This is a genomic window from Gluconobacter thailandicus F149-1 = NBRC 100600 (assembly GCF_000964465.1).
GTDB classification, from domain to species: Bacteria; Pseudomonadota; Alphaproteobacteria; order Acetobacterales; family Acetobacteraceae; genus Gluconobacter; species Gluconobacter thailandicus.
The window spans coordinates 1-230,686 of the sequence record NZ_BANH01000024.1; the positions used below are offsets into that span (position 1 = coordinate 1).

The 230,686-nt window shown below is 57.9% G+C and carries 225 protein-coding genes, 2 tRNA genes and 1 riboswitch (1 of these 228 cut by a window edge); of the genes, 102 read left to right on the plus strand and 125 right to left on the minus strand.

Annotated elements, in window-relative coordinates:
* Nucleotides 1-465: 465 nt before the first annotated feature.
* The 3 genes from B7444_RS07725 to B7444_RS07735 all read right to left on the minus strand — a co-directional run bounded on the left by B7444_RS07725 (nt 466) and on the right by B7444_RS07735 (nt 4,008).
* The gene (locus B7444_RS07725) at nt 466-1,278 is read right to left on the minus strand and encodes a mechanosensitive ion channel family protein (protein WP_007282423.1); all 813 of its coding nucleotides are present in this window, start codon (nt 1,276-1,278) and stop codon (nt 466-468) included.
* A gap of 130 nt (nt 1,279-1,408) precedes the next feature.
* On the minus strand, nt 1,409-3,529 hold the full coding sequence (locus B7444_RS07730) for a TonB-dependent receptor (RefSeq protein ID WP_007282424.1): 2,121 nt from the start codon (nt 3,527-3,529) through the stop codon (nt 1,409-1,411).
* An 83-nt stretch (nt 3,530-3,612) separates the two neighbouring features.
* Nucleotides 3,613-4,008: a hypothetical protein gene (locus B7444_RS07735; protein ID WP_007282425.1), complete on the minus strand. Its 396-nt coding sequence runs from the start codon at nt 4,006-4,008 to the stop codon at nt 3,613-3,615.
* Nucleotides 4,009-4,353: 345 nt separating this feature from the next.
* Between B7444_RS07735 and B7444_RS07740 the strand changes: the two genes are divergently transcribed.
* The 4 genes from B7444_RS07740 (at nt 4,354) to B7444_RS07755 (ending at nt 8,903) form a co-directional block, all read left to right on the plus strand.
* The gene (locus B7444_RS07740; protein WP_081603767.1) at nt 4,354-5,661 is read left to right on the plus strand and encodes a DUF1800 domain-containing protein; all 1,308 of its coding nucleotides are present in this window, start codon (nt 4,354-4,356) and stop codon (nt 5,659-5,661) included.
* A gap of 3 nt (nt 5,662-5,664) precedes the next feature.
* The gene (locus B7444_RS07745; RefSeq protein WP_007282427.1) at nt 5,665-6,873 is read left to right on the plus strand and encodes a DUF1501 domain-containing protein; all 1,209 of its coding nucleotides are present in this window, start codon (nt 5,665-5,667) and stop codon (nt 6,871-6,873) included.
* 190 nt (nt 6,874-7,063) lie between these two features.
* Complete coding sequence (fdhA, locus tag B7444_RS07750; protein WP_015072239.1) at nt 7,064-8,257, plus strand: formaldehyde dehydrogenase, glutathione-independent; 1,194 nt, start codon at nt 7,064-7,066, stop codon at nt 8,255-8,257.
* A 76-nt stretch (nt 8,258-8,333) separates the two neighbouring features.
* On the plus strand, nt 8,334-8,903 hold the full coding sequence (locus B7444_RS07755) for an NADPH-dependent FMN reductase (protein WP_007282429.1): 570 nt from the start codon (nt 8,334-8,336) through the stop codon (nt 8,901-8,903).
* A gap of 75 nt (nt 8,904-8,978) precedes the next feature.
* Here the strand turns inward: B7444_RS07755 and gltB are convergent, their stop codons facing one another.
* The 3 genes from gltB to B7444_RS07770 form a co-directional block, all read right to left on the minus strand.
* The gene (gltB, locus tag B7444_RS07760; protein ID WP_007282430.1) at nt 8,979-13,499 is read right to left on the minus strand and encodes a glutamate synthase large subunit; all 4,521 of its coding nucleotides are present in this window, start codon (nt 13,497-13,499) and stop codon (nt 8,979-8,981) included.
* Entirely contained in the window at nt 13,496-14,929 is a 1,434-nt protein-coding gene (locus tag B7444_RS07765; RefSeq protein WP_007282431.1) for an NAD(P)-dependent oxidoreductase, read from the minus strand. The genes gltB and B7444_RS07765 overlap by 4 nt, the downstream gene beginning before the upstream one ends.
* Before the next feature lie 179 nt (nt 14,930-15,108).
* Complete coding sequence (locus tag B7444_RS07770; protein ID WP_231502900.1) at nt 15,109-16,065, minus strand: complex I NDUFA9 subunit family protein; 957 nt, start codon at nt 16,063-16,065, stop codon at nt 15,109-15,111.
* Between the two features lie 109 nt (nt 16,066-16,174).
* Between B7444_RS07770 and B7444_RS07775 the strand changes: the two genes are divergently transcribed.
* The 8 genes from B7444_RS07775 (at nt 16,175) to B7444_RS07810 (ending at nt 22,183) form a co-directional block, all read left to right on the plus strand.
* Nucleotides 16,175-16,261: transfer RNA gene (locus B7444_RS07775), tRNA-Leu, on the plus strand.
* A gap of 61 nt (nt 16,262-16,322) precedes the next feature.
* Nucleotides 16,323-16,967, plus strand: a complete 645-nt coding sequence (locus tag B7444_RS07780; RefSeq protein ID WP_007282433.1) for a ribonuclease D — start codon at nt 16,323-16,325, stop codon at nt 16,965-16,967.
* Between the two features lie 21 nt (nt 16,968-16,988).
* Nucleotides 16,989-17,975, plus strand: coding sequence for a KpsF/GutQ family sugar-phosphate isomerase (locus B7444_RS07785; protein ID WP_007282434.1), 987 nt, complete (start codon nt 16,989-16,991; stop codon nt 17,973-17,975).
* Entirely contained in the window at nt 17,972-18,739 is a 768-nt protein-coding gene (lptC, locus tag B7444_RS07790; RefSeq protein ID WP_007282435.1) for an LPS export ABC transporter periplasmic protein LptC, read from the plus strand. The genes B7444_RS07785 and lptC overlap by 4 nt, the downstream gene beginning before the upstream one ends.
* Nucleotides 18,736-19,674 (plus strand): LptA/OstA family protein, encoded by a 939-nt coding sequence (locus B7444_RS07795; RefSeq protein ID WP_007282436.1) that lies wholly within the window; start codon nt 18,736-18,738, stop codon nt 19,672-19,674. The genes lptC and B7444_RS07795 overlap by 4 nt, the downstream gene beginning before the upstream one ends.
* A complete protein-coding gene (lptB, locus tag B7444_RS07800; protein ID WP_007282437.1) occupies nt 19,671-20,426 on the plus strand; it encodes an LPS export ABC transporter ATP-binding protein in 756 nt (251 codons plus the stop codon). The genes B7444_RS07795 and lptB overlap by 4 nt, the downstream gene beginning before the upstream one ends.
* A 9-nt stretch (nt 20,427-20,435) precedes the next feature.
* Nucleotides 20,436-21,758 (plus strand): RNA polymerase factor sigma-54, encoded by a 1,323-nt coding sequence (gene rpoN, locus B7444_RS07805; protein ID WP_081603768.1) that lies wholly within the window; start codon nt 20,436-20,438, stop codon nt 21,756-21,758.
* Between the two features lie 74 nt (nt 21,759-21,832).
* Complete coding sequence (locus B7444_RS07810; protein ID WP_007282439.1) at nt 21,833-22,183, plus strand: DUF3147 family protein; 351 nt, start codon at nt 21,833-21,835, stop codon at nt 22,181-22,183.
* 19 nt (nt 22,184-22,202) lie between these two features.
* Here the strand turns inward: B7444_RS07810 and B7444_RS07815 are convergent, their stop codons facing one another.
* Entirely contained in the window at nt 22,203-22,967 is a 765-nt protein-coding gene (locus B7444_RS07815; RefSeq protein ID WP_007282440.1) for an AraC family transcriptional regulator, read from the minus strand.
* Nucleotides 22,968-23,086: 119 nt separating this feature from the next.
* Between B7444_RS07815 and B7444_RS07820 the strand changes: the two genes are divergently transcribed.
* Nucleotides 23,087-23,482 carry a nuclear transport factor 2 family protein gene (locus tag B7444_RS07820; protein ID WP_007282441.1) on the plus strand — a complete coding sequence of 132 codons (396 nt, stop codon included), beginning with the start codon at nt 23,087-23,089 and terminating at the stop codon, nt 23,480-23,482.
* Nucleotides 23,483-23,550: 68 nt separating this feature from the next.
* Here the strand turns inward: B7444_RS07820 and B7444_RS07825 are convergent, their stop codons facing one another.
* Both B7444_RS07825 and B7444_RS07830 read right to left on the minus strand, forming a co-directional pair.
* Entirely contained in the window at nt 23,551-23,997 is a 447-nt protein-coding gene (locus tag B7444_RS07825; RefSeq protein ID WP_007282442.1) for a lysozyme inhibitor LprI family protein, read from the minus strand.
* Between the two features lie 26 nt (nt 23,998-24,023).
* Complete coding sequence (locus B7444_RS07830; RefSeq protein WP_007282443.1) at nt 24,024-25,643, minus strand: ABC-F family ATP-binding cassette domain-containing protein; 1,620 nt, start codon at nt 25,641-25,643, stop codon at nt 24,024-24,026.
* 376 nt (nt 25,644-26,019) lie between these two features.
* On the opposite strand from B7444_RS07830, the gene fucP reads away from it, so the two are divergent.
* Nucleotides 26,020-27,354: an L-fucose:H+ symporter permease gene (gene fucP, locus B7444_RS07835; RefSeq protein WP_007282444.1), complete on the plus strand. Its 1,335-nt coding sequence runs from the start codon at nt 26,020-26,022 to the stop codon at nt 27,352-27,354.
* Between the two features lie 55 nt (nt 27,355-27,409).
* Here the strand turns inward: fucP and B7444_RS07840 are convergent, their stop codons facing one another.
* Nucleotides 27,410-28,576 (minus strand): phosphatidylinositol-specific phospholipase C1-like protein, encoded by a 1,167-nt coding sequence (locus tag B7444_RS07840; RefSeq protein ID WP_007282445.1) that lies wholly within the window; start codon nt 28,574-28,576, stop codon nt 27,410-27,412.
* 216 nt (nt 28,577-28,792) lie between these two features.
* Here B7444_RS07840 and B7444_RS07845 point away from each other — a divergent pair, with 216 nt between their 5' ends.
* Nucleotides 28,793-31,180: a TonB-dependent receptor gene (locus tag B7444_RS07845; protein WP_007282446.1), complete on the plus strand. Its 2,388-nt coding sequence runs from the start codon at nt 28,793-28,795 to the stop codon at nt 31,178-31,180.
* 97 nt (nt 31,181-31,277) lie between these two features.
* Here the strand turns inward: B7444_RS07845 and B7444_RS07850 are convergent, their stop codons facing one another.
* From B7444_RS07850 to B7444_RS07860, 3 genes are all read right to left on the minus strand, one after another.
* Nucleotides 31,278-31,640 carry a RidA family protein gene (locus tag B7444_RS07850; RefSeq protein ID WP_007282447.1) on the minus strand — a complete coding sequence of 121 codons (363 nt, stop codon included), beginning with the start codon at nt 31,638-31,640 and terminating at the stop codon, nt 31,278-31,280.
* Between the two features lie 9 nt (nt 31,641-31,649).
* Nucleotides 31,650-31,901 carry a DUF1150 family protein gene (locus B7444_RS07855; protein ID WP_007282448.1) on the minus strand — a complete coding sequence of 84 codons (252 nt, stop codon included), beginning with the start codon at nt 31,899-31,901 and terminating at the stop codon, nt 31,650-31,652.
* A gap of 76 nt (nt 31,902-31,977) precedes the next feature.
* The gene (locus B7444_RS07860; protein WP_007282449.1) at nt 31,978-32,487 is read right to left on the minus strand and encodes an Hsp20 family protein; all 510 of its coding nucleotides are present in this window, start codon (nt 32,485-32,487) and stop codon (nt 31,978-31,980) included.
* Nucleotides 32,488-32,505: 18 nt separating this feature from the next.
* Between B7444_RS07860 and def the strand changes: the two genes are divergently transcribed.
* From def to truA, 3 genes are read left to right on the plus strand one after another with little or no spacing between them, the layout of a single operon-like run.
* A complete protein-coding gene (gene def / locus B7444_RS07865; protein ID WP_371859447.1) occupies nt 32,506-33,207 on the plus strand; it encodes a peptide deformylase in 702 nt (233 codons plus the stop codon).
* 6 nt (nt 33,208-33,213) lie between these two features.
* Nucleotides 33,214-34,125: a methionyl-tRNA formyltransferase gene (gene fmt, locus B7444_RS07870; protein ID WP_007282451.1), complete on the plus strand. Its 912-nt coding sequence runs from the start codon at nt 33,214-33,216 to the stop codon at nt 34,123-34,125.
* Entirely contained in the window at nt 34,118-34,897 is a 780-nt protein-coding gene (truA, locus tag B7444_RS07875) for a tRNA pseudouridine(38-40) synthase TruA (RefSeq protein ID WP_007282452.1), read from the plus strand. Before fmt ends, truA begins: the two co-directional genes overlap by 8 nt.
* A 3-nt stretch (nt 34,898-34,900) precedes the next feature.
* Here truA and B7444_RS07880 read toward each other — a convergent pair whose 3' ends face one another.
* From B7444_RS07880 to dapD, 3 genes are read right to left on the minus strand one after another with little or no spacing between them, the layout of a single operon-like run.
* Nucleotides 34,901-35,521: a hypothetical protein gene (locus tag B7444_RS07880; protein ID WP_007282453.1), complete on the minus strand. Its 621-nt coding sequence runs from the start codon at nt 35,519-35,521 to the stop codon at nt 34,901-34,903.
* Nucleotides 35,518-36,663, minus strand: a complete 1,146-nt coding sequence (gene dapE / locus B7444_RS07885) for a succinyl-diaminopimelate desuccinylase (protein ID WP_007282454.1) — start codon at nt 36,661-36,663, stop codon at nt 35,518-35,520. The genes B7444_RS07880 and dapE overlap by 4 nt, the downstream gene beginning before the upstream one ends.
* Nucleotides 36,664-36,667: 4 nt before the next feature.
* The gene (dapD, locus tag B7444_RS07890) at nt 36,668-37,498 is read right to left on the minus strand and encodes a 2,3,4,5-tetrahydropyridine-2,6-dicarboxylate N-succinyltransferase (RefSeq protein ID WP_035729950.1); all 831 of its coding nucleotides are present in this window, start codon (nt 37,496-37,498) and stop codon (nt 36,668-36,670) included.
* A 299-nt stretch (nt 37,499-37,797) separates the two neighbouring features.
* On the opposite strand from dapD, the gene B7444_RS07895 reads away from it, so the two are divergent.
* Nucleotides 37,798-38,775, plus strand: a complete 978-nt coding sequence (locus tag B7444_RS07895) for a GGDEF domain-containing protein (protein WP_007282457.1) — start codon at nt 37,798-37,800, stop codon at nt 38,773-38,775.
* Nucleotides 38,776-38,781: 6 nt separating this feature from the next.
* On the opposite strand, the gene argB is transcribed toward B7444_RS07895, so the two are convergent.
* The 25 genes from argB to rpoZ form a co-directional block, all read right to left on the minus strand.
* Nucleotides 38,782-39,663, minus strand: coding sequence for an acetylglutamate kinase (gene argB / locus B7444_RS07900; RefSeq protein ID WP_186004329.1), 882 nt, complete (start codon nt 39,661-39,663; stop codon nt 38,782-38,784).
* Nucleotides 39,664-39,725: 62 nt separating this feature from the next.
* On the minus strand, nt 39,726-40,394 hold the full coding sequence (gene yihA, locus B7444_RS07905) for a ribosome biogenesis GTP-binding protein YihA/YsxC (protein ID WP_007282459.1): 669 nt from the start codon (nt 40,392-40,394) through the stop codon (nt 39,726-39,728).
* A gap of 5 nt (nt 40,395-40,399) precedes the next feature.
* On the minus strand, nt 40,400-42,121 hold the full coding sequence (yidC, locus tag B7444_RS07910) for a membrane protein insertase YidC (RefSeq protein ID WP_007282460.1): 1,722 nt from the start codon (nt 42,119-42,121) through the stop codon (nt 40,400-40,402).
* A gap of 90 nt (nt 42,122-42,211) precedes the next feature.
* The gene (gene yidD / locus B7444_RS07915) at nt 42,212-42,460 is read right to left on the minus strand and encodes a membrane protein insertion efficiency factor YidD (RefSeq protein WP_007282461.1); all 249 of its coding nucleotides are present in this window, start codon (nt 42,458-42,460) and stop codon (nt 42,212-42,214) included.
* A complete protein-coding gene (gene rnpA / locus B7444_RS07920) occupies nt 42,457-42,804 on the minus strand; it encodes a ribonuclease P protein component (protein ID WP_034881829.1) in 348 nt (115 codons plus the stop codon). The genes yidD and rnpA overlap by 4 nt, the downstream gene beginning before the upstream one ends.
* The gene (gene rpmH, locus B7444_RS07925; protein WP_016737691.1) at nt 42,801-42,935 is read right to left on the minus strand and encodes a 50S ribosomal protein L34; all 135 of its coding nucleotides are present in this window, start codon (nt 42,933-42,935) and stop codon (nt 42,801-42,803) included. The genes rnpA and rpmH overlap by 4 nt, the downstream gene beginning before the upstream one ends.
* A gap of 317 nt (nt 42,936-43,252) precedes the next feature.
* Entirely contained in the window at nt 43,253-43,660 is a 408-nt protein-coding gene (gloA, locus tag B7444_RS07935; protein WP_007282465.1) for a lactoylglutathione lyase, read from the minus strand.
* Nucleotides 43,657-44,502, minus strand: coding sequence for an LpxI family protein (locus B7444_RS07940; protein WP_007282466.1), 846 nt, complete (start codon nt 44,500-44,502; stop codon nt 43,657-43,659). The genes gloA and B7444_RS07940 overlap by 4 nt, the downstream gene beginning before the upstream one ends.
* Before the next feature lie 2 nt (nt 44,503-44,504).
* Nucleotides 44,505-45,362, minus strand: a complete 858-nt coding sequence (gene lpxA, locus B7444_RS07945; RefSeq protein WP_007282467.1) for an acyl-ACP--UDP-N-acetylglucosamine O-acyltransferase — start codon at nt 45,360-45,362, stop codon at nt 44,505-44,507.
* Nucleotides 45,363-45,366: 4 nt separating this feature from the next.
* Nucleotides 45,367-45,885 carry a 3-hydroxyacyl-ACP dehydratase FabZ gene (gene fabZ / locus B7444_RS07950; RefSeq protein WP_007282468.1) on the minus strand — a complete coding sequence of 173 codons (519 nt, stop codon included), beginning with the start codon at nt 45,883-45,885 and terminating at the stop codon, nt 45,367-45,369.
* A gap of 102 nt (nt 45,886-45,987) precedes the next feature.
* Nucleotides 45,988-47,037 carry a UDP-3-O-(3-hydroxymyristoyl)glucosamine N-acyltransferase gene (gene lpxD / locus B7444_RS07955; protein ID WP_035729946.1) on the minus strand — a complete coding sequence of 350 codons (1,050 nt, stop codon included), beginning with the start codon at nt 47,035-47,037 and terminating at the stop codon, nt 45,988-45,990.
* A 23-nt stretch (nt 47,038-47,060) separates the two neighbouring features.
* Nucleotides 47,061-47,978: an OmpH family outer membrane protein gene (locus B7444_RS07960; protein WP_186810543.1), complete on the minus strand. Its 918-nt coding sequence runs from the start codon at nt 47,976-47,978 to the stop codon at nt 47,061-47,063.
* A gap of 57 nt (nt 47,979-48,035) precedes the next feature.
* Nucleotides 48,036-50,495, minus strand: coding sequence for an outer membrane protein assembly factor BamA (bamA, locus tag B7444_RS07965; protein ID WP_015072266.1), 2,460 nt, complete (start codon nt 50,493-50,495; stop codon nt 48,036-48,038).
* A gap of 168 nt (nt 50,496-50,663) precedes the next feature.
* The gene (rseP, locus tag B7444_RS07970; RefSeq protein WP_007282472.1) at nt 50,664-51,764 is read right to left on the minus strand and encodes an RIP metalloprotease RseP; all 1,101 of its coding nucleotides are present in this window, start codon (nt 51,762-51,764) and stop codon (nt 50,664-50,666) included.
* Nucleotides 51,757-52,980 (minus strand): 1-deoxy-D-xylulose-5-phosphate reductoisomerase, encoded by a 1,224-nt coding sequence (gene dxr, locus B7444_RS07975; RefSeq protein ID WP_035729944.1) that lies wholly within the window; start codon nt 52,978-52,980, stop codon nt 51,757-51,759. The genes rseP and dxr overlap by 8 nt, the downstream gene beginning before the upstream one ends.
* Nucleotides 52,973-53,821: a phosphatidate cytidylyltransferase gene (locus B7444_RS07980; protein WP_007282474.1), complete on the minus strand. Its 849-nt coding sequence runs from the start codon at nt 53,819-53,821 to the stop codon at nt 52,973-52,975. The genes dxr and B7444_RS07980 overlap by 8 nt, the downstream gene beginning before the upstream one ends.
* Entirely contained in the window at nt 53,818-54,498 is a 681-nt protein-coding gene (gene uppS, locus B7444_RS07985) for a polyprenyl diphosphate synthase (RefSeq protein WP_048855151.1), read from the minus strand. The genes B7444_RS07980 and uppS overlap by 4 nt, the downstream gene beginning before the upstream one ends.
* A gap of 95 nt (nt 54,499-54,593) precedes the next feature.
* Nucleotides 54,594-55,160, minus strand: coding sequence for a ribosome recycling factor (gene frr, locus B7444_RS07990; RefSeq protein ID WP_007282476.1), 567 nt, complete (start codon nt 55,158-55,160; stop codon nt 54,594-54,596).
* A 71-nt stretch (nt 55,161-55,231) separates the two neighbouring features.
* Entirely contained in the window at nt 55,232-55,969 is a 738-nt protein-coding gene (gene pyrH, locus B7444_RS07995; RefSeq protein WP_016737685.1) for a UMP kinase, read from the minus strand.
* A 127-nt stretch (nt 55,970-56,096) separates the two neighbouring features.
* Nucleotides 56,097-56,984, minus strand: coding sequence for a GTPase Era (gene era, locus B7444_RS08000; RefSeq protein ID WP_016737684.1), 888 nt, complete (start codon nt 56,982-56,984; stop codon nt 56,097-56,099).
* 25 nt (nt 56,985-57,009) lie between these two features.
* Nucleotides 57,010-57,744 (minus strand): ribonuclease III, encoded by a 735-nt coding sequence (gene rnc, locus B7444_RS08005; protein ID WP_007282479.1) that lies wholly within the window; start codon nt 57,742-57,744, stop codon nt 57,010-57,012.
* A complete protein-coding gene (gene lepB / locus B7444_RS08010) occupies nt 57,741-58,556 on the minus strand; it encodes a signal peptidase I (RefSeq protein WP_007282480.1) in 816 nt (271 codons plus the stop codon). The genes rnc and lepB overlap by 4 nt, the downstream gene beginning before the upstream one ends.
* Before the next feature lie 40 nt (nt 58,557-58,596).
* Nucleotides 58,597-59,001 carry a holo-ACP synthase gene (acpS, locus tag B7444_RS08015; RefSeq protein WP_007282481.1) on the minus strand — a complete coding sequence of 135 codons (405 nt, stop codon included), beginning with the start codon at nt 58,999-59,001 and terminating at the stop codon, nt 58,597-58,599.
* Nucleotides 59,002-59,005: 4 nt separating this feature from the next.
* The gene (locus B7444_RS08020) at nt 59,006-61,303 is read right to left on the minus strand and encodes a RelA/SpoT family protein (RefSeq protein WP_035729939.1); all 2,298 of its coding nucleotides are present in this window, start codon (nt 61,301-61,303) and stop codon (nt 59,006-59,008) included.
* 35 nt (nt 61,304-61,338) lie between these two features.
* On the minus strand, nt 61,339-61,734 hold the full coding sequence (gene rpoZ, locus B7444_RS08025; protein WP_007282483.1) for a DNA-directed RNA polymerase subunit omega: 396 nt from the start codon (nt 61,732-61,734) through the stop codon (nt 61,339-61,341).
* Nucleotides 61,735-61,945: 211 nt separating this feature from the next.
* On the opposite strand from rpoZ, the gene B7444_RS08030 reads away from it, so the two are divergent.
* Both B7444_RS08030 and B7444_RS08035 read left to right on the plus strand, forming a co-directional pair.
* On the plus strand, nt 61,946-62,548 hold the full coding sequence (locus B7444_RS08030) for a LabA-like NYN domain-containing protein (protein WP_007282484.1): 603 nt from the start codon (nt 61,946-61,948) through the stop codon (nt 62,546-62,548).
* Nucleotides 62,545-63,111, plus strand: a complete 567-nt coding sequence (locus B7444_RS08035) for a uracil-DNA glycosylase family protein (RefSeq protein WP_186810542.1) — start codon at nt 62,545-62,547, stop codon at nt 63,109-63,111. The genes B7444_RS08030 and B7444_RS08035 overlap by 4 nt, the downstream gene beginning before the upstream one ends.
* Here B7444_RS08035 and msrQ read toward each other — a convergent pair.
* Both msrQ and msrP read right to left on the minus strand, forming a co-directional pair.
* Complete coding sequence (gene msrQ, locus B7444_RS08040; RefSeq protein ID WP_231502899.1) at nt 63,083-63,712, minus strand: protein-methionine-sulfoxide reductase heme-binding subunit MsrQ; 630 nt, start codon at nt 63,710-63,712, stop codon at nt 63,083-63,085. The genes B7444_RS08035 and msrQ overlap by 29 nt on opposite strands.
* Nucleotides 63,699-64,643 (minus strand): protein-methionine-sulfoxide reductase catalytic subunit MsrP, encoded by a 945-nt coding sequence (gene msrP, locus B7444_RS08045; protein ID WP_035729931.1) that lies wholly within the window; start codon nt 64,641-64,643, stop codon nt 63,699-63,701. Before msrP ends, msrQ begins: the two co-directional genes overlap by 14 nt.
* Before the next feature lie 79 nt (nt 64,644-64,722).
* On the opposite strand from msrP, the gene B7444_RS08050 reads away from it, so the two are divergent.
* On the plus strand, nt 64,723-65,595 hold the full coding sequence (locus tag B7444_RS08050) for an NAD(P)-dependent oxidoreductase (protein ID WP_007282488.1): 873 nt from the start codon (nt 64,723-64,725) through the stop codon (nt 65,593-65,595).
* 71 nt (nt 65,596-65,666) lie between these two features.
* Nucleotides 65,667-66,275, plus strand: a complete 609-nt coding sequence (locus tag B7444_RS08055) for a superoxide dismutase (protein ID WP_007282489.1) — start codon at nt 65,667-65,669, stop codon at nt 66,273-66,275.
* Between the two features lie 80 nt (nt 66,276-66,355).
* Here B7444_RS08055 and yajC read toward each other — a convergent pair whose 3' ends face one another.
* A complete protein-coding gene (gene yajC, locus B7444_RS08060; RefSeq protein ID WP_007282490.1) occupies nt 66,356-66,700 on the minus strand; it encodes a preprotein translocase subunit YajC in 345 nt (114 codons plus the stop codon).
* A 17-nt stretch (nt 66,701-66,717) separates the two neighbouring features.
* On the opposite strand from yajC, the gene B7444_RS08065 reads away from it, so the two are divergent.
* Nucleotides 66,718-67,671: an ATP-binding protein gene (locus B7444_RS08065; RefSeq protein WP_007282491.1), complete on the plus strand. Its 954-nt coding sequence runs from the start codon at nt 66,718-66,720 to the stop codon at nt 67,669-67,671.
* A gap of 147 nt (nt 67,672-67,818) precedes the next feature.
* Complete coding sequence (locus B7444_RS08070) at nt 67,819-69,237, plus strand: Hint domain-containing protein (RefSeq protein WP_231502898.1); 1,419 nt, start codon at nt 67,819-67,821, stop codon at nt 69,235-69,237.
* A gap of 74 nt (nt 69,238-69,311) precedes the next feature.
* Here the strand turns inward: B7444_RS08070 and B7444_RS08075 are convergent, their stop codons facing one another.
* Nucleotides 69,312-71,852 (minus strand): TonB-dependent receptor, encoded by a 2,541-nt coding sequence (locus tag B7444_RS08075; RefSeq protein WP_007282493.1) that lies wholly within the window; start codon nt 71,850-71,852, stop codon nt 69,312-69,314.
* 126 nt (nt 71,853-71,978) lie between these two features.
* On the opposite strand from B7444_RS08075, the gene B7444_RS08080 reads away from it, so the two are divergent.
* Nucleotides 71,979-73,094, plus strand: coding sequence for a Rieske 2Fe-2S domain-containing protein (locus B7444_RS08080; RefSeq protein ID WP_007282494.1), 1,116 nt, complete (start codon nt 71,979-71,981; stop codon nt 73,092-73,094).
* Nucleotides 73,091-74,107 (plus strand): bifunctional GNAT family N-acetyltransferase/(deoxy)nucleoside triphosphate pyrophosphohydrolase, encoded by a 1,017-nt coding sequence (locus B7444_RS08085; protein ID WP_007282495.1) that lies wholly within the window; start codon nt 73,091-73,093, stop codon nt 74,105-74,107. Before B7444_RS08080 ends, B7444_RS08085 begins: the two co-directional genes overlap by 4 nt.
* Before the next feature lie 47 nt (nt 74,108-74,154).
* Here the strand turns inward: B7444_RS08085 and B7444_RS08090 are convergent, their stop codons facing one another.
* Nucleotides 74,155-75,048: an SMP-30/gluconolactonase/LRE family protein gene (locus B7444_RS08090; RefSeq protein WP_007282496.1), complete on the minus strand. Its 894-nt coding sequence runs from the start codon at nt 75,046-75,048 to the stop codon at nt 74,155-74,157.
* A gap of 100 nt (nt 75,049-75,148) precedes the next feature.
* Between B7444_RS08090 and B7444_RS08095 the strand changes: the two genes are divergently transcribed.
* The gene (locus tag B7444_RS08095; protein ID WP_007282497.1) at nt 75,149-75,913 is read left to right on the plus strand and encodes a competence/damage-inducible protein A; all 765 of its coding nucleotides are present in this window, start codon (nt 75,149-75,151) and stop codon (nt 75,911-75,913) included.
* 44 nt (nt 75,914-75,957) lie between these two features.
* On the opposite strand, the gene B7444_RS08100 is transcribed toward B7444_RS08095, so the two are convergent.
* From B7444_RS08100 to B7444_RS08110, 3 genes are read right to left on the minus strand one after another with little or no spacing between them, the layout of a single operon-like run.
* The gene (locus B7444_RS08100) at nt 75,958-76,932 is read right to left on the minus strand and encodes an acetyl-CoA carboxylase carboxyltransferase subunit alpha (protein ID WP_186810545.1); all 975 of its coding nucleotides are present in this window, start codon (nt 76,930-76,932) and stop codon (nt 75,958-75,960) included.
* A gap of 46 nt (nt 76,933-76,978) precedes the next feature.
* Nucleotides 76,979-77,902, minus strand: a complete 924-nt coding sequence (locus tag B7444_RS08105) for a tyrosine recombinase (protein ID WP_007282499.1) — start codon at nt 77,900-77,902, stop codon at nt 76,979-76,981.
* Nucleotides 77,903-77,918: 16 nt separating this feature from the next.
* Nucleotides 77,919-78,338, minus strand: a complete 420-nt coding sequence (locus B7444_RS08110) for a hypothetical protein (RefSeq protein ID WP_007282500.1) — start codon at nt 78,336-78,338, stop codon at nt 77,919-77,921.
* A gap of 62 nt (nt 78,339-78,400) precedes the next feature.
* On the opposite strand from B7444_RS08110, the gene aroB reads away from it, so the two are divergent.
* The 8 genes from aroB (at nt 78,401) to mtnK (ending at nt 88,596) form a co-directional block, all read left to right on the plus strand.
* Entirely contained in the window at nt 78,401-80,083 is a 1,683-nt protein-coding gene (gene aroB / locus B7444_RS08115; protein WP_081603769.1) for a 3-dehydroquinate synthase, read from the plus strand.
* 320 nt (nt 80,084-80,403) lie between these two features.
* Nucleotides 80,404-81,549, plus strand: coding sequence for an OmpA family protein (locus B7444_RS08120; RefSeq protein ID WP_007282502.1), 1,146 nt, complete (start codon nt 80,404-80,406; stop codon nt 81,547-81,549).
* 145 nt (nt 81,550-81,694) lie between these two features.
* Nucleotides 81,695-82,258 (plus strand): GtrA family protein, encoded by a 564-nt coding sequence (locus B7444_RS08125; RefSeq protein ID WP_007282503.1) that lies wholly within the window; start codon nt 81,695-81,697, stop codon nt 82,256-82,258.
* Nucleotides 82,259-82,341: 83 nt separating this feature from the next.
* The gene (alaS, locus tag B7444_RS08130; protein ID WP_007282504.1) at nt 82,342-84,981 is read left to right on the plus strand and encodes an alanine--tRNA ligase; all 2,640 of its coding nucleotides are present in this window, start codon (nt 82,342-82,344) and stop codon (nt 84,979-84,981) included.
* A 116-nt stretch (nt 84,982-85,097) separates the two neighbouring features.
* Nucleotides 85,098-85,781, plus strand: a complete 684-nt coding sequence (locus B7444_RS08135) for a carbonic anhydrase (protein ID WP_007282505.1) — start codon at nt 85,098-85,100, stop codon at nt 85,779-85,781.
* A 32-nt stretch (nt 85,782-85,813) separates the two neighbouring features.
* Entirely contained in the window at nt 85,814-86,638 is an 825-nt protein-coding gene (locus B7444_RS08140) for an endonuclease/exonuclease/phosphatase family protein (RefSeq protein WP_007282506.1), read from the plus strand.
* A gap of 75 nt (nt 86,639-86,713) precedes the next feature.
* Nucleotides 86,714-87,406 carry a hypothetical protein gene (locus B7444_RS08145; RefSeq protein WP_007282507.1) on the plus strand — a complete coding sequence of 231 codons (693 nt, stop codon included), beginning with the start codon at nt 86,714-86,716 and terminating at the stop codon, nt 87,404-87,406.
* Nucleotides 87,406-88,596: an S-methyl-5-thioribose kinase gene (gene mtnK, locus B7444_RS08150; protein ID WP_007282508.1), complete on the plus strand. Its 1,191-nt coding sequence runs from the start codon at nt 87,406-87,408 to the stop codon at nt 88,594-88,596. Before B7444_RS08145 ends, mtnK begins: the two co-directional genes overlap by 1 nt.
* A 34-nt stretch (nt 88,597-88,630) precedes the next feature.
* Here mtnK and B7444_RS08155 read toward each other — a convergent pair whose 3' ends face one another.
* The 5 genes from B7444_RS08155 to rpsD form a co-directional block, all read right to left on the minus strand.
* A complete protein-coding gene (locus tag B7444_RS08155) occupies nt 88,631-89,491 on the minus strand; it encodes a PhzF family phenazine biosynthesis protein (RefSeq protein WP_007282509.1) in 861 nt (286 codons plus the stop codon).
* A 116-nt stretch (nt 89,492-89,607) separates the two neighbouring features.
* Nucleotides 89,608-91,155, minus strand: coding sequence for a peptide chain release factor 3 (locus tag B7444_RS08160; RefSeq protein ID WP_035729963.1), 1,548 nt, complete (start codon nt 91,153-91,155; stop codon nt 89,608-89,610).
* A 206-nt stretch (nt 91,156-91,361) separates the two neighbouring features.
* On the minus strand, nt 91,362-91,772 hold the full coding sequence (locus tag B7444_RS08165) for a hypothetical protein (protein ID WP_016737678.1): 411 nt from the start codon (nt 91,770-91,772) through the stop codon (nt 91,362-91,364).
* 28 nt (nt 91,773-91,800) lie between these two features.
* A complete protein-coding gene (locus B7444_RS08170) occupies nt 91,801-92,082 on the minus strand; it encodes a hypothetical protein (RefSeq protein WP_007282512.1) in 282 nt (93 codons plus the stop codon).
* Between the two features lie 196 nt (nt 92,083-92,278).
* Nucleotides 92,279-92,896 carry a 30S ribosomal protein S4 gene (gene rpsD / locus B7444_RS08175; RefSeq protein WP_007282513.1) on the minus strand — a complete coding sequence of 206 codons (618 nt, stop codon included), beginning with the start codon at nt 92,894-92,896 and terminating at the stop codon, nt 92,279-92,281.
* Between the two features lie 347 nt (nt 92,897-93,243).
* Between rpsD and B7444_RS08180 the strand changes: the two genes are divergently transcribed.
* Nucleotides 93,244-93,714: a BON domain-containing protein gene (locus B7444_RS08180; protein WP_007282514.1), complete on the plus strand. Its 471-nt coding sequence runs from the start codon at nt 93,244-93,246 to the stop codon at nt 93,712-93,714.
* A 57-nt stretch (nt 93,715-93,771) separates the two neighbouring features.
* Nucleotides 93,772-95,016, plus strand: coding sequence for an MFS transporter (locus B7444_RS08185; RefSeq protein WP_007282515.1), 1,245 nt, complete (start codon nt 93,772-93,774; stop codon nt 95,014-95,016).
* Here B7444_RS08185 and B7444_RS08190 read toward each other — a convergent pair.
* Complete coding sequence (locus tag B7444_RS08190; protein WP_007282516.1) at nt 94,979-96,361, minus strand: MATE family efflux transporter; 1,383 nt, start codon at nt 96,359-96,361, stop codon at nt 94,979-94,981. The genes B7444_RS08185 and B7444_RS08190 overlap by 38 nt on opposite strands.
* 87 nt (nt 96,362-96,448) lie before the next feature.
* Between B7444_RS08190 and cysS the strand changes: the two genes are divergently transcribed.
* The 4 genes from cysS to B7444_RS08210 are packed head-to-tail and all read left to right on the plus strand — an operon-like array spanning nt 96,449 to nt 100,441.
* On the plus strand, nt 96,449-97,807 hold the full coding sequence (cysS, locus tag B7444_RS08195) for a cysteine--tRNA ligase (RefSeq protein WP_007282517.1): 1,359 nt from the start codon (nt 96,449-96,451) through the stop codon (nt 97,805-97,807).
* Between the two features lie 4 nt (nt 97,808-97,811).
* Nucleotides 97,812-98,588 carry an RNA methyltransferase gene (locus tag B7444_RS08200; RefSeq protein ID WP_007282518.1) on the plus strand — a complete coding sequence of 259 codons (777 nt, stop codon included), beginning with the start codon at nt 97,812-97,814 and terminating at the stop codon, nt 98,586-98,588.
* Between the two features lie 31 nt (nt 98,589-98,619).
* Nucleotides 98,620-99,579, plus strand: a complete 960-nt coding sequence (locus tag B7444_RS08205; RefSeq protein WP_007282519.1) for an ion channel — start codon at nt 98,620-98,622, stop codon at nt 99,577-99,579.
* Entirely contained in the window at nt 99,572-100,441 is an 870-nt protein-coding gene (locus B7444_RS08210; RefSeq protein WP_035729927.1) for an aldose 1-epimerase family protein, read from the plus strand. Before B7444_RS08205 ends, B7444_RS08210 begins: the two co-directional genes overlap by 8 nt.
* Before the next feature lie 48 nt (nt 100,442-100,489).
* Here B7444_RS08210 and gltX read toward each other — a convergent pair whose 3' ends face one another.
* Entirely contained in the window at nt 100,490-101,824 is a 1,335-nt protein-coding gene (gene gltX, locus B7444_RS08215) for a glutamate--tRNA ligase (RefSeq protein WP_007282521.1), read from the minus strand.
* 291 nt (nt 101,825-102,115) lie between these two features.
* Between gltX and B7444_RS08220 the strand changes: the two genes are divergently transcribed.
* The 4 genes from B7444_RS08220 to B7444_RS08235 all read left to right on the plus strand — a co-directional run bounded on the left by B7444_RS08220 (nt 102,116) and on the right by B7444_RS08235 (nt 105,502).
* Nucleotides 102,116-102,709 carry a LemA family protein gene (locus B7444_RS08220; RefSeq protein WP_007282522.1) on the plus strand — a complete coding sequence of 198 codons (594 nt, stop codon included), beginning with the start codon at nt 102,116-102,118 and terminating at the stop codon, nt 102,707-102,709.
* Between the two features lie 14 nt (nt 102,710-102,723).
* On the plus strand, nt 102,724-103,566 hold the full coding sequence (locus B7444_RS08225; RefSeq protein WP_007282523.1) for a TPM domain-containing protein: 843 nt from the start codon (nt 102,724-102,726) through the stop codon (nt 103,564-103,566).
* A 108-nt stretch (nt 103,567-103,674) separates the two neighbouring features.
* Nucleotides 103,675-104,700 carry a Dyp-type peroxidase gene (locus B7444_RS08230; RefSeq protein WP_007282524.1) on the plus strand — a complete coding sequence of 342 codons (1,026 nt, stop codon included), beginning with the start codon at nt 103,675-103,677 and terminating at the stop codon, nt 104,698-104,700.
* A gap of 1 nt (nt 104,701) precedes the next feature.
* Entirely contained in the window at nt 104,702-105,502 is an 801-nt protein-coding gene (locus B7444_RS08235; RefSeq protein WP_007282525.1) for a family 1 encapsulin nanocompartment shell protein, read from the plus strand.
* Nucleotides 105,503-105,581: 79 nt separating this feature from the next.
* Here B7444_RS08235 and B7444_RS08240 read toward each other — a convergent pair whose 3' ends face one another.
* Nucleotides 105,582-106,994 carry a sugar porter family MFS transporter gene (locus B7444_RS08240; protein WP_016737674.1) on the minus strand — a complete coding sequence of 471 codons (1,413 nt, stop codon included), beginning with the start codon at nt 106,992-106,994 and terminating at the stop codon, nt 105,582-105,584.
* Between the two features lie 298 nt (nt 106,995-107,292).
* On the opposite strand from B7444_RS08240, the gene B7444_RS08245 reads away from it, so the two are divergent.
* A complete protein-coding gene (locus tag B7444_RS08245; RefSeq protein ID WP_029495674.1) occupies nt 107,293-107,493 on the plus strand; it encodes an entericidin A/B family lipoprotein in 201 nt (66 codons plus the stop codon).
* A 63-nt stretch (nt 107,494-107,556) separates the two neighbouring features.
* Here B7444_RS08245 and ade read toward each other — a convergent pair whose 3' ends face one another.
* Nucleotides 107,557-109,254: an adenine deaminase gene (gene ade / locus B7444_RS08250; RefSeq protein ID WP_007282528.1), complete on the minus strand. Its 1,698-nt coding sequence runs from the start codon at nt 109,252-109,254 to the stop codon at nt 107,557-107,559.
* A gap of 207 nt (nt 109,255-109,461) precedes the next feature.
* Here ade and B7444_RS08255 point away from each other — a divergent pair, with 207 nt between their 5' ends.
* From B7444_RS08255 to B7444_RS08280, 6 genes are all read left to right on the plus strand, one after another.
* A complete protein-coding gene (locus B7444_RS08255) occupies nt 109,462-112,020 on the plus strand; it encodes a TonB-dependent receptor (protein WP_007282529.1) in 2,559 nt (852 codons plus the stop codon).
* 95 nt (nt 112,021-112,115) lie between these two features.
* Complete coding sequence (locus B7444_RS08260; RefSeq protein WP_371859444.1) at nt 112,116-113,339, plus strand: TIGR03862 family flavoprotein; 1,224 nt, start codon at nt 112,116-112,118, stop codon at nt 113,337-113,339.
* Nucleotides 113,340-113,343: 4 nt separating this feature from the next.
* Nucleotides 113,344-114,789 carry an ATP-binding protein gene (locus B7444_RS08265; protein WP_007282531.1) on the plus strand — a complete coding sequence of 482 codons (1,446 nt, stop codon included), beginning with the start codon at nt 113,344-113,346 and terminating at the stop codon, nt 114,787-114,789.
* Between the two features lie 98 nt (nt 114,790-114,887).
* A complete protein-coding gene (locus tag B7444_RS08270) occupies nt 114,888-117,266 on the plus strand; it encodes a TonB-dependent receptor (protein WP_007282532.1) in 2,379 nt (792 codons plus the stop codon).
* A 10-nt stretch (nt 117,267-117,276) separates the two neighbouring features.
* On the plus strand, nt 117,277-118,389 hold the full coding sequence (locus B7444_RS08275; protein WP_007282533.1) for a glycerophosphodiester phosphodiesterase: 1,113 nt from the start codon (nt 117,277-117,279) through the stop codon (nt 118,387-118,389).
* Between the two features lie 239 nt (nt 118,390-118,628).
* On the plus strand, nt 118,629-118,979 hold the full coding sequence (locus tag B7444_RS08280) for an STN domain-containing protein (RefSeq protein WP_224777843.1): 351 nt from the start codon (nt 118,629-118,631) through the stop codon (nt 118,977-118,979).
* Nucleotides 118,980-118,988: 9 nt separating this feature from the next.
* On the opposite strand, the gene B7444_RS08285 is transcribed toward B7444_RS08280, so the two are convergent.
* The 11 genes from B7444_RS08285 to tkt all read right to left on the minus strand — a co-directional run bounded on the left by B7444_RS08285 (nt 118,989) and on the right by tkt (nt 131,442).
* The gene (locus B7444_RS08285; RefSeq protein ID WP_007282535.1) at nt 118,989-119,516 is read right to left on the minus strand and encodes a type 1 glutamine amidotransferase domain-containing protein; all 528 of its coding nucleotides are present in this window, start codon (nt 119,514-119,516) and stop codon (nt 118,989-118,991) included.
* A gap of 57 nt (nt 119,517-119,573) precedes the next feature.
* Nucleotides 119,574-121,016: an aldehyde dehydrogenase gene (gene aldA / locus B7444_RS08290; RefSeq protein ID WP_007282536.1), complete on the minus strand. Its 1,443-nt coding sequence runs from the start codon at nt 121,014-121,016 to the stop codon at nt 119,574-119,576.
* Nucleotides 121,017-121,232: 216 nt separating this feature from the next.
* Nucleotides 121,233-122,027, minus strand: coding sequence for a LysR family transcriptional regulator (locus B7444_RS08295; RefSeq protein WP_007282537.1), 795 nt, complete (start codon nt 122,025-122,027; stop codon nt 121,233-121,235).
* 75 nt (nt 122,028-122,102) lie between these two features.
* Nucleotides 122,103-122,582 (minus strand): YaiI/YqxD family protein, encoded by a 480-nt coding sequence (locus tag B7444_RS08300; RefSeq protein WP_007282538.1) that lies wholly within the window; start codon nt 122,580-122,582, stop codon nt 122,103-122,105.
* On the minus strand, nt 122,566-123,144 hold the full coding sequence (locus B7444_RS08305) for a gluconokinase (protein ID WP_007282539.1): 579 nt from the start codon (nt 123,142-123,144) through the stop codon (nt 122,566-122,568). Before B7444_RS08305 ends, B7444_RS08300 begins: the two co-directional genes overlap by 17 nt.
* Nucleotides 123,132-123,824 carry a ribose-5-phosphate isomerase RpiA gene (gene rpiA / locus B7444_RS08310; protein ID WP_016737671.1) on the minus strand — a complete coding sequence of 231 codons (693 nt, stop codon included), beginning with the start codon at nt 123,822-123,824 and terminating at the stop codon, nt 123,132-123,134. Before rpiA ends, B7444_RS08305 begins: the two co-directional genes overlap by 13 nt.
* Nucleotides 123,821-124,561 carry a 6-phosphogluconolactonase gene (pgl, locus tag B7444_RS08315; protein WP_007282541.1) on the minus strand — a complete coding sequence of 247 codons (741 nt, stop codon included), beginning with the start codon at nt 124,559-124,561 and terminating at the stop codon, nt 123,821-123,823. The genes rpiA and pgl overlap by 4 nt, the downstream gene beginning before the upstream one ends.
* Nucleotides 124,558-125,418: a Cof-type HAD-IIB family hydrolase gene (locus B7444_RS08320; RefSeq protein WP_231502894.1), complete on the minus strand. Its 861-nt coding sequence runs from the start codon at nt 125,416-125,418 to the stop codon at nt 124,558-124,560. The genes pgl and B7444_RS08320 overlap by 4 nt, the downstream gene beginning before the upstream one ends.
* Nucleotides 125,419-125,500: 82 nt before the next feature.
* On the minus strand, nt 125,501-126,499 hold the full coding sequence (gene gnd / locus B7444_RS08325; protein ID WP_007282543.1) for a phosphogluconate dehydrogenase (NAD(+)-dependent, decarboxylating): 999 nt from the start codon (nt 126,497-126,499) through the stop codon (nt 125,501-125,503).
* Between the two features lie 3 nt (nt 126,500-126,502).
* Nucleotides 126,503-129,373, minus strand: a complete 2,871-nt coding sequence (locus B7444_RS08330) for a bifunctional transaldolase/phosoglucose isomerase (RefSeq protein ID WP_007282544.1) — start codon at nt 129,371-129,373, stop codon at nt 126,503-126,505.
* 11 nt (nt 129,374-129,384) lie between these two features.
* Nucleotides 129,385-131,442 carry a transketolase gene (gene tkt / locus B7444_RS08335; protein ID WP_007282545.1) on the minus strand — a complete coding sequence of 686 codons (2,058 nt, stop codon included), beginning with the start codon at nt 131,440-131,442 and terminating at the stop codon, nt 129,385-129,387.
* A 122-nt stretch (nt 131,443-131,564) separates the two neighbouring features.
* Between tkt and B7444_RS08340 the strand changes: the two genes are divergently transcribed.
* From B7444_RS08340 to B7444_RS08355, 4 genes are all read left to right on the plus strand, one after another.
* Nucleotides 131,565-132,584 (plus strand): MBL fold metallo-hydrolase, encoded by a 1,020-nt coding sequence (locus B7444_RS08340; protein ID WP_231502892.1) that lies wholly within the window; start codon nt 131,565-131,567, stop codon nt 132,582-132,584.
* Nucleotides 132,585-132,619: 35 nt separating this feature from the next.
* Nucleotides 132,620-133,123, plus strand: a complete 504-nt coding sequence (locus B7444_RS08345; RefSeq protein WP_035729918.1) for an ankyrin repeat domain-containing protein — start codon at nt 132,620-132,622, stop codon at nt 133,121-133,123.
* Nucleotides 133,120-134,190, plus strand: coding sequence for a histidinol-phosphate transaminase (hisC, locus tag B7444_RS08350; protein ID WP_007282549.1), 1,071 nt, complete (start codon nt 133,120-133,122; stop codon nt 134,188-134,190). Before B7444_RS08345 ends, hisC begins: the two co-directional genes overlap by 4 nt.
* A 132-nt stretch (nt 134,191-134,322) precedes the next feature.
* Nucleotides 134,323-134,607 carry a hypothetical protein gene (locus B7444_RS08355; protein ID WP_029495673.1) on the plus strand — a complete coding sequence of 95 codons (285 nt, stop codon included), beginning with the start codon at nt 134,323-134,325 and terminating at the stop codon, nt 134,605-134,607.
* A gap of 27 nt (nt 134,608-134,634) precedes the next feature.
* Here the strand turns inward: B7444_RS08355 and B7444_RS08360 are convergent, their stop codons facing one another.
* Nucleotides 134,635-135,426: a glycosyltransferase family protein gene (locus B7444_RS08360; RefSeq protein ID WP_007282551.1), complete on the minus strand. Its 792-nt coding sequence runs from the start codon at nt 135,424-135,426 to the stop codon at nt 134,635-134,637.
* Between the two features lie 19 nt (nt 135,427-135,445).
* Nucleotides 135,446-135,814, minus strand: coding sequence for an HNH endonuclease family protein (locus B7444_RS08365; RefSeq protein WP_007282552.1), 369 nt, complete (start codon nt 135,812-135,814; stop codon nt 135,446-135,448).
* 79 nt (nt 135,815-135,893) lie between these two features.
* On the opposite strand from B7444_RS08365, the gene B7444_RS08370 reads away from it, so the two are divergent.
* The 3 genes from B7444_RS08370 to B7444_RS08380 all read left to right on the plus strand — a co-directional run bounded on the left by B7444_RS08370 (nt 135,894) and on the right by B7444_RS08380 (nt 138,175).
* Nucleotides 135,894-137,177, plus strand: a complete 1,284-nt coding sequence (locus tag B7444_RS08370) for an aminopeptidase (RefSeq protein ID WP_007282553.1) — start codon at nt 135,894-135,896, stop codon at nt 137,175-137,177.
* The gene (locus B7444_RS08375) at nt 137,174-137,689 is read left to right on the plus strand and encodes a hypothetical protein (RefSeq protein ID WP_007282554.1); all 516 of its coding nucleotides are present in this window, start codon (nt 137,174-137,176) and stop codon (nt 137,687-137,689) included. Before B7444_RS08370 ends, B7444_RS08375 begins: the two co-directional genes overlap by 4 nt.
* 69 nt (nt 137,690-137,758) lie before the next feature.
* Nucleotides 137,759-138,175: a hypothetical protein gene (locus tag B7444_RS08380; RefSeq protein WP_186810541.1), complete on the plus strand. Its 417-nt coding sequence runs from the start codon at nt 137,759-137,761 to the stop codon at nt 138,173-138,175.
* On the opposite strand, the gene B7444_RS08385 is transcribed toward B7444_RS08380, so the two are convergent.
* The gene (locus tag B7444_RS08385; protein WP_007282556.1) at nt 138,167-138,592 is read right to left on the minus strand and encodes a flagellar FliJ family protein; all 426 of its coding nucleotides are present in this window, start codon (nt 138,590-138,592) and stop codon (nt 138,167-138,169) included. The genes B7444_RS08380 and B7444_RS08385 overlap by 9 nt on opposite strands.
* Nucleotides 138,593-138,612: 20 nt before the next feature.
* Nucleotides 138,613-139,959 (minus strand): flagellar protein export ATPase FliI, encoded by a 1,347-nt coding sequence (gene fliI, locus B7444_RS08390; protein WP_048842470.1) that lies wholly within the window; start codon nt 139,957-139,959, stop codon nt 138,613-138,615.
* Between the two features lie 183 nt (nt 139,960-140,142).
* Between fliI and B7444_RS08395 the strand changes: the two genes are divergently transcribed.
* A complete protein-coding gene (locus B7444_RS08395) occupies nt 140,143-140,886 on the plus strand; it encodes a response regulator transcription factor (RefSeq protein WP_007282558.1) in 744 nt (247 codons plus the stop codon).
* 10 nt (nt 140,887-140,896) lie between these two features.
* On the opposite strand, the gene thiD is transcribed toward B7444_RS08395, so the two are convergent.
* From thiD to pal, 6 genes are all read right to left on the minus strand, one after another.
* Nucleotides 140,897-141,706, minus strand: a complete 810-nt coding sequence (gene thiD, locus B7444_RS08400; RefSeq protein WP_007282559.1) for a bifunctional hydroxymethylpyrimidine kinase/phosphomethylpyrimidine kinase — start codon at nt 141,704-141,706, stop codon at nt 140,897-140,899.
* Nucleotides 141,707-141,709: 3 nt separating this feature from the next.
* Complete coding sequence (gene glmM / locus B7444_RS08405; protein WP_016737665.1) at nt 141,710-143,068, minus strand: phosphoglucosamine mutase; 1,359 nt, start codon at nt 143,066-143,068, stop codon at nt 141,710-141,712.
* Between the two features lie 100 nt (nt 143,069-143,168).
* A complete protein-coding gene (gene ftsH / locus B7444_RS08410; RefSeq protein WP_007282561.1) occupies nt 143,169-145,073 on the minus strand; it encodes an ATP-dependent zinc metalloprotease FtsH in 1,905 nt (634 codons plus the stop codon).
* 168 nt (nt 145,074-145,241) lie between these two features.
* Nucleotides 145,242-146,480: a tRNA lysidine(34) synthetase TilS gene (gene tilS / locus B7444_RS08415; RefSeq protein ID WP_007282562.1), complete on the minus strand. Its 1,239-nt coding sequence runs from the start codon at nt 146,478-146,480 to the stop codon at nt 145,242-145,244.
* Nucleotides 146,464-147,339 (minus strand): tetratricopeptide repeat protein, encoded by an 876-nt coding sequence (locus tag B7444_RS08420; protein WP_007282563.1) that lies wholly within the window; start codon nt 147,337-147,339, stop codon nt 146,464-146,466. The genes tilS and B7444_RS08420 overlap by 17 nt, the downstream gene beginning before the upstream one ends.
* 156 nt (nt 147,340-147,495) lie before the next feature.
* On the minus strand, nt 147,496-147,975 hold the full coding sequence (gene pal, locus B7444_RS08425; RefSeq protein WP_007282564.1) for a peptidoglycan-associated lipoprotein Pal: 480 nt from the start codon (nt 147,973-147,975) through the stop codon (nt 147,496-147,498).
* A gap of 444 nt (nt 147,976-148,419) precedes the next feature.
* On the opposite strand from pal, the gene B7444_RS17350 reads away from it, so the two are divergent.
* Nucleotides 148,420-148,545: a hypothetical protein gene (locus B7444_RS17350; protein ID WP_007282566.1), complete on the plus strand. Its 126-nt coding sequence runs from the start codon at nt 148,420-148,422 to the stop codon at nt 148,543-148,545.
* A 16-nt stretch (nt 148,546-148,561) separates the two neighbouring features.
* Here the strand turns inward: B7444_RS17350 and tolB are convergent, their stop codons facing one another.
* The 10 genes from tolB to secA all read right to left on the minus strand — a co-directional run bounded on the left by tolB (nt 148,562) and on the right by secA (nt 158,331).
* A complete protein-coding gene (tolB, locus tag B7444_RS08435) occupies nt 148,562-149,926 on the minus strand; it encodes a Tol-Pal system beta propeller repeat protein TolB (RefSeq protein ID WP_007282567.1) in 1,365 nt (454 codons plus the stop codon).
* A gap of 17 nt (nt 149,927-149,943) precedes the next feature.
* Nucleotides 149,944-150,939 carry a hypothetical protein gene (locus B7444_RS08440; protein ID WP_007282568.1) on the minus strand — a complete coding sequence of 332 codons (996 nt, stop codon included), beginning with the start codon at nt 150,937-150,939 and terminating at the stop codon, nt 149,944-149,946.
* A gap of 12 nt (nt 150,940-150,951) precedes the next feature.
* Nucleotides 150,952-151,386, minus strand: coding sequence for a protein TolR (gene tolR / locus B7444_RS08445; protein ID WP_016737661.1), 435 nt, complete (start codon nt 151,384-151,386; stop codon nt 150,952-150,954).
* Nucleotides 151,387-151,389: 3 nt separating this feature from the next.
* Nucleotides 151,390-152,133 (minus strand): protein TolQ, encoded by a 744-nt coding sequence (tolQ, locus tag B7444_RS08450; protein ID WP_007282570.1) that lies wholly within the window; start codon nt 152,131-152,133, stop codon nt 151,390-151,392.
* Between the two features lie 77 nt (nt 152,134-152,210).
* The gene (ybgC, locus tag B7444_RS08455; protein ID WP_007282571.1) at nt 152,211-152,636 is read right to left on the minus strand and encodes a tol-pal system-associated acyl-CoA thioesterase; all 426 of its coding nucleotides are present in this window, start codon (nt 152,634-152,636) and stop codon (nt 152,211-152,213) included.
* Between the two features lie 26 nt (nt 152,637-152,662).
* On the minus strand, nt 152,663-153,706 hold the full coding sequence (gene ruvB, locus B7444_RS08460; protein WP_007282572.1) for a Holliday junction branch migration DNA helicase RuvB: 1,044 nt from the start codon (nt 153,704-153,706) through the stop codon (nt 152,663-152,665).
* Entirely contained in the window at nt 153,703-154,305 is a 603-nt protein-coding gene (ruvA, locus tag B7444_RS08465) for a Holliday junction branch migration protein RuvA (protein WP_007282573.1), read from the minus strand. Before ruvA ends, ruvB begins: the two co-directional genes overlap by 4 nt.
* Nucleotides 154,302-154,808 carry a crossover junction endodeoxyribonuclease RuvC gene (ruvC, locus tag B7444_RS08470; RefSeq protein ID WP_007282574.1) on the minus strand — a complete coding sequence of 169 codons (507 nt, stop codon included), beginning with the start codon at nt 154,806-154,808 and terminating at the stop codon, nt 154,302-154,304. Before ruvC ends, ruvA begins: the two co-directional genes overlap by 4 nt.
* Nucleotides 154,805-155,554: a YebC/PmpR family DNA-binding transcriptional regulator gene (locus tag B7444_RS08475; protein ID WP_007282575.1), complete on the minus strand. Its 750-nt coding sequence runs from the start codon at nt 155,552-155,554 to the stop codon at nt 154,805-154,807. Before B7444_RS08475 ends, ruvC begins: the two co-directional genes overlap by 4 nt.
* Nucleotides 155,555-155,586: 32 nt before the next feature.
* On the minus strand, nt 155,587-158,331 hold the full coding sequence (gene secA, locus B7444_RS08480) for a preprotein translocase subunit SecA (protein ID WP_007282576.1): 2,745 nt from the start codon (nt 158,329-158,331) through the stop codon (nt 155,587-155,589).
* A gap of 269 nt (nt 158,332-158,600) precedes the next feature.
* On the opposite strand from secA, the gene B7444_RS08485 reads away from it, so the two are divergent.
* The 5 genes from B7444_RS08485 to B7444_RS08505 all read left to right on the plus strand — a co-directional run bounded on the left by B7444_RS08485 (nt 158,601) and on the right by B7444_RS08505 (nt 163,513).
* Nucleotides 158,601-159,518: a peptidylprolyl isomerase gene (locus tag B7444_RS08485; protein WP_029495670.1), complete on the plus strand. Its 918-nt coding sequence runs from the start codon at nt 158,601-158,603 to the stop codon at nt 159,516-159,518.
* 4 nt (nt 159,519-159,522) lie between these two features.
* On the plus strand, nt 159,523-160,758 hold the full coding sequence (argJ, locus tag B7444_RS08490; RefSeq protein WP_007282578.1) for a bifunctional glutamate N-acetyltransferase/amino-acid acetyltransferase ArgJ: 1,236 nt from the start codon (nt 159,523-159,525) through the stop codon (nt 160,756-160,758).
* A 103-nt stretch (nt 160,759-160,861) separates the two neighbouring features.
* Nucleotides 160,862-162,091, plus strand: a complete 1,230-nt coding sequence (locus tag B7444_RS08495; RefSeq protein ID WP_007282579.1) for an NAD(P)/FAD-dependent oxidoreductase — start codon at nt 160,862-160,864, stop codon at nt 162,089-162,091.
* Nucleotides 162,092-162,141: 50 nt separating this feature from the next.
* On the plus strand, nt 162,142-162,891 hold the full coding sequence (locus B7444_RS08500; protein WP_007282580.1) for a 2OG-Fe dioxygenase family protein: 750 nt from the start codon (nt 162,142-162,144) through the stop codon (nt 162,889-162,891).
* A 70-nt stretch (nt 162,892-162,961) separates the two neighbouring features.
* Complete coding sequence (locus B7444_RS08505) at nt 162,962-163,513, plus strand: hypothetical protein (protein WP_231502889.1); 552 nt, start codon at nt 162,962-162,964, stop codon at nt 163,511-163,513.
* Between the two features lie 18 nt (nt 163,514-163,531).
* On the opposite strand, the gene B7444_RS08510 is transcribed toward B7444_RS08505, so the two are convergent.
* Nucleotides 163,532-163,605 (minus strand) — tRNA-Gly (locus B7444_RS08510).
* 110 nt (nt 163,606-163,715) lie between these two features.
* A riboswitch (SAM riboswitch) is annotated at nt 163,716-163,795 on the plus strand.
* Between the two features lie 34 nt (nt 163,796-163,829).
* Here B7444_RS08510 and metZ point away from each other — a divergent pair.
* From metZ to B7444_RS08525, 3 genes are read left to right on the plus strand one after another with little or no spacing between them, the layout of a single operon-like run.
* Nucleotides 163,830-165,068: an O-succinylhomoserine sulfhydrylase gene (metZ, locus tag B7444_RS08515; protein WP_007282583.1), complete on the plus strand. Its 1,239-nt coding sequence runs from the start codon at nt 163,830-163,832 to the stop codon at nt 165,066-165,068.
* Nucleotides 165,069-165,109: 41 nt separating this feature from the next.
* Entirely contained in the window at nt 165,110-165,583 is a 474-nt protein-coding gene (gene apaG / locus B7444_RS08520) for a Co2+/Mg2+ efflux protein ApaG (RefSeq protein ID WP_007282584.1), read from the plus strand.
* A 55-nt stretch (nt 165,584-165,638) separates the two neighbouring features.
* The gene (locus tag B7444_RS08525) at nt 165,639-166,805 is read left to right on the plus strand and encodes a bifunctional 2-C-methyl-D-erythritol 4-phosphate cytidylyltransferase/2-C-methyl-D-erythritol 2,4-cyclodiphosphate synthase (protein WP_007282585.1); all 1,167 of its coding nucleotides are present in this window, start codon (nt 165,639-165,641) and stop codon (nt 166,803-166,805) included.
* 119 nt (nt 166,806-166,924) lie between these two features.
* On the opposite strand, the gene B7444_RS17355 is transcribed toward B7444_RS08525, so the two are convergent.
* The 11 genes from B7444_RS17355 to aat form a co-directional block, all read right to left on the minus strand.
* A complete protein-coding gene (locus tag B7444_RS17355; RefSeq protein ID WP_007282586.1) occupies nt 166,925-167,053 on the minus strand; it encodes a hypothetical protein in 129 nt (42 codons plus the stop codon).
* Between the two features lie 140 nt (nt 167,054-167,193).
* Nucleotides 167,194-167,883, minus strand: coding sequence for an ATP12 family protein (locus B7444_RS08530; protein ID WP_007282588.1), 690 nt, complete (start codon nt 167,881-167,883; stop codon nt 167,194-167,196).
* A complete protein-coding gene (locus B7444_RS08535) occupies nt 167,880-170,456 on the minus strand; it encodes an AsmA family protein (protein WP_007282589.1) in 2,577 nt (858 codons plus the stop codon). Before B7444_RS08535 ends, B7444_RS08530 begins: the two co-directional genes overlap by 4 nt.
* A complete protein-coding gene (locus B7444_RS08540) occupies nt 170,456-171,448 on the minus strand; it encodes an RluA family pseudouridine synthase (protein WP_007282590.1) in 993 nt (330 codons plus the stop codon). Before B7444_RS08540 ends, B7444_RS08535 begins: the two co-directional genes overlap by 1 nt.
* The gene (locus B7444_RS08545) at nt 171,445-172,857 is read right to left on the minus strand and encodes a replication-associated recombination protein A (protein ID WP_035729907.1); all 1,413 of its coding nucleotides are present in this window, start codon (nt 172,855-172,857) and stop codon (nt 171,445-171,447) included. The genes B7444_RS08540 and B7444_RS08545 overlap by 4 nt, the downstream gene beginning before the upstream one ends.
* A 76-nt stretch (nt 172,858-172,933) precedes the next feature.
* Complete coding sequence (locus tag B7444_RS08550; RefSeq protein ID WP_007282593.1) at nt 172,934-176,158, minus strand: YhdP family protein; 3,225 nt, start codon at nt 176,156-176,158, stop codon at nt 172,934-172,936.
* A 62-nt stretch (nt 176,159-176,220) separates the two neighbouring features.
* Complete coding sequence (bcp, locus tag B7444_RS08555; protein ID WP_007282594.1) at nt 176,221-176,706, minus strand: thioredoxin-dependent thiol peroxidase; 486 nt, start codon at nt 176,704-176,706, stop codon at nt 176,221-176,223.
* A 60-nt stretch (nt 176,707-176,766) separates the two neighbouring features.
* Complete coding sequence (locus B7444_RS08560) at nt 176,767-177,162, minus strand: hypothetical protein (RefSeq protein ID WP_007282595.1); 396 nt, start codon at nt 177,160-177,162, stop codon at nt 176,767-176,769.
* Nucleotides 177,163-177,310: 148 nt separating this feature from the next.
* Nucleotides 177,311-177,880 carry a hypothetical protein gene (locus tag B7444_RS08565; protein ID WP_007282596.1) on the minus strand — a complete coding sequence of 190 codons (570 nt, stop codon included), beginning with the start codon at nt 177,878-177,880 and terminating at the stop codon, nt 177,311-177,313.
* Complete coding sequence (locus B7444_RS08570; RefSeq protein WP_007282597.1) at nt 177,880-178,749, minus strand: hypothetical protein; 870 nt, start codon at nt 178,747-178,749, stop codon at nt 177,880-177,882. The genes B7444_RS08565 and B7444_RS08570 overlap by 1 nt, the downstream gene beginning before the upstream one ends.
* On the minus strand, nt 178,749-179,408 hold the full coding sequence (gene aat, locus B7444_RS08575; RefSeq protein ID WP_007282598.1) for a leucyl/phenylalanyl-tRNA--protein transferase: 660 nt from the start codon (nt 179,406-179,408) through the stop codon (nt 178,749-178,751). Before aat ends, B7444_RS08570 begins: the two co-directional genes overlap by 1 nt.
* Before the next feature lie 92 nt (nt 179,409-179,500).
* Between aat and B7444_RS16600 the strand changes: the two genes are divergently transcribed.
* A complete protein-coding gene (locus tag B7444_RS16600; RefSeq protein ID WP_155760685.1) occupies nt 179,501-179,668 on the plus strand; it encodes a hypothetical protein in 168 nt (55 codons plus the stop codon).
* Between the two features lie 3 nt (nt 179,669-179,671).
* Here B7444_RS16600 and B7444_RS08580 read toward each other — a convergent pair whose 3' ends face one another.
* Entirely contained in the window at nt 179,672-180,061 is a 390-nt protein-coding gene (locus B7444_RS08580; RefSeq protein WP_016737657.1) for an MAPEG family protein, read from the minus strand.
* Between the two features lie 31 nt (nt 180,062-180,092).
* A complete protein-coding gene (locus B7444_RS08585; protein ID WP_035729903.1) occupies nt 180,093-180,926 on the minus strand; it encodes an EcsC family protein in 834 nt (277 codons plus the stop codon).
* A 120-nt stretch (nt 180,927-181,046) separates the two neighbouring features.
* On the opposite strand from B7444_RS08585, the gene B7444_RS08590 reads away from it, so the two are divergent.
* On the plus strand, nt 181,047-181,562 hold the full coding sequence (locus B7444_RS08590) for a hypothetical protein (protein WP_007282602.1): 516 nt from the start codon (nt 181,047-181,049) through the stop codon (nt 181,560-181,562).
* Between the two features lie 27 nt (nt 181,563-181,589).
* On the opposite strand, the gene B7444_RS08595 is transcribed toward B7444_RS08590, so the two are convergent.
* Nucleotides 181,590-182,006 carry an EVE domain-containing protein gene (locus tag B7444_RS08595; RefSeq protein WP_007282603.1) on the minus strand — a complete coding sequence of 139 codons (417 nt, stop codon included), beginning with the start codon at nt 182,004-182,006 and terminating at the stop codon, nt 181,590-181,592.
* Nucleotides 182,007-182,155: 149 nt separating this feature from the next.
* Between B7444_RS08595 and ccmC the strand changes: the two genes are divergently transcribed.
* From ccmC to B7444_RS08650, 13 genes are all read left to right on the plus strand, one after another.
* Entirely contained in the window at nt 182,156-182,917 is a 762-nt protein-coding gene (gene ccmC, locus B7444_RS08600; RefSeq protein ID WP_007282604.1) for a heme ABC transporter permease CcmC, read from the plus strand.
* Nucleotides 182,914-183,081, plus strand: coding sequence for a hypothetical protein (locus tag B7444_RS16760; protein ID WP_007282605.1), 168 nt, complete (start codon nt 182,914-182,916; stop codon nt 183,079-183,081). The genes ccmC and B7444_RS16760 overlap by 4 nt, the downstream gene beginning before the upstream one ends.
* Nucleotides 183,078-183,581: a cytochrome c maturation protein CcmE gene (gene ccmE / locus B7444_RS08605; protein WP_007282606.1), complete on the plus strand. Its 504-nt coding sequence runs from the start codon at nt 183,078-183,080 to the stop codon at nt 183,579-183,581. Before B7444_RS16760 ends, ccmE begins: the two co-directional genes overlap by 4 nt.
* Nucleotides 183,582-183,589: 8 nt before the next feature.
* Nucleotides 183,590-185,569: a heme lyase CcmF/NrfE family subunit gene (locus tag B7444_RS08610; protein WP_007282607.1), complete on the plus strand. Its 1,980-nt coding sequence runs from the start codon at nt 183,590-183,592 to the stop codon at nt 185,567-185,569.
* 12 nt (nt 185,570-185,581) lie between these two features.
* Nucleotides 185,582-186,136, plus strand: a complete 555-nt coding sequence (locus B7444_RS08615) for a DsbE family thiol:disulfide interchange protein (protein WP_035729900.1) — start codon at nt 185,582-185,584, stop codon at nt 186,134-186,136.
* The gene (locus tag B7444_RS08620) at nt 186,136-186,594 is read left to right on the plus strand and encodes a cytochrome c-type biogenesis protein (RefSeq protein ID WP_007282609.1); all 459 of its coding nucleotides are present in this window, start codon (nt 186,136-186,138) and stop codon (nt 186,592-186,594) included. The genes B7444_RS08615 and B7444_RS08620 overlap by 1 nt, the downstream gene beginning before the upstream one ends.
* Nucleotides 186,595-186,597: 3 nt before the next feature.
* The gene (gene ccmI / locus B7444_RS08625) at nt 186,598-187,338 is read left to right on the plus strand and encodes a c-type cytochrome biogenesis protein CcmI (RefSeq protein WP_007282610.1); all 741 of its coding nucleotides are present in this window, start codon (nt 186,598-186,600) and stop codon (nt 187,336-187,338) included.
* The gene (locus B7444_RS08630) at nt 187,335-187,619 is read left to right on the plus strand and encodes a hypothetical protein (RefSeq protein ID WP_015072361.1); all 285 of its coding nucleotides are present in this window, start codon (nt 187,335-187,337) and stop codon (nt 187,617-187,619) included. Before ccmI ends, B7444_RS08630 begins: the two co-directional genes overlap by 4 nt.
* Nucleotides 187,620-187,713: 94 nt before the next feature.
* Nucleotides 187,714-189,111: a class II fumarate hydratase gene (locus tag B7444_RS08635; protein ID WP_007282613.1), complete on the plus strand. Its 1,398-nt coding sequence runs from the start codon at nt 187,714-187,716 to the stop codon at nt 189,109-189,111.
* Nucleotides 189,112-189,232: 121 nt separating this feature from the next.
* Entirely contained in the window at nt 189,233-190,738 is a 1,506-nt protein-coding gene (locus B7444_RS08640; RefSeq protein WP_007282614.1) for a S10 family peptidase, read from the plus strand.
* Nucleotides 190,739-190,906: 168 nt separating this feature from the next.
* Complete coding sequence (locus tag B7444_RS17145; RefSeq protein ID WP_231502886.1) at nt 190,907-191,398, plus strand: hypothetical protein; 492 nt, start codon at nt 190,907-190,909, stop codon at nt 191,396-191,398.
* On the plus strand, nt 191,340-193,106 hold the full coding sequence (locus B7444_RS08645) for a histidine kinase dimerization/phosphoacceptor domain -containing protein (protein ID WP_231502885.1): 1,767 nt from the start codon (nt 191,340-191,342) through the stop codon (nt 193,104-193,106). The genes B7444_RS17145 and B7444_RS08645 overlap by 59 nt, the downstream gene beginning before the upstream one ends.
* 62 nt (nt 193,107-193,168) lie before the next feature.
* Nucleotides 193,169-194,326, plus strand: a complete 1,158-nt coding sequence (locus tag B7444_RS08650) for a GGDEF domain-containing protein (RefSeq protein ID WP_007282617.1) — start codon at nt 193,169-193,171, stop codon at nt 194,324-194,326.
* 81 nt (nt 194,327-194,407) lie between these two features.
* Here the strand turns inward: B7444_RS08650 and purF are convergent, their stop codons facing one another.
* From purF to B7444_RS08675, 5 genes are all read right to left on the minus strand, one after another.
* On the minus strand, nt 194,408-195,847 hold the full coding sequence (gene purF / locus B7444_RS08655; RefSeq protein ID WP_007282618.1) for an amidophosphoribosyltransferase: 1,440 nt from the start codon (nt 195,845-195,847) through the stop codon (nt 194,408-194,410).
* Nucleotides 195,848-195,872: 25 nt separating this feature from the next.
* A complete protein-coding gene (locus B7444_RS08660; RefSeq protein ID WP_007282619.1) occupies nt 195,873-196,436 on the minus strand; it encodes a CvpA family protein in 564 nt (187 codons plus the stop codon).
* A gap of 3 nt (nt 196,437-196,439) precedes the next feature.
* Nucleotides 196,440-196,796, minus strand: coding sequence for a nucleoside triphosphate pyrophosphohydrolase family protein (locus tag B7444_RS08665; RefSeq protein ID WP_007282620.1), 357 nt, complete (start codon nt 196,794-196,796; stop codon nt 196,440-196,442).
* A gap of 13 nt (nt 196,797-196,809) precedes the next feature.
* Nucleotides 196,810-198,663 (minus strand): phosphomethylpyrimidine synthase ThiC, encoded by a 1,854-nt coding sequence (gene thiC / locus B7444_RS08670; protein ID WP_231502884.1) that lies wholly within the window; start codon nt 198,661-198,663, stop codon nt 196,810-196,812.
* 235 nt (nt 198,664-198,898) lie between these two features.
* Nucleotides 198,899-200,116: a PQQ-dependent sugar dehydrogenase gene (locus tag B7444_RS08675; protein WP_231502883.1), complete on the minus strand. Its 1,218-nt coding sequence runs from the start codon at nt 200,114-200,116 to the stop codon at nt 198,899-198,901.
* An 80-nt stretch (nt 200,117-200,196) separates the two neighbouring features.
* Between B7444_RS08675 and B7444_RS08680 the strand changes: the two genes are divergently transcribed.
* Nucleotides 200,197-200,736, plus strand: a complete 540-nt coding sequence (locus tag B7444_RS08680) for a DUF1543 domain-containing protein (RefSeq protein ID WP_007282623.1) — start codon at nt 200,197-200,199, stop codon at nt 200,734-200,736.
* Between the two features lie 33 nt (nt 200,737-200,769).
* On the plus strand, nt 200,770-201,114 hold the full coding sequence (locus tag B7444_RS08685) for a gamma-glutamylcyclotransferase family protein (RefSeq protein ID WP_007282624.1): 345 nt from the start codon (nt 200,770-200,772) through the stop codon (nt 201,112-201,114).
* A 68-nt stretch (nt 201,115-201,182) separates the two neighbouring features.
* Here B7444_RS08685 and hemA read toward each other — a convergent pair whose 3' ends face one another.
* Together hemA and B7444_RS08695 are read right to left on the minus strand one after the other, a co-directional pair.
* Nucleotides 201,183-202,394 (minus strand): 5-aminolevulinate synthase, encoded by a 1,212-nt coding sequence (hemA, locus tag B7444_RS08690; protein WP_007282625.1) that lies wholly within the window; start codon nt 202,392-202,394, stop codon nt 201,183-201,185.
* The gene (locus B7444_RS08695; protein ID WP_231502881.1) at nt 202,391-203,344 is read right to left on the minus strand and encodes a LysR family transcriptional regulator; all 954 of its coding nucleotides are present in this window, start codon (nt 203,342-203,344) and stop codon (nt 202,391-202,393) included. The genes hemA and B7444_RS08695 overlap by 4 nt, the downstream gene beginning before the upstream one ends.
* A gap of 112 nt (nt 203,345-203,456) precedes the next feature.
* Between B7444_RS08695 and B7444_RS08700 the strand changes: the two genes are divergently transcribed.
* Together B7444_RS08700 and B7444_RS08705 are read left to right on the plus strand one after the other, a co-directional pair.
* Nucleotides 203,457-204,161, plus strand: coding sequence for a pirin family protein (locus B7444_RS08700; RefSeq protein ID WP_035729895.1), 705 nt, complete (start codon nt 203,457-203,459; stop codon nt 204,159-204,161).
* A 133-nt stretch (nt 204,162-204,294) separates the two neighbouring features.
* Nucleotides 204,295-204,654 carry a hypothetical protein gene (locus B7444_RS08705; RefSeq protein WP_007282628.1) on the plus strand — a complete coding sequence of 120 codons (360 nt, stop codon included), beginning with the start codon at nt 204,295-204,297 and terminating at the stop codon, nt 204,652-204,654.
* Nucleotides 204,655-204,697: 43 nt separating this feature from the next.
* Here B7444_RS08705 and B7444_RS08710 read toward each other — a convergent pair whose 3' ends face one another.
* Nucleotides 204,698-205,693, minus strand: coding sequence for an EAL domain-containing protein (locus B7444_RS08710; protein ID WP_007282629.1), 996 nt, complete (start codon nt 205,691-205,693; stop codon nt 204,698-204,700).
* A 230-nt stretch (nt 205,694-205,923) separates the two neighbouring features.
* On the opposite strand from B7444_RS08710, the gene B7444_RS08715 reads away from it, so the two are divergent.
* Nucleotides 205,924-207,210, plus strand: coding sequence for an MFS transporter (locus tag B7444_RS08715; protein WP_007282631.1), 1,287 nt, complete (start codon nt 205,924-205,926; stop codon nt 207,208-207,210).
* Here B7444_RS08715 and B7444_RS08720 read toward each other — a convergent pair.
* The 4 genes from B7444_RS08720 to B7444_RS08735 form a co-directional block, all read right to left on the minus strand.
* The gene (locus tag B7444_RS08720) at nt 207,207-208,814 is read right to left on the minus strand and encodes an NAD(P)/FAD-dependent oxidoreductase (RefSeq protein WP_007282632.1); all 1,608 of its coding nucleotides are present in this window, start codon (nt 208,812-208,814) and stop codon (nt 207,207-207,209) included. The two genes, B7444_RS08715 and B7444_RS08720, sit on opposite strands and share 4 nt — an antisense overlap.
* A complete protein-coding gene (locus B7444_RS08725; protein WP_007282633.1) occupies nt 208,811-209,428 on the minus strand; it encodes a TIGR00645 family protein in 618 nt (205 codons plus the stop codon). The genes B7444_RS08720 and B7444_RS08725 overlap by 4 nt, the downstream gene beginning before the upstream one ends.
* A gap of 61 nt (nt 209,429-209,489) precedes the next feature.
* Nucleotides 209,490-209,813 carry a ribbon-helix-helix domain-containing protein gene (locus tag B7444_RS08730; RefSeq protein WP_007282634.1) on the minus strand — a complete coding sequence of 108 codons (324 nt, stop codon included), beginning with the start codon at nt 209,811-209,813 and terminating at the stop codon, nt 209,490-209,492.
* Nucleotides 209,814-209,839: 26 nt separating this feature from the next.
* Nucleotides 209,840-210,421 (minus strand): DJ-1/PfpI family protein, encoded by a 582-nt coding sequence (locus B7444_RS08735; protein ID WP_035729957.1) that lies wholly within the window; start codon nt 210,419-210,421, stop codon nt 209,840-209,842.
* Nucleotides 210,422-210,590: 169 nt separating this feature from the next.
* Between B7444_RS08735 and B7444_RS08740 the strand changes: the two genes are divergently transcribed.
* From B7444_RS08740 to B7444_RS08750, 3 genes are read left to right on the plus strand one after another with little or no spacing between them, the layout of a single operon-like run.
* On the plus strand, nt 210,591-211,559 hold the full coding sequence (locus B7444_RS08740) for an ABC transporter ATP-binding protein (protein ID WP_035729878.1): 969 nt from the start codon (nt 210,591-210,593) through the stop codon (nt 211,557-211,559).
* The gene (locus B7444_RS08745; RefSeq protein ID WP_007282637.1) at nt 211,556-212,380 is read left to right on the plus strand and encodes an ABC transporter permease; all 825 of its coding nucleotides are present in this window, start codon (nt 211,556-211,558) and stop codon (nt 212,378-212,380) included. Before B7444_RS08740 ends, B7444_RS08745 begins: the two co-directional genes overlap by 4 nt.
* Nucleotides 212,377-213,177 carry an ABC transporter permease gene (locus B7444_RS08750; RefSeq protein WP_007282638.1) on the plus strand — a complete coding sequence of 267 codons (801 nt, stop codon included), beginning with the start codon at nt 212,377-212,379 and terminating at the stop codon, nt 213,175-213,177. Before B7444_RS08745 ends, B7444_RS08750 begins: the two co-directional genes overlap by 4 nt.
* A gap of 2 nt (nt 213,178-213,179) precedes the next feature.
* On the opposite strand, the gene B7444_RS08755 is transcribed toward B7444_RS08750, so the two are convergent.
* Nucleotides 213,180-213,755 (minus strand): DUF805 domain-containing protein, encoded by a 576-nt coding sequence (locus B7444_RS08755; RefSeq protein WP_007282639.1) that lies wholly within the window; start codon nt 213,753-213,755, stop codon nt 213,180-213,182.
* Between the two features lie 187 nt (nt 213,756-213,942).
* Here B7444_RS08755 and B7444_RS08760 point away from each other — a divergent pair, with 187 nt between their 5' ends.
* The 4 genes from B7444_RS08760 (at nt 213,943) to B7444_RS08775 (ending at nt 218,886) form a co-directional block, all read left to right on the plus strand.
* Nucleotides 213,943-214,992 carry a cation diffusion facilitator family transporter gene (locus tag B7444_RS08760; protein WP_007282640.1) on the plus strand — a complete coding sequence of 350 codons (1,050 nt, stop codon included), beginning with the start codon at nt 213,943-213,945 and terminating at the stop codon, nt 214,990-214,992.
* A gap of 8 nt (nt 214,993-215,000) precedes the next feature.
* Nucleotides 215,001-215,894 carry a cation diffusion facilitator family transporter gene (locus B7444_RS08765; RefSeq protein ID WP_007282641.1) on the plus strand — a complete coding sequence of 298 codons (894 nt, stop codon included), beginning with the start codon at nt 215,001-215,003 and terminating at the stop codon, nt 215,892-215,894.
* An 18-nt stretch (nt 215,895-215,912) separates the two neighbouring features.
* On the plus strand, nt 215,913-217,274 hold the full coding sequence (locus B7444_RS08770) for an L-serine ammonia-lyase (protein WP_007282642.1): 1,362 nt from the start codon (nt 215,913-215,915) through the stop codon (nt 217,272-217,274).
* A gap of 154 nt (nt 217,275-217,428) precedes the next feature.
* Nucleotides 217,429-218,886 carry a chloride channel protein gene (locus B7444_RS08775; protein WP_007282643.1) on the plus strand — a complete coding sequence of 486 codons (1,458 nt, stop codon included), beginning with the start codon at nt 217,429-217,431 and terminating at the stop codon, nt 218,884-218,886.
* A gap of 57 nt (nt 218,887-218,943) precedes the next feature.
* Here B7444_RS08775 and B7444_RS08780 read toward each other — a convergent pair whose 3' ends face one another.
* Entirely contained in the window at nt 218,944-219,732 is a 789-nt protein-coding gene (locus B7444_RS08780) for an acid phosphatase (protein ID WP_007282644.1), read from the minus strand.
* Between the two features lie 177 nt (nt 219,733-219,909).
* Here B7444_RS08780 and B7444_RS08785 point away from each other — a divergent pair, with 177 nt between their 5' ends.
* Nucleotides 219,910-220,191: a SelT/SelW/SelH family protein gene (locus B7444_RS08785; RefSeq protein ID WP_035729876.1), complete on the plus strand. Its 282-nt coding sequence runs from the start codon at nt 219,910-219,912 to the stop codon at nt 220,189-220,191.
* On the opposite strand, the gene B7444_RS08790 is transcribed toward B7444_RS08785, so the two are convergent.
* A complete protein-coding gene (locus B7444_RS08790) occupies nt 220,192-220,722 on the minus strand; it encodes a DinB family protein (RefSeq protein ID WP_007282646.1) in 531 nt (176 codons plus the stop codon).
* A gap of 211 nt (nt 220,723-220,933) precedes the next feature.
* Between B7444_RS08790 and B7444_RS08795 the strand changes: the two genes are divergently transcribed.
* Entirely contained in the window at nt 220,934-221,989 is a 1,056-nt protein-coding gene (locus tag B7444_RS08795; protein ID WP_007282647.1) for an aromatic ring-hydroxylating oxygenase subunit alpha, read from the plus strand.
* 67 nt (nt 221,990-222,056) lie between these two features.
* Here the strand turns inward: B7444_RS08795 and B7444_RS08800 are convergent, their stop codons facing one another.
* Genes B7444_RS08800 through B7444_RS08810 form a run of 3 tightly spaced genes read right to left on the minus strand, consistent with a single transcriptional unit; the run spans nt 222,057 to nt 225,367 of the window.
* Nucleotides 222,057-223,097, minus strand: coding sequence for a WD40 repeat domain-containing protein (locus B7444_RS08800; RefSeq protein ID WP_007282648.1), 1,041 nt, complete (start codon nt 223,095-223,097; stop codon nt 222,057-222,059).
* Nucleotides 223,094-224,080: a CobW family GTP-binding protein gene (locus B7444_RS08805; RefSeq protein WP_007282649.1), complete on the minus strand. Its 987-nt coding sequence runs from the start codon at nt 224,078-224,080 to the stop codon at nt 223,094-223,096. Before B7444_RS08805 ends, B7444_RS08800 begins: the two co-directional genes overlap by 4 nt.
* Before the next feature lie 21 nt (nt 224,081-224,101).
* Entirely contained in the window at nt 224,102-225,367 is a 1,266-nt protein-coding gene (locus B7444_RS08810; RefSeq protein WP_007282650.1) for an O-antigen ligase family protein, read from the minus strand.
* Nucleotides 225,368-225,459: 92 nt separating this feature from the next.
* On the opposite strand from B7444_RS08810, the gene B7444_RS08815 reads away from it, so the two are divergent.
* Nucleotides 225,460-226,458: an aldo/keto reductase gene (locus tag B7444_RS08815; protein WP_015072395.1), complete on the plus strand. Its 999-nt coding sequence runs from the start codon at nt 225,460-225,462 to the stop codon at nt 226,456-226,458.
* Here B7444_RS08815 and B7444_RS08820 read toward each other — a convergent pair.
* Together B7444_RS08820 and B7444_RS08825 are read right to left on the minus strand one after the other, a co-directional pair.
* On the minus strand, nt 226,433-227,539 hold the full coding sequence (locus tag B7444_RS08820; protein ID WP_007282652.1) for a glycosyltransferase family 4 protein: 1,107 nt from the start codon (nt 227,537-227,539) through the stop codon (nt 226,433-226,435). The two genes, B7444_RS08815 and B7444_RS08820, sit on opposite strands and share 26 nt — an antisense overlap.
* A gap of 68 nt (nt 227,540-227,607) precedes the next feature.
* Nucleotides 227,608-227,793, minus strand: coding sequence for a hypothetical protein (locus B7444_RS08825; protein ID WP_007282653.1), 186 nt, complete (start codon nt 227,791-227,793; stop codon nt 227,608-227,610).
* A 217-nt stretch (nt 227,794-228,010) separates the two neighbouring features.
* On the opposite strand from B7444_RS08825, the gene mtnA reads away from it, so the two are divergent.
* Nucleotides 228,011-229,105 (plus strand): S-methyl-5-thioribose-1-phosphate isomerase, encoded by a 1,095-nt coding sequence (mtnA, locus tag B7444_RS08830; RefSeq protein WP_007282654.1) that lies wholly within the window; start codon nt 228,011-228,013, stop codon nt 229,103-229,105.
* Between the two features lie 599 nt (nt 229,106-229,704).
* The gene (locus B7444_RS08840; RefSeq protein ID WP_007282655.1) at nt 229,705-230,625 is read left to right on the plus strand and encodes a DUF2272 domain-containing protein; all 921 of its coding nucleotides are present in this window, start codon (nt 229,705-229,707) and stop codon (nt 230,623-230,625) included.
* Here B7444_RS08840 and B7444_RS08845 read toward each other — a convergent pair.
* A protein-coding gene (locus tag B7444_RS08845; protein WP_016737645.1) for a rhodanese-like domain-containing protein crosses the window boundary here: on the minus strand, nt 230,601-230,686 show its final stretch. The gene runs 307 nt beyond the window's last position; only the last 86 of its 393 coding nucleotides appear in the window; its start codon lies beyond the right edge, outside the window — the gene reads right to left on this strand; its stop codon occupies nt 230,601-230,603. The genes B7444_RS08840 and B7444_RS08845 overlap by 25 nt on opposite strands.

Here is a 230,686-nt window from a genome sequence, read left to right on the forward strand (position 1 = left end):
TCGCCGCAACCGTCATCTTCTGGCTATGAGTCCTGAGCCTAACGAGAGTTCATCATGATCGCTAAGACCAAGCGACCACCAAATTCCTATGGGGTTATCTCCATTCACACCAATCATGAATTCGTCAAAGTCTTCTTTGTAATTCTTCATTTTCTGTTTCCCAAAATAAATTTTGCCATAACTATCGCTATCAGAATGATACCAACGATCATAAAAATAGGTTTGACACAGCGTCGATTCGCGCGTGGACTTTCCGTTGTAGAAATTTGATGGTTTGACGAGATAACCAACTGTTTTACATGGGTTTATCTGGTTGCGTCGGGTCCACCACCAATCTCAGAAATCATCCTTCAACGACTTCACCAGCCCAGATGAAGACTGCGACACTGCGCTCTTATTGAGTGGACGCTGCCAGAAAATCGCCAAGCGGCCTGCCCGGAACTTTCCCAGACAGACCGGCAAAAATCAGGCTGCAGTACGGGCCGTAACCCCCAGACGGAAGCCTTCTTTCTTCAGCGCCTGAATGGACGCTTCGGAATACTTGGCAACCAGCGGCGTTACATTACCCGGTGCACACCAGAAGCCCAGCGTCACGGCAATATTGGCTGGTTTAGGCAGGAATGAAACGGATGGGGCCGGTGTCTTGAGAACCAGGGCATCGTTCTGGAACAGGTCCAGAAGCAGAGAGCGGGCCTTATCGATATCATCATTGTAATCAATCAGCAGACCGACTGACGCGAGCAGTCGTTCGGACTGGGAACTGTTAACGACTACATTGTTCGAGAGCGTCCCATTCGGCACGTAAACGATGTCATTCGTGGAATCCTGAAGCACAGTCCGAAACATCTCAATCGAGACAACCGTTCCCGTATTGCCCGCGGCCGTAATGGAATCCCCGACCTTGAACGGACGGAACAGCAGAATCAGCACGCCACCCGCAAAGTTGGCAAGGCTGCCCTGAAGAGCCATGCCAACAGCCAGACCAGCCGCACCGAGAACAGCGACAAAAGACGTCGTTGCAATACCGACCATGGACGCAACGCTGATCAGCAGAAGCGCCTTCAGCAGCAGTCCGACAACACTGAGCAGAAAGCCCCGGAGGGTTGGCTCGATATTGCTGGCAGCCATCATGCGGCCCATGCCACACGTAATCATGTTAATGATGGACCAGCCCACCAGCAGCACAATAATCGCCAGCACGAGTTGCCCGACATAACTTAGAAGCGTGGGGAGCCAGCCATAAAACTGACCCCACAATGTATTAACGTGATTTTCCATGAACCCCTCTGTTGTCCGTTCAGTTGGCACCACTGTGCCGACAGATGAACCACAGGTTAATGGGCTTGTATGACCAGCTTCAAGTCTGGCCTGGAAAACCTCAATAGTCCTCCAGGTTATAAAATGGCTCTCAGAAAGACGCCGTCAGACTCAGATTGAACGAACGCCCCAGCCCCAGTAACGGGCCAAGATACCCCGTGGACTGATAATCCCCCAAAGACATCCCACCCAGCGGCAGATAATATTTCTGATCCAGAACGTTATCGATACTTCCATCCAACGTGAAATATCGCCAGTGGTAGCTTCCACCCAACCCGAGCAGAGCATAACCCGGTGTACGCGGCTCCTGACGCAGCCGATCCACGCTTTCCTTGGATTTGACGAGCGTGACATCCACATGCCCGCTCCAGTTCTGGAACGTTTCCCGAAGCGTAATCAGACCATTCGTCGGCATCTGATGATAGAGCCCGGCGTGAGACACAAAATCCTGCCCGCGCACCCAGTTCAGATTGGCCTGTATCTCACCCTGACCATACGTCTGACTATTCCACAGTCTGGCGAACATCGAACTGTTGATGCCATAACTTTGAGCATTGTGATTGGCGAACTGGAGCATGGAAAGCCCGTTCGAGAGCGCCCCGATTTTCACAACGTTTATGTAATGATGGGTATAGGTGTAGTACGGCTGAACCTTGATTTCCCACCCATGCCCGTGCGGATCATGCAACGTAACTGTCGTGCTGACCGTATTGGCAATTTCAGGCGTCAGATTGAGGTTCCCGACATACCCGTTCCCATCCCCGAACCAGCCGATCATCGTTGTGGCCATAGCGCCCCGCCCCCAGGCGTAGCGTTCGTAAAGATTGGGAGAACGGGTCTTGCGCGCATAGCCACCCTCAATGGTCAGACTATCCAATGCCTGCCACCGCCCGGTTGCCGTGACGTCGAAATTGGTATCCGTCCGCCCACGGGACGCCGCATTGAATGCTTTTGCGGCGGCTGCATCCGCCATGCTCATCATGCTGGTCCAGGAATACGGGGCAACGGGCCCAGTGTTCATCAGGACCAGATCGTTTCGCACGCCAAGTTCCGTAGAGAAGCGAGGCGTCCACTGGGCTTTCCATTCTATGTAATGGCCCAGCCGATCCCGATGCCCGTTATTCACATTATGGAAGGTATCCGGCCCCATCATCATGCTGTTCAGCAGCGGCGGCCACCAGTCATTCAACCCGTTATGATCAAAGGAGCTCCCAATGCCCAGCGCATGCCTGGGCCCAAGTAAAATTGTCGCCTTGATGGAATAACCAGCCGTGCGGGTATCCGTGTTCATGGGCATACCCGTCGTCGCAGTATGGCCACCCTTGTCGGACAACATATTCATCGCGTGATCCACACGCTGCCAGAAGCCCCGCGCCTCAAGCGTTCCCCAGTTAAAATCGCCCGTATATTTTCCGTTCACGAACGTGGAGCGATTGTTCGTCATGTCCATGTACTGGTTCGGGAAACCCTCATAGGGAATGTCCTGCTGCCCGACCGTCAGGGCCAGCAGATGATTTTCCTTGCGAACTCCCAGCGTGACAGCATGATTGAAGCTCAGATAGTTCGTTGAGAGAACCCGCTGACCACCGCCCGCATGATAGTCGCTTGCGTGACTATAAGAGCCCGTGTAACGCACACTGAGCCAGTTATTAGCAACTGTCACCGACCCGGACGCTCCGGAGCCTCCGCCGTTACTGCGATACTCTCCCTTCGCATGACCCGTGACGAGAATTTTCGAACTCTTTGAGAAGATTGGGTCTTTGCGATTGACCTCAATGGTGCCGCCTGTGCTGTCCCCGCCCTGACTGACCGAAGTAATTCCCGCAATAGCCACGGCGGAAGACACCATATCCGGGTCAATATAGGACATGGCCGGGTTCATGTGATTGGGACACGCCGCCTGCATGCGCATCCCATCCACAAATGTCGCCACCCTGTCATCGGCCATGCCATTGAGGACAGGAAGCGCCGACACGCCACCGGCAGAATAGGCACTAAATCCAAGACTTCGTTTGAACAGACTTGTCACATCCGGATCGGTGGTTGTGGTGTGTCGCACACCATTCACGGTGATGAACTCCGTGGAAGGAGACTTCTGGGTCTGCGCGTTATCCGTATTGTCCGCAAAAGCCGGGTTCAGGGAGAAAACAAGCGCGCAACCACAGAGCAACAGTCCCGGACGTGACACACGCCGGACATTCAGAAAAAACATGGTCCATAACCTTCGATGAAATACAGACAGCCGGTCGCACACCTCCCGCATTCAGGAAGGCAGCGATCAGCAGAGACGTGATTTCAGGCGAAGGACGGCGGCCCTGTTGCTGGTGGCAGACAGACAACACGCCCAGCCGGAGGCGCACGAACCGCATGCGCCAGATATCGCCAGCGAGCCCAGCGGATCATGGTCAGCAGAAGAAGAACCGCCGTCAGAAGAACAACAGCAGGAAGATGCAGCAACGGGCATAGGGGACAGGTCGCATCATGATGGTGATGATGCTCGGCATGATGCATTATCCCATGCATCATACCCTTCCCCATCGGCATCATTGCAGCATAAGAAATGGGCGCAGGCTCAACAGGCCCGATCTGCAACCCGGTCAGACGCTCAAAAGTGGCGCGCGGAGTTTCATCAAGCTGGGCCTGACTTTGAAGGGCAAGCTGCCCAACCAGCCCCAACAGAACGCAAATCACCAGCAGCCAACGGCCTATCGTGGCTGAAAAACTCCGACCTCCAATGAACTGCCCTGAAACCAGCGTCTGCGACCTCGTCCAAACCTTCTAGCGCAGAAAAGATCACTCGTTCTCTGTTGTAAATAGACTTAAAATTCCACCAGTAGAGAAATAAACCCCAGCCAGGTATCAAGTAATCATTCACCCTATACCCCGTCGGGTATATAAATTCTCTTTTAAAATATGAACGCCAGCACTCTCATCCGCTGACACTTCCATACAAAACCGTCCAGATTTCGCCACATAAGGCAAGCAGTGTTCAGTAAAATTCAGCCACTCCCGTCCACCGGACATCGTGAGGGTGCCATGCGACTTGTCAGTGCCATAAACAGATTTGGTTGGGGCCAACGCGAGAGTGAGTCCTCAGACATGGCTCTCCGGGAATGGCTTACGCGTCAGCTTGATGAGCCTGATACGGCCACATTCAGGAATGTTGGTCCGTGTTCGGACGGCCTGATCGCCCTGCGCGAACAGCGTAAGACCAAATTGCAGGGTGACCCTCTGGTCAAACCGATTTTTCAGACAGAAGTCACAGCCCAGCTCGATAACCTGCTCGTGACGGAGCAGCCTTTCCGCGAACGGCTGGCATGGTTCTGGTTCAATCACTTCACGGTCAGCCTGCGTCAGGGCGGAACCAGGGCGGTCATTGGCGCCTATATGCGTGAAGCCATTCGCCCGCATGTGACAGGACGCTTCTCGGACATGCTCCTCGCCGTGATGCGTCACCCCGCCATGCTGATGTATCTGGACAACGCGTCCTCCATCGGCCCGACCAGCCCCGCAGGACGCAAAAGCCATCACGGCCTCAACGAAAATCTGGCCCGTGAATGCCTGGAACTGCACACGGTCTCTCCGGCCTCTGGCTACAGCCAGACCGACGTAACGTCCTTCGCAGCCATCCTGACAGGCTGGAGCATCAACATGAATGCCGAACAACCCGGCTTCGTGTTCCATGAAAAAGCCCATGAACCAGGCGAAAAAACCGTCATGGGTCAAACATTCCCCGAAGGAGAAGATGGCGGCATACAGGCCCTGCACTTTCTCGGCACGCATCCTGCAACATACCGCCATATCGCGACCCACATGGTCGGGCACTTCATTTCCGACACGCCTTCACAGCAGGATGTCAACCACATCGCGTCAGTCCTTCGGGACAGTGAAGGAAACCTACGGGCAGCCTCTCTTGCCCTGGCAGACCTTCACGATACGAACCATGCTGGCAGCAAGTTCCGCTCCCCCATGGACTATGCCACAGCCGTCATGCGAGCCCTGTCTTTAGGCGGAGAGCCCAGCAAGCCAGACGATCCACACGCCCCCGCACACCAGCTTTACGCAGCTTTTGCCTCATTGGGACAACCGTTATGGACGGCCCCCTTGCCCAACGGCTGGAGTGACAAGGCGGCAGACTGGAGCGCGCCTGCGGATATGCTGGCCCGCACGGACTGGGCCTGGCGAATGGCAACGAATGTCCGGACCGGAGACCCGATGGAGATCGCCCATATCGCCCTCGGCCCCGCGCTCAGACCACAGACGCAACTCGCCATGCATCATGCCGGCTCCCGTCAGGATGCACTGGCTCTGCTTTTTTCTTCACCCGAATTCCAGAGGCGTTGACCCATGATGATCCATCGTCGCACTGCCCTGCTGGGTCTGGCTGCAAGCTGGACACTCGGGCGTTCCTCTCTCGCTTTTTCCGGTTCGCCCGGCGGCCCGGATGATCCACGCTTTGTGGTCATTATCCTTCGGGGTGCACTGGATGGCCTGTCGGCTGTCACGCCGTATGGAGATGCCGATCTCAGAACATATCGTCGGGACCTTGTTCTTCCTGAGCCCGGACAGGAGGGCGGCCTTCTTGATTTAGGGGGCTTCTATGGGTTGCATCCGTCTCTTCAGACGCTTCACAGCCTCTACGGTGAAGGCCAGATGCTACCTATCCACGCCGTGGCAGGTCACTACCGCAGCCGCTCCCACTTCGAAGCGCAGGATTATCTGGAAAGCGGTGCCGATAACCGTCTGAGCAGCGGCTGGTTGAACCGGGCCGTTTCCGTCCTTCAAGGGAAGGCCAACAGACCGGATGGATACGGGCTGGCCATGGGACTGACGGTTCCACTTCTACTGCGCGGATCTGCGAAGGTTGGAAGTTATGCGCCAGCAGGCAGCCAGCACCCCGATGAGGACCTTTACAACCAGATCGTTGCCCTGAACGCATCGGACCCCATCACAGGCCCCGCTTTCCGAAACGGCCTGAAAGCCCGGGACTTTTCGGACACGGCCATGACAGGGATGAAAAACCCTTCCGAAGCCGGGAAACCCCGCAAACCCGACGCCTTTATGCAGCTTTCCACCGCCGCAGGGCAGATGCTGGCCACACCCCATGGTCCCCGAATCGCCGCCCTGGAGATCGGGGGATGGGATACACATGCCGCCCAGCTTGGGCGTCTGGGAGGGCCCCTGGCCCAGCTTGATCGCGGAATCGGTGCCTTGCGTCAAAGTCTCGGAGAAACCTGGAAACGCACAGTCGTTCTTGCCCTGACGGAGTTTGGCAGAACCGTCCGCATGAACGGAACAGGCGGAACAGACCATGGCACCGGCACAGTCACCTTCCTTGCCGGAGGAGCCGTCGCGGGAGGAAAGGTCGGAGGAACATGGCCCGGTTTGCGTCCCGGCCAGCTCTTTGAAAACCGGGATCTCGCTCCAACAACGGACCTGCGCGCCATAGCCGCCGGTGTGCTGTGCGACCATCTGCACTTACCTCCGCATGCAATTGCCGCGGTGTTTCCGGGACCAAAAACTGATGTCCAGAAAGGCCTGATCGTTTCTGCCTGAAGACCCAGGCTTCCGGGTCCACAAGGTCGCATAAGACGCTCCATCACTTTTGAGCGATAGGCGCGTCTGTAGCCCTATGTCACGGTTCCAGAAAGCACGGCGAACGTTGAGTGTCTGTACGACAACATTTCGTCGTGCCGGGCGACCCCGGCCGCAAGGGATGGCCGCTGCCCGAACCTGGAGAGAAGCCATGTCTGACGAAAACAGAGGGGTCGTTTATCTCGGCCCCAATCATGTTGAAGTCCAGCGGATCGACGACCCCAGAATGGAAACACCCGATGGCCGGAAGATTGACCACGGCGTCATTCTCAAGGTCGTCTCCACCAATATCTGCGGCTCCGACCAGCATATGGTTCGAGGCCGCACAACAGCGCCGTCCGGGCTGGTCCTCGGCCACGAAATCACTGGCGAAGTCATCGAAACCGGATCGGATGTCGAGATGGTCCGCAAGGGCGATCTGGTTTCCGTTCCCTTCAACGTCGCCTGTGGGCGATGCCGATGCTGCCGCGAGCAGCACACGGGCGTATGTCTAACTGTCAACTCCAGTCGTGCGGGCGGCGCATATGGTTATGTGGATATGGGCGGCTGGGTTGGCGGACAGGCGCGCTACGTCATGGTCCCTTATGCAGATTTCAATCTGCTGCGCTTCCCTGACAAGGCTCAGGCTCTTGAGCGCATCAGAGACCTCACGATGCTGACCGATATTCTCCCCACCGGTTTTCATGGTGCCATCAACGCCAAGGTTGGTGTGGGATCAACGGTCTATATCGCGGGTGCCGGGCCGGTTGGTATGGCAGCGGCAGCGTCGGCGCGCATTCTCGGCGCCGCCATTGTCATGATTGGCGATTTCAATCCTGAACGCCTCGCCCACGCGCAAGCGGTCGGGTTTGAGCCCATCAACCTCCAGAACCACGACAGGCTCGGTGACCTCATCGAACAGGTCATCGGAACACCGGAGGTCGACAGCTTCATTGATGCCGTCGGTTTCGAAGCCAAGGGATATGACGGAAAGGAACAACCAGCCGTCATCCTCAACCAGGCCATGGAAGTCACACGCCCAGCCGGAGCCATCGGTATCCCGGGCCTGTATGTGACGGAAGATCCGGGCGCTCATGAAGCTGCGGCCCAGAAAGGAAACCTGACGCTCCGACTGGGTCAGGGCTGGGCCAAAAGCCAGTCGTTCCACACCGGCCAGACCCCCGTCCTGCGTTATAACCGTCAACTGATGCAGGCCATTCTGCATGGGCGCCTTCCCATCGCCGACATCGTCAACGCCACGGTGATTTCACTCGAAGACGCACCACGCGGCTACCATGACTTCGACAACGGCGCGCCGCGCAAATTCGTTCTCGATCCTCATGGAATGCTGAAAAACGCAGCCTGACTCACTCCGGCGTCATGCCATGGCTTCCTTATCCTACAAGCCATGACATGATCGGCACTTCGATGGAGACCCGTCCATGCCCAACGACACGCCCCTGCATTTCATCACCCTGCTCGGAAGCCTGCGTAAAGCGTCCTTCAACGCGGCGGTCGCTCGTACTCTACCCGAACTCGCGCCCGAAGGGATCTCCATTACTCCGCTCGGATCAATCGGGGATTTTCCGCATTACAACGCAGATGTTCAGGACACAGGCTTTCCGGCTCCCGTTCTGGCCATGGCGGAGCAGATCCGGGCTGCAGACGGCGTCATCATAGTGACCCCAGAATATAATTATTCCATTCCCGGCGTACTGAAGAACGCCATCGACTGGCTCTCCCGCGTAACGCCTCAACCTTTCAGCGGCAAACCTGTCGCCATCCAGACGGCTTCCCCCGGCATGCTCGGTGGCGCACGGGCCCAGTATCATCTCCGGCAAAGTCTGGTGTTTCTGGATGCTTACGCGCTGAACCAACCAGAAGTCATGATTGGTCAGGTCGCAGGTAAAGTGGACCCCGCAAGCCTGACATTGACGGATGACTCCACCAGAAAGTTCATCTCAGGCCAGATAATCGCGCTTGCCGCCCTGACCAGAAAGCTTCGCCCCTGACCCACGAAAGGCAAAAGAAAACCCCGCACCGGAACTCTGATGCGGGGCTGTTCAGACACTGATTGATCGAAGCAATCAGGCCGAAAGCTTGGACAGGTCTTCCTGCACATAGCCAATGACCTTGGCATATTCGCGGGGAACGATGTGCCAGAACTGCTCCAGCGTGTGCTCCCAGCAGTGCAGCAGGTCAGCGGCGTAAGTGCTGCCCGTTTCTTCCACATGCTGTTCCACGAGCGTCCGCAGTTCCACATCCCAGCGGCTGCCTGGCTGCACGCGGTTCCACATCACCGTGTCAGGATTGATGCGAGATTCGAAGCGGTTCTTCGGATCAAGCACATAGGCCATACCGCCCGTAAAGCCGGCACCAAAGTTGTCGCCCGTCTCGCCGAGGATCACGACCTTGCCGCCAGTCATGTACTCGCAACCGTTGGAGCCACAGCCTTCAACAACAGCCGTCGCACCAGAGTTACGAACCGCGAAACGCTCACCAGCCTGACCAGCTGCGAAGAGCTTGCCGCTCGTGGCACCGTACAGAACCGTGTTGCCAATGATCGCATTCTCTTCCGAACGCCATGTAGACGCCGGAGACTGACGGACAACAATCGTCGCACCCGACAGACCCTTGCCGACGTAATCGTTGGAATCCCCTTCCACGATCATCTTCAGACCCTGCACCGCGAACGCACCCAGGGACTGGCCAGCCGATCCACGAAGCGACAGCGTAAGCTGGCCCTCTGGCAGTTCATGCATCCCGAACTGACGGGTAATCATGCCGGAAATACGTGTTCCGATCGCACGATGCGTGTTCTGCACGTTGTAGTGCAGATGCAGCTTCTCACGACGCTCGAACAGCGGGATCGCATCGGCCACGATCTGTGCGTCCAGCGTTTCCGGAACCTCGTTGCGGCCCTCACGGGTGCAGTAACGCGCATGTTCACCCGGATCGGCCTGCACCAGCAGGGAGTTCAGATCCAGATCGTCCAGATAGTCAGCACCGCGGGACACCTGACGCAGCATGTCCGTCCGTCCGATGACCTCCTCAAGGGAGCGAACGCCCAGATCGGCAAGAATATGGCGAATGTCTTCAGCAATCAGCGTGAAGAGGTTGATGACCTTCTCCGGGGAGCCTTCGAACTTCGCACGCAGCTTTTCGTCCTGAACGCAGACGCCGACCGGGCAGGTGTTGGAATGGCACTGACGCACCATGATGCAGCCCATGGCCACCAGCGCGGCCGTACCAATGCCGAACTCTTCCGCACCCAGCATCGCCGCCATGACCACGTCACGACCCGTCTTGATGCCGCCATCCGTCCGCAGCACCAGACGATGACGCAGACGGTTGAGCATCAGGACCTGATGCGCTTCGGACAGACCCATTTCCCACGGCAGACCCGCGTAATGGATTGAAGACTGCGGGCTGGCACCCGTTCCGCCGGAATGACCGGAGATCAGGATGGCATCAGCCTTCGCCTTCGCCACACCCGCCGCAATCGTGCCAATACCCGTCCGGGCAACCAGCTTCACGGTGACGGTTGCCGTCGGGTTGACCTGCTTCAAATCGTAAATGAGCTGGGCCAGATCCTCGATCGAATAGATGTCATGATGCGGCGGCGGGGAAATCAGCGTCACACCCGGCGTCGCATGACGCAGTCGGCCGATTAGTTCCGTGACCTTGAAGCCCGGAAGCTGTCCACCCTCGCCCGGCTTCGCGCCCTGGGCCATCTTGATTTCGATCTCGCGGCAATCATTCAGATACTGCGCGGTCACACCGAAACGACCAGACGCCACCTGCTTGATCGCGGAAGACGCGTTGTCCCCGTTCGGGCGCGGCTTGGAACGCTCGGCGTCCTCGCCACCCTCACCGGAGTCAGACTTCGCACCAATCCGGTTCATGGCAATCGCGAGCGTCTCATGCGCTTCGGGGCTCAGAGCACCCAGAGAGATGCCCGGCGCGACAAGGCGACGACGGATCTGCGTGATGCTTTCAACCTCGTCCACCGGGATCGGCGCATGAGGTGCCTTGAAGTCCAGCAGGTCACGGAGGGCAACCGGCGGCATCTGACGCACGGCATCCGCGTAACGGCGATATAGCGTATAGCTGTTGGCCGAAACCGCACTTTGCAGCATGTGCACAAGCTGGCCGGAGAACGCATGCGTCTCGCCCTGACGGCGCAGCTTGTAGCGGCCACCGACCGGAAGCGCTTCGACCTTCTGATCCCACGCAGCAGCATGAGCCTTCAGGATGTTGCGGGCTATACCCGGCAGACCAATGCCGGAAATACGCGACGGCATGCCTGGGAAGAACTCCGCCACCAGCGCACGGGACAGGCCAATAGCTTCGAAGTTGTAGCCACCGCGGTAAGCCGAGATGATGGAAATCCCGAACTTGGACATGATCTTGAGCAGACCCTTGTCCACCGCTTTGCGGTAACGCTCCATCGCCTCACGCATTGTCATCTGGCCGAACAGGCCACGACGCAGACGGTCCGCGATGCTGTGCTGAGCCAGTGCCGGGTTCACCGTCGTCGCACCAACACCGATTGTCACAGCAATGGCGTGAACGTCGATGGCACTGGACGTCCGGACGTTCAGGGACGTGAACGTCCGCAGGGAATGACGCACAAGGTGAACATGCACGGCAGCCGTCGCAAGGATCATCGGCACGGCCACACGATCCGGCCCGGTGTTCTCATCCGTCAGGAACAGATGGGTGCAACCGCCACGGACATGATCTTCCGCCTGAACCCGGATAGACGCGATGGCCGCACGCAGACCTTCTTCGCCTTCCTCAACCGGGAAAGTGCAGTCGATCAGGGTAGCGTTCTCACCGCAGACTTTCCGCAGTTCATCAAACTCACCAACCGTCAGAACCGGGCTCGGAAGCTGGAGCAGATCGCACTGTTCCGGGCGCTCATCGAGGATGTTCCCCAGATTGCCCAGACGCGTGATGAGGCTCATCACCCGCGTTTCACGCAGGGAGTCGATCGGCGGGTTTGTAACCTGGCTGAAGCCCTGACGGAAATAATGCGACAGACCACGATAGATCTTGGACAGAACCTGAAGCGGGGTGTCATCGCCCATGGAGCCCAGAGCTTCGGCAGCCGTCTCGACCATCGGGTGAAGGATGGTTTCCAGCTCTTCATGGGTCAGGCTGACAGCCATCTGCTGGCGACGCAGCACGTCCGACGCCATCCCTTCCGGCTCGACCACATCACGCACGATCGGCTCGATATTGCGGATGCGCTTGACCCAAGACTGAAAATCCTGACGGGACGCCAGCATTTCAAGCAGTTCATCCGGCTGATAGAGACGACCTTCCTTGAGGTCGAGCGCCAGTGTCTGCCCCGGACCAAGGCGCCCGCGACGCTGAATGCGCGCTTCCGGCACACGGACCATGCCCGCTTCCGAACCCACGATCAGCAGGTTGTCATTCGTGATGGAATACCGCAGCGGACGCAGGCCCGCACGATCCAGACCTGCGATGACCCAGCGACCATCCGTTGCACAGACAGCAGCCGGCCCATCCCATGGCTCAATGACCGCATTGCAGTAGCGGAACATGGCGCGAGCGGCCGGAGAAATCGCCGAATTCGCACCGCTGGACGCCGGAATCAGCAGCATCTTGGCCATCGGGGCACTGCGTCCACCGAAGGTCATGAGTTCGAAGACGTTATCCAACGCCGCCGTATCCGAACCCGCAGCCTGTACGACCGGCTTTAGATCTTCCATGTAGGGATCAAGCGCCGGATGGGACAGGCGCGTTTCGTGCGAACGCATCCAGTTGGTGTTGCCAGAGATCGTGTTGATCTCACCGTTATGCGCCACCTTGCGGAACGGCTGCGCCAGCTTCCAGGTCGGGAACGTGTTGGTCGAGTAACGCTGATGGTAAATCGCGAAACGCGAGACGAAGCGCTCGTCCAGCAGGTCCGGGTAGAAGTCCGTCAGGTTCTCGGCAAGGAACATGCCCTTGTAGATCACGGAGCGGCATGACAGCGAGCAGATATACAGATCCACCTGCTGACGCGTTGCCTGCTTCTCAATGCGACGACGCAGGACATACAGATCACGCTCGAACTCGTCTTCTGACCGACCCAGCGTATTGCGGATCATGATCTGTTCGATTTCAGGGCGCGTCTGATTGGCCTTCTCGCCAATGCACGCCGTGTCGATCGGCACCTGACGCCAGCCATAGATCCCGTAGCCGAAGTTCAGAACCTCGGTCTCGATGATCTGACGACCGGCTTCCTGCGACGCCAGATCCGTCTTCGGCAGGAACACCATGCCAACGGCAATGCGACCGTCGATCGTGTCATCGCTGGAACTGTTATGAATGGCTTCAGCAAAGAAATCCTGCGGGATCTCAACATGGATACCCGCACCATCGCCCGTCTTGCCATCGGCATCGACAGCACCACGGTGCCAGATGTTCCCCAGAGCCTCGATACCGGCCTTCACGACCGCGCGGGACGGCTTGCCATCCAGAGCAGCGACAAGGCCCACGCCACAGGAATCGCGCTCCTGCGTCGGGTCGTACAGACCCTTCAGGCGCTCAACGTTCTCGGCATAATCGCGGATGAAATCGGTATTCTGTGTCATTCCGCGGCCTCCAGCGCCAGGGTCTCGGTCAGAGAAAGATGAATTGCGTCAGCCGCATCACGGCCGTCCTTGATGGCCCAGACAACGAGGCTGGCACCGCGTACAATATCGCCGCCAGCGAACACGCCCGGCAGGCTTGTCTGGAAGCCGCCCGGCGGAACCGTCAGCGTGCCCCAGCGCGTCACGGCAAGTTCCGGCTGCTGCCACTGGCCCGGCAGGTCTTCCGGATCGAAGCCCAGCGCACGGATCACAAGATCGCCTTCAATAATGGAATGCTGGCCCGTACCTTCGATGGAGCGGCGCCCTGTAGCATCCGGTGCACCAAGGCGCATTTTCAGCACCTTCACACCTTCAACAGTGCTCTCGCCCAGAAATTCTTCCGGTGCAGCCAGCCACTCGAAGTTCGCACCTTCTTCCTCAGCGTTGTAAACTTCCTGACGGGAGCCCGGCATGTTCGCACGGTCACGGCGATAGACGCAGGTGACCTTTTCCGCACCCTGACGGATGGACGTCCGAACGCAGTCCATGGCCGTATCACCACCACCAATGACCACCACACGACGCCCCTTGGCATGAAGCGCGGCATCTTCCCCGGGATCTTCGTCATATCCGCGACGGTTCGAGGCCGTCAGGAAGTCAATCGCATTCACAACGCCGTTCAGATCAGCACCCGGCACATCCACCGAGCGCGAACGATAGACGCCCGTCCCGAGGAACACCGCGTTATGACGTGTCCGCAGATCATCCAGTGAGGTCTCACCCTCGCCTGCACCAATTGGTGTGGAAAGGTGGAAGATGATGCCCTGCTCTTCCAGCAGCTTGTGACGCCGGGCCACGACGTGCTTTTCCAGCTTGAAGCTCGGAATACCGTACGTCAGCAGGCCACCCACACGGTCCTGACGCTCATAAACATGAACCTCATACCCGCGTGCCCGCAGACGCTCTGCACAGGCCAGACCGGCAGGCCCGGACCCCACGACGCCGACACTGATGCCGAGTTCACGATCCGGCAGACGCGGCTGCACCCAGCCCTGCTCAAAAGCATTTTCCGTAATGAAGCGTTCGACAGCACCGATAGTGACGCTCTCGAACCCCTTCTGGATCACGCAGTTGCCTTCGCACAGGCGATCCTGCGGGCAGATGCGACCGCAGATTTCCGGGAAGGTGTTGGTTGCCGAAGACATTTCATAGGCTTCCTGCAGACGGTCTTCCGCCGTCAGCTTCAGCCAGTCCGGGATGTTGTTGCCCAACGGGCAATGCACGGAGCAGAACGGAATGCCGCATTGAGAGCATCGCGAAGCCTGCTCTTCAGCGCGGCTCATCGCAAACCCACGGTAAATCTCCCCGAAGTCCTGGCGACGCTCGGCAGCATCGCGCTTCTCCGGGAGGATCTGTGGGTGATTGACGAACTGCAACATCCGTTCGGCCATGCGCCGTGTCTCCTAAACAAACCATACGTCCCGTGGAACGCACGAAATCGGTGGAGTACCAGCTATTCCGTCACTTTAAGTGATAACAGTCAGTGATGCTTACCTATAGCAAAAAACCCCGTCCGGATCGTCGCTTTCATTGCAAAAATCCCACATTATTTAGGTCCGATATGGTCCAATTATGATTTGAGCTGTCGATAGAGCCTGAAAACTCCCGCCTTCAGGTACTCCGGCACCACCATCCGCATCGAGATCGGGTGAATATCCAGCGTCTGCAAATTATCCAGCCCCGGATGCACCACATTATCGACAGACATCATCGCCACCTGATCACGCGTCAGCAGGTGTCCCGGCAGCTTCTCCAGAACAGAGGCCTCAAAACGAGCGACCACACCCGGGATCGGCAGCAGTAACCGATGACGGCCGGACACCTCCAGAACAAACGCCATCATGTCCCGCATACTCAGAATGTCGGGGCCACCAGCCTCGACGATGCGTCCTGCATGCTCAGGCTCCAGCAAACGCAGCAAAGCTTCAGCAACATCTTCAACAAAGACCGGCTGATAATGCGTGTGCTGCGCGAAGACCGGCAGAACGGGCGACACTGCGGCGATCAGAGCAAAAAGATTGAAGAAACTGTCCTCCGGGCCGAAGACAACCGAAGGGCGCAACAATCCGGCATCCGGAAAAACGCGCCTCACAACCTGCTCAGCGGCCCCTTTGCTCCGACCGTAAGCACCCGGTGACGTCAACGAGGCACCGATTGCAGACATGTGCACATATTGTTTCACCCCTGCGCGCCGTGCCCGCACGGCAGCCAGATGAGCCCCGTCCACATTGATCTTGTGAAGAACCCGGATATCCGGCGTCATGACCGAGACCAGATTAACTGCCGCATCCGCTCCATCGAACAGACGATCCAATTGATCGGCGTCACTGACAGAGACTTTCAGGAACTCGACACGCCCGGTCCCCCTCGCCTTGCCAAACCCCTGAATTTCTTCGGGATTTTGGCTCCCGATCCGAACAACATGCCCCGTTGCAACCAGCTTCCGGACAAAACTGCGACCTATAAAGCCACCGCCCCCAAGCACCGCCACCTTGCGTGGCGAAGCCTCGGAAAAAAGTTTTTCCATTTTCTTCTTTTCTTTCATGCAGACAGTTGACGCGTCCCTACAGTCGGGGTAAACGCCTCTTCACCAACCCGGGATGCCTCAGGAAACTGAAAAACCCGGTGCTTTCTGAGCCCAGATGGCGGAATTGGTAGACGCGCAGGTTTCAGGTACCTGTGTCCGAAAGGACGTGGAAGTTCGAGTCTTCTTCTGGGCACCACAGACGGTCAGGCTTTATAAGCCTCTCCCTCTGAGCTTCTAAAAAAATTGGTGACAACAATATGAGCCAGCAGAACGCCATCCATCTTCATGACGGCGACCTGCCGGACGATTTTGATATTGGCCCTGTTGTCGCCATCGATACCGAGACCATGGGTCTCAATCCCCACAGAGATCGCCTCTGCCTCGTGCAGCTTTCCGCCGGTGACGGCGAAGCACATCTTGTGCAGATCAAGCCTGTTTCGATGGGCGGCCGCGGTTATGACTGCCCCAACCTCAAGGCCCTCCTGTCGGATGAGTCCATCACCAAGCTGATGCACTTCGCACGCTTTGATGTAGCCGTTCTCCAGCATGCTCTGGGCATCACCATTTCCTCCGTCATCTGCACCAAGATTGCCGCACGGCTGGTCTATACCTTCACGGACCGTCATGGCCTGGCCTATCTTTGCCGCGATCTGCTTGGGGTAGAGATGAGCAAGCACCAGCAGAGCTCCGACTGGGGGGCAGACATCCTCACGGAAGACCAGAAGCGCTATGCTGCGTCTGACGTGCTGCATCTGCACGCCCTGTGGGAGAAACTGGAAGCCATGCTGATCCGGGAAAACCGCCGTGAACTGGCGCAGTCATGCTTTGATTTCCTGTCGGCCCGCGCCCGTCTTGATCTTCTGGGATATGAAAATCCCGATATCTTCGCACACCGCGCATAATCACGACCCGGCCCTGAATTCATGACCAGCCAAGCTGTCTTGCCTCTCTCCTCAGCCCTGCACACCCTCGCAGCGGAACGTCAGGGCCTTGAGGCGCTGGAAGCAGCCTTTCATGCATCACTCGGATCTGCCTTCACAAAGGCCGTGGACCGTATCCTGCACTGCTCCGGCCGCCTGATCGTCACCGGTATCGGAAAATCGGGACATATCGGGCGCAAGATACAGGCTACTCTCGCCTCTACCGGCACGCCGTCCCTTTTCGTGCATCCCGCAGAAGCCTCGCATGGCGATCTGGGCATGGTGGCGCCAGGCGATGTGATCCTTGCCCTGTCGAATTCTGGCGAAACCGCCGAACTTGCCGCAATTCTGTCTTATGCATCGCACAAACACCTCGGCGTGATTGCGATAACCTCCGTCGAAACGTCCGCGCTGGCCCGGGCGGCAGAAATTGCTCTCGTGCTTCCAAAAGCGCGTGAAGCCTGCCCGATGGGACTGGCTCCCACAACAAGCACACTTCTGCAGCTCGCGCTGGGCGACGCACTGGCCATAGCGCTTCTTGAAAAACGCGGCTTTACGGCAAGCGATTTTCAGACCTTCCATCCTGGCGGTCGGCTGGGAGCAAGACTGCGGCCGGTCCGGGAACTGATGCATTACGGTGAGACCCTGCCTCTCGGAAAGACCAGCCTCTCACTACGCTCCGTCATTCTGGAGATGACACGCAAGGCATTCGGGTGCATGGGTGTTATAGACGACTCAGGTGTGCTCTGCGGCCTCATCACAGATGCAGATCTTCGCCGTGCCCTGCATCGTGATCTCGATGCAACAACGGCTGAAGAAGTGATGAACCGGTCACCGATCACGACCACCCCTACGACTCTGGCACAGGACGTCCTGCTTCTCATGAATGCACGCTCCAAACCCATCACAAGTCTTTTCGTCGTAGGCGAAGATGGGCGACCACAGGGCATCATTCACCTGCATGACCTTCTGCGGGCTGGTCTGGCATGAGTACGCCTCAGGACGACAAACGCCCCCGGCGTGACGATTTCGCCGAAAACCGCCGCGAGAGTCTGGCGAAGCTTGATGCGCTCCGCCGTGCAGCTTTTGACAGGGTGCGCACGGCCCCCAATGCCGAACAACTTGCCCGCAGACGGTCCCTGCTTGGCTTCGCCAAATGGGCCCTTCCCGGCCTGGCACTCGTTCTGCTCAGTTCGATTGCGGCCTGGCCCGAGATTTCCCATCTCGTGAACCAGAACCGCGCGGCTCTGAAAGAAATGGCCCGGTTGCACGTCGAAAGCGGCAATATGGAAAATGCCGTTTATCGCGGCCTGGACGCACATAACCATCTGTACATGATCACGGCCCGCACGACCCATCAGCAGGGCCCGGATCGCGTGGATCTGGTGGACCCCGTGGCGGATATCGAGCTTTCAGGCAATTCCTGGGCTCATATCAAGGCCGATCGCGGCATATACATGCAGCACGAGCAAACCCTGAACCTTGATGACAATGTCGTCCTGTACCGCGATGACGGGACGCTCATGAACGGTCCCTCGGCGGATATGGACCTGAAACAGGACGTGATTGCATCGCGTGATTGGGTGCATGCCGAAGGGCCATTTGGTACGCAGGATGCTCAGGGCTATTTCCTGGACCAGCATGCGGGTATCATGCAGTTTACAGGACCGGGTCTGACGGTCCGCAATGATGATAACGGTCCCCCTTCCCCGGCGGCCCGCCTCCGCCAGGAAGGAGCCAAGACAGAGAAATGATGAGCCGCATCAGCCGACTGCTTCCCATTGCAGGACTTCTTCTCGCGACCGCTGCCACTCCCACCGCCTATGCGGACGGGCTGGACATGTCTCATGGCGAGGCTGTCAAACTGTTCTGGAAAAACGAGGAAATCTACGACCGCAATGCCCAGACTGTCACTCTGACAGGAGGCGCCCGCGCAGTCCGTGGGGATGTGACGGTCGATGCCGATACACTCATCGGACACCTCCGTAAAAAGACAGCACCAGACGGTCAGCCCACGCCGCCGCCAGCAAACGGCCAGAACGGCGAAGCTGATCCAATGGGCGGCTCGCTTGAACTCTACCGCATCGAGGCGCGCGGCAACGTCCACATCTACAACCAGACGGATCAGGGTTGGGGCGATCACGCCGTCTACGATATGGATCAGGCCGTCATGGTCATGACGGGCAAGCACCTGAAGCTTACGACGCCTCAGGATGTTCTGACGGCGCGTGACGTTATGGAATATCATTCCAAGACCCGCATGTCCGTCGGCCGCGGTGATGCCACCGTCACAACCAATGATGGCAAGCAGGTCAAGGCAGACGTTCTGGTCTCCTTCAGCGCACCAGATTCGCCCGCACCTGCCGACCAGCCACAAGCCGCCAGCACAGACGGTAATCCGCTTGGCGGCGGGTCTTCCAAGCTGGATCGCGCCTATGGCTGGGGTCATGTTGTCCTGCGTACACAGACGCAGACCGCAACAGGTGACCGTGGTGTGTATGTCTTTGCCACTCAGATTGCCCGCCTGATCGGTCATGTTCACGTGACGCAGGGCCAGAACCAGAACAATGGGTCGCAGGCCATCGTGAATATGAAAACCGGCATTGCCACGATGCTGCCAGGATCGGACTCTCCTATTCAGGGACTTGTCGTTCCCAACGAAGCCAACAGCAGCCAGGCCCCAAAGTGACCGAGACACCTTCCACAGCTCCCGCGCTTCAGACCGGCCTTGTCGCCAGCGGTATTGGCAAGACCTACAAGAAGCGTGCCGTCGTCAAAAACGTCTCGCTTCAGGTTCAGCGCGGCGAAGCCGTGGGTCTGCTCGGCCCGAATGGCGCGGGCAAGACCACCAGCTTCTACATGATCGTGGGTCTGGTTCAGCCTGACACAGGCTCCATCACGCTGGATGGTGCAGACATCACGCAGCTTCCAATGTATCGCCGCGCCCGGCTTGGTGTGGGGTATCTTCCACAGGAAGCCAGTATTTTCCGCGGACTGAACGTTGAGCAGAACATCATGGCCGCGCTGGAAGTGATCGAATCCGATCCTGAAAAGCGCGAAGCCATGCTGAACGGCCTTTTGGCCGAATTCGGTATCACGCATCTCCGCCGTTCGCCGTCGCTGGCGCTGTCCGGTGGTGAGCGTCGTCGTCTGGAAATTGCCCGCGCTCTGGCCAGCCAGCCAAACTACATCCTGCTCGATGAACCTCTCGCCGGTATTGATCCGATTGCGGTGGGAGAAATTCGCGATCTTGTGTCCCACCTCAAAGACCGTGGCATCGGCGTGCTGATTACGGACCATAACGTCCGCGAAACGCTTGAAGTCATTGACCGCGCCTACATCATGCATGGCGGTCAGGTTCTAATGGAAGGTACACCGGAAGCCATCGTCGCAAACGAAGATGTGCGCCGGGTCTATCTTGGAGAGAACTTCTCGCTCTAATCTGACGGGATGCTCAGTCCCGGTCTGATACAGCGCCAGTCGCAGTCGCTTGTTATGACACCACAGTTGCGTCAGGCGATTGCGATGCTGCAACTCGGCCATCAGGAGCTGGCGCAGTCCCTCCAGCAGATTGCGGAACTCAACCCACTCCTCGTTCTGGAACCGACCGATACGGTCGCGTCTTCGGACCCCGCCGAAGTACCCGATTATCATGACGATGATCCAGATCGTTTCACCTCAGGGGCGGAGCAGCCCGAAGCCGCTGCCCCCGGCCCCTCGCTACACGACGATCTGAGCAGCCAGATCCATCTGACCTTTCCCGCATACCGGGATCGCGCCGCCGCATTGTATCTTCTCGCCAGTCTCGACGACGCTGGACGCCTGCCCGAGCGTATTTCCGACATCGCCCATGCTCTCGGCATGGAAACAGCCGCTCTTGAGTCTATCCGACACATCCTGATGCGGCTGGACCCTGTTGGCGTGTTCTGCCGCTCTTTGGAAGAGTGTCTGGCCGTGCAGCTTGAACGCCGCGATCGGCTCGACCCCGCCATGAAAATCCTGCTGGCCAATCTGGACCTTCTGGCCCGGCGTGACTGGCGGCCTCTGCGCCAGAAATGTCAGCTCGCGCAGGATGACCTGCTCGATATGCTGGCGGAAATTCAGGCCCTCAATCCCCGACCAGGTTTCGACCCGCATCATCCCGTCACACCGATCCAGCCCGATCTGATCGTCCGCAGGAACGGAGACGGTTTTCGACTGACCTTCAACCATCGCGCCCTGCCCCGCTGCCATGTAGACACCGACATGCAGCGCCACATCGACGGCAGCACGGAGGCAGGACGGCAACTCCAGACTTATGCCAGTGAAGCCAGTGCCATCATCCGGGCGCTGGACATGCGTCGCCAAACCATTCTGAAAGTCGGAGCAGAAATCATCCGTCAGCAGACAGCTTTCTTTGAAGACGGGATCTCCGCCCTCCGTCCCCTCACCATGCGTGAACTGGCGACAACAACAGACGTACACGAAAGCACGATCAGCCGCGTGGTGAACGGCAAATACATGGATACGCCGCGCGGCATCGTGCCCCTCCGCATGTTCTTCTCAACAGCCCTTCAGGCCAGTGATGGCTCCGTTCAGAGCGCCAGCGCCATTCAGCACCGTCTGCGCGCGCTCATCGCCGCCGAAGGAGACGACATTCTTTCTGACGATGCCCTGACAGCCCTTCTTCAGAAAGATGGCTTTGCCATTCAGCGCCGTACCGTGGCGAAATACCGCGAAGGTCTGGGCATCGCGAAATCCAGTCAGAGGCGGCGCCTGAAGAAAACGTCCTGACGGCTTCTCGCTCTATCAGAGCCCCACCGTATTTGCTGATTGCACGATCAGCCCATGCCGTTAGGGTCCGTTCCATGCTGCATCTCGCCATAAAAGCCCTGATTTCCGGAATATTGATCGCAACTGCGTCCACGCTTGCCCGTCGTTATCCAGGCTTTGGCGCACTCATCGCCTCCCTGCCACTTGTTTCGGTTCTTGGCATGATCTGGCTATGGAACGACAAACCCGACCCCGCGAACATGGCGGCCCACGCCGAGGCAACATTCTGGTATGTCCTCCCGTCGCTGCCGATGTTCCTGCTAATCCCGGCCCTGCTACGCCATGGATATGGCTTCTGGGTTTCCCTCGCCCTCGGCTGCTTCCTGACGATTGGCCTGTATTTTGCGATGACATGGATCGGACCACGTTTCGGACTGCATCTCTGACGACATCATACCTGCCTGGTCAGTCCAGATAACGATCACGGCCTCGTTTGCCATACTCGCTGGGGCGTAATCCGGTATTCTTCTTGAAAGCCTCAGCAAAAGCGCCAAGACTTTCATAACCGACACTGAGAGCAACAGAGGTTACAGGCTCACCACGCGCCAGCCTCTCCTGAGAATTCAGGATACGAAGACGCTGCTTCCAGCTTGAAAAAGGCATATGCGTCTCGGCCCTGAAATGTCGCACGAATGAGCGCACAGACAGCCCCGCTAAACTGGCCCAGTCTTTCTGCTCTCGGGGATCAGCCGGGTTTGCACAAAGCGCCTCTGTTACACGACAGAGTTGGGCGGACTGAGGAAAAGGCAATGACGCGCTCCTTCGCGGGACAGACAGAAATTCGTCCCAGAAACAGTCCGCCAGACGAGCCACACGCGGGGACCATCTCTGCCCTTCCGCACTTTGCGACAACCGCTCTGCCTGAGCCCCAAGAAGGCGGGTGCATTCTGCAAGAAAAGGCTCTTGCGGCAGATCAGAACACTGCCCGGAACAGACATAAAGGCTCCAACCCGCCACCGCCCCATGAGAGCGTGCCTCATGACGAAAACCAGGAGGCAGCCAGAGAACCGATCCCGGACCAACCAGCCAGTAAGCCGTTACGCCCCTGATAGCCATCACACCGCTTTCGATGCCCAAAATCTGTCCCTCGGCATGCGAGTGGCGACCCGTTTCCCGTCGCGTATCCTGTTGCAGGAATTTTCCGAAAAGCCACGGCCATGTGTCACTCATCTGAACAACATCTTGAGAACTGTGTTTGGCGCATATGAGTCGAACTATGGCCTGTTACCGAAAGAACGCCAAAAACAGGCCCTGTAAAGTGTCCTGACAAGATTACGAAGGACATCCTCATGCCAGCACAAAGCCCAGAACAGCTCATCCGCCAGATGTTTGAGGTCTTCACAGACTTCTCATCAGATCCAGCAACGCTGACAGACTTCATGGCGCCGGATTACCGGCAGTTTGTCGATGGCCGGGAAATGACACTCGCCGAATTTCTGGAGCATGCCGTTGCTCTAAGAAATGCGCTTCAAAGGCTCGAAATCGACATCCAGCAGATTGTCTGCCAAGGCAATCAGGCCGCTACGGTGCATATCGCCCGAGCCACCCGCCTCTCAGGCGAAAAGAGCCAGATCAAGGTCATTGCCTTTTACCAATTCAACAATGGCCGACTGTGCCTTGTTGATGAACTGACGCATGTTCTGAGCGGTCAAGACGACGATAAGGCGCTCGGATCAGTGCGGTAGCACTGATCCAGTCAGATATCGTTTCTAAGGTTTTTCAAGGATTACGTCCTGTGTGAAAGGAACCGGGGTCAAGGGGACACATCTCCATGGGTCTGCAGGGGAGCGCCCTGCCTAGCCCCGAACTTCTCGACCAGCCACCAGTAACCGTCCCTGAGATCGGAAATCCGATGCCGCGTCAGAGCTTCCCGACAGGCAGGAAGCGCCGCCAGTCCCGCAGTACCACCCTCAAACAGATCATGCTCTGCATCGCAGGTCTTGTCGCGATAATGAAGCCAAGCCTGCTGCGCTTTCTGGAGCTGGGTTTTTCGACTGCGTTCCAGTACTGTCAGGATCTGATCGTAAACAATGTCCAGTTCCTTGTCCGCCCGCTGTGCGGCCATTGTCAGACAGTTGACCTGATCCACGCCACTTCCGGCCTGCTTGCACAAGGCATTGGCGGCATTGTAGTGCTGGGCCAGCGCAGGGGACGCAAGGGAAAATGCCGCGATGAGAAGGCACATTTTCCAACCCGCCATCTTTAACTCCCCTCTCCTGTAACGCCTTAATGCAGGCCCGGCGCTTCCTGACCCGTCCGCGCCACATACTCCGAATACCCACCCCCATACTGGTGAATCCCCTCAGGCGTCAGTTCCAGCACGCGGTTGGAAAGAGCCGCCAGGAAGTGACGGTCATGGGAAACGAACAGCATGGTGCCGTCGTAATCCGCCAGAGCGGAAATCAGCATCTCCTTCGTAGCGATGTCCAGATGGTTGGTCGGCTCATCGAGTACGAGGAAGTTCGGCGGATCGAACAGCATCAGAGCCATCACCAGACGAGCCTTCTCACCACCAGATAGAACCCGGCAGCTCTTTTCGACTTCGTCACCCGAGAAGCCGAAACCACCCGCCAGTGAGCGCAGCGCTCCCTGATTGGCCTGCGGAAACGCATATTCCAGCGTTTCAAAAACAGTCTTGTCACCATCCAGAAGGTCCATGGCGTGCTGGGCGAAGTAACCGATCTTGACGTTACTGCCGACTGTAACAGTTCCAGCATCCGGTTCCGTCGTACCGGTCACAAGCTTCAGCAGCGTGGACTTGCCAGCACCGTTCACACCCATGATACAGCAGCGTTCCTTGCGGCGGATCATGAGATCCAGCCCGTCATAGATTGTGCGACTGCCATAGCGCTTGTCTACGCCCTGAATATTGACAACCACATCTCCTGAACGCGGTGCAGGGGCGAACTCGAAGCTCATGGCCTGACGACGCTTCGGCGGCTCGACACGGTCGATCTTGTCGAGCTTCTTCACCCGGCTCTGAACCTGTGCAGCATGAGACGCACGCGCCTTGAAGCGTTCGATGAAGTTGATTTCCTTCGCCAGCATGGCCTGCTGCCGCTCGAACTGCGCCTGCTGATGCTTCTCGTTCAGCGCCCGCTGTTCTTCATAGAACTCATAGTCGCCGGAATAGGTCGTCAGGTTACCGCCATCAATTTCGATGACTTTGTTGATAATGCGGTTCATGAAGGCACGGTCATGGGACGTCATGAGCAGCGCACCATCATAACCAGACAGGAACTGCTCCAGCCAGATCAGGCTTTCCAGATCAAGATGGTTGCTCGGCTCATCGAGCAGCATCACGTCAGGCTTCATCAGAAGGATGCGCCCCAGGGCCACACGCATTTTCCAGCCACCAGACAGACGACTCACATCGCCATCCATCATTTCCTGGCTGAACCCAAGACCATGAAGAACCTCACGCGCCTTCCCGTCCAGCGCGTATCCGCCCAGATCCTCAAACCGGCTCTGTACTTCTCCAAAGCGCTCGATGACGCTGTCCAGCTCATCCATGCGCTCCGGGTCCGCCATGGCCAACTCAAGCTCAGCCAACTCGGCTGCAACTTCCGAGACAGCCCCTGCCCCGTTCATCACTTCCGCCACGGCACTATGGCCGGACATCTCACCGACGTCCTGACTGAAGAAGCCGATGGTCACACCGCGATCCGTCAGGACATTGCCCTCATCAGGCTCTTCCTGCTTCGTGATGAGGCGGAACAACGTGGATTTACCCGCGCCGTTTGGCCCAACCAGCCCGACCTTTTCTCCTTTCAGCAGAGCGGCCGAGGCCTCAATGAAGATGACCCGCTGGCCGTTATGCTTGCTGATGTTGTCGAGACGAATCATGGGTCCTCGGAGGCACTGGAAGCTGGGAATGAATGGCTGTCGGGACTTACCCTTATCCCCGCATGGGCGGAACCCCCAGAAAGACGCCCTTACCTCGGCACACCTTTATTTATCGCGTCATAAGCCTCGATGTCGGACCATGAGCGGCATTATGCCAGATGGCACAATCCCATCTTCCTGATCCAAGACCTCCATGGAATGTGATCCCCTCAAAACGCCAAGGCATTAAACCAGGCGGGGAATATCCCTTTTAAAACACTATATGCGTGATATGTGCACTCAATATAACACTAATCCTATACCCTAAATGCTGACCCCCGCGTGAAGGGATCGGATTTTTATCTTGAGCGCTCAATTTAGTTCCGTGAGGCAATCCGTGGCCAAGTCTGACCCTATCGTCCAACTTCCGGACGGCTTTTACCTGAACCGCACGCCCCTTCTGGGCTTTGGGCTCCTGTGTTGCCTGTTTTCCCTCTGGGGCTGTGCGATGAGCCTCAATGACGTACTGATCGGGCAATTCCGCAAAGCCTTCATGCTGTCAGATTTTCAGTCCGCTCTCGTCCAGTTCTCATTCTACATCAGCTATTTCGTGCTGGGCATTCCCGCAGGCATGATCATCAAGCGCTTCAGCTACAAATGGTCTATCCAACTTGGGCTGCTCCTGTATCTGATTGGCTGCTGCCTCTTTTTCCCTGCCGCCCATTTCGCGACGTACCAGATCTTCTTCGTCGCGCTCTTTGTCGTCGCGGCCGGGCTGGTTTTCATTGAAACCGCTGCCGATACCTATTGCACCCTGCTCGCTCCTCCGGGAGGAGGAACACATCGCCTGAACTTTGCCAGTGCATTTCAGCCGATTGGCGCCATTCTCGGCTCCAGCATGGGAGCCTACCTGATTTTCAAGGACGGCGACCTGTCCCGCGAGCAGCTTTCCGCCATGCCAGCCGCTCAGGCCTGGCAGCACCAACTCGGCATGATCCACGCCACTCTTGAGCCATATGTCTATATTCTCGGGGTTCTGCTGGTCGTCATGATCGCCATTGGCATCACGCGTTATCCGGCCTGCAAAGGGCGCGATCAGCAGCGCAGTCATGAACTGGATACCGCCGGTGCCCTCAAACGGCTGTTTGCCAACAAGCGCTTCGTCCTCGGTATCGTGACGCAATTTCTGTATGTCGGCGCGCAGGTTGGCGTCTGGAGCTTCATCATCCGCCTCTCCATGAGGCTGGGACATATCAATGAACGCCAGGCTTCCGTCTACCTGATCGCATCATTTTGTGCGTTCTTTATCGGCAAGCTGGTGGCCAATTTCTTCATGCGTCACGCCCGCCCGGCGCGGGTTCTGTTCGTTTACAGCCTGCTGTGCATCGTTGCGCTGGGTTATGCAGTGATGGTGCATGACTTCACGGCTATTTATGCAGCCATCCTCGTCAGTGGACTGCTTGGTCCCTGCTGGCCGACAATCTATGGCCTAACCGTCGATGAACTTGGCCATGACCGCGCCTATGGCGGGTCCATTCTGGTTATGAGCATCAGCGGTGGCGGTATTCTCCCGCTTCTACAGGGCTATGTCTCGGATGCGACCGGCGGAAACATGCAGCTTGCGTACATCGTACCGATGGGATGCTTCCTCGTAATTGCAATGTTTGCGGCCTATTGCATGAAAAGCGAAGACGAAACGGCAGAACACGTCGTTTTCGACGCCACACTCTGATCCACAACAAAGGGCGAACATTTGCTCGCCCTCCTGCCCCACCAGCCTGAAAAGCTCAGTCCTTGATCAACGCTCTATCACGGCAGTCCTTAGGCGCATTGACCGGGTTGCATCGAGCCACCGCCTGATTGGCAAACTGAACCTTGTAGTCATGCCAGGGCGCAGGCTCGAGACCCGGATAATCGGTGCTGATGATCTGCGCACCGCTCTTGAAGGACACCTCACGACGGCTCAGATCATTCTGCCGCGCCTCAATCGTGTTGGCATCCGCCCGCGTCCGCACAAGATAACCCTGCCGCACCAGCTCCGGGATTTTCCGCCCAGCCTCAGCGTTGTCAAAAGAGGCACCTTCCTGACCCGCAAAACCTTCATTGGCCTCCGTATAAGCCGCATCCGGATCACCCGGCCGGCCATTGGTGAACAGAACGCGCCCTTTAAGGCCCGGATGGTTCAACACATAACGGGCCGTATCCTGAGGACGATCCAGCACGAAAATGATCTTGCCACGCACGGACGCCAGTGTCGGCCAGCCTTTCGTTCGGATCGCTTCATTGACCGAGGGTGCCGCCCCACGCACATCATCGGGAAGCAGAAGATGGTCACGGCCAATAATATCCGTGATTTCCTTGTCCAAACGATCATAGGTTTCAGGGGTAAAGGTCTCAGGAACCGTGAATGTCAGCTTATCGTTTTTGAATGGAATGTCCTGCTTTGTTTCCACATCAATGAACACCGGGAAATGACCCGGATGATCATCTGACCACTTCCGGATGATCTGAAGGCATTTACTGAAGGGTTCGCAGTTCGAATGCTGGTCAATGTCCACAATATGCATGACCTTGAAATCGGTACCCTGCATGGCTGCGGCGGACGCCGGATCAGCATCGGGAGTAACACCGCCTTTACGCTCCCACTCCGGCCCCTTCGGATGACGGTACTGGCCGCCTTGAGTATCAGCATAAATATCGATTTCGAGCTGGCGAACCCCGCCATCAAGCTGCCGATCCAGGGTTGTGTGCTTGTAATCCAGCGCTTCTGCAGCTTGTGGAGAAACGGCCTGAAGCCATTTCAGCGTGGCAGGAGAAATATCCGTCCTGTAACTGTTATGGGTTCCAATAATCTGAACCTGATTCAGGCGTAAATCCTTGGGAAGGTCCTGCGCTACAGCAGAAGACGAAAGACCAATCAAAGAAAAAACCAGACCATATGCAAATCGGTTCATGTGATGTCATCCATTTATCAGAAGCGATGGGATGACAAATCACCAGAAGACGTATGGCAACCAGAATATTTTGAACGTTTTATGATAATGACTTATTTATTTCATTCTATATTCACAAAAACATCCTTTGAATTGAACTGGAAGCGTCCGTAGTTCCACCCATGCCTTCTTCCAGGAGGTGGCCCCAGGTCAAACGTGCCGTGCGATGGAATAACAATGGCTTCCTACAAGAAACGTTCTTTTTATCTGCTCTGCGCCTCTGCACTTGTTCCAGCGCTCGCAGGCAGCACAGGTCCAGCATATGCCCGCGTCCATCACACCGGAAAAACCCAGACGAAACAGACACCTGTCGCTCCAGTCCCAAAAGCCACCCCGACAGTTCCACACGATCTGGAAGGACATACGGCTGAAAGCATGAGCATTCATGCCAGCCGCCGGGCACTGGGCGGTGGAATGATGGTTCATCATACTGAAGCCAAAACCATCAGCACCGTCACGCAGGAGTACATTTCCAAACAGGCCCCGACTGTTACGCCCGGCGTTCTGGCCTCCAGCCTCCCCGGTGTGCAGGCCACCAATGAAGGCCCCCTCAGCACCACAGCTGAAACCATCCATATCCGTGGTCTGGATCAGACACAGATCGGCATGGTGTATGAAGGTATTCCCTTGGCCGATCCGTTCACCTACGGCGCTTATACGTCCGCCATGGTCGATAACGAGAACCTTGGCTCAGTCTCTGTCAGTCAGGGATCGTCAGATCTGACAGCCCCCGTCTACAACGCTGATGGCGCACAGATGACGCTGTCTCTGCGCCATCCCGCGGACAAGATGACAGCCTATGCGGAAGCATCCGGCGGCACACACAGCACGAACAAGGAATTCGTCCGCTTTGATACGGGGAAAATCGGGCACAGTGGCATCCGGGCTTTTGCGTCCGGCTCCTATTCCAGTGCCAATCTCTGGCGCGGACCGGGGCAGATGGATCGCTGGCATGTGGATGCCGCCATCGAAAAGCGCTGGGCACCCAGGAGCAGTTCCGAGCTGATTTTCGGATACAACAAAGCCAACCAGACCGAATGGCTCTACCCCAATCTCGCCCAGTGGGGCGCCTACGGCACCGGCTACAATACGCACGCAACCTATACGAAGGGCGATACGCTTTATTACAAGCTCAACACCAAAGCCACCAATGCCGTAGTAGGCGCCCTCAAAAACCATTTCGATTTCGGACATGGCCTGACGCTTGATGCTGAACCCTATGCCATCGAGACGTTCGGCCCCAACAATTACGGCGTCAATATTCCAGCATCCAACGGCTATGTCGGCACCCAGCAGTATTTATCCCTGAACGGATATGAAGGCCAGACCGGGAACGTCACGGCTATTAGTATTCACCCATGGGTCCAGACGTCCAGCGGCATTAATCTTGTTGGTGCATGGCATCACGGCTTCAATACACTGAAGCTGTCCTACTGGTACTCTTATGCCGTCCATACCGAGTATCAGGACCATTACCCGGTCAACGCCTCAGGCCAGTACACCCAGAATAACGGCTACCTGACGGCCTTCAACAACGTCTCCGTCAGCCAGTACAACATCAATGGTTTTCAGCAGCTGAATGCCATCGGTCTGGAAGATCAGGTCAAGCTCTTTCACGATCGTCTGACCATTGATGCGGGCCTGCGTGCCAACATGATTTCCCGCAGCTTCAGTCAGGATCTTCCGGGGGCCAATTTCAAATCCGTGGAGAACATGTTCGTTCCCATCCCTCAGGCCCTGATCAGCTACCAGTTTGATCCAAAGAACCAGATCTACGTCAACGGCACGACCGGCTATCGTGCCCCCTCTTCCTTCCAGGCGCAGCTTCCGGTTTACAACTTCACAAGTGCAAACCGAGCCTCACTTCCACTGGCAAATTTCCAGCCGGAATACATGATCGGTGAAGAAATCGGGTACCGCCATTCGGGCGACATCATGTTCAACATCGCACTGTTCAATTACAACCTGACGCATCACCAGATCACCAGCGCCTCGTATCTTCCCAACTCCACCATCATAATCAGCCAGCCGATCGATGCGGGCGGTGAAAGCGCGCAGGGTGTACAGGCCGAAATTTCAACCCGGCCCTGGCACCATATCAGCGCCTATGCCTCCGGGCAGTTCATGCGTACGCGCGTTGGCAACAACATTGCCTATCAGGGCGACTATCTGCGCACGAAGGGCAAACAGGAAGTCGCATCCCCGAAGTTCACTGGCGCTCTCGGCTTAACGTATGACGACGGCACCAACTTCGCGAACTTCAATCTGCGCTACACGGACTCCCAGTACGCAACATTAATGAACGACCAGTCCATTCCGTCCTACGTCACGTCCGATATTTCGCTGGGTCGCTACCTTCCAAAAGTCGGCCGCGTTCGCCCGAAGGCCATGTTGAGCCTCATGAATGTCGGGGACAATCACTATCTGGCACAGGTCAACGGCTTCTCCGGCAACGCCACAACGACACGCGGCGTCTATGGAAAGACACTGTCCGCGTCCCAGCCAACCTACAGCGTCGGCACAGGCTTCGCTGCGGTTGTTTCCGTCTCTGGCACGTTTGAATAAAACCCATACCGGGATCTGAACGGTTCCGCACAAACAAAAAAGAACGGTACAGCCTCTTCGGCCGTACCGCTCTTTTTTGTTGGGGGTTTTCTTCTGCTCAGCGCAGGGCAGCAATCGCCGTAATTTCCACCCGCCAGTCCGGATCGGCCAGTTTGGCCTCAACCGTGGCACGGGCGGGCTTATGGCCCGTATCCAGCCACGCGTCCCAAGCCTTGTTCATATTCCCGATCTCGTTGATGTCGGTCAGGAAGATCTGAATAGACAGGATACGCGTCTTGTCCGTACCCAGATCCGCCAGAAGCGCATCGATCTGGCGCAGGATATCAGCCGTCTGGCCTTCCGTATCCAGCGTGGCATCATCCGCGACCTGCCCGGCCAGATAGGCCAGACCGTTATGGGTCACGACACCGGCAAGACGGTCTTCCTCAAGATGGCGGGTAATGTCGGAGTTGGTGCGCACGCCTGAACCTTACTGAAGAAGAGTGGGAATCATTTCGTGTTCAAGGATCGCGTCCATAGCGCTTTCCTCATCGTCTGCCACGGCCATGGGTGTGCCATCGGCAGCATGAATTGCAACCATCAGCTCACCATCATGCATGACGGATCTGACATAGGCGAGCTGGGACATGCCCAGCGTCCGAAGCTGCGGTCCCGTGATCCGTCTCAGATCTGCCGGGAGCATGTCTTCCTGCCCATCACTGTTTTCGAACGGATTGTTCAAGTCCTGATCCTTACTGAAACCTGTGGGCTTCTCTGGCACCAGTCAGGTTGAAACATACAAGCTGTCAAAAAACGGTTTATTCGTCGTCAAGATCGCGCACCGGTCGTGCCCGGCGTGGCTTGACCACGGGCGGAACGACTTCGTGCTGCACGGTCTGCGGCGTACCTGCCGTCCTGCGCCCCTGCGTGATGGCAATCCGCTTCACGCGAACTTCCGGCTCCGGACGCAGAAGATCGATATGCAGCAGGCCATTATCAAGCCAGGCTCCACCAATCTCGATGCCTTCCGCCAGAACGAACGCCTTGTGAAATTGCCGCGCGGCAATCCCCCGATGAAGAAACACCCGGCCCTGACTGTCATCGGTCTGGCGACCGCGGATCACGAGCTGGTTGTCTTCCTGCGTGATCTGAAGATCGTCCATCACGAACCCTGCCACAGCCAGCGTAATCCGCAGGGCTGTCTGACTTAGCTGTTCGATGTTGTATGGCGGATAACCGTCGGACGTGGATTTGGACGCACGCTCAAGCATCTGCTCAAGATGATCGAAACCAAGGAACATGGGTGACGTAAACAGACGACCGGACATAGGGCTTGAGCCTCCTCCATGAGCGAGACAGTGGGTATCAGACCCTCCATGAGGCACCTGACATCAGTACAGGATATGGTGGAGCACCCCAAAGATGCAAGTTCTGCCTTGGGAAATGCCTCTCAGGACTGGCACAAAAGCCTCACCCTCGCTACATCGCAAAGCATGAGCGAATTCGATTTCCTGTCCGGCATCGATGCGGTGCCCCCGACCCAGATCCTGATTGCCCCGGCCCCTGTGCTGCGGCAGGTCGCCCGCGAAGTGCGCGCGGAAGACATGGCCTTCCTGCGTGAAAAGCTTCCAGGCATGTTTTCCGCCATGTACAAGGCCCCCGGCATCGGCCTCGCCGCGCCACAAGTCGGTCTTGGCATGCGCTTTGCCCTCGTGGACGTGGCCGAGGAAGACGCCCCCCGTGAGCCAATGGTTCTGATCAACCCGGAAATCGTGACGGATTCCGAGCAGATGGCGGTTCGGGAAGAAGGCTGCCTTTCTCTGCCGAATCAGTATGCGGAAGTCATCCGCCCCGAATCGATTCGCGTCCGTTACCGGAACCTTGCCGGCGAAATCATCGAGCGGGATGCGGAGGGTCTTCTGGCGACCTGCATCCAGCACGAAATGGATCATCTGGATGGCGTCCTGTTCGTGGATCATCTTTCCACGCTCAAGCGCAACATGATCATGCGCCGCCTTGCCAAAGAGCAGAAGCTGAGAAGGCGCTAATCAGCGATGCGTCTGATCTTCATGGGCACGCCGGATTTCGCGGTCCCGGCCCTGCATGCCCTCATGGCCGCAGGACACGAGATCGTTGCGGTCTACACGCAGCCTCCGCGCCCTGCAGGGCGCGGCAAGGCCGTGCGCCGCTCGCCTGTTCATGAAGCAGCAGAAGCTGCCGGAATTGAAGTCCGCACGCCTGCGCGAGTCCGTAAGGACGAGGCAGAGCACGAAGCCTTTGCCGCACTCAACGCCGATGCTGCCGTTGTCGCGGCCTATGGGCTGATCCTGCCCAAGGCCATGCTGAATGCACCGCGTCTGGGTTGTCTGAACATCCATGCCAGCCTCCTTCCCCGCTGGCGTGGAGCATCGCCGATCCAGTCGTCCATCGTTGCTGGAGACAGTCAGAGCGGCGTCTCCATCATGCAGATGGATGAGGGCCTCGACACTGGTGCGGTACTGCTTGAAGAAGCCACGCCCATCAGTGCGTCTGACACAGCCAGCACGCTCCATGACCGTCTGGCAGAGATTGGCGGTCGTCTGATCGTTCGCGCGTTGCAGGAACAGCCTGTTGCCGTGCCACAGCCCGAAGAAGGCGTGACCTATGCACATATGCTCAAGCGCGAGGACGGGCGGATAGACTGGTCCAGAAGTTGCGAGGACATTGACCGTCAGATCCGTGGCCTGACCCCATGGCCCGGCGCCTTCACGATGCTGAACGAGGTGGTCCTCAAGATTGGTGCCGCAACACCGCTACCAGAACAGTCGGGCCCGGACGCAGGTATGGCCATTGATGACGCCCTGACTATTGCTTGTGGTAAGGGCGCGCTACGCATCGACCGCATCCAGAAGCCCGGACGCAGCATGATGAACGCCAGCGATTTCGTACGTGGACAGGCCGTCCCGAAGGGTACCCGTCTTGGCTGAAGCAGAAATCGCACGCTGGGCCCTGAAGATTGAATATGACGGCACCAATTATGTCGGCTGGCAGCGCCAGAAAGACGGAGTATCGATTCAGAGCCTGATCGAAGAAGCTGCATCGAAGCTGGTCGGCGGCCGCGCCGTTTCCAGCATCACCGCTGGACGCACAGATGCCGGGGTGCATGCCTCAGGAATGGTGATCCATCTCGACTTCCCGGCTGATGCTCCGATCAATGGTCGCCAGATCCGCGATGGCATGGGGTATTACCTCAAACCCCATCCGGTTGTGGTTCTTCAGGCCGTACCAGTCAGTCTGGACTGGAGTGCACGCTTCTCCGCGACGTGGCGCAGCTACCGCTTTACGATCCTCAACCGGCCAGCCCGACCTGCTTTGCAGGAAAACAAAGTCTGGCACGTCAAACGGTCGCTGGACGTCAATCTGATGCAGGAGGGCGCGAACTTCCTACTCGGGTCACACGATTTCACGTCCTTCCGGGCGATTGCCTGTCAGGCGAAAAGCGCCGTTCGTACGCTGGATGTTCTCAACATTCACCGTGAAGGCGAGCTGGTCATCGTGGATACACAAGCCCGCTCGTTCCTGCATCATCAGGTCCGGAACATGGTGGGATCGCTCGTCATGGTGGGATCGCGCCAGTGGCCGACAGAAAAAATGCGGGACATACTGGAAGCGAGAAATCGCTGTGCCGCCGGACCGACATCCCCGCCAGACGGTTTATGCCTGACAGGCGTCGGCTATCCCGAAGACCCGTTCGCGTAAGGCTCAAACGCCCCCGAACAGGTCGCCCAGAGCGTTGTAATGCGGCGGCAGAAGCCAGAGCAGACCAAACAGCACAATAGCGCTTAACGTTTGCAACACGGTCATGATGACCGCCTGCAACGCTGTCATCATCAGACCAACGCGCGTGACATACCAGGTCAGCCAGAGGCTATAGAGCTGCACACCAGCAGCCACTCCTGCAATAGCAGCAGGTGATGACGCATTCCCCGGCATCACCATCCGCATGACACCTTCCGCCATGATCATCATGATCAGCGGCAGCCAGGCACACCAGAGCGATGCCGTCGCATACCGCGACCACAGCCCTTTGCGCCCCGCAAAAGCTGCATAGCGCTCAGACACCACCAGCTGAAGAAGCGTGCAGACAAGCTGAACAAGCGCCTGCGTCAGCCGTAGCCCCCGCTGATCTGCAGGCATGAAAAATGCCCCGAAAATTCCGATCAGCGCAATCGCTACAGTTGGGGCCAGCGCCGCCATGAGCGGCTGCGTGCCGGGCGCGAAACAGTTGATCCCGATGCCACGGCCGCGCCCCAGAAGCCATACTCCGAGCGGAACATTCATGCCTCCTGCGGAAGGCATGCCAGTCGGGCGGTCTGGTGTCACAGGCCAAATCTTTCCATGAACGTCAGATAGATACGGGTCAGGTCTTCAAGTGTCGAAACATCCACGTGCTCGTCCCGCTTGTGCATGGTTGCACCCACCAGCCCAAACTCTGCAACAGCACAGTGCTGCGAGATGAAACGGGCATCGGACGTTCCGCCACCCGTATCAAGCTTCGGGCGACGCCCCGTGACATCCTGAACAGCCTGCTCAAGACAGTTCACCGCTGGCCCAGGCTGCGTCAGAAATGCCTCGCCACTGATGGCAATCTTCACGTCGCTGTCCGGCGCATGACGGCTCACAACGTCCCGGATCCAGTCAGCCAGACCGGCTCCCGTATGGCTATCATTGAACCGGATGTTCAGCCGCGCACGCGCATCGGCCGGAATAACATTCGTGGCTGGGTTCCCGACATCCACACTCGTCACCTGAAGCGACGACGGAGAAAACCATTCCGTCCCTTCATCAAGACAACGCCCTGTCAGTTCAGTCAGGGCCGCCAGAAGGCGATGTATGGGATTATCCGCCAGATGGGGATAGGCCACATGCCCTTGCACGCCACGCACGGTAATCTCGGCATTCATGCTGCCGCGACGGCCAATCTTGATGGTGTCGCCGAGAGCCGCAGGATTGGTCGGCTCACCCAGAAGGCAGAAATCCGGAACCTCACCATGCGCCGCCAACCATTCGATGACGGGCTTTGTGCCAAAATGCGCCGGGCCTTCTTCATCGCCCGTAATGAGAAGAGAAATCGTTCCCTTGAGCGGACGGCTTTCCAAAAAGCGAGCAATAGCTGCAACGGAGCAGGCCACGCCCCCCTTCATGTCCGCAATGCCACGCCCATAGAGGCGGCCATCATGGATTTCGGCGGAGAACGGATCATGCGCCCAGCCTTCACCGGGGGGTACAACATCCGTATGCCCTGCGAAACAGAGAGACGGGCTCCCTGTTCCGATCCGGGCATAAAAATTCGGGGTCGGCGCATCTTCTGGTCCAAAAGGAAGATGCGTAACCTCAAACCCCATCTTTTCCAGAACCGATGCCAGAAGAGCCTGCGCTCCATCATCGGCCGGCGTGACGGACTGGCAACGGATCAGATCCTGCGCAAGAGCAACAGGATCAGTCGGAAAAGACGGGGACGACATCGAATTAATCGCGCAGAAGTTCGTTGATGGATGTCTTGGAGCGGGTGCGCTCATCAACGCGCTTGACGATCACGACACAGGCAAGAGACGGCTGACCCGGCTCCTTCGGCGGCAGTGTGCCTGGGATAACAACGGAATAAGCCGGAACGCGGCCCATGAAGATCTCACCCGTCGCACGATCCACAATCTTTGTGGATGCACCAATGAACACGCCCATGGACAGGACAGAGCCCTTCTCCACGATCACGCCTTCAGCAACTTCAGACCGCGCACCGATGAAACAGTCATCTTCAATGATGACCGGAGCAGCCTGTAGGGGCTCCAGAACGCCGCCAATTCCTGCACCACCGCTGATATGGCAGTTCTTGCCAATCTGGGCGCAGGACCCGACCGTCGCCCAGGTGTCAATCATCGTGCCGCTATCAACGCGCGCACCGACATTCACGAAGCTCGGCATCAGAACGACATTCGGTGCGATGAAAGCCGAGCGACGAACGATCGCACCCGGAACCGCACGGAAACCAGCTTCCGCGAAACGGAATTGATCCCAACCGTCGAACTTCAGCGGAACCTTGTCAAAAGCCGGCTCACCACCACAACCGCCGACCATGACGCGACTGTCATTGAGACGGAAAGACAGAAGAACGGCCTTCTTCAGCCATTCATGGACAACCCAGCCATCTTCACTCGGCTCAGCCACACGCAGCGTACCGGCATCAAGACCTTTGAGCGCGGTTTCGATGACCTCGCGATCTTCTCCCTCTGTTTGTGCGTTCAGAGTGGCACGACGCTCCCAGAGAGCGTCAATGGCGGTGCGAAGCGTATCGTGAGGCATCAGGACCATCCAGAAAAGGAGCAGAAAACCGCCGGACCATGCGATCCCCGGCCGTGCCTGTCAACGGCTCTTTCCCCGTCAACTGAATCCACTTCGTTATTAAGCTTCCGTTAACCTATTGTACCTATGGAAAACGAAGAGCGTTCTGTTTCAGAAACGGCCCGAAAGAAACTCCTGATCTGCTCAGAGCCTTTCTTTGGAACAACGAGCCCGTTTCAGTTCGTTCCACGCCGCAGGGCCTGAACCTGCATCATCAAGACGGCTTTGTTCAGCCGCACCAGCATGGAGCCTTCGTGGCAATGCATGATCCCGGACTGAACCATCCCAGCCTTTTCCCATTGCGGGAAAATCAGTCGTCAATCCTGCCCGTGATCCGAAAGATCCTGAACGCCATGCGGGGGGCCATTCTGCCTCGTCTGGGTATTGCCGCTGCGCTGACCGAGCTTCAGAAAATCCTTCAGTCAGACAGTTTCCTCTTCAATTCCTTCACGCCCCCGACAGATGACAGCATCCTTCATCAGTCTGCACCGCTTCCTCAGGGTCTTCAGGACTGTCTTCAGGGAAACACATTCATTCCCGATCAGTCTGCCATCCGGTTTTCAGCCGGTTCACAATATGCCGTTTTGATCTGTGAAGTCATTCGCAGCCAGTCTCCGCTGGGCCTGATCTGCTGGAAAAACACGTCCTGGTCTCCAGAAGACATTGAACTCCTTCAGACCGTCATGGCGTTCATTGCCACCATCCAGGAACATGATGCTCTTCAACGCAGGGTTCTGGGAGAATCCCACTACGATTTCGCATCCAATCTTCTGAACTGGGACGGCCTGAAAGATGAAATGGAACGGCGGATTCCACGCCTGGACCGGGAAGGCCTTCCAGCAACCCTCATGGTCGCCTACATCCCTGGCCTGACTGATATCGCCCAGAAAAACGGCTTTCAGGCGGGAGAAGATGCCCTTGTCCAGTGCATTGCACTTCTCCGCAAAGCCGTTCGTCCCACCGATGCTGTCGCACGACTGAGCGGCAACACATTTGCTCTCTGGATGGATGGTGGAGACCGTTTCGCCATGGCCGAGCGCGCAGAACGCATGACAGCACACGGCATTCCCCTATTGATAGAACCGCCCACGCATCTTCCCCTGTATCTTGGCCTTATCAGCCGTGAGCCAGAGGATCAGGAGACCTCTCCAGATACTCTGCTCGAAAGAGCGACACAGGCCCTCCACGACGCAATGGACGAGCAAAAAAAATGGCGCTTCTCTTACGAAGCGCCATAATCCGGTTCAGGCCTTAATGAGAGTTCCCGGCCCTGCCCGCGTGAACAGTTCCAGCAGACAGGTATGCGGTACGCGGCCATCCAGAATGACGGCCGCCTTGGCGCCACTCTGAACAGCATCCAAGCAGGTCTCAACCTTCGGGATCATGCCACCCGAAATCGTACCGTCCTTGATGAGGTTGCGCGCCTCTTCAGCACTCAGTTCCTCGATCAGCTTGCCGTTGCGATCCAGAACACCCGGAACATCAGTCAACATCAGCAGACGTGAAGCATGCACAGCGCCCGCAATGGCACCTGCAGCCGTGTCGGCATTGATGTTGTAGGTCTCACCGTTTTCACCCGCACCGACCGGAGCAATCACAGGAATCAGACCAGAGCCCAGCAGAGCGTATAGAACACGCGGGTCAATCTTTTCAGGCTGACCAACAAATCCGAGATCAACTACGCTCTCGATCTGGCTGTCAGGGTCGCGACGTGTCCGGGTCAGCTTGCGCGCCTGAATCAGGCTCCCGTCCTTGCCAGAAATACCAACAGCCATCGCACCAGCGCGATTGATAAGTTCTGCGACCTGCTTGTTCACGCTGCCAGCGAGAACCATCTCGATGACGTCCACCATCGCACTATCCGTCACGCGCAGTCCGTCAACGAACTGGGAACGGATATGCAGACGATCCAGCATCGAACTGATCTGCGGGCCCCCACCGTGCACGACGATCGGATTAATACCCACCAGTTTGAGCAGAGCAATATCATAGCCAAAAGCACTGGCCAGTTTGCCCTCGCCCATCGCATGGCCACCGTACTTGACGACGATGGTGTCCCCTGCATAACGCCGCAGATACGGAAGAGCACTGGCAAGGATGGCAGCCTGCTGCTGGGCATCATCCATATTCACGGCCGGCGGGATTTCCGGCAGCTTTTCACTGTGGGTCTTTTTGCTCACGGCCGGACTTATCCTTCCACTGAGGTCTTGGCGGGATCTGCAAAACGAGCGATCTCCGCACGCAGATCTTCGATACCTTCGCCGGTTTGGCTACTGGTGCAAACGATGCGCGGATAGGCAGCAGCATGCTTGAGCGCAAGAGCTTCCACCTCCGCAATCTTGGCTTTGAGCGCCGTTGGCCGAACCTGATCGCATTTGGTCAGAACGATTTGGAAAACCACGGCCGCACGATCCAGAAGCTCCATGACATCCTTGTCGGACGCCTTGAGTTCAATACGCGCATCAAGAAGCAGTATCACACGTGCAAGCGTCGTCCGGCCTCGGAGATAGGCGAACATCATGTTCTGCCAGTCTTCCTTGACAGACTTTGCAGCCTTCGCAAACCCGTAACCCGGCATATCCACAAGAGAAATGCGGTCTGACAGATTGAAGAAGTTAAGCTGCTTGGTGCGGCCAGGCTCTGACGAAGCCCGTGCAAGAGCCTTCCGCCCTGTGAGAGCATTGATGATGCTGGACTTGCCAACATTGGAACGGCCCGCAAAGGCAACTTCAGGTCGACCGACTGGCGGAAGCTGCTCGATCTTCTGGGACCCAAAGAAAAACTCGCACTCCCCCGCAAAGAGAAGACGTCCATCTTCAATCTGCTCAGGAGTAGGAGGGCCCGCAACTTCTTTCATGTGTCTCAGCGTCCAGTAGTGGTGACAGGAACCGGCAGCTTTGTACGGCTCTGGATGAAGGACTGCTGAGCAAATGTCAGCAGGTTGTTCCACGTGTAGTAAACCAGAAGACTGGCCGGAAAGCCCGACATGACGAACACATAGACCAGCGGCATGAACTGCATGATGCGAGCCTGCGCCGGATCCATGCTCACCATGGTCTGACGCTGCAGCAGCCAGAAAGTCACACCCAGAGCTGCTCCCCAGACACTGATGTGCAGGAACGAGAAGTACACTGTCGGATCAAACGGGATCAGGCCGAACAGATTGAAGAGATTCGTCGGGTCCGGAACGGACAGGTCACGAATCCAACCAAAGAACGGGGCATGGCGTTCGTCGATGCTGATGTTCAGCATCTTGTACAGGCAGAAGAAGATCGGAGCCTGGATCAGAACCGGCAGACAGCCACTGGCCGGGTTCACGCCCTCTTCCCGATAGAGAGCCATGACCTTCTGGTTCATGACCATCGGGTCATCCTTGTTCTTCTCCCGGATCTCCTTGATCTTTGGAGCCAGCAGACGCATCCGCGCAGACGAACCCGCCGCCTTGGAAGCAAGCGGGAACAGCACAATCTTGACGATCAACGTCAGCGCCATCAGCGCCAGACCGAAATTGCCAAGGTGCAGATACAGCCAGTGCAGCAGATACAGGATCGGACGCGTCAGGAAGCTGAACCAGCCAAAATCGATCGCCTTGTCGAAATCCGTAATGTGCAGATCGCGACTGTAAGCCTGAAGCAGGCTCGGAACCTTCGCGCCCGCAAAAAGGTGGCTCGTCTGCGTAATCGTACCATTCGGCATGATCTGCTGGGCTGCCTGCGAGGTAAAACCAATCCGATATGAACCGGGATTGCCAGGCGCATAGGCAAAACTAGCCGTGACAGCTGCAGTAGCGTCTGGCGCTACCGCCGTCAGCCAGTACTTGTCGCTGATACCGCCCCAGCCGCCAGTACCGCCCTTGGCCCAGAACGTATGGTCTGCGTGCTCGGCACCTTTGCGAACGTTCTTGTAGGTTTCGTCATTCAGACGACCATCCATGACGGCAATCGGGCCTTCATGAGCCGTCCAGAAACCTTCCGCAGCCTGATAGTCACGCTGAACACGCTGGAACGGAACCAGAGCCACCGGCTGTGAAGAATGGTTCTCCACAGACTGAACGACCGAGAACATGTAGTGCTGATCAACGGCGATCTGGATTGTAAAGATCAGTCCTTCGCCATTGTCCCACTTCAACGTTACCGGATGACCGGGAGACAGGGCTTCATCTGCACTGTTCCAGACCGTATTCAGGTCAGGCACCTTGGCATTCGAGCCCGGAGCATTGGTCCAGCCAATGACAAAGAAGTTCGGATGCTCGCTGTCGGGCTTATCCAGGAGGCGGACAAGCGGGCTGTCCTTGGCCAGAGTCGCACGATACTTCGTCAGCACCGCATCATCCAGCAGCGCACCCTTGAGGTTCAGGGAACCCTGCACGTCTTCGCTTGTGATTGCGATACGTCGCGCCGTTACTACCTGCTCAGAGGAAGCCTCTGCAGACGCGGCCTGATCCGGGGTTGGCGGGGACTGTGTCGCAGCAGTCTGCGTGACAGCGGGATGACTGTCCTGATGGGGCTTCGGCATGAAATAGTCGAAACCGATCAGGATGAGGGCCGAGAGGATAGTGGCCGCAATGATGCGCTTGATTTCCATCGGGCGGATGCCGGTCTTTCGTCTCTACGGAGGAATGCTGAGCCTCAAGTGGCCGAAAACCGCGATCAAAACAATAGCTGGCCGCGTTTTTTAATGCTGATGGCGCTCAGGAGGAAGGTCGCAGCCCCCTTTTGACCACGGATGACAGCGCAGGATTCTCCTGAGTGCCAGCCATCCGCCGTGCAGAGGACCATGCGATTTGATCACCATAATGGCGTAGGTGCTACACCCAGGCTCAAATCGGCAATTCCGCCCCAGATACGGGCTGACGAAAAGTTTGTAAGCATCAATCAGTGCGAGCAGGAAGACAGTTACAGGCTTGGTAAAAAAGCCTGTCATTTTTCCGTACCCTTGCGAAGGGCTTTCCGGAGATCTTCCTGAAGCAAAGAAAAATCGCGTCGACGGGTACCGTCTCGACCGATTAGGACGAAGTCTCCTGTTGGGAGACCGTCCTCACGTGCAACAAGACGCAGCACCTCACGGAGGCGGCGTCTGGTGCGATTTCGGATGACCGAATTCCCAACCTTTTTCGTGACAGTAAACCCGACACGGCTTTCAGGCTGGGTATCATCCTGCAGGATCTGCACAACCATTCCCGGGGTAGCGACTTTACGTCCCTTCCCGGCAACACGCAGAAACTGCGGCCGCTTTTTCAGGCGGCCAGCTGTATGATTCCCGCTCAGGCGGAGAGCTTCTTGCGGCCCTTGGTGCGACGGTTTGCCAGCACGCGGCGGCCACCGACTGTAGCAGTACGTGCACGGAAACCGTGGCGACGCTTACGAACCAGCTTGGAGGGTTGATACGTGCGCTTCATGACATCGATCCTTAAAAACCATGCAGACGCCCCTCTGGACATCCGCGTCGATCGGGCGCACGAAACGCCCGGTGAATGAGACCCGGGCTTGTACTCACCGGGTCCTCGCCTGTCAATGCCGGACGATCAGGAAGCTGAGGATATGAGCCAAAAACCGACTCTACCACCGTCTCAATCGAACGAATCCAGCGCATTCCGCCATGATTTGCGAAACGCCCTGTCACCCGCCCTGCTCTGTGCCGACATCCTGTCCTCTCATCCCGACGATTCTGTACGTCGGCATGCAGAGACAATCATACAGGCACTTGAAAAAGCTCTCAGTCTTCTGAAGTCGTCGGCTTCTTCTCGATAAGCTCGATCTTGTAGCCGTCCGGGTCTTGCACGAAAGCAATAATGACCGTTCCGAATTTTAGCGGACCGGCCTCACGCGTCACGGTACCACCACCGGAACGGACCGTCTCAACCAGCCCCGCCACGTCAGGCACACCAATTGCAAAATGCCCGAAACCCGTTCCAACTTCGTAGTCGGACTCCTGATCCCAGTTATAGGTTAGTTCAATCTCGGCCTGTCCGTGCTCGTTATCCGCGAATCCGATGAAGACCAGCGTATAACGCCCTTCTCGAACTTCCTTGCGACGCAGCTCCTTCATGCCAAGGAGGCTGTAGAACGCCAGACTGCGATCAATGTCCCGGATGCGGACCATCGTGTGCAGGAATGTGCTCATTTTTCTTCCTTAAGATCTTCGGTCGTCAGCCCATAAAGGAACAGCCCGTATCGATCAGCCAAAGCTATGCAGCGATCCGGGTCCGTCAGGAGGGTCACACCTGGCTGAAACGCCACCCCGCGCAATCCGTTCCGCGCAGCATTCTCAAGCGTCTCAGGACCAATCGTGGGCATGTCAGCCCTCAGATCCTGACCACTCTTGGGCATCTTGATGAGAACCCCTCCGCTCCCGGCCTGCATAAGCTTGCCGCACCGGCCCAACATGGCATCTGTGCCTTCAAGCGCCTCCACGGCCAGAACCAGACCACTTTGAACGACACATCCCTGCCCGATATCCAGTGCGGCCATGGCGCGCAAAACCTGCACACCGCGGGCAATATCCTGCTGGGCCTGCTCATCCGGAGCTACGCGCCCGAGCGTTCCACTACGACCTGTTGCATGATCCAGAAATTCATGAGCCCCGCGGACAATAAAGCCCTCTTCCCCGAGAACCCGAACCACCGCACCCAGGAGGCCGTCATCACCGAGGAAAATGGCACGCCCCAAGCGCGCAAGAATTCGAGCGCCCTCTGCATCGGGCCGGAGATCGCGCCAGGCTGGTCGCCTTACAGGGCCGATCAGGACCAGTTCACGGCAACCATGCTTTTTGAGAGCTGCAAGGATTTCTCCAACCGCAGCAAGGCGGATAATTTCATGAGCATACGGCGCCAAACGGGCCGTATCCGCAAAGTCACGAAAGCCGACAACGAAGACCGACTTCCCTTTCTCCAAAGCAGCCGCAGCTACCTGTGCAGGCAAGGGGCCTGCCCCGGCCAGAATACCGACGCACCCTCCCCCTGGCATACTCAGGCTCCTTCGGTTTCGGACAGCCCCTCGTTCCGGGCAACACGCGTCAGCCCACGGCGGCTCGGCGCTTCCATGAAATCAAGCATTTCCGCAATCCGTTGCAGATGCCCATATTCGCGACGCACTTCTGCAATGCGGGCTTCCAGCACAACATCCGTACTTCCATGGCGCGGATACAGCGTCCGGAAGGCGCGACGCATGGCCTGCATTTCTTCCGGCCCAACACCCGAACGCTTCAAACCGATCCAGTTCAGACCAACCAGACGCGCACGGTTCCCCAGAACGCTGCCATACGGAATGACATCCATTTCAACACCACAGACGCCGCCGACAACAGCCCCACGGCCGACACGAACAAACTGGTGAAGCGCGGCTGACCCCATAACCTTGGCGTCGTCAGCAATCTCGACATGACCGCCCATGACAACATTGTTCACAATGATGACGCGATCACCCAGAACACAGTCATGAGCCACATGCGCATTCGCCATGATCAGACAACGCTCACCAATCTTCGTCAGCGCATGGCCCTGTGCCGTTCCACGATGGATCGTGACGTTCTCACGAATGATCGTGTGAGCGCCGATTTCGCAGAGCGTCGGCTCACCAGCATATTTCAGATCCTGCGGCGCCATACCGATCGTGACGAAGGGATAAACCTCTACCCCTTCACGAAGGGTCGTATGACCGTCCACGATAACGGAAGCATGCAGGTGCACGCCGTCGCCAAGTGTCACATGCGGTCCGACGACACACCACGGACCAATACGGACATTATCTCCAACCCGCGCCCGCTCATCAACAAGAGCGGTCGCATGGATTTCGGCGCTGTCGGATCGTTTTCCTGCAATCTGCATCAGTTCAGCCCATGATCATGGCACTGAAGGTTGCCTCTGCGACAGCAACGCCGTCAACACGGGCAATACCCTTGAACTTCCAGACATTCGCCCGGGAGCGCTCCTTGACGACTTCGATACGAAGCTGATCGCCAGGCCCCACCGGACGGCGGAACTTCGCGCCTTCAATGGTCATGAAATAAACAAGCTTTCCTTCGAAAGCCTTGCCAAGAGTCAGAACGACAAGCGTTGCAGCCGTCTGCGCCATGGCTTCAATGATCAGAACACCCGGCATCACCGGATGAGACGGAAAATGCCCCTGAAAGAACGGTTCGTTCACCGTGACATTCTTGATGCCAACAGCGGACTCACCGGCCTTGATCTCCTGCATCTTGTCGATCAGGAGGAAAGGATAGCGATGTGGGATCGCCTGCATGATCTGCAGAATATCGATGCTCTCAGGAACCTGATGTGTTCCCGAAGCCCCTTCTGCCGGGGTCGTCTTTTCAGCCGGAGCGTCCACTCGATCCATCTTCTTCACCATACCCTTCCGGGGGAAATTTTGTCAGTTTTCTGCTCTCCGAGCAGTACGATCGGCCTCCCTTAGCAAAACTGGCCAAGGGATACCATCCATCACCGGTTCAGGTCAGTCGGTGCTCTTTTTGGAAAGTTTCCGCAGAGTGGCCACATTCCTGAAGAACTCCCGGAACGGCATGGCAGGACTACCAATTACATCCGCGCCAGCATCTACGTCAGACATAACCCCACACTGGGCCCCTACACGCGCCTTGTCCCCGATCTTGATATGCCCAATCAGACCGGCCTGAGCAGCAATCGTCACGAAATCACCCAGTTCGGTAGACCCGGAAATACCCGCCTGAGACACCACAATGCAGCAACGTCCCAGTCGGGCGTTGTGACCGATCTGCACAAGATTATCGATCCGGGTGCCCGCGCCAATGACCGTATCGCGCATGGAGCCACGATCAATGGTGGAATTGGCGCCAATCTCGACGTCATCGCCAATCACGACCAGCCCAAGCTGGGGAACAGTCTCGAACCCTTCCGGACCGACAGCAAAGCCGAACCCGTCCTGTCCGATCCGCGCCCCTGGATACAGGGTCACGCGATGACCGACACGCGCATGCGTCAGGCTGACATGACTGCCAATGCGGCAACGCTCGCCAACCTCAACGCTGCGTCCAATCATGGCATGCGCCCCGATCAGGGTACCGCTACCGATTTTTGCACCCTCTTCAATGACAGCAAACGGGCCGATCTCAACGTTCTCGCCAATGTCAGCTTTCTCACTCACATAGGCCGAAGGATGTCGGACACCACTGGAAGATGGTGCGGGGTGGAACGAGGCTGCAATCCGAGCCCAGGCAAGGTAAGGCGTCTTGCAGACCAGCCCGGCCGTTTGAGGAGGCAGCTTATCGGCAAAGGCAGGCGCAAGAATGACGGCACCAGCTTTCGTGTTTTCCAGCAACGGCAGATAACGCCGGTTATCCAGAAAACTGACATCTTCCGGACCTGCAACATGCAGCGGCGCTACACCTCGGAAGAGCGTGCCATCGTCCTGGCCTTCAACGGCAGGGCGCACATCACTTCCCGATATTTCTGCAAGATGTGCCAGCCCGAAGGGGCCGGCACGAAGGAAAAAGCGCTCATCACCTGGACGCGTCTCGGTGGACATCGTGTCACCCACAGGTTCAGACCTCAGTGATGCTGACGCAGAACGGACTCAGGCTGGGCCGGCGCAGCAGCTGGTGCTGCAGCCTGTTCAGGCCCCTGAGCGGCGCGCTGCTCGTCAGCCGTGGTTGGCATCTTGCCGGACTTGGCAAGTTGCTCGGGATCGACGCCGTCGTCCGGAATGAAGACATGCGGCAGCGTCTTGTTCAGCTGGTTCGCCACTTCTTCCGTGATGTCCTGCTCACCCACATGCAGCACAACCTGCTCTGCATGCAGAACGAGGTTCATGTTATGCGCACCGGCAACGGCTGCAATGATGCCGTTGCCCTGCTCAAGCTCACGTTCGATCTGCTGAAACCCGACCTGAGCCGCTTCCTGAATAATTCGTGCCTGATTGCCAAAATCGCGCTGGTCCTTGGCACGACGTTCCTGCAGATGACGCTCTCTGAGCTGGATCTGGTCAGCTGTCAGGGTCCGGGCTTCAGACTGCAGCTTCTGCTGCTCGCCACGCCATGCACCTTCTTCGCGCTGCACAGCCTGAGCCAGCTTGTCACGACGTGCACCAAGAACCTGCTGGATTTCCTGCGCGGCTGACGACATCTGCATGACAGCCTGCACATTGATCACACCAATAACTGCAGCCGGCGGAGGAGCAGCCTTGGCAACTGTCGGTGGGTTTGGAATTGGCGGAAGCGGAAGTACCGGGGGAGCCTGCTGCGCATTCGGCGCACCCTGATCTTCATCAGATGGCGCATCCGCAGCGACGGGCACACTCCGGCGAGGTGCTGGCCGTGGGGCCGGCGCAGCATCCGGGTGAGCAGCCTTCGGAACGAACCAGCCACCATTGTTGGCGGCCTGTGCATGAGCGGAAGGAGCAACGGCGAGAACCGTCGCAGCCAGAAGCGCGCCGACCGAAGCCGGACGCATCAGGGAATGAAAGGTCATGACCACCTCTGGGAAAGGGGATAGAATTGCTTGAAGCTTGAAATCAGGCACGCAGTTTTAGAACTGCTGCCCGAAACCAAAGCGTAGCGGGTAAAGGCGATCGCCCTTTTCCTTACGCAGCGGAATAGCACCGTCGATATTCACAAGACCGAACGGGCTCTTCCAGGAAATACCAACACCAGTGGAAACGCGGGGCGTCAGGGTGTCACCGGTAATCGGGGTATACGGGTAGTCTGCCTGATTGCGGCGTGAATAATCAGTGTATTTGTTCTTCACACGAACACTGGCAAGGCTACCGGCATCCAGGAAGTAACGTCCCGCAATACCTAGGTCATCCCCCATGGGAAGCGGGAAATTGACCTGTGCAGAAGCCGTGTACATGAAGCGGCCACCCAACAGATCTTCCTGTCCCTGAGACGGAAGATAATTACATTTGCCCTCACTCGTAAGGCCATTGCAGATATGGCCGGAACGCGGACCGACACCACCCTGCAGGAAGCCTCGCAGGTTTTCGCCACCAAGGTAGAAGTTGTCGATGATGTTACGGCGCCCACTGGAACTCCAGTCGCCCATATAGCCTACGCCACCCTTGAACTGCACGGTCCAGTCATGGTTGCCCATGATCCGGTCCAGCGGGATGTAGTAAGCGCCATCTGCCTTAACGCGATAATATTTCGCATCACCGCCCAGGCCAGCAAAATCACCGCCAACCTTCATCATGTATCCTTCATGAGGATTCATGCGGCGATCGCGACGATCGTAGGTCAAAGACGTACTCAACTGGGAAAGAACCGACCATCCAGCAGATTGCTGCACATAAATGGACGGCGCATATGCAATATAGGAAGGGTTCGCAGCGATCGATGCAGCATCGTAGAAGTTACCAACCTGACGATCGACCAGAGTGTAGCTGAAGGACTGCGACAGATAGCGGTTATACGCATATCCAAGACGCAGGCTCATGCCGTACTGGGATTCTTTATAGCTCTGATACGTCTGGTAATTATTCTGGATGAAATAGAAGTCAGCACCAGCAACAAGGTTACGATTCAGGAAGTATGGATCCGTAATGGAGATATCAGCCTGCTTTTCGTAATACGCGACCGTTCCGGAAATACCGGCGTCAATACCGGTCCCGAGCATGTTATGCTGCTTGACAGACGCATTACCAAGAACACCAACGTCTGTTGAGTAACCACCACCCAGTGAGAACTCACCGGTCGGCTTTTCAACAACGTTTGCGGAAACGTTAACACGGTCCGGCGCAGAGCCTTGCGTCTGATCAACAGAGACGGTGCTGAAATACCCAAGATCCTGCAAGGCAAGCTTGGAATACTTCTTGTCGAACGGGGTGTACGGGTCGCCCTCTGCCATCGGCAGATTCCGGCGGATCACGTTATCACGGGTAATGGTGTTGCCGTTAATGTCGATACGCTCGACGTAAACATGCGGTCCTTCCGTGATATCGAACAGGAGGTCGACAATCCGCTTTTCAGGATTACGTGCAATCTCCGAACGCACCATTGCAAACGGATGGCCCTGAGCCTGCAGCCATTCCTGCATGTCCGTCGTGTTATGCTGGATAGCAGTTCCGTCGTAAATCTGATGCTTGAAGAGCTGGATCTTGGGCCGCATCATTTCAGGCGTCACACGGCGCACGTTGGAACGGATGTCCATCTTGCCAATGTGATACTGGTCACCCTCATGGATCGTGAACGTCACATAGAAGGATTTGTGATCAGGCGAGAGCTCACCCGTCGCGTCCACCATGCGGAAATCAACATAGCCGTTATGCAAATAGAACCGACGCAGCAGTTCGGCATCATACTTGATGCGCTCCGGATTATATTCATCCGAAGACGAGAAGAAGCGGTACCAGGTGTTTTCCTTGGAAGAAATCACCTGCGCCAGACGGGCTTCGCTGAACGCATGATTACCCACAAACACAATCTTGTGGATCAGCGTCTGCTGGGCCTCGTTGATCTTGAAGATCACGTCCACACGATTGTTGGACAGCTTCACAATCTGTGGCGTTACCGTCGCGCCAAAACGAGCTTTTCCAGCATACTGGTTCAGAATCTTCTGACGATCGGCAGCCGTGGTCTGGGATGAGAAAACCGCTCGGGGACGAAGACTGATTTCCTTGCGGAGATCTTCGTCCTTCAGCGCATGGTTACCCTCAAAGACAATACGATTGACGATGGGGTTCTCGACCAGATTCACCAGAAGCGTATTGCCGTCACGGTGAAGTGTCACATCCTTGAACAGGCCCGTCGCGTAAAGCGACTTCAGAGACCGGTCGAGATCATCCTGGTTAAAGGAATCTCCCGGCTGGGCGACCATGTAGGACAGAACTGTACTGGTTTCGATACGTGTGTTGCCAGAGACCGTAATGGCCTGGATCACGTTATTGCCCGAGGCTGCACCTGATGCCTGGTGCTGACGTGCGGAGCGGGCGTCCGCCACACCGAGGGCGGTCGGGAGAAGACATGCGGATGCTAGAAGCAACAGACGCATGTTCGGGGACCGGGAACCTCTTGACCGTGATCCTGACAAACCGGTTTTCCTTGTAACAGATTTTTCGTAGGCGCATGACACGCTACGCCATTGGCGGAGGTATCCGAAAATCCCCCCACCATGCAAGATCTCCCTTCACTCACGAAGAGTTACGGGGCGTATCCCTACCTAGCTTCCGACGTGAAACATCCAGTGAAACAACCCGATATTTGTCAGGTCATTTATCGTGGAAAAAAGGAAAAGCGCGCCGATAAGCGCCATTCCGACCTGCATGCTGACGTCCTGCACACGCCGTGAAACAGGGCGCCCCTTGATGGCTTCAACAGCATAAAAGATCAGTCGTCCACCATCGAGAACCGGGATCGGAAACAGGTTTATAAGCCCAAGATTGATGGACAGCAGCGCCATGAACGACACAATGCTGGCCATGCCATAGCTGGCAACCTGACCAGACATCTGTGCGATTCGGATCGTTCCGCCGAGTTCTTTCGCGCTGCGCTGCCCGGAAAGGATCTGCCAGACGCCCTGAAGCGTGCGAACAGACATCGTCCATGTTTCCTGCACACCCATCACAGCGGCTTTAACGGGAGAGACCGCATGCCCCGGAGACGCCGCGAAACCCACACCCAGCACGCCGGTGGCATGCGAGCCACTTTTTACTGCACCAATGGTGACAGGTAGCGTCAGATCCTCACCGTTACGACGAACTCCAAGTGTTGTCGTGTCGTTCGGGTGAGAGGCAACCGTCCCCATAACATCTTCAGGACCTGAGATGGAGAGTGAGCCAATACGCGTGATCACATCACCCGTCTTCACGCCTGCCTTTTCCGCAGCGCTCCCCACGACAACCTGGGAAATGTCGTTCCGAAGTTCAGGCTTCCCCACTGTCGCAAACAGAAGGGTGAAGGCAATGATCGCGAACAGAAAATTGAAAACAGGCCCCATGACAATCACCAGAGCCCGTGAGCCCACGGGTTTGTCATGGAATGTCCTGCCCGGAATCCAGGCGGCTTTCTGCTCATCCGTCGCGTCATCCGGTCCTTCAAACCCGTGAGGCTTGACGTACCCTCCGAGTGGAATTGCGCTCAGACGCCATTCTGTCCCCGACTTGTCATACCAGCGACGCACAGCCGGTCCGAAACCGATGGAAAAGGTCTCAACCTTCACGCCTCGCCAACGCGCGGCGAGGTAGTGCCCCAGTTCATGAATGAAAACCAGAATGCCAAGAATCAGAACATAGGCGATGATGGTGCGCAGAAAATCATGCATGCAGGGCGTTCTCGCTCGCTGTATTTCGCAGACGGCCGCTTTCCCGAAGAATATGCTCTTCAGCAAGCGCGCGACCACGGGCATCCCATTCCAGGACTTCATCCAGTGTCGTCAGCTCAGGGTTTTCAGTCATGGCCTGAAGAGCACTGTCGATCGTCTCACCAATACCAAGAAAACCGATCCGACGGTTCAGAAAAGCATCAACGGCAATTTCATTCGCCGCTGAGAAGACCGCCGGAGCCGCCCCCCCTGCCCGCAGCACCTGTCTCGCCAGTCGCAGTGGAACAAAACGGACTTCGTCAGGAGCTTCAAAATCCAGACGTCCAAACGCCGTCAGATCCAGCCTCTGACACGGCGTTTCCATCCGCTGCGGCCATGCAAGGGTGTGCGCGATAGGAATGCGCATGTCCGCCGAACCCATCTGAGCGACAAGACTACCATCCCGGAACTGTACCAGCCCATGAACCACAGATTGCGGATGCACCAGCACATCAATCCGGTCTTCGGTCAGACCAAACAGCCGGGCAGCCTCAATCACTTCCAGGCCCTTGTTCGCCATCGAAGCCGAGTCAATTGTGATCTTGGCACCCATTGTCCATGTCGGATGCTTCAGAGCCTTCTCTGGGGTGGCCGCTCGCATATCTTCCAGGGAAGACTGACGAAATGGTCCACCAGACGCCGTCAGAACGATTTTTTCGACCGTACTCATGTCGCAGCCGCCAAGTGCCTGAGCAATGGCGTTGTGCTCTGAATCCACCGGCAGCAATGTCGCACCAGCCTCACCAACGGCGCGAAGCATGACATCGCCAGCACAGACAAGCGCTTCCTTGTTGGCCAACGCGATGGCGTGACCATTACGGGCAGCAGCGAGCGTTGGCTCCAGCCCTGCTGCACCTGTGATGGCTGCCATCGTCCAGTCAGCTTCCATGGCACCAGCTTCAATGACAGCCTGACGCCCGGCAGCCGTCCGAATACCGCTTCCAGCCAGAAGGGATTTCAGTTCCTCGTGCAGACTTTCATCATGAATGACAGCAATTTCCGCACGCAGTTCGCGCGCCTGTTCTGCCAGAAGCGCAACATTGCGTCCGCCAACCAGGGCACGAACTTCGATATCCGCCGCCACGCGCTTGAGCAGATCAACCGTTGACGTGCCGATGCTGCCCGTACTGCCAAGAACACTGATCCGGCGAGGCTTGGCCACAGAACCGTCAGTCATGAGAAGAACCCCCCTGAGGAATGGTATGATATGCAGACCCGCCTACCAGATCCGCAGGAGTGACAGACCAGAACACCTGTCCGAAGGCTGCCAGAGAGAGAAGAGCGGCCAGTGGAGCCGCAGCCAGAAGGCCATCAAACCGGTCCAGTAGACCGCCATGACCAGGAATGAGTGTGCCAGAATCCTTAACGCCAAGACGGCGCTTGGCCGCACTTTCGATCAGATCGCCACTTTGGGAAAAAATCCCCAGCACAGCGCCCCAGAACAGACCACCGCCGACAAACCCCAGGCCAGACAGCCATGCCACCGCGCCCCCTGCGAGGGACGCTCCCATGAGACCGCCGATCGCGCCTGAACGGGTTTTCCCGGGTGAGATAGAAGGCGCCAGCTTTGGACCGCCAAAAATACGCCCAAAAAGATACGCAAAGCTGTCACTGGCGATCACAACGCACAGAACGAACAGAACACTTTCAAAACCCGCCGGGAGATGACGCAGCCAAAGCAGCGAAAGGCCACCCAGAATAGACACGATCACCGGAATGCAGGCAGGCACACCGAAGACAAGGCTCGGCCAAACCATCCAGAACGCGCCACTCCATTCTCCCCGCAAGGCAGCAACGCCAGAAACTAGCGGCCAGAAAAGAAGAAGAATACCGCGCCAGGTTGGCAAAGGCTGGCGGATGAGGGTTTCCCCTTCCCAGACCAGCCCGAACATCGCCAGCAGGATAAGCGCATTGTAAATCATGCCGCCCTGCCAGAGGCAGATCCCGGCAACAGTGACCAGAATAGCAGCCGACGACAGCCGCAGCTTCAGATCAGACCAGCGGGACGAACCACTCATGCCGGACGGCCACCAAAACGCCTCTGACGGCCAGCAAAATGGGACAGCGCCTGAAGAAACTCAGCCTCACCGAAATCTGGCCATAGAACATCCATGAAAATCAGTTCGGCGTAGGCACTCTGCCAGAGCAGGAAATTGGAAAGACGGCACTCGCCACTTGTTCGGATGACGAGATCAGGGTCTGGCATGTCTGCCGTCTGCAAGGCGTTCGTCAAGCTCTCTTCCGTGATATCCGAAGATGCCAGCTCACCTCGTGCAACCTGATCGGCCAGCCGCCGTGCAGCCTGCGCAATGTCAGCACGACCGCCATAGGATAACGCCAGCGTCAGAGTAAGCGTCTTGTTGTTGAAGGTCTTTGCTTCCGCGCGTCTCAGTTCCTCGCGCAAGGTTCCCTCAAAACGTTCTGGCTCTCCAATCACTCTCAGCCGTACGCCCTGTTCATGGAGTTCGTTAAGCTTGTGACGGAGGTAAAAGCGCAGAAGAGATGTCAGATCGCCAATTTCTTCCGCAGAACGACGCCAGTTTTCCGAAGAAAAAGCGTAGAGCGTCAGGTAACGAACACCCTGACGGATAGCGGATTTGACGCATTCCTGTACGGACTCCGCACCTCTCCGATGGCCAGCCAGAACAGGAAGGTTACGCGAACGCGCCCATCGCCCATTGCCGTCCATAATCATGGCGACATGCACAGGAACGACGCCCCCCTCCCCATGAGGGGACAAAGGGGCAGCCACGCTGGATTTAGGTGCGGATCCGATCGTCAAGAGAGAGGTCAGACCTGCTTGATCTCGCGTTCTTTGTCCGCGAGAATATCGTCTACTTTCTTGACGTACTGATCCGTCAGCTTCTGGATGGAATCAGACCAGGTCTTCATGTCGTCCTGACTGATTTCACCCTTCTTTTCGAGCGCCTTCGTCTGCTCCATGCCGTCACGACGAACACCACGGATCGCAATCTTGCCGTTCTCAGCGTAGCGATTGGCGGCGCGGGCAAGCTCATTACGACGCTCTTCCGTCAGCACTGGAATCGGCACGCGGATGGTCTGTCCGTCTGCAGCCGGATTGAGGCCTAGACCACTATCACGGATGGCGCGCTCTACAGCACCCACAACCGTGCGATCCCAGACAGAAACCGTCAGCATACGTGCTTCAGGAACGGCAATGGAGCCAACCTGGGACAGCGGCACTTCCGAACCATAAGCTTCGACACGCACCGGCTCCAGCAGGTTCGGGCTCGCACGACCGGAACGAAGGCCGGAGAGGTCACGACGAAGGCTCTCAATCGCACCGTCCATACGGCGCGTGAGATCATCCATCAGGTCTTTCAGGTCAGCAGGCATAAGCTGTTCCTTTGCAAAATCGACGTAAGGTTCAGGATATTATCCTGAAAGGTTCGTTGAAAATGAGGCTTTCAGCCAGCCTCAATGACCCGCGTAAAGCGACCTTCGCCACGCACGACAGTGGCAAATGCGCCCGGAGCATGCATGTTAAAGACCACAATCGGCAATTTATTTTCACGGGCAAGGCTGATGGCTGCCGCATCCATGACATTCAACTGCCGGGCCAGAACATCCATATAGGTCAACTGGTCATAACGCACGGCATCCGGATTGCGACGCGGGTCATCTGAATAAATTCCGTCAACCTGCGTTCCCTTGAACAGGGCGTCACATTCCATTTCGTTGGCACGCAGGGCTGCGGCCGTATCCGTCGTGAAGAACGGATTGCCCGTCCCTGCCGCGAATATGACGACCCGCCCCTTCTCCATGTGACGGACAGCACGACGACGGATATACGGTTCGGCAATCGCCGCCATCTGAATGGCCGTCATGACACGCGTCTCAAGCCCCTGACGCTCCAGACCATTCTGAAGCATCAGCGCATTGATGATCGTTGCCAGCATGCCAGCATAATCACCTTGCGCACGATCCATGCCGCGCGCTGCCGCAGACAGGCCACGGAAAATGTTGCCACCACCGACAACCAGGCAGACCTGAACGCCGGATGCCACAACCGCAGCAATATCGGCGGCGACCATATCCACCATTTCCGGGTCTACTCCACCGGAGCCCTTGCCCATCAGTGCCTCACCGGACACCTTGAGCAGGACGCGCTTATAGGAGGGGCTTTCTTCTCGTTTGTCGGTCATCGTGCCCGTCTCTTGCTGGATTGTGGTGACTTTGCGCCTGTTCATACAGACGCAGACGGCTGGGAACAAGCGATGTCAGAAGAGAGGCATCAGAAGACACCCTCCCTCCTCTGACAGACGCCTGTTGTTATTCTTCCAGCCCGATCGCTCTCAGACGGGCTTTTTCCTCATCCCATCCGGCACGTTCCTTCACGTTCAGGAAAAGATGGCATGTCCGCTCCAGCAGCCCCTGAAGCTCCTGACGTGCGCGCGCACCAATGGACTTGATCTTGTGGCCACCTTCTCCGATCAGGATGGCCTTGTGGCCCGGGCGAGACACATAAATTGTCACCTCGATGCGAACCGAGCCATCAGGACGTTCCTTGAAGCTCTCGGTCTCCACCGTCGCCTGATAGGGAATCTCTTCATGCGTCTGCATGAAAATCTGCTCCCGAACCAGTTCTGCCGCGAGCAGGCGGTCTGGCAGGTCGGTCAGATCATCCTCTGGATAGAGATACGGACCTTCCGGAAGTTCACGCGCCAGATGGTTCATCAGGTCTTCGACGCCATCGCCGGAGCGTGCGCTCAGCATGAACACATGCTCAACACTCAGCAAACCACTGACTTCCTGCGTCAGGGGAAGAAGCTCTTCCGCACTGACCAGATCCGTCTTGTTCAGAACCAGCCAAACCTTCTTCTTGCCTTCAGCCAGCTTACCGATGATCTCACGAACATCCTCGCGCAGACCTGCTTTCGCATCGATCAGCAGAAGCGTGAGATCAGCATCCTGCGAACCGGTCCAGGCGGCATTCACCATAGCCCGGTCCAGACGACGGCGCGGCTTGAAGATACCCGGCAGGTCAACGAGAATAATCTGGGCGTCCTGATGAACCACAATCCCCAGCGTCCGGAAACGCGTTGTCTGAGCCTTGGGGCTGACAATGGAGAGCTTGGCACCGGCAATCCGGTTCAGCAGGGTTGATTTTCCAGCATTCGGCGCCCCGACAAGGGCGACGAAACCGCAGCGTGTGGTCATGTTCCTATCCTTTTCCACATGCGCCTCACGACGCTACGTCTTGACCAAGAAGTGTCAGAAGATCAATTGCGGCGGCACTTTCTGCCACACGCTTGCTTCCCGCCTCACCGCGTCCCGTCAGACCCCGGGCCTGAACAGCAACGCGGAAGACCGGCGCATGCGACGGCCCTTCAGCGGCAAGAAGCTCATATTTCGGGAGCGGGAGGCCCTGCGACAGGAGATATTCCTGCAACAGGGTCTTGGGCTCCTTGTGGGGGCGCGCCTGATTATCAATCCGGCTGCCCCACTGCTTGCGAACAACCTGGCGCGCAGGCTCCAGCCCGGCATCCAGATAGAGTGCCCCTAGAAGAGCCTCCATTGCGTCCGCGCGAATACTGGACAGACGCCGAATTCCCGCAGCCTCTTCATGAGGGGAAATTCTCAGCGCTGAAGACAGTCTGATGTCGTCCGCAATCTCAGCCAGAACTGGACGCGATACCAGATGCGCATGCCTCGGACCGAGCGCCCCTTCCTGCTCCAGCGGATACTGCTCAAAGAGCCATTCCGCCATCAGCAGACCCAGAACGCGGTCTCCTATAAATTCAAGCCGCTCGTTTGAACCGGTCCCCTTCGGCCCCTGAGTACGTTTTCCTCTACGGGGATCACGCCCACTGACGGCCGAGCGGTGCGTCAACGCTTCCAGAAGCAGGTCCCGGTTCGCAAAGCGATGACCGAGCGCCTGCTCCATGGCCTCCATGGCCTCTTCCTGTGACAGCTTCATGTGACAGGATGCAGAAAGCGATTCCAGCGGATCTCGACAGGCCAGTACCAGAACTGCCACGCCGGATGCCGCAGATCGATTGAGAACAGGACCATCGGCGCACGACCGACAAGGTTCTGCATCGGCACATATCCGAGGTCGTCCGGACCATCTCCCTGGAAGCGGCTGTCGGCGCTATCGTCGCGGTCATCGCCCATCGCAAAGAAATAGCCCTGCGGCACAACGTATTCAGGGGTATCGTTGGCAAAGCCTTCGTCTGTCAGCTTCAGGATTTCATGATCGACAGACGGCCGCCCAGCACTCCCGGGCAGACTTTCACGATATCGCTCTCCGCTGAGAAGACGATTGTTCTCGTCCAGCACCTCATAATGTCCGAGAGACGTCCGCGGCACCTCAATTCCGTTCAGGAAGAGCTTGCCACCTGTCATCTGGATATGATCACCCGGCAGACCGACAATCCGCTTGATGTAGTCAATCGATGTGTTCTGCGTATAGCGGAAGACGGCTACATCTCCGCGATGCGGCTCCGCTCCCATGATCCGGCCATTGAACAGGTTCGGTGAAAACGGAAATGAGAACCGGGAATAACCGTAGCTGAACTTCGAGACGTAAACGAAGTCCCCGATCTGCAGGGTTGGAATCATGGAACCGGACGGAATGTTGAACGGTTCGAATACCAGAGAACGCACAGCCACAACTGCCAGTACCATCAGGGCGAGCCAGCGTACGGTCTCCCCCAGAGATTCTTCACGGGCTGCTGGCTTCACGCCAGCCTTCTCTGAACCCTTCACGGGGCTTTTCTCCTGAGTCATGAGACGCTCTTAACGCAGCTTGCCCGCAATGGCGAGCGCTTCAAACCTTAACAGACTGAATGATGACCTGCGCCAGAGCAAAGGGAGGATCGTCCGTCAGACTGACGAGCACATCTCCCCGACATCCTTCAGGCGTCATTCGCTCCAATGCAAGACGGGCCCCACCGGACAGAACAAGCCTTGGCGCGCCCTTCTCATCATTCAGAACACCAATGTCCTGAAGCTGCACACCCTCAGCTACACCAGTTCCCAATGCCTTGACGCAGGCTTCCTTTGCCGCCCACCGCTTGGCATAGCTTCCCATACGGGCCGCGCCTGAGAGGCGCTCCGCATGGGTGCGTTCAGCCTCTGTGAAAACCCGCGCCAGAAAACGTGCGCCAAACCGGTCAATGCTGCGCTCAATGCGGGAGATCATGCACAGGTCCGTTCCCATGCCGAGAATCACGCCGTCACCCCTTCGCGCGCTCGACCTGCATGACGCCTACTGCGGTCCGGAATGCAGCAATCAGGGACGAAAGGTGCCTCAGATCACGCACTTCAAGATCGACCAGAATTTCCATGAAATCGAGCTGGCGGTTTACGATCTTCAGATTAACGACGCTGCCACTATGCTTGGCCGCCGTATTGGTCAGCGTTGCCAGAACTTCTGGCTCGTTAGCTGCAATAACGGACAGACGCGCCGTATAGGGCACCGCATCCTTGCGGCGACCCAGAGCCTCATAATCCCAGTCGACTTCAATGAAGCGCTCTGGTGTATCGGCAAAACTCGAAAGATTCTGGCATCCACGCCGATGAATGGTCACGCCCTTGCTCTGGGCAATGATTCCAACAATCGGATCCCCGGGCAACGGACGACAGCAACCTGCGAAACTGGTGGCAATACCCGTCCCGATGCCCTTGAGAATATTGGTCGACTGGACAGGCACTGGTCGCGCAGAGCCGTTGCCCGCGCCAAGAAGAAGTGACTGACCAAAGCGCGGAGACAACCCAGGCACCATCCGCGGAGCGCGACCGGTCTGACGCAGATCCGGATAAGCCGTGTTGACCACATCTTTCGGGCCAAGCTGACCATTACCAACCGCGACATACAGATCTTCCACGGAAGCCTGCCGCAGTTCCTTCAGGATGCCATCCAGCACCTTTTCGGAACCGTCCACACCTTCCTGACGGAACGCTTTGGCAATCGCAGCACGCCCATTGTCCACATGGACCTGACGCTGCTGAGCCGCCACAAAGCGCCGCACACGTGCACGCGCCTTGCCTGTGACGACGAACCGTTCCCAGGACGGAGACGGCGTGCCGCCGCGAGCCGTCATGATCTCGACCTGGTCGCCGTTCTGAAGCTCGTGACGCAGCGGCATCAGCCGCCCGTTCACCTTTGCCCCTACGCAGGTATCACCAACCTGACTGTGAACCGCGTAAGCAAAATCTACCGGCGTTGCGCCACGCGGCAGGGAGATCAGCTGTCCCTTTGGCGTGAAGCAGAAGACCTGATCCTGATAGAGCTCAAGCTTGGTATTCTCGAGAAACTCGTCGGGAGCCTGACTGTCTTCCAGAATTTCCAGAAGGTCCTGAACCCAGCGCAGTTTGCGATTTCCAGCCCCAAAAGCGGAAGACAGCGCCGCTGCCTCGCGCTCGCTGGGAGTCGCGTTTTCCTTGTAAGCCCAATGCGAAGCAACACCATTCTCGGCGAGGTCATGCATCTCGGCTGTACGGATCTGGACTTCGATTTTCTGGTTCCGCGGATGCCGCAGCGTCACCCCGGTGTGAAGGCTCTGATAGCCGTTCGCCTTCGGGGTAGAAATGTAATCCTTGAAGCGCCCGGCAATCATTGGGTAGGCGCCGTGGATCGCCCCCAACGCCATGTAGCAGGCATCACGGGTTGGAACGAGCAGACGGAATGCCATGATGTCCGAAAGCTGCTCGAACGCCACGTTCCGGCGCTGCATTTTTTCCCAGATGGAGAAAGGCGATTTTTCACGCCCGGTCACTTCCACCTTGTCGAGGCCAGCCTCCACACACAGAGCAATCAGTTCCTTGCGGATATGCTCAATGATGTCAGCCCCCTGCCCGCGCAGGAAGTTCAGGCGCGCGCGGATGGTCGCGTCGGCTTCCGGCTCAAGCTGGGCAAAGGAGAGGTTTTGAAGCTCCGTCTTGACCCGATCCATACCGATGCGCTCGGCCAGAGGCGCATAAATATCCATGGTCTCACGGGCGATACGCTGCCGCCGGTCCAGCCTCTGGACATAATGCAGCGTGCGCATGTTGTGCAAACGATCGGCGAGCTTGACGATCAGAACGCGGATATCCCGCGACATCGCCAGGACAAGCTTCCGGAAGTTTTCCGCCTGTTTCGTCCGGTCTGACTGAAGCTCAAGCCGCGTCAGCTTCGTCACACCATCAACGAGAGAGGCAACATCCTCGCCAAAACGGTTTTTCAGGGACGCACAGGAGACACCCGTGTCCTCAACCGTGTCATGCAGCAAACCGACAATGATGGACGTCGTGTCCATCCGGAAACCTGCAAGAATATTGGCAACCGCAATAGGATGAGTGATGTAGGCGTCGCCATTATCCCGGCGTTGCTCATTGTGAGCATCAGCCGCCAGATCATAGGCAGCCTCGACACGGGACAGGTCGGCTGTCGGATCATAACTTTCGATCCGACGGAGCAGCCCGCTGATGGAAGGTTTGAAATCTCCCGTTGCGACAGCGGTCCGCTCAACAGGAGGAGATGCGTCAGGCATGATGCACACTCCTCTTTGTCAGGATAGCAGAGAAATCAGCGGCGACCCCGGCCACCCAACTCTGCTTCAATGGCAGCAGCTTCGTCGGAAGACATGTTCTCGGCCATGTGAGCATGTTCTTCTTCGGAAGACACATCCTGCAGACCAAAGATGTTCTGGTCGGTCGGGATGATGTCCATGACTTCTTCGTCTACTGGCTCCGGCTCCGGCGCACGCGCCAGCGAGCGGATGATGCCATCACGCAGACCAGTGAGGCTCAGCTTGTCTTCAGCGATTTCACGCAGTGCAACAACAGGGTTCTTGTCATTGTCACGGTCAAGCAGCATTTCTTCGCCACGAGACAGAGCGCGGGCACGCTGGGCAGCCAGCAGAACCAGCTCGAAACGGTTTGGAACCTTTTCGATGCAATCTTCGACGGTTACACGCGCCATGCGACTGGCCCCCTTCGGGTAAAACTACAAAAAATGGATACAAGAAGAAACTGGCATTAGCACGCTGATCGTGGCAATGCAACGCGTGCCCGCTTTTCTGCCATAATCACAAAGAAAACTTAAGTGTCTCCGGGATCGTTTGACCTGTTCATGGCAGGACCACCTAACAGCTCCCTGCGCGGGAAGATCATTTTACAACCAGGAATATCATATGCTTCTGCGTCAGAACGAACGCACCGCTCTCTTCATTGATGGCGCCAGCCTTCATCATGCTGCACGCAACCTCGGGTTTGAAGTCGATTTTCGTAGCCTTCGTTCCCTGTTTGAAAGCCAGTGCCAGTTTCAGCGTGCCTTCTATTATGCGGCCATGCCTGAAACGGACGACTACTCCCCTCTTCGCCCCCTGACAGACTGGCTCGCCTATAACGGTTTTCATCTTATCCTGAAAAATGCCCGTGAGTTTACGGATCATTCAGGAAGACGCCGTATCAAGGGGAATATGGATGTCGAACTCACCGTCGATCTGCTCGAACAGTCTTCAAGACTGGATCATGCCGTCATCATCAGCGGTGACTCCGATCTGCGCCGTGCGGTTGAAGCCGCCCAGAACCGGGGCGTGCGCGTAACCGTTATTTCCTCGATGCGCTCGACGCCGCCGATGATCGGAGACGATCTGCGCAGACAGGCTGACCGCTTTGTGGAACTGGCCGATATCGCCCCGTCCTTCACCCGCCGCCAGTCAGAACAGCGGACCCGGCAGGCGCCCGTTCGTCATCCAGCCGACATCAACAGTGACGAGACCAGCGATACATGACACCCCAGGCTTCTTCCGGATCAACCGCACCCATCCCAGTGCCCCCGGCACCAGAAACAAACGCAGATCATCAAGGCCTCGGCCCCCTGTCTGCCGAACTTCTGGTGATCTGTCTTGATCCGGCAGAAGCCATCCAGACACTTGTTCCCTTCCTGGAAGAACAGGAAATAGTTTTCACTTCGGAAGAGAATGCCGCTCCCCTCATCATGGGACGGATTACCGGAGTAACAGCTTCGCTGCCCACCGACGGCGTTCCTCAGCCAGAGGAGCTGGAACTGTGCAGCGCAGCTCTTTGTCGCGAACTTCAGACCATGACGCAGCTTCGCCTGGTTCTGGTACTGGGTGTCAGTGCCCACATCATTGCGCTTGGAGCCTGTGGCATCCCCCTGACGCGCCTTGATTTCAGGCCCGGCGACATCACACGCCTTCCTGATGGCCTGCTTCTTGCAGATACCTGTCATCTTCCATCAGAACCAGCGAGCGAGGATCTTCTCGTTCAGCGGAAATACGTCCTCACGTCCCTGATGCCAAAGATCAAGGCTGCCTTGCGCCCTTCCGCCTGAAACCGCTCCAGATCATGGGTGCCCTTGCCAAAAGGACGAGTGCCAGCAGGCTCAGATAGAGCGCACTTGTTCCATTCAGGGTCTTGAATGACAGGAAGAAGTGAATGCCAGCAAGAACGGCTGCACCGTAAACAAAACGATGCAGTCGCTTCCAGCTTCTCTTCAGGCGTTTCATCGAAAACCGGTTGGACGTCAGAGCCAAGGGAAGCAGGAACGCAAGCGCCACCATGCCGAGGATGATGAACGGTCGGTGCGTCAAATCCCGCCAGAAAATTCTGACATCAAACTGGAGGTCCAGCACCACATATGCAGCCAGATGCAGAACGGCGTAGAAAAAGGCGAGCAAACCGGTCAGCCTACGGAAACGCAATAAATTGAAGCCGATCAGTCGCTGAATTGGCGCCAGCGCCAGACAGATCAGCAGAAAGCGGAACGCCCACAGACCAAGAGAGCGCTCAAAGACATTGACCGGGTCTGCCCCCAGATCCCCGTTCTGTCCCTGCAAAACGAGCCAGACGGCAGGAAGCAGGCCGAGCGGATACAGAACAACAGACCAGTAACGCCGCATAAACGCCGGCACCCGACTTCTAGAAATTGTCATGCAGGTTCATGCCGCGATACAGGTCCGCCACCTGCTCTCCATATCCATTGAACATCAGAGTCGGCTGACGCTTCGTGCCGAAAAGCGTTTTGGAGCCGATGACACGCTCACTGGCCTGGCTCCACCGGGGATGATCCACCTGCGGGTTCACATTGGCATAAAAACCGTACTCGCTTGGCGCGAGACGATTCCATGTTGTGGGAGGCTGCCTATCCAGAAGACGAATGCGCTGGATGGATTTAATACCCTTGAACCCGTATTTCCACGGCACCACCAGCCGGATCGGTGCCCCGTTCTGGTTGGGCAGGCTCTCACCATAAATCCCGACAGCCAGAAGCGTCAGCGGATTCATGGCCTCATCCAGCCGCAAGCCCTCAACATACGGCCAGGAAATTCCGGAGAAGGCGCTACTCTGTCCCGGCATTTCCGAAGGCCGCACGACACTTTCAAATGCGACATATTTTGCTCCACTTTCCGGCTCGGCCGCCTGGAGCAATTTGGCCAGTGGAATACCATCCCATGGAATGACCATGGACCAGGCCTCCACACACCGCATCCGATAGATCCGTTCTTCAATGTCGGACGACTTCAACAGGGCACCGACATCCAGCCGCTGCGGCTTTTTCACCATTCCGCTGATTTCCAGCGTCCAGGGCAGCGGGTGGAAATCACCGGAATGGGAGACCGGATCATCCTTCTCCATCCCAAACTCGTAAAAGTTATTGTAGCCAGTCACGAACTCTTCAGGCGTCGGCGCCAAACCGCCGGAATATGGGCCCGGATGCGTTTTCAGTGCATCCGCGCTGGCAGTACCGGCAAGAGCAGCCGTCAGGCTCAGAGCGCCTGCCCCGAGCATTTCACGACGTGACAGATAGACGTCTTTGGGTGTGATGTCCGAGGACGCCGGACGCGGATAGCGAAAAATCGCCATGATCAATTTCCGATCTGGATGAAACTCTGGCAGCCATAATGCGTGAGTTTGTGCAACGCATAGTAAGGAGCCTGTTTGCATGCCCGATATGAAAATCGGTTTTATCGGCTACGGCGCCATGGCCCGCCTCATGGGGGCGAACCTGCGACGTGCCGGATATTCAGTGGTGGCCTTTGCACCTTCAGGCGGCAAAGACGAGACGGAGATGCTCCCCACGCCTCGCGCCATCGCTGAAGCGGCAGACGTTGTCATTCTTTGTGTGCCTAACGATGCTGCAGAGAACCAGTCTCTGCACGGCGATAACGGAATGCTCGCTGGCATATCCGCCGGCAAGCTGGTTCTGGATACATCCACCGTTTCTCCGGAGCAGGCCCTCGCACTGGCAAAACTTGGCGCGGAGAACGGTTTCGTCGTTCTCGAAACCCCGATGTCTGGCAGCACGCCAGAAGCCGAAACGGGCGATCTGGTCATGCTGGCAGGCGGTGACGCGGAAACCGTGGAACGAGCCCAACCGATTCTGGATATCATCGGGAAACTGACGATTCATGCCGGACCAATCGGTTCGGCCGCACGTCTGAAGCTTGTCATTAACGGCATCATGGGCGCGACACTGAATGTCGTGGCGGAGGGCGTCAGTTTCGGCCTTTCGGCCGGTCTGGACCGGGATGTTCTATTTGACGCACTTCAACAGGTCGCGGTCATCAGCCCCCATCACAAGCGCAAGCTCAAGATGGCGCAGGACCAGTCTTTCCCGTCGCAGTTCCCCACACGCCTGATGTCCAAGGATATGGGACTGCTTATGGATGCGGGACGGAAGGCAGGGGCTTTCATGCCCGCCATGGCCGTGGCGGATCAGGCTCTGGCTCTTTCGAACCGTCGCCATGCCGATGAAGATTACTCAGCCCTGCTCGGCGCGATGGAACACAGCGTTGCCAACACGCCTCATAAATGAGATCGATTATGACAGTGGTCACCTCTCAACCGTGAGAGAATGACTTCTTCATTTTGCCAAGGAGTAACATCATGGCCTTCGAACTGCCTTCACTGCCCTACGCCGCCAACGCGCTCGCAGGCGCAGGCATGTGCCAGGAGACCCTGGAACTTCATCACGGCAAGCACCATCAGGCCTATGTCACAGCCCTGAACGGCTTCGTCGAAAGCAAGCCGGAACTGGCTGGCAAGTCCCTTGAAGAGATCATCGCCTTCTCTCATGGCAAGCCTGACATTGCTCCGGTTTTCAACAATGCCGGCCAGCACTGGAACCACATTCTGTTCTGGAAGAACCTGTCCCCGACAGGTGGCAAGCTGCCGACATCTCTTGAAAAGAAGATCACGGAAGACTTCGGTTCCGTGGAAGCTTTCAAGACCGCATTCAAGCAGGCTGCCACAACGCAGTTCGGCTCCGGCTGGGCCTGGCTCGTTCTCGACAAGTCCGGCAAGCTTGCCGTGACGAAGACGGCCAATGGCTCCAACCCGCTCGCCGAAGGTCATGGCAAGGCCCTTCTTGGCCTCGACGTCTGGGAGCACGCCTACTACCTCGACTTCCGCAACCGCCGTCCGGACTACATCACCAACTATCTCGACAAGCTGGCGAACTATGAGTTTGCCGAAGCCGAGCTGAAGTCTGCCTGAACTTTTCAGACAGTCTAAAAACGGAAAACGCCCCGACCGGTCTCCCGGCGGGGCGTTTTTCCTGGCGCCTTACGATCCGATCAGGAGTCGTTTGCAGCCTTGTCGCGGGACACGATGTTCGTGATCGTGCTGCGAACGATCTTTACGCGAACGCCCTGAGCGATTTCGACATCAACCTCGTCACTGCCGTCACGTGTCGCCTGCACGACACCGACGATACCGCCAGCCGTCACGATCTTGTCACCGCGACGCAGGGCACCCTGCTCTTCACGCAGCTTGCGCTGACGCTGCTGCTGTGGGCGGATCAGCAGGAAATAGAAAACCACGAAGATGAAGAGCATCGGGGCGAACTGAAGCACCGTCGGGTTCGCAAGGAGCCCGCCGCCATCGGCGGCCTGTGCGGAAGAAATGAACAGACTGCTCATGGAATATTGGTCCAGTCTTGAGTGAAACGTGCGGGGACCATATCGTCCGGAGTTTCCCCGTCAAGGACGGGCGCTTCCTTCATCACTGGCACAAAGCGAATTCCATGACCGATCACGCCCTGCTCAGCGTCCTTGAACGTATTGCGGACAGCCTGGAGCGCATGAGCCCCAAACCGCCAAGTGCTGATAGTCTGAAACATCATGATGCGTTCATTTGGCAGGCTGCAATGGGCACACTGGCTCCTGTCGAGAAGGTTTCCGGTGTCTCCCTCTCCCTGCTTAGGGGGATTGAGCGGCAGATTTCGCAGGTCATGACGAACACCCGCCACTTCGCAGAAGGCTTCACGGCCAATAATGTGATGCTTTGGGGCGCTCGTGGCATGGGGAAGTCCTCGCTGGTGAAGGCTTCGATTGCCACGGTCAACGCCGAGCAGCGCGCCAAGGGAAAGCCAACGTTGGCCCTGATCGAAATCCAGCGTGACGAACTTTCTACCCTTCCGAAATTACTGGCCGTTCTGCGCACGACCGATCGTCGCTGCATCCTGTTCTGCGATGACCTGTCGTTCGAAAGCCAGGACGCCGATTACAAATCCCTCAAATCGGTTCTGGATGGCGGCATCGGAGGGCGGCCGGACAACGTGCTCGTCTATGCCACCTCGAACCGTCGTCATCTGATGCCGCGTGACATGATCGAGAACGAAACCGGCAGTGCCATAAATCCCTCCGAGGCCATCGAAGAAAAAGTCTCTCTTTCAGACCGGTTTGGCCTCTGGATCGGTTTGTATGGGGCGAGCCAGGATGAATATCTGGAGATCGTCAACGCCTACGCCGAAGCTCGCAAACTCCCGATCTCACCCGAGGACCTGCGCCGCAAAGCGCTTCAGTGGGCACTAACCCGCGGCAGCCGGTCAGGTCGCGTCGCCGCGCAGTTCATTGATGATCTGAGTGCGGAACTAGGTCGACCTCTCTGAGAGCTCACAAAAAATCCGCTCCCCCGTTAGAAACATAATTGGCGGTCTGCGGAAAATATTTCCGGAAAGACGTCAATTAGTATGTTTCTTTATTCCTCACATAATCTATAAGTTAGCATAATACGAACATTTCAAAGGATGACCGACATGCCTGGTAAGCAGGTTATACAGAACGGAACATACACCCTGACTCTTGCCAACTTGAGCAGCAGCGGCAAGGTTTCGAATGTTTTTACAGATGTTAAAGTAACGGTGAGCGGGCAGACCCTGTCCTTCACAGCTGACGGTACGTCTTATTCATATACTTATGACTACTCGTGGGGCTCCACGTCCCTGAATGAAATCATCGCAGGGAATGGTCATGGCGGATATTACATAATCACAACATCCAAGAGCAATATCGGGACATCTTACAAATATACTTACAATTCAGATACATCCAAAAATCAGTGGACCGTCACAAATAACGGTACGACCTATACCCTGAGTCAGGATTCCAGCATGTCCTCGACAGGAAGCTTCGATCCATGCTTCCTGGCCGGAACTCTCATCCAGACGCCCAGCGGCTTGGTAGCGGTCGAAGATCTGAAAATTGGAGATGTTCTCTCCATCACTCTCCCGAATGGTACGGCAGCAACCCGGAAAGTCATCTGGGCCGGATCAAACCGGAAGCAGACTTTCCCGTGGCAGAATGATGATGAAGCTGGCTATCCCGTTCGGATCCTGAAAAACGCAATTTCTGAAGGCATTCCGTTTAAGGATCTTCTGGTAACTGCCGAACACTGCCTCTTCTTGAACGGGCATTTCATCCCTGCACGTATGCTTGTGAACGGTCGTTCCATTTCCTACGACCACTCCATCACTTCTTATGACTATTACCATGTCGAAACTGAGGATCACGCGATCATCACGGCCGACGGCGTCCTGACCGAAACATATCTCAACACGGGCAACCGCGGCATGTTCAGCCAGAGCGGAACGGTTGTCAGCCTGAGCAGCCCGTCCAAAAGCTGGGAAGCAGATGCGGCCGTCCCTCTCACGACAGACCGCGCCATTGTCGAACCCATCTTCCGCGAAATCGAAGCACGCGCGGAACAGGTAGCCCCTCACACAGAGAGCACACAGACTGTTCTGACATCCGATTCAGACCTGCATCTCCTCTGCGATAACGGCAGCACACTCCGTCCGGTAAAGAGTGAAATGGGCAAGGTTGAATTCCTGCTACCCGCAGGTGTCCGCTCCATACAGATTATGTCTCGTGCCAGCCGCCCTTCAGACGTGGTTGGGCCCTTCCTGGACGACCGTCGCGAACTGGGCGTTCCTGTGGGCAACGTTACGATCTCGAACGCCAAAGGTACCCAGAAGATCACGTCCCACCAGACCACCGCGTCCCTTTCGGGCTGGTATCCTACGGATGCGTCCCGTTATCGCTGGACGGCAGGAAACGCCTGGCTCTCTCTTGAAGAGCGCAAAGAAGACGGCATGGCCGTTCTGAGCATGGAAATTGCCGGTTCCGGTCCCTATATCGAGTCCGTAAACGAGACTCAGACCGCACTCCGCGCCTAATCGTTCCGGGACTTACTCACAAAAAAAGCCGCCCGGCGAATGTCGGGCGGCTTTTTCTATGCTTTATCTAATCATCAGAACGACGCGCTAACCGTTCCAAAGAACTCACGAACCGCACCCCGCTCCATGGACTGATAATCACCCGTCGCAGGGTTATCATTCTGGCCCATCATGGCGATGTATTTCGTGTTGAACAGATTATAGACGTTGAAGCTCGCCGTGACGTCCTTCAGCACACTCAACTTGCCGAAACGATACTGCATACCGGCATTCGCCAGCCAGTATCCGCCAACGGATGTATCGTTCATGAAGCTGTAGTAGCGGCGGCTGTAGTAGTTGGCATCGAAATGCGCCGTCGCGCCCTTCCAAGTGTAGGAGACGGACGTCTTGTACATCCAGGCCGGATAATTAACGATGTTCTTGCCCGCCAGCGCATAGAATCCGCCAGACGTATCAACGTCCCGGTCGTATGTACCTTTGTTGTAGCTGACGTTGTTGCTGATGCTCAAACCTTCAACTGGCGTCAAAGTAATATCGCCATTGGCACCCGTCATAGAGATGTGCCCGAAGTCGATCACCTGAGACACCGGATTGGTCAGGGAGCCAACCGCCGCTGCAAGGATCGGATGGATCACGCTGGCGTGATAGACGGTCGCATTCGCCTGAAGATACTTGGACGTATAACGATACCCGCCAAGATAGACCCACGCCTTGGACGGCTCGAGAGACTTCTTCTGCGCCTGGAAGGTCGCCTGATCTTCCACCGAGTAAACCGAGTTCGCCACACCATAGGCCGAGACCTCATAAGCGCGCATGTTCTCGGCCACATCCACATACAACTCATGGTGGCTGTTGATGTGCCAATCCAGGTTAATATGCGGCAGGAAGGCCTGAGAGGCGGTCAAAGAGCCATTCGGCAGTTCGTCTGAGCCAGTCCAGTCCGCATTGTTGTAGTTCGCACCGCCAGATGTCGTCGCAACCATGGACTTGAACCCGGCGTGCAACGTCAAACCTTCGGTCAGGCGGATGCTGTCCTGAAGGTGGAACTGCATGACATTGGTCGTCCAGTCGAAGTTGTAGCCCTGCAGGAAGGCACGCCCGTAAACATCATACGGTCCAACAGCCTTGAGAGGGGCGCCTTCACCCAACAATGGCTGCTGGTAGTTGAACAGGCCGGCCTGCTGGGTGTTGTTCTCATACCAGACACCACCCTCGATCGTGTGACGCCCCCACTTGTAACGCAGGCTCGTATCAAGACCGTAGCGCTCCTGACGGTTCTGCCAGACTTCTTCGGAGAACGGCGCACCGTTCGGGGACGGATCTTCAGAGTCCGTATAACTATAATAACCAGTCTGGCTGTTGCCATAGACCGTCGTGTTCCAGGTCAAACGATCGGTCAGCGCCAGATCGAAATGCAGGCCGCCCATGTAGTTGGTTTCAGCCTGACCACCATCATACATGGCGATTTCAGAGCCATTGATGCCAGGAACGCCACCATAGCCTGCCGGAAGAGCAGCCTCACCATTGGCAATCCGGTACGCCAGACCATAATTCGGATAGAGATGCGGCGTCCGCCAGCCAAGGTTCTTCAGAATCCCGATGGACGTATCAGGATAGTTCCACTGCGCCAGACTGGACCAGTTGAAGAATGCAGACATGCGGCTGCGCTGCCCGATGGGCTGCACGAGCTTGGCGTCAACCTGCTGCATGAACTGGTCGCCACTGCCCATCCACATACCTTCATCCGTCCGGGCATAGGACGTGTAGAACTTCGTGCCGGAGGTGTTCAGCTTACCGGAATCCAGTCGAACGTAAGTGCGATAGGAATTGTAGCTACCGAACGACTGGCTGACCTTGCCGCCACGCGTGTCGTTGGGATCAGACGACCCGATCTGGATCGTCCCGCCCAGCGTGTTGGTCGATGGCAGTTCCACGGAGCCAGCCCCCTGAGACATCCGCATGGACTGGATATCGTCCGGAATGATGGAAGAGGCGAGGCTCATACCGCTAACAGACTGGTAGGTCTGATCGTTCAGCGGAACGCCATCAACCGTCACGCCCATCTGGTTCATGAAGAAACCGCGGACGTAAAGATTTGCCCCAAAACTGTCGATTCCAAACGGATCTGTAGACGTGAAGCTGACACCCGGCGTCCGGTCCAGCATCCGATACGGGCTGGTGCCCGGCACGAACTGCCGCATGACAGCCTTGGAAACAGCCTGCTCGGCATCACGCCCCGTCAACTGACGGGCGGTCACGGAAACACTCTCGGTCGAACGGGCTTCCACATTGGTGCGACGAGAGCGCTTTGCTGGGGCTGCGGGCGCAGCAGGTTCAGAGGCAGCCGGAGCAGCATCTTGAGGGGATGGCGCATGCCGATGCTTCGAGGCGACCGCTTTCGTCGTCTGAGCGGCATATAGCTGAGAAGGAAAGGCCAACAGTGCAATGGAAGACAGAAGCAGGGGTTTTGTGCGCACTGAGGCCAATACTCCGGAAATATGTGGGGCTATGAAATCAAGGAAGCGGTGTCCTAGCCAAGCATCTTTATTAGGCAAAGCCTTTGCAGCCGTGGATGATGTTTCAATGACATCCAACCTGTGCTTTTCCAGCCTCATGTTGCCCAAATGACGCGATTTACCGCGATACGCCCTTCCCCCTTCCGGTCGGGACCTTTTGCCTGTTAGGCTCGTTTTAGAAAGACGCCTTTCAAAAGGCCCGGCTTTATAAGGATCGGGATTTCAATGTCGCAGAGTACCGTAGATGCTGATGACATCATCAGCAGCATCTCCCCCAACGAGCTTCCAGCCCGCAATACAGACCTGCGTCGCATCCGCTCCAACCCTGATTACTGGTACCCTGTCGCGTGGTCCCATGAAGTCCAGCGCGGCAAAACCATCGGCACGCGCTATGCCGGACAGCCTATCGCCCTCGTCCGCCCACAGGATGGCAGCGTCTTCGCACTTGAAGACCGCTGCGCTCACCGTCAGGTCCCCCTCAGCCTTGGCCGTGTCAGTGGTGAAGCTGTGCAGTGCTGCTACCATGGCTGGGCTTACGGCCGTTCAGGTCGCTGCATTGATGTCCCTTATCTGGGCAAAAACAAACTTCCCAATGGGGTGCGCACCTATCCTTGCCGGGAAGAAGGCGGCCTGATCTTCATCTTCCCCGGAGATCCGGCAAAAGCCGACACCACACCTTTCCCGTCTCTCGGCTCCGTTCGTGATCCGGCCTACAAGACGCGTCGTTTCGGCAAGAAAGTCGCCTGCCACTACAGCTTCATGCACGAGAACCTGATGGATATGAACCATCAGTTCATGCACATGAAGCAGATGGGCCAGATGAAACCCCGCTTTTTGGGCGGCAAGGACGAGCCAACCCTGGTCGAGGCCCGGTACAGCTTCGCCCGCACAAGCGGAAAACAGCCCTGGGGTGAAGCCCTGATCTTCGGCGAGCGCCGGGACGCCAGTGAGCGCTACGCCCATCGCGACGTCATGACGATCCGGACGGAATACCCCTACCAGACCCTGCGTATCGCCACGGGTGACGAACCGCCAGTCATGGATCTCTGGATCGTCTATGTCCCACAGGATGCGGAACAGAAAATCTGTCGTGTTTTTGGTCTCCTGTCGGTTCGCAAACCGAAAGTCCGGGTTGTTCTGGATCTGGCATGGCCGTTCCTGATCGCCTTTACGGAACGGATTTTCAAGGAAGACCGTGATATCGTAGAGCTTGAACAGGCCGCCTGGAACGAGTTGGGCGGCGATCACAATCAGGAAGTCTTCCCCGTCATCAACACGCTGCGCCGCCTGCTGGCGCGTTGCGGCGTCCCTGAGGAGCAGGATTCAATAAGCCCGACATGACACCTGAACTGAAAGCGGGGGATTTTCTTTTACGTCCCCTCCGCCCGGAAGACGCACCAGCCGTCCACCGCCTTGTGAACGACTGGAGCGTGGTCCGCATGCTCAGCCGCCTTCCCTTCCCCTATCCACGAGATCTTGCCGAGAAATGGATCGCATCTACTCTGGAAGACAGCGCACGTGGCGAAGCTCACCACTTCGCCGTAACGCGCAACGGAACCCTTCTGGGAGCGGTCGGCCTGGTCCTGTCAGACGATAGACGTTCGGCTTCTCTCGGATATTGGGCCTCGCCCGCCGTTTGGGGGCAGGGCATGACGACGGCTGCGGCTCAGCGTGTCGTGGAATGGGCTTTGCAGGTTCTCAAGATTGAAAAGCTGACAGCAGATGTTGCGGTCGATAACCCCGGCTCTTCTGCTGTCCTGCGTAAACTGGGTTTTCAGGAAACAGGCCGCGGCAGCCGCCGCTTCGTCTCCCGCGGAACTGATTGCCCCATCATTATTCATGAACTGACCCGCTCAGGCTTTCTTCAGCAGGAAGCAACCATTCAGGACGCTCCTCCTCCACCCCCTGTGCAGGAAAAAGCCTCCACACCTGCCGCTCCCCCATTGCCAAAGCCCCGGACCCTACTGGTCGTAGCGGCAGCCCTTCTGGACACGCAGGGACGTATCCTCCTCGCCCGTCGCCCGGAAGGAAAACGGCTGGCCGGTCTATGGGAGTTTCCAGGCGGGAAGGTCGAACGGGACGAAACACCCGAGCAGGCCCTTATTCGGGAAATGAAGGAAGAACTGGACGTGGACCTGACAGGTTCATGCCTCGCACCCTTCACGTTCGTCAGCGAGAACGCTGGCCCCTTCCACCTTCTGATGCCGCTTTACGTTGTCAGACGGTGGCGGGGAACGCCTGCACCCCGCGAAGGGCAGGAACTGGCCTGGGTCAAAGCTGCGGATCTGGCGAAATATCCCATGCCAGACCCGGATCTGCCGCTCATTCCCCTCTTGCAGGAACTTCTGGGATAGATTGAAAGAAAAGGGCCGCTTTCCTGATACGGCCCTTCCTCTCTGCTTCAGTCGTTCAGTTTGAACTCTTTCTGCGGAACACCGGCAATATCCGTCCTGAACGCGAACAGCGAGCCAGCCTGCGGCTCCTTGGCCAGCATGGCTTCGTCCAGCCCCTTACGTGCCGTCGTGACGAAAACGGTTTTCAAATCGTCACCACCAAAAGCAACCTTCGTGACATTGCTCACAGGCATTTTAATAGCCGGAAGTTCTGTCCCGTCCGGACGGAAACGGGCCACCCGACCACCCAGCCACGTACCACACCAGAGATTGCCCTCGCTGTCCGTGACGATCCCGTCCGGGTAACCCTGTGTCAGCGTGGCGAAAACGCGCTGGTTGGAGAGATCGCCGTTGTCGTCAATATCAAAGGCATAAATGATCTGCTTCGGACTGTGACAGACATACAGCACACGCCCACACGGCGAGACCGCCGGACCATTCGAGACAATGTAGCCTTCGTGATGATGCGTGATGTCCAGACCATCTTCCGTATGGACAACACGATAGATTGAACCCGTAGGCTCTTCTTCCCCGTCATCCATCGTGCCGAACCAGACCCGACCCAGAGGATCCACACAGCCATCGTTCAGGCGGTTTCCCGGCTTGTCTGGCTCAATTTCCGGACCTGCTTCGAAGTCGCCACTTTCCGGGTCAAACCCATAAAGCCCGTCACGCAGCCCCGCGAGGAAAGTTCCATTCGTAACGGGCAGCAGGAAACCGAGACGATCCGGCGCATCCCATGTCTTGTGTTCACCCGTTGTCGGCGTGAAGCGGTGCACCTTGGCCGCAACGATATCAACGAAATAAAGCGACTTTTCAGCCTCACTCCAGACAGGCCCCTCACCCAGCGTTGCACGCAAATCGAGAATACATTCAGGGAGATGGTGCTTCAGAGTGCTCATGAGTGTCCTGTCTGGAATTGTGCAAGGCCAATGACCGCCCCTGCTCGACAACGCGGGATAACGCGCTACGTTCGCTGCACAGACTATCAGGACGAGACTCATGCTTCAAAAAAACGCCTGCCTGCTCGTCATAGGCAACGAAATCCTCTCCGGCCGTACCCAGGACGCCAACACTCAGGTCTTGGCACGCGCACTGAATGCCCAAGGCATCCGGCTGCTCGAAGTGCGTGTCATTCCGGACATTGAGGATCACATCATCCAGACCGTTACCGAATGCCGGTCCCGATTCGACATCATCTTCACCTGCGGTGGCATCGGCCCCACCCATGACGACATCACAGCTGAATGCATCGCCAAAGCCATGGGCGTTCCGCTGCTACGCCATGAGCCGACCTTCCAGAAACTCGAAGCCCTCATGGGAAAAGAGAAATTCAACGCAGCCCGTCAGCGCATGGCGATGCTGCCAGAAGGTTCTACCCCTATCGAGAACGCCATTTCCGCAGCGCCCGGCTTCAGTATTGGCAATGTGCATGTGATGGCCGGGGTTCCATCCATTTTCGCAGCCATGGTGGAATCTCTGGTTCCCCAACTGGAAAAAGGACCACCCCTGACCTCCGTCAGCTGGCATGCAGCGGGCCTGAAAGAAGGCGATTTCGCAGAAGACCTGCGTCGCTTGCAGGATAAATTTCCGGGAATTGACCTCGGTTCCTATCCATACGGCCTGACAGACGGAACAACCGGAACCGCTCTCGTGGCCAAGGGCTACGAAGCGGCATCCGTCTCAGAAGCGGGAACCCTGCTGCATGATCTCATCATGGCGCATGGCCGTGAGCCGATCAGCGGTGATCCTCCGCACAAGGCATAAAGATCAAAAAAAACCGCTGCCCCAGAGGGCAGCGGTTTTTTGTATCAGTTCAGGGACCCGCGGGTCATGGCCAGGAACTTGTCCCGACGCTTCTGAATAAGAGCCGGCCCGGTGAGTTTCTGAAGCTCCACCAGTTCCTCGGCAATTGCATTACCAACAGCATGAACCGCATCATCCGGCGAACGCTGCGCACCACCGATTGGCTCGGCAACGATCCGGTCGATCAGGCCCAGATTCTGCAGATCCTGCGCGGTCAGCTTCAAAGCTTCCGCAGCAGCAGGTGCGAGCTTCGGATCACGCCACAGAATGGAGGCAGCGGCTTCCGGCGAAATGACGGAATAGATCGAATGCTCAAGCATGAGCACGCGGTCACCGGCCCCAATGGCAATAGCGCCGCCAGAACCACCCTCACCGATCACCGTGACAATCAGGGGCACAGGCGCCTTGAGGCAGATGTCGATGGACTTCGCGATAGCCTGAGCCTGCCCGCGCGCTTCTGCGTCAATTCCCGGCCAGGCACCGGCCGTGTCGATGAAGCTGAGAATGGGCAGACCAAAACGACTGGCCATTTCCACCAGACGCTGGGCCTTACGGTACCCTTCCGGACGAGCCATGCCAAAATTATGGAGCAGGCGCGTTTCCGTATCGTGCCCGCGCTCGGTCCCGATCACAACGACAGGTTCACCACGGAATCGGGCAAGACCGCCGATCATGGCTTCATCATCACCAAAGGCGCGGTCACCGGCCAGGGGCGTGAAATCTGTGGTCAGGAGACGAACATAATCCAGAGCCTTGGGGCGCTGGGCGTGACGGGCAACCTGCACCTTCTGCAGCGGCGTAAGCTTCGCATAGGTTGCACGAAGCTGTTTGTCCGCCTTGTCTGAAAGACGGGCAACCTCGTCATCGATGTTGATGCCGCTGGTGCCGGAGTCCTTCTCCTGGCTGCCCATCTGGCGGAGTTCGTCGATCTTGGTCTCGAGTTCGGCGACCGACTTCTCGAAATCTAGGAATTGGCGCATGGCCAGCCGGATAGCACGCCAGCGCATCCGGAAACAGCCCCCTGTGCTATTCCGAGTCAGCTGGCTCCACAGGCGGGACTTTCGCCAGAGGATGATGGGCTGTCACAAGTTGCCTCAGACGCTCTGCCATCACCTGCGTATAGATCTGGGTGGTCGCGATATCGGCGTGCCCCAGAAGCATCTGGAGCGCCCGCAGATCGGCCCCATGCGCCAGAAGATGACTGGCAAAGGAATGTCTGAGCACATGCGGACTGACACGCTCCGGATCGATCCCGGCTTTCAGTGCACAGGCCAACAGAATCTTGTCGAACCCCTGACGTGTGAGGGGCTTGTCAGGATTACGGCCTGGGAAGAGATAGGGACTGCCCAGATCCCGATCGAAATGAACCAGAGCCTCCGCCGCCTCACGGGCATTGCGAGACAGCGGTACCAGGCGTTCTCTGCCTCCCTTGCCTCGCACGAGAAGCATCGCGCCTTTTGCCTTCACACAGTTGGCGGGTAACGACAGAAGTTCGGAAATGCGCAGGCCGGTTGTGTAGAGAAGTTCCAAAGCAGCCCGGGACAGAAGATCCCGCCGCTCGTTCTCATGTCCTTTCGTTCCCTCTTCCAGAAGAAGACGGATTTCTTTCTCATCCAGCGGGCGAGGAAGCGAAGCCGTAATTTTGGGAGCCTGCTGGCGATCAGTCGGATCGTCATACCGAATCGATTCCAGCATGAGAAAGCGATAAAACTGCTTCAGGCAGGATAGACGCCGGGCCGCCGTCCGGGCCGCCATTCCCGCTTGTGACAGAGACGCCAGATAACTCCGAACCTGCTCACCCGTCGCCTGCGCCAATGTCATGGGCGCACAATGACGGGCAAAATCAGCCAGATCAGACGCGTAGGCCTGCCGGGTTTTCAGAGCCGCACCACGTTCCGCCGCCAGCATTTCCAGAAATGCCTCGACGTGACGATCCGTGACCTCTGTCATCCGACAGGCGACGTCGTCAATGTGTCGGCGTAACAGCCGCGCCCTGAGCCGGCGCAGGCTTGGGAGCTGGCATGGTTGGTAGCGGCGTAGACGGTGTCAGGACCGGCGCAGGTGGAGCGGCGGCAGCGACTGGCGCCGAAACCGCACCAGCCGGAGCCTGAGCGACAGGCGCTGCGGCCACAGAGGCCGGAACTGGCTGAGCGGTTCCCGCGATCGGTGCGGCCGGAACAGGCGGCATGGCGGGCAACGCGGCCGGAGCGGAACTCGTCGTCGCAAATGTGGACGCCGGAATTTCCTTGTGAACCTGCGTCTGCTCAGGCGGAACAGCATTCATGCCCAGACGCAGGAAACCGCCACCCAACACGATGGCGAGAATGACAAGGCCACCCCCGGCGATCATTGGAAGACGGGAGGACGAACGATCAGATTGGGCCATTATGTTCAGGTCTCAAAGTGCAGGCAGGACGTGATGCCCTCTCCTATGATAGGTAGCAGAGCATGTCACCTCTGCCACCCTCACTTTCCGCCGATTGGGCGGTAACTCCTCCCGCGCCGACCTGCACAGTTGTTCTCGTCGGCATGATGGGAGCCGGAAAAACCACTGTCGGCCGTCGTCTGGCGCAGGTTTACGGCCTGCCGTTCGTGGATGCTGACGCAGAAATCGAGCGCGCCGCCGGCTGCACGATTCCCGAAATTTTTGCCCGCCACGGAGAAGCTTATTTCCGTGCGGGTGAACGTCGGGTCATCCAGCGCCTTATCAAGGGGCCACCCTGCATCCTGGCTACGGGAGGCGGAGCCTGGATGGACACACAGACGCGCCAGCTGGTTCGCCGGCATGCCGTCTCGGTCTGGCTGAGAGCTCCAGTTCACGTGCTGCTTCGGCGTGTACATGGGCGTGGGGGCAGACCTCTTCTGGCTCAGGGCAGCCCGGAAGACATCATGACCCGTCTGGTTGGGGTTCGTTACCCCGTCTATGCGGAAGCTGACATCATCATAGATTGCGGAGATGAAACCGTGGAACAGGGCGTGCAACGTGTGCGTGAGGCTCTTTCAGAGCATACACATCCTCAGAAAGTCCCTGTCACGCTGGCACAGCACAGCTATGACGTCCTGATCGGGCCAGACCTTATTTCGCGGGCAGGCGCATGGATCGCCCCGTTCCTGCGCCAGAAGCGTGTTGTCGTGATTACCGATGATGCCGTGGCTGCTCTTCATCTCCCGCGCCTGCTGGCCTCTTTGAAGGAAACCGGAATCCAGACCGACGTCATTTCCGTCGTCGGTGGGGAGGAGAGCAAGTCTCTCACCTACTATGGCGAGGTAATAACGCGCCTTCTGTCGCTGGGAATCGAGCGCGGGACGACAGTCATTGCGCTGGGTGGTGGCGTCGTCGGCGATCTGGCTGGATTCGTAGCCGCAACCGCCTTGCGAGGCATCCCGTTCGTTCAGATTCCAACGACTCTGCTGGCGCAGGTCGATAGTTCCGTCGGCGGCAAAACAGGCATCAATTCGCCGTCCGGGAAAAATCTGATCGGTGCGTTTCATCAGCCCATGATCGTACTCGCTGATAATTCCGCCCTCGCGACTCTGCCGCGCAGACAGCGCGTTGCCGGCTATGCCGAAATTGTGAAGTCGGGCCTGATCGCAGATCCGGATCTTTTCTTATGGTGCGAAAACAACGGCAAAAATGTTTTGGACGGCGACCCGGCTGCGCTTGCCGAAGCTGTCCGGCAAGCCTGTGTTTTCAAGGCCGCGGTGGTTGCCGCAGACGAAAAAGAGCAGGCCAGACAGAACGGTCGTGCCCTCCTGAACCTTGGCCATACCTTCGGGCACGCCCTCGAAGCGGAACTCGGCTACGATGGCCGCATCCTTCACGGCGAAGCAGTTTCAATCGGGCTCCATCTGGCCATGGCCCTGTCTGTAAAGCTCGGGCACGCGCCAGCCGAGGACCTTTTGCGCCTCGACAGCCATCTTCGTTCCCTTGAAATGCCAACCAGCTTTGACTGGTTCGAAGAGTCGTTTTCTGCACAAACACTTCTCGATCACATGACTCGGGACAAGAAGATGCAGAATGGACGGATTTCTTTTGTTCTGCTGCACGGTATTGGGAAGGCGTTTACAAGTCGTGACGTTCCGATGGAAACCGTGCGTAACTTGCTGATAAATGAAGGCTGCCGCCCATGAGGACTGTCACAGTCCTTTATGGCTTTGCCTAACTTTCTGTTTTTTCACTTCATTTGGTTGTCATAAATCCTGCGAACACTATGGCGTCCGCAGAAACGTTCAGCTATGGCAACAGGGACGCGAGGCGTAGATCGTAAACAGGGCGGAATGGAATGTGACTTTTTTGTCACTCCCTCCACCCCGAGTAGGTCTGGAAGGCTCTGTCCGGCTTTGTCCGAGGGAACTACCCGATCTATATGCGCTTATGCATCGCGCTGGGTCCGTTGGTCGAAGCAGTTCTGCCAATGGCTCGAAACGTTAGTCACTAAGAGGACGAAAACATGCGTCTCCGCACGGCACTCCTTGCCATGACGTCGATGGTCGCCGCACCGTCGCTCGCCATGGCCAGCACGGTCACCGGCCCGTACGTCAACATTGGCGGTGGGTACAACCTGGTTCAGCAGCAGCACGGTCGCTTCTCCCCGACCACACAGGCTGATGGCACGACCAGCAACAATGCCAGCAGCTCCCGTCTCCGTCACAAGGACGGCTTCACGGGCTTCGGTGCATTCGGCTGGGGCTTCGGCAATGGTCTGCGCGTTGAAGTTGAGGGTGTATACAACTACTCCCAGATCAACCACCGCACCCCGACGGCCGTTCATGGCTCCACGAAGGGCTCCGATCAGGCTTATGGCGGTTTCGTCAACGTCCTGTATGACATCGATCTGGCCCACTTCGGCCTGAACGTTCCTGTCACGCCGTTCGTTGGTGTTGGCGCTGGTTACCTGTGGCAGCACTACAACCCGATCACGACGAACTACGCCAACGGCGCAGTCAACCGGATCGGTGGCACGCAGGGCAGCTTCGCGTACCAGGGCATCGTCGGTGCAGCTTATGACATTCCGGGCGTTCCGGGTCTTGCTGTCACGACCGAATACCGCTTCATCGGCCAGCAGTTCGCTGACGGCGCTTACCGTTCCACATCCTGGAACCGTAACGGCACCGGCCTGCACAAGGGCAACGTGAACTTCGATCCGCGCTTCTCGCACCAGTTCATCCTGGGTCTGCGTTATGCGTTCGACACGGCTCCGCCGCCGCCGCCGCCGGCTCCGGTTGTTGTTCCGCCAGCTCCGACCCCAGCTCGCACGTACCTCGTGTTCTTCGACTGGGACAAGTCTGACCTGACGGGCCGCGCTCGTGAGATCGTTGCTCAGGCAGCTCAGGCTTCCACGCACGTCCAGACGACGCGCATCGAAGTCAATGGCTACACCGATAACTCCGCAGCCCACCCGGGCCCGCGTGGTGAGCGTTACAACATGGGTCTGTCCCTCCGTCGCGCCCAGAGCGTGAAGGCTGAACTGATCCGTGATGGCGTTCCGGCAGCCGCTGTCGACATCCACGGCTATGGCGAAAGCAAGCCGCTGGTTCCGACAGGCCCGAACACCCGCGAGCCGCAGAACCGGCGCGTCGAAATCATCCTGAAGTAATTCAGTTTGATAAGGCGCCGGAGCTTTCGGGCTCCGGGTTTTCTGAGAAAGGCGTCCTTCGGGGCGCCTTTTTTGGTTTCAGAACATTTGCCGCTGACACCGCTTCACGTTAGAGCAGCCCTACCCCTGCCACGGAGACGCTTCCTTGCGACGCACCCGTATCTTCTATCCTCGGTCCCGCCCCCAGATTGTCGATCAGTTCCTTCGCTTTGGCATCGTCGGGGCCCTTGGTTTCTTCGTGGACTGGGCAAGCGTCGATCTTCTGCGACCAGAGATCGGCCTCGTAGCTGCTACAGTCGGTGCGTATTTTATTGCGGCAACTTTCAACTGGATTTTGAATCGCCTTTGGACTTTCCGGTCTACCAGCGCCGATAACCAGCATCTGATCCTCCAGTGGCTGCGCTTCCTTCTGGCCAATGCTTTCGGCTTTCTTCTGAACCGAGGCGCCGTTTTCCTGCTTTACGCTCTCGTACCGTTCACAGTCACTTACCCCGTCGTCGCACTTGCTATCGGGGCGGCCTGTGGAATGTTGGCAAACTTCAACCTCTCCAGACGGCTTGTTTTCAGAGCGAAGGTTCCCGAAACCCCTCTGGAACTCGTGCAGATGGCTGTGGAAATTCCCGCCGCGGGCCTGACCTCTCCTGAACCTGAACCGCAAATACCGTTACCTCAGGAAAATTCAGAGATCTTTCAACGGAAAGCTCCCTGAGCCGCGCATTTCCAAGCTGCTCACAATGGTCTAGGAGTAGCGTTAGTTTTTCCCGCCTTCTTCGGAACCTGACGCTTCAGCTCATGACCAGCACAAACGACATCCGCTCAGCCTTCCTCGAATATTTCGGGTCGAACGGCCATCGCATTGTTCCCTCGGCTTCCCTCGTGCCGCAGAATGATCCAACGCTGCTGTTTACGAACGCTGGCATGGTGCCGTTCAAGAACGTCTTTACGGGCCAGGAAACACGCCCCTACAACCGCGCGACAACAGCTCAGAAAGTCGTGCGCGCAGGCGGCAAGCACAACGATCTCGACAATGTCGGTTATACGGCCCGTCATCACACGTTCTTCGAAATGATGGGCAACTTCAGCTTTGGAGATTACTTCAAAGCTGACGCCATCGAGTTCGCATGGACCCTGCTGACGCGTGACTTTGGGCTTCCCAAGGAAAAGCTCCTCGCCACGGTCTACGCCGATGATGAAGAAGCTGCCGACCTCTGGAAGAAGGTGGCTGGCCTGAGCGATGATCGCATCATCCGCATCGCCACGTCTGACAATTTCTGGCGGATGGGCGATACGGGCCCGTGCGGCCCGTGCTCCGAGATCTTCTACGATCACGGTGAGAGCGTTTTCGGCGGCCCTCCGGGTAGTCCGGATGAAGACGGTGACCGCTTCGTCGAGATCTGGAACCTCGTGTTCATGCAGTTCCTCGATCAGGCGGATGGTTCCCGTGACAATCTGCCGCGCCCGTCGATTGATACCGGCATGGGTCTGGAACGCTTTGCCGCCATCATGCAAGGCAAGCGCGACAACTACGACACGGACACGATGCGCGCGCTGATCGAGTCCTCCGCCGATATCATGAACCAGGACGCAGACGGTCAGTTCAAGTCAAGCCATCGTGTTGTTGCGGATCACCTACGTTCCACGGCGTTCCTGATCGCTGATGGCGTTCTGCCTTCCAAGGAAGGTCGCGGCTACGTCCTGCGTCGCATCATGCGTCGCGCCATGCGCCACCTGCACATCATGGGCGCCAAGGACCCGGTCTTCTACCGTCTACTCCCTGCCCTGATCCAGCAGATGGGTGCAGCCTATCCGGAACTGGTGCAGCATCAGGCCCTCATCACCGAAACCATGAAGGGGGAAGAAGAACGCTTCACCGCCCTGCTGGAACGCGGCCTGTCCCTCCTGTCCGATGAAGTCAGCCGCCTTGGTGACACGCAGGCTCTTCCCGGCGATGTTGCCTTCAAGTTGTATGACACGTTCGGCTTCCCTCTGGATCTGACACAGGATGCCCTGCGTGAGCAGGGTCGCACCGTCGATGAAGCCGGTTTCGAAACTGCCATGACGGAGCAGCGCAAGCGCGCGCGCGCAGCCTGGGTTGGTTCCGGTGACACAGCCGCTGAAACCATCTGGTTTGATGCGCGTGACAAACATGGCCCAAGCGAATTCCTTGGATATGTTTCTGAAAAGGCTGACGCTGAAGTCCAGGGCATCTTCCGTGGCAATGACGAACTGGCCGAAGCCCCTGCCGGTGACGACACCATCGCCATCCTGCTGAACCAGACGCCGTTCTATGGCGAAAGCGGCGGTCAGGTTGGCGATCATGGAACCCTCACGGCTGATGGCGTACGCGTGGAAATCACGGACACCCAGAAGCGCAACGGCGATCTGATCGTCCATTACGGCAAGGTTGTCGGAGGCACATTGAAGCCCGGTATGGCCGTTCATGCCGAAATCGACCATGAACGCCGGACGGCCGTTCGTGGCCATCACTCGGCCACCCATCTTCTGCATGAAGCGCTACGCCGCCAGATCGGCACGCATGTCACGCAGAAGGGCAGCCTCAACGCCCCCGAGCGCCTGCGCTTCGACATCAGTCAGCCTCGCCCGCTGACGGACGAAGAACTTCAGGCAGTCGAAGCCGAGGTCAATGCCCGCATCCGTGAAAATGCTCCGGTCGAGACGCGTCTCATGACGCAGGAACAGGCAGTAGCAGAAGGCGCCATGGCGCTCTTCGGTGAGAAATATGGCGACGAAGTTCGCGTGGTTTCCATGGGTAAAGGTGAAGAAGGCCGTCCGGCCTACTCCATCGAGCTTTGCGGTGGCACGCATGTTGGTCGCGTAGGTGAGATCGGCCCGTTCCGTATCGTTTCTGAAAGCGGCGTTTCCGCCGGTGTCCGCCGTATCGAGGCTGTCTGCGGTGCCGCAGCTGAAAAGCTGGCTCTGGAAACGGAAAACCGCCTCAAGCAGATTGCTGACCTGCTGAAAGTTCCGGTCACCGATGCCATCACCCGTGTCGCAGCCCTGCTGGAAGAACGGAAGTCCTTGAACAGCCAGATTTCCGAACTTCAGCGCAAGCTGGCTACGGGTGAAGGAACGAGCGCCACCGAAACCATCAATGGCATCACCCTGTCTGCCCGCAATCTCGGTGATGTCAGCCCCAAGGAACTCAAAAGCCTTGCGGACAGCATTTCCAAGCAGATCGGCTCTGGCGTTGTCGCACTCATCTCCGAAGCCGACGGTCGTGGCAGCATTGTCATTTCCGTGACAGCCGATCTGAAAGATCGCCTCGATGCCGTGACACTTGTGCGTGCGGCATCGGAAGTCATGGGCGGAAAAGGTGGCGGTGGGCGCCCGGACATGGCGCAGGCTGGCGGCCCAGATGCAAATTCAGAAGAAGTCTTTGCAATGCTGCGTGAGCGTCTGGCAACGTCATAAACTGTAACGACAACAGATGTCAGGGCGGTAACAAATGATGAGGCCGTACTTTTACTGCTTTACCCGCCCTGACAAAGCCCTCTAACTGCTCGTTAGTTTATAAAAAGGAGAACACCATGGCCTGTGGTCGTGATACTCTGGCGAAACTGCTGAGCGGTGTCCGTACATTCGAAACGGACGTCTATCCGGAGAGTGCGGAGCTGTTTGAAAGTCTGGCCACCAGCCAGTCTCCCTCCACACTGTTCATTACCTGCGCCGACAGCCGGATCAGCCCGAGCCTCGTCACGCAGACTGAACCGGGTGAACTTTTCATCGTCCGTAACGTCGGCAACATCGTTCCAGCCTATGGCGAAATGCTGGGGGGCGTGTCTTCCGCCATCGAGTACGCCGTTGCTGCTCTCAAAGTGAAGAATGTCGTCGTGTGCGGCCATTCCAACTGCGGTGCAATGAATGCGCTGCTGGACCTGAACGCCCCGAAGCTGGATGCCCTCCCTACCGTCCGGAGCTGGCTGCGTAACGCAGAAGCTGCCCGCGCCGCCATGGGTGATCTGAAGGCGGAAGATGCCGGTCCAGCCGATATCCGTCAGCTTGCGGAATACAACGTTCTGCTTCAGCTCGCGCATCTGCGTACGCATCCGGCCGTTGTCCGCGCCCTGTCTCAGGGTGAACTGACGCTGCAAGGATGGTTCTACGACATCCCGAAGGGTGAAGTCCTCGTTCTTGACGAGAAGACCCGCACCACGCGATCCGTCGCAAGCGTTCTTGCCGAGATGGGCGCAACAGAGAAAGAAGCCGTCTGAGGTTTCTTTCTACACTTCTCCTCGCCGCGCTGATGTGCGGCGAGGCTTTTCCAGCACACGCCAGAGAGATCAAACTCTCAACCTGGAATCTGGACTGGCTCTCCCTGAAAGAAACGGGAGACCCCGCCCTTCCTGATGATGTCCATGGTCGCAAGCCCAACGATTTCGTTCGGCTGCGCAAATACGCGACACACCTGAACGCCGATATCATCGCCTTTCAGGAAGTGGACGGCCCCGAACCCGCTGCACGGATCTTCGATCCGCAGACCTACCAGATCATCCTGTCCCAAACGCCCATCATACAACGCGTCGGCCTGGCCGTCAGACGCCCACTCACCGTGACGGTCAATGAAGAACTGTCCGCTCTGGATGTGACTGGTCCTGAGGCCTCGCACCATTTGAGAACGGGTCTGGACGTTACGGTTTCTGATGGAACCGAGCATCTCCGCATTCTGGTCATCCACCTGAAAACCGGATGCTGGGAGCAGCCTCTCAATCAGCGCAAACACTCCTGCCCGACATTGTATCAGCAATTCCAGATCCTCGAAGACTGGATTGCAGAGCGTCAGGATGAAGGCGAACCCTATGCTGTTCTCGGGGATTTTAACCGCCGCCTGACAATGCATGACCCACTCATGCAGCAGATCGAACAGGATGCCCCCGTTCTGCTTGCGACAGCAGGCAAGGCCAGTCCGTGCTGGGGCGGCGAATATTTCATCGACCATATCCTGCTCGGTAATCAGGCCCGCTCCTGGCTCATCCCTGACAGCCTGCGGGTCATGACCTACCGGAACGACACCCTGCCAGACGGCCTCTCCGACCATTGCCCCGTTTCCGTGCGCCTTCACCTTCCCTGACCTTAGACGTATTTGCCTGTTCGGGCTTTTCCCGCATGAAGGACAGTACAGTCTTCAACCCAGTCAAGGTCCGTTATGACACACCTCGCTTCCTGGCCTGTCACGCCCCTTCAGCCGGACGTCCATGTTCTGGCTGATCGCCTGCTTCCGGCCCTGACAGCCGAACAGGAAGACGCCGTTTCTCGCATCTGGGCCGAAGCATTGAAGTCATATCCGGCACTTTATAACGGCCGGGTCTTCTGTGCGGACGAGATTAAGCCCTCCCATATTCGTGGACACTGGTCCGAATACCGCCGCGTCCTCGCACAGATGAAGGAACCCGGCATTTACGGCGACAAGGTGCTCAAACCTCTGGCTGTCGTAGGTCTGATGTTTGCACAGGATGGCGTTGTGATCGGCCGACGCGCGGATAACTCCATTTACCTGCCCGGCTACTGGCAGGGAGCACCTGCTGGCAACGTCGAGAGCCGCGCACAGGAAAACACCGTGGATCTTCCCACACAGCTTCTGGCGGAATGTGAAGAGGAACTGGGCCTGACGCCTGCGGAATGCCTGGTTGGACCATGCCTGCTCGCCTGCGAACATCCGTCCACGCATATCGTCGATATCGGGATGCGCATTGACGTGGCCCTGAGTTTTTCCGACCTTCAGAAGCGATGCCGCAAACAGGGAAATGCCGAATATGGCGCATTGCACCTGATCCGCCCTGACCACACACCCGAAGGCCCTGTCGTTCCCACACTGGCCGCCCTGCTGGAACTCTCCTGATGCCGTATTTCACTCTTGATGCTTCCAGCCTTCAGCACTGGCTGACAGATCATGCAGACCTTGCGTTCCGTCTTGGCGGAGATCCGTCAGACTGGACCATCCGCGAAGTCAGTGACGGCAATCTGAATACCGTTTTTCTTGTGGATGGCCCGGTTGGATCACTGTGCTGCAAACAGGCGCTTCCCCATGTGCGCGTGGCACCGGAATGGCCAATGCCACTGGAACGTGCGCTGTATGAAGCCCGCTATATACGCGCGACTGCGGAAGCCGTACGCCCGGCTGCTCCCGAACTGTATTTCTACGATGACGAGATGTTCCTCCTCGTCATGGAATGCCTGACCCCTCATGAGGTTCTGCGCACTGCCCTGATCCGCGATGAAGTGCAGCCGGGATTTTCTACCACTATCGGCCAATATGTGGCCCGCAGCGTTCACGCCACAAGCTGGATCAGTCAGCCCTTTGAGCACGGCTCGAAGTTACTGGCTGATTTCGCCGGCAATACCGCCCTGACCCGAATCACGGTCGATCTGATCCTGACCGATCCGTTCCGCCCCTGCTCACGCAACCCGGCTCCCGAAGCAGCCCTTCTCCCCGACGTAGAAGCCCTGCATACGGATAAGCCCCTCCATCGCGCTGTTGGCAGCCTTCAGGACCGCTTCCTGACCGCACGACAGGCGCTTCTGCATGGAGACCTGCACACAGGCTCCATCATGCAGCACAAAGACGATGTGCGCGTCATTGACGGCGAGTTTGCCACGATGGGCCCGATCGGATTCGACTGTGGACTCTATCTGGGAAATCTGGCCCTGCATGCCTGCGCGGCACCCAACAAGCGCGGCCTGATCGAAGCTGAGATCACGGCTTTCTGGAACAGCTTCACGACAGAACTCCGCACCCTTCTGAAAACAGGCGGCGGCGATGTGTGGGCACTCTCTGATGAAGCCCAGCGTGAAGAACTGCTCGAAAATTTCCTGATCGGCATCCTGCAGGACACAACAGGTTTTTGTGGCCTTGAAATGATCCGCCGCACCATCGGCTTTGCCCAGGTCGCTGATTATACGCTCTGCACCACGCCAGAAAGTCGCACGGAAGCGCGGCGCAAAGCCCTCACGATCGGCCGTCGCCTTATTCTTGAAGCTGCCAATGTGGCAACTCTGGAAAACCTGCTGGCCCTTATGCTTCTTGCATGAGGGCCAATCCAACGCGCCATCACAGATAAGCTTTTTAGAGCCTTTCCAGAGACACCTGACCCTCAATGCACGTCACGACATTCCCGCCAATCCAGATGTCATGACCATCTCTGTTGACGTAAACAGTTCCCTCGCGCCCCAAGACAGTTCCCTGCCGAGCCGTATAGGACGGTGGCGCAATCCCGCTAGTGATGAGCCATTGTGCAATGCCGGCATTCAGGCTGCCGGTAACCGGGTCTTCAAAGCCGGCAGCGGAGAAAGCCCGAACCTCAAAATCGGTCTCGCCACTCTCTACCGGCGCAACAATTCCCACCCGAATACCGGCAATGACTGCAAAGTCTGGCTTCAACGCCAATGCGGCTTCACGATCTTTCAGAAGTATCGCAAGCCAGCCCGGGCCATTATCCACCCAGTGCGCAGCGACAATATCTGCATCTGACAATCCAAGACCCCGCTTGATGCGAACCAGTACATCGCCTTCAACGATACCTGTTCGAATAAGGGGCGGCCCGGCGAAAGCCAGCCTGTCACCGTCTCGCCGGATCCGAACCAGCCCTGCTCCGCATTCCTGAATGATATCCCGCTCTTCTGATAAATCGGTAGAGGCCAACCAGGCGTGACAACTTCCCAGCGTCGGATGCCCTGCAAACGGCAGTTCGCTAAAAGGCGTGAAGATCCGGACGCGGTAATCAGCCTGTGGATTAACAGGACGAAGCAGAAAAGTCGTTTCGCTCAGATTCATCCAGTTGGCAAAAGCCAGCATCTTCTGTTCCGGAAAGCAATCTGCTCCCAGAACAACAGCCAGAGGATTACCTCTGAGCGGTCGGGACGAAAAAACATCAACCTGCCGGAAATAGAATGTCCCTGAAGAGTCCGAAAGGTTTTTATTTAACATTACCACTGATCCGCTTTTCGTTTTTCTTACGCAAGAGAGCGTAGGCACCAAAAATACGAGCGGCAATCACTACAAAAAAAGCCTCGCTCCCGAATAAGGGGGCGAGGCTTGAAGGATCAGGCCGAAGCCAGACCGATCTGTTTGATATCGTGGAACGCCAGATCGGGATTCATCTCAATGGTGCGACGCATCATGAAGGACGAACTGGCGAGGAAAACCGGGTCTCCATCGAGATCATCCGCCATGGACGAGCGGTTCGTCATCATGAACATCTCGATCTTCTCACGATCACCCGTGACCCAGCGCGCCAGGGTAAACGGCGTGCTTTCAAAGCCAATGGACACACCATATTCGCCCTTGAGCCGTGACTGAAGAACGTCAAGCTGAAGCGTTCCCACAACGCCGACGATCGGCGGCAAACCATCCTGCGGACGGAAAAGCTGCACGACACCTTCCTCAGCCAGCTCCACCAGAGCCTGACGCAGCTTCTTGGCCTTCATGGCATCGTCGAGACGGACACGACGCAGGATTTCCGGCGCAAAGTGCGGAACCCCCGTAAAGCGCAGTTCTTCGCTCTCGCTCAGCGTATCACCAATCCGCAGCGTGCCATGGTTCGGAATCCCAACCACGTCCCCGCCAAAAGCTTCCTCAGCCAATTGGCGATCACGGGCAAAGAAGAACTGCGGCGTATGAAGCGCAAACTGCTTGCCGGTACGCACATGCTTGAGACGCATCCCACGTGTCAGACGCCCAGAGCACACACGAGCGAAGGCCATGCGGTCACGATGGTTCGGGTCCATGTTCGCCTGGATCTTGAAGATCAGGGCCGTGACCTGCTCCTCATCGGCCCTGACCTCACGGTTTTCCGTCGGCTGTGCACGCGGTGCAGGACCATAGGCCACAAGCGCATCCAGAAGATCGGTCACGCCGATTTCCTTCATGGCCGAGCCGAAGAACACGGGAGACAGATGCCCCGCATCGAAGGACTCACGATCAAACTCGGGAAGTGCCGCTTCCACCAGCTCAAGATCTTCCCGAAGCTGCACCATGCGCGGATCGGCTTCATCCACCAGATCCTTGGTGTGCACTTCACGGGTGCGGATATCGAACGTCCCGATAAACGTCGCCGCACGACCGATCGGCCATGTCGCAGGTGAGACATCCAGCGCCAAAGAATTGGAAATTTCATCCAGAAGAGCGAAGCAATCCTGCGCCTCACGGTCCATCTTGTTGATGAACGTGATGATCGGAATGTCGCGCAGACGGCAGATTTCGAACAGCTTCCGCGTCCGGTCCTCGATACCCTTTGCGGCGTCGATCACCATGACGGCACAGTCCACAGCCGTCAGGGTTCGGTAAGTATCCTCCGAGAAGTCTTCATGGCCCGGAGTATCAAGCAGGTTGAAGACGCAGTTGCCGTATTCAAACGTCATGACGGACGTCACAACGGAAATGCCACGGTCCCGCTCGATCCCCATCCAGTCAGACTTGGTTCGGCGGCGCTCACCCTTGGCACGCACATTACCCGCAAGCTGAATGGCACCACCCGCACGCAGGATACGTTCCGTCAGGGTCGTCTTACCGGCGTCTGGATGGGAAATGATGGCAAACGTACGCCGACGAGCGATCTCGCGGGTAATTTCAGCGCTCAGCGCCTCTGACATGATGCCTCCGGCAACGTAGAAAAATCCGGGACTGGAGCTTTCGCGACGTCCAGACAGGCACATGGCCTGTTAGCAAATACAGAGGACAGCCCTCATGGAAGCCTTACCCATCGGGAGGCGCAATGTGCAGAAGACCGCTTTTGCCGTCAAGCACTCCCTCACCTGACGGGTCTTTTCCGCAAATTTTCGCTTCTACGAAGCAGAAATCAGTTCACAGTATTCCCATGTGGCGCAATCCCCGTCGTCCCCATCGGGCTGGCTTGGGCATAGGCTTCCCCAAACTGCCCGATCGCACTCCCGGAAACGGGATCATGCATCGCAGGAACCCCGCCTACGCCCGCACGATCTGAACCATTTCCGGAAAATTGACGTTTCAGAAACTGGAACACCTTACCACTGGCCGTCCAGGTCAGAGCGGGTGGCACAATAATTCGAGGTTGAGGCGCTTCTACATACGCACCCGACATGCCCTGCCGGGATGTCACAACATAGCCTTCTGAAACTGGAGGCATGGCAAAAGACGGAGGCACAAAAGTGTCGATACCTTTTGCTTCAGAAGCGGATGTGGAACAGCCCAATATCGCCAGACAGACAGCTTTCAGCATCCATGACCGCATCTTCCGCTCCTGAGGCTCTACCTGCTACTTACCATCTGAAACCCAGATTATGGCCGGTCAGACTTCGAACAACACCCGTCACGGTATCGACGGTTTTTCCGGCTGCGGTTCGTTCCATAACGGGAGGCTTAATCGGACATCTCTGGGACGAGATAATAACTGTCCCGTCCTTGCAACGCACAAGATGGAGCCGGGGCGGCGGCGGAGGGTAATAATGCGTATCGGGCGCCACGAAGGTATTGATCCCACGCGCATCAGCCGGGCAGCAGACGACAGCACAGATCAGAACCACACCCAGCCCAACACGCATCTTCCATCGCCCCTGCTTGCCGCGACACACAAGGCATCACTCAGAAACGTATTGATACATTCACAAGACAGGACAGTTCAATCCTGCGCAGTTTTTTTAATTCTCTGCGTAGCCAAAACAAAAAACGCCGGATGGGAGACCCATCCGGCGTTTTTCGATCGCGTTCTGATCCGGGCCCGAAAGCCCGAAATCCGAATTAGCGGGAGTAGAATTCGACAACCAGGTTCGGTTCCATCTGCACCGGATACGGCACATCGGAGAGAACCGGCGTACGCAGGAACGTACCCTTCATCTGGCGATGATCGACTTCAACGTATTCCGGCGTGTCGCGCTCGCCCGTCTGCACGGAGTCGAGAACGATGGCGAGGTGCTTGGACTTCTCGCGCACTTCGATGACGTCGCCTTCCTTCACGAGGTAGGACGGAATGTTCACCTTCTTGCCGTTAACCGTAACGTGGCCATGGCTGATGAACTGACGTGCTGCGAACGGCGTGATCGCAAACTTCAGACGGTACACAACGGCGTCCAGACGACGCTCCAGCAGACCGATCAGGTTCTCGGAGGTATCACCCTTACGACGGACGGCTTCGTCGTAGTACTTGCGGAACTGCTTCTCGCTGATGTTGCCGTAGTAGCCCTTGAGCTTCTGCTTGGCCATCAGCTGGATGGAGAAGTCAGAAGGCTTCTGCTTACGACGCTGACCATGCTGACCCGGACCGTATTCACGACGGTTCACAGGGGACTTTGCACGGCCCCAAAGGTTTACGCCGAGACGGCGATTGATCTTGTACTTGCTCTCAAGACGCTTTGACATGGGTTAACCCCTGTTCATACATCAGGCCCGCCCCATGCTGTATGGCGAGCCGTTTTGTTGCGCCGGTAGGCCCTTCCCCGAATTGGAAAGGACGGGCGCGCACCCAGAAACCGGAGCCTGCGGGGTACAGAAACCCGCGATGATGGCCCGGCCGGTACGTCCTCGTTTCCGGCAGTGGACCCGCGCCTAACAGGTCTCGAGCTCTTCTGTCAATCAAAGGGCGAGTCTGACCCCTGTTATTTTCTCGCGGCAGATGCTTATAAAGCGCGCAACCCCTCCCGGGGGGTTTGCGCTAACGGTCTGGTACTCCCCTCTGGTCGGGGAGCCATGCCTTTTTGAGTTTGCCCATGAAAATCTATCGCTTCAATCCCAAGGCCGGTCGTATCGGTGAGGGTTCCCTCGAAGGACTGATCCAGTCCCTTGATGCACCGCCGCCGCCCAAGCCGGGTGAAAGCGCCATCAAGCGAGCCTTCAAGAAGTTCGGCCTCGCACAGATGCATATGTCCCATCTCGTGATCGATGACCGCACGATCTATCTGCGCGGCAAGGCCGATTCCGCAAAGGCCCGTGATCAGATGATCCTCACCGCCGGTAACGTCGCAGGTGTGGCCGCTGTCGAAGCCGAGATTCAGGTTCCCCCCGGAACGCCCGATCCAAAGTTCCTGGAAATCAAGACCAGCCAAAACCTGGACGAGGTCGCCGAGAAGCTGCCGGAAGATATTTCGGGCGATGAGCTTCTTGATGCCAATCAACCGCTTGTCACAAGCAAGGATGACATTTATCCGGGCCAGACAATTCGCCTGCCAACGGAGAATTGAACTGACCTGCCCGGACACTTCCGCGTGAAAGTGTCCGGATAGCTTTTCAGGGTCCGGATGGTAGGCGGATTTTCCCCTATTCCGGACCTTTTCCATATGGAATTAATCGAACCAGTCGATGTCGAACGGGTGCGTCCACCCCACGGTGTCGAGCCAGCCATGTTTGCTCTTATGCTGGCAACATTTACGATCGGGACTGGCGAATTCGCCATTATGGGCCTTCTGCCCGAATTCTCCCATTCCCTGGGTATTTCCATTTCCCGTGCCAGTTCCGTCATTTCAGCCTATGCGCTGGGTGTCGTGGTCGGAGCGCCCCTCATCGCAGTTGCTGGCGCAAAACTCCCCCGTCGCACACTCCTGCTGGCCATGCTTGTGCTTTTCCTTATGGGAAATATCGGCACAATCCTGATGCCGAACCTTCTTGACATTGAAGTCATGCGCTTCATCACCGGGCTTCCACATGGTGCATTTTTCGGCGTGTCAGCACTCGTCGGCGCCTCCATGGTTGAGCGCGCAAGAAGAGGCCGCGCGGTCGGACGCGTTCTGTCCGGCATCATGTTCTCCACTGTAGTGGGATCGCCCCTGTCCACCTACGCCGCCAACCACCTTGGCTGGAGAGCCGCATATGGCGCAATTTCCGTCCTCGGACTGCTGTGTTTTCTGGCCCTCTGGTATTTTTCCCCCCGTGACAAACCCCACCCGGATGCCAATGCACTCGCTGAACTCGGTGCCTTCAAACGCCCTCAGGTTGTGCTAACCCTTCTAACAAGCGCCATTGGCTTTGGCGGCCTTTTCGAGGTCTATACCTTCCTCACCACAGCGTTGTCGGACGTCACACACCTGCCAGACTGGGCCGTGGCGCTCTATCAGATCGTGTGGGGCCTGGGCATGGTCGCGGGTAATTCGTTCGGTGGGGCGATGGCGGACCGGAACATCAACCGGACGATCCTGTTTTCCCTCGCTGCCAGTTGCGTCTTCATGCTTGGCTTCTGGCTATTGCTGCCGTCCCCCATCGCCATGCTGCTGATCACTTTCCTGATCCCAGCCACGCTGATCGGCATTTCCCCCGCTATCCAGACCCATCTGATGGAAGTTGCCGGAGACGCCCAGACACTGGCGGCCTCCCTGAACAACTCGGCCTTCAACATCGCCAACGCCGCAGGCACATGGCTGGGCGCTTTTCTGGTCAGTTCAGGACTTGGTCTGGCATCAATCGGCTGGGGATCGGCCCTTCTCTCCGCAGGTGGGCTCCTCGCCTATCTGATTACGATGGCACAGGCTCGGCTCTCCGCATCACGCTGAAAAGCCGGAACCCAAGAGCAACAGAACTGACCGTCAGGGCTGTCGCCATGCCAATCCAGAGGCCTTCCGCCCCCCAGTGCTGCTGGAAGGCCAACCACCCACCAAAAACAAGTCCGATCAGTCCGTAGTTCGAAACGGCAATCACCATCGGCCAGACCGTATCGCCACAGCCTCTTAAAGCGCCGCTAAAGACAACCTGAAGGCCGTCCACAATCTGGTAGATCCCGGCAATCTTCATCAGGGTGATGACAAGCGCAGCCGTTGCCGGATCAGGGGCGTGACCGGTGAAATACAGACTGACGATCTTTTCCGGCCAGATCAGCAGCAGTGCCGAAGACAGCACGGACCAGGCCAGCACAATCCAGATCCCGGTCCAGGCCGCACGACGGCTCTGATCCATCCGCCCTGCCCCGCGCCAGTACGCTACGCGGACATTCGTTGACTGACCGATCGCCAGACACACCATGAACAGCAGCGCACTGACATTCACCGCAACCTGATGCGCTGCCAGACTCTGCGTTCCCAACTGTCCCGCCCGAAGACTGGTGATCTGGAACATCAGAATTTCAGCCGCAGCCCCCATCATCATCGGCAGACCAAGCTTCAGAAGCTCTTTCATGACCGGCCAGTGTACAGCCGCTGGCTTCATGACAGCCCGCACACGCGGATGCATCAGGCACAGACCCGTCAGGGCAAAGCTGATCGCCCAACCGGTCAGCGTCGTCGCTGTCGCAGAACCAAACAGTCCCATGGCTGGCAACCCGAACCAGCCATGAATCAGCGCCGCATTCGTAATGCCGTTGCAGATCGCCATGGCCGGCATGATCCACAGTAGAAGCGTTTCCGCCCCAAGCGATGGAAGCGCCACACGCAACACACCGATCACCGCAAGATCCGGCAACAGCGACAGCAGCAGAATATGAATGAAGCGGCTGCCCTGCGTCACCACATCGCTTGGTTCGGCGAGCCACGCAAAGAGTGGCTGCACGAACCACAGCAGCAAAGCACAGGGAACGAAGATCAAAAGCGCCAGAAGGAACGTCGCGCTCATCACGCTACGCCCGTCATGGGACTCCCGCCCATGATCTTCCGCACCCCGTCCATGCGACAGCAGCACACCCGCGCCACCCAGAATGGTCTGGCACGTCACCATGGTGGTAAAGAAAAAGGTATTGGCCAGACCGCCAACCGCGACTTCCGCAACACCCAGACCACCCAACAGAATGGTGTCCGTCACGCCCATCGACATTTCGGAGAGCTGCGACAGGGCCAGCGGCAGGGCGACCCGCAGAAGGGCAAGAGCATGTCCGCGGGGAGAAGTAGGATCGTTGAAGGTGCTACGCATAAGTCTCCCTATCGCAGGCCAGATCATGCAGACAAGAGTAACAAAGCCTGTTGCACCAAAACGGCTGCTGGCGCATTGATCGCCTCTATGGCCGATCCCGTTCCTCACGTGCTCCGTCTGCACGACACCCACGCGCGCGAAAAGCGACAGTTCACACCACTCGATCCGCAGAACGTCCGGGTCTATTTCTGTGGTCCCACCGTCTATGACCGCGCCCATCTGGGCAATCTGCGCGCCATGATGTGCGCGGATATCCTCGTGCGGCTGCTGCGCGTCCTGTACCCACAGGTCACCTATGCGCGAAACGTCACGGACGTGGACGACAAGATCACCGCGCGCGCCAGAGAGAACGGCGAAGACATTTCAGCCCTGACCGCCCGGACAACCGAAGCCTTTCATGAAGATTTGGCGTCACTGGGCATTCTGCCGCCGGACATCGAGCCACGGGCCACACATCATATTCCCGAAATGCTGGAAATGATCGACCGCCTGATCGAAAACGGCCATGCCTACGAGGCCGAAGGGCACGTCCTGTTCGCTGTCCGGAACTTCCCGTCTTATGGCGAACTCTCCGGCCGCTCGCTGGATGACATGATCGCTGGCGCCCGCGTCGAGGTTGCGCCCTATAAGCGTGATCCGGGCGATTTCGTGCTCTGGAAGCCGTCCACCCCGGATCAGCCCGGCTGGGACAGCTCCTATGGCCGCGGCCGCCCCGGCTGGCATATCGAATGCTCGGCCATGTCTCACCGTTATCTGGGCGAGAGCTTCGATATTCATGGCGGTGGCGACGACCTGCTGTTCCCGCATCATGAAAACGAGCGTGCGCAGTCCCTGTGCTGCTATCCGGGGAGCAAGTTTGCCACGCACTGGCTCCATAACGGCATGCTGCTCTCCAACGGGGAAAAGATGTCCAAGTCTCTGGGCAATTTCTTCACCATCCGGGAAGTTCTGGAAAAATCCCCAGCGGAACCGCTGCGCCTTCTTTATCTGGGCGCGCATTACCGTTCGACGCTGGATTTCACATGGGACAAGCTGGAAGAAGCACGCCGCATTCTGGATCGTCTCTACCGCGCGCTTGAGCGTGGAGATGCGCAACAGGGCGCAGACGTTCCGGCAACCGTGCTGGATGCGCTGTGTGATGACCTGAACACACCGCTCGCCATCGCAGCCCTTCACCCGCTGGCAGACGCTGCCATGCAGGGCGATCAGAAAGCCGCATCCGGTCTCCTGGCCGCTGGCAGGCAGCTTGGCCTGTTTCAGGTCTCCCCGGCCGAATGGTTCCGCTCAGGCGTTGATGCGTCCGCTATCGAAGCGATGATCGAGGAACGTCTGGCAGCCCGCAAGGCCCGCAACTTTGCCCGCGCGGATGAAATCCGGAACCAGCTTGCCGCAGACGGCATCACGCTGGAAGACGGCCCCGGCGGCACCACATGGCGGAAGGCATAATCTCATGACCGGACGTGATGGTGGCGCCGATCTGGAACCGATCGGCGAATTTGATCCCGTTGTCATTCTCGTGCGCCCGCAGCTTGCCGAAAATATCGGCACGACTGCCCGGGCCATGGCGAATGGCGGACTGTTCCATCTGCGCATTGTCGCACCACGGGACGGCTGGCCGCAGGAACGCGCCTGGCCTGCCTCTTCCGGTGCCCATCGCATCCTCGACAACGCGCAGGTCTTCGAGACGGTGGATGACGCCGTAGCCGACCTGCACCGCGTCTTCGCGACCTGCCCCCGTCCCCGCCATGTCGTGAAGCCAGTTATGACAGCCCGCGGCGCTGCTGCGGAACTTCGGGTAGCTTCCACACGCGGTCTGCGCACCGGCATCCTGTTCGGGCCGGAACGTGCTGGCCTTGACGTTGAAGACATGGCCCGCGCCGATACGCTGGTGCGCTATCCGCTCAACCCGAAGTTCATGTCCCTCAACCTCGCACAGGCCGTGCTGGTCATGGCCTATGAATGGTACCTGACCGAAGACATGACGCCCCCGCGTGACCTCATGACCAATGAGACGCATGTGGCCACCAAGGGCGAGCTGGAAAACTTCATGTCCCATCTGCTGCGGGAACTGGATGACTGTGGCTTCCTGCGTAACGAGCAGAAGAAACCGGGCATGATCCGCAATCTGCGGCATTTCTTCACACGGGGCGAAGTCACCGAGCAGGAACTTCGCACTCTTCACGGCGTGGTCAGCGAGTTGGTCAGCGCCAGAAAGGCGAGACGGTAAGACCATGATTCACTGGCGACACAGGCATCGGATGCATCCACGGCCTGAGGCGCTGGTGGCGGAAACGGCCAACCGCATCCGGGCACATGTTCTGGAAGAAAACGGCCGGGGCGACATTATCCGCACGGGCCTGAAAGACGGCTCCCTCGGGGATCTCTATCACCATCTGATGACCATGACATGGGGGGCGTTCTTCTGGGCGTCCCTCGCTCTGTATATGGGCATCAATATCGGATTTGCCTGCCTTTATTACATGATCCCCGGCAGCGTCAGCGGCGTCCCGCACGGGGATTTCCTTGATGACGTGTTCTTCAGCGTCCAGACGATCTCGACTGTCGGATACGGCACCATGGCCCCGGTCGGACGCCTGACCAACACCATTGTGTCCTTTGAAGTGCTCGCCGGGATGATGCTCAATGCCCTGGCAACCGGGCTTGTCTTCGCACGCTTCTCCCGCCCCAGGGCCCGTATCCTGTTCAGCCATGTCGCCGTCGTATCCTACGATGATCTGATCCCGACCCTGACCATCCGCATTGCCAACCGTCGCCGCACGCTCATCCTGTCTGCCAATGTGGAAATGACCCTGACACGTCTGATGCCGGATGATCATGAGCGACTGGTGCGCCGCTTCGACAGGCTGACGCTGATCCAGTCCCATGTGCCGATCTTTCGGATCAGCCTGAACGCCACACACATGATCGACAGTACCAGCCCGCTTTACGGCCTGTCAGCGGAAACCCTGATCGAGCAGAATGCGGAAATCATCATCACGATGGACGGGACGGACGAAATTTCCTCCCAGACACTCTTCGCACGCCATGCTTACGAGATCGGCCATGTGAAACACGGATACCGTTTCTCGGACATGATCCATCACCGCCCCGACGGCAGGGTCGAGGTCGACTTCACTCGGTTCCACACCACCGAGCATGGGGACCACGAACCCATTGATCCGTCCACCGCGCATGAAAGGCACTACCGGCATGACTGACAGCCAGCACAGCTTTGGAAAAAACAACCTGACGGCAACGGTTTCGGCCCATGGTGCAGAACTGATCTCCCTGCGCACCGCATCCGGGCAAGATCTGCTCTGGAACGCTGGCCCCGCCTGGAAACGCCACTCACCCGTTCTGTTTCCCATCATTGGAAAACCACTGGAAGACACAACACTGAACGGCCGGCCCGTTACGCTGCCCCAGCATGGCTTCGCCCGTGACATGACTTTCCGCTGGCTAGAACGGACAGAAGCCGGCTGTGTTCTTGAGCTGGAAAATACGCCCGAGACATGGCAGCTCTTCCCGGCTGCGTTTCGCCTGCATCTTATCTACCGGATGGAAGAAACCGGCCTGCATGTCGGCTATGTTCTGACCAACCCGTCCGAAGACGCCACATTGCATGCCTCGCTGGGTGCACATCCCGCCTTCATGTGGCCTCTGAAACCCGACACCGGCCGAGACGCTCACCGCCTCACATTTGAAGTGAATGAAGCCGATCATATCCGGCGCATCAGCCCGGACGGCCTGCTTCCGGAGGCCGTTCCGTCCCCAATCCATGAACGGGTCCTTCCGCTGGAAGACAGCCTGTTCGAAGACGATGCCATCATCATGCTGGATGCCCGCAGCAAGGCTGTCGATTTCACTGGCCCGGACGGAAGCGGCCTACGGGTGCGCTGGGATGGTTTCAGGGATCTTGGAATCTGGACCAAGCCAAGTGCCGGCTTTCTGTGCATCGAACCTTGGTACGGCTACGCCACACCCGTTGGTTTCGCCGGAGATTTTTCGGAAAAGCCGGGCCTGCTACATTTACAGCCCGGCGAAAGCTGGGAAGCTTTCTGGAGCGTCGAGCCAGTCTAAGGTTCGACATTGGGAACGCCCGCATCAACGGGCATTCCCATCCTAAAATCACGCGCCGATTGCGTCCTGAAGACGTGACACCGTCCGCGCATGGCCCATCAGGCCCAGCAGCACATGCAGTTCCGGCCCGTTATCCTCACCCGTCAGCGCCAGACGGAGCGGCATGAACAGGGTCTTCCCCTTACGGCCAGACTTTTCCTTCAACGCTGTCGTCCAGTCCTTCCAGGTGTCTTCGCCCCATGGCTCGGCTGGTAGCGTCTCAAGCGCCTGCTTCAGGAATTCACGGTCTTCCGGCTGTGACGGCGGAACAATCGTGCCTTGCGTCACGTCCCACCAATGCGGGATTTCAGCCGTCAGATCGACATTACCACGCACTGCATTCCAGAATTCTTCCGTCGCTTCAGCGGGAAGATGCTCCTTCGCCACCGAGAACGGCAGGTTGTGCAGAGCCTTGCGGTTCAGGGCAAGCAACTGACGCATATCGAAGCGCGCCGCAGACTTGGAGACATGCGAGATCTCGTAAGCCGCAATGGCTTCTTCCATCGTCATGACTTCCGGATCATCGGACGTCCCAACGCGTGCCAGATATGACACGATGGACATTGGCTCGATACCGTCCTGACGAAGCGACTTCAGACCCAGCGCATCGAAACGCTTGGACAGCTTCCCGCCATCAGAATCCAGCAGCAGTGGCAGATGCGCAAACGTAAAGCGATCCGGCTTTGCACCCAAAGCTTCAGCAATGTCGATCTGGACACCCGTGTTCGTCACATGATCTTCGCCGCGGACGATATGCGTGATGCCCATTTCCAGATCATCAACGACAGAGGCCAGCGTGTAGAGGATCGTACCATCTGCACGGATCAGGACCGGATCAGAAATCGCCGTCAGCTTGACGGAGCAATCGTCCATGACGAGATCCTGCCACTTGCGACTGCCATCCGTCAGCTTGAAGCGCCAGTGTGGTGTCTTGCCGTTGGCTTCCGCACGGGCCCGCTGGTCCGGCGTCAGCTTCAGCATGGCACGATCATAGATCGGCGCCTTGCCAGCCCGGATCCGCATCTCACGCTTGGCATTCAGTTCGTATTCGGTCTCGAAGCACGGATACAGTCGGCCGGACGCTTTCAGTTTATCGATCGCAGCAGCGTAACGCTCCATCCGCGAGGACTGACGGGCCTCTTCATCCCAATCCAGCCCAAGCCATGCAAGATCCTTGCGGATGGCATCTTCATATTCAGGCTTGCTCCGTGCGACATCCGTATCATCGATGCGCAGCAGGAACTTCCCACCATGGCGGCGGGCGAACAGGAAGTTGGCAACGGCCTGACGAGCATTGCCAACATGAAGGTAGCCCGTAGGCGAAGGGGCGAAGCGCAGTTTCATGCCGCCTTAATGCCGCATGATCGCGCATCATGCCAGATGCTTGAGATCCCTTCCCTGTGACAGACAGGCAGCACTGCAAAAGGTGCTTTCGCGTTTCAAATAAAACCCGCCCGCCATCATGATACAACGTAGCAGATAACTGGAATACTTCCGGTTCCATCGCACCAGAAAAAGAAACGTTTTTTCGTTCAGTCCAATCTGTTGTAAAGATGTCAGGAATAGGCCCTCACGACTGATACTTTCTTCTACCGTCAGAGTGATGATCCGTTTTTTGATTTCAGAGGACTCTTGATGAAAAAACTTCTCATTCCGGCGATTCTGGTCATCGGGCTCATCATCTTGATGGGATCGAACTACAATCGCTTCATGGGCGCAGACCAGCGCGTTCAGGAACAGATGGGCCAGCTTCAGAATGAAGTACAGCGCCAGTCAGACCTGATTCCCAATCTGGTCAATACGGTCAAAGGCTATGCCACACACGAGCATGACACCCTGACCGACTATGCTGCCGCCCGTTCCGGTGAAACGCCGCTGAACCGCATTGACCCACGGTCGGTCAGTGACGAGGCTCTTCAGAAGAAGATCCTGGATGCCCAGACGCGCAACGCACAGGAAATCAAGGCCATCACCGCCGTTGCCGAACAGTCTCCGCAGCTTCAGGCCAACCAGAACTTCTCAAGCCTGATGGTGCAGCTCGAAGGCACGCAGAACCGCATCACCGTGGCCCGCCAGCGTCTTCAGCAGGCCATCCTGTCCTACAACCAGACGGTCATGCACTTCCCCGGCAATCTTCTGGCTGGTGTGATGGGCTATCACCAGCGCGTCTACTATGAAGCCTCACCGGCTGCCCAGACCCCGCCCGTCGTCGACTTCTCAAAACACTGACCTGACAGAACACCATGCAGACTGTGCTGATCATGATCCGTCCACTGCTCACGCGCATTCTGCATCCTGCGTTCTGTGCGCTCGGCCTGCTGTGCTTTTCCCTGACTGGCACAGCAGGAGCGGCCCCACTAACCCAGCTTGTTACTGATCCGCACAATGCCCTCTCAGACGCGGAACGGGACCAACTGGTCGAGAAACTCACGACCCTTCGTGAAACGCTCCCGAGCCATCCGCATATCCTGATCGACCTTCCCGGCCATGTGGATGACATCGACCAGCATGCCAATGAGACCTTCCATGCGTCCGGCATCGGACAGAAAGGGCAGGACAACGGTCTGCTGATCGTCCTGGACATTCCAGATACACAGTCCCGCATTGAAGTCGGATATGGCTTTGAAGGAGATCTCACCGATCTTCAGACACATACCATCCTTGTTGCTGCGCGACCCGACCTGAAAGCCGGACACTATGCTGCCGCGCTGAACGGCATGGTCGACGCCATTGGTGAAACCCTTCGCAAGAGCGACACCACGGTACAGGAGACAGCAGCGCCTGACGAAGCCGTCTCCTTTTCCAGCACGGACATGCTTCTTGGCGGTGGTGGACTGCTTCTTTTCCTGGCCGGAACTGTCCTGACGATCCGCGCGCAACGCCGCCAGAGCCGAGGCGAGCCCCTTTCCGGGCTGGATCGTTTTCTCGTTAATGTTCCATGGGATGTTCTGCTGAACCTGCTCATCAACATCCTCTCGGCGGCGGCCCGCAGCAATTCGCGGGGAGGCAATAATTCCGGGAACAGGAACAACTACAGATCCGGCGGGGGCGATTCCGGCGGGGGTGGCTCGAAGGACAAGTGGTAACAGTCATTCCGACTTAGGGCCGTCCTGGCCGGAACCTTGCCTTAATCCGTTTCCCTCCTATTGTGATCTCAGAACGCTTCAACACTTTGTAAAGAAGATCTGAGAGCCTTGCAGAATCCTCAACCCGTTGCAGCGACGCTGACCAGTGCCTCTGTTTTCCTTGTCGCGACACTGGATGAAACTCTTTCCGATGGCACGCAGATCCGCGAGCTGCTCGGAGACATGTCCTCGCTGGTTCGGGGCGTAGGCTTTCGCATTCCCGATGGACGCCTCTCCTGCGTAACGGGCATTGGCGCAGACGCATGGACGCGGCTTTTCGGCACGCCCATGCCCAAGGATCTTCACCCGTTCGAAGCCATCAGCGGCGTTCATGAGGCCCCCTCCACGCCGGGCGACATGCTGTTCCATATCCGTGCTGCACGCATGGACCTGTGCTTCGAACTGGCTGCTACGATTGCGTCCAGACTGGAAGGTGCAGGCAAGATCATCGATGAAGTTCACGGCTTCAAATATTTCGATGAACGCGACCTGCTGGGCTTTGTGGATGGAACGGAAAACCCATCCGGTCAGGCGGCACTCGACTGCACACTGATTGGCGACGAAGACCCGGATTTTGCGGGTGGCAGCTACGTCATCATCCAGAAATACCTGCATGATCTGAAGAAATGGAACGCCATTCCGACGGAAGTGCAGGAGCACATCATTGGCCGCAAGAAGCTCTCGGATATCGAACTGCGTGAAGCCGACAAGCCCAGCTACGCCCATAACGTTCTGACCAACATTGAAGAAAACGGCGAGCAACTTCAGATCGTGCGTGACAACATGCCGTTCGGCGAAGTCGGCAAGGGTGAATACGGCACGTACTTCATTGGATACGCCAAATCCCCGTCCCGTATCGAACAGATGCTCCGTAACATGTTCATCGGAAAGCCGGTTGGCAATTACGATCGCATTCTGGACGTCAGCCGTGCCGTCACTGGCAATCTCTTCTTCATTCCCACGGCGGACTTTCTGGATAACGCTCCCGACCTGCCTGCCCCGCCAGCGGAACAGGCCCCTGCTCCAGCCCAGGGCGCCACAGCATCAAAACCATCCGGCTCACTGGGTATTGGTTCGTTGAAAGAGGATCACTGAAATGAACAATTTTCACCGTCATCTCGCCCCGATTTCAACCGCCGCATGGGCGCAGATCGAGGACGAAGCCTCCCGCACCCTTCGCCGTCATCTGGCGGGCCGCCGCATCGTGGACACATCCGAACCCAAGGGCGAAAAATTCTCAGCCGTTGAAACGGGTCGCATGATCAGCATTGAAGCTCCAAACGACGGGATCAGCGCGTCCCTGCGTCAGGTCCTTCCCGTTGTCGAACTGCGCGTCCCTTTCACGCTTTCGCGCGCTGAAATCGATGCTGTGGACAGAGGGTCAGAAGATTCCGACTGGCAGCCCGTCAAGGATGCCGCCCAGAAAATCGCATTCGCTGAAGACCGCGCCATTTTCAACGGCTACGCCCCGGCTGGCATTAAAGGTATCCGCGAAGCGACGTCCAACACGCCTCTGACACTTCCAGCCAGCATTCAGGATTACTCACACATCATCGCAGATGCGTTGAATGAGCTACGCCTGGCTGGCGTCAATGGTCCGTATTCGATCGTTCTCGGCGCCAAGGCCTATCAGGCCGTCAGCGGTGGCGATGATGACGGGTATCCGATCCGCAGACATCTCGAGAGCATGATTGACGGCAAGATCATCTGGGCTCCGGCCATTGAAGGCGCATTTGTTGTCACAACGCGCGGCGGTGATCTGGTGCTCGATATCGGGCAGGATTTCTCGATCGGCTATCTTGGCCATACTGCCGAGACGGTGGAGCTTTACATTCAGGAAAGCTTCACCTTTCGCGTTCTGACGAGTGAAGCCACAGTCGCCATCAACCTGGCCTGAGCCGTCCGAAAAAACATCTCATACAAAAAAGGCCTTTCCCGGAAGAGAAAGGCCTTTTCCATGAGAAACGGGGAAAGCTTTACCGCCCGATATCCCGCAGACGATAACCATGGTTGAGGCGACTTTCGATCGTCTCCAGAGAAACACCCTTCGTCTCAGGCACGAACAGCAGCGTCACGATGATGAACAGGGCGTTCAGACCGGCATAGAGCCAGAATGTGTTCGAAGAGCCGAGCGTGTTCAGCAGGCCGAGGAAGGTAGCACCGACAATGATGTTCGTTCCCCAGTTGGTTACGGTCGAGCAGGTAATGCCGAAGTCACGCCCCTGAAGAGGCTGCACTTCCGCACACAGGATCCAGATCAGCGGCCCAGCGGAGAAGGCAAAGCCCGCGATGAAGCAAAGCAGAACCGAAATTGCGAGGTAATGCGTCAGAGAGCTTGCATGATCACCCATTCCCATCAGCATGGCCAGAATTCCGAGCCCGGCAGCCATGATGGCAAATCCGGCGATCAGCATCGGGCGGCGCCCCCAGCGATCAGCAAAGGCAATGGCGATGAAGGTCGCAAGGCAGTTTACCAGACCAACCGTTGCCGTTCCCCACATCTGACCGTCCTGGCCAAAGCCTACTTCCGCGAAAATCCGCGGAGCGTAGTACATGACCACGTTGATGCCCGTGAACTGCTGCACAACCTGCAAACCAATTCCCAGCATCACAGACCGGCGGAAGTTCGGGTTTTCCAGGAACATGGCCAGACCGCGCTGCTTGGCCTGTGAGTTCAACTGTTCACGAATACCCTGAATTTCTGCATAAGCATGCTGCTGGGTGTGCCGAAGCGTGCTGAGCGTCTTCAGGGCTTCCTCATCCCGGCCGCGCAGCATGAGCCAACGCGGGCTGTCGGGCAGAAACAGCGATCCGATCAAAAACAGCGCACCGGGAACACCTACAATCCCGAGCATCCAGCGCCATGATCCACTGTAAGACAGGATCGCGTTGGACACGAACGCCAGAAGAATGCCTGTGGTAATCATCAACTGATACAGCGAAATCAAGCTGCCACGACGGCTCTCATCCGCGATTTCGGAAATATAGAGCGGAGCGACAAAGCTCGCGATGCCGATTGCCAACCCAAGAATGGCGCGGCCGATGATGAGAACACCTACCGAATGTGCAATGGCGCAAATGATGGCCCCTACGACGAACATTGCAGCGCTATACGTCAGGGACTTACGACGCCCGAGCGCGTAGGACATACGCCCTGCGAGAAGAGCCCCGACGGTCGCACCAGCCATCATGGACGACACAATCCATGACAGCTCGAAATCGGAAGCCTGAAATTCGGTCTTGATGAAGCCCAGAGCACCGGAGATCACACCGATATCCAGACCAAACATCAGCCCTGCGATGGCGGCCAGCGCGACGGCCAGCATCATACGGCCTACCATCGGGGGGCGTGCAGCAACAGGCTGAGCGTGAAGTGTTGCGTCACTCATGAAAAGGAACTCCGGCACCCATGCAGGACATGCCGCTGAAAGGAGAAAACAGCACCATCGTCATGCGACGAACGGTTCATTTGCCCCATATATAACATTACATAAGTTATATCATCATACTTTTATGTGATTTATGAGATTTACGTAACCGGAAACCGCACCTCTCCCGATGACAATGCCAACGAAACGCTCTCGAATGGCGACCTGGCTCGGAACCCGGGGAAAAGAAAAACGCAACTTTATGACACGACAGGCAGTTATGACCGGACTGAAACATTCAGAAGAAGGACATGCCAGCATGACCAACAACCGCAAATCCACGTTCGCCCGCCTGATGCTCGTTTCTGCTCTGCTGACGGGAACGGCTGTCTCCCTGTCCGCCTGCAACACGACCCGCGGCGCTGGCCAGGACGTCAGCGCCGTAGGCCATGCAACGTCCAACGCTGCTACGGATGCACAGCGTGGCATCGCCAATGCGACTGGTGCATCCACGCACTGAAGACGTCCTTCAGGATCGTCGAAAAAGCCCGCCTTCCTGACGGAGGCGGGCTTTTTTTATGCGTTACACAAGTTCCATGGTCCGAACATCAATCATCCCAAGATCCGTGATCTTGAGATGAGGGATAACCGGCAAAGGCAGAAAGGCCAGTTGCAGGAAGGGCTCTTCCAGCGACACACCCAGATCCTTTGAGGCCTTGCGCAGAACGATCAGGTCGTCCCGAACCTGCTCGAAAGGTGCATCACTCATCAGGCCAGCCACAGGCAACCGCAGTTCAGCAATAATCTGCCCGTTGCGGACTGCAACAAAGCCGCCACCCGTTTCTTCAAGCCGGTTCACGGCAACAGCCATATCGGCGTCATTGGTGCCCACAACGCAGATGTTGTGACTGTCATGCCCCACGGAAGACGCCAGAGCCCCATGTTTGAGGCCAAACCCCTTCACGAAACCACGCCCGATATTGTCATTATGTCCGTGACGCGCAACAACGCAGACCTTCGCAACATCAGCGGCAGGATCAGACAAAACCTGACCACCGGCCTCTGGCAAATTGAGCCGCAGATATTCCGTAATGATCTGCCCCGGAATAATGCCCATCACGGGACGATCCACGCCAGAACCGTGAATTTCCATATCTTCAGCCGTCACTGCACCGGGAAGCTTCACGCTTCCAAGCCCAACCAGCGGGATAACATCACGTTGTGCGAACAGATCGTCACTTACCAGTCGTCCCGCAGAGATCACGTCTGAGACCAGACATTTTTCCAGATCATCCAACAGCACAATATCCGCCCGCTTGCCCGGGGCTATCTGCCCACGATCCCGCAGCCCGAACGCATTGGCGGCTGAGAGAGACGCAGCGCGATAGGCGGCCAGAGGTTCAACGCCAAGCTCGATCGCCCGGCGGATCAGGAAGTCCAGATGCCCTTCATGCGCGATTTCCAGCGGGTTACGGTCATCCGTGCAGAATGCGAAGAACGGGGATGTCGCCACGTTCAAAAGCGGAACCAGAGCTTCCAGATCCTTGCAGACGGACCCTTCCCGGATCAGCACCGTCATGCCTTTGCGGACTTTTTCCAAAGCTTCCGCAGCAGCCGTTGCTTCATGATCTGTGGAAATGCCTGCTGCAAGATACCCGTTCAGGGCCTTGCCGCGCATCAAGGGGGCATGACCATCAATATGGCCGCCAGCAAAAGCCGCCAGCTTGTCCAGACATCCCGGATCGCCGTTCAGAACTCCCGGAATATTCATGAATTCCGCAAGCCCGATCACTTTCGGATGGTCGCGATAAGCCACAAGATCGGCGGCATCCAGCGTTGCACCTGATGTTTCCATCGGTGTTGCCGGAACACAACTCGACAGATTGACCCGCAGATCCATCACCGTTCGTTCTGCGGATGCCAGAAAGTAGTCGAAAGCCGCATGTCCCAGCACATTGGCCATCTCGTGCGGATCACAAATGGCTGTCGTCACACCATGAGGCAGCACACAACGGTCAAACTCGAAGGGTGTGACGAGCGACGATTCAACGTGCAGATGCGTGTCGATAAAACCCGGAACGGCAATACGCCCCTTGCCGTCGATCGTGACGCGCCCCTCATAGTCACCGTAGGTTCCGACAATCCGGTCTCCACAGATTGCGATATCTGTCGGAACAAGTTCACCCGTCACAAGATCGAACAGGCGGACGTTCCGGATCACCAGATCGGCCGGTTCACGCCCCTGTCCCTGGGCCACCCGGCGCTGGATTGCGTTCTGCATTTTCAAAACCTCCGAACGTCAGCAGTGACCACTTATAGCGCGCAGATGCTCGGGCACTCAAAGCACACTTTCCAACGACATTTTGTTGCGGAAATATCATGATTATTTATGTCATAGCGTTTCAACTCTCGGAGTGTTGAAGAATGTGACAAAGCATGGTTTTTGCCTCTCGCTTTATTTCACTATCCGAGAAAGACCATCTTCCTAATGCGCCTTGCACGCCTGCTTTCAACGTCCGCGCTTATTGCCCTGGGGACCGCCTCTGCGCTGGCGGCAACCACCCCTTCAGCACCGGATCATAAACCAGTCCGCCATCCTACGGCTGCCTCAGCACCGTCCATGATGGGTAATACAGCGCCGACAGATGAGGTGCATGAAGAACACGTCGCCGTCAGCGGGCATCGCAAGTATTTTGACGGCGTTACACGCCGGGACGTTGGTGGCGGCCTGATGCAGAAGCAGGATGCTGCAAAATCCGTCTCCAGTGTGTCCCGCGATTTCATTGAGAAGCAGGCTCCGGGTCAGGACCCGATGCAGCTCATCGCCCTGCTTCCGGGTGCAAACGTATCCTCTTCCGACCCGGCTGGCCTGACGGGAAGTCACATGAGCGCCCGTGGTCTCGATCAGACGCAGATGGGCTTTACGCTTGAAGGTTTCCCGATCAACGATGTCGGCTCCTTCCAGACATATTCCCAGGAAATCGTGGATTCCGAGAACCTCCAGAAGGTCAATCTGGCCCAGGGTTCTGCGGATCTGGACAGCCCGCATCTGAGCGCAACGGGCGGTGTGGTCGACATGTACATGATCGATCCGAAGATGAAGGCCGGTGGCGCCTTCGACGTCTCCTACGGGTCCTATGACTACACCCGTGGCTTCCTGCGCCTCGACACCGGCAAGATCGGCCACACGAACCTGCGCGCCTATTTTTCCGGTTCCTACGCAACGGAAGATGCCGTTCACAGTGAAGCGACGAACCGTAAGCTGCACGCCGAAGGCAAGATCGTGAATGACTGGGGCGACGGAAACCGCGTCTCTCTCGCGATCGTGGGCAACCGTCTCTACAATTACCTGAACCGTTCCGTGAACATGGCCTCCTGGAACGAATACGGGCTGGGCGTGAAGGACAAATACGTGGCCTCCTGCTCGGCTGGTGCAACCTGCACACGCCCGAATGGCACCACGTTCAAGAACAACACCACGGCCACGATTTCCAACACCGTCTATAACGGCGTGTACAAGGACCCGACAGGCCAGACCACGAAGAGCGATGCGGACTATTACAAGTTCCATCAGAACCCGTTCACCAACATCTATGTCAGTGCACCGTCCACCTTCAAGCTAACGGATCACCTGACGCTGACGGAAACGCCTTACTTCTGGTACGGTAGCGGTAGCGGCGGTGGTGCCTACTCCGTCCCCACAAGCTACGGCGCGACAAGCATGAGCGGCACGCTTGAAGGCAAGACCGTTGCCAAGGGCAGCCTGCTCTATGAACCATCCATCACGACAACCTATCGTCCGGGTGCCGTTACGAAGCTGACGCTGACCACAGGCGTCAACCGCCTCATGGTCGGTTACTGGTTCGAATATTCCAAGCAGATCCAGAGCGGGCCTGCCACGGGCATTGGCGCAGATGGAACGCCATGGAGCGTCTGGGGCCAGGCGGCAAACTACGTTTTTGATAACGGCCAGACCTATCAGTATCGCTCCAACCTGACGCAGACCCGCGTGCATACGATGTTCATCGGTGACAGCCTGTCCCTGTTGAACAACAAGCTCACGATCGAGGGCGGCCTGAAATACGCCATCGTCACCCGTGATGCGCACAATATGCTGCCGAACACATCCACCGGTCCGTATATCAACAAGACCTATTACGAACCGCTGCCAACGGCTTCCATCCGCTATCAGATCAACCCGGAAAACCAGATCTTCATCTCTGGTGCGACCAACTTCCGGATGCCAACAAACTACGCCCTCTTTGATGCCGGCACCTATTATTCCGTCAAGGCGCCCCATCAGGCCAGCAGCGGCTATGGCACGCGCGGAACGTCAAACCTCAACCCTGAAATCTCCATTTCGGAAGAGGCCGGCTGGCGTTACACGGGATCGGACATCATGGCGTCCATCACATACTTCCATTACAACTTCACGAACCGCTTCTTCTCGCAGAGCGAGTGCGCGGATGATGCCTGCTCCAACTACTACAGCAACAATATCAATGCTGGTGGTCAGAGCACAAATGGTGTGGATGCCGAAATCGGTACACGCCCGATCTTTTACCATCTGCGCCCGTATGTATCCTTTGAGTATGTCGATGCCCGCACGACCAGCAATCTGCGCGGCGGCAGCGGCAGCGCGACAGACTACCTGCATACCAAGGGAAAATTCGCTCCTGAGACACCTAAATATCAGGTCGCGTTCAATCTTGATTACGATGATGGCAGTCTCTTTGGCGCGTACAATCTGAAATACGTTGCCAAGCAGTATTCGACCTTCATGAACGACGAAGCCGTTCCGTCCTATGTCCGCATGAATCTGACGGTCGGCTATCGCTTCCACAATGTTGGCTTCCTGCAGAGCCCGAACATCAAGCTCAACATCAGCAACATCACCAACAAGCACTATCTCGGCTTCCCGCTGAGCGTGCAGACAAACGCAACAACCATGAAGGGTATCTTCGGCAATACGGTAAAGGGCTCAGTCCCGACCTACGCCATTGCGGCTCCCTTCGCTGCAACCGGCTCCATCAGCGCCGGCTTCTAAGTCTTCTTTCCTGAGGCCGACAAACTGACAGCCTCAGGACCATACTCCGGCGCAAACGCCTGACAAACGCCCCGGCTCATGGCAATCAGACAGCCATGAGCCGTTTCCCTATGCCCCCTTCCGTTGCCATTATCGGCGCAGGCCCTGCCGGACTGTTCGCTGCCGAATATCTTTCCGCCCACGGCTGCCGTGTCGAGATCTTCGAGCAGATGCCGAGTGTAGGGCGTAAATTGCTCATGGCGGGCCAGAGTGGCCTCAATCTCACACATTCCGAACCACTGGATCGTTTCATAACGCGATACGGTGCCGCACAGGACTGGCTCTCCCCGGCCCTCCATGCATTTTCGCCCGATAATTTACGCGACTGGGCTGAAAATCTTGGCCAACCCTGTTTCAGTGGCACCTCAGGACGCGTGTTTCCCAAAAGCATGAAGGCCTCCCCGCTCCTGCGAACCTGGCTAGGCCGCCTTGCAGAACAAGGCGTCATCATCAGGACACGCCATCGCTTCACGGGATGGGATGACAAAACACTTCGCTTTGAGACACCAGAAGGCGCCGTCACCGTCAGTCCAGACGCCGTTATTCTGGCCATGGGGGGCGCAAGCTGGTCCCGGTTAGGATCGGACGGAAAATGGGCTGATCTCTTTGCTGCGGAAACAGCCCCCTTTGCCCCTGCCAATTGCGGATTTACGCCTGACTGGTCAGACGATTTTCTACGCAGACACGAAGGTAACATTCTTCATTCAGTCGGCCTGTCCTTTGAAAACCAGAAAACTCGCGGAGACCTGACAATCACTGCGCGAGGCCTTGAGGGATCTGCGCTCTACGCTCTGTCGGCGCGCCTACGGGAGGCGATTGCCCGAGAGGGCCGTGCAACCATGCTGCTGGACCTGCGCCCTACACTGTCCGAAGACACTGCCCTGAAACGATTACAAGCCCAGCGCCCACGGGAAAGCCTGTCCAACCGTCTGCGAAAGGCGTTCGCGCTGGACAGCATCGCCCGCGAACTCCTGCGCGATGCAACCCCCAAAGACGCCACACCGCATCAGTTGACACAGACTCTCAAGGCACTTCCCGTCACTCTCACGGGGACAGACACTCTGGATCGCGCCATCTCTACAGCGGGTGGATTACGGCAGGATGCACTGGACGAGCATTTCATGATCCGCTCCAAACCGGGCGTTTTCGCTGCCGGAGAAATGCTGGACTGGGAGGCGCCGACCGGAGGCTATCTCCTGCAGGGATGTTTTTCCACCGGTCTTGCGGCTGCACAGGGCGTCCTTGGGTGGCTAGAATCGTCAGTTTCGGGTATCGCGTGACCCCATGACATCCATCGTTCTCGGACAGGGCCGCGACGGCTCAGACACCTGCATTGATTTGCCGGAACTGCTGGCTACGCGCCTGCTGGTTCAGGGCAATTCCGGCTCGGGCAAATCCCATCTTCTGCGCCGCCTGCTGGAACAGACTGCAACACTCGTCCAGCAGATCATGATCGATCCGGAAGGCGACTTCGTCACTCTGGCAGAGCGCTATGGCCATCTGGTCATTGATGTCGAAGATCAGTCCGAAGCCAGCCTCCGCGCTGCGGGAGAACGTGTCAGAGCCCATCGTGCATCGGTTGTCCTCAATCTGGAGCAGGTGGAAGCCGAGATGCAGCTTCGTGCGGCCGGAGCGTTCCTGAACGGCATGTTCGAAGCGCCCCGCGCACACTGGTATCCGGCCCTCGTCGTCGTGGATGAAGCCCAGCTTTTCGCACCAGTTGCAGGCGGTGACACATCCGACGAAGCCCGTCGCCTCTCGCTGGGTGCCATGACGAACCTCATGTGCCGTGGCCGTAAACGTGGTCTCGCAGGGGTCATCGCGACACAGCGTCTGGCTAAACTGGCCAAGAACGTTGCAGCCGAAGCCTCGAACTTCCTGATGGGCCGAACCTTCCTGGATATCGACATGGCCCGCGCCGCCGATCTTCTGGGCATGGAACGCCGGGCTGCAGAATCTTTCCGTGACCTGGCACGCGGACAGTTCATGGCTCTTGGCCCTGCCCTGTCACGCCGCCCAAAGCTACTGACAATCGGCCCGGTGGAGACTGCCAGTCACAACACGGGACCGGTTCTGGTCCCGCTCCAGCCTATGGATGCCGAGGATCTGCGAGACATTATCCTCGAACCTGTCCACGAATTCTCTCCACGTCCGCGCCGCGAGACACGACCGCCACCACCGGATCTCCTCGCGCAGCTTGATGCCTATGGCGCCACCCGGGAGGCCGCAGAAGAACCCGCAGCAACGGCCGACATCACCGAGATTGATCCTGCCCAGATCTGGGACATGGTTGCTGGCGTCGCCTCTGAAGAGGGTGCGGACTACAAGCCGCTTGCCACCCTGTATCAGGACTTTCAGCTCCGGGCCCGCATTCAGGGACTGTCCCGGAACATTCTGGATCTCGGACGCTTCCAACGCATCCTCGCCACCATCCGTGCCGGTCTGGATCGGGAGCGTGCCGAGAGCGAAGACTGGCAGAAAGCCGAAGCCATTGCAGCATCCCTGCCAGAGGATGTTCAAGGGGTCTTTCTGTTGCTGGCACGCACTGCACTCGATTCGGAAACCTGCCCGGACGATGATGCATTGGCGCGTGCATACGGCACCCATTCTCTGGGCCGTGCCCGCCGCCAACTGGCTTATCTTGAGGAAAGAGAAGTTATAGTGTTGCAGGAGACCCCGTTCGGGCGTCGCGTCGCGATCGTGGGCCCAGGCTGGCAAACGGCGTCATAAAACTGTCACCTGAGCTTCACACTAGGTTCACACACACCTCAGAGTATTGCGCTTAGTTTCCGCCCGTTTCGATTCTGGCTCGTTACGGGAAGACCACCATGCCTTCAAAGTTCAAGCGCAACAAAGGGTTGCTCTTTCTTTTCTGTTCTCCGTTAGCAGTGTGCATGGCGCTGCCATCTGCTCAGGGTGCCGATGCTCCCAAAGCGGGTAAGAAACATACCGCATCCCATAAAGCCGCAGATGTAGCGGGCGGTTCCGAGCAGCTTGTGATCACCGCCAAGCGTACCCGTTCCGAACAGACACTCGGCCGCGTCCAGATGCAGCGTATTCTGCCTGGTGTGAACCCCATCAAGGCCCTCCAGATCCTGCCTGGCGTCGTGTTCAACAACGCTGATCCTTGGGGCAACAACGAGCAGAATTCTTCCCTGTACGTGCATGGTTTTGCCAAGGAACAGCTTGGTTATACGCTGGATGGCATTCCCCTCGGCGATCAGGCCTATGGCAACTACAACGGCCTGTCCCCGCAGCGCGCCGCCATCAGTGAGAATATCGGATCAGCCTCCATTGCCACCGGTGCAGGTGGTCTTGGAACAGCGTCGACGTCCAATCTTGGCGGTACACTCGAGTTTGCAACGCAGGATCCGCTGCGCAAGCGCGGCGCCCAGATCGAACAGGTTTTCGGAAGCTGGTCCACGTTCCGCACCTTTGCCCGTCTCGATACGGGTGAATTCGGAAACGGCAACTCGGCTTATGTCTCCTTCGCCCGTCAGGATGCCCGCGCGTGGGACTTTGCAGGCCATCAGGGCGGCTATCAGGTCAACGCCAAGTTCGTTCACCACAGCGCGCACGATCACTTCTCCGCATTCTTCGACTGGTCCCAGAAAGTTGAGCCAAACGAAGACAGTGTGACGCTGCCGCAGGGTTACGGCACATATGTCCGTCCGTTCACATATCCGAATTACAATTATGCGAAGTCCTACATCAATTCAGCCGAATACAAGAATGCCGGTCTGAATTACCGCAATTACTATTCCGCGGCCCAACGCGAGGACTTCCTTGCATACGCCAAGTGGACACATGATTTCAGTGCTGACCTGCACTGGGACAACTCAATCTATTATCACCATGATCTCGGTGAGGGCGTCGTTGCAGGGCCCATCACGGCAGCGGGCCTGCCAACACTGTTTGCAGCCTACTTCCCCGGGCAGGACCTCAGCACGGTCTTCGGTGGTTCCGGCTATGCAACCCGCACGACGGAATACTGGGACAACCGTGGCGGCCTGATTTCCACCCTGCGCTACCATCTCGGCAAGCATTCCATCGAAGTTGGCGGCTGGTATGAGCGCAACAACAATACCCAGGCTCGCCGCTGGTACCCGCTGGATGCCAACAACCCGACCACACCGTATGAGCGTCAGCAGAACGCCCTGATCGACCAGTACACGAACAATTTCTATACCAATACGTTCGTAACGCACCTTCAGGACAACTGGCAGATTTCCAAAAATTTCTCACTGGCTGCCGGCTTCAAATCCGAACTGGTCTACACGAACGGCACCCTGCCCGTCGCCGCCAAGCCTGGCTCCCTGTCTCCGTCCTACGCCGTGACAGCTCCGGGCGGCACGATTGCTGCAGAGCGTCCGTTCCTGCCGTCCTTCGGTGCCGTCTGGAACATCACGCCGAACGAACAGTGGTTCGCCACCATTCAGGAAAACATGCGGTCCTTCCAGAACGCAGGCTATGGCAATGCAACTCCATGGGGCGCAACCAGCCAGGCCGCTTTTGAAGAGTTCAAGAAGAACGGCAAGCCGGAAACATCATGGACCTACGAAACCGGTCTGCGTGAGCACCGCCAGATCCACCTTGGCCCGCTGACCTCCATCGAAGGCCAGCTTTCCTACTATCACGTTCACTTCTCGAACCGTCTGCTGGCTGTTGCCACAACACAGACCCTGTCTTCCATCGTAGGCTCTGCCACCACACTGGCGAACGTCGGTTCCGTCACAACCGATGGTATGGACTTCTCTTTCACGACCCATTTTGGCGAACATTTCTCGCTCTACAACGGCCTGTCCTATAACAAGTCCACCTACAACGATAACTACAGCACCGGCACGACAACCGTGCGGACTGCTGGAAAGAACGTTGTGGGTATGCCTGCCTGGTCCGAAAAGTTCGTGTTCAGCACCAACTGGGGCAACGCTTACGGCCAGTTCATCGGTGTCGTGACCGGCAAGCGCTATGCGACCTACACGAACGACATGTATGCCGCGCCGTTCGCGCAGTTTGACATGAACGCTGGCTACACATTCCACGGCATCCCGCACATTGCGGCCCTGCGCGTACAGGGTAACATCACCAACCTGACCAACACCCGCGCCTGGTCCACCATCAACGCGACCCAGACGTCCGGTCAGTTCAGTGCCTTCCCGGTTGCCCCACGCAGCTTTTTCCTGACACTGAACGCCACACTGTAAGGACTGCTCCATGCTGACGCGCCGCCGCACTATGGGTCTGCTTTCCGTAGCCCTCCCTGCCCTTCACCTGAGCCGCCCTGCAAAGGCGGCTTCCTCTCTGGCCCCAAAGCCACTGGTGTTTGCCCATCGCGGTGCGTCGGCCCTCCGTCCCGAACACACACTGGGCGCTTATGCCAAGGCGATGCTGGATGGTGCCGATTTCATCGAACCCGATCTGGTCATGACGAAAGATGGCCATCTGGTCGTTCGCCACGAAAGCAACATTGCAGACACCACAGACGTTGCAGACCATCCGGAATTCGCTGACCGCAAAAAGGCCGTTACCATCGATGGTCAAAAGCAGACCGGCTGGTTCACGACAGACTTTACCCTCGCGGAACTCAAAACACTCCGTGCCCGCGAGCGTCTGGCCACCCTGCGTGTCCATAACACCCGCTACAACGACCGCTTCGAAATCCCGACGTTTGAAGAGGTCATTGAAGTTGTCGCTGCTCAGGCTGCGGCTACCGGAAAAACCTTCGGTCTGATCCCGGAACTCAAGCATTCCACGCATTTTCACAGCCTTGGTCATGATCCGGAAGCAATCTTCCTGAAGACCATCGCGGCTCACGAATATACGCGTCAGGCCCCGCTCGAAATCCAGTCTTTCGAGACGTCCAACCTCGCCCGTATCCGGGAGCAGGCACTGGCCATCAATCCACAGACACGGCTGATGCTTCTGATGGGGGAGCGCAAACAGGTTCCCCCCGACCTGACCGCAGCAGGCAAGACGACAACCTTTGGTGATCTGATGACGCCGGACGGCCTCAAGGATGTCCGCCGCTATGCGGACGTCATCGGCCCGTCCAACGCGGATCTGATCCCGCGCGATTCAAAGGGCACGTGGCTTGAACCCAGCACGCTTGTGGATGACGCTCATCGCGCAGGGTTGCTTGTTCATTCCTACACGGCCCGTCCGGAAAACTATTTCCTTCCAGCTCAACTGCGGAATGACGCAGGCCCGGCAGCCCGCAATCCGGAAGGCATGATTGCAGAAGTCCGTCGCTATCTGGATATGGGGATCGACGGGTTCTTCACGGATGACCCGGCACTTGGTCGACAGCTTGTAGATACGACCTTCTGAATCAGAAATTTTCCGCTCCCTGAAAAAGCGGTGTCAGATCTGCCTTTATTTTGCCGGTTGATCTGACACCGCTTTTTTATTCTGGGGCCTGCCGCCTTCTCCAATACGGATCACTCCAGTTCGACGAGCCAGAACACAAAGCCTGTTTCAATTAAAACATGTCTGGGACGACGAAAGCCGCCCATAGCGGGCTTTCTTTCCGCTACCTCATCAGGAACAGTCCGCCTGAAGGAGGCAGCATGTCCTTTCGAGTTCTTGCAATTCTCGTACTGACCCTTATCTGCCCTGTCGTGGCTTTTGGAGCGTGCATGAGAGACGCCATCCCTATGTCTCTCCCCATTCAACGGATGGATGAACGGTTGCAGGATCTGACCCACAGCACTGGCTGCTTCATTCAGGTGGAACCGAATTTACTTGGAAATCTGAAAGCCCCGGCACTTTCAGGAAAGCTGACCGCCAAACAGGCGCTTCGGCAGTCCCTCAAAGGGAGCCGCCTGAAGTTCCATTTTGTAAAGGATCACTGGCAAATCACATCGACACGCAGGGCGGACGATCACCCGATCCACGATTCATTCGTCCAGCCCTGGTAAGCGCGACCTTTAGCCGAGCTTGAAATGTTTGATGATTGCCTTGTTGAAGGCAGGAAGATCATCCGGGCAGCGAGAGAATACATAAGGCCCGTCTGTCACAACTTCCGTGTCCACCCAGTCCGCGCCAGCACTCTGGAAATCGGTTTTGATGGCAGGCCACGATGTTACGGTGCGACCGCGCAGTTCATTCACTTCAATCAGTGTCTGCGCACCATGGCAGATTGCCGCGATCGGCTTGTTGGCCTTCACGAACTCCTTCACAAACGCCACAACATCCCTGTTCATACGCAGGGCATCCGGTGAAGCCAGTCCACCCGGAAGCAGAAGGGCATCAAAATCCGAAGCCTTCGCATCAGCAATGGCCAGATCCGCACGGATTTTATTCGACGGATAGATGTCCTTGTTAACAGCCTGGAACTCGCCCGTTTTCAGCGAAATCACGGTGACAGTCGCCCCAGCTTTTTCCAGTGCATCTTTCGGAGACGTCAGTTCGATTTCTTCAAGGCCATCCGTGGCCAGTGCAGCAACTTTAACCATGTTCCCGGTCCTTTCATGAAAAAAGGCAGCCCGATTTCCGGGCTGCCCTCAGAGAAATCAGGCGTTGAGGTAAACCGTCTTGGTCTGCACATAGGCTTCCAGCCCATGCTGTCCGTCCTCACCGCCAAGGCCACTTTCCTTGTAGCCATGGTGGAAGCCCTGCGGTGCTTCGCCGCCCGGACGGTTCACATAGACCTCACCGAACTCCAGTTCGCGGGTCATGCGCAGAATGCGACCCAGATCCTTTGTGAAAAGATACGCTGACAGCCCGTAACGGCAGTCATTGGCCCAGGCGAGAGCCTGATCAAAGTCTTTCACCTTGATAAGGGACATGACCGGGCCGAAGACTTCGTTATGGACGATGTCCATATCCTGCGAGACATCCGTCAGCAGGGTCGGCGCATAGAAATAGCCTTTGTCGTACACACCGCCCGTCAGGCGCTTGCCCCCGGTTTCCAGCTTGGCACCCTGCTTGACGGCCTTTTCAACAATTTCATGAACCTTCTTCAGTTCATCCTCACTGACCTTCGGCCCCATATCCGTTTCCGGATCAGTCGGCAGACCCACCTTCAGTGCCCCGATCTTCTGACGAACCTTCTGAACGAATTCGTCATAGACGGCTTCATGAATGTAAGTGCGCTCATTGCAGGTGCAGACCTGCCCCGTGTTCATGAAACGGGACTGCACAGCGGCCTCGGCAGCTTTTTCCAGATCGGCATCTTCCATGACGAGGAAAGGTGCCTTGCCTCCCAGTTCCAGCCGAACTTCCTTCAACGTTTCCGCCGCCGCAGCCATGATCTTCTTACCCGCCGGGGTAGAACCCGTCATGGTGATGAGCTTGACGTCCGGATGCGCCACCAGTGGTACGCCAACCTCCGGCCCGTCACCCGTGACAATATTCACGACACCCCTGGGGATTTCCGCTTCCTCAACCAGCTTCGCCAGGTGCAGCGATGCGAGAGGCGTCAACTCATGAGGCTTCACGACAATCGTGTTACCCGCGGCGATAGCAGGACCAATCTTGCGGGCACAGAGCGCAAGCGGGAAATTCCACGCCGTTATGGCACCAATAACGCCCAGCGGAACACGGTCGATCAGGATCTTCTCGTCAGGCGTGCTCCCCGGAATGATTTCACCCTGAAGCCGCAGGGTGTTTTCCGCGGCAAATCGCAGAAGCCCGATCGCAAAATCAACTTCAACACGGGCTTCCTGGAGCGGCTTGCCCATTTCAGACGTGATGGTTTCGGCCAGCTTCTCTTTGTCGCGCTTCACAAGATCCTTGAGAGCATGAACGTAATCCGCACGTTCCGTAGCCGTCTTGCGGCTCCATGCAGGAAAGGCAGCCTTGGCAGCGGCAACAGCCCTGTCGAGATCCGCTTCTCCACCGCGAGCAGCCTGACCCACCGTTTCTTTGGTTGCTGGGTTTTCGACGGAAATCCATTCGTTGGTTTCCGGAGTGACCCATTCGTTATTGATAAAGAGATCGTATTTTATAGCCACTGACTGCTCCTGTATTCAGGGCGGCGCATCCTGCGCTGTACCAGATCAGACGCATGAGACTGCCACCGGTTCAGTCGATGACCGGAGACTGACAAAAGCCATAGATGATTAAAAGTGATGATAAATCAGTGTATCATTCACTATTTGTGATTAACTGACTGCTGTCTTCAGACTGTCCACAAATATCTGGCCCAATGGACCCAATCCCGGCTCACGCTAGACGGCATAAATGTCGCTTCCTTGCAGATCATCCGGATACAGCACGTTCACATCCGCATGTCGTTCCGCTTTCAGGACCGAAAGAACGCTCTGAGGGATACAGGAAATTCCCAGTCCAGCTTCCACGCAGGCCAGGATGACATCATAGGACTCGATGGTATGAATAAGACCACCACCCACACCGCCCTCTTCCAGCCAGGCCTCGAAATACCGCCGATACAGGCAGTCCGTGTTGAACAGAAAAACAGCCTGTCCAGACTGTAAAGCATCCTGACCTTTCGGCAGAACAATCGCCAGACGCTCCCGAAAGGCAAAAGCGCTACCCATCATCGGATGCTCGATCGGCCCATCTGTCAGGGCCAGATCGATGTCTCCATCCATCAGCATTCGTTCAAGTGTATCTGTCGGCCGGATCAGAACCCTGATTTCCACACCCGGTGCTGAAGCAAGAAGCCGGGGAACGCGATCCGGCAGGTATTTCTTTAATGCCACGTCCAGCGCACCAACCGTCAGAACGCCCTTTGGGGTTCCTTCGGAAAACAGATCCGTCAACTGGCGCGCCTGGTCCACCACGACCTTAGCCTGCTGGTAAAACAACCGCCCTTCCGGTGTCAGAAGCAGGCGGTTTTTTTCACGTGCAAAAAGTTCCTGCCCCAGAAGCTGCTCCAGTTCCCGTAAGCGCGCCGTCACGTTGGACGCCACACAGTTCAGCTTGCGGGATGCTGCCACTACCGTTCCCGTCTCGACGACAGCACAGAACATTTCCAGCTGTGCAAGACGGAGTGGATTCATGGATGCTTTTTCCTCGGCAGCGGACTCTTATCCCCAGATTCATGGAACATCTCCGGGGACGTCCCTGTGGATCGTTTATGGAGAACTGGGGATCACTTTTGAAAAGGCAGCTTTCCTGCGGAGTCGCACAATGAGCGTATCGAGAGCGGAAAGAAACCGGCTCCGATCAGCTTTTCCGAAGGATGGATTGTAGGTGTTCACTGTGCCGGTTTCGCGCAGATCGTGCATCAGATCCCGCATGGCCGAGACCATTCCAACGGACCGTTCATCAATCTCTTCACCGTTTGGTCGAAGGACTGCCGCCCCCTTATCGAGACACCGGACGGCAAGCGGCACGTCGTTGGTTACAACGATATCGAAGGTCATCGCCTGTTCCGCAATCCAGTCATCCGCAACGTCCGGGCCTTCCGGCACAACAACGCGCTCGATCAGGGGCGACTGCGGGATATTGATCCAGCGATTGGCAACAACAAGCGTCTGGAGGCCATAGCGGCCTGCCACACGGTAGATTTCATCTTTTACAGGGCAGGCATCCGCATCAACTAACAGCCGCATGAAGTTCTTTCTGGTTTTCTTCGTCACGAAAGTGCTGGAGCAGTTTTTCCAGCACGACATCAGGAGGATCTTCGCCGCAAACATGAATGACTGGCTCGTCATCCCCCGGCTCCTCGAAAGTGGAAAGCTGGCTTGGGAGCAGGCTGGCAGGCATGAAATGACCCTGCCGACGGGCCATGCGATCAGTCAGCGTATCCCGGGCCACGCGGATATGAATGAATTCAACAGGCAGATCCCGGCGAAGCTGCTCACGATAGATACGCTTGAGGGCAGAACAGGTCAGGACAGCGCCGTGACCCGCTTTCACTTCCCTGCTCAGCCAGTCATGGCAGAGCTCCAGCCACGGCTTGCGGTCTTCATCCGTCAGGGGCTGACCAGAACTCATCTTGTCGACGTTACTCTGGGGATGGAGCGCATCCCCTTCCTGAAAATGCCAGCCGAGACGGGTGGCAAGGCCGGTGGCAATCGTTGTCTTACCAGTCCCGGAAACCCCCATCACGACCAGAAACCGCGGCCTGATACCCATGGTTCCACCAGACTGGACAGACCCTATGGTTCCCATCGCTCCACTCCCTGTTCTGTCGCAACCAGAACTTCAGACGCCATGTTCAGGAACATGCCGTGTTCCACCACACCCACGATCGCGTCTATCTGGCGCGCCAGTTCTTCCGGATCCTCGATCGGGCCGAACGTGCAGTCCAGAATCATGTTGCGGTTGTCGCTAACAAACAGGTTTCCGTCACGATCGGTCCGCGGCTTGACGCCCTTGGCACCGCAGGCTGACAGCCGTTCTGCCGTGCATTCCCAACCAAAAGAAATCACTTCCACGGGAACCGGAGCACGCTCGCCAAGATGATCAACCGGCTTGCTGCCATCCACGATCACGACGAATTTCTTCGCAGCCTGGGCCACAATCTTTTCGCGCAAAAGCGCGCCACCAAGCCCCTTGATCAGGTTTAACGAGCCACGCTGGACCTCATCCGCCCCGTCAATGGCGATATCGATCCGGCGATGAGCCGCAAAATCGGTCAGTGGAATACCGGCTTTCTCAGCCTTGCGGGCGCTGTCTTCGGACGTTGGAATTCCCACAATGTGAAGACCCTCCGCAACGCGTTCACCCAGTCGCTCGATCATGTAGGTCGCGGTACTGCCCGTTCCGAGTCCGACGACCATGCCGCTCTTGACCATATCCGCTGCCCGACGCGCTGCGGTGCGCTTGTGAGTCTCCATATCCGAGCTCATGCCGCGTCTCCCGTCGCAGCACGGTCGGCCAGAATGACAATACGCCCTTCACTGGTCACATTCGCGGACGGCAGGCTCTTGTCCCCTTCCCGCAGGCGCTTGAGCATCTCGACCTTGGAGGCCCCGGTCACGAGGAAAACCACTAGAGCGCTGGACTCGATTGCGGGATATGTCAGCGTAATGCGTTCATGCGGCGCAGTTTTCGGGGCCGCCGTGCCCACCCAGGCCGTCTTTTCCTGAAGCACTGGCTCACCGGGGAACAGCGAGGCGGTATGGCCATCCGTTCCAAGCCCCAGCATCACGAGATCAAACAGCGGGCGAGCGGGATCAAGCTCCGTCGCGCCATACGCTGTCTCGAGCGTCTTCTGATAAGCGCGCGCATCGACCTCTACCGTTGCAGCAGTCGGGATCGGATGCACGTTTTCGGAAGGAACCGGAACGCGACTGATCAGAACAGACTGACCAACCGCATGGTTGCTGTCCGGGTGCCCTTCAGGAACGTGCCGCTCATCTCCGTAAAAGATCTCAACACGGTCCCAGGGAATACGCTTTGCCAGTTCCGGCTCGGCCAGCAGTTCGAACAGACGCTTCGGCGTGGAACCACCAGACAGTGCCACGCGGAACTTCCCGCCCGTTTTGGCAAGAACACCGTCCACCAGAAGATCCGCCATTCGGAGGGCTACTGCATCTGAGTTCGGCAGTATTTCCAGTGTGGCAGTATGGATATCGGTCGTCATGTGTTCCTGACCCTTGGCAGAATGTAGCGTTCGACAGCTTTGGCCCAACCATCGCGCTCATTGGTGTCAGTAAGAACCTGGGCAGCGGCTCTCACGTCTTCTTCAGCCTGTCCCATGGCAATGCCCAGCCCTGCGACGGAGAACATTGGCAGGTCGTTATGGGCATCGCCCAGACAGGCCACTTCATGCGGCGCCACACCATGGGCGAGGGCCAGTTCACGTACGGCCTCGCCTTTGTTGGCAAGCGCCGGCGTAATATCGAGCAGCATCTCGGAAGAACGGCGCACACTTGCTTCACCACGGAGCATGGCTGCCAGTTCCGTCTCGACACGCTGGAGCAGATCATAGTTATTGGTGACACCCATGACCTTGCCGATCCCGTCAAATTCATGACGCAGATCCGGCACTTCATGCGGCGTCAGACCCGTAATGCGGCGCTCATGTTCCACAAACGGCGTCGCAGCATCACTGACCATCCAGTGCGACTGACGTAGCAGCCAGGTCTCAATTCCATGGACATGCAGCATGTCATGCACCACGGAAAGCACATCACGAGAGAGCACACGGCTGACTGTGGGCGTTCCGTCCGGCGCAAAGATGATACCGCCGTTGAAGCCCGCGTTTTGACCGTTCAAGCCAAGTTGTGAAATGTATTTTGTCATCGCAGCCGGAGGCCGCGCACTTGCGAGACAGAGCGGAATACCGCGCGCCTGAAGCTCCTTTGCCATCGCCAGCGTGGAGGGCGCGATGGTTTTCCCCGGTGTCAGGAGCGTTCCATCCATGTCGGAAACAACCATCCGGATTGTCTCCGGCAGTGGGGGGAGTTCCGCGTGAATAGTATCGAGATCAATGGACATGTAAGCCCCTGTCGGTCGGCCATATTGAATGGGGGAGTGAGCATACTGTGCCCACTCCCCCTTGCCCATCCGTCAGAGGGGCTTATTTCTGCTCGACGTGACCGCCGAAGCCGAAACGCTGCGCCGAGAGAATCTTCTCGGCGAAGTTATTACCCGACCGTGAACGGAAACGGGTAAACAGGGCCGCCGTCATGACAGGAGCCGGAACATCTTCTTCGATGGCGGCTTCGATCGTCCAGCGACCTTCACCGGAGTCAGCAACCTCACCGGAGAACTCGGAGAGTTCACCCGACTTGGCAAGCGCCTCTGCCGTAAGGTCCAGCAGCCACGACGATACAACACTGCCACGACGCCAGACTTCGGCGATATCGGCCATGTTCAGGTCGAAGCGCTCCCCTTCAGGCAAAACAGGAGAGTTCTTGCTCTTCATGATATCGAAGCCTTCAGCGAAGGCCTGCATCATGCCGTATTCAATGCCGTTGTGAACCATCTTCACAAAATGGCCTGAACCGGACGGGCCACAGTGCAGATAGCCCTGCTCGGCACGCGGATCGAGATTGGTGGAATCCCGGTTCGGCGTGACGGGAACATCGCCCTTGCCCGGAGCCAGAGCTGCCAGGATTGGATCGATATAATCCGCAGCCTCCTTGGGTCCGCCGTACATCATGCAGTACCCACGCTCGAGGCCCCACACACCTCCGGACGTACCAACGTCAACGTAGGAAATCCCCTTTTCGGAGAGTTCTTCTGCACGACGGACATCATCCTTGTAGTAGCTGTTGCCACCGTCGATGATGATGTCACCCTTGCCCAGAAGAGAGGCAAGCTTCTTGACGCAGGCCTCAGTAATCGGTCCCGCAGGGAGCATGACCCAGACGACACGATGAGCATCCCCTTCGAGGCCCTTTACAAGAGCCTCGAATGTGTCTGCCCCCGTGGCGCGCCCACCTTCGGCACGTTGCACGATGGAAGCCGTTACGGACGGCGTGCGGTCATGCACAACAACATCATGTCCGTGACGGGTCAGACGGAGCGCAATGTTACCGCCCATACGACCCAGACCTATGATACCGATACGCATGCCTTATGCTCCCGCAATCGCTTTATGAATGGCCCCGGCAAGGGTCTTCAGGCCCTCTTCCAGCGGTCCGTCAATATGCACCCGCAGCGCACGACGCCCACGGGCTGAAAGAACCTCGAAATCACCGCGAGCCTGCGCCGCCTTGACGACACCAAAGCTGAAGCCATGCCCCGGAACCGGAACATCGGCCGCATCCTTCGCAGTAACCTGGAGGAAAACACCACTGTCCGGGCCACCCTTGTAGGCCTGCCCTGTCGAGTGAAGGAACCGCGGGCCGAACTCGGCTGCCGTAGCAACCTTCAGCGCATTCCGCAGATCCATCCGGACGTCCTGCGCCCAGTCACGCGTCTCCCGGTTACGCTCGATGTAAGCCAGAAGGCCCACATAGTCGCCCGGTCCAACACGCTCAAAGTGCTTCTTCAGAATGGACACCGTGTCGCCTGTGCCCAGAGCCGCAGCGTTCTTCTCATCCGCGTAGAAGGCGAGATTTCCGTCAACGGCAAAGGGTGCCTCAGCCGGAAGAGCGCCAGTTTCAGCATACGCCGTGGTCAGCTTGCGCGTTTCCACCTTGCTGAACTCGACATCCGGCTGATCGAACGGGTCAATGCCCAGAACCGCACCGGCAACAGCCGTGGCGAATTCAAAGACAAAGAAAGCCTGACCAATCTCATTCTTGTCCGACAGACGGACCGTCACGACCGGAGCTCCCGCTTCGCGCAGCGCACCCAGACGACTGTCAGGTGTGTCACCTTCAAGAAGCAGGTCCACGAAAACGCGGTCCTTTCCGTAGACGTCAGGCGTACCGAGTTCTTCTTCATCAATCGGAACGAGACCCGTGCCCTTCTTACCCGTACTTTCAGCGATCAGCTGCTCAAGCCAGGCACCAAAGGACGCAATACCCTTGGACGCAAGGATCGTGACCTTGTCGCGGCCGAAGCATTTGGCTGAATGGCCAAGAATCAGGCCCAGCGTCACACCCGGATTGACATGAGCCGGTGCGCTCGGCCCACAGCTCTCGACCATCAGCGTCGTGATCGTCAGGAACCTGCGAACATCCAGTCCGCTGACAGCGGCAGGCACCAGACCAAAGTTGGACAGCACGGAGAACCGGCCACCGATCTTCGGATCACCGTAGAAAATGCGCCAGAAGCCATTTTCTTCGGCAACCTTCTGCATGTGGGAGTCAGGGTCCGTGATGGCGATGAAGTTATCGCCCGGAGCCTTGCCCAGAGCCTGACCAGCGACCGTCCAGAAATGCGCGAACAGGATGTTCGGTTCCAGCGTGCCGCCAGACTTACTGGCCACGATGAACAGCGTTTTCTTGAGATCAACTGCCTTCTCGTAAGTCCGGACCTGCTGAGGGTCCGTGCTGTCGAGAACATGCAGCTTCGGCCACCCTTCCTGCTGCCCGAACGTCTCGGCCAGCACTTCCGGACCAAGGCTCGAACCGCCCATACCCAGGAGAAGAATGTCAGTGAAACCACGGCTGCGGACATCGCGGGCCAGAAGTTCCAGCTCCTCGATGTGCCACAGACGGTCCTGAACGATGGTCAGCCAGTTCAGCCAGCCAGCTTCCGGCCCATTCGTCCAGACAGATGCGTCCTTCGCCCAGATGCGACGGACCAGACCTTCCTTGCTCCACGCCTTCTCGGATTCCGCAACATCGTCGCGGATTTCTGAGGGAAGGTCAGCTGTGACGTGGAGCAACCGTTTTCCCAGCACAGACTCCCGCTTTTCGGCGACCGCACCAAGCAGGGTATCGAAGGATTCAGAGAAAGAGGCACAGCCGTCCTTCACCAGCTTCGCCGTAACACCGGCCAGATCCAGACCAAGGCGCTCGGCTTCAGCCAGAACATGACGGGCTTCTTCAACATTTTCCGTCAGGCTCTCACGGAGCTTGCCGTGATCACGGAACGCATCGAACGTTGCTGGCGGAATCGTGTTGACCGTCTCCGGACCAATCAGCTCTTCGACGTACAGGACGTCAGAATAAGCCTTGTCCTTCGTGCCGGTACTGGCCCAGAGCAGACGCTGCGGGTTCGCACCCTTGGCAGCAAGTGCCTGCCAGCGCGGGCTCTTCTTGACGTCCAGATAGTACTGATAGGCAACCTTGGCGTTTGCAATGGCAACCTTGCCACGCAGAGCCTTGAGCGCTTCCGCATCCTTGTCACCAGCAGCGACGCGGCGATCAATCTCGCCATCGATCTTTGCGTCGATACGGCTGACGAAGAAAGAGGCCACGCTGGAGATGTGGGAAATGTCTTCCCCACGGGCGGCGCGGGCTTCAAGGCCGGAAATGTAGGCTTCCAGAACGTCCTTGTACGCCTCGAGGGAGAACAGCAGCGTCACATTGATGTTGATACCGTCTGCAATCGCTTCGCGGATCGCGCCCGTGCCTTCTGCCGTGCCCGGGATCTTGACCATTAGGTTCTTGCGACCGACAGCCTTCCACAGGCGACGGGCTTCCGTGATGGTGCCGTGCGCGTCAAATGCGAGATACGGAGAGACTTCGAGGCTGACGTAACCGTCCAGGCCCTTCGTCTTTTCAAACACCGGATAAAGGACACCGCAGGCAGCACGGATGTCATCAATCGCGAGGTGTTCGTAAAGGTCTCCCGCAGAGAGACCTTCCCCCTCAAGAAGTTTACGGATCTGGGGATCGTATTCCGTCCCCTTGCCGATGGCCTTCTCAAAAATGGCAGGGTTAGAGGTTACCCCACGAAGCCCGTCTTCCTCGACGAGCTTCTTGAGGCTGCCATCTTCCGTAAAGCTGCGCTGGATAAAGTCCAGCCAGGGGGACTGGCCGTGCTTTTCCAGATCCCGCAGGACACTGCCTACTTTTTCTAGGCCGGTATTAGAGATTGTGTCTGCCACAGGCTCTCTCCTCACTTGCTACGGGCAGCCTGACGCTTTGCGGCGTCAAAGACTGCTTCCGGCGTAAACCCGAACTTGGTCAGAAGTGCAGAAGCCGGAGCCGATGCACCAAATGTATTCATGGCGATGATCGCGCCGCCGAGACCAACATAACGATCCCAGCCAAAGGCTGCTGCCTGCTCAACGGCCACACGGCCGATCACGTCAGGCGGCAGGACAGAGTCGCGGTAGTCCTGAGGCTGCTCTTCGAAAAGATCGAAACTTGGGAACGATACCACGCGAGCCTTCACACCTTCTGCCGTCAGCTTTTCGTAAGCCGCGACAACCAGCGATACTTCAGAACCCGACGCCATCAGAATCACATCCGGCTTACCTTCACAGGAGGCCAGAACGTATGCGCCCTTTGCCAGACCAGACGCCGCGGCATACTTGCTGCGGTCGATCGTCGGCAGATTCTGGCGGCTCAGGGCCAGAACGGCAGGCTTGTGCGTCATAGGGATCAGGGTGCGCCATGCCTCTGCCACTTCGTTGGCGTCGGACGGACGGATCGTCATGATGCCCGGGGTCGCGCGAAGTTGAGCAAGCTGCTCGATCGGCTGATGGGTCGGGCCGTCTTCACCGACGCCAATGGAGTCATGCGTGAAGATATACGTGACCGGCAGTTCCATAATGGCCGACAGACGGACCGGGGCCTTCATGTAATCCGAGAAGATCAGGAAGCCGGAGCCATATGCACGGATACCGGACAGCGCGATGCCGTTACAGATCGAGCCCATGGCATGTTCGCGCACACCGAAATGCAGGTTGCGGCCCCCATACGTGCCCCCCCACTGCGGCGGCTGGAACGATCCGCCACCCTTGATGTCCGTCTTTGTAGATGGCGTCAGATCAGCAGAACCACCGATCATCCAGGGCAGGTTCTTGGCAACGGCATTCAGCACCTGGCCAGAGCTGGCACGGGATGCCACGCCCTTGGCGTCGGCTTCGAAAACCGGAATGTCCTTGTCCCAGCCTTCTGGCAGACGGTGCTCGAAGATGGCTTCAAGCTCGGCAGCTTCCTTGGGATAGGCTTCCTTGTAAGCCGAAAACAGCTCGCTCCACTCAGCGTTGGCAGCTGCACCGCGCTTCCCAAGACCTTCTGCGAAGTGTTCCTTCACACCATCCGGCACATAGAAGTCCCCAGCGCCGTCCGGCCAGCCATAAGAGGCCTTCGCGCCCTTGATTTCGTCTGCGCCAAGCGGCTCGCCATGAGCGGACGCCGTGCCAGCCTTCTTGGGAGCGCCATAACCGATGACCGTCTTCAGAACGATCATGCTTGGACGGTCCGTGACCTTCTTGGCTTCCTGAAGGGCCTTCAGGATCGCTTCCACGTCATTGCCGTCTGTCAGCGTCTGGACATGCCATTTGTAGGCCTCGAAACGCTTGCCGACGTCTTCCGTCAGGGCAAGGTCCGTCGACCCTTCAATGGAGATCTGATTGGAATCGTAAACCCAGGTCAGGTTCCCGAGACCAAGATGTCCAGCCGTGGACGCGGCTTCGGACGCCACACCTTCCATCATGTCACCATCGCCACAGAAGACCGTGACGTGATAGTCGAACAGCTTGAAACCGGGACGGTTATACGTCTCAGCCAGCCACTTCTCGGCAATCGCCATACCAACGGAATTGCCACAGCCCTGACCCAGCGGACCAGTCGTCGTTTCGACACCAGCCGTGAACCGGTATTCCGGATGGCCCGGCGTGCGGGAATTCAGCTGACGGAACTGCTTCAGATCCTCGATCGTCAGAGCCGGGCTCTCGACAACTTTGCCATCCTGAATGTCCCGGACGCCTGCCAGGAAGAGCGTCGAGTACAGCAGCATGGACGCATGCCCGACGGACAGGACAAAACGGTCTCGGGCCGGCCATAGCGGATCGGCCGGATCGTAGTTCAGATCATGCTGCCACAGCGCATACATGGCCGGAGCCAGAGCCATCGCCGTTCCGGGATGACCGGAATTCGCGCGCTCGACAGCGTCCATGGAAAGTGTGCGGATGGTATTGATACCGAGTTCAGGAAGGGTACTCATCGGTATGGGATCTCCGGCTTGTGACGAGCGGGGGAAAGGTCAATGATGCCCCCCGCACCTTCTGCAGCCACGGCATGACGCGTTATCGCGTCTGACGCAATGCTTGATGGGTAAACCATATTGTGAAACACGCTCTTGTGCTCGACGACAACCCGCTACACTTCGATGGAACACGTTATTTCAACCCACCTGCGTGGCGTCCGGATGACCTTGGCCCAGCGCGAACACCGGCCCAGCGCGTCCGAAATATCCTAAAGTGGCAGCTCAGCCTGCGTCCCCGCTGGCCTGATGCCCTACCACCACAGAAACTCCACACCCTGACTGCTCCCGCGCCCGGTGAATGTCTTGCAACCTTCATCGGCCATGCCACCGTCCTGCTTCAGTTCGGCCGGCAGGGACGTGAACCATTACGCATCATCACGGACCCGGTGTTCTCGGAACGCTGTTCCCCCTTCCGCAGTTTCGGTCCCAAACGCGTGAGGCCCCCCGGAATTACACTGGATGCCCTTCCTCCAATTGATGTGATCCTGGTGTCGCACTGCCATTACGACCACATGGACCTTCCGACACTGCGTGTGCTGGCAGAAAAAAACGACGCACTTTGCATTTCTTTGCCCGGCAACCGTCGACATCTGGAGAAGTCTGGCCTCCCCCGCATCGTTGAACTCGACTGGTGGGCAGAAACCGAGGCCGAAGGCGCGCGCATCACGGCGACCCCCGCCCTGCATGGGAGCGCCCGCACACCATTTGATCAGAACCAGGCACTCTGGGGCGGCTTCATGATCGAAGCCGAAGGTAAAAGAGTCTTCTTCGCCGGCGATACCGCATGGGGGAAACATTTCGAGGCCATTCATCGCCGATGGGACACGATGGATCTCGCCATTCTTCCCATCGGGGCCTACGAGCCACGCAACTTCATGCGCCGGGTTCACATGAACCCGGAAGAAGCCGTCATGGCCTTTGACACCCTCAAGCCGGATCACGCTATGGCCATCCATTTTGGAACCTTCCAGCTCACGGATGAAGCCATTCTGGAACCGGGTGCCCGGCTGAAGATTGCTCTTCAGGATCGACCGCCTCTCTTCAAGGCACTGGAAAACGGCGAAACCCTTGCCCTTTCGCCGCTTTCCCCAACTCGCTAACCTAGAGCAAGATTGTCCCCTTGGTGGAAACCGTCATGAACGCACAGACCGTCAACTTCACCCCCGAACAGATTACCGCCCTGTTCATTGACGCCGCCCGTGAGGGTGACACAGACCTGCTGACCCAGTTTCTGGATGCTGGCATGGTGATTGATACACCGGACAGCCGTGGATATACGGCCCTCATCGTCTCGACCTATAACGGACACGTGGACGCAGCCCGACTGCTCCTGCAGCGCCGCGCCAATACGGAAGCCACGGATCTCAAGGGCGCGACTGCTTTGTCAGGTGTGGCCTTCAAGGGCCTGACAGAGATCGCCAAAATCCTTATCGACCACGGCGCACAGGTCGATCATGCCAATTTCTCGGGACGGACCCCGCTTATGTTTGCGGTAATGTTCGGCCGGGCAGACATGGCGCGGCTCCTACTTTCCGCAGGGGCTAACCCCGAACACCGGGACATGGATGGTGTTTCGGCACGTGATCTGGCTGAACGGCAGAACCTGACGGGCCTTTTTACCGAAGGGACAGGCGCATGAGCCGCTTCTGGAACCGCCGCGTCCACGATCTAGATCCTTACGTTCCGGGCGAGCAGCCAAAACTCACAAACCTGCTCAAGCTCAACACCAATGAGTCACCCTACGGCCCCAGCCCGAAAGTGTTGGAGGCCATCCGTGCCTCTGCGACAGACACGCTCCGCCTGTATCCGGACCCCACGGCGACAGCACTGCGCGAAAGCATTGCTGAGCGTTTTGACGTCCCGACAGACTGCGTCTTCGTTGGCAACGGCTCAGACGAAGTGTTGGCTCATGCCTTCCGCGCCCTGTTCCATGACGACGCACCGCTCTATTTCTCGGATGTCACATACGGATTCTACCCGGTCTATTGCAGCCTGTTTGAACAGCCGTTCAAACAGTTCCCTCTGAATGACGACTATGAGATCGACATCAACGCCTATGACGGCCCATGCGGCGGCGTTGTCGTCGCGAACCCCAATGCCAATACGGGGCTGGCCCTCTCGTTGGAAGAGGTCGAAACACTGGCCCTTCGTCACCCGGACCGCACGGTCATCATTGACGAAGCCTATGTGGATTTTGGTGCCGAGTCGGCCATTCCGCTGACAAAGCGTCATGACAACCTTCTGGTCGTGCAGACGCTCTCCAAATCCTATGCGCTGGCGGGCCTGCGTGTTGGCTTTGCGATCGGCTCGCCGGAATTGATCGAAGGGCTGATCCGCGTGAAGGACAGCTTCAATTCATACCCCCTTTCCCGCCCCGCGCAGGAAGGAGCAATTGCCGCCATCAAGGATACGGACTGGTTGGCTGACATTACCTCCAGAGTGATTGCCAGCCGGAAAACACTTGTTCCGGAACTCGAAAATCTCGGCTTCCAAGTCCTGCCATCCTGTGCCAACTTCATTCTCATGCGTCATCCGGCGCATCCGGCCGGATCGATTGCCGCCGCCTTGCGCGAACGCTCGATCCTGGTGCGGCATCTTTCAACCCCGCGTATCCAGAACTGGCTACGCGTCACGATCGGAACTGACGAGGCCTGCACACGCCTGATTGACGCCCTGCGGGCCATCATTCTGAGTAACCGATCCTGAACCACAGCCGGGCGGACTGATCCGCCCTCACGATCATGACCTCCCAGAGGCCAGCCGGTGCACCTTCGTGCCCCGTTCCGCATTTCTGACAAATGCGGAGGCTTCTGGCATTTCGTGCTGAAAGACCAAGACATGCGCGCATTCCACGGACAGATGTCCGACAACCAGCCTATCCGCCGCAATCAGGCCGAAAAGGAAAAGCAGCTTCGGGACCTCAAGGAGACGCTTGCGTCCATGAAGTCCCACACATCTCCAGCTCTCAAAGAGAGCGTCCAGCGCCGCATCAAGGAGTTGGAAACCGAACTCCGTGCCGCTGCCCGTGAAAAGGCAACCCGCGTCGCCAGCCGCACCGAGCAGCCACAGGACCAGCAGCGCCAGCGCCGTGCGCCGCGCCGGAACACCATCCGTTCCATGTAAGTGCGGGCGGAACCGGGCTTGTGCCGATTATTGGCCAGCCCGGTCCCACGCATCACCCATGCACCGAAGCCTTATCGGGTGCATCCCATCCGTTTCCGTCAAAACATAGAACGCCGAATATTTTCCGCTCGGATGCCCCGGACGGGACTTGAGAAAATTGAAAATACTCCGATCCGCCGTCATTCGTGTCTGATCCCCAGCCAAAGGCTGATTCCATAGGTCTAAAACCTCCGGCACACGGGTTCGATCAATCATCAGACAGTTCGGATCAACGAACCCCCCATACGCCTCACGAAACAGACCGCCACCCAGCCCGACAGATTCCCATTGGTCTTCGCAGACTGGTTTCAGTGTTCGCGGATGAACGAACCAACGCCCGGACCACGCCCAGTCCTGCCCTTCAATCGCTTCAAGCAGAGACTGAAGATGGTCTGGACCCCACCAGTTATCATCGTCCAGATAGGTAATCCGGGGCGCATTGGAGAGCTGGCTCAGCACACTCCGCAACACGCCGCCATCCCACGCTTTTCCGAAGCCGCCATGCCGTTCGGATGTGGAATATCCTGGCCACAGGACTTGTACGGACCCCCCTTCCGGCCTGCCCTGACAGGCCCGCTCCAGCATCTCTTCCGCACCAGGGGGCGGAGCAATATCGGCTCCGATCATGATCTGAACCCGCAGATTGCCCTTCTGGGCAAACACGGACTGCAGTGCATGAAACAGGGAAGGCCTCAGCAGGCTGGGTATGATTACAGCGACATCAAACGGACGCTGATCGGGCTGACCTTCGTCAGCGAAAATATGAAGTCCAGGACGCATACCACAAGATTACGGGCTCTCAGGCCATCCGTCCACGACGAGGTCCCCGCTTGGACGCAGCCCGCCGCGTTAGTGCATGAAAATCAGCAGGCTTCTTGCGTATCCATGACAGAAACGGCGCAAGAGCGGCGTCCTCCCGCAGGATGTCAGGTTCCGTCAGACGTGCCGCCAGTTCTGCTTCGCTGAAATTCGCATGAATGGCGTTATGGCAGATCTGATGCAGGCGCACTGTTTCTGCCTGCGCGCCACCCTTCAGCTTCGGCGTGAGATGATGACGTGAAGACCGTGCCGTCGATGGAATCGGACGTCCACACAACGCACAGCAAACCTCTTCGTCATACTCCCCGGAGGGCTCCAGCCGTTTTTCGAATGCTCGATTTCGTCCCATGAACGGTAAGAGTGAGTGCACTTTGAGAGAACCGCAAGCCTCAGAGGTCCTCTTGCACTTCCCCCGCTCAACCCCCACCATGACAGACAGATTTTTCATTGCGAAAGAGCAAGACGTGCCCGTTCCTTCCCCCTTTTCGCACGAACAGCTTCTGGACCGGCTTGGTGAAGTTGCCGTCCGCGTTGGCCTGAACATCAAGCCTGGGCAACAGCTTCTCATTACTGCCCCTCTGGACGCTGTGCCTCTGGTCCGCCGCGTCACGGAACACGCCTACAAGGCTGGCGCCTCCCTCGTCACCACGCTTTACGCTGACGATGAAACCACTTTGGCGCGTTACGTCCACGCCTCTGATGACGCCTTCGATACCGCACCAACATGGCTCGCCAATGGAATTGCTCAGGCGTTTCGGGACGGTGCGGCCCGTATGGCCATCACGGGCGCAAACCCCACCCTTCTCGCCGGACAGGACCCGGAGCGCATTTCCCGCGCCAACCGCGCCAACTCCGCCGCCAATCGTCCGGCCATGGAAATCATCACCCAGTTTGCCGTGAACTGGAACATCATCGCCTGCGCTACTCCTGCCTGGGCCGCTCAGGTCTTCCCTGACCTTCCCGCAGACGAAGCCCTGACCGCTCTGTGGAACGGTATCTTCAAGGCCTCCCGCGTGGATGTTCCCGACCCGGTCGCTGACTGGAAAGCCCACAATGAGCGCCTTCACGCCCGCGCAAAATACATGAACGATACGCACTTCGAGGCGCTGCACTTCTCCGGGCCCGGTACAGACCTGACCGTAGGACTCGCCGACGGCCACGCCTGGGCTGGTGGCTCGGAAGAAACGCTGAATGGCGTTGTCTGCAATCCGAACATCCCGACGGAAGAAATCTTCACGACACCGCACCGTTCCCGCGTCAACGGAACAGTGTGCAGCACCAAGCCCCTTTTCCATCAAGGCACTCTGATTGATGATATTTCCGTCCGTTTCGAGGATGGTCGCATTGTCGAGGCCCATGCCAGCAAGGGCGAAAACGTTCTGCACCGCATTCTGGATACGGATGAAGGCGCGCGTCGCATTGGCGAGGTGGCTCTTGTGCCGCACTCATCTCCGATTTCCTCCAGCGGCATTCTCTATAAGAACACCCTGTTTGACGAGAATGCGTCCAGCCATATCGCCCTTGGTCAGGCTTACACCAAATGCATGGTCGACATTGAGGGTCTGACGCCGGAACAGCTTCTGGAGCGGGGCGTTAATGACTCCCTGATCCACATCGACTGGATGATCGGGTCTGACAGGATTGATCTCGACGGCCTCAAGGACGGAACGCGCACGCCTCTCATGCGTGCTGGTGAATGGGTAATTTCATGATTTTTCGACGCAGCCTCCTCCCGGTTCTCGCACTGGCGACAGGGACAATCGCCCCCATGAGCAGCGCCCTGGCGCAGGGTGCTCCCAGCCAGACACAGATTGACGGCCAGTCGGACCAACAGTCAGCCCAAATCCCGCCGCAGTTCCGCGCTGATGCAGAACGCGCCATGCGGTATGCGTTGCCAGCGGATTTCATGTCGCGGGCAGTGTCCACGATCAGCGAGCTTCAGGGGCGGAACATCCAGCCCCCTAACTCGCAGGGCCTTGGACTTCAGGAGATGATCACCCGAACAAGCCAGGTACCGGGCTTTCCGGATGTTCTCCGCTCTCATGGATTTACGCCGGAAACGTTCATCATCGGCATGACAACCTTCGGCATGACACTGGCCGCCAGCAATGGTCAGGTTCCTGCAGGGATGCCTTCTCCCAACCCCACCAACGTGGCGCTGTTCAAGGCCCACCCCGATCAGGTCAATGCCCTGATGCAGGCCATGGGCAACCCGCCACACTGATGTTTTCAGGCATACCTTTCCAAAAAGGTATGCCTTCTTTTCTGGAGATGCCGCTGATAAAACAGCGCCATGTCCGTAATGCTCGATCCCTCTACACTTCCATCCGTCAATATTCTTGGCCTGGCTCAGGGCGGCGCCATTCTTCGTGCCGAACGCGAAACACCGCCTGACGGGATTCCGGCATTCATAACGAAAGAAGGCTGGGACGAACTCATTGCAGCACATGCTGACAACCATGCCGCCCCTCATATCATCGTGCTTCCCGCTCTTGAAAAAGCCGTTACCCGCATTTTGGCTCATGCAGCTGAAGCGGCTCAGAGCGAAGGCAAGACCGCACCCGTTATCAGTCTCGAAAGCGATCTTTTCCCCAGCGATCCCACCTTAATTCTGGCGTTCGTGAGAGATGAGACACACCCAGTCGCCTGCGCTTTGATAGGAACCGCAGCCCATCTGGTAGATATGCTTCGGGGCGACGGATCAATGTAGGTTTCGTTGCCTCAGAGCCAGCTCATCCAGCACAGCCTGCTCCTTGCGAAGACGATGCTGCTGTATTTCCCCCTGCTGCTTTTCTTCCAGCTTTTCTACGGCTTTCAGGGCGGCCTGCGCCATCAGAAGGGCTGAGCGGATGCAGTCCCTGTCTATTGCCGCCTGCCGGCATCGTTCCTGAGCCTCAGAGATTGCGCGCTGGCCAACAGGCAGCCAACGACTGAAAGCCTCAACGGCCCGATCATCGGCCAGCGGATCAGAAGCCAGCTTCTGTTCCATCAGCAAGTCTTGATGCCTTTGGCCAAGTGCCGTTTCCGCAGCCGCTTCCCGCGCCACAGCTTCGCCAAAAGCCTTCTCCACATCTGCAAGTTCATGACGTCTCAGACGACGAAGAACTTCAAGTGGCATCTGCCTCATTGCTTTTTCTCCGATAAGGGTCAGGCTGCGGTGCCCATGATGGTTGCAAGCTGCTCAAAGGCGTCCAGACACCCTGAACGTTCGTTCTTTCCCTGAGACAGAAACGTGTCGAGCTGAGGCATAAGACGAATAGCTTCATCCACGTCTTTCTCCGTTCCAGATTTGTAGGCACCCAGCCGGATCATGTCGGCCATGCGCTCATATGTTGCCATGGTTGCACGGGCCTGGCGGGTTAACCTGTTTTCTTCTGCCGAATTGCACCCCGGCACGGCACGAGACAGGGAACGCAGTACGTCAATAGCCGGATACCGGCCCTGCTCCCCGATCTTCCGGTCCAGCACGATGTGCCCATCCAGAATGCCACGCACCGCATCTGCGACAGGTTCGTTGTGGTCGTCACCTTCCACCAGAACCGTGAACAGTGCCGTAATCATTCCTTTCCCCGGATACCCCGGTCCCGCACGTTCCAGAAGTTTTGGCAGATCGGCAAAAACCGAAGGTGGATAACCCCGCGTTGCCGGCGGCTCCCCTGCCGACAGACCAATTTCGCGCAAGGCCATGCAGTAGCGCGTTACGCTGTCCATCAGGAGTAGGACCGATTTGCCCTGATCCCGGAAATGCTCAGCGATCGCCATGGCGGAAACAGCAGCGTCCCGCCGCATCAACGGCGGAGTATCAGATGTCGCGATCACAACAACGCTTCGCGCAAGACCTTCCGGGCCAAGATCATCTTCGATGAATTCCCGAACCTCACGGCCTCGCTCACCAACCAGCGCAATCACCGCAACGTCACAGTCAGCCCCCCGGGCCAGCATGGATAACAGCGTTGACTTACCGACGCCGGAGCCCGCGAATAGACCCAGCCTTTGCCCGCGCCGACAGGTTGTAAACGCATCCAGCGCCCTGACCCCCAGATCAATCCTGTCTCCGAGCCTGGCCCGCGTTGCAGCATTGGGAGGGGAATTGAGAACAGGTTGCTGGTCCAGTGCGGGGATCAATGCGCCTTTCCCATCCATTGGCTCTCCAAGCGGATCAACGACACGCCCTAACCAGCTTTCATTGACACCAAGAGACGCCGAAGACTGGCGACTCAGGGGAATACGCGCCTCACAACCAGGTCCAATCCCTTCAAGACTGCCAAAAGCCATGACCCGAGCATGTGCTTCATGAAATCCTACAACCTCTGACTGTATAAGACTCCCCGATCGAGAACGAATTGCGATTCGATCGCCAATTGAAACGAGTCCTTCCAGGCCGTGAATCGTCACACACAGTCCCGTCACATCCTGAACCGTTCCCAATGCACCGTCAGGTTGCAGACGTACCGCTTGATCCAGCAGCCCCTTAAGACAGCCGGAAATCGCCATTTTTTTCTGGTTTTGGGCGGTTTCCATCATTTCTCGAACGTTAAACCCAGAGAGTTAACAAAACCTGAAGCCAACTCACTTCGGGAAGAAATAATGAAAAATTTACGCTTTTTCATTTGTGTCTATCGACATACACAACTCCAGGTAGTAACCACTGCTTCACCAATCCGGGAGTTGAAAAACATGCGTATCCTTCTTGTCGATAGCGATCTTCAGGCCGCAGCCACTCTGTCCCAGATCCTGCGGACAGCAGCTTTCACCGTGGATCACACAGCGTCAGGTGAAGAAGCCATCGAGATGCTCCGTCATTACGATTATGATGTGATGGTTCTCGAACTGATGCTGAACGACATTGAGGGATATGACGTCATTCGTCGGGTCCGCTCTTCCCGGATCACAACGCCTATCCTGGTTCTGTCCGCCCTGCTCCGTCCACAAGCCAAGATCCGCGCATTCTCGATGGGGGCGGACGATTACATGACGAAGCCCTACGATCCCGGCGAACTGATCGCCCGTCTCCAGGCTGTCATGCGCCGCTCCCGCGGTTTTGCTGAGCCATGCCTGCGGGTTGGGAACCTGGAACTCGATCTGAATGGCAAGAATGTCACGATTGATGGATCAGCTCTGCACCTGACAGGCAAGGAATATGCCATCCTGGAGTTGCTGGTCATCCGCAAGGGTTCAGTGCTGACAAAAGATGCTTTTCTGAACCATCTTTATGGCGGTATTGATGAACCGGAAATGAAGATCATTGATGTCTTCATCTGCAAGCTGCGCCGCAAGCTCCAGAAAGCCGGAGCAGAAAATCTGATCGCAACCGTCTGGGGACGGGGCTACATCCTGCGCGACGAGCCAACCACCGAAACCGGTTCCACACTACAGGGCGAGCGCCCTCGTGCGGTTCAGCCCGTTACAACATTCGCCTGAAGACCGTTTTTCAGGATTGGTGCCATTCAGGCCGGATCGTCACACCATGATCGACCGGCCCGTGCCCCTGTCCTAATCCCGGCGCGCGTAAAAGCGCCAGCCTGAGATATCTGTTTCCACGCCGGACAGCAGCCTCAAGGCCCATCCCCTGCGCTACGCCCGTCGCAATCGCACTTGCAAGAGTGCATCCTGTTCCATGTGTATGACGGGTCTTTATTCTTTCACCACGAAGTACAATTTCGTGTCCCTCGGGAAAGACCAGAAGGTCTTCAAGTTCATCTCCCCGAAGATGCCCCCCTTTGAGCAGAACGGCACCTGCCCCCTTGTCCTGCAGTATCCGCGTAGCAGATCGCATCCCATCGAGATCCGTAATGACATGCCCGGTCATGACTTCAGCTTCCGGAATATTCGGCGTTACAACCAGAGCGCGAGGAAGAAGCCGCGTCATCACAGCGTCTACGGCTTCGGGATCAAGCAGAACCGATCCGCTAGTTGAGACCATGACAGGATCAAGCACAAAGGGAAGTTCTGGATAGTCCTGCAATTCGTCCGCCAAAGCGTGAACAATCGCAGCGTTGGCCAGCATGCCACTTTTGCAGCAATCCGCCCCCAGATCCCGTAATACAACCTGTATCTGCTGCCTCACAAAGGCGGGCGAGACAGCTTCAACGCCAAACACGCCCAGCGTATTCTGAGCCGTCAAAGCTGTAATGGCACTCATACCGAATCCGCCAAGCGCGGTGATCGTCTTAAGATCAGCCTGGATTCCAGCTCCCCCGCCTGAATCGCTCCCAGCAACGGTCAGAACCCGGCCAATCATTGCTTAATTTCCTGTAATGGCGCGGATCGCATCACAAACATGATCCACGACTTCGACCACAAGAGCCTCATCTTCCGCTTCCGCCATGACGCGAATCAGCGGCTCCGTTCCACTGGCCCGAAGAACCAGACGTCCCCGACCTGCAAGACGCTCCTCAGCCCAGGATTTTGCAGCAGTCAGCTCTGGACTGCTCAGCGGACTTGCGCCCGAGTAGCGCACATTTTTCAGAAGCTGAGGGAAAGGCTCGAAAACCCTGCAGATTTCGCTGGCCGGCTTTTTGGTCTCAACCGACACGGCCAGAACCTGCAATGCAGCAATCAGGCCGTCGCCCGTCGTGGCATAGTCCGACAGAACCATATGGCCTGATTGTTCGCCGCCCAGATTGCCACCAATTTCGCGCATGCGCTCAACAACGTAGCGGTCCCCAACGGCCGTACGCTGAAGTTCCAGCCCTACTTCTGAAAGTGCCTTTTCCAGCCCCATGTTGGACATGACTGTAGCCACAACAGTGCTGCTACGGAGGCGATCATGCTGCTTCCAGAACCTAGCAATCAGACCAAGGATCTGATCCCCGTCAACCAGCGTCCCATTCTCGTCAGCAATCAGCACACGATCCGCATCACCATCCAGCGCAATTCCGAAGTCTGCCTGGTGCTCTTTTACGGCTGCACAAAGCTTTTCCGGATGCGTTGATCCCACACCGTCATTGATGTTCAGGCCATCCGGAGAACATCCGATCTTGATGACTTCGGCCCCAAGCTCCCACAGAGCCGTAGGCGCCACACGGTAGGCCGAACCATTCGCACAATCGAGAACGATCTTCAGGCCATCAAGGCGCAACCCACGGGGGAACGAGGCTTTGGCGTTTTCGATATAACGCCCTGCCGCATCATTCAGACGCGAAGCCCGACCGATCTGCTCTGGCGAAGCAAGACGCCCCGACAGGTCCTCGCCCATCAGGGCCTCAATCTCACCTTCCACTTCATCGGAAAGCTTGAAACCATCCGGCCCGAACAGCTTGATGCCATTATCCGTGAACGGGTTATGCGATGCAGAGATCATCACCCCGAGATCGGCACGGAGTGAACGGGTCAGCATGGCAATGGCAGGCGTTGGCAATGGGCCAACGAGAATGACATCCATGCCCGCAGACAGGAACCCGGCCACAAGCGCACATTCAATCATGTAACCCGACAGGCGAGTGTCCTTGCCAAGAACCACACTATGGCGGCGGCTCTGGTTGCGCATGAAGTACAGCCCGGCCGCCTGTCCGAGTTTCTGGGCAACTTCTACCGTCATCGGTGCGGTATTGGCTGTTCCCCTGATCCCGTCCGTACCGAACAGTGCCCTCTTGCTGGCCATGGTCATGAAATCCTGCGTGTCTCAATAGATAATAAAAAGGCGCGGCACCGAGGGGAGCTCCCCCTCAATGACGCGCCTGATGGTGCGGTTAACGGTCTGATTAGCCTGCCTGCGGAGCCGGATCAAACGCGCCTGGACGCGTAGTTGGCACAGAGGCACGGCGATTATCGGGCAACTGCTCATCATCAGAAGCACGTTCGATGGCCTCGCCCCGCATGATGCGGCCTACGTCATCCCCCGTCAGCGTCTCATATTCAAGAAGTGCTGCGGTCAGACGATGCAGATCATCGATATGCGTCAGAAGAAGATGACGGGCCTGCTGGTAGGCCGTATCGATCAGCATCTTGATCTCGGTATCGATATCCCGTGCCGTCTGCTCGGACAGGTTCTTGTTCTGCGTCACCGAATGACCCAGGAACACTTCCTGACCATTATCGCCGTAAGCAATCATTCCGAGCTTGTCGCTCATGCCCCATTCGGTAACCATCCGTCGTGCAAGATCAGTCGCACTCTTGATGTCACCCGAGGCACCGGCACTGACTTCTTCCGGGCCAAAAATGATTTCTTCAGCCACACGGCCACCCATGGCGATGACCAGACGGGCAAGGCACCATTTGCGGCTGTAGGAAATATTGTCCTTCTCCGGCAGCGTCATCACCAGACCCAGTGCACGGCCACGCGGCACAATCGTCGCCTTGTGGATCGGGTCACTACCCGGCGTGAAGATGGCGCAGATGGCGTGCCCGGACTCATGATAAGCCGTGGAGCGTTTTTCATCCTCAGTCATGACCATGGAACGACGTTCTGCGCCCATCATGACCTTGTCCTTGGCTTCCTCAAACTGAGCCATGCCAACGGTTCGACGTCCCTGACGGGCCGCCATCAGAGCAGCTTCATTCACAAGATTGGACAGGTCCGCACCAGAGAAACCCGGCGTACCGCGAGCAATCACTTTCGGATCCACGTCCGAAGACAGCGGAACCTTCTTCATGTGCACGCGCAGGATCTTTTCACGACCTGCCACATCCGGGTTCGGCACAACAACCTGACGGTCAAAACGGCCGGGACGTAGGAGAGCCGGGTCCAGAACATCCGGACGGTTGGTTGCGGCAATGAGGATGACGCCCTCGTTGCTTTCAAAACCATCCATCTCAACCAGCATCTGGTTCAGAGTCTGCTCACGCTCATCATTGCCACCGCCAAGACCAGCACCACGGTGACGGCCAACAGCGTCGATTTCGTCAATGAAGATGATGCAGGGGGCAGCCTTTTTACCCTGCTCGAACATGTCGCGCACACGGGATGCACCAACACCGACGAACATCTCCACAAAGTCCGACCCGGAAATCGTGAAGAACGGAACATTGGCCTCGCCAGCAATCGCACGGGCCAGAAGCGTCTTACCCGTACCCGGAGGACCAACCAGCAGAGCCCCCTTGGGAATCTTGCCGCCCAGACGCGTGAACTTCTGGGGGTCCTTGAGGAACTCGACGATTTCCTCAAGCTCAGCCTTGGCTTCATCAATGCCCGCAACGTCATCAAACGTGACGCGACCGGTCTTCTCCGTCAGAAGACGGGCCTTGGACTTGCCAAAACCCATGGCACGGCCACCGCCTGCCTGCATCTGGCGAAACACCATGAAGCACAAACCAACCAGCAGCAGAACCGGGAGGTAAGCACCGACATACCGCAGGATTGGGCTTTCACCGCTATCCATCGGCTTGGCAGTGACTTCCACGCCAGCACTCGTCAGACGGGCCGGGAGGCCCGGATCCATCGGCGCATAGGTCTCGAAAGACGTGCCGTTCGTCAGCGTTCCGGAGACATTCTGTTCCTGGATCACTACCGAGCGGACCTGGTGCTCGTCCACATCATGAATGAAATCGGAATAAGCGATCTGCTGGGCAGCGTGCTGGCTTCCACCAGGCTGGAAGGCGGTCAGCACTGCCATTCCGACCATGATGATGACCACCCAGATCAGAACGTTACGGCCTAAATTGTTCATCTCGTTCTCTGTCGTCCTTCAGACTGTCCAACCGATGCAGCGTGGCTTCATCATCTCAAACAGGCCGGCGTCATAGTCTGTGTTGACTTCATAACATAGGCGCTCCTGCCTACGTTCCTACCCCATTGGAGGAAGGAAAACGCATTTCAGGGCATTTTGGTGCGCTTTTCACCCTATTGCACCACTTTCTCCCGTTACAGGCACCCCTCCTGCCCAGAAAAAAGGAACGGTTCCGGTTCCTGCCAGAACATCGGGCAAGCCTATGATCTGTCCTCCCTGCCAAAGTGCAGGAAGAGTTCTAAGGGCAGCTTTGGGCAAGCCGAGTCTTCTGGCATTAAGCCTCGTGGCCTCATCGCCTACGGCACCGATCAGGCTGTTTGTCGGAAGATTTTGCGCATTACAACGCCATCGACCATCCCACAACGCTTCAGCATCGACCCGGATGGGCCGTTCAACAGCACGCTCTTCACGCACAAGCACCACGCCTTCACCAAAACGCCCCGCAGGACGCATCATCACGCCACCCAGCGTCCCCTCTCCCCGCAGCACAAGAGCCTGTACCTGCTCACGGGACGGACGATATCGACGTCCGGATACCAGACGGATCAACGGTGGGAGTGTGCTTTCACAAACTCCTTCAGGCGCCAGATGAACCCAACCTGCCGGGTGCCAGACGGCACTTTTTGCCAGCACACGAGCCAGTTCGTCCTCTTCTGAATGACGAAGCCCTTGTGCAGAAATCTGCCATTCCCGGGCCTGATCCCGTTGGGTGGACGATAGATCCTGCCGCCAGCGGACACGTTCAAAACGCCTGTTCTGATTGGAAGGATCTTCAATCCATGCAAGCCCTTCTGAGCGCAACGTCGCACGCAACCGGTCCGGATGAAGTGTCAGGCAAGGACGGACAATCCTGATACGACCACGAAGTGTCGTCATCTCCATACCGGCCAGCCCTCGTGGGCCGCTGCCAGCATGATGCCGCATCCAGACCGTTTCATCCTGATCGTGCAGATGATGAGCGACCAGAAGATCGAGACATCCCGCCTCGACACAAGCAGCTTCCAGCGCTTCAAAACGCGCATCCCGCGCACGCTCCTGAAGTCGCCCCTTGGGAAATGGGGCCAGTGTCAGGACACGCGCCTTAATCCCCATGGCTTCCAGCCGCTCTACTGTCAGGTACGCCTCAGCACCGGACTCAGGCCGCAAGGCATGATCCACTACAAAGGCGAGAACATGTCGCCGCCAGCGCCTTGCGAGCAAAGCCAACGCGAGGGAATCGCCTCCCCCCGAAACCGCAAGTCCGACGGGAGCTTCTGGAACATCGGGCAACCATGGCCCGACATCCTTCATCAGGGCGGAAAATTCGTCCGCCCCGACAGGACTGTTCAGATCAATGACAGGCTGCACGTCCACGGAACGTCGCAGCTGCAGACTTCACACGAGGCGTCGGAGTTGGAAACTCGTCCTTCAGCTTGTCGAGCGCCTGACAGGCGGAGTTCTTGTCACCCATCGCCAGGAAGGATGCTGCCACGCCCAGCAGAGAGTCCTGAGCCTTGGGTGACTTCGGAGCCTTGTTATAGGCATCGTAATAAGCAACCGCCGATTCACGATACTGCTTCTGCCCCGCGAGAGACTGGGCTAGCAGGAACTGGGAATCCATTTTACCCGAAGCGCTTTTGGCCGTCTTGATCGCGAAGCGCGCATTCGTTTCAGCGTCGTCGTATTTGCCAGCCTTCAACGCGGCATTGCCGAGCTTCAGAGCGTCAACGGCTGTCTTGGGTGCGGCGTCATTCTCAGGGGGCGCGGCCGTTTCAGCAGACTTTGCGCTGGGAGCAGGAGAAGCTACGGCAGGAGCTCCGCCGCCGCCATTCTGAGAGGCAAACTGCATGTCAGAAATCTGCTTGGACAGATTGGCCTGCGTTTCCTTCTGGGCATTGCTGAGCTGATCCAGTTCACCACGCATCTGACGGTTCTGCTCTTCCAGAGCCGAAACACGCTCCAGAAGCTGGGCAACCATATTTCCATCGGCTCCCCCCCCAGACGAACCCCGCGATGGTGAAGAACTCGGTGCGGGCAAAGGTCCACTGTTCTGGATCTGCGAAAGCTGCTGCCGCAGCGAGGCAATTTCATCCTGAAGCGCAATCGCCTCGCGGGAGGAAATTCCTCCGCCATCCGATGCGTCCTGCGCCAGAGCCGGCAGGACAGGGCAAAGCACAGAAAACGCCGTTCCGAGCATCAACGCGCGGAGGGGACGGGACAGGGCCATGCAAGATCTCCTGAAACAGTTCAGCGCCCGGCCAGGACGCCCTCTCGCAATCGCCGGCGAGCACGGCAGACAGAGACAGTCATAAAACAGAAACGGCCGGGGGATAAGCTCCCCCGGCCGTTCAAACTGTCAGTCCGTCAGACGGATGACCTGGGTTCAGCGAACCGAGGTGATCGCGTTACGGTTCTGAGCCCATGAAGCTTCGTCGTCACCATCGGCGGTCGGACGATCCTTACCGTAGGAAATCGTCGTGATGCGGGAAGCGCTGACGCCCTTGGCAACCAGATAGTCGCGAGCAGCATTGGCGCGGCGCTGGCCGAGAGCAATGTTGTATTCTTCGGTGCCGCGGTCATCGCAGTTACCAGCAATCTGAATGCTGACCTGCGGGTACTTTGCAAGCCATGCAGCCTGCTTGTCCAGCGTGGCGCGAGCTTCTTCGGAAAGCTGGGAAACGTTCAGCTCGTAGAAGACGCGGTCACCAACATTGGCAACCAGATCAGCTTCGCTGCCTGGCGTCGGGCCAGCTTCCTGCGTAGCTGCGCCAGCACCGGTGCTGTTGCCCGTATCGGTTTTGCCATCGGAGCAGGCTGCGAGAACGAGCGCTAGACCAAGCGCACCAAACACCTTGAACTTCATGTGTCTCAACCCTGAGAACGGTTCCTTTGCAGGAACCGAAATGCGGCATAATGCCGCGTTGTTCCGGACCCCATGCCCTTCATCGGGACCGCTCAAGAGTTGCCCTGCAACTCTCAGCGTGCCCTCTGAAAAACATTGGCCACTAGCGCCCATACTCATGACTTAAATCCGGGGTCAAGCATCCTGTAAGACACCCCCCGGCCGCCAGAGAACGATTCTGTTTCGAAACTAGAGAATGCAACATAAATGTCACAGCATTTGGACAGGAATGTGGCGGAATTCTGCCGGTTATTTTGCAGAACATCCCTGATGTTCTTTATTATCATGCAGAGAACGCGCATCAGCCCAGCGCAAAATGCGGAACAGAATCTTCCCGCCGTTCAGTGCAGCTTATCTGTTTTACAGAACATGCGATGGAACCGTGCCGCTCGTCACAGACGCTCAATGCGCACTCGACTCCAGTTCAAGGCGTTTCACCCGCCCTGCTCAGGCATGGCGCCTGCCCTCTTCGCCCAGCTTCTGCCCAAGGCATTCACGAGGGGAAACGCTCCGCGTCAGATCCTGATCTGACGCGGAGAAAACCTGCTCAGCCGTTCAGAGGAGACCAGGCTGGATCGGACGCGCCAGTTGCTGTCCGGATCGGGCGCTCATTGAAGCCCGTGATGTCGATTGTCCCAATGCCAGAAGAGAACCCCGCTCCACCGGCGCTGGAGGCGCTCTGGCGGCAGAATGCCAGCACACGACCGTTCGGACAGAAGGTCGGGGATTCAACCGTAAAGCCCTGCGTCAGAATACGCTCGCCAGTTCCATCAGGGTTCATGACGCCCAGCGAGAAGCCACCGTGACCGATACGGGTAAACGCAATCAGATCACCCCGCGGCGACCAGACCGGTGAGCCGTACTGACCGGAACCATAAGAGATCCGGCGCGCACCACCGCCTGATGCGCTCATGATGTAAAGCTGCGGACTACCGCCACGATCGGAGTTGAACACGATCTGACTGCCATCCGGGCTAAAGCACGGGCTGGTATCAATGGCACCACCAGAACTCGTGATCTGATGCTTGCTCCGGGAAGCCAGATCCACCACGAAGATGTCCGACCCACCGCCCCGCGTCGCAGACAAGACCACGCGGCTGCCATCAGGCGAGAAACGCGGCGCGAAGGAAATGCCATCGAACTCGCCCAGCATCTGCTGACCGCCAGAGCCAAGATCGAACAGATACACACGCGGACGATTGTTCGCGTAGGACATGAACGCGACCTGATCGCGCGCCGGGTTGAATCGCGGCGTCAGCGTCAACCACTGGCCACCGGTCAGCATACGGGAATTGAACCCGTCCTGATCCATCAGCGCCAGACGCGTGATCTGATGACGGCGAGGGCCTGTACGGGCAATGTAAGCGATGCGGGTATCAAAATAGCCCTTCTCACCCAGCATCCGCTCATAAATCACATCAGCAATAATATGAGCGATACGACGCCAGTTGGACGGAGACGCCGTATAAGCCGTGCCCTGAAGCTGCTCACCGGCCACAACGTTCCACAGCCGCATCTCAACGCGAACACTGCCTGACCCGACGGCGCGCCCAGCTACAGCCGCACGTGCGCCCTGCGCCTTGAGGGCACTGAAGTCAGGCGTGGAGCCCGGAGGCACATCGCCACTCATGACTTTGAAGAGGCCCGTGCTCTCCAGATCAGAAGAAATGACGCCAGAAATCTGCTCGCCCATCCCGGCACCAAAACTCGGAATCACGATGGGGATCGGTGCCTGACGGGCCTGATCCACGGTAATTTCAGCTTCACCCGGGCCAGCCGCAGTGGAGCCCTGGGCAAAAGCAGACAGCGGCGTTGCCAGAAGGCCACCGGCCGCAGCCGTGGCACCAAGAACAGAACGGCGCGACAGCAGCGCGCTCAGAGCATCAGCTTCGGAATCGGAAATGAAGGTCATGATGATTCCTCTAGGGTTTACGGCCTGAAGACAAAACGCAGCTGATGCGTCTGGCCTAGCAGGTTGGAAGGAATGGGCAGATGGGCACAGGTTGGGCTCAGCACTGCATCGCGCGCACGCTCCGCCAGCACACGATAGGACGGATCTGCCGCCATCTTCGCTGCCGTGTCTGGAGCATACTTCACAAGGCGTGCCTCACCCGTTGCATCCACCGTCACAATCAGATGCGCGACAAAGCTCGCATAGTTCCGCGCTTCCGTGTCTTCCGTGTAGCAACGCCGCACGGAACCACCGATGGCTTTCTGATCCGCCATGGACAGGGACTTGGTAATATCCCCGTTCGGAACACCGCCGCCATCCGGCGCACCACCCTGCGGCGGGTTGGCTTTCGCCTTGGGCGCATGCGTCTGCTTCTGGTCGGACCGGAAGCTGTCCAGCGTGGCCAGAAGGGAATGACTGTCCGCCTGCGTATTCTTGGACGCATTCGGCTGAGTCAGGTGTGAGAACTTCGGCGTATCCGGCAGCTTGTCAGCCTTCTGCGTCTGCGGGCTCGGCGGGGCTACCATCGTCGACTTGGTCGGCGGGGATGGCTTTGGCGGCGACGCAGGCACAGGCTCCGGCGACGGCTCCGTAATCTTGGGCGGAAGCTTCGTCGGTGGCAGAGGCTGAGGCTTGGTCTCAGGCGCTGGCGGAACCGGCTGCGGAGGCGGTGGGGGCGGAGGCGGTTCTTCCGTCGGCGCTTTCAAAGGAGGCGTCGGAGACGGAGGAGCCTCGTTCTTCACGGGCGCAGGCGCGGGTGCCGGCTTGGGAGCCGGATGATCAGCCTTGATAGGATGAGTGGGAGGACCAGCCTCCTCGAACTCCATCTGCACCGCCGGGGGTTCCGGCGGCTCAGGAGGTTTCTCGAACGGGATCCGCACCACCAGGTACAGGATCAGTGCCGCATGGACACCAACCGAACCCAGCAGCGCGTTGCGAAAGCGACGCCTGTCCGAACGACGTGGACGCACCACTGGCGAAGTCCTTTACTGGCCGCTCTGAGGCTGCTGAGCGAGCAGCGCCACATGCGTAAAGCCGCCAGACGTGATCTGACCCATGACCTGCATCACGCGGCCATAGTCGATATGCGCATCGGCACGAACGAAGATCCGATGGTTCGGATCATTCTGGGACTGGACCTTAAGCTGGTCCACAAGCTGTTCCGGCGTGATCGGATCTTCGCCCAGATACAGCGAACCGTCATTGCGCAGCGAAACCGTGATCGGCTTCGTATCAGCATTGACCGGGCTGGCATCCGTTTTGGGCAGATCGACATTGACACCACTGGTCATCATCGGTGCCGTCACCATGAAGATGATGAGCAGCACAAGCATGACGTCCACCAGCGGTGTGACGTTGATCTCGGATGCCGGACGCCGACGACGGCTCCCTGCGCGTCCTCCTCCAGCGGACATCCCCATGGATCAGGCCTTCCCGCTGGACGTCTCGTCCGCACGCTCTTCGGACTGACGGGACAGGATGGCGGCAAATTCGGTTCCGAATGCCTCCATACGGTCCGCAAACTTGTCCGTGGAGTTGCTGAGAACGTTATAGGCCACGTAGGCGGGAATAGCCGTCACAAGACCAATAGCCGTTGCGAACAGCGCTTCGGAAATACCCGGGGCCACGACGGAAAGGTTGGTGTTGTGCATGGCGGCAATCGAGCCGAACGCATGCATGATACCCCAGACCGTACCGAACAGACCCACGAACGGTGCTACCGGACCAATCGTCGCCAGGAAGATCAGGCGACGGCCCAGACGATCATTTTCGCGGGAAACGGTAATATTGATGGCACGGTCGATACGGTCCCGCACGCCACCGCGCGCCAGATCGATCCCGACGATACGTGCCGAACGACGCCATTCGCCCATGGCTGCACCGAATACGGCGGCCATCGGATGCGTCGGGCGGGCACCATCGGATTCGTAGAGGTCGTCCAGCGAACCGCCGGACCAGAAACGGTCTTCAAATTCCGTCGCTTCACGATTCACGCGCCGCATCAGAATGATTTTTTCCGCGATGATCGCCCACACGCCTGCACTGCACAGGACGAGCCCGATCATGACCAGCTTTACGACGATGGACGCGTGCAGGAACAGGTCCAGAGGCGACAGACCGGCCGCACCGACCGCCCCAAGCGCACTCGAACTTACCTCATGATCCACTGTTCTCTCCTGTCCAGATCCTGTCCCTTACGGGTCAGGTCTCTCCATTGCACTTCGTGAGGAAACAGGAAAGTGGGTCAGACCTCTCCAGCCTCGAGTTTTCGAACAGCATCACACCAGCGAGGCGGAATTTTGGCAGGTTTCATTGTTTCTGCAGAAAGGCAGGCCAGTTCCACATCAATGACAACGGCGGTTTCGTTACCCTTTGAGAAATTCCGCACTGTTTGCTGAAGTTTCAGCCGTGTTGGCGTCATGGCCTCCAGAGCAGTCTCGATTTCCATTTCATCATCGAGTCGCAACGGGGAGCGATACCGGATGCTGGCCTGCCGGACGACAAAGGCCAGACCGAAATCATTCAGAAGTTCCGTAACGGACGCATCCGCATCCCGCATGGCCTCACTGCGTGCACGTTCGGCAAAGCCGAGATAGCGCGCGTGATAGACAATCCCCCCGGCATCCGTGTCTTCGTAATAAACCCGGAACCGGATTTTATGCGTTGCCATCAGATCCTCCGCTCATGTGCCCGGTTTCAGCCCGCCGTATCGTCATCGAGCGCAGAAAGGAGATCCACCTGGCTCGCTGGCGGGTTCAGCCCCAGATGGCGCCACCCCGCCTCACCCAGCATACGGCCTCGTGCTGTCCGAAGCACCATACCTTCCTGAATCAGGTAAGGCTCAATGACATCTTCCAGTGTATCGCGTGCTTCCGCCAGACCAGCCGCAAGCGTTTCAACACCCACCGGGCCGCCATGATGGTGTTCCGCAATCCGCACCAGATAGCGCCGGTCCATCGCATCCAGACCGCGCTCATCAACTTCAAGACGTGACAGCGCCGCATCCGCCGTGGCGCGATCGATGATCGGCTTCTTCGCCACCAAAGCAAAATCGCGCACCCGACGCAAAAGACGCCCGGCAATACGCGGCGTCCCACGGGAACGGCGGGCAATTTCTTCCGCGCCATCGTCATTCAGATGCACACCGAGCTTGGTCGCTCCACGAGACACGATGGCCCGCAGTTCATCCGGCGTATAAAAAACAAGTCGCAGGGGAATGCCGAAGCGATCCCGCAAAGGCGTGGCCAACAGACCGGCACGCGTCGTGGCGGCAACAAGCGTGAACGGGGCGAGATCAATCCGCACAGATCGAGCCGCTGGCCCCTCCCCGATAATCAGATCGAGCTGGAAATCTTCCATCGCAGGATAGAGAATTTCCTCAATCGCGGGCTGAAGACGGTGAATTTCGTCAATGAACAGCACATCGCGTGGCTGGAGATTCGTCAGGATCGCCGCCAGATCTCCTGCCCGCTGAATGACCGGCCCGGATGTGGCCCGGAAACCGACACCCAACTCACGGGACACAATCTGTGCCAGTGTCGTCTTACCCAGACCCGGAGGGCCATGCAGCAAGACGTGATCCAAGGCCTCGCCACGGGCCTTGGCAGCCTCGATGAAAATAGCAAGATTTTCCCGGCTAGCTTTCTGCCCTGTAAAATCAGCAAGGCTCTCCGGTCTTAACCCGCTCTCTGCAATATCTTCCGGCAGACGAGCCGGGTCCGTTTCCCGAAATTCGCTCATCGGGCCAGTTCCTTCAGGCAAAGACGGATGGCCAGATCAAGGCTGGCGTTCTCGTTTTCAGCCAGAACACGACTCAGCACCGGCCATGCCTCTGCTCGACGGAAGCCAAGACCTGCCAGCGCCAGCAGCGCATCATTCTCAACGCTTGGCCCGGTCACGATCCCCGGCATCGGCGCAGCAGCTCCGCCACCTGGCATCTTGGCAACCTTGTTGCGCAGTTCGCTCAGAATACGGTCCGCAAGGCGTGGCCCGACACCAGCAGCACGTGTCAAAGATCCACGGTCCCCGGCATTAATGGCCAGCAGAATTTCACCCGGGGAATTAGCTGACAGAATAGCCAGCGCAACCTTGGCGCCCACGCCCTGAACAGTCGTTAGCAGACGGAACCATTCTCGCTCGTCGGCAGTCCCGAACCCATACAGCAGGATCGCGTCTTCCCGCACCACGGTCTCAATCAGCAAACGCGCCACTTCCGGCGGGTGCGGAACCGTGCCGAGCGTGCGCGTTGAGGCGGACACCTCATAACCAACGCCATTGACGTCTACGATGCAGCGCTCGCCTTCAATCTGCCCGACAAGGCCAGTCAGTTGTCCGATCATGCCATTCGCCTTCCCACAGCCACGTGCGCTGCGCTGGCACGATGATGCGCGTGGCAGATCGCCACGGCCAAAGCATCGGACGCATCCGCCTTGTGAATAGCCACACCCGGAAGCAGGCGTTTCACCATCATCGTGACCTGTTCCTTTGTGGCAGACCCTGTTCCCACAACGGATTTTTTGACCGTCATGGCGCCATATTCTGCGACCGGAAGCCCTTCATAGGCAGGCGTCAGAAGCGCCACACCGCGAGCGTAGCCAAGCTTGAGCGTCGAAGAGCCGTTGCGGTTCACGTAAGTTTCCTCAACCGCGGCTTCAGCGGGAGCATACTCACGGATCAGGTTCTGCAACTTCCCATGCAGCTCACAGAGCCGCAGGGGAACCGATTCATGGCCATCCGTTGCAATTACACCGGAGGCCACATGTTTCAGGCGGTTGCCATCCACATCAATAATCCCCCAGCCCATGAAACGCAGGCCGGGATCTATGCCCATCAGACGGATCAAGCGGCGAGCGCCTGAGCCACGTCATCCGGAAGGTCAAAGTTGGCGTACACAGCCTGAACGTCGTCGTTGTCTTCCAGAACGTCGATCAGCTTCAGAACCGTCCGGGCCTTCTCTTCGTCCAGCGAAACGCTGTTTTCCGGGCGCCAGTCCAGCTTGGCGGACTGCGGCTCGCCAAAACGGCTCTCAAGGGCGTCACGAACCGCGAAGAAATTTTCCATTTCGCAGGTGATCTCGTGACCTTCCTCGGTCAGCACAGCATTGTCAGCACCAGCTTCAATGGCGGCTTCGAGCATCTCGTCTTCAGACGCCGCATCAACCGGATAGGTCACGACACCCAGACGCTGGAACATAAAGGACACCGAGTTCGATTCACCCAGTGAGCCGCCATGCTTGGAAAATGCAGCGCGGACTTCGCCAGCCGTACGATTCCGGTTGTCGGTCAGGCCTTCGACAATGATCGCCACGCCAGCCGGGCCATAGCCCTCGTAGCGGACTTCCACATAGTCTTCCCCGCCGGCAGCACCGGATGCCTTCTTAATAGCGCGCTCTACATTGTCTTTGGGCATGTTCGCTTCACGTGCGGCCGTAACAGCGGCACGCAGACGCGGGTTGGACGCCGGGTCAGGCAGACCGGACCGCGCTGCAACCGTAATTTCACGCAGGATCTTGGCGAACTGCTTGGCGCGCTTGGCATCCTGCGCACCCTTGCGGTGCATGATGTTCTTAAATTGCGAATGACCGGCCATCGGTCGCTCCTTCCTCTACGGGTGTCAGAGGCTCAGGCGAGCCTGCCATGACAGTGTTTGAACTTCTGGCCCGATCCACACGGGCAAAGCGCATTGCGCGGTGTTTCTTCATACCACCGCTGAAGCGTGGCTGCATCTGGCTCTTCCACCGAACCCTGCGCAGCAAACTGCGGCTGCGGGGCGGCAAAGCTCATAACCGGCTGCGAAGCCTGCTCAAGGGAGGCCGGAGCGGCAGGCGGGGCCTCGAATGTCTCATGCTGGGCAGACGTATCCACAACCGGATAAGGTGGTGGCTCACTCACGGCCTGAATGCGGCACATGGTCTGCGTCACACGCAGACGCATGTCATCCAGCATGGCCGTGAACATCTGGAAGGCTTCCTGCTTGTATTCGTTCAGCGGATCACGCTGACCGTAAGCACGCAGGCCAATGCCCTGACGGAGTTGGTCCAGCCCATGCAGATGCTCTTTCCACACGGCATCGAACGTCGTGAGCACAACCTGCTTCTCGATCATGCGCATGAGTTCCGGCCCCATGTTCGCCGTACGGGCGGCCTGAGCCTTCTGGGCTTCGGCTTCCACACGCTCGATCACGCCTTCTGCATCCATGCCATCTTCCTTTGCCCATTCGGCAATCGGAAGATCGAGGTTCAGGGTCTCTATCAGGCTCTTGGAAAGCCCTGCCGTATCCCAGGCTTCCGCAAAGGACTTCTCAGGAATATGGGCGTGAACCAGATCCTCGATAGTGTGCAAACGCAGCTCCGCGATCACACCAGACAGATCTTCAGACGACATGTATTCCTTGCGCTGGGAATAGACTTCCTTGCGCTGGTCATTCATGACGTCGTCGTATTTCAGCGTGTTCTTGCGCATGTCGAAGTTGCGGGCTTCAACGCGCTTCTGAGCCTTCTCGACGGCCTTGTTCAGCCAGGGGTGAACAATCGCCTCCCCTTCCTTCAGGCCCATCTTCTGCATCATCGCGCCCATACGGTCGCCAGAGAAAATGCGGATCAGATCGTCTTCAAGTGACAGGAAGAAGCGCGAATTACCCGGATCGCCCTGACGTCCCGAACGGCCACGCAGCTGGTTATCAACACGACGGCTCTCATGGCGCTCCGTCCCGATCACATACAGACCACCGGATTCATGAACGGCGCCATGATTGGCCTCGACAGCCGCCCGGATCTCCTCGGTAATGCGCGCCCGTTCCGCTTCATCCTCGATGCCGTCCGTGTAGGCATGGGTCAGCATTTCAATATTGCCACCCAGCTTGATGTCCGTACCGCGACCAGCCATGTTCGTGGCGATCGTGATGGCACCGGGCGCACCAGCCTGAGCAATGATGCTGGCTTCTTTCTCGTGGTGCCGTGCATTGAGCACGTTATGCTTGATGCCGCGTCCAGTCAGGATGCTGGAAAGGTATTCACTCTTCTCGATGGACGTCGTGCCCACCAGGATCGGCTGTCCCTTCGCACTGACTTCCTGAATCAGATCGGCAACGGCGTTGAATTTCTCACCCGCCGTCAGATAAACTTCATCGTCCGTATCAATCCGCTTCACCTGACGGTTCGTCGGGATTTCCACAACCGTCAGATTGTAGATTTCCGCAAATTCGTCAGCCTCAGTCATGGCCGTACCGGTCATGCCGGACAGTTTCGGATACAGACGGAAGTAGTTCTGGAACGTGATGGATGCGAGCGTCTGGTTTTCCTGCTGGATCTCGACGTGCTCTTTCGCTTCCAACGCCTGATGCAGACCGTCGGAATAACGGCGCCCATCCATCATACGGCCAGTGAATTCATCAATGATGATCACCTTGCCATCACGGACGATGTAATCAACGTCCCGCGTAAACAGCGTATAGGCCCGCAGGGACTGCTGAACGTGATGAACTACAGCCACGTTATGGATGTCGTACAGACCGCCTTCCTGCAGAACGCCGGCTTCATTCAGAAGCTCTTCAATGCGGTGAGAGCCAGCCTCGGTCAGCGTAACGCTGCGCTGCTTCTCGTCCTTGTCGAAGGTCTCGGGTTCCAGCACAAGCTTCGCCACGACCGCGTCAACCGTTCGGTACAGATCTGAACTGTCATCGGCGGGACCGGAAATGATCAGCGGCGTCCGAGCTTCGTCGATCAGGATGCTGTCCACTTCATCCACGATTGCGTGGTTGAACGGACGCTGCACCATGTCGCCGAGCGAATATTTCATATTGTCGCGCAGATAATCGAAGCCGAACTCGTTGTTCGTTCCGTAGGTAATATCTGCGGCATAAGCTTCACGACGCTCTTCATCCGCCAGATTGGGGATGATCACGCCTGTCGTCAGACCAAGGAAGCTGTAAAGAACCGACATTTCTTCGGCGTCACGACGGGCCAGATAGTCGTTCACCGTCACGACATGCACGCCCTTGCCGGACAGCGCGTTCAGGTAAACGGCCAGCGTGGCAACAAGAGTCTTACCCTCGCCTGTCCGCATTTCAGCAATACGGCCGTCATGCAGAACCATCGCGCCGATCAGCTGTACATCGAAGTGACGCTTGCCCATTACACGACGGGACGCTTCCCGGCAGACAGCAAAGGCTTCCGGCAGCATCGCATCCAGCGTTTCGCCTTTGGCGACACGTTCTTTGAACTCTACCGTCTTATGCTGAAGCTGCTCGTCACTGAGCGCCTGAACCGTGGGCTCCAGAGCGTTGATCTCGGGCACACGGCGCTGATACGCCTTGAGCGAACGATCATTGGCGGAACCGAAGAGGGCGCGTGCGAGGCGTGCGAACATGCTGAACCTTGAGATGCCGAGCACCCGACCCGAAGCTCTTTCCACCAGCGGAAAGACCTCCCAAATCGGGCAATCACGATTTTCACGTCACGTGGAGATAGGACCCGCGTGCTCACGGGTCAATGGAGAGGTACCCGAGAGGTCCACTAAAATGCCCATTTCCGGAGTGTGACGGAATGGTAAGGGAGCACGCTCTTGCAGGGTTGAGCGCGCTTTGTCATGGTGCTGCCCATTCGTTTTCCTCCTTCTTTATGGTCCGAGGTATTTTCATGCGGCTTTCCCGCTCCACTCTCGCCTGTGCGGCACTTCTGGCTGGCACGTCGGTTTCAGCTCCTCTCGCCTTCGCGGCTCCGGCAACCCCGGCTGCAGCTCCGGCACCGGCTGCAGCCCCTGCTCCGAACCCGGACATGGTGATCGCGACCGTCAATGGCGAAAAAATTACCCTCGGCGACGTTCAGCAGGCTGCTGGCAACCTGCCACCGCAGGCCCGTCAGCTTCAGCCGTCCATGCTGATCCCGCTGCTGGTCAACCAGCTCGTCGATCAGAAGGCGATCCAGATCGCTGCCGGCAAGGAAGGTCTGACCAGCAAGCCGGAAGTCAAGGCTGCCATGCAGAACGCTGCCAACAGCGCCCTGCAGAATGCCTATCTGGAAGAGAAGGTCGCCCCTCTCGTGACCGATGCGGCTCTGCACGACTACTACCAGACGCATTACGCCAACCAGAAGCCTGAGCAGGAAGTTCACGCTCGCCACATTCTCGTGGAGACCGAGGCACAGGCCAAGGACATCATCGCCCAGCTCAACAAGGGTGCTGACTTCGCGAAGCTTGCTGGCCAGCTGTCCAAGGACAAGGGGTCCGCGGGCGCAAACGGTGGCGATCTTGGCTGGTTCAAGAAGGGCGACATGCTGCCGGCTTTTTCTGACGCCGCGTTCGCCATGAAGCCGAACACGATCTCCCAGACGCCGGTGCACACGCAGTATGGCTACCACGTGATCCAGGTTCTGGGCACGCGGACCGCTCCGATCCCGAGCTTCGACCAGATCCACGATCAGGTTCGTCAGGAACTGATCCGTGACAAGGTTCGCCAGATCGTTCAGCAGGCTGAATCGCAGGTGAAAGTTGTTCACTTCGATGCACAGGGCAAGCCGGTCTCCGACGCCCCGGCTGCGGCTCCGGCCAAGAAGTAAGACCATGGGAAAGCCGATCGCCGTCTCTCCGCTGTCCCGTCCCCTTCCGGACCTTTCAACGGTTGCCGGCGTGCGGCTTTCCGCCGTCGCTGCGGGCGTCCGCTATCAGGGCCGTACGGACCTGATGCTGGCGGAGTTTGCCCCTGGCACGGTTGTCGCAGGCGTTTACACCCGTAACGCCTGCCCTGGCGCACCCATCCTGTGGTGCCGTCAGGCCCAGACAACTCCCTATGCCCGCGCTCTTCTGGTCAACGCCGGAAACGCCAATGTCTTCACCGGGCGCGCAGGTATCCAGGCCTGTGAAGACTGCGCTGACGCTGTCAGTGCCATGTTTGACTGTCCGCCGCAGGACGTGTTCCTCGCCTCAACAGGTGTGATTGGCGAGAAACTTCCCCAGCAGCGCATTATTGACGCCCTTCCCGCTGCGCAGGCTGGCCTCGACGAAAACAACTGGGAACAGGCTGCCCGCGCCATCATGACGACGGACACCTTCCCCAAAGCCGCCCGGCGTGACGTGACCATCAACGGAACACCCGTTCGCCTTCAGGGCATCGCCAAGGGGTCCGGCATGGTCGCCCCTGACATGGCCACAATGCTGGCCTATGTCGCGACTGACGCCAAGATTCCGCAGAATATTCTTCAGTCACTGCTGTCTGCCGGCTGCGCCAAGAGCTTCAATTCCATTACCGTCGATTCGGATACGTCCACGTCTGACATGCTGGTCCTGTTCGCCACAGGTCTGGCCGACAATGAACCGGTCACTGGCCCTCACGACCCCGCTCTCGCCGAATTTACCGAAGCCCTGAACGACCTGCTGCTGGAACTCGCCATTCTCGTCGTCCGTGATGGTGAAGGCGCCACGAAGCAGATCCGCGTGGATGTCACGGGGGCGGAATCGGATTTTTCTGCCCATCGCATTGCTCTCTCGATTGCCAACTCGCCACTGGTCAAGACGGCCATCGCTGGCGAAGACGCAAACTGGGGTCGTGTCGTGATGGCTGTAGGCAAAAGCGGCGAGCCGGCGGACCGTGACCGCCTGTCCGTCGCCATGGGCGGCACGTGGATTGCGCGCGAAGGTGGCGTCGTTGAAGATTATGACGAAGCCCCTGTCGTGGCTCATATGAAGGGTCAGGACATCGAAATTACGGTTGATCTTGGGCTAGGTGATGGGCAGGCGCGCGTTTGGACCTGCGACCTGACCCATGGTTACATCGACATCAACGGATCCTATCGCAGCTAAAGCGGTCAACACGAGAGCGGGAGCAGGGGTTGTGCACCTCTTCCGCTGCCTTTAGCACAGTCATCAGCCCAATTGGCGGGCGCCCGATAAGAGGAAACTGTCCATGTCTGCTGCAACTCGTGTCGTTGTTCTCGGTGGCGGAGTCGGAGGTCTGGAGGCCGCGACGGCACTTGGTCGCCGCGGCAATATTTCCCTGACACTCGTTGATCGCAGCCCGGTTCACTACTGGAAGCCGTCGCTGCATGAATTTGCAGCCGGCACGATGCAGCATGACGGCAACTGCATTCCCTTTACGGAAACTGCCGCGAAATTCGGCTTCAGTTTTACCCAGAGCGTTCCGACAGCTATTGATCGCACGACCCAGACGGTCACGCTCGAAAACGGATCGACCCTCCCCTACGACTATCTCGTTGTAGCCCTCGGGTCCCGCGCGAACGATTTCGGCATTCCTGGCATTGTGGAGCATTGCCGCTTCATTGACAGCCTCAATGACGCCGACACTCTGTATTCCGAATTCCGCAAGGCCCTTCAGACGGCACGTGCAGCCGGTCAGAAACTGAGCCTCGGCATTGTGGGTGGCGGTGCGACTGGCGTTCAGCTTGCCGCTGAACTCTGCAAGGCCATTGACGAAGCTCCCGGCTTGGGTGTGTCTGTTCGCAAGACCGGGCTGGATGCCGTTCTGATTGAAACCGGTCCACGCATCCTGCCAGCTTTCCCTGAAGCCGTGTCCGAAGCCGCAGCAGCACAGCTTGAAAAGCTGGGTATTGCGGTTCGCACCGGCGCGATGGTTGTGGGAGCTGATGAGAATGGCTTCAATCTGAAGTCCGGCGAACAGATCCCCGCAACACTCCGCATCTGGGCAGCAGGTGTTCGCGCTTCTGACGCAACAGCCCTGTTCGATGGCCTGGAGCGCGGCCGTGCCGGTCAGCTTGGTGTGACGCAGACACTCCAGACCACAGAAGATCCCAAAATTTTCGCCATTGGTGACTGTGCCCGCATCGACGCGGCCCCTGTTGCGCCTACTGCGCAGGCAGCCCGCCAGCAGGGCCAGTATGTCGGACGTATTCTGCCACAGATCATCGCCGGACAGACCCCTGCTCCGTTCGTTTATAATGACCGCGGTGCTGTCGTGGCCCTTGGTGATTACAACGGCTGGGGCATGCTGGATGCCAACCGCAGCTTCGGTGGCGGCTTGCTCTCTGGCCTTTTTGCCCGCCTGATCCATGAAGGACTGTACCGCCAGCATCAGGCTGGTATCGTAGGTCTGGTAAAAACGGCGAGCACGACGGTTCGGGAACATCTTTCGCCCGTCAAGCCGGACCTCGGAGCCTGAACTGCCCGACAGATGTTAGTGTCGGGCATGGCATCACCAAGTGAGCAGACATGACCGACACACCTCTGCCTTCAGCCTTCGACCAGACCGTTCAACGGGTCGAGACCATTCTCGCAGAAAAAGGTTTCAAGTTCCTGCAGGCGGACACAATGCGTCCGCTTCTGGAACATGAAGGCCTGAAGGACTGGGATACGTTTGCCGCGAGCTGGAATGACCTCGGCCTTGATCTCTACATGGCCGATGGCGGCCGCTACCGGCGGCGACGTTATGCGACCTTCTCCGTCAGCAATGGCCTCATTACCCGCAAGACGCACCAACCCCATTACCAGAGCCGGGATCACAACCTGCTGAATGGTGGAATCGAGCGCTGGTTCGGAGCGATCGAAGACAATATCGCGACCCACCCCGCGATGCTGGCAGCAATCAGCACGATCAGCCGATTCGCCGATGCTCTGACGCCTTCCGAAGAAAAGCCGGAGACCTGGCACACGGAGGCGCATCAGTTCCGCATCGAAGCCAATCCTGACAACGAAGGGCGCCCCACTCCGGAAGGTATGCATCGGGACGGCGTGGACTGGGTTCTGGTTCTGATGATTGGGCGACACAATGTCGAGCAGGGCGTGACGACCATTCACGACAATCAGAAAGACCTTCTGGGGTCTTTCACCCTGACCAGACCTTTCGATGCCGCCATCGTGGATGACCATCGCGTCTATCACGGTGTAACGGCCGTAACGCCGCAGAACCCTGACGAACCGGCTTATCGGGACGTTCTGGTCATTACGCTCCGACACGAATAACGTCGAAATTCACCTCAGCCGGAAATCTGTCATGGATCGACTGGCTTCATTCCGTGTTAAGAATCACATCATGACGATCCAGCAGATTCTATCCCGCACCCGGCTTCGCCATCTGGCGCTGCTCACGGTCTCAGTCCTCTCGGTTGCCGCAACGGTGAGCGCCGCGACAACGCATCATCGGGCAACGCATCACACGCAGCATCCTTCTGCTGCGGCACCTGTCATTCTGTCTGCCCATCCCGGCACACAGCTTGATATCGATGCCCGCAAGCTGAATTCAGACGATCTGGAAGATGCTGCCAAACATCATGACCATCCGGTTGTGCTGGTCGGCTCTGCGCCACTGTCTTCTGGCAAGAATGACGAAGCCTTGTTCGTTCAGCTTCAGTCTGCCCGTCTTTGCGGGTCCGCCGGCTGCACAACATCTGTCTATCTGCGCCATAACGATAGCTGGAACACGGTTCTGGACTCTGTGAACGGCGATATTTCCGTTCTGCCGACGCGCCACAAGGGCATGCATGACCTGCTGGTCGGCAAGAATGACAAGTGGATCTGGGACGGCAATGAGTACCAAGACACGCTGAGCGCGCCGCCCATGCCGAAGATGAACGGACCGAACTGACAGTTTTTCAGGGAAGTCTGGAGCGGGTGAAGGGAATCGAACCCTCGTATGCAGCTTGGGAAGCTGCCGTTCTACCATTGAACTACACCCGCAATGTCGTCGCTTATATCCTCCCCTCCGCTCCTCTGCAATCCATGCCGGGGGGTGTTGACGCAAAACCACTCCTCGTCCCATAGTCCTGCCTGTCAGGCGGACCTAAAGACCGTTTGACCCTCGTGATTTGAGCGGCCGGCTTGCGGCGAGGATAAATAATTGCGCTAAAGAGGCCCTGCGGTTTTCCACCTACGGTTTCCCCAGGACTTCCACGGCCCGCCACATGCTTTTCACCGTTGAGGTGAAAACCTTTGGAGGGACTGATTTCATGTCTTCAGAAAACTGGCGTACTGCCACGCGTCTCCTGCACGATGCCCCGAACCGTACCGAGTTTGGTGAAACGTCCGAAGCGCTCTTCCTGACATCCGGCTTCGTTTATGACAGCGCCGAGCAGGCTGCTGCAACGTTCACGGGCGATGTCGAGCATTTCCAGTATTCGCGTTTCGGCAACCCCACCGTGGACACGCTTCAGGAACGCCTTGCCCTTCTGGAAGGTGCAGAAGCCTGTATCGCCACGTCCACAGGCATGGGCGCCGTCTCGTCAGCCCTTCTGGCGCACGTCAAAACCGGTGAACGCGTTGTTGCGTCCCGCGCGATCTTCGGTTCCTGTTACTGGATCGTCACGACCCTTCTGCCGCGCTACGGCATCGAGACCGAACTGGTCGATGGCGATGATTACGACGCCTGGGAACGCGCCCTTTCCCGCCCGACAGCTGCCGTCCTGATCGAAAGCCCGTCCAACCCGATGCTCGACGTGCTGGATATCCAGCGTATTGCAGATCTGGCCCACAAGGCAGGCGCCCTGCTGATGGTCGACAACGTCTTCGCCTCCCCGATCGGCCAGTCCCCGCTCAAGCTGGGTGCTGACGTCGTGCTATACTCCTGTACGAAGCATATCGACGGTCAGGGACGCGTTCTGGGTGGTGCTGTTCTGGGCAGCGACAAGTGGATCAAGGAGACGCTTCAGCCGTTCACCCGCAACACGGGGAACGCCCTGTCTCCGTTCAATGCGTGGGTGCTTCTCAAGGGCCTCGAAACTCTCAAGCTTCGCACCGAAGCCATGGCGCGCAATGCGGCTGCCGTTGCTGACGCACTCGCAGCACTTCCGGGCGTCGTGAACGTCCGTTATCCGGGCCGCGCCGATCATCCGCAGCATGACCTTGCTCAGACGCAGATGAACAACGGTGGTTCTCTGGTTGCCTTTGAAGTCGAGAATGGCAAGGCCGGTGCGTTTGCCTGCCTCAATGCTTTTGGCCTGATCGCTATTTCCAACAACCTCGGTGATGCTCGCAGCCTTGCAACCCATCCGGCCACGACGACCCATATGCGCGTTAGCGAAGAAGAACGTGCACGTCTGGGCATTACAGATGGCGTGATTCGTCTGTCTGTCGGCCTTGAAGACGCAGCCGATCTGATTGCCGATGTCACAGCAGGTGCAGCCGCTGCACACTCGGTCAAATAAGTTTTCCTGACAAAGAGGCGGGATGACATTAGAATGGCGTCATGCCTGACAAGTCATCCCACCCTCACCTCCTGGCTGATCCGGAAGCGGCTCTGGCCGAAGCCATGGATAATGCACCGCGTTTCAGCCAGATAACGGACGACGTGACCGTCACGGTCCGTACGTTCTGGCTGGACGACCAGTCCCAGCCCGAAGACCATCGTTTTGCCTGGGCCTATCACATCAGCATCGAAAATGGCCGGAAAGAAACTTTCCAGCTCATTTCCCGGAGCTGGGAAATCGTGGACGGTCTTGGACGGGTTGAACATGTCCATGGAGACGGGGTTGTCGGCGAGCAGCCGATCATCTCTCCCAAAGACCAATATGATTATACGTCAGGTGCGATGCTCACCACACCGGGAGGCTTCATGCGCGGGACGTATCATATGCTAGAGCCTGTCTCAGGGCAGCGCTTTGACGTCCATATCCCTACGTTCAGCCTCGACAGCCCACATGATGGCGGACTGCTTCACTGATCGGCACTGACGCGGACCCTTGACGTTGCGGCCCCCGCGGCCCATTCCTGCGCCCATGCGTATCGCCGCCCTTCTTCTCGCCGCCGGTCGTGGTCGGCGATTTGCCGCCGCCTCACCCGAGGGTGAAGGTTCCAGCAAGCAGTTCCGGATGCTACGGGGCAAACCCGTCATCCGCCGTGCTGCCGAAGCCCTCCTTCCGCATGTAGATGTTCTTCTGCCAGTCGGAGACGATCCCCTGCTGGCCGAAAGCCTTGCCGGGCTGGAGGTTTTGCCCCCCGTTGCGGGCGGTGCAGAGCGCCACGACAGTGTGCGGAACGGGCTGGAGACGCTCGCCAACCTGCCGGAGCCGCCGGATCTTGTGCTGGTTCATGATGGCGCGCGCCCCTGCGTCCCACCGGAAGTGGTCCAGAATGTCATTGAGGCGCTGAAGACCCATGCAGGCGTAATTCCCGCAGTTGCGGTCAGCGATACCATCAAGAAAGCCCGGGACGGCATCATCATCGACACTGTCCCGCGCGAGAACCTGTGGCGCGCGCAAACCCCACAGGGCTTCCATTTCCCGACCTTGCTCGAGTTGCATCGCACTCACCGCGATGCCCGCACCGACGATGCAGCCCTGCTTGAACAGGGTGGCCATCCGGTCGCGATCGTTCAGGGATCGGACAACAATATCAAACTGACAGTTGCGGAGGATCTGATGCGTCTTGAAGGTGTAATCGACGGCAACCTGCTGCCCCGCGTCGGGCTTGGCTACGACGTCCACGCATTCGAGGAAGGCCGCAAGCTGATCCTCTGCGGTATCGAAATTCCGCACACGAAAGGCCTGGCTGGCCATTCGGATGCCGATGTTGGCATCCACACGCTATGTGACGCCATTTATGGTGCACTGGCCGAGGGCGACATTGGCCGTCACTTCCCGCCGACAGATAACGAGTGGAAAGATATGGATTCCGCCCGTTTCCTCGTGCATGCCGGTGAGCGCATTCGCGCGCGTGGCGGCTTTCTCGTAAACGCAGACATTACACTGATCTGCGAGCGCCCAAAGATCGGCCCGCATGCCAAAGCCATGCAGGAACGTCTGGCAGAGCTGCTTCAGGTCAATGTCAGCCGCATCTCCGTGAAGGCCACGACGTCCGAGCGTCTGGGTTTCACAGGCCGCGAAGAAGGCATTGCTGCCACGGCAGCTGTCAGCATCATGGTGCCGGACAACGGAGACGCCTGAGCGTCTTCAGCTATTTCTGTTTTTGTAGCGAGCCCGCTTCCCTGTGGAAGTGGGCTTTTTTCATGCCACCACAGTCCGGGTGGCAGGGCAGGCAAATAAACTATGAGGCTATGGGCGCCTCAGCCGTGGATGGCGCAGACAACAACAATAATCGGCGTTGCTGCCAGTAGAAGCCATGCCCCCATCGAGCACTTCGCTACAAGACGTGTACCCATGTGACGCATGAGGCGACTGACGGATACCGACATATTTTCCTCGACTCTGACGTTACAGGACAGATCGGAAATTGCGCCTTAACTTCCCTCAGAAGCCAGTCACTAATCATCTCTTTCTGTCACAGCGCCAGATGCGCCCCGAATATGGCAACATCATGCCTCACACGGAAAATTCAGATCTCTCTTGAAAACTCCAGAAAGGTCATTGCTTCGGACGAATCCTGTTCACGCGCGGTCATGACACGGAACAGTTCATCGTCCCTGCCCCAGACCAGAAGCTGCTTGCGCTCATCCGCATTTGCGACTGAGACAGCCTCTTCTTGCTCAATGACATCCGAGACCAGCGCGAGAGCCAGCAGAAGACTGCCAAAAGTCTGTGTCAGCACCCCCAGAGCGGCCAGTTCGGCTTCGTTCTGCCGGGTCAGGAGACGCTCCAGCCCCGTAATGTAATCGCCAGACTGAGTGACCGGCATAAGACCGTCTGTAACAGACGGCTGAATACCTTCCTTGGCCAGCCATTCAAAAATGCGTTCTACCGTCAAGTCGGGCTGCTCTTTGCGGTAGCAGAGGCCATCATCAAGCCCATGCCGAAGCAGGGCTTCACGCGCTTCAGTCAGATCGGGACGAATCCGCTCGATCATGGTTCCGGCAATCCGTGTCAAAGGAAGCTGCTCCGGCGTGAACGCTTCATTCTCGGGGATACGACTCCATTCCGCGACAATGGCCTGCGCCAGCGGTCGGGACGACAAAGCCAGGACTGCCCCCTTGGGCAACCGGATGGGTCGACCGTCCAGCTCAGGACGGAACAGCCCGTCCTGCTCCCCGAGGGTCACACTTTTCCAGAAACGCTTGCGACTGCTCAATGGAGAACTCCCAGCGCACGCAGGATGTCACCTGCCTTGTTGTGATGATGGGGCTGCTCGCCAACTGGCGGTCCGGCCTGTCCCTCACGTGCAGCAGCCAGCGCGGGCGTGCAGGGATCAGCCGCCGGGCCATCCCCGATGGAAAGCTGGAACCGCCCGTTTCCGTCCCGATCCTGCTTGGCCTGAGGCTCAGAGATCGTTCCAGTGACAATCACAGGCGTTGAGGCACCCGCTCCTTCGAAATCGAGGCTGGGCACAAGATGCAGCGTCATATCCTGCGATCCGAGATGCACCTCACCATGTCCCTGGGTCGAAAACCGGCCCGATTGCAGGCCGATGGTATCCAGCGTAGCGACATCATCAGAAAGAGCCAGATGCAAACCGAGGCAACGGAGCGGACGAGAACCGCTTCCCAGCAGTGAACTTGCTCCCGGTCCGGCAATGCGCCCAAGGATCTGACTATCCACCTGACCATCCACCATCGAAACGCCAAGATGGCCGTTCAGGGACTTCCGGATAGTCTCCAGACTATCGCCCTGTCCCGTCACCTCACCAACAAGCTGGACCGGCCCCTGAAGCAGGAGCGGCAGTTTCAGGCTTTCCTCAAGCAGCCCGACCGGCAGAACCAGCGGCTGAAACGTAAGATGCGTTGTGACCGGCAGCTTTGAGCCATCCAGATCAGCCTGACCGGACAGGGTCAGCCCCTGCCCCTGTCCCGAAATCGGATCAAGACGCAGATGGCCGTCGGACAGCGTCAGATGGGTGACAAGATTGGTGTAATCGTGGCTGTAGAAAACAACACGGTCCAGCGTGAGATGCAGGTCCAGATCCTGTGCGCGCAGGCGCTCAATCCATGCGGGCACCACTGCCCCTGAGCCTGTTGAAGCCTCGGGTACCGGAGGCACAGCAGACTGATCCTGCGTCTGAACAGGCTGGGTTGCAGCCTTTTCCATTGCGCCGGCTGGGCCGGGCATTGGTACGGGCTCAGATTTCACAGGCTTTTCTGCCTGGTCTGCCTTGGCTTCAGCCAGCCATAGCCCACGCAGCGCATCCAGATCCAGCTGCGTGGCATGCAGACGACCGTTCAGCAGCGGAACCGCGTCGTCATCTGTCAGGAGATGCAGAACTCCGTCCACATCCACCTCGTGGCTTTTGAACGCAAAGCCATCGAGCGTTGCTTCGCCAAGGCCCTTGCTGTCCAGCGTTCCCTGAAGGGAAACGTCATGCAGAAGGGTTTTCGGCAGATGGAGCGTTCTGGCCCCACCCTGCACCACGAAATGACTCTTCTCGGCACCCAATGTGCCGGAGATGGTAATTTTGGCCTCATCCTGCGTATTGGCAGGCGGCACCGCCCCCTTGATGCCAACCGCGGATGAGAGCGACAGCGGCATGGAGCGGATTTCAGCTTCGACGGGGACCGCAGTCTGTCCATGATCGCGCCAGCTACGGGCCGCCTGTTCCAGCGTTCCGGCTTTACTCAGGATTCTCCAGCCCATATTATGCCAGAGGACATCCGCGCCCACAGACAACGGGGCAGAGCCGGCATCAGCATCAAGATGCAGATTGTTGATCGCCACACCCCGAACAGTCAGTCCCGCGGCATGAAGATGCACGCGACCCGGAACAAGGCTCATCAGAAGCGCCTGCCCCTTCTCTGCCCAGTCTGCATTCGTCCGTTCGCCCGCATCACCCTGAACCGAGAGTTCGCCGCCAAGACCACGGACATCCGGCAGATTCGCATGCGGGAAGAGACGATGCGCGTCCTGCAGGTTCGGCCACTCGCCCTGAGCCGTCACGGACAGGCCACGAAGATGGCGGGCATCATGGATCTGCCCGTCCACATTCAGCCAGTCCCGCTTGGCATCTGCCCCCAGTGTCGTCCCCAGACTGAATGTCCATGGCTTTGCGCCAGAACGTAGCAAGGACAGATCACCGACATGGCCCTGAAGCGTGAAGGGGGTCGACCCATGTGTGCCTTGCAGATTGATCCATGGGCTGGGACTGCGAAGCCCTGCGAGATCCATCGTCCCGATCTGGAACGACCCGCTCGTACCCTTCAGGTCGTCCTGCCAGCGGACGGTACTGTTCGTCAGGTGCAAGGCGTCTAGCGACAGATCCCAATGCGCCTGAACACGCTCCCCGATATGCTGCCGAACCGGCAGCGAAGCGTTTTCTCCACTATTTTCAGGAGACGCATCGCGGCTGAAAGACCAGTTGGCATTTCCGTCCCGATCACGCTCCAGCAGCAGCGTTGCCCCATCGACCACAAAATCCTGAAAGCGGACCTCCCGGTGCAGGAGCGCCAGAACCGACAGGCCGGCATGGAGGGTCGTTGCCTCCAGAACGGGCTTCTGGCCGGGGCGTTGCAGAACAAGGTTCCGCGCTTCAAACGATGGCCATGGCAGGATCTGGATGGATGATCCCTTAACGGCCATGGAAAGGCCCGTCTCTTTCTTCAGGGCCTCGGCCACACGCTGGCGCAGCGCATCCTGGTCGATCAGTTCATGTGCGGCAATGGAGGCGCCCACGAAGGCAACGATGACCCCGATGAGCGCGCCAGTGAGTTTCCTCATTATTTTGCAGGCCCTTTGTTTCCCTTGATCCGCTTGGGCGCCGGTGTGTCACCCGGCACAAACCCCAGAGAGCGGAATGTCTCACGCATATGCGGCGGCAATGGTGCCGTGACGATCAGACGTCCACCGGCCGGATGCGGAATATCGAGCTGGCGTGCATGGAGATGCAACCGATCGATGAACCCTTCCGGGTGAGCGGCTTTCCCGCCATAGCGCGGATCACCAACGATAGGCGTACCGAGGGATTCGCAGTGGACGCGAAGCTGATGCGTACGACCCGTCAGCGGAGACAGGGCCAGCCAGGAGAACTTCTTTCCAGCCGCATCAATCGTCTCGTATTCGCTCTTGGCCGACACGGCATCTTCCTCGCCACGTGACGCAGCGACCACGAGTGCCGCTCCACCTGCGCCGATCTTGGCGAGAGGCTGATCAATGATGCCGGAGGCCTGCGCCGGACGGCCCACAACGATTGCCCAATACGTCTTGCCCACATCACGCCCACGGAATGCGGCTGCCAGCTTGGCGGCAACGCCCGGGGTACGGGCGATCAGAAGGATGCCGGACGTGTCACGGTCGATGCGGTGCACAAGACGCGGGCGATCCCCGTCTTCCTTGCGCAGACCGTCGAGCATCATGTCCACATGCTTGGTGATGCCGGGGCCACCCTGCGTTGCAAGGCCGGATGGCTTGTCCAGAACCAGCAGGTGATCGTCCTGATAGATCACCATTTTTTCGATCTCACGCACCAGCATCGGATCTGGCGGCGGCAGTGGTGCAGGCTGGCTTATATCCGGCAACGGTGGGATGCGGACGGTCTGTCCCGGCGCAAGGCGGGAATTGGTCTGCACACGCCCTCCGTCGACGCGGACCTGGCCTGTCCGGCACAGCTTCTGAAGCGCGCCCTGCGTAAGATTGGGGTAATGACGTCGGAACCAGCGGTCGAGGCGCAGATCGGCTTCGTCTTCGGTGACAATACGGTTGGAAACTCTCATGGCTCGCGGGATGCCCTTTTGGCGGCCCGTATGTCCAGAAGTTTTCTGATACGGCCCTCGTAGCCCCGGTCTGTCGGCTGATAGAGCGAGACGCGCTCCATGCCCTCCGGGAAATAGTTCTGCCCCGAAAATGCTTCTTCGGAGTCATGATCGTACTTATAGCCCTTACCGTACCCGATGTCTTTCATCAGGGCCGTCGGGGCGTTGAGAATATGGGATGGCGGCATCAGGCTTCCGGTTTCCCGAGCCAGTTTTCTTGCGGCCTTGTAAGCAGCATACACCGCATTGGACTTCGGAGCGGTAGCAAGGTGCACAACCACCTGCGCCAGAGCCAGCTCTCCTTCCGGAGAACCAAGCCGCTCATAAGTCTGCCATGCGGCAACGGCCATTGGCAGAGCATTCGGGTCCGCCTGTCCCACGTCTTCTGCTGCAAACCGCGTCAGACGGCGAGCGATATAACGCGGATCTTCGCCACCTTCGAGCATTCGCGCGAACCAGTACAGGCCAGCATCCGGGTCGCTGCCACGCAGGGATTTATGCAGCGCGGAAATGAGATTGTAGTGCTCTTCGCGATCCCGGTCATACAGCACGGCCCGGCGGGACAGCAGTGCAGCCAGATCCTTCGGGGTCAGCGGCCGGTTCGGGTCCAGCACGACGAGCTGTTCCACCATATTCAGCAGATAGCGCCCGTCCCCGTCTGCCATGGCGCGAAGACTGGCTCGCGCTTCCCGGTCCAGCGGCAGGCAATGGCCGACTTCTTCTTCCGCACGTCGCAGGAGCGCTTCCAGACTGGCATCGTCCAGACGGTTGAGGACCAGAACCTGACATCGGGACAGCAGAGCCGCATTCAGTGCAAAAGACGGATTTTCTGTTGTCGCCCCAACCAGCACAACCGTCCCGCGCTCAACATAGGGCAGGAATCCATCCTGCTGAGCACGGTTGAAGCGATGAATTTCATCTACGAACAGCAGGGTGCCGCGTCCTGTGGCTTCCTGCCTTTTATCCGCCTCGTCAAAGGCCTTCCGCAACTCTGCCACACCAGAGAAAACAGCAGAAATCTGGGAATAGAAAAGATTGGCCTTCCCTGCCAGCAGGCGGGCAATCGTGGTTTTCCCACAGCCTGGCCCACCCCAGAGGATCAGGCTGGAAAGCGTCCCTCGCGCCAGCATCCGCGTCAGTGTCCCTTCAGGACCAAGAAGATGGTCCTGCCCTCGCACGTCCTCGAGTGTCTTTGGCCGCAGACGGTCTGCCAGTGGCTGCGTTCGCGATGGTGCGCGAGTTGGCACTTTGGGAGCTTCGATCGGGCGAGACGGCTGAGCAGGACGCGAGGGCTGCCCGTCACGTCGCGGGGGCGTTTCCCTGCCGCTGGGGCCGGGCGTCGTCCCGAACAGATCCGTCATGTCCGTCATGGCTGCCTCCTGATACGGGAACGATCATAGAACTCCCGTCCCTATTTCGGAACCACTGCGCCCCGAAGGAAGAGGCTTATTCCATAATCTTCCGCAGAACGCCCGGAAGCAGCATGGACAGTGGGTTAACCGTCATCTGAGGCTGACCGACGGTTCCTTTGACGTCGAATGTCGCAGCCAGAAGGCCGCCCCCCTTCTCGGGTGCCAGAATATGGCCAACACCCGGCAGCTTCCCCGGGAGGGCATTCAGACCGAACAGCGGCACAATCGTGCCATGCAGACTCACCACGGACGTATCGAGATCAACCGGCCCTTCGACGGTCGCGCCAAGAGCCTGATTGCCGATTGTTCCGTCATGCAACGTGAGTTTACGGCCTTCCAGACTGATCTTTGTAGAGACGTGCTTCACCTGGAAGCGGTCCATATGGCTCTGGGTCCAGTGAAGCGGAGACAGGTCGGAAACCGCCGTGAGTGTGAACGGTGGCTGAAGAAACTCGAATGGCCCGATTTCCAGATGCCCACGGAAGGGCGGCAAACCAAGCCCCAGCCCTGACGATCCGGCTTTTTCGCGAAGGAAATTTCCGTCCATATGCGCGACACCGCCGCCGATCCGGTCATAAAGCCCCAATCCTTTGAGCAGACCGCCGAGGTTATCCACGTCCAGCACGAACGGCTGTTGCTGACCGGTATCCGCCAGCACAGCCCGGACACGGGAAGGCGCATCCAGAGCAAACCGGCCTGAAACAAGCGCGCTCTGACGGATCTCCAAATGAGAAACAACGCCGCCGACCATACCTTTCGGCCCGAAATAGACATGCGGGGCATGAACATCAATGGACCAGCCCTGATCGTTTTTGCCTGAAGCGCCGGGACTTCCCGCTTCATGCGTGGCAGTCTCCGTCGCGTCATGGACGGCCTTGCGTGTGACAGGATCGAACAGCGGTGCAAGATCCAGCGGGTCAGCATCCAAAGCGATATGAACGGGATCAGAGGGCTGGTCTGGCAGCATGATCCGGGCGCTGCCTTCGGTACGCCCCAATCTGAAACCTTCAACAACGATGCCGTTCAGCTTACCGTTCCGTGTAACACCTCGGCCCGCGATGGCCATTGTCTGGCCGTGAGCCTGAAGGCCATCCAGCGCGACCATGTCGTGAGCACGGAACGCGATGTGACCAGTCGCAACGGCCGCTTCACCGACAGGTTTGGTCCAGACCGGCACCGTAATGCCAGCCCGCTCCATATCAAGTGACAGAGCGAGATCTGCGAGGGAACTGGCATGCTGGATGTAATGCGCGGAAAGCGTGGCATGTCCGGTGAAGAGGCCTGCCGGAACCAGATGAGCCCTCACGGCAGAAAGCGGATCGAGAAACGCCTTCGCCTGAATATCCTGCAAAATGCGGTCAGGCGCTCCTTTGCGGAAATTTTCATTCACAACGACATGGACAGGAATACCCGTCAGACGCCCATCTCCCGTGAGATCCAGACCACTTTCCGTAGCAGTCAGAGTGCCGGATGCGTCATCAACGGCGTGGTCCATCAACACGTTGCCCAGATGGACCCTGGCAAAGGATGCCTTGGCCTGAACGTGAATATCCTTGTCCTGAACATGCGCGGTTAATGGCAACGTCAGACGCGCATGAGCATCGACTGTTCCGGCGGGGTCCGTGAAGGGTAGCGGATGTTGGGAGAGAAGGTGCAGTCTCGGGTGCGACAGGATGTCTTTGAACGCAGGTAGAGATCCTTTCAGATGCGTCCTGATGTCACCGGTGGTGGGGCCTTTTTCATAGAGATTGCCCAGACGGACTTCTCCGTCAGCAATCTCGATTCCCCCGCTATCCGTCGCCTGCATCCCATGCTGGAACTGGACGACCAGTGTGTCGAAGCCGTCAAATCCCAGCTTCGCATCAATCCCCGTGGCGGGCGGAACCGGACGCAGCCAATGCACCGTCAGATCGTCGCCGAGTAGTTGTCCATCCATGCTTGTCGGCCGGATATGCTTTGGACCGTCATTCGAATGAACATGCGTGCGCACTTCAAGATCATGCCCGCGGCCATTCGTGATGTTGGCGATGATCCATTTCCGGCCGCCTTTGATCACACCTGCCGGCCAGACATTGCCCAGCGTCGCAAAATCAAAGCCGTCCAGAGTGGCTGTCGCATCCCCGTCCAGCACATGAGGATGCTTCAGTTCGTCCACTGTCAGTGCGGCCGTCGCCTGAACATGGGTCAGGGCCCCATGAACATCTGCAATCGTCACTTTCAGGGAGGGAACAGCAAGAGCGGCGGGGCCCTGCACACCGGGTGTACCCATGCGAAGGTTCAGTTGCGCTTCACCGCCGCGCAGATCAATCGGTCCCTCGGAATCCTGCCGGATATGTCCGGCGCCGAGCATGAGGTGAATCGCCAGACTGGAAGGGAGTTCTCCCATCCTGTGGGGAACCACCTGCATGTCAGCAGCAATGGTTATCGGCAGATCCCAGTTGGCCAAACCCTTATTGAAGACGCTCAGGCCACCCGGATGAAACGGCGTGGACGTCAGATGCCATTGACCCATGCGTGATGAGGTCTGGCCACCCTTGGCACTCAGGACAGTCTGAAACGACCCGACCCGCACGCTACTATGCCACCAGCCATTCCAAAGGTAATCCTCGGACGTCGCAGCAACTTTCAGACGCTGGCCATGTGCTTCGATAGGGCCAAGCAGCAGACTCTGCCTGTCAGGCAGACCCAGCAACGTTATGGAGACGTTCCGCAGGTCAATGGCGGCCAGACGGTCCATTTGGGTTGGAACGCCCCGACCGCCATGTTTCTGGGCAGGAAGGTCAAGATCAATATCGCCATCGGGCTGTCGACGCAGCACAAGGGAGACGTCCTGAAGGCGCAGACGACGGGGCGCGATGACCCCGTGAAGCAGCGGGGCAAGCGCCATGACCACATCGGCCTCACCGGCCCGCTCGGCAATGGTGCCGTCCAGCCTTGTCACGGTCAGGCCGCGCGCTTCCAGCATCAACCCTGCGGAAATTCCACCAGAACCTGGCTGCCACTGAACACGGAGCTGCGACCAGGCCAAACGCCCCGCAGGGTGGCCCGGCCGCTTGCCGGCTACTACGGGAATCGGCTCTATCAGACGGGAAACCGACGTAACATCGACCGGCCCGTGCGCAAGTTTCCAGAGCAGCAGGGTTCCCGCTGCTCCAGCAGCAGCAACAGGCGCCATAAGCGCAATGCAAACCCAGCGTGCAACGCTCAGGTGACGCGGAAGGCAGAACGGTCCAGGTGAATAAGGGTCAGGCAGGGCCATCACTGTATGCCGGCGGACGTCCGGCGTTCTCCCTGTCTGTGGAAAGAATGGCGGAAGGGCGCTCAGGCGCCGCTGGTCATATCCTGGAAAGCCTCAGCCACCAGCGCAGTATGGTCCGCCGGCTTCACCTTGCGCCAGATATGGCGGATCACACCGTCTCCATCCACAAGAAAGGAACTGCGCTCCATACCCATATAGGTCCGGCCATACATGGATTTCTCAACCCACGTTCCGTAGGCCTCGGCGACGCTGTGATCTTCATCGGACGCCAACGGGAAGGTAAGCGCATATTTGTCGGCAAAACGGTCAATCTTCGTGACCGGATCCGGGCTGACACCAATGATCGTCAGACCCTCACTGTCGAATGACGGCAGGCTCTCCTGAATGGAGCAGGCCTGCGTCGTACAGCCAGGCGTGTCGGCCTTGGGGTAGAAATAAAGCAGATACGGTTTGCCCTTCAGCGTTTCACTGCTGACGGTGCCACCTCCCGAAATGGGAAGCGAAAACGCTGGAGCGCGGTCACCCGGCTGAAGAGCATGTTCTGTCATAGGCACCATGATTGCCTGACACCCTTCGCCCGATCAAGGCGGACGAAGAGCAATAATGGCTCAGTATTGCGGATAAACCACAACTGGCGGCGGGGGCGGCGCATAAACAACCGGTGGTGGTGGCGCATAAACCACAGGTGGCGGCGGAGCATAGACAACCGGCGGTGGCGGCGGTCCATAAGGATGGCTCAACATAGCGCCACCCATGGCCCCAATGGCGAGACCGCCCAGAATACCGCCTACAACAGCGCCAGTATTCCCACGATGCCCACCGTGATTCCAGCCTGGTCCCGGACCGTAATATCCACGTCCTGGGCCGCCATATCCCGGACCTCCATATCCCGGACCGCCATGCCAGTGAGCTTCAGCGGTGGGAACAACGGCGTTCGGGGCAACTACTGCCGTGCCGATCAGCAGGGGCGCAGCCAGCAGGACTGCACGGGTGATGCGACGCATGGCAAATCTCCTCATTACGTCAGACGGGCGAGATCCGAAGAGTGGTTCTGCCCGCCCTGTGAGAGAAAATCTGCCACACGAAAATGGCAGGAAAAGGCAACAATCATGGCAGATATTTCTCAAATTATGACTGCCATAAAGAGTGTCTTCAGTGACCGGAATCGACCCGATGATATCCTTCCGGAGGGTCAAACAGAGCATCGGCCTGAGCCGCGCGACTGACAGACGCAGCCTGCACAACAAGCCGTCCCCCCTGCGTTGCACCCAGCAACAGCCCATCCGCCGTGTAACAGAAATCAGTCGGGAGTTTGTTCGTGTCCAGACTCTCCCAGATCATGCAGCTCTCGCCGGCAATTGTGGCAGGCCCCACCTGTTTCCACCCACCGGGTGCGAGAGTGCCTGGTGCGGAAAACGAATCGCCAGGGGCTCCGGTCACGGTGGCGCTTTTCGCAGTCGTATCCAGCACCATCAGCTTATGCGTCCGGTAATCCGTCAGCATGACCGTCGCCGCACCTTCAGGATCCACACGCTGCCGCCACAGCTTCGCACTCCAGCGCATCCGCTGATGAAGATGCTGACCGCCGGGACCAACCATCACGTAGTCAATGTCAGCATCATGCATCGGCGTAACGTATGGGGCTGTGTCTGCGGCATGTGCCACCTGAGTGCCAAGAAGCAGCCCTGCCAGAACTCCGAAGCTCCAGAAACCGCGCCGCATTATTTCTGACCGCCGTTGGACGGGCCGCTCGGCGGTTGATCCGGAGTCGAGACCGTTCCATCACCTGCGGAATCATTCGGAACAGAGGGCTGGCTTACGTCGTCGGGGGATGCGGGCGGGGCAGCCGGGACCGCGTCCGAGTTCTCCGCCGGAGTGCCCTGTGCGGCAATATGTCCTGGAGCCTGCACGGCCGAGTCTCCTGCCGCTCCGCCTTCCGGAACAGGGGCCGGCGTGGGCGATGTGGACTGACTGCCGTCGGTTGAGGAATGCCGGGCTGGTGCCCTCGGCGTGATTTCCTGAAACCCTGCGGGAGGCTCGAAAGTGGAGGTTGGCAGGTCACCGTAGGTGACGGTCGTTGCCTGAATGGAGCCTTCTGCCCCATCCGCATCCACACCGTTCTCGGACAGGATAACGCCATCATCCGTCACGCAGGCTGCGGCCTTGCCATGGGCTGTCTGGATATCCCATCGATCGCAAGAAACCCCGGCGATCGTAGCCTGACCCGCCTTGGTGTATTTCATCCCAAGATCAAGCATGAACGGATTATGCAGCCCGTGCTGAGGCCGAATATGAGCGTAAAGTTTCCGCTCCAGCATGACGAGCGTGACAAGCTGCTTCGGGCGATCCAGAATCGTGATGCCACGACCATCGGCTGAATCAATCCGCAGCATATCTCCCGATCCGGAAAAATAGACCTTCACGTTCCCACCGGCACCCTGCATTCCCGGGGCTGACAGATGATACGTGACCGTCACATCCCGAGCCGGAGCCAGTCTCGGATGGTCATCGGCGTATGCTGCGCCGCTGCCTGCCACAAGGAACAGGCTGGCGAGAAAAGCAGACTGATGCCGCCGAAGAAATGAAATCATCAGGTGTCTCCTGGATGTGGGCGCAGGGACGCGATGTCATCGCGCAGGGCGTGCAGACTGAAGTCGTCCGGCCAGACGGCACGAACAATCAAAGCCTGTTTCAGCAGCACCAGATATTCCGCAGCGGGAATACCGATACCGCCCAGTGTTGTCAGATGAGGCGTGGTGTACTGCGTATCCAGAAGGCGATACCCTCCCTGACGCAATCCTGCAACGAGATGAACCAGCGCAATTTTGGAAACATCCCGTTGGCGGGAAAACATGCTTTCCCCGAAAAACGCGCCGCCCAGCGTTACGCCGTAAAGACCGCCAACAAGCGCGTCCCCCTCCCAGACTTCGATGGAATGGGCATGGCCTCGTTGATGGAGTGCACCGTATAGCGCGCAGATTTTGGGGCTGATCCAGGTTTCCTCCCGGCCAGGTGCCGGAGCGGCGCAGGCCAGCATGACGTCTTCAAAAGCCCGGTCTGCCGTTACCTGCACCCTGCCGGACCGAATGGTCCGCATCAGCTTGCGCGGCACCACCATTCCATCCAGTGGAAGAATTCCGCGTTCCTCCGGAAAGTACCAGCTCAGCTCATCACTGTCCCGATCAGGCGCCATCGGGAAAATGCCTGATGCATAGGCATCAAGCAGGCTTTCCGGTGTGATGTCAGACATGCCTTCGATACTTTCGGTCCTGCATGGGGGAAATATTGGCCTCTCTGTCTCCTGACATGATACACAGATCTCCAATCTCATGGAGAGCCGCTTTGCCAATAGCCTTTGTTTACATGATCTTTCTGGTGCCACTGGCGCTTCTGCGCCTGCTTATTCCTGAAGCGCACGGCCTGCTGATGGCACTTGCCAAGATCTGTTTTGCAGGAATTGTTTTCTGGGGTCTTCTGGACTTCTGGCGTCTGCGCCCCAGCAGGAGCTAGGCCTCAGATCAAGCCGAGAAGTACCAGAAACAGCCCGACCATTGATCCGCCCCAGATGAGACTGCGGATCGGTCCCCAGCCGAACGCATAGGCCGGGACGTAGATCAGACGCCCGAAGAAATAGAGCCCTGCACCCCAGGCAACAAGAGCCCCATCTTTTCCGGCGATGTGGGCCAATAGAACAGCCCCGATGAAAATCGGGAGCGTTTCCTGAAGATTAGCCTGCGCGCGGCGCATGCGGGCAGCGAGTCCCGTATAATGTGGCGCCTCGCCATCCCGGTTTCCGGTGGCCCACTGAACGCCATCCTGACGCCGACAGGCTGCCGAGGTGAGAAACAGGTGTACAAAAGCCAGAACAAGCGTCCAGCCAAGCCAGATAAGACTCATCGACATCCTGTTTCTCCGGTTTCAGCCTCCCGCGAAATCAGGAGAAGGATTCAGACGTTGCCCCGGATCGCAGATCCATGGCTGCTTCATGAACGGCTCGGCCGTGCGTCCGTTCCAGACGGCGGATCGTAAAATGTGCCCGGGCAAGCGCACGGTAATGCGCGAGGAACGCCGAGTTGAGCGATGCCCCACACAGCGCACCTGCTACCGGCACCATCTGAAGCGCAAACTTCCGCGACAGTCCGATGCCATAATGGGACGCAACTTCGGAAATCAGCATCACGACCGGGCGTCCCCGTAACAGGGCACGAGCCGAGAAGAAGCCAAGTTCTCCGTCCTCTTCTTCCTGCCGGGCCGGAAAGGTCTTGAGTGCAAACACTTCGAGGCACGCCCTGCGTGTGTCCTCATCACGCAGATCCTCCCCTTCCTCGCGGGCGATGCGGGCGATTTCGCGCATGATGGTCAGGGTCGTGAACCCGACATCCGGAGCAAGGCCAAACACGCCACCAAAGCCGCCGACAGCACCCGAAATGGCAACAGCCGCCTGCCCGGCGTTCTCCCGCCACATATCGCGCTTGAGCGGAACGTCATTTTTGATACCGACGATGGCGACATTGAACGCCTGCTCAATGGCGATTTCCGCCGTCTTCTGGATTTTTTCCTGAAGGCCCGGCGCAAGACCAAGTCCCTTCATACCGAGTCGCGCAGCCTGGCCGACGGCACCACCCATCAGATCCGCCAGACGGACGAGGACGCCGCGCCCCTGCTCGACACGTGCCAGCACGGACTGAAGCTGGGCAAGGGATTCCCCGTCCAGCGCCAGTGATGCAAATTCGCTGGTCGGAAGCTGCGAGCCATTCTCTACGGTCATGACGATCAAAACTCCTGTTCGTAAGACCCGAAACCGTTTACCCGATAGCAGGTTTCATATCGCATCACGAAAGCCCCCTGCTTGACGGGTGCCCCGGCCGGGTGTGGAGAAGGACATACTATGAAAACATTTTCCCGCTGGATCCTGTCTGCCCCGCTGGCGGTCAGTCTCCTTGCGACAGCAGCCACTCCGGCCCTGTCCGCTCCACATCATGCCCATCGTAGCCATAGTACGGCCGATCTGCCACAGATCCCGCCCTCGACGGCACATCAGCTGAACAATCAGCCTGAAAAAGTTCTGACACCCGCACAGCAGGTTGCCCTGCCGGACGGCGGCGCCCCTCCTCCGCCCCATGGCTATACAACGGTTGAGGACTCGGAAGAGAAGCTCGCGAATTACAGCGGGGAAGTCCGGACGCATCTGCCTGTTGGCATGCCAGGGACCAATGCCGAGCAGAAAACCAACGGCCCGAACAACCTGCCGTCCCATTTCAGCATTTTCGGGATGCCGGTGAAGTTCAACGCCCCCGTCACGGCACCTTATCATAGCGAAGACCTGCCACTGACTTATGCCGGACATCCGTCCAACGGGCAGACCAACGTTCTGGTCAACGGCGACGCCTCAGATATTCACTAAGACTGAAGGCACCAGGGTTGGGGGCCATCAGGCCCGAACCCAGTCTCCGATTTTCGTCAGGTAGCGGAACTCCGGTTCCGTGACTGGCGCAACGGACAGGCGTGACTGCTTCAGAAGCGCCATGTTTTCCAGTTCCGGATCAGCCTTGATCTGGGCGAGCGTGATGGGTTTGGCGAAAGCGCCATTCGCTTTCACATCCACACAGACCCATTTCGGATCATCGGCAGTCGGGTCCGGGTAGGCCTCTTTCACAACTTCCACGACACCCACAATCTGCTTTTCACTGACGGAATGGTAAAAAAGTGCCAGATCTCCGATCTTCATGGCGGCCAGATTGTTGCGGGCCTGATAGTTGCGAACACCTGTCCAGGGTTCCACTCCGTTATGGATCTGTTCGCTCCATGAGAAGGCTTCGGGTTCGGATTTTATCAGCCAGTACGCCACGTCATTCTCCTGCGAAAAGTTCCCTTTTCGCGCTCATTTCCGTGAAACGTGATAACAGTCATAGGAACATTGGGACAATGCGCCTCTTCCGATTGTGAGGGGTTCGGACTATTTCATGTAGAAATATTTCGCGGAGTTTGAGAGTTCCCGTGCGCCCTACGCCTAATCTGCTCCATCGTTATGCCAATCCGGGGCAGTTCCTGCGTCTGGCCCGTGCGCTTCAGCCGTGGTTGTCCACCGGTGCGATCATCTTCCTGACTGTCGGGATCGTCTGGGGGCTTTTCTTCGCCCCTGCGGACTGGCAGCAGGGCGAGACCGTCCGGATCATGTATGTGCATGTTCCGATGGCCTGGCTCGCATCGTCCTGTTACCTCGGCCTGGCAATCTGCGGGCTGTTATCGCTGGTCTGGCGCCATCCGCTGGCGGACCTGGCCGCCATCGAGATTGGTCCGGTCGGGGCCTGCGCTGCTGCCCTGTGCCTCATTACGGGTTCCCTCTGGGGTCAGCCGATGTGGGGAACATGGTGGGTCTGGGATGCACGCCTGACCTCCGTTCTGGTGCTGTTTTTCCTGTATCTGGGCCATATCGCCCTGATCCGTGCCTTCGATGAACCGGCCCGCGGACAACGCGCCGCCGCCATTCTGGCACTCGCGGGGGCAATTGATCTGCCGATCATCAAGTTCAGCGTACAGTGGTGGAACACCCTGCATCAGCCGGACAGCATCACGCTGACAGGTGCTCCCACCATGTCCATGACGATGCTCTGGCCACTTCTCATCACGACCATCGGCTTCACCCTCGGTGTCGCCGCCGTCATTTTCGCCCGGCTGAGTGCCGCAATCCACGAGAGCCGTACCCGCCAGCTTATGGCACGGTCCCGGCTCAACCGTTCGGACAGGTCCGCAGCATGATGCACCTTCCCAATCACTGGCCCTATATCGCCGCAGCCTATGGTCTCACCATCGGCTGCTCGCTGGTTCTCGGCATCGGGGCGGCCCTGCGCCTGCGTCGTGCCAAAACCCGGCTGGCGGCTGTCGAAAGTCAGCTTCGCCACCGTGAAAGCTCCGCATCATGACCCGCAAGACACGCCGCCTCTGGATTGTCATTGCCTGCCTTGCCTGCATCAGTTCTGCTGCGGCTCTTACCCTGCGGGCATTCTCGTCCAATATCGTATTCTTCATGGCTCCGTCGCAGGTCAAAGCGCACCCACCCGCTCCGGACCGGACGATCCGTCTTGGCGGCATGGTGATGGCGGGCTCCCTGCATCGCATTACGGAAAACGGTGCGCCGGTGAACTCCTTTAACGTCACCGATGGCCAGGCTGCCGTGGAAGTCCACTACACCGGCATTCTTCCGGATCTTTTCCGCGAAGGTCAGAGCGTTGTTGCTCTCGGGACCGTGCAGAAAGACGGGGGCTTCACGGCCAGCGAAGTCCTTGCCAAGCACGACGAGACCTACATGCCCAAGGAAGTGGCCGAGGAACTGAAACGTACCGGCAAATGGGACCCGCGCTTCGGCAAGGCTCCTGACGCTGCCAGCTGGGACACCATGACCGCCAAGAAAGCCGGAGGCTGAACACCATAATGTTCGGACCAGAACAGGGCCATTTCGCCCTGGCCCTCGCCTGTGTTCTCGCACTCATCCAGTTTGTTGTTCCCCTCTGGGGCGCCCACAAGCGCAATGCCCGCCTTGTAGCGATGGCTCCGTTTCTTGCGGTGTCGCAGCTTCTGGCGCTGGCCATTTCGTTCTTCAGCCTCGTTATGTGTGCTGTCCACGATGATTTCTCGGTTCAGAACGTCGCCGCCAACTCCGCGGCGTCCAAGCCGCTGCTCTATAAAATCACGGGCGTCTGGGGCAACCATGAAGGGTCCGTTCTTCTCTGGACGTTGATCCTCGGCGTTTGCGGTGCCGCTGTTTCAGCATTTGGCCGTAACCTGCCGGACATTCTGCGGGGCCGCGTGCTGGCCATCCTTGGCGGTGTCTCCGCTGGCTTCCAGCTCTTTTGCCTTCTGACTTCCGATCCTTTTGACCGTGTTTTTCCGGCTCCTATGGATGGCCAGGGCATGAACCCGCTGCTTCAGGACCCCGGCCTCGCCTTTCATCCACCCATTCTCTACACGGGCTATGTCGGCTTTGCCGTTCCGTTTGCTTTTGCCGTCGCCGCCCTGCTTGAGGGGCGTGTCGATGCCGCATGGGGACGCTGGGTTCGACCATGGGCGGTGGCAGCATGGTGCTTCCTGACCTGCGGCATTGCTCTGGGCTCCTGGTGGTCCTACTACGTCCTGGGCTGGGGCGGTTACTGGTTCTGGGACCCGGTGGAAAACGCGTCTCTTATTCCATGGCTGACGGGTACGGCACTCGTTCACTCTGCCATCGTCGTAGAAAAACGCGAGGGCCTGAAGATCTGGACGGTCCTGCTGGCAATTGCGACGTTCTCATTCTCGCTCTCCGGCACATTCCTCGTCCGTTCAGGTATTCTGAACTCGGTTCATGCCTTCGCAAACGACCCGGCCCGCGGCGTGTTCATTCTGGCCCTTCTGGCATTGGTCATCGGCGGTTCGCTGGCACTGTTTGCATGGCGCGCGCCGTCCCTGACGTCCGGCGGACTGTTTTCGCCAGTGTCCCGCGAAGGCTCACTGGTGCTGAACAACATCCTGCTCTGCTCCATCTGCGCCGTCGTTGTAACGGGTACGATGTACCCGCCCTTCATGCAGCTTCTGGCAGGGCGCACCATCTCGGTTGGCAAACCGTTCTTTGATGCCGCAACCATTCCTCTGACGATCCCGCTGCTTCTGGCCATGGGTATCGGCACGGCTCTGCCGTGGAAGCGCGCACAACTGGCGCGCACGTTCTCGCACCTGTTCGTGGCGGCCATCATTGCTGCTATCGGGCTGATGCTGTGCTTCTGGAAATTCTCCGGTGCACTGCCAATCGCCTGTGGCGCACTCGCCATCTGGGTCATGGCAGCATCTGTTACGGATATTCTGCGCCGCGTAGGGCTAGGCCATTCCAGCATGAGTGACATGCTTGCCCGCGCCCGGAACCTGCCACGGTCCAGCTGGGGCGCAGCTCTGGCCCATATTGGCGCTGGCATCACGGTTCTGGGTCTATGCGGCATGTCTGGCGCCCAGCATGCGATTGTAGAAATCCATGTTGGCGAGACCCGCAGCCTTGCCGGGGACGATTGGACGCTTCTCAATGTGCATGACTATGCAGGCCCGAACTATCGCGCCATGCAGGCCGATATTGCCATCCGCCATAACGGCAAGCTGATCACGACACTCCATCCGGAAAAGCGCGATTTCACCACGCAGAACCAGACCACGACGGAAGTTGCCATTCATACAAATTTCATTACGGATCTGTATGGTGTGGTTGGTGACAGACACGGAACGGGCGCGGATGCGACCTATGTGTTACGTCTGCACCGCAACCCGCTGGCTCCGTGGATGTGGCTTGGCGGACTGGTCATGGCGATTGGCGGAGCCTTCTCGCTTTCAGACCGTCGCCTGCGCGTCGGAGCCCCGAAGCGGGCTGCCGCACGCAACATGGTCCAGGCCTGAGGAGAGACACGCATGAACTCAACACGACGCGGGCTTATGACAGCCCTTCCGATTGTTGGTGCCGGCGTGCTTGGCGTCGGGTTCTGGAAAATGCTTCAGGGTATGGAAAGTGGTGGCTTTGATCCACGCGCGGTGAAAAACCCGAATGTTGGACGCCCTATTCCGCAGTTCGCCATGCCAGGCCTTCCGGGCCTGGGAGATGGCTTTACCGACAAGGAACTCAGGGCGGAGACACGCCCGGTTCTGGTCAATTTCTTTGCCTCCTGGTGCATTCCCTGTGTTCAGGAAATGCCGGGCCTCCGCTCCATTTCACGGAACATGCCCATCTGGGGCATTGCCTATGAAGACAAGCCGGAAAATGCGAGCGCCTTCGTTCAGCGGGATGGAACGCCTTACGCCCGTGTCGCGGCTGACCGGCATGGCCGCGTTGCCATCGACTGGGGTGTGACAGGCGTTCCTGAGAGCTTTCTCGTAGCGCCGGGGGGACGAATTCTCTGGCACGGCAGTGCGGCTCTGGACCCGCAGATTTATGATGCGGAAATCCGCCCGAGACTGGCAGGCCTGTAATGAAACGTCTTTCTGCGCTGCTCTTGGCCTCAACGCTTGTTGGGGGCGGAATTGCCTTTGCCGTCGATGATCCCGCGGAGATGCTTCCCAACCCCTTACAGGAGAAGCGGGCCGAAGCGATCGGCGCTCATCTTCGCTGTCTTGTCTGCCAGAACGAGAGCATTGAAGACAGCAGTGCGCCGCTCGCCCGTGATTTGCGCAAGGTTGTGCGTGAACAGGTCGCAGCCGGGAAGTCCGATCAGCAGATTATGGACTGGATGACGGAACGCTACGGCGAGTTCATCCGACTGGCACCTCAGTTTTCATGGTCAACCGCCCTGCTCTGGCTGATGCCGGCACTCGCGCTGGTGGCCGGTCTTGTTATTGCGTGGCGTGCGACGAGACGCCGCATTGTCACGCCTGCGCCGCTTACGGATGATGAGCGCGCGCGTCTGGATGCCCTGTCGGGCCGGGAGTAAGTTTTGTTCTGGTTGGGAATCCTGATTGTTGCAGGCATCGCCCTGCTGCCGGCCCTCTATGGCCTGCGCCGTCTCCGCCGCCGTGTGGATGCGCGTGATTCTGCCCTCACCCTTTATCGTGGCCAGCTTGCTGAACTGGACCGGGACCGGGACCTCGGTCTTGTCAGTGGCGATGAATATGGCGCCGCGCGGATCGAAATCCAGCGTCGACTGCTTGCTGCCGATGAGTCATCTGCCGCCCCTGATCTGAATGATGGGACCTCCCGCTCAAAGCGGTTCGTACCCCTGCTCGCTGTTGGCGTTGGTATCCCTCTCGCTGCGTTCTGCCTTTATATCGTGAATGGCCATCCGTCCCTGCCGCCGCAACCTCTGAGTGCACGTCAGGTCAAGCCGGATACGAAAGCCATGGCGATGATCCAGAAACTTCAGGCGCAGGTGACCACAATCCCGAAAGATAGCCCGACTTATGAGACGGGTCATGTTCTGCTTGGCCAGATTGAAGCCCGGGCTGGCCTGACATCCGAAGCGATTGCAGACTGGAAGGCCGCACTGGAGACTCATTTCACACCAGAGCTTGCAATCCAACTCGCAGAACTCCAGACCCAGAAGGACGGGCACATTTCTGCGAACAGTCTTGATCTGTATCGCCGTGCCCTGGCGGCTGCCCCGGCCGATGCGCAATGGCGCATGGCCGTGGAGGCACGGATCGCCGTAGGTGAACATGAGGAGAATGCCGGCCAATGATGGAACCGCTATCCAGCGCCGTTACGATCTGCCCGGTCTGTCGGCAGAAAATCCGCTCGACAGCGGAACACTGCCCGAACTGCGGAGCAGAACGTCATTTCGGGCCGCGTCTGATTGAGTCTGGCATTTGCGCTTTTGCGGGCATGGTGATCCTGGCCGCCATCTCCCGATTGCTAATGCCCATGTCTCTGTGGACGATCATCTTCGCTGTGGTCGGTCTTTGCGCAGGTTTCCTGTTTTCTCACAACCGCTTTGGCGGAGACCGATGGCTGGGCCGCTAGCAGACAGAGTGCCAAACCGGTTTTCCCGCTCTGCCTCTTGAGGTAGGGTCCGCGCAGGCATGAACCCCCGTCCTGCAGGAAAGCGCCAGACCGCATGAGCCGTATTGAAACCGATGGCATGGGCCAGATCGAGGTTGCTGATGATGTTCTCTGGGGCGCTCAGACTCAGCGCTCCCTGAAGTATTTCAGCATCGGGCGCGAACTGATGCCACGGGAAATGATCGAGGCCTATGCGATCATGAAGCGCGCCTGTGCCACGGCCAATGCCGCCAGTGGTCGCCTTTCGCAGGAACGGGCAGCTCTGATCCATACAGTCTGCGATGAAATTACGAGCGGCCAGCATAACCGCATGTTCCCGCTTCACGTCTGGATGACGGGATCCGGCACGCAGTTCAACATGAACGTCAATGAAGTCATTGCGAACCGCGCCAGCCAGCTCACCGGAAACGCCCTCGGCAGCAAAACGCCGCTGCACCCGAACGATCACGTCAACATGGCGCAGTCCACAAACTGCAACTTCCCGACCGCCATGCACATCGCTGCCGTACTTGGCGTTGATCGGCGCCTGATCCCTGCGCTGACCAAACTGCGGGATGCCATTGCAGCCAAGGCAGAGGAGTGGAAGGATCTGGTAAAGGTGGGCCGGACCCATCTTCAGGATGCCGTTCCCATTACACTGGGTCAGGAATGGCACGGTTATGCCGGGATGCTGACGGACAATATTGCTCGACTTGAAGCTGCCCGGGATGGACTTCTCCCACTGGCCCTGGGCGGTACAGCGCTGGGGACTGGCGTCAATACCGACCCCGGTTTCGATACCCGCGCCTGCAACGAGATCGCTCGTCTGACTGGCCTTGGTTTTAAGGCTGGCGAAAACAAGTTCGCTTTACAGGGCGCTCACGATGCGCTCGTGCATCTGTCCGGCTGCCTGCGGACGACAGCTGGCAGTCTGTTCAAGATCGCCAATGACATCCGCCTTCTTGCCTGCGGCCCCCGGGCAGGGTTCGGGGAACTGCTTCTGCCGGAAAACGAACCAGGCTCCTCCATCATGCCGGGCAAGATTAATCCGACGCAGGCGGAGGCCCTGTCGATGCTGGCACTTCAGGTCATGAGCAACGATGTTGCTGTGGGTCTGGGTGGCGCATCCGGCATGATCGACATGAATGTGTACAAGCCACTGATGATCCACAACATCATGCAGGGTATTACGCTTCTTCATGATGGATCTGATAATTTCCGCCAGCATCTGGTGGAAGGTATCCGGGCCAATGAAATGCGCCTGAAGCAGGCTCTGGATCAGTCCCTTGTACTGGTCACTGCTCTTTCTCCCGCCATTGGCTATGACAAGGCTGCTCAGGTCGCCCATCATGCCATGGAGAAGGATCTCAGCCCCAAGGAAGCAGCGCTGGAACTCGGCTTCATGACGCCTGAAGACTATGACCGCGTGGCTGACCCGCGCCTCATGCTCTTTCCCAACATCAAGCCGTCCTAACTCCTGACATTCAATCTGATCCTGCATGACGAAAACTTCATGCAGGATTGGTAGCGGCTGACGAGCGGGACTGGTAGCGACAGTCTGATCCTGTAATCCTTCTTCTGGAGATGACAGACAGATGATGTCCCGTCGTGCGCTGCTGCTCGCCCTGTCCCTGCTTTCGCCCGTTTCTGCGCTGCCCGCCATGGCCGACGATGCCCCGAAGGCCCCTGCGAGTAAAACAGACACAGCCAAGTCCACTGACAGCTTTACCGGTGAAGCTGCGCTGCTGCCGACCGATTCCGTTACGAAGCATCATCTGAATGGCATCGCCTACACTGCCCATGCTGGCACGCTGACGCTTCGCGGCCCAGACGGCAAACCGACCGCCCGCATGTTTTATGTGGCGTACACGAAAGATGGTGCACCGGATGCCAAGCGTCCGGTATCCTATTTCTTCAATGGTGGCCCGGGTGCCGCGACGGCCTATCTGAACCTCGGCGCTGCTGGCCCGATGGCCCTGACCATGCCGGCCAAGGATGCGACAGACGGAACGCATGCGACGCTGGGCGACAATCCGGACAGCTGGCTCCCGTTCACGGATATGGTCTTCTTTGACGCAGTGGGTACCGGCTATTCCCGCCCGCTCGATACCGCCAAGGCTGGCGATCAGTTCTACGGTGTGAAGCAGGACGCCAGCACCTTCGCGAAGGCCATTCAGCTCTGGACGGCCAAGAACAATCGTCAGGCCGCCCCGCATTATCTGGTGGGCGAGAGCTATGGTGGTATCCGATCCATTCAGGTCGCCAATGCCCTACAGATGGAACAGGGCATCCTGCTGAACGGTGTGGTCATGCTGTCCCCCGCTATCGAGATGCCTCTGCTGGATACGGACGAAAATCCGCTGTCTGCCGCGCTCATGATCCCGAGCCTGATTGCTGCGCATGAAAGCCCGAACGTTACGCCGCAATTTGCGGATGCGGCCTATGAATGGGCCATGGGCACTTATCTGACGAAGGTGGCTGGCAAGCTGCCCAGCGGCGATGAGGGGAAGGCGTTCTACGCTGAAATTTCACGTCGAACCGGCCTCCCGGAAGATGTCGTAGCACGCCAGCATGGTGTCCCGGCGATCGGCTCCCATGACGTGATGTCCCGCGATGGCAAGCTGCATGGTCTTTACGACTACACGCAGACAATCGCTGACCCCTCCGCTGACGGGCTGGACGAAAGCCCCGATCCAACGCTGTTCGGCTTCGGTCGCGCCTATGGCAACGCCTTTTCCGGCTATGCGGCCAATGACCTCGGGTTCCAGACGCCCCTGACCTACGACCTGCTATCTTTCAAGGTGAATTCCAGCTGGAAGTGGAGCAACGGTGGCCCGGCGCCGATCCATCAGATCCCGGTTCTGAACCGCCTTCTGGCGCTTGATCCGGGCCTGCGGGTTTTTGTCGCCAATGGCTATTATGACCTAGCCTGCCCTTTCGGGACGGCGCGCTGGATGAAGGATCATCTGACAATTGGTGCTGATCGCGTATCCCTGCATCTGTATCAGGGTGGTCACATGCTTTACACGCGTCCGGCCAGCCGTCACGCCCTGTCTCTGGATGTCGCATCCTGGATGCAGCAGGACGCCATTCAGCACTGAGTCAAATTGACAAACGGTGGGAGAAAACCCTAAGGTTCACGGTATATTTCTTCCAGTTTCCTCAGCCTGGAAGCCGGATCGTGTCCTTTGCCTTCTCCTGCCGATCATCACAGGTAGGCTGCCCATTGGGGCGATTGTTGAATCTCCGCTGAGAGGGCTGTTCAGACTTTGACTTCGTCTTCGAAAAATTCTCAGCTGGGCCAGCCTTTCGCGGAAGCTCTCCTGACGGCATGTGATCGCGAGCCGATCCATCGTCCGGACGCCATCCAGCCTTACGGGCTTCTCCTTATTGCCGATGCCAGCACCCTGACTGTTCTGGGCGGTGCAGGCGATCTTGAAACGCGCCTTTCAGCGGAGTGGCTAGGCTGTTCCCTGAACGATCTGCTGGGCCTGACAGCCGAACGCTTTCATAATTTTACGCCAGCATCCTTCAGTGACGCCCGGATTTCCGGGCTACAGGACGAGACCTTCAGTATTCTGGTGCACGCGTCGGACGGGAAGCTTCTGGTCGAACTCGAACCAATTCAGGAAGCGCGTCTTCTGACATGGGAAATTTTTGGCCGAATTGACGCCACGGCAGACCGTTTCGAGCGGTGCCCGGATGTTGCGGAAGTCTGCCGCCAAAGGGGCAAAAGTCTTCAGCAGACTGACTGGCTTTGACCGGGTCATAGTGTACCGTTTTCAGGAAGACGGTTCTGGGTGCGTTCTGGGGGAGCATCGCAACGAAGTCTTTCCCTCCCTCATGAATCATCATTTCCCGGCAAGTGATATTCCCCGTCAGGCCCGGGCTCTCTATCTGCGCAACCGCATCCGCGTCATTCCAACCATCCATTATGAGGCCGCGCTCATCCGGCCTGCTGAAGCCGGTCTCTCGGGCATTGATCTGAGCGATGTGCAGCTTCGAAGCATTTCGCCCATTCACCTGCAATACATGGCCAATATGGGCGTGGCTGCTTCGGCATCCATTTCGCTGATTGTGGATGGCGTGCTGTGGGGCATGATCACCTGTCATAATGCCACGCCCCGCATTCTTTCCGAGGATATCCGTGCGGCGTGCCGGACTCTGGCAGGCGTCATGTCCCGGCAGTTACGGAACAAGGAAGAACTGGTCACATATCAGGAGCGCCTGCGCCTCCGGAACGCCACTGAGTTTGCGACATCCCACTTTGATGCCGCAGCATCGGTCGAGACCAATCTGCGCAATTTTGCCTCTGAACTCCGAAGCCTGTTCCCTTGCGACGGGTTTGCAGTCATCGGTACGCAGGATGTGACGGCCTGTGGATTGACACCTGCCACGTCTGACCTGATCGCCATCCGGGACTGGCTCAGACTGGGCAGCAATGGGGGTATTTTCTGTAGTTCTTCTCTGGGAAAAGACTATCCTCCGGCAGAGGCCTGGCCAGAACTCTCTGCTGGCATCATCGCCATTACACTACCCTTCCGTTCACCCCTGACATTGATCTGGAGCCGGGTGGAAATCGTGCAGGTCATCGAGTGGGCGGGCAATCCTCACAAGGGCACCCCTGACCAGGATGGCATCCTGCATCCCCGCAAATCCTTTGCGTCCTGGCAGCAGACGGTCCGCGGTCATTCTCATCGCTGGAATGCCGAGCAGAAACAGGCTGCGCGCCGTCTGCGCCGGATCCTGATTGCCGATTACCAGACCCATCAGCTTCGCGAACTGAATGCGACATTGACGGCCACAGTTCAGGAGCGCGAAAGCCTTCTGCAACAGAAAGACTTCCTGATCCGCGAAGTGAATCATCGCGTTCAGAACTCCCTTCAGATGGTTGCTTCTTTTCTGAAGCTGCAGGCCCGCACTTCGACAAACGAGGAAACCACTCAGGCGCTTTCCGAAGCACAGCACCGGATTGCAGCAATCGGTCTGGTTCACAGGAGACTGTACCGGGGCGACCATGTGGGGGTGGTTGATCTGAGCCGCTATCTCGAAGAATTGATGAAAGAGCTGTGTTCCTCTCTGGGGAAAGCATGGGAACAACAGCTCCGCATGTTTCTGGTCCCGGTCACACTGTCTGCCGATCGTGCCATCAACGTCGGCCTCGTTCTGACCGAACTGGTTATCAACGCCAGTAAATACGCCTATCACGGTGCGGCAGGCCCGCTGCATATCACACTCTCGGAAACAGGCGACCGTCTGACTCTTACCGTTTCCGATCAGGGACGCCACGATATTGACCTGAATGGCAGTGGCTTCGGCACACGCATGATAAAGGCCGTCGTCAGCAGTCTTTCAGGAACTCTGACTTACACCCCCCTCCATCCAGGCCTGGAAGCCGTCATGTCCGTGCCGCTTGCTACACATCCGTCCGACGGTCACGACCAGCACCCGGACGGGCTGTATTCCTGAGGCGATGCTCCGTGAAGATGGAAACAAACAATGCGGATTAAAGGACTTCCGCGGCATCTGTCATGAGACCCGACCCGACAACGCTGCTCGGATATAGCGCCACTCTCTTTCTCATCTTTGGTCTCTATTTCACCGTTTCCGAGATTACCCATGGCAAGCGCAGAAAAGCGTTCTGGTATTCCAGTCCGTTTCTGGCAGCGTCAGTTTCCGGTTTTTTCTTTACGAGCCCTTCTGTCATTCCGGGCCTGTGGGGCCTGCGGCTCGGCGCAGTTTTCATGACATTGGCTTACGGGCTTGGCTGGCAGGCTATCCGAACGATGCTCGGCCGCCAGACATGCCTGAAAACAGTCCTGATGCTTTGCATGTTATCACTGGCTGTCTCTGCGACTGCTGCGTCAACCGGGACGCTGCACGTCGCCAGTTCAGTTCTCCGTATGCTTATTATTACGGGATTTCATTTTCAGGTAGCGCAGGATCTTTTTTACTCTTCCCGGACACGGACTTCGGCTGAACGTCTTTTACTTGCAGTAATCGTTGTCTATACAGCTATTTACGGAACCCTCGCTCTCCTGACAGACGCTCTTCCTGCGCCTCTTGGTAGCCTGCCAACGATGGTCTGGGCCATCATCCTGTACAATCTTCTGGTCATTATCGAAGGTGTTTTCATTGCTCTTGCGATGATTGCCATCCCCCGCGAACGGCTGGCCGCGGAACACCATCTCCTGACACTTCAGGATCCGCTGACACAGGCCGGTAATCGCCGGGCCATGACTATATGGATGGAGCAGAACGAAACGTCTTCGACTCCTTATGTCCTGTTCCTGCTTGATATTGATCATTTCAAAGCCATCAATGACTGTCATGGCCACACGACAGGAGATCAGGTCATTATTGCTGCTGCCCGGTCCAGTCAGAAAATTCTGCCTCAGAGCGCCAGCTTCTTCCGAATCGGCGGAGAGGAATTTGCGGTTTTTCTACCGTTCATCGACACCTGCCACACGTTGAATATCGCGCACCGTTTGAAAGCCGCCTTTACGCAGGACGTCAAAGACATTGGAGATGGCATTATTGAAGCCACTCTCAGTATCGGCGCAGACATCCGGCATTCGCCTGAAACCTCCTGGCTTGAAGTCTGGCAGAAAGCAGATGCCGCACTGTATGTCGCAAAGAGTACAGGTCGGAACGCGGTTGTTATGGGAGCCACAGAGACCGCCGACTAATATTCTTCAAAGAATCAGAAACAAAAAAGCACCGCCCTGCAAAGGGCCGGTGCTTTTTTTGTACCTCCAAGGACAGACTGGTCAGGAGACCAGGTTGCCCTCCTTGTCTACGAGGGTAATGGGATAATCACCGGTGAAGCAGGCATCACAGTAGCGCCCTGAACCTTCTGCACGGCTTTCATGCCCGAGGGCACGATACAAACCGTCAAAGCTTATGAAGGCCAGACTATCCACACCAATGGCAGCAGCCATTTCTTCCATCGTGTGGGTCGCTGCCATGAGCTTGCTCTCTTCCGGCGTGTCGATGCCGTAGAAACAGGCATGACGGGTCGGCGGAGACGTAATGCGCATATGCACTTCGGTCGCACCAGCTGCACGAACCATATCCACGATCTTGCGGGATGTGGTGCCACGAACGATCGAATCATCCACCAGAATAACGCGGCGACCAGCCAGAACCGGACGATTGGCGGAATGCTTCATCTTGACGCCAAGGTTCCGGATCTGATCCGTCGGCTCAATGAAGGTCCGGCCTACATAGTGATTGCGGATGATGCCCAGCTCAAACGGAATACCGCTCTCAGCGGCATAACCGATGGCAGACGGCACGCCAGAATCCGGCACCGGCACCACGACATCTGCCTCAACCGCCGTTTCACGTGCCAGCTCCGCACCAATCCGCTTGCGGGCTTCGTAAACCGGCTGACCTTCCAGAACCGAATCCGGTCGGGCAAAGTAGATGTATTCAAAGACGCAGAAACGACCACCCTGATCTCCGAAAGGCCTCAGGGATCGAAGGCCGTCCGAGTTGATAACCACGATTTCACCGGGCTCGATGTCCCGAACGTAATCTGCTCCGATGATATCGAGGGCACAGGTTTCACTGGACAGAACCCAACCGCCATTTCCACCCTCATGACCAGGAATACGCCCCAGAACCAGCGGACGAACCCCCAGCGGATCACGCATACCGATCAGGCCATCATCCGGCGTCAGGGTGATGAGGGAATAAGCCCCCTTCACCTGCTTGACGGCATCGATGAAGCGATCGAGCACTGTCGAATAAAGAGAGATGGCAATCAGGTGGATGAAAACTTCCGTATCCGTCAGGGAATGAAAGATACATCCGCGTTTAACGAGCGCCTGCTTGAGCGTCGCGGAGTTGGTGAGATTGCCGTTATGAGCAACCGCCAGACCACCGAACTCGTAATCCGCATAAAGTGGCTGCACATTCCGCACATGCGTTCCACCCGTCGTGGCGTAACGGTTGTGCCCAATTGCAACGCTTCCCGGGAGAGTCGCCATGACGCGGCTATCCCCAAAGACATCCCCAACAAGGCCAAGGCCTTTATGCTGGTGGAACCGTTCGCCATCGAAACTGACGATACCGGCAGCTTCCTGCCCACGATGTTGAAGAGCGTGGAGGCCAAGAGCCGTCAGGGCAGACGCATCAGGAACGCCCCAGACGCCGAAAACGCCACATTCCTCGTAAGGACGGTTAAGTGTATCGGAGGCAGTCATGGAGTTCGGCCTTTCCGGACTGGGTTCACAACGACGCGTCATGGCCGCTTGTGGGCGGCGATGCAAGATGTGGTTGCAAGGAATGTGGCAGATAACCTGCCAGCCGTGCGGCTCCAGCCACAATATAAGGGCCGGAAACGCTTCCCTGCATCAGGTAAGAGGTCCATGAGCCAAAAAAAGACCCCGCCAGCAGATAAAGTGCAATGAGCATCACATATCCGCGCAGAATGCCGAAAATAGCGCCCAGTATGCGATCTACGCCCCCAAAAAGAGTGCCCCTCACCGCAGCCCCCACCCGTCCTGCCACTGTCGTCAGAATCAGAAGAATGACGATGAACAGAACAGCCGCACTGACGCTTTCTGCCAGCCAGCTCTCATGCAGATACATGGAAATCCACGGCACCAAAGCCGCGTGGAAACGGTAGGTCAGAATAACGGCGGAGGCCCAGGCCACAAGACCTGAAAGCTCAGTCGTGAAGCCACGCGTCAGCCCCCAGAGCGCTGACAGACCAATAATGATCAGCACACCGATATCCAGCCGGCTCAAATCATCCGGAGAAATATGAGACAGATCTGGGAGGGAGGGCATGGCTCAGGGCAGTTTGGTGGAACGGTATTGGCCGCCTTTGCGCGGACGAATGCCATTAGCACGAAGTTCGTCTGCGAGGCGGATTCTTTCGCTTAATTCTGCCCAGACCTGATCGCTGTCCAGACCACGCGCTTTCCAGAGCTTTTCAAGCTGGACAAGGAATGCGGCACTTTCCCGCACCAGTCCCCCCCGGTCGTTGATCATGACATGCAAAACGCAGTTTGCTGCCGAATTACCCAGCCGTGTTGCCAGCTTCGTGACTTTGCGGGTTTTCCGGAATGGGACAAGGTCTTCCTTAAGCGGCATTACGACATGATGAGGGTGATGGCCTGCAGAAGCAAGGCCACCTCCCCCAATCATTCCGCAGAACCGGTTATTCCGCGATCGTTTCTACTTCATTTTCCGGAATATAGAGTTTGCCACCCCGCTCCTGAAAAACTTCGCTCATCTGCGCCATGCCATCCTGACGCTCCGCCTCGCGGCGAATGTCATGACTGATCTTCATGGAACAGAATTTCGGACCGCACATGGAACAGAAATGTGCCGTTTTGTGCGCTTCCTTGGGCAACGTCTCATCATGGAAACTCCGGGCCGTGTCCGGATCAAGCGCCAGATTGAACTGGTCCTCCCACCGGAACTCGAACCGCGCCCGTGAGAGGGCATCGTCCCGCAACTGAGCGGCTGGGTGCCCCTTCGCCAGATCGGCGGCATGCGCTGCGATGCGGTAGGTAATCACGCCTGTTTTGACATCAGAACGGTCCGGCAGACCCAGATGCTCCTTTGGTGTGACGTAACAGAGCATAGCCGTGCCGAACCAACCGATCATCGCGGCACCGATACCAGACGTGATGTGATCGTAGCCCGGCGCAATGTCGGTCGTGAGCGGGCCAAGCGTATAGAACGGCGCTTCCCCACATTCCCTAAGCTGCTTGGTCATGTTGACCCTGATCTTGTGCATCGGCACATGACCCGGCCCTTCGATCATGACCTGACAGCCCTTGGCCCAGGCCACCTTCGTCAGTTCACCCAGCGTTTCCAGCTCCGCAAACTGCGCAGCATCATTGGCGTCGGCGATTGAGCCCGGACGCAGGCCATCCCCCAGGGAGAAGGTAATGTCATAGCGACGCATGATGTCGCAGATGTCTTCGAAGTGCTCATACAGGAAGCTCTCGCGATGATGAGCCAGACACCATGATGCCATGATGGAGCCGCCACGCGAGACAATGCCTGTCGTACGCTTTGCCGTCAGCGGAATATGCTGAAGGCGGACACCGGCATGGATCGTGAAGTAATCGACGCCCTGCTCGGCCTGCTCGATCAGCGTGTCCCGAAAGATCTCCCAGGTCAGCTTCTCGGGAACGCCATTCACTTTTTCCAGCGCCTGATAGAGCGGCACCGTCCCGATCGGGACCGGAGAATTCCGCATGATCCAGTCACGGATATTGTGGATGTTCCGCCCCGTAGAGAGGTCCATCACTGTGTCTGCACCCCAGCGAATGGACCAGACCAGCTTCTCGACTTCTTCTGCGGCGGACGACGTCACAGCCGAATTGCCGATATTGGCGTTCACCTTCACGAGGAAGTTGCGGCCAATGATGACAGGCTCAAGCTCCGGGTGATTGATGTTCGCAGGGATCACGGCCCGTCCACGCGCAACTTCCTCACGCACGAATTCCGGCGTGATGAACGCTGGAATATCTGCCCCGAAATCCTCGCCATCCGCACGGCGCTCTTCGGCTCCGGCAGCCATTTCAGCACGGCAGACGTTTTCGCGGTGGGCAATATAGATCATCTCTTCCGTGATGATCCCGGCCCTTGCGTATTCATACTGTGTGACGTGCTTCGCGCCCTCGCCAGAATACACATCATGTGGTGCCGGACAGGCTGGAACAGCCTGTGCCTCGCTGGCAAAACCGTTGTCTTCCGGCTTGACGGTACGAGCGTCGACTTTCTGAAACCCACGCTTTGCCAGCCATGCTGCACGCGGCGTCGAAAGGCCTTTCTCCACATCAATGCTGACGGACGTGTCTGTATAAGGGCCGGACGTATCATAGACACGCACAGGCTCTTCATTCGCCGAAGGATGCAGGGCAATCTCGCGATACGGCACCAGAATGTCCGGACGTCCCGGCGCTTCAGACCACTTCTTGCATGACCCCTGGATTGGGCCCGTCGTCACATGACCGACAGCCGGACCTTTATTCAGATTGTTTGGAATATCACCCATGGTCGCCCCCTTTTTCGCAGCGGGGGCAACAGCATGGCTCACCGGCAGCGCCGGTTATGCTGTGTTTCATCACCATTCCCTCCGCCGGTTCTAACCGGATCAGGTTTCCCGAGCGCAGGATGCGCCCGGCAGGGTCGTCACACCGCAGACTTTTCAGCCCTTCAGTGACCTCTCAGCTTCTTGTGGCGAAGCTCCCCCTGGTGAGGGCAACACTCATCGCATTGGCGTCATGCTGTCAATGCGTTTCCCCGTGAACATCACTTTTCGCAATCCGTAGAAGTGTGCCGTTGTGGTCTTCGGAAACCAGAAGACTCCCATCTGCCATTTCCGCCACGGAAACCGGAGCCCCCACCGGCGAAAGGGGAGTACGTCCCTCCCAGCCCCAGACCAGCGGTTCAGGCACGCCTACGGGCTCCCCACCCGCACTGATTTTCAGGGTCATGATCCGATGACCGGTCTTCCGATAACCATGATACGGCACCACGAGTTGCCCTTGCAGATCCGGAAGTGCGTCTCCCTGGTACGCCAACAACCCGAGCGGCGCGGCATGGGCCGGAAGCAACAAAGCAGGTTTCTCCATGTCCGCGCAGGCATGATGCGGGTATTCCGGACTGGGCAGATTGTTATCGAAGCAATAGGGCCAGCCATAATTCGCCCCGGGACGGATCACGTCATAGGTGTCGTGCGGCAATGCGGTATCAGACAGATTGGGATCGGCCTTGTTGATGGCGTCCCGTGCGTTAACAGCCGCAACCAGCGTTCCATTCGGCAGCACTGCCAGCCCCATGCTGTTGCGCAGACCCGTCGCGACCAGTTTTGCATCTTTCCAGGCAACAGCGCCTGGTCCCGGACGAACGCTCACAATGCTGGCGCGGGGCGGGTTTTGCGCTGTTTCGGAACAGGCTTTCTGCGCATCGGGAGCATCGTCATCCGGCGTCTCACAATGGTCGGTTGCCGACCCGATATTGATGTACAGTTGCCCATCTGGCGCAAAGGCCAATGCTGTCAGAGGATGTCTCCCCGTTTCAGGCAACCCTGTGACGACATCCCGCATTTCGGGTTTCGTCCCGGACAGATCCACGCGGACGATCCGGCCGGCCACGCCCATATAGAGCGCACCATCTGGCCCCGCGACCAGCGCGCTCGGCTTATCAAGCCCGGACAGCAGAACTTCCAAAGGGGCATGACCGTCCTGTTTCAGCCGGAGCAGCCTGCCTTGGCCTTTTCGCCAGCCGCCCATATCCAGCACGAACACATCGTGCCCGATGATCGTTACCCCGCGAGCAAACCCCAGATGGCTGGCCACCAGTCCCACACACAAACCGGGACGTGTCTTCAGGAAGACCTTGGGGAAGCCGTCACAACTGTCCTGCGTCTGATAATCCCGCGCAGACGCAGCTCCCAAAGGGGCAAGGACCGCAAGAAGGGCGGCAATTCTGAGGACAGACAGCATCTGGGGATATTCCTTCATGAAGTTCTGTTTCTAACCAGTCTGCCATCCCGTTGCCATTTCCAATGTCGTGACCTGCCGACATGAAAATTGTTATGACGTTCTGGAAACGAGGAGACTGTTTTTTGAAACTGTATGTCTTTTATCTGGGCGGGAACGCTCCGGGCGCGAATATCGAAGTCCATGACGTTCAGTTCGCAGTCGCTGAAAAGCCGGAAGATGCCTACCCTTCCCTTGGAGAACGCTGGTTCGGCATCCGGAAATCTCTGCATGTGGACGCTTATGGCGTAGTTTCATGGGCAGACGGTCACGCCGTAACCCTCGGCAAAACCAAACCAACTTCTGACAAGACACTCTATTTCATCAACATGGGCGGTTACGCTCCCGGTGAACTCAAGGAAGAACACGCGTTCACGTTCCTGGTTGCCAGTTCAGAAGCAGAAGCCAAGGCGAAGGCAAAACAGCGCCTGCTCGTCGGCTATGATCATCAGCACCGGGACAATTTCATGGAAGTCGATGACTGCCTTCCGCTGGAACAGATTGACGGCCTCTATATTACCCTTACCCCACAGGAAGATGGTCAGCCTGTCGCGGCCCTCTGGCAGGGCTACCAGCGTATCTGACATCCTGCGTTCCTGGCATTCTGGAGGCCACCCATGACGGACCCGACTATCTTCCTCTTCTCATACGGAACCCTGCAACAGGACGAGGTGCAGCTGTCCTCGTTCGGCCGCCTGCTCCATGGAGAAGACGACGCCATGACAGGCTACACGACGTCCATGGTAGAGATTACGGACCCGGAAGTCCTGCGAGCCAGTGGCAAACGCTTTCATCCGGTGGTCATACCGAGCAACAATCCGTCGGACGAAGTACCAGGAAAGGTTTTCCACATTACGGAGAAAGAGCTGAAAGCGGCAGATGCATATGAAGTCTCGGACTACAAACGCATCGAAGTCACACTCCGCTCAGGTCGTTCGGCCTGGGTTTACGTCCAGGCGTGATTCCCATTTCCCTATAAAAAAAAGCAGCCATTTCTGGCTGCTTTTTTTATGGGCGATAAAGCGCTTGCTTAGGCAGCTACAGACCGCTTGAGCTGACGCTCACGCCACAGCGTGGAGACGGCTTCGACCAGCTCATCAATCGCCTCATTGGTATGAAGCGGCGTCGGCGTCAGACGCAGACGCTCCGTTCCGCGCGGTACGGTCGGGAAATTGATCGGCTGGATATAGTGACCAAACCGGTTCAGCAATTCATCCGACAGGTCCCGGCAAAGCTCGGCCTCGCCCACCATAATCGGCACGATATGGCTCGGATTGCTAACATGAGGAATGCCAGCCTTGTCGAGCGCCGCACGCAGATAGGCAACCGCACGCTGCTGCCCCTCACGCTCGGCACTACTGCGCTTGAGATAACGCACACTGGCCAGAGCACCGGCCGCAATCATCGGCGGCAGAGCCGTAGAGAAAATGAAGCCTGAACCGAAAGAGCGCACGAAATCGCAAAGTGGTGCAGAGGCTGCAATGTAGCCGCCCACGACGCCATATCCCTTGCCCAGCGTCCCTTCGATGACCGTCAGACGATGGGACAGACCCAGTTTCTCAGCCACGCCAGCGCCATGATCGCCATACATGCCAACGGCATGGACCTCATCGAGATAGGTCATGGCGCCATATTTGTCGGCCAGATCACAGAAAGCTTCGATCGGAGCAATGTCGCCATCCATGGAATAGACGGACTCGAACGCGATGATCTTCGGAACATCCGCTGGGAGTTCTTTCAGACGACGCTCCAGATCCTCAACATCATTATGACGGAAAATCTGCTTTTCAGCACGGGAATGGCGGATGCCTTCAATCATGGAGGCATGGTTCAGTTCATCCGACAGAACCACACAGTTCCGCAGACGGCCTGCAATCGTTCCCAGCGTGACCCAGTTGGACAGGTAGCCCGAATTGAACAGCAGTGCGCTTTCCTTACCGTGCAGGGACGCCAGTTCTTTTTCCAACTCCACATGATAGTGGTTCGTACCGGAAATATTGCGCGTACCGCCTGCGCCTGCGCCCGTCTCATCAAGGGCGTCGTGCATCGCCTTGAGAACTTCCGGGTGCTGCCCCAGGCCGAGATAATCGTTGGAACACCACACTGTGACGTCACGACCGAGCCCATGATGATAGGCTTTCGGAAAATTGCCGGACCGGCGTTCAAGTTCCGCAAAGTAACGGTAGCTGCCATCAGCACGCAGACCGTCCAGGGCTGACTGGAACATCGCATCATAATTCATCGCGTTTTCTCCTGCGCGGCACTGTAATCCTGTGAAATCTTCCCGCCAAGTACCCGCTCCAGATAGGCCAGCAGAACGCGCAGACGAGCGGGCATCTGCTGGCGTGTAGCACCACACCCGACGACCATGAACCAGACCGACAGAACGTTTCCCTGCCATCCGGGCAAAGCCTCGACCAGTCGGCCTGCATCCAGATCTTTCCGCAGCATGAAATCGGGCAAAAGTGCCAGACCTGTGCCGTTTCTGAGCGCGGGGAGCAGCATGTCGCCACTATTGACCGTCATTCGTCCATGCAGCCGCACAGACGCCTGTTCACCATTCTGGTGCGTAAGCCGCAACAGATCGGGAAGGTCGGCATTCGCGTAGAGCAGCCCTGCCTTGCCCGACAGATCCTCAGGAGTCTCCGCAGGCCCGAGTCTCGCTTTTAGATCGGGCGAACAGACCAGCCTCATCATGGATCGACAGAGGAGATGAGCCCCGCCACTTGAGATTGGAGGCAGTTCGCCCGGCGTAATACGCACTGCCGCTTCGAACCGGCCACCCAGCAGGTCCACAGTCCGGTCATCCAGATCAATATCCATGGAAATTTCCGGATATCGTTCAAGAAACCCGGGCAGGACCGGCCCCAACATATCCAGACCGAACCCCATTGGCGCCGCGAGCCGTATTGTCCCGCGTGGATTAGCCGCCCCTTCCCGCAGTTCCGCTTCCAGCCACTCCCCATCTGCCAGCATGCGTCGCGCGCGTTCCAGGCAGGCAACGCCCGCTGATGTCAGGGATAGATGGCGCGCGCTGCGCTGAAAGAGCGTTGTTTTCAACCGGTGTTCCAGTCGGGCAATGACCTTGGACACAGTCGGTGCGGAAAGCCCGAGTGACCGGGCCGCAGAAGCAAACGAACCGCTTTCCGCAACGCGGGCGAAGACGGCCCAGCCTTCAAGATCAGGAAGCATCAGCATTCTTCTTCACGACGTTTCTGGAAACCTTACATTTCCATCATTTCCATTTTCTTTATCTTGGTCCAGCCCCATGTTGGAAGTCAGAACAAACCAACAGGAGCACACCATGCTCGACATCAGACCCTTTTCTTCACTTGGACACGCCAATCACGGCTGGCTGGACGCCCGGCATCATTTCTCATTCGCTGGCTACATGGATCGTCATCGCATGCACTGGGGTCGCCTGCGTGTATGGAACGATGACAGGATCGAGGGCGGAACCGGTTTCGGCGCGCATCCACACAAGGACATGGAAATCATCACCTATGTCCGTACCGGCGCCATTTCCCATGAGGACAGTCTGGGAAACAAAGGACGCACGGAAGCTGGCGATGTTCAGGTCATGTCCGCGGGTAGCGGAATCGTCCATGCGGAGTTCAACAAGGAAACCGAGGACACCACCCTGTTCCAGATCTGGATCATTCCCAATGAAACAGGGGGCACACCGGGCTGGGGAACCCGACCTTTTCCGAAAGAGGCGCGTAACGGGCGGTTCGTCACACTCGCATCCGGTTTCAGGGATGACGACGCCCTGCCGATCCGGGCCGAGGCCCGCGTCCTCGGGGCTACTCTGAAAGCAGGCGAAACACTGACGTTCGAAACGCGCCGGGAGAATTTTTCTTACCTCGTGCCCGCGACCGGCAGCCTTGAAATAGAAGAAAAGACCATCGCCACACGAGACGGAGCGGCCCTGACCGACGTGGAACGCATTGTTATGACTGCGAAAGAAGATGCCGAGATCGTTCTGGTCGAAAGTGGCCCGCTCGACTAATCAAAATGCGGCGGAAACATCACGCAAAGGTGTGTTCCGCCTCATGCTACAGAACCATGGTTTATGCGTTGTTAATGCAGGGCCAAGTCCCTCCGGATGCGGCCAGTCCCTCCCATGCTGAGGAGTACAGGTCATGACAACCACCATCGAAACCAAAGGCCAGAAAGAAACCTCCCTGTTCGTCCGTTTCGGCGACTGGCTCAGCAATGCCAGCATGGACAGGTCAGGACTGACGGAAGTCACCATCCGGCTAATGCGTGATGACTGCCATCTGGCAACCAGAGTCAGTGAACTCCATAACACTGAAGCAAACCCTCTCACGCCTCAGGAAGTCGAAACCTTAATGGGTGAGAAACATCTTAACTACATTGCCGAGCAGACCGGTCAATCACTCGAAGCAATTGAGAATGCCCTTACGGGAGTTCTGCCCATGCTTGGCAAGCTCCTGCGCGTCGATCCTGAGCGCCTGTTTCAGTATCAGTGTAAAATCTGATACGCGCCTGACAGCAGGCCCAAGTATAGCCTGCTGTCATTTTTCATAGCCCTTCTGCCGTGCGGCTCATCCTGCGCCGACGAACCTTTCCCTCCATACCTGCAAAACGTTCGGCAATCTGGGCAGTGGTCTCTGCTGGCGACAGCGCCATGCCGGAGGCTTCAATACATCCGGCTTTCTTAACGAACTCCAGTTGCGCCTGAGTGTCGACCCCTGTGGCGCGAATATGAAGACCCAGCGCCCTGACGGCATCCAAAGCAGCCTTGAAAAAGGCGACCGCCCCCTCATCAAGTTCCGGCACATCTCCTTGCAGCGACCAGGAGAGGCTGGATGCCGACAAAACAGATGCATCAAACTGAACGCCGTCCAGTAAACCGCTGATGGCACGGTCCCGCAGAAGCGTGAGGCTGGACGTTGCTGCCCCAAAGCCATTCGTAAAGATCTGCACGCCCCGATCCCGCAGAGACGCAAGCGTGTAACAGACCTCCCGCTCACCCTGTGCAATGCCACTTTCCTGAAAAACCAGATCCAGACGGGAAACAGGAAAGCCCGTCTGTTCCAGAACGTCATTCAGCCGCTTGTTGAAAGCAATGTCCGGAGCCTGATCGTCTTCCAGAGAGACCATCAATCGCATATCGTCCGGCCAAGTTGCGGCCTGGGCACAAGCTGCCTGAAGGAGTTCAAGGTCAAACTCCCGCTGCTGCTGGTCAAGTGATTTCCGGCGACTTCGGCGGACGGTCCGTCGCGGGATAGCCAGCCAGAGCTGGCTCATATCAACCTGCGCGCCAATCAGCTTCTCCATACCCCCACGACTTCCCGTCATGCGTGGCAGCCACCTCAAGGGCGGCAGAGCACTTTTCTGGCGGGCACGGCGACTGCGCAGGGTTGTGGCAAACATGCCAGCACTGGGTGGAGAAGCAGGCGCCACAGAACGACTGTTTTCCAGCCAGTTCTTCTTGGTCTCTCCTGCCACCTCCAGGCCACGAGGCGTTGCCGTCCCGTAACTGACCTCCTGTCCTACATCATCCAATTCGGACATCTCCTGTTCTATCCAGACAGGAAAATGACGCCAGACCCCTAATTTTCCCTTAACAGCCCGCGTTTTTCTCCTCACTTTACCGTGTAATCTCAGCGCATCCAGCTGAAACCCTGCATGCTTATTCTTCGTTCGCTCAATCAGGACAAATCTGCTACCGATTCGTATCTGCGGATTTTCCGTACCACTTCCTTCAAGCGTGCAGGTTCAATCTGCCTGTCAGGACATTGTTGATGACGGACGCCTCTTCCCGCTCCGCCCCGAACACGTCTTCCCGAAGCTCTCTCAAGGCTCTTCTTCCCTACTGGCAGGTTACTTTCGCCTCTTTTCTGGGATGGTTTCTGGACGCCTTTGACCAGACGTCCCTGATGTTCACGCTACCAGACATCGCCCATGAATTCGGCTGTACCATTGGCGCTCTGGGCATGATCCTGACAGCCCAGTCCTTCGGCCGCGCCATTGGCAATACAAGCTGGGGATGGCTGGCGGATCGCTATGGGCGCCGTCTGGCGTTCATGCTGGGTGTCGTCTGGTTTGGTGTATTTTCCGCCATGACGGGCCTGTCTCATGGATTGCTGATGCTTGGCATCGTGCAGTTCCTGTTCGGGATCGGCTTTGGCGGCGAATGGACCGCCTCGGCAGCCCTTCTGATGGAGAGTGTGCCTGCCTGGACGCGGCCAATGGCGTCCGCGCTCATGATGTCGGGCTATGAGGTAGGATATTTTGCGGCGGCGGGTGCGCAGGCTCTCATTCTCCCGCATTACGGCTGGCGGATGCTGTTCTTCATCGGTTTGGCCCCGGCGCTTCTGGCCATTTTCATCCGGCTTGGCGTGAAAGAGAGCCCGGTTTGGCTCCGCAACCGTGCGCAACGTGCGGCAGGACAGGCACGAACGCCGACACAGCCGCTTCCAAAGGTCCGGTTTCGGCTGGACGCAGGGGCGATTCAAGCCATCGCCTTCATGGGCTTTCTGGAATTTCAGAAGGCGGCCATCTACACGTTTTATCCCACGATCCTCCGCGGCTCCCATCACCTGACGCCGCAGGACGTTTTCATCCCGATTACGCTTTACTGCATCGGCTCTTTCAGCGGAAAAATCCTTTGCGGATGGCTGGCCGAACGCTTCGGTGATCTGAAAGTCATGCTGGGTGCGATTGCCATTGTCGTGCTGACGATCTGGCCGTTCCTGAGCGCTCCGTCATGGAACATGCTGCTGACAGCCGCCTTCATCATGGGGGCCGCCGCTTCCGGGATCTTCGCACTGGTGCCGCATTATCTGGCCAAGTGCTTCCCGTCTGAAACACGCAGCTTTGGAATGGGATTGGGTTACGCTCTTGGCTCCATCGGGCAGGGTATCGCCGGATGGCTCATTCCGGGCATCGGACGGACACCGATTACCCTGCCGCTGACAGCCGAAGCTTTCGTGGTGGGATCAAGTGCCGTGACGGCGGGTATCGCCCTGCTTCAACCGAAAAACCTTCCGGGCGAAACCATGGAAGGTGATGAAGAAGCAGCGCCTTAAAGAGACGCTGCCAGCCATTCCGCTGTGCGGATGCCATCAATCCCGGCGGACAGGATACCGCCGGCATACCCCGCCCCCTCACCCGCCGGAAACAGACCACGCAGGGTCGGGCTTTGTCCGTCCCTGTCGCGCTGAAGACGGATGGGCGATGATGTGCGGGTTTCAACGCCTGTCATCACGGCATCCTCCATCGAAAAGCCCTTCAGCTTACGCTCGAAACGCGGCAGCGCTTCACGGATGGCTTCACAAACGAAATCCGGCAGACACAGCGTCAGATCAGTTGGGGTCACGCCCGGCTGATAAGACGGGACAACGTCCCCCAGCGTTGTGGACGGGCGCCCCACCAGAAAATCACCAACCCGCTGTGCCGGGGCACGATAATCGCTTCCCCCTGCCACGAATGCCGCCTTTTCCCATTTCCGCTGGAACGCGACACCACCCAGAACATCATCCGGGAAATCTTTTTCAGGCGTGACTTCCACGACAATACCACTGTTCGCATTCCGCTCGGCACGGGAATACTGGCTCATGCCGTTGGTCACGACCTGTCCGATCTCGGACGTTGCCGCCACGACCTGCCCACCCGGACACATGCAGAACGAATAGACCGAACGTCCGTTGGAGGCATGGTGCACCAGCTTGTAATCCGCCGCGCCCAGGATTTCATTCCCCGCATAGGAACCAAAACGGGCCGTATCGATAACGGATTGTGGATGCTCGATCCGGACCCCGATGGAGAACGGCTTGGCGTCCATGGCGACATCGGCCTGACGCAGCATTTCGAACGTATCGCGCGCTGAGTGCCCGACGGCGAGAATCACGCGCTCCGCTGGTAGGGTTTCGCCCGTTGAAAGACGAAGCCCCCGCAAGCGGCGCTCCGTTCCCTCACCTTCCATTTCGAAACCCTCAACACGGGTTTCGAACCGGTATTCCCCGCCCAGACGTTCGATTTCTTCACGAATGAACATGACCATCGAGACGAGACGAAACGTGCCGATATGGGGCTTGGAGACGTAGAGGATTTCTTCCGGCGCACCGGCCCGAACGAACTCCTCGATAACGCGCCGCCCGAGGTTTCGCGGATCGGACACACCGGAGTAGAGCTTGCCGTCCGAGAACGTGCCTGCACCGCCTTCACCGAACTGCACATTGCTTTCGGGCGTCAGAACAGATTTGCGCCACAGGGCGAAGGTGTCCACCGTCCGAGAACGGACATCCTTGCCGCGTTCGATGATGATCGGCTTGAGGCCCGCCTGTGCCAGCGTCAGAGCCGCCATGATTCCGCATGGCCCTGCCCCCACAACCACGGGACGCGGCATGCCTTCCGGCAATATCGCCTTCGGAAGATGATAGCTTGTATCTGGCGTTTGACGGATGTGCTGATCGCCCTCATGAGCCGCCAGAACAGCCGCTTCATCCGCAACGTCACAGTCAATACTGTACACGAGAACAATATGACCGCGCTTGCGGGCGTCATAGCCGCGACGGGCGATCTTGAAATCTTTAAGGGCATCAGACGCAATATTCAGGCGCGTCAGGACTGCCTCCCGGAGCGCACCTTCCGGATGTTCCAGAGGCAGGCGCAGTTCTGTCAGACGGATCATGCGTCGTGCTTTTCTTTATTTTGGGCGGTGTCAGGCTGCGGGTCGGCGTGATGCGTGTCCGGGGAGCCTTCCATGATGCGATCCATGATGGCCATCAGAACACCGGACACGACGAAGGCCAGATGAATTCCAACGCTCCATTCCAGAGCACGCGTGGACGTACCATCCACGCGGATGAAATCAGCCAGAACATGAATGGCTGACATGGCGACGATGGACGCCATGAGCTTGATCTTGATGTCCCCGAACGTCACGTGGCCAATCCAGGACGGATAGTCCTCATGATGACGGATATCGAGACGGGAGACGAAGTTCTCGTAACCTGAGAACATAACGATCAGCAGCAGGTTCGCCAGCAGGACGAGATCGATCAGATCCAGCACGCCCACAAAGACGTCATCAAAGTCCAGACCGGTAGCCTTGAGAACCAGACCCAGAAGCTGCTGGAAGAATTTGAAAGCAACCAGAAGTAGCCCGATGGTCAGGCCGAAATAAAGCGGTGCGGCAATCCAGCGCGTGGCAAAGAAAGCGCGTTCCATTGCTTTTTCGGCACGGCCGAAGCTACCTGAATGACCAGTGAGGCGCTGGCCCTGCGGAGAAGAAGGAGTCGTCATGCCCCTTCTCTACGATCTTGCGCCCCGGTCCGCCAATGCCTCTTTGCTGCAATGCCCCGGTTTAACCGACCTTTCGCAACGGAAGGGGCTGAACAGCCACACACTCTGATGCACCCCGGACCTGACGTTCGCGGTCCAGATAGCGCAGGCAACTGATACGCAGGAAAGACGCCATATTGGGAAGCTCGCCCCGAAGTTCCAGAATTTCATCCGAAAGATTGGTGATGAGCTGATTGACGGTCATGCCATCTGCCGCGGCAATTTCCGTCAAGACATCCCAGAACATGTTCTCCAGCCGGATCGTGGTGACGACACCATGAATCCGCAGGGACCGTGTCCGGCTTTCATAAAAGATCGGATCGGCGCGGACGTAGAGTTCACACATGGCGGGTCTTTCCCTGCGAATACAAATCAGGCTTCGATCTTCGTGCCCAGAACCTTCAGAAACTGGCCGATCCAGGCCGGATGTGCTGGCCATGCTGGGGCCGTCACGAGCTTGCCGTCCGTCACAGCACCATCAATCGCGATCGCCTGATAGTCTGCGCCTGCGAGGATCATTTCAGCACGACAGGCCGGATAAGCGGAAACCTTGCGGCCAGAAATGACATTGGCAGCGGCGAGCAGTTGCGGACCATGGCAAACGGCAGCAATCGGCTTATCGGCCGTCACGAAGGCCCGGATCAGGTCCAGCACGCTCTCATCTGTGCTGAGCTGTTCAGGTGCACGCCCACCTGGAATGACCAGCGCATCGTAATCATCCGCTTTCGTGCCCGCATAGGTGGCGTTGAGCGTGAAGTTGTGGCCGCGCTTTTCGGTGTAGGTCTGATGACCTTCGAAATCGTGGATGGCGGTCGCCACCTGCTCGCCAGCCTTCTTGCCCGGAGACACCACATCCACCTTGTGCCCAACCATCAGCAGCATCTGGAAGGGCACCATGATTTCGTAATCTTCAACGAAATCACCTGCGAGCATGAGAATACGTTTACCAGCCATGAGATCATCCTGACGATCGAGGTTCAAAAGATGGACTCCTTCTTACCGTATGCAGAAGGACTGTGGGTAATAGGTGGTAACGACACACTGCCCTGTCACCCACTTGCCGGAGAGGCAAAGCTGCCTCAGAACTGTTGGCGATATTGCCTGTCAGGGACCGCGTTCATCCATGAAGACTGCCGCCGCGATCGAGGTCCGTGACCTCCGCAAGACGTATCAGGTCCGCGATGGCGGAAGCTGGCGTGGAAAGACGCGTGAAATCACGGCGCTGGACGGCATTTCCTTTACTGTTCCGGCTGGTGAAATTGCCGGGTTCATCGGTCCGAACGGGGCGGGGAAATCCACGGCCATCAAGATCCTGTCCGGCATTCTTCGTCCGACATCCGGCACGGTACGCGTTGGGGATCTGGTTCCGTGGGAGAACCGGATTGCGCATGTGGCGCGCATTGGCGTGGTGTTCGGGCAGCGAACGCAGTTGTGGTGGGATCTGTCCGTCGCCGAAGGGCTGGCGCTTCTGCGCGATATTTACAGCGTGGAGCCAGAACGGTTCAGACGGAACCGGGACCGTCTGGCTGAGGCGCTGGACCTGAATGGCATCATGGACCAATCCGTCCGCCAGCTGTCGCTGGGGCAGCGGATGCGGGCGGAAATTGCTGCGGCCCTGATCCATGATCCGGATGTGGTCATCCTCGATGAACCGACGATCGGGCTGGATGCGCCTTCCAAGCTGGCGGTACGTGCTTTCGTGAGGGATCTTCGCCGGGAACGCGGCACGACAGTTCTCCTGACCACCCATGACATGCACGACATCGAAGCTCTGGCCGACCGGGTGATCGTCATCGGGCATGGCCGTATTCTGGCGGACAGCCCATTTGAGGCGCTTCAGGCCACAACACTGTCCGAACGCATTCTGGAAGCCGATTTCACGGGACCGCCGCCGGACCTGTTCCTTCCAGACGGCGCTGTGGAAACCGAGCGCGGAACACGCTGCGTGACCATCACGTTCGATCCGCAACGCCTCCCTGCTCCGGCCCTTGTTGCGCACCTTTCCAAGCTGCCGGGTCTGGGCGATCTACGGATCGGCCGCCCGGCGATTGAAGAGATCATCACACGCTTTTACGCGGATCATGCCTCGTGACGATCCGCCCGTATGTGACGTCCTTCGTCCTGCAATGGAAAATCGGGCTGCGGTACCGCCTTGCCGTTTTGGCGGGACTGGTTGCGCAGATGTGGTTCGGGGCGATCTCGCTGATGGCCTATGCGGCCGTGTATCACCACGCCCCCGACGTGAATGCGCCGATGACGCTTCGACAGGCCATGACCTACACATGGATTCAGCAGTCGTTTTTCACGCTGCTCCCTCTTGGCTGCCTACCCGCGATTGGCGAGGCCGCAAAGAGTGGGGCGATTGTCTATGATCTGCTTCGCCCGGTGGATCTGTGGAACTGGTGGCTCTCCGCGTCCCTTGCCCGTCTTCTGGGTAACGCAGTTCCCCGTGCCATTCTTCTGGCTGTCGTCGCTGGTCCTCTGGCAGCACTCGTCGGGCTGAACGGCTGGAGCCTCGCCCCACCCGCGTCTTTTGAAGCCGCCCTTCTGGCGGTTGTATCCTTTGTTCTGGGGGCCTTCATTTCAGCCAGCATCGTGATGTGGTGGAACATCATCGCCGCTCGCACCCTGTCGCCCCTTGGCACCTATGCCGTGGGAACGCCTTTGGCTGTTCTGCTGTCTGGCATGCTGTTGCCGCTTCCGCTTTATCCGGACTGGGCGCGGGAACTGCTGCTGCTCCAGCCCTTCGCAGGCATTTCGGATATTCCGATCCGGCTTTACATGGGCATGCCCATTCCGGGTGGCATTCTGGCGGCTCTTGGGATCCAGTGTTTCTGGCTACTGGCACTGACCGTTATCGGACGTTTCTGGATGAATCGCACCGTGTCGAGGATGGAGGTTCAGGGCGCATGAATGCCTTTACGCTCTATCGTCGGATGGCTGGCGCCTCGATCAAGGCGCAGCTTCGCTATCCCGGAACCTTCGCCCTTCAACTTGTCGGCAATTTTGTCACGACGCTGCTGAGTTTCTTCGGCATCTGGAGCCTGTTCCACAGGTTTGGCAGCATTGCGGGCTGGGATATTGGAGCAGTCGCCGTTCTGTATGGACTGGTGAACGTCTCTTTTTCAGTAGCCGAAACGCTTGGTCGTGGCTTTGATGTTTTCGGCAGCGAATACGTCAAGACCGGTTCGTTTGACCGGCTGTTGCTTCGCCCACGCTCAACGCTGGTTCTTCTGCTCGGGCATGAACTTCGCCTGCGCTCGATCGGTCGTTTTCTTCAGGGCGCGTTTGTTCTGGGAGCGGGTTTCTGGCTGTCCCCTCATGTCTCGTGGAATACGGTGTGGCTCCTGCCCTGGGCTGTCATGGGCGGAGCTGTGATGTTTCTCGGCATCCTGATTGGTCAGGCTGCTCTGTGTTTCATCACGGTGGAGGGGCTGGAGGTCGTGAACGTGCTGACCTATGGCGGCGTGGAAGCGGGACAGTACCCGCTGACCATGTTCGCTCGATGGCTGCGGCGTTTCCTGACATGGGCCCTTCCGCTCTCCGCCGTCTGCTACTACCCGGCCCTCGCCATGCTGAACCACCCGGACCCGCTGGGAATGCCGGTTTGGTTCGGCCTCCTGTCCCCCGCCATGGGCTTCGTCTTTCTCGCCCTCATGGTGCTGTGGTGGCGGCGCGGAGTTGCAGGGTATGTCTCCAGCGGGAGTTGAGGCTATTTAGCCGGATAGCCCCACTTGTTGATGCGAGGGTCGGTGTCGAAGCACATCATGATGAACAGCGGAATTATTCCAATTATCGTGAAATAAAGCAGGACCCACCACCCCGAACGGCCGCTGTCATGCAGTCGCCGCACCGAAACGCTGAGGTCCACGACAAAGAGGTAAATCCACGCAAAAAAGCTGGCAATGCCCAGCAGCCCGATAACTACTCCCCCGTTATGTCTGAGATCATGGGAGATCAGAGACGACAGGATGGAGCAGAAAATCACGAAAATCCTGAAATACCAGTATTCCTTCCTGCGAGAACGGCCCTGAAAATCGGTGACCTTCCGAAAACAGGAACGGATGGCCTCTGCGAAAGATATATCCGCGGCCGGGGACGCCACCTGAACATCCAGGAACACATTATTCGCCATCGTACCCCAAGGCTCGAAATCGACCCGCTGCCCCTTCATGGGGGCCAGAGCCTCCCGCCAGTTCGTCTTCGAAAAGGAATACCGGACGTCCTGATCATTCAGGATCACGCCTTCGCCCGTCAGAGTGTCAAATCCGAGAACCGTCCCCTTCATGGGCACTCTCCCTGCAAGTCCCCTCTGCAGGATTGCAGGGTATGACGCGTCATTTGTTACGGAATGCTACATTCATGTCCAGCCGTGATAGCCGAAAGAGCCTCTCTCCTCTTTGCCAGATCATTGCTTGGGTTGAGGAACGGAGATGCAGTATGCTTTCCGCCCTTAGCCACAGATTTGTCCGGACATGACCTCAGAATCCCATCACGCCTGCGCGCATGACCATGCGGATCATGCCCACGATCACTCACACGGCCATGACCACGCGCATGGCGGGCACGATCACAGCCATGATCATGGCCACGATTCCTGTGACGGACATGACCATGGGTTTGGCTTTGGACACGCTCATGTGCACGCCCCTGCCAGCTTTGGCCGGGCTTTCGCCATCGGGATCTTACTGAATACGGTTTATGTCATTGCGGAAGCCCTTTGGGGCGTCTGGGCACACTCCCTGTCCCTGCTGGCAGACGCGGGACACAACCTTTCAGACATTCTCGGTCTGGGTGCGGCCTGGCTGGCGGAAAGTCTGGCCCGGCGCGCGCCGACCACGCGTTTCACCTATGGTCTGCGCCGGTCCACCATCCTTGCAGCCTTCGTGAATGCAACGGTCCTGCTGCTGGTTACGGGCGGCATCATCTGGGAAGCCATCGTCCGGCTTTTTGTTCACACTCCGGTTGAAGGCATGGCCGTCAGTTGGGTCGCGCTTGTTGGTATTGCGGTCAACGCCGTCACGGCACTCCTCTTCATGAAGGGGGCCTCCAATGATCTCAACATCCGTGGCGCATTCCTGCATATGGCATCAGACGCCATGATGTCCTTCGCTGTGGTCATTGCAGGGCTTCTGATCGCCTGGACGGGCTTTCAGATCATTGATCCGATTGTCAGCCTCATCGTGTCAGCCTCCATCATTATGGCGACATGGTCCTTGCTCAAAGGCTCGGTTTCCCTTTCTCTGGATGGTGTGCCATCGGGAATTGTTCCCGCCGATGTGCAGACTGCTCTCCTTGAGGTTCCAGGCGTCTGCGGGCTGCATCATCTGCATATCTGGCCTATGAGCACGACGGAAACTGCTCTGACCGTGCATCTTCTCCGTGAAGAAACGGCTGCGCAGACACCCGAGCAGATCATCACGCAGGCAAGCGTGATTCTGCGGGAGAAATTTGGTATTTCCCATCCGACTTTCCAGATCGAGAGCCCACCAGCGTCCTGCGATCTTCAACAGGCCTGCTGCTAAGGACCTTCATGCCTTCCACCCGTATCAAGATTGCCCGCGCTTCCATCGGGGTGAGCGTGGTGGTTCTGGCCATCAAATACGCGGCGTTCTGGGTCTCCGGCTCCGATGCGCTGCTGTCGGATGCCATTGAGACCATTCTGAATGTTATTGCCGCTGTTGGAACACTGTGGGCGCTCTCCATCGCGGCCTTGCCTGCTGACGATAATCATCCCTACGGCCACGGCAAGGCGGAATATCTGTCTGCCGTCATTGAAGGCGTTCTGGTTGTTCTGACGGCGCTCGGAATCCTGGTCGTGGCTGTGCATGACTGGATACATCCGATGCCGGTCCATGCTCCGTTCCAGGGTGTCGCCCTGAATGCACTGGCCGGTGTGGTCAATCTTATCTGGGCACGCATGCTGATCGGCTTTGGCCGGAAGAACTCGTCTCAGGCTCTGCTGGCCGCAGGCGAACACGTACAGTCTGACGTCTGGACGACCGTTGCGCTGATCATTGGCGTCTCCCTGATCCCTCTGGTGAAGTGGGACCGTCTGGATGCTGTCCTCTCGGCACTGGTGGCCCTGAACGTCCTGCGCGCCGGGTTCTCCATGATGAGCATTTCCATGTCCGGCCTGATGGATGAGACGCCCGGCACTGACACGGTCGAGACCGTCAAAGGCATTATCTCCAGCAGCGGAACTGGCGCACTGGAAGCGCATGATCTACGGATGCGCAAGGTTGGGGTACTGCATTTCGTAGAATTCCACCTCGTGGTGCCCAGCGAAATGAGTGTGCATGACGCCCATGAGATCTGTGACAGCATCGAAGCCGCGCTTCGTGAGGAACTGGGGCGCGCTTCCATCCACATTCACGTCGAACCTGCTGACAAGGCCAAGCATTCCGGCGTTCTGGTCCTGTCCTAAGCGCCGGAGCCTTCTGATATGATCAGTCTTTTCGACCTGTTCCGCATCGGGCTCGGCCCCTCCTCGTCTCATACGGTTGGCCCCATGCGGGCGGGACTGGCCTTCGTGCAGAACCTGCCTGCCGGCACCGAAATCCAACGTATTCAAGTCACGCTTTATGGCTCTCTCGCCTGGACAGGTGCGGGACATGCGACGGATACCGCCGTACTTCTCGGCCTCGAAGGATGGCTGCCGGATGACATTGCTCCGGATCACGCGCGACACGTCATTGAGACGATCCAGTCTACGAAACGCCTGACGGTGAATGGCCAGACTATCTTTTTCGATCCAGCGTCAGATGTTGTGTTCGACTACGAGACCGTTCCGCCTGTTCATCCGAACACACTGCAATTCGAAGCCTTCAGCGATGACGGCAACTCCATTGCCTGTGAGCGATACTGCTCCATCGGCGGGGGCTTCATCGTTCCGGAAGACACCTCCCCGGCGACCAAGGTCATCCCATCCGTCAGCGTTCCCTATGATGTGACATCCGGGCACAAACTGCTGGAAGACTGCCGGGGTACGGGGTTGAGCATTGCCGGTCTTATCCGCGCCAATGAAACAACATTGCGAGCCGATCAAGACGTCACGGCCTATATTGATCGCATCCTCGATACGATGATGGACTGCATTGACCGTGGCCTCAAGGAAGACGGCGTCCTTCCCGGCAAGCTACACGTCAAACGACGGGCCCCCGCCCTCTTTCGGAAACTGGAAAGCGGCATCCGCTGGAACCAGCGGGCACCGCATGAGATCATGGATTGGGTGAGCCTCTTCGCCATTGCCGTGAATGAAGAGAACGCTGCGGGAGGCCGGGTTGTGACGGCGCCGACCAATGGCGCGTCGGGCGTTATCCCTGCTGTCCTGCGGTATTATCGCGACTTCTGCCCCGGTGCATCTCGCGAAGGGATGCGAGAGTTTCTTTTGACGGCCACCGCCATTGGCGCGCTGTTCAAGCGCAACGCATCCATTTCCGGGGCGGAAGTCGGGTGTCAGGGCGAAGTGGGCGTCGCGTGCTCCATGGCGGCTGCCGGGCTTGCCGCAGCACTGGGAGCCACGCCTGATCAGGTAGAAAATGCCGCAGAAATTGGCATGGAACACCATCTGGGCATGACCTGTGATCCCGTCGGAGGGCTGGTACAGATCCCGTGCATTGAACGGAACGCCTTTGGCGCCATCAAGGCCATCAATGCAGCGTCTCTCGCGATGCGGGGCGATGGTGTACATCATGTTTCGCTGGATCAGGTCATTCGAACGATGCGGGAAACCGGCGCAGACATGAACCATCGTTACAAGGAAACCTCACTGGGCGGTCTGGCGGTCAGCTTTCCGGAATGCTGATGCGTCTTTTCCGGTTATTGCACTGATTTTCCACTTGATCGGTTCAGACTGCTTGACCCGGCGCGAAGAAGACTGGCAGGACCGGAACTGTAACGCGCGGATATGAACCGGGCGTATCTTCCCTTGCCCGACACTCCTTCCCGGACGTCTTCCATTGGCCGATACTTCGCCCCAACTCTCTGAATCCGCACCCAAGCCGATTCCCCCTGCGCATCTGTCCTCACGACATGCGCTACGGCGTAAAGACCGTATCCATCATCTGCGCCGTTCTGCCCGCGCCACCACGACGCAGTGGCGCCGGACGGTCATTTACTGGATCGGCGCGGTTCTGGTCGGCGTCATTGCTGTTCTTTTTACACGCATGGGCGACGGGGCGGCAGATCTGCGGTCCAGAATTATCGCCTGGCACCCCTGGGCCATGCTGTTTGTGGCGCCAGCCGGTCTGGCCTTCATCACATGGATGACCCGCACGCTCTTCAAGGGCGCTCAGGGTTCAGGCATTCCGCAGACGATTGCGACCCTCCACATCGACAATTACACGGTGGTGGACCGGGTTCTGTCGCTCAAGATTTCAGTCGGCAAGATCCTGCTGACCTGTCTGGGGCTGATCTGCGGCGCTTCGATTGGGCGTGAAGGCCCAAGCGTGCAGGTTGGGGCATCCGTCATGCATGGTTTTTCCCGCCTGCTCGGACAGTCCAATATCGCGGCCAAACGCAGCATGATCCTTGCAGGGGGCGCGGCTGGTATGGCCGCGGCATTCAATACCCCTCTGGCCGGGATCGTCTTTGCCATTGAAGAACTGTCCCATTCCTTCGAGCAGCGTACATCCGGTCGAACCCTGACGGTCGTTGTGGTTTCCGGTGTCACAGCCATCGCGCTACTGGGGAACTACACCTATTTCGGCCATGCCGACGTTGATATTCCCGTGGGCACTGCCTGGATTGCGGTGCTGACCTGCGGCATCCTCGGTGGTCTGGCCGGCGGCACCTTTGCGGCGCTCGTCATCAAAGCCTCCCGTGGCCTTCCCGGCCCAGTCGGACGCTTTGCCGGACAACGCCCGATTGCCTTCGCTGCGGCCTGTGGGCTGGTTCTGGCCATCATCGGCCTGATTTCAAAGGGAACGACTTACGGCACGGGCTACGCACAGGCCCGCGCCATTTTCGCAGGAACTGAGCACTATCCGGCCTCCTTCTTTCTGCTGAAATATCTGGCGATGCTGGTGTCTTACTGCTCCGGAATTCCGGGGGGCATGTTTGCGCCTTCACTGGCCATCGGTGCAGCGATCGGCGGATGGATCGAACAGTTCCTGCCCCACACAACGCCGGGCGCTGTCGTGCTGCTCGGGACGGTCGCCTATTTCTGTGGTGTGGCGCAGTCCCCGCTAACGGCAACAATCATCGTAATGGAAATGTGCAACAACCAGCAGGTCACGCTGGCACTTCTGGCCACGTCATTCCTGGCGTTCGGCGTCTCGCGCATGGTCTGTCCGCGCCCGCTCTATACGGCGCTGGCCGACCGTTTCATGGAAGCGAATGAACGCGCCATGCGGCCTCCGCCAGCCGCCCCTGAACCACCCGTCGCTCAGGCCAAAGACGCAGAAAAAACATCCTGATCTAAAGCCTGATCAAGCAGTCAACGGCAGAAGGCACACCCGCCTCCTGCCGTTTTTTTATTTCTCTGACAGGATGGAGTGCGCAGCCGCATCTGCCTCCACCGCGCATTCAGCAGCATCCGGAGCAGATGTCGTACCTTTCATGGCCCGCAGTTCTTCACGGGCCGCAGCGAGATCATCCTGAAGTTCCGGTGCAGCAAGCAAGGTATCCATTTCAGACGACGCGTTCAGGAAACCAGCCTGGACGTCAGATTTCCAATGCGCGCCACAGACGATCCGGCTCTCTCCAAAGACACGTCCACGTTGCAGGATCATTGTGGCATGCTCCGGCATCAGATGCGCCAACAGCAGCGCCATGCCATATCCCGCAGTCGTGTGGCCGGATGGATAGGACGAATGAAGGCCCAGCCCTTCCGGGGACGTGCAGATCGGCAGATTGGTTCCGACGAATGGGCGTGTCCGATGCCAGTAGTGCTTGGCTTCGGACGTCCGATGAACAATCGGATTTTCCATCTGCTTCAGGACGCTGGCCAGATGAGGCGCTTTCGAAAGATCCAGCGTGTATCCCACCGCGCAGGAGAAATCCCGCACGAGATGCGGCACTTCCAGATCGGCATCCCGCTGAGCCAACGCCCAACGCGGAGTATCCTTCAGGGCGCGTGTTTCATGAAACACCTGATCATCATCTGCCTGTGCCGCACTGCCCGGAGCCGGCGGCGAAGGAAGGACCAATCGCGCGTCCGGAATGGCCGTTTCCGGCAGGATATGATGGGACGACGCAGTGCAGGCAGCGAGAAGCGTTGTGCACATCAGGAGCGTGGCAGACAGGCGAGCGGCGGTAATCATGCGTTTTGGGGTCTCACAGAGTTGAAAAGACAGTTCGCCTTCATAATGTTCTCCAGGGATGGTCGGAAAGTGTTTCTTTGTGAACGTTGCATGGCAGTACCGCTTCTTCCTGCTGGCTGGCAGACCCTGCCCGTTGTGCCATCATGCCCCTAGAATTGTCCTTTTCAGGAGACTATCATGTCCTCTACAGCCCCGCGCGTTTCGATCCGCTACTGCACGCAATGCAACTGGCTCCTGCGTTCCGGATGGATGGCACAGGAACTGCTCTCCACGTTCGGGCAGGCTCTCGGTGAAGTGGCGCTTGTTCCTGACACAGGTGGCCGCTTCGAAATTCACGTCGATGACGTGCTGATCTGGGAGCGCAAGCGCGATGGCGGATTTCCTGGCCCAAAAGAGCTCAAGCAGCGCGTGCGGGACGTGATCGCTCCGGAGCAGAACCTGGGTCACACTGATCGCTGATCAGGCACCCCTGTCATAATGATCCCGTAGAAACACCGTCAGATCATTGGCTGGCCAGTTATGCGGAATCTGCTTCAGCATGTCGCCGATGAAGCCCCGATGATAGGTCGCATGATTGACAACGTGGAGGATGATTTCTTCCCGGGTCATTATCCCAGCCTGCCCGTCAATGAAGGCAAAAGAAATTTTTTCCTTCAGATCATCAGTGCTCCAGCCAGCACAGGCTTTCATGTACCACTGGTGCAGTTCCTGCGTCGCCCACCACCAGTCTTTAAGATCCAGCGTCTGGTCGGCCTGCCGTGAACGATAACTATGCTCCGTCCCCTGAAGATGGTGGCAGAACATGTCATCCACGACATGCACATGGCCAAGCGTCTGCAGAATAGTGCCGAACGTTGTCTGGCGAGGCTTCACAATCTCCTCGCGTGGAAGCTGCAGAAGTGCCTCATATGTCAGCCTGTCGGCCCAGGCGCGATACTGGAGAAACATGCCAGTTGTTCGCAGATGATCCGGAAGAGACAGCCCAGACATAAAGTGACCTCATGACATTATCTGCCCTGACCATGAGATAATTTCGAACAAGGAACAACACGCCACTCTCTACCGGTGAGGTGAGAAACGTACCGATATATACCCTACCTAAATATCAGAACATATTAACCGTCTTTATGATATATCCGAGAACACTCCCTCCATGAAATGATCTGTCATCCCCTACGTTTCAGCCTGCGGAGATCCAGTCATGACCGCAACCTGCGCCAGCCTTTCTCCGACATCCGTCGATCTTCCGCGGAACTGCACATTCGAGCCCGCAGACTGGCAGATCCTTGCCAAATCCTGGTATCCGGTTGCGCTATCCCGCGATCTGGGAGACAGCCCAATGGGCGTGACCCTGCTGGATGCTCCGCTGGTGGTGTATCGAGCGGATGGGGATATTGTCATTGCGGATGATCTCTGTCCGCATCGCGGTGTTCCCCTGAGCATGGGCAATGGCAACGGCAAGACAATTGCCTGTGCCTATCACGGTTTTCGTTTCGGACAGGATGGCCGCTGCGTGCGGGTTCCAGCTCATCCGGACAGCAAAATTCCGCCCAAACTTCACCTGCGAACCTATCCGGTTATCGAACGGTTCGGCCTGATCTGGACGTGTCTGCGGCCAGAAGGAGATGTGAACCTGCCGCCCATGCCACATTGGGATGATCCGGCGTTCCAGCAGATCACGTGCCCCTGGATCGACATCAAGGGCTTTGCAGGCCGCCAGGTCGAGGGCTTCATTGACGTGGCGCATTTCGCCTTCGTCCATACCGAGACGTTTGCTGATCCTGAGAATCCGATTGTTCTGGCCTATTCTCCCAAGCTGACCGAAACGGGTTTCGAGGCTGAATACCGCAGCAACGTTTCCAATTTCCCTCATGGTCTTCTTGGCGTTGAAGAGTATGCGGGCTTCGAGTGGCTACGGCATTTCCGGGTCTTTCTGCCATTTACGGCAACGCTGGAAATCCACTTTCCGAACAACGGCAGGCTCGTCATCATGAACGCCGCCTCCCCGGTTTCTGCCCGCGTAACACGAATGTTCGCACCAATCTGCCGGAACTTTGATACGACCGGGTCAGTGGAAGATGTTTACGAGTTCAATCGGCGTGTCTTCGAAGAAGATCGACAGATTGTAGAAGCACAGAAGCCAGAAAACCTGCCGCTCGACCCGACCCTTGAAGCCCACGTGATGGCGGATCGAAGCTCCATTGCCTATCGTCGCGGCCTGCGCGGGATGGGTCTGAGCCACTTCTTCACGGCCTGAACAAAAAAAGAGGCGCCCCGGTTCAGGGACGCCTCTTCTTTACAACTCTGCATAACAAACGGACTGATCAGCTTTTTGCGGACAGGTCCACAACACCGACTGTTCCATCTTCCGTACCGAAAACGATCGCGCCACCCTGCGGGGTGAAGCTGATGCCCGTCACCTTGCCACGCTTGCTTTTCTGCCCTGAGCAAAGGGGAAGCACGCGCTGGTCTCCACCACCGATTTCGGCGAGCAGAACGGTGCCATCTTCATACCCGCCGGCAATGATGTCTTCCTTGGGGTTCGGGCAGACCGCACTGACGAACAGGCCCGGCAGACGTGCCAGTTCGGACGGTGCCTTGCCCATCGGGCCACCACCGAAAAACGGCCACAGCACAATCGCATCCGCGCCAGCCGTCGCCAGCCAGCGGCCATTGCGCGTGAACGCCATGGATCGCACCTGCTTCGGATAGCCGCTCATACGCATGTTATGCCCATCAGCCAGACGCCAGCCATGCAGATCATTTTCCTGCATGGACGTCACAAGCGCCTCCCCACCCGGATGGATGGCAATTCCGATATGGCTGCCCTTCCATTCGAAGGGGCGCACTGTGTCGATCTTCGCCTGCACGAACCAGACCGACGCACCGTTGTAGTGCGAGGCTGCGACCCGCTTGCCCTTGGCATCAAAAACGATACCCGTCACGGACGACGGATGATCCAGCGTCTTGAGCGTCGCCTTGCCTTCAGCCGCACGGACTTCCAGCTCACGCCCTGTCGAGAAAGCGAGGTGCGTGGTGGATGTGGCGATGCAGTCGACCCAGCGCCGCCCTTCCCGCAGAACTTCGGACCGCCCATCGGCGTAAGTCCGAACCAGCTTGCCATCTTCACCGCCCGTCAGAAATGCATCCGGCAGGCAGTCCTGTGACAGGCAGAGCGCCCCCTCATGAACCTGCAGGACCGTCCATGATCCCAGCGTGGTCATCTGATCGCGCGGGATGAGAATGATCTCGCCATCCGCAGTCGCTGCCGCGAATGTTTTGCCGTCACGCGACGACGCGACACCAACGATGGGGCTTTCGAAACGGCGCTCGGCGCCGCGATCTTCAATGATTTCCCGTGTCATTCCGCGATGCAGCTTTCAAAGCCGCGGCGAAGCTGCGGACGGTTCAGATCACGGCCAATGAAGACCAGACGGGAATCCCGGCTTTCACCTTCACGGAACGGGCCGATGAAATCCCCATCCGCCATCATGTGCACGGCCTGAAAAGCAAAGCGCTGATCTTCACCCTTGAAATTCAGAATGCCCTTGGAGCGCAGAATATCGCCGCCTTTCTCCTGAAGAAGGGCCCCAATCCATGCCTGGAAACGGCGCTGGTCGATCGGTTCTTTCACCGAGAGGGAAATGCTGACGATGCCCTCTTCGTGGGAATGGTGATCGTTCTCCAGAAAGTCAGGCATTGTGGAGAGCGCGCGCTGAAGATCAAAGCCACCGCGATCCAGAATATCCGTCAGCTTGACGCCACCGTGCTGGGCTTCATGGATCTCGGCAACAGCATTGATCTGACGGATACGGGCAACGATTTCCTTACGGCGTTCTTCATCCGCAAGATCGATCTTGTTCAGAACAATTACATCCGCAAAGGCGAGCTGGCTGACAGCCTCGGGGCTTTCGTCCAGCGTCTGCATGACGTTGAAGGCATCCACAACCGTCACAACGGCATCCAGACGGGCCTTCTCACGGATATTCTCATCCACAAAGAAAGTCTGTGCGACAGGGGCCGGATCAGCAAGGCCGGTCGTCTCGACGATGATCCCGTCAAAACGGCCACGACGACGCAACAGGCCACCGAGAATGCGGATCAGATCGCCGCGTACGGTGCAGCAGATGCAGCCGTTGTTCATTTCGAACACTTCCTCGTCGGCATCCACCACGAGGTCATTGTCCACGCCAAGCTCGCCAAATTCATTGACGACCACAGCATATTTGCGGCCGTGCTCGGCGGTCAGGATATGATTGAGCAGGGTGGTTTTTCCGGCTCCGAGAAAGCCTGTCAGAACGGTAACGGGAACGGTTCCGGTGCGTGCCGGGTCACTGGTGCTGGACATGAAGGGCCTCCGTAATCTGGGTTACGATATAGGCCTCTGCGGGCGGACTTGAAAGCCGTTGCGGAACGCCAGTCCAAACCCCAGCAACAGAAAGCCCCATCCCCCAAGTGGAAGGTTCAGGAAATCCGAGGCCGAAGCGATAGGCCATTCCTGAATAAACACGGCCGCGAAAAGACCTATGGCAATCGCAGAACCCTGTCGTCCCGGCCAGAGGGCCTTGAGCCAGCAAGCGACCATAAGGATGAACAGAATCAAGCCGGGAATGCCCGCATTCACAAGCGCCTGAAGATAATGATTGTGCGGATGCTGGACGCACAGATCCGTCCAGCCCCCCGGCGGATACTCCATAGAAAGCCATGGCACACCATGAAACGTAGAGGGGTCCGCACAATGGTGGCGATAAGCGTCGTAACCCTGTCCGAGCAGCGGATGCTCCTGCGCCATGACGACAGCATGGGTGTAGATTTCCCCATAGGGAGACTGGCTGAAATGCGTCAGTTGCTGGCGGGCCAGCACAACGAGATGGGAAAAGCTGCCCGGTGAAACCATGCTGGCGGCAAAGACCAGAAGCGGCATCAGAGCAGCGGCCACAAGTGCGGCCGGCCGCATGGGGCGATAGTGCAACGCACAGACGCCGATCCCGAACAGAGACAGCGCGAAAGGCATTCTTTGCCCCGCAAGAACCATGATCGTGACAGCCAGAATCGTTGCAGCGCACAGGCCCAGCGTCCGCGACAGGCGCGTCTTCCAGCCTTCGATCAGGGTGCATCCCAGCATCAGCATGGGCAGGATCAGACGGGAGAGCGGAGCAGCAGCGCGCGGATGCGTGTAAGGACCGGTCAGGGTGCCGTCATGGAAGCGGGGAACACCGAACAGATTATAGCCGATTGTCGCCTGCAACAGCATCTGAACAGCAATATAGAGACCGCATCCACAAGTGACCCAGAGCGTTCGCCGACGCCATACCTCATCACGCAGCACCCAACATCCCAGAGCCGCCGCCGCGAGCGGAAAGCGGATGGCAGCCAGGGACTGCCCCAGCGCTCCATGCCCCGGTGAGACCCAGAGCGTGCAGAGAACCTGCCAGCTCCACCAGCAGAATGTGGCGACAACCCAGGGCTCCCGCGCCCAGGACCATTGCCTGTTTCTGGCGGAATGAACCAGCAGAAGAACTGCCAGACAGTCCATATCCGCTTCTGCAAGCCCCCGAAGATGCGTGAGGGTCAGCGGCAAAATCACGGCAAGCCACTGGCCGAGGCGGGTAAGGGTCAAAGAAGACTGGCGCATAGACAGTCTGGATGGCGGGTTTCGACTTTCCATGCAACCACCCCGGCAGGTATGCGCTGTTTCGAAACAGTCCATTTCCCATGGAGACAGACATGTCCACCGACACCATTCTCATTCCAGGCATTGATACGCCCGTATCCCGCGTCGCTCTTGGTACCTGGGCCATCGGCGGCTGGATGTGGGGCGGCCCTGACGATGAAAACGGCGTCCGCACCATTCATGCTGCCCTTGATGATGGCATCAACCTGATTGATACCGCTCCGGTTTACGGCTTTGGACATTCCGAAGAAGTTGTGGGTCGCGCGCTGGCGGAAAAGCCGCACAAGGCCTTCGTGGCCACAAAGCTTGGCCTGAACTGGACGGACGACAAGCCGGAAGACCGGAAGGTTTTTCGTGACTCCCGCCCCGCCCGTATCCGGCAGGAAGTTGAAGCCTCCCTGCGCCGCCTGCGCGTTGAAACGATTGATCTTGAGCAGATCCACTGGCCGGATGCCAAGACACCAATCGACGAAAGCGCACGCGAGCTTCAGAAGCTGCATCAGGAAGGCAAGATCCGTGCCCTTGGCGTCAGTAACTTCTCGCCGGAGCAGATGGATATTTTCCGAGAAGTCGCACCTCTCGCCACGATCCAGCCGCCGCTAAACCTGTTCGAGCGCACCTGTGAAAAGGACGTTCTGCCGTACGCGAAGAAGAATGATGCGGTTGTTCTGGCGTATGGCTCACTGTGTCGTGGCCTGCTGTCCGGCAAGATGAGCAAGGATACGACATTCCCGAAGGATGATCTGCGGTCGGGCGATCCGAAGTTCCAGAAGCCGAAGTTCGAGAGCTATCTGGCCGCCGTCGAGGACTTCAAGAAGCTGGCTGCCAAGCGGAACAAGTCCGTTCTCGCCTTTGCTGTCCGCTGGGTACTGGATCAGGGACCGGTCATTGCTCTCTGGGGCGCACGCAAGCCAGAGCAGGTCTCAGGCGTACGAGACGTATTTGGCTGGTCTCTGACGGATGAAGAAAAGAAGGCCGTAGATGAAATTCTGGCGCATCATGTGCCGGAGGCCATCGACCCAACCTTTATGGGGCCGCCAAACCGCGACTGAAACTGACGGCCTGTTGGCGCAGTTCCAGAAGCTGCGCCCTTGCCTGTTCCAGACCGAACCGAGCCGCTCTTTCACGGCCTTTCTGCCCCAGCTCGGATCGTAAAGCCGCCTGGTCCATCAGGCGGCATAGAGCACCCTCCAACGCTCCCGGTTTGTCAGGAGACGCCAAGAGGGCTGCATTTCCCACAACATCTGGTAATGCCCCGACGGGAGAAACGATTACCGCCGCTCCACATGCCATGGCTTCCAGAGCCGTCATCCCGAAAGGCTCCGGCCATCGGCTTGGAACAACAACAATGGCAGCCTCAGCCATAGCCTCCAGAATGCGGGCATGGGGCTGATAGCCTGTCATCAACACTCCGGCCTCTTCTGCTTTAGGGCGAAGCCAGGCAAGAAAGGGCGTTTCGGGAGATGCGGGGCCAAACCTGTCTGCCCCCATAATAGTCGCTGTCCATCCGGGGTAACGGGAACCAATCGCGCTCCAGGCCCTGACAAAAGCATCTGCACCTTTATCGGCAACAACACGCCCGGCGAAGAGGACGTTCTGTTGCCGTGGATGCTCTTCAGGAACCTCTTCAATATTCATGCAATTTGGCTGGATGGCGACGGACACAGGCCCACACCCTTCCGCGAACCGCTGCGCCACCCAGCGTGACACCCCGCAGACCAGCAGTCTATTCGCCAGGCGCTGTCGCTGTGCTGGCGTTTTCGCACCGCGCATGGAACAGGGATCATTATGCAGGATCAGACGGACGGGCGCGAAACGGGACAGAAACAGCGCAAGATCCGGGCGATTATGGACTTCTATAAGATCAGGCTTGAAGTCTCGCGCCGCAGACAGACAGGCAATGCCGTATTTCAGACGCTGGGGGAAAGGCCAGCCCGAAATCTCAAGGGGAACGAAATGCCCGCCCGGCAAAGGGCGATCAGTTATTGCTTTCCCAGTGATCCTGTCTTCGGGCCGGGCCAGCCGGCTGACAAGCAGAGCAATCGCACCAGCATGCCCTTCTGCGTAAGCCTCACGCGGTGGCAAAACCGTCAGTACACGCAATGACACCGCTTCACGCCCTTCTCCCGTCAACCCTCAGCCATCGGGCCAAAAACGGAAAATGCTTAACAGGCCTGGCAGAAAAAACGAAAGTCTCTGCCTCAGGACGAGCGCTGATGCTTCTGCTCTTCCTCAATCCGCTGACGACGAACGACTTTGCGCGTCTCACGCAGAAGGCGATATTTTTCCAGGGCCGACATTTCGCTCCGGTCAGATCTCCGGGAGACAGGCGGACGACCAGCGACAGAACTGGAAGCTGTTTTTCCGGCGTTCACAAGAGAGGCCATTATCTTTCCCTAGCGTCTTAGAAAGAGAATCAAGACATAATATGTAATACAATGCGAACTACTGGTATCCGAAGAATATCAACAGGACAACCACTAAACGCAAGATACGTACGGGGGGTTTCTGCCCTTGAGTTCAGCGCATGTATCGCGCACATGCGGTAAACACCTTATTTCTGTTCCGTGCCCTGCCTGCCGGAGCGCCTCCCAGGAGCATCCCATGAAGATCAATGGCATCGCCTACCGTAGCGTCTGGCGCCCATCTGACGACGCGAAGAGCATTCGTATTTTCGACCAGACCCGCTTTCCCTGGGAAGTAGAAGTCCTCGAGCTTCGGGATATGGGCGCTGTCGCCCACGCGATCCGCAGCATGCAGGTCCGTGGTGCGCCTCTGATTGGTGCCGTTGCGGCCTATGGACTGGTTTTTGCCCTGCAGGATGACGCCTCCGATGCTGCGCTGGAGAAGGCTGCGGCTGACCTGATCGAAACCCGTCCGACTGCCATCAATCTCCGTTGGGCGATCGAGCGCATGGTGAAGCATCTGCGCTCTCTTCCGCCGGAACGCCGCATTGACGCCGGGTACGTGGAAGCAGATGCGATCTGTGATGAAGACGTGCAGGTCAACGAAGCCATCGGTCGTCACGGTCTGGAACTGATCCGCGAAATCTGGGAACGCAAGGGCCGTCAGGGCCGCGTGAACCTGCTGACGCATTGCAACGCCGGCTGGATTGCGACCGTGGACTGGGGCACTGCCCTGGCCCCGATCTACATGGCACATGACGAGGGCATTCCGGTACATGTCTGGGTGGACGAAACCCGCCCCCGTAATCAGGGCAGCCTGCTGACGGCCTGGGAACTGGGCAGCCATGGCGTGGCACACACGGTCATCGCGGACAATGCTGGCGGTCACTACATGCAGGCTGGCGACGTAGACATGGTCATCGTCGGCACGGATCGTGTCACGGCACAGGGTGACGTCGCCAACAAGATCGGCACCTATCTCAAGGCACTCGCCGCCAAGGACAACAACGTCCCGTTCTGGGTGGCACTCCCATCCTCGACGATCGACTGGCGCGTGCGCGACGGCGTGAAGGAAATCCCGATCGAAGAGCGCAGCCAGAACGAGGTTCTGTTCATGACGGGCCTCACGGAGAGCGGTGATCCGGGACGTGTTCGCATTGCACCGAAGAACAGCCCGGCGGCCAATCCGGCTTTTGACGTAACACCAGCGCGTCTGGTGACGGGCCTGATTACTGAGCGTGGCCGGTGTGATGCTTCCGAGGAAGGGTTGAAGGCTTTGTTCCCGGAAAGCTGATCAGACGACGTATAGCCATTCCAATTCTTAAAAACGAATGGCTATACCCGCCTCAAAATTACAGCCTGAAAATCCATTTTTATTCACCAACCATAAGCCCGTTCTTCTATATTCTCCCAAAATTTCAATACCCTATTCTAAAATTCCATCAGCCCTTAATAATAAACACCACTCTTTCGAGGAGGACTGAGAAGCATGTTGCTCGGTCTTCCAGCCTGCACATCCGGGTTATTTCCTGGCATCTGGCGACTGTGGTATCGGCCGAATTGTTCGCTGGTGAATGTCTGACACCCTGCCAGAGACATCAATAGAGAAATCATGAATAGGCGAGATGCGAACTTATAAGTCATCCTCAGCTTATCCTTAATCGTATGACGTCAGAGAAACTGCTCCCCGTTATTTTGGAGCGTCTCCAGCCGAACCCGAACACTATTGAAGCGTATAGGCAAGCTGCTGATCCTCGCGCTAATCTGTTCTCTCGAAGAAAAAGGGGAGATTTCAACGCTGTAAAGACAATCCCCTCCTACTCGGAATGCCTTGCCCTTGACGCTCCATCACACTTGCCGTTCAAGATGATACTTCATCGAGCCCGCATGAGGATGATTGTGTCAGACTCGCATATCTTCTGGCGAACAGCCGCTACGGCCGCACTGTTCGCACTGACTGGCTGTGCCAGCCAGAACAGTGTCCGCCCATATCCGGCCCAGACGCCCAACGCGCAGTATGCGAACGGCACAACCGGCCCCCTTGGTTACAACAACCATGTTCCGGACTTTGCCAGCCGGAATTTCGAGCCCTTCAACCGTCAGGACGTTGCAGCCATTGCCCTGCGTGAATGGCGGATGTTCGGCTCTCCGGTTTCGGATGATGATCCGGAAGATCGCCCGGAACCAACCGATCCCGCCCTCAAGCCGGAACGTATCCCCGGTCTGTGGCAGCGCATCGGCGAATACTGGTGGATTGGCCAGGACCCGTACGAAACGGAAGTTGCGTGGACCGGTAAGACGGACGCTGGCGGTACGCGCTTCGACGCAGCCCACGATGGCCATTATGCCTGGTCAGCCGCGTTCATTTCCTACGTTATGCGAGTTGCCGGCGCGAATGATCGCTTCCCATATTCTCCCAATCACGCCACTTACATCAACGCGGCAGCCAGCGGGCAATCCAGCGGTGTCAGCGCGCATGATCCGGGAAGCTACACCCCAAAGATGGGCGATCTGATCTGCGTCGGTCGTGGACGGAGCAAATCCGTGACGTTCTCGATGCTACCGACATCCTACGGCTTCCCGGCACATTGCGGCATCGTTGCGGCAGTCAACCAGAATGCCCAACCCTTCGGGCATGAGCTGAGCATCGTAGGCGGCAATGTGGATGATGCCGTATCCCTTACCCACGTTCCGACCGATGCAAACGGCCGGATCGCGGATGGGTCAGGCCACAGCTATGACAGCCGCTACCCGTGGTGTGCGGTTCTTGAAGTCCACTACGATGCGGATCAGGAACCTGACAGCGGCTTGTGAGTAAACGGCAGTCCCCCGGCGCGCCAGCCCGTGCCGGGGCCATGCTTGTCCTCAAAACCAT

Bases quoted from the DNA above. Each gene is read 5' to 3' on its own strand.
- B7444_RS07725 (WP_007282423.1), bottom strand. From the start codon at position 1,278: ATGGAAAATCACGTTAATACATTGTGGGGTCAGTTTTATGGCTGGCTC.
- B7444_RS07730 (WP_007282424.1), bottom strand. From the start codon at position 3,529: ATGTTTTTTCTGAATGTCCGGCGTGTGTCACGTCCGGGACTGTTGCTC.
- B7444_RS07740 (WP_081603767.1), top strand. From the start codon at position 4,354: ATGCGACTTGTCAGTGCCATAAACAGATTTGGTTGGGGCCAACGCGAG.
- B7444_RS07745 (WP_007282427.1), top strand. From the start codon at position 5,665: ATGATGATCCATCGTCGCACTGCCCTGCTGGGTCTGGCTGCAAGCTGG.
- fdhA (WP_015072239.1), top strand. From the start codon at position 7,064: ATGTCTGACGAAAACAGAGGGGTCGTTTATCTCGGCCCCAATCATGTT.
- B7444_RS07755 (WP_007282429.1), top strand. From the start codon at position 8,334: ATGCCCAACGACACGCCCCTGCATTTCATCACCCTGCTCGGAAGCCTG.
- gltB (WP_007282430.1), bottom strand. From the start codon at position 13,499: ATGACACAGAATACCGATTTCATCCGCGATTATGCCGAGAACGTTGAG.
- B7444_RS07765 (WP_007282431.1), bottom strand. From the start codon at position 14,929: ATGGCCGAACGGATGTTGCAGTTCGTCAATCACCCACAGATCCTCCCG.
- B7444_RS07770 (WP_231502900.1), bottom strand. From the start codon at position 16,065: ATGGAAAAACTTTTTTCCGAGGCTTCGCCACGCAAGGTGGCGGTGCTT.
- B7444_RS07780 (WP_007282433.1), top strand. From the start codon at position 16,323: ATGAGCCAGCAGAACGCCATCCATCTTCATGACGGCGACCTGCCGGAC.
- B7444_RS07785 (WP_007282434.1), top strand. From the start codon at position 16,989: ATGACCAGCCAAGCTGTCTTGCCTCTCTCCTCAGCCCTGCACACCCTC.
- lptC (WP_007282435.1), top strand. From the start codon at position 17,972: ATGAGTACGCCTCAGGACGACAAACGCCCCCGGCGTGACGATTTCGCC.
- B7444_RS07795 (WP_007282436.1), top strand. From the start codon at position 18,736: ATGATGAGCCGCATCAGCCGACTGCTTCCCATTGCAGGACTTCTTCTC.
- rpoN (WP_081603768.1), top strand. From the start codon at position 20,436: ATGCTCAGTCCCGGTCTGATACAGCGCCAGTCGCAGTCGCTTGTTATG.
- B7444_RS07810 (WP_007282439.1), top strand. From the start codon at position 21,833: ATGCTGCATCTCGCCATAAAAGCCCTGATTTCCGGAATATTGATCGCA.
- B7444_RS07815 (WP_007282440.1), bottom strand. From the start codon at position 22,967: ATGAGTGACACATGGCCGTGGCTTTTCGGAAAATTCCTGCAACAGGAT.
- B7444_RS07820 (WP_007282441.1), top strand. From the start codon at position 23,087: ATGCCAGCACAAAGCCCAGAACAGCTCATCCGCCAGATGTTTGAGGTC.
- B7444_RS07825 (WP_007282442.1), bottom strand. From the start codon at position 23,997: ATGGCGGGTTGGAAAATGTGCCTTCTCATCGCGGCATTTTCCCTTGCG.
- B7444_RS07830 (WP_007282443.1), bottom strand. From the start codon at position 25,643: ATGATTCGTCTCGACAACATCAGCAAGCATAACGGCCAGCGGGTCATC.
- B7444_RS07840 (WP_007282445.1), bottom strand. From the start codon at position 28,576: ATGAACCGATTTGCATATGGTCTGGTTTTTTCTTTGATTGGTCTTTCG.
- B7444_RS07845 (WP_007282446.1), top strand. From the start codon at position 28,793: ATGGCTTCCTACAAGAAACGTTCTTTTTATCTGCTCTGCGCCTCTGCA.
- B7444_RS07860 (WP_007282449.1), bottom strand. From the start codon at position 32,487: ATGTCCGGTCGTCTGTTTACGTCACCCATGTTCCTTGGTTTCGATCAT.
- def (WP_371859447.1), top strand. From the start codon at position 32,506: ATGAGCGAGACAGTGGGTATCAGACCCTCCATGAGGCACCTGACATCA.
- fmt (WP_007282451.1), top strand. From the start codon at position 33,214: ATGCGTCTGATCTTCATGGGCACGCCGGATTTCGCGGTCCCGGCCCTG.
- dapE (WP_007282454.1), bottom strand. From the start codon at position 36,663: ATGTCGTCCCCGTCTTTTCCGACTGATCCTGTTGCTCTTGCGCAGGAT.
- dapD (WP_035729950.1), bottom strand. From the start codon at position 37,498: ATGCCTCACGATACGCTTCGCACCGCCATTGACGCTCTCTGGGAGCGT.
- B7444_RS07895 (WP_007282457.1), top strand. From the start codon at position 37,798: ATGCATGATCCCGGACTGAACCATCCCAGCCTTTTCCCATTGCGGGAA.
- argB (WP_186004329.1), bottom strand. From the start codon at position 39,663: ATGGATGATGCCCAGCAGCAGGCTGCCATCCTTGCCAGTGCTCTTCCG.
- yihA (WP_007282459.1), bottom strand. From the start codon at position 40,394: ATGAAAGAAGTTGCGGGCCCTCCTACTCCTGAGCAGATTGAAGATGGA.
- yidC (WP_007282460.1), bottom strand. From the start codon at position 42,121: ATGGAAATCAAGCGCATCATTGCGGCCACTATCCTCTCGGCCCTCATC.
- yidD (WP_007282461.1), bottom strand. From the start codon at position 42,460: ATGACAGGCTTTTTTACCAAGCCTGTAACTGTCTTCCTGCTCGCACTG.
- rpmH (WP_016737691.1), bottom strand. From the start codon at position 42,935: ATGAAGCGCACGTATCAACCCTCCAAGCTGGTTCGTAAGCGTCGCCAC.
- gloA (WP_007282465.1), bottom strand. From the start codon at position 43,660: ATGAGCACATTCCTGCACACGATGGTCCGCATCCGGGACATTGATCGC.
- B7444_RS07940 (WP_007282466.1), bottom strand. From the start codon at position 44,502: ATGCCAGGGGGAGGGTGCGTCGGTATTCTGGCCGGGGCAGGCCCCTTG.
- lpxA (WP_007282467.1), bottom strand. From the start codon at position 45,362: ATGCAGATTGCAGGAAAACGATCCGACAGCGCCGAAATCCATGCGACC.
- fabZ (WP_007282468.1), bottom strand. From the start codon at position 45,885: ATGGTGAAGAAGATGGATCGAGTGGACGCTCCGGCTGAAAAGACGACC.
- lpxD (WP_035729946.1), bottom strand. From the start codon at position 47,037: ATGTCCACCGAGACGCGTCCAGGTGATGAGCGCTTTTTCCTTCGTGCC.
- B7444_RS07960 (WP_186810543.1), bottom strand. From the start codon at position 47,978: ATGACCTTTCATTCCCTGATGCGTCCGGCTTCGGTCGGCGCGCTTCTG.
- bamA (WP_015072266.1), bottom strand. From the start codon at position 50,495: ATGCGTCTGTTGCTTCTAGCATCCGCATGTCTTCTCCCGACCGCCCTC.
- rseP (WP_007282472.1), bottom strand. From the start codon at position 51,764: ATGCATGATTTTCTGCGCACCATCATCGCCTATGTTCTGATTCTTGGC.
- dxr (WP_035729944.1), bottom strand. From the start codon at position 52,980: ATGACTGACGGTTCTGTGGCCAAGCCTCGCCGGATCAGTGTTCTTGGC.
- B7444_RS07980 (WP_007282474.1), bottom strand. From the start codon at position 53,821: ATGAGTGGTTCGTCCCGCTGGTCTGATCTGAAGCTGCGGCTGTCGTCG.
- uppS (WP_048855151.1), bottom strand. From the start codon at position 54,498: ATGATTATGGACGGCAATGGGCGATGGGCGCGTTCGCGTAACCTTCCT.
- frr (WP_007282476.1), bottom strand. From the start codon at position 55,160: ATGCCTGCTGACCTGAAAGACCTGATGGATGATCTCACGCGCCGTATG.
- pyrH (WP_016737685.1), bottom strand. From the start codon at position 55,969: ATGACCGACAAACGAGAAGAAAGCCCCTCCTATAAGCGCGTCCTGCTC.
- era (WP_016737684.1), bottom strand. From the start codon at position 56,984: ATGACCACACGCTGCGGTTTCGTCGCCCTTGTCGGGGCGCCGAATGCT.
- rnc (WP_007282479.1), bottom strand. From the start codon at position 57,744: ATGAAGCTGTCACAGGAAGAGGCCATGGAGGCCATGGAGCAGGCGCTC.
- lepB (WP_007282480.1), bottom strand. From the start codon at position 58,556: ATGACTCAGGAGAAAAGCCCCGTGAAGGGTTCAGAGAAGGCTGGCGTG.
- B7444_RS08020 (WP_035729939.1), bottom strand. From the start codon at position 61,303: ATGCCTGACGCATCTCCTCCTGTTGAGCGGACCGCTGTCGCAACGGGA.
- rpoZ (WP_007282483.1), bottom strand. From the start codon at position 61,734: ATGGCGCGTGTAACCGTCGAAGATTGCATCGAAAAGGTTCCAAACCGT.
- B7444_RS08030 (WP_007282484.1), top strand. From the start codon at position 61,946: ATGCTTCTGCGTCAGAACGAACGCACCGCTCTCTTCATTGATGGCGCC.
- B7444_RS08035 (WP_186810542.1), top strand. From the start codon at position 62,545: ATGACACCCCAGGCTTCTTCCGGATCAACCGCACCCATCCCAGTGCCC.
- msrQ (WP_231502899.1), bottom strand. From the start codon at position 63,712: ATGACAATTTCTAGAAGTCGGGTGCCGGCGTTTATGCGGCGTTACTGG.
- msrP (WP_035729931.1), bottom strand. From the start codon at position 64,643: ATGGCGATTTTTCGCTATCCGCGTCCGGCGTCCTCGGACATCACACCC.
- B7444_RS08050 (WP_007282488.1), top strand. From the start codon at position 64,723: ATGCCCGATATGAAAATCGGTTTTATCGGCTACGGCGCCATGGCCCGC.
- B7444_RS08055 (WP_007282489.1), top strand. From the start codon at position 65,667: ATGGCCTTCGAACTGCCTTCACTGCCCTACGCCGCCAACGCGCTCGCA.
- yajC (WP_007282490.1), bottom strand. From the start codon at position 66,700: ATGAGCAGTCTGTTCATTTCTTCCGCACAGGCCGCCGATGGCGGCGGG.
- B7444_RS08070 (WP_231502898.1), top strand. From the start codon at position 67,819: ATGCCTGGTAAGCAGGTTATACAGAACGGAACATACACCCTGACTCTT.
- B7444_RS08075 (WP_007282493.1), bottom strand. From the start codon at position 71,852: ATGAGGCTGGAAAAGCACAGGTTGGATGTCATTGAAACATCATCCACG.
- B7444_RS08080 (WP_007282494.1), top strand. From the start codon at position 71,979: ATGTCGCAGAGTACCGTAGATGCTGATGACATCATCAGCAGCATCTCC.
- B7444_RS08085 (WP_007282495.1), top strand. From the start codon at position 73,091: ATGACACCTGAACTGAAAGCGGGGGATTTTCTTTTACGTCCCCTCCGC.
- B7444_RS08090 (WP_007282496.1), bottom strand. From the start codon at position 75,048: ATGAGCACTCTGAAGCACCATCTCCCTGAATGTATTCTCGATTTGCGT.
- B7444_RS08095 (WP_007282497.1), top strand. From the start codon at position 75,149: ATGCTTCAAAAAAACGCCTGCCTGCTCGTCATAGGCAACGAAATCCTC.
- B7444_RS08100 (WP_186810545.1), bottom strand. From the start codon at position 76,932: ATGCGCCAATTCCTAGATTTCGAGAAGTCGGTCGCCGAACTCGAGACC.
- B7444_RS08105 (WP_007282499.1), bottom strand. From the start codon at position 77,902: ATGACAGAGGTCACGGATCGTCACGTCGAGGCATTTCTGGAAATGCTG.
- B7444_RS08110 (WP_007282500.1), bottom strand. From the start codon at position 78,338: ATGGCCCAATCTGATCGTTCGTCCTCCCGTCTTCCAATGATCGCCGGG.
- aroB (WP_081603769.1), top strand. From the start codon at position 78,401: ATGTCACCTCTGCCACCCTCACTTTCCGCCGATTGGGCGGTAACTCCT.
- B7444_RS08120 (WP_007282502.1), top strand. From the start codon at position 80,404: ATGCGTCTCCGCACGGCACTCCTTGCCATGACGTCGATGGTCGCCGCA.
- alaS (WP_007282504.1), top strand. From the start codon at position 82,342: ATGACCAGCACAAACGACATCCGCTCAGCCTTCCTCGAATATTTCGGG.
- B7444_RS08135 (WP_007282505.1), top strand. From the start codon at position 85,098: ATGGCCTGTGGTCGTGATACTCTGGCGAAACTGCTGAGCGGTGTCCGT.
- B7444_RS08140 (WP_007282506.1), top strand. From the start codon at position 85,814: ATGTGCGGCGAGGCTTTTCCAGCACACGCCAGAGAGATCAAACTCTCA.
- B7444_RS08145 (WP_007282507.1), top strand. From the start codon at position 86,714: ATGACACACCTCGCTTCCTGGCCTGTCACGCCCCTTCAGCCGGACGTC.
- mtnK (WP_007282508.1), top strand. From the start codon at position 87,406: ATGCCGTATTTCACTCTTGATGCTTCCAGCCTTCAGCACTGGCTGACA.
- B7444_RS08155 (WP_007282509.1), bottom strand. From the start codon at position 89,491: ATGTTAAATAAAAACCTTTCGGACTCTTCAGGGACATTCTATTTCCGG.
- B7444_RS08160 (WP_035729963.1), bottom strand. From the start codon at position 91,155: ATGTCAGAGGCGCTGAGCGCTGAAATTACCCGCGAGATCGCTCGTCGG.
- B7444_RS08165 (WP_016737678.1), bottom strand. From the start codon at position 91,772: ATGCGGTCATGGATGCTGAAAGCTGTCTGTCTGGCGATATTGGGCTGT.
- B7444_RS08170 (WP_007282512.1), bottom strand. From the start codon at position 92,082: ATGCGTGTTGGGCTGGGTGTGGTTCTGATCTGTGCTGTCGTCTGCTGC.
- rpsD (WP_007282513.1), bottom strand. From the start codon at position 92,896: ATGTCAAAGCGTCTTGAGAGCAAGTACAAGATCAATCGCCGTCTCGGC.
- B7444_RS08180 (WP_007282514.1), top strand. From the start codon at position 93,244: ATGAAAATCTATCGCTTCAATCCCAAGGCCGGTCGTATCGGTGAGGGT.
- B7444_RS08185 (WP_007282515.1), top strand. From the start codon at position 93,772: ATGGTAGGCGGATTTTCCCCTATTCCGGACCTTTTCCATATGGAATTA.
- B7444_RS08190 (WP_007282516.1), bottom strand. From the start codon at position 96,361: ATGCGTAGCACCTTCAACGATCCTACTTCTCCCCGCGGACATGCTCTT.
- cysS (WP_007282517.1), top strand. From the start codon at position 96,449: ATGGCCGATCCCGTTCCTCACGTGCTCCGTCTGCACGACACCCACGCG.
- B7444_RS08200 (WP_007282518.1), top strand. From the start codon at position 97,812: ATGACCGGACGTGATGGTGGCGCCGATCTGGAACCGATCGGCGAATTT.
- B7444_RS08205 (WP_007282519.1), top strand. From the start codon at position 98,620: ATGCATCCACGGCCTGAGGCGCTGGTGGCGGAAACGGCCAACCGCATC.
- B7444_RS08210 (WP_035729927.1), top strand. From the start codon at position 99,572: ATGACTGACAGCCAGCACAGCTTTGGAAAAAACAACCTGACGGCAACG.
- gltX (WP_007282521.1), bottom strand. From the start codon at position 101,824: ATGAAACTGCGCTTCGCCCCTTCGCCTACGGGCTACCTTCATGTTGGC.
- B7444_RS08220 (WP_007282522.1), top strand. From the start codon at position 102,116: ATGAAAAAACTTCTCATTCCGGCGATTCTGGTCATCGGGCTCATCATC.
- B7444_RS08225 (WP_007282523.1), top strand. From the start codon at position 102,724: ATGCAGACTGTGCTGATCATGATCCGTCCACTGCTCACGCGCATTCTG.
- B7444_RS08235 (WP_007282525.1), top strand. From the start codon at position 104,702: ATGAACAATTTTCACCGTCATCTCGCCCCGATTTCAACCGCCGCATGG.
- B7444_RS08240 (WP_016737674.1), bottom strand. From the start codon at position 106,994: ATGAGTGACGCAACACTTCACGCTCAGCCTGTTGCTGCACGCCCCCCG.
- B7444_RS08245 (WP_029495674.1), top strand. From the start codon at position 107,293: ATGACCAACAACCGCAAATCCACGTTCGCCCGCCTGATGCTCGTTTCT.
- ade (WP_007282528.1), bottom strand. From the start codon at position 109,254: ATGCAGAACGCAATCCAGCGCCGGGTGGCCCAGGGACAGGGGCGTGAA.
- B7444_RS08255 (WP_007282529.1), top strand. From the start codon at position 109,462: ATGCGCCTTGCACGCCTGCTTTCAACGTCCGCGCTTATTGCCCTGGGG.
- B7444_RS08260 (WP_371859444.1), top strand. From the start codon at position 112,116: ATGAGCCGTTTCCCTATGCCCCCTTCCGTTGCCATTATCGGCGCAGGC.
- B7444_RS08265 (WP_007282531.1), top strand. From the start codon at position 113,344: ATGACATCCATCGTTCTCGGACAGGGCCGCGACGGCTCAGACACCTGC.
- B7444_RS08270 (WP_007282532.1), top strand. From the start codon at position 114,888: ATGCCTTCAAAGTTCAAGCGCAACAAAGGGTTGCTCTTTCTTTTCTGT.
- B7444_RS08275 (WP_007282533.1), top strand. From the start codon at position 117,277: ATGCTGACGCGCCGCCGCACTATGGGTCTGCTTTCCGTAGCCCTCCCT.
- B7444_RS08280 (WP_224777843.1), top strand. From the start codon at position 118,629: ATGTCCTTTCGAGTTCTTGCAATTCTCGTACTGACCCTTATCTGCCCT.
- B7444_RS08285 (WP_007282535.1), bottom strand. From the start codon at position 119,516: ATGGTTAAAGTTGCTGCACTGGCCACGGATGGCCTTGAAGAAATCGAA.
- B7444_RS08295 (WP_007282537.1), bottom strand. From the start codon at position 122,027: ATGAATCCACTCCGTCTTGCACAGCTGGAAATGTTCTGTGCTGTCGTC.
- B7444_RS08300 (WP_007282538.1), bottom strand. From the start codon at position 122,582: ATGCGGCTGTTAGTTGATGCGGATGCCTGCCCTGTAAAAGATGAAATC.
- B7444_RS08305 (WP_007282539.1), bottom strand. From the start codon at position 123,144: ATGGGAACCATAGGGTCTGTCCAGTCTGGTGGAACCATGGGTATCAGG.
- rpiA (WP_016737671.1), bottom strand. From the start codon at position 123,824: ATGAGCTCGGATATGGAGACTCACAAGCGCACCGCAGCGCGTCGGGCA.
- pgl (WP_007282541.1), bottom strand. From the start codon at position 124,561: ATGACGACCGATATCCATACTGCCACACTGGAAATACTGCCGAACTCA.
- B7444_RS08320 (WP_231502894.1), bottom strand. From the start codon at position 125,418: ATGTCCATTGATCTCGATACTATTCACGCGGAACTCCCCCCACTGCCG.
- gnd (WP_007282543.1), bottom strand. From the start codon at position 126,499: ATGCGTATCGGTATCATAGGTCTGGGTCGTATGGGCGGTAACATTGCG.
- tkt (WP_007282545.1), bottom strand. From the start codon at position 131,442: ATGAGTACCCTTCCTGAACTCGGTATCAATACCATCCGCACACTTTCC.
- B7444_RS08345 (WP_035729918.1), top strand. From the start codon at position 132,620: ATGAACGCACAGACCGTCAACTTCACCCCCGAACAGATTACCGCCCTG.
- hisC (WP_007282549.1), top strand. From the start codon at position 133,120: ATGAGCCGCTTCTGGAACCGCCGCGTCCACGATCTAGATCCTTACGTT.
- B7444_RS08355 (WP_029495673.1), top strand. From the start codon at position 134,323: ATGCGCGCATTCCACGGACAGATGTCCGACAACCAGCCTATCCGCCGC.
- B7444_RS08360 (WP_007282551.1), bottom strand. From the start codon at position 135,426: ATGCGTCCTGGACTTCATATTTTCGCTGACGAAGGTCAGCCCGATCAG.
- B7444_RS08365 (WP_007282552.1), bottom strand. From the start codon at position 135,814: ATGGGACGAAATCGAGCATTCGAAAAACGGCTGGAGCCCTCCGGGGAG.
- B7444_RS08370 (WP_007282553.1), top strand. From the start codon at position 135,894: ATGACAGACAGATTTTTCATTGCGAAAGAGCAAGACGTGCCCGTTCCT.
- B7444_RS08375 (WP_007282554.1), top strand. From the start codon at position 137,174: ATGATTTTTCGACGCAGCCTCCTCCCGGTTCTCGCACTGGCGACAGGG.
- B7444_RS08380 (WP_186810541.1), top strand. From the start codon at position 137,759: ATGTCCGTAATGCTCGATCCCTCTACACTTCCATCCGTCAATATTCTT.
- B7444_RS08385 (WP_007282556.1), bottom strand. From the start codon at position 138,592: ATGAGGCAGATGCCACTTGAAGTTCTTCGTCGTCTGAGACGTCATGAA.
- fliI (WP_048842470.1), bottom strand. From the start codon at position 139,959: ATGGCGATTTCCGGCTGTCTTAAGGGGCTGCTGGATCAAGCGGTACGT.
- B7444_RS08395 (WP_007282558.1), top strand. From the start codon at position 140,143: ATGCGTATCCTTCTTGTCGATAGCGATCTTCAGGCCGCAGCCACTCTG.
- thiD (WP_007282559.1), bottom strand. From the start codon at position 141,706: ATGATTGGCCGGGTTCTGACCGTTGCTGGGAGCGATTCAGGCGGGGGA.
- glmM (WP_016737665.1), bottom strand. From the start codon at position 143,068: ATGGCCAGCAAGAGGGCACTGTTCGGTACGGACGGGATCAGGGGAACA.
- ftsH (WP_007282561.1), bottom strand. From the start codon at position 145,073: ATGAACAATTTAGGCCGTAACGTTCTGATCTGGGTGGTCATCATCATG.
- B7444_RS08420 (WP_007282563.1), bottom strand. From the start codon at position 147,339: ATGGCCCTGTCCCGTCCCCTCCGCGCGTTGATGCTCGGAACGGCGTTT.
- pal (WP_007282564.1), bottom strand. From the start codon at position 147,975: ATGAAGTTCAAGGTGTTTGGTGCGCTTGGTCTAGCGCTCGTTCTCGCA.
- B7444_RS17350 (WP_007282566.1), top strand. From the start codon at position 148,420: ATGCGCACTCGACTCCAGTTCAAGGCGTTTCACCCGCCCTGCTCAGGC.
- tolB (WP_007282567.1), bottom strand. From the start codon at position 149,926: ATGACCTTCATTTCCGATTCCGAAGCTGATGCTCTGAGCGCGCTGCTG.
- tolR (WP_016737661.1), bottom strand. From the start codon at position 151,386: ATGGGGATGTCCGCTGGAGGAGGACGCGCAGGGAGCCGTCGTCGGCGT.
- ybgC (WP_007282571.1), bottom strand. From the start codon at position 152,636: ATGGCAACGCATAAAATCCGGTTCCGGGTTTATTACGAAGACACGGAT.
- ruvB (WP_007282572.1), bottom strand. From the start codon at position 153,706: ATGAGCGAATTTCGGGAAACGGACCCGGCTCGTCTGCCGGAAGATATT.
- ruvA (WP_007282573.1), bottom strand. From the start codon at position 154,305: ATGATCGGACAACTGACTGGCCTTGTCGGGCAGATTGAAGGCGAGCGC.
- B7444_RS08475 (WP_007282575.1), bottom strand. From the start codon at position 155,554: ATGGCCGGTCATTCGCAATTTAAGAACATCATGCACCGCAAGGGTGCG.
- secA (WP_007282576.1), bottom strand. From the start codon at position 158,331: ATGTTCGCACGCCTCGCACGCGCCCTCTTCGGTTCCGCCAATGATCGT.
- B7444_RS08485 (WP_029495670.1), top strand. From the start codon at position 158,601: ATGCGGCTTTCCCGCTCCACTCTCGCCTGTGCGGCACTTCTGGCTGGC.
- argJ (WP_007282578.1), top strand. From the start codon at position 159,523: ATGGGAAAGCCGATCGCCGTCTCTCCGCTGTCCCGTCCCCTTCCGGAC.
- B7444_RS08495 (WP_007282579.1), top strand. From the start codon at position 160,862: ATGTCTGCTGCAACTCGTGTCGTTGTTCTCGGTGGCGGAGTCGGAGGT.
- B7444_RS08500 (WP_007282580.1), top strand. From the start codon at position 162,142: ATGACCGACACACCTCTGCCTTCAGCCTTCGACCAGACCGTTCAACGG.
- B7444_RS08505 (WP_231502889.1), top strand. From the start codon at position 162,962: ATGACGATCCAGCAGATTCTATCCCGCACCCGGCTTCGCCATCTGGCG.
- metZ (WP_007282583.1), top strand. From the start codon at position 163,830: ATGCTTTTCACCGTTGAGGTGAAAACCTTTGGAGGGACTGATTTCATG.
- apaG (WP_007282584.1), top strand. From the start codon at position 165,110: ATGCCTGACAAGTCATCCCACCCTCACCTCCTGGCTGATCCGGAAGCG.
- B7444_RS08525 (WP_007282585.1), top strand. From the start codon at position 165,639: ATGCGTATCGCCGCCCTTCTTCTCGCCGCCGGTCGTGGTCGGCGATTT.
- B7444_RS17355 (WP_007282586.1), bottom strand. From the start codon at position 167,053: ATGTCGGTATCCGTCAGTCGCCTCATGCGTCACATGGGTACACGTCTT.
- B7444_RS08535 (WP_007282589.1), bottom strand. From the start codon at position 170,456: ATGAGGAAACTCACTGGCGCGCTCATCGGGGTCATCGTTGCCTTCGTG.
- B7444_RS08540 (WP_007282590.1), bottom strand. From the start codon at position 171,448: ATGAGAGTTTCCAACCGTATTGTCACCGAAGACGAAGCCGATCTGCGC.
- B7444_RS08545 (WP_035729907.1), bottom strand. From the start codon at position 172,857: ATGACGGACATGACGGATCTGTTCGGGACGACGCCCGGCCCCAGCGGC.
- B7444_RS08550 (WP_007282593.1), bottom strand. From the start codon at position 176,158: ATGGCCCTGCCTGACCCTTATTCACCTGGACCGTTCTGCCTTCCGCGT.
- bcp (WP_007282594.1), bottom strand. From the start codon at position 176,706: ATGACAGAACATGCTCTTCAGCCGGGTGACCGCGCTCCAGCGTTTTCG.
- B7444_RS08560 (WP_007282595.1), bottom strand. From the start codon at position 177,162: ATGCGTCGCATCACCCGTGCAGTCCTGCTGGCTGCGCCCCTGCTGATC.
- B7444_RS08565 (WP_007282596.1), bottom strand. From the start codon at position 177,880: ATGCGGCGCGGTTTCTGGAGCTTCGGAGTTCTGGCAGGGCTGCTTCTT.
- B7444_RS08570 (WP_007282597.1), bottom strand. From the start codon at position 178,749: ATGATTTCATTTCTTCGGCGGCATCAGTCTGCTTTTCTCGCCAGCCTG.
- aat (WP_007282598.1), bottom strand. From the start codon at position 179,408: ATGTCTGACATCACACCGGAAAGCCTGCTTGATGCCTATGCATCAGGC.
- B7444_RS08580 (WP_016737657.1), bottom strand. From the start codon at position 180,061: ATGTCGATGAGTCTTATCTGGCTTGGCTGGACGCTTGTTCTGGCTTTT.
- B7444_RS08585 (WP_035729903.1), bottom strand. From the start codon at position 180,926: ATGACCGTAGAGAATGGCTCGCAGCTTCCGACCAGCGAATTTGCATCA.
- B7444_RS08590 (WP_007282602.1), top strand. From the start codon at position 181,047: ATGAAAACATTTTCCCGCTGGATCCTGTCTGCCCCGCTGGCGGTCAGT.
- B7444_RS16760 (WP_007282605.1), top strand. From the start codon at position 182,914: ATGATGCACCTTCCCAATCACTGGCCCTATATCGCCGCAGCCTATGGT.
- ccmE (WP_007282606.1), top strand. From the start codon at position 183,078: ATGACCCGCAAGACACGCCGCCTCTGGATTGTCATTGCCTGCCTTGCC.
- B7444_RS08610 (WP_007282607.1), top strand. From the start codon at position 183,590: ATGTTCGGACCAGAACAGGGCCATTTCGCCCTGGCCCTCGCCTGTGTT.
- B7444_RS08615 (WP_035729900.1), top strand. From the start codon at position 185,582: ATGAACTCAACACGACGCGGGCTTATGACAGCCCTTCCGATTGTTGGT.
- B7444_RS08620 (WP_007282609.1), top strand. From the start codon at position 186,136: ATGAAACGTCTTTCTGCGCTGCTCTTGGCCTCAACGCTTGTTGGGGGC.
- B7444_RS08630 (WP_015072361.1), top strand. From the start codon at position 187,335: ATGATGGAACCGCTATCCAGCGCCGTTACGATCTGCCCGGTCTGTCGG.
- B7444_RS08635 (WP_007282613.1), top strand. From the start codon at position 187,714: ATGAGCCGTATTGAAACCGATGGCATGGGCCAGATCGAGGTTGCTGAT.
- B7444_RS08640 (WP_007282614.1), top strand. From the start codon at position 189,233: ATGATGTCCCGTCGTGCGCTGCTGCTCGCCCTGTCCCTGCTTTCGCCC.
- B7444_RS08645 (WP_231502885.1), top strand. From the start codon at position 191,340: ATGTTGCGGAAGTCTGCCGCCAAAGGGGCAAAAGTCTTCAGCAGACTG.
- B7444_RS08650 (WP_007282617.1), top strand. From the start codon at position 193,169: ATGAGACCCGACCCGACAACGCTGCTCGGATATAGCGCCACTCTCTTT.
- purF (WP_007282618.1), bottom strand. From the start codon at position 195,847: ATGACTGCCTCCGATACACTTAACCGTCCTTACGAGGAATGTGGCGTT.
- B7444_RS08660 (WP_007282619.1), bottom strand. From the start codon at position 196,436: ATGCCCTCCCTCCCAGATCTGTCTCATATTTCTCCGGATGATTTGAGC.
- B7444_RS08665 (WP_007282620.1), bottom strand. From the start codon at position 196,796: ATGATTGGGGGAGGTGGCCTTGCTTCTGCAGGCCATCACCCTCATCAT.
- thiC (WP_231502884.1), bottom strand. From the start codon at position 198,663: ATGGGTGATATTCCAAACAATCTGAATAAAGGTCCGGCTGTCGGTCAT.
- B7444_RS08675 (WP_231502883.1), bottom strand. From the start codon at position 200,116: ATGCTGTCTGTCCTCAGAATTGCCGCCCTTCTTGCGGTCCTTGCCCCT.
- B7444_RS08680 (WP_007282623.1), top strand. From the start codon at position 200,197: ATGAAAATTGTTATGACGTTCTGGAAACGAGGAGACTGTTTTTTGAAA.
- B7444_RS08685 (WP_007282624.1), top strand. From the start codon at position 200,770: ATGACGGACCCGACTATCTTCCTCTTCTCATACGGAACCCTGCAACAG.
- hemA (WP_007282625.1), bottom strand. From the start codon at position 202,394: ATGAATTATGATGCGATGTTCCAGTCAGCCCTGGACGGTCTGCGTGCT.
- B7444_RS08695 (WP_231502881.1), bottom strand. From the start codon at position 203,344: ATGCTTCCTGATCTTGAAGGCTGGGCCGTCTTCGCCCGCGTTGCGGAA.
- B7444_RS08700 (WP_035729895.1), top strand. From the start codon at position 203,457: ATGCTCGACATCAGACCCTTTTCTTCACTTGGACACGCCAATCACGGC.
- B7444_RS08705 (WP_007282628.1), top strand. From the start codon at position 204,295: ATGACAACCACCATCGAAACCAAAGGCCAGAAAGAAACCTCCCTGTTC.
- B7444_RS08710 (WP_007282629.1), bottom strand. From the start codon at position 205,693: ATGTCCGAATTGGATGATGTAGGACAGGAGGTCAGTTACGGGACGGCA.
- B7444_RS08715 (WP_007282631.1), top strand. From the start codon at position 205,924: ATGACGGACGCCTCTTCCCGCTCCGCCCCGAACACGTCTTCCCGAAGC.
- B7444_RS08720 (WP_007282632.1), bottom strand. From the start codon at position 208,814: ATGATCCGTCTGACAGAACTGCGCCTGCCTCTGGAACATCCGGAAGGT.
- B7444_RS08725 (WP_007282633.1), bottom strand. From the start codon at position 209,428: ATGACGACTCCTTCTTCTCCGCAGGGCCAGCGCCTCACTGGTCATTCA.
- B7444_RS08730 (WP_007282634.1), bottom strand. From the start codon at position 209,813: ATGTGTGAACTCTACGTCCGCGCCGATCCGATCTTTTATGAAAGCCGG.
- B7444_RS08735 (WP_035729957.1), bottom strand. From the start codon at position 210,421: ATGGCTGGTAAACGTATTCTCATGCTCGCAGGTGATTTCGTTGAAGAT.
- B7444_RS08740 (WP_035729878.1), top strand. From the start codon at position 210,591: ATGAAGACTGCCGCCGCGATCGAGGTCCGTGACCTCCGCAAGACGTAT.
- B7444_RS08750 (WP_007282638.1), top strand. From the start codon at position 212,377: ATGAATGCCTTTACGCTCTATCGTCGGATGGCTGGCGCCTCGATCAAG.
- B7444_RS08755 (WP_007282639.1), bottom strand. From the start codon at position 213,755: ATGAAGGGGACGGTTCTCGGATTTGACACTCTGACGGGCGAAGGCGTG.
- B7444_RS08760 (WP_007282640.1), top strand. From the start codon at position 213,943: ATGACCTCAGAATCCCATCACGCCTGCGCGCATGACCATGCGGATCAT.
- B7444_RS08765 (WP_007282641.1), top strand. From the start codon at position 215,001: ATGCCTTCCACCCGTATCAAGATTGCCCGCGCTTCCATCGGGGTGAGC.
- B7444_RS08770 (WP_007282642.1), top strand. From the start codon at position 215,913: ATGATCAGTCTTTTCGACCTGTTCCGCATCGGGCTCGGCCCCTCCTCG.
- B7444_RS08780 (WP_007282644.1), bottom strand. From the start codon at position 219,732: ATGATTACCGCCGCTCGCCTGTCTGCCACGCTCCTGATGTGCACAACG.
- B7444_RS08785 (WP_035729876.1), top strand. From the start codon at position 219,910: ATGTCCTCTACAGCCCCGCGCGTTTCGATCCGCTACTGCACGCAATGC.
- B7444_RS08790 (WP_007282646.1), bottom strand. From the start codon at position 220,722: ATGTCTGGGCTGTCTCTTCCGGATCATCTGCGAACAACTGGCATGTTT.
- B7444_RS08795 (WP_007282647.1), top strand. From the start codon at position 220,934: ATGACCGCAACCTGCGCCAGCCTTTCTCCGACATCCGTCGATCTTCCG.
- B7444_RS08800 (WP_007282648.1), bottom strand. From the start codon at position 223,097: ATGACACGGGAAATCATTGAAGATCGCGGCGCCGAGCGCCGTTTCGAA.
- B7444_RS08805 (WP_007282649.1), bottom strand. From the start codon at position 224,080: ATGTCCAGCACCAGTGACCCGGCACGCACCGGAACCGTTCCCGTTACC.
- B7444_RS08810 (WP_007282650.1), bottom strand. From the start codon at position 225,367: ATGCGCCAGTCTTCTTTGACCCTTACCCGCCTCGGCCAGTGGCTTGCC.
- B7444_RS08815 (WP_015072395.1), top strand. From the start codon at position 225,460: ATGTCCACCGACACCATTCTCATTCCAGGCATTGATACGCCCGTATCC.
- B7444_RS08825 (WP_007282653.1), bottom strand. From the start codon at position 227,793: ATGGCCTCTCTTGTGAACGCCGGAAAAACAGCTTCCAGTTCTGTCGCT.
- mtnA (WP_007282654.1), top strand. From the start codon at position 228,011: ATGAAGATCAATGGCATCGCCTACCGTAGCGTCTGGCGCCCATCTGAC.
- B7444_RS08840 (WP_007282655.1), top strand. From the start codon at position 229,705: ATGATTGTGTCAGACTCGCATATCTTCTGGCGAACAGCCGCTACGGCC.